This window comes from Kineothrix sp. IPX-CK, from assembly GCF_039134705.1.
Classification (GTDB): domain Bacteria; phylum Bacillota; class Clostridia; order Lachnospirales; family Lachnospiraceae; genus Kineothrix; species Kineothrix sedimenti.
Genome location: NZ_CP146256.1, coordinates 403,700 through 634,385, shown reverse-complemented (window position 1 = coordinate 634,385; position 230,686 = coordinate 403,700). Strand labels below are relative to the sequence as shown.

The 230,686-nt window shown below is 43.8% G+C and carries 207 protein-coding genes, 1 pseudogene and 1 riboswitch (1 of these 209 only partly in view); of the genes and pseudogenes, 41 read left to right on the top strand and 167 right to left on the bottom strand.

What is annotated here, in order from left to right; translation table 11 throughout:
* Positions 1-15 precede the first annotated feature (15 nt).
* The 50 genes and pseudogenes from V6984_RS02915 to metK form a co-directional block, all read right to left on the bottom strand.
* Positions 16-207 carry a hypothetical protein gene (locus tag V6984_RS02915; RefSeq protein ID WP_342758317.1) on the bottom strand — a complete coding sequence of 64 codons (192 nt, stop codon included), beginning with the start codon at positions 205-207 and terminating at the stop codon, positions 16-18.
* Between the two features lie 26 nt (positions 208-233).
* Positions 234-704: a hypothetical protein gene (locus V6984_RS02910; protein WP_342758316.1), complete on the bottom strand. Its 471-nt coding sequence runs from the start codon at positions 702-704 to the stop codon at positions 234-236.
* Positions 705-733: 29 nt separating this feature from the next.
* On the bottom strand, positions 734-982 hold the full coding sequence (locus tag V6984_RS02905; RefSeq protein ID WP_342758315.1) for a hypothetical protein: 249 nt from the start codon (positions 980-982) through the stop codon (positions 734-736).
* Positions 983-1,169: 187 nt separating this feature from the next.
* The gene (locus V6984_RS02900) at positions 1,170-1,469 is read right to left on the bottom strand and encodes a hypothetical protein (protein ID WP_342758314.1); all 300 of its coding nucleotides are present in this window, start codon (positions 1,467-1,469) and stop codon (positions 1,170-1,172) included.
* Between the two features lie 367 nt (positions 1,470-1,836).
* Entirely contained in the window at positions 1,837-3,243 is a 1,407-nt protein-coding gene (locus V6984_RS02895) for a relaxase/mobilization nuclease domain-containing protein (protein ID WP_342758313.1), read from the bottom strand.
* 15 nt (positions 3,244-3,258) lie between these two features.
* Positions 3,259-3,594 carry a plasmid mobilization protein gene (locus tag V6984_RS02890; protein WP_342758312.1) on the bottom strand — a complete coding sequence of 112 codons (336 nt, stop codon included), beginning with the start codon at positions 3,592-3,594 and terminating at the stop codon, positions 3,259-3,261.
* On the bottom strand, positions 3,594-4,205 hold the full coding sequence (locus V6984_RS02885; protein WP_342758311.1) for a YodL domain-containing protein: 612 nt from the start codon (positions 4,203-4,205) through the stop codon (positions 3,594-3,596). Before V6984_RS02885 ends, V6984_RS02890 begins: the two co-directional genes overlap by 1 nt.
* 4 nt (positions 4,206-4,209) lie before the next feature.
* Positions 4,210-6,297: a DNA topoisomerase 3 gene (locus V6984_RS02880; protein WP_342758310.1), complete on the bottom strand. Its 2,088-nt coding sequence runs from the start codon at positions 6,295-6,297 to the stop codon at positions 4,210-4,212.
* On the bottom strand, positions 6,290-8,332 hold the full coding sequence (locus V6984_RS02875; RefSeq protein ID WP_342758309.1) for a JAB domain-containing protein: 2,043 nt from the start codon (positions 8,330-8,332) through the stop codon (positions 6,290-6,292). The genes V6984_RS02880 and V6984_RS02875 overlap by 8 nt, the downstream gene beginning before the upstream one ends.
* Entirely contained in the window at positions 8,325-8,483 is a 159-nt protein-coding gene (locus tag V6984_RS02870; protein WP_342758308.1) for a hypothetical protein, read from the bottom strand. The genes V6984_RS02875 and V6984_RS02870 overlap by 8 nt, the downstream gene beginning before the upstream one ends.
* A 54-nt stretch (positions 8,484-8,537) precedes the next feature.
* The gene (locus tag V6984_RS02865; RefSeq protein WP_342758307.1) at positions 8,538-9,692 is read right to left on the bottom strand and encodes a CD1107 family mobile element protein; all 1,155 of its coding nucleotides are present in this window, start codon (positions 9,690-9,692) and stop codon (positions 8,538-8,540) included.
* Positions 9,679-9,990, bottom strand: coding sequence for a DUF4315 family protein (locus tag V6984_RS02860; RefSeq protein WP_342758306.1), 312 nt, complete (start codon positions 9,988-9,990; stop codon positions 9,679-9,681). The genes V6984_RS02865 and V6984_RS02860 overlap by 14 nt, the downstream gene beginning before the upstream one ends.
* Positions 9,991-10,034: 44 nt before the next feature.
* Positions 10,035-11,783 (bottom strand): CD1108 family mobile element protein, encoded by a 1,749-nt coding sequence (locus V6984_RS02855; RefSeq protein ID WP_342758305.1) that lies wholly within the window; start codon positions 11,781-11,783, stop codon positions 10,035-10,037.
* Entirely contained in the window at positions 11,784-14,129 is a 2,346-nt protein-coding gene (locus V6984_RS02850) for a VirB4-like conjugal transfer ATPase, CD1110 family (protein WP_425324245.1), read from the bottom strand.
* Positions 14,107-14,577, bottom strand: coding sequence for a PrgI family protein (locus V6984_RS02845; protein WP_342758304.1), 471 nt, complete (start codon positions 14,575-14,577; stop codon positions 14,107-14,109). The genes V6984_RS02850 and V6984_RS02845 overlap by 23 nt, the downstream gene beginning before the upstream one ends.
* A complete protein-coding gene (locus V6984_RS02840) occupies positions 14,577-15,143 on the bottom strand; it encodes an MT-A70 family methyltransferase (protein WP_342758303.1) in 567 nt (188 codons plus the stop codon). Before V6984_RS02840 ends, V6984_RS02845 begins: the two co-directional genes overlap by 1 nt.
* Positions 15,144-15,154: 11 nt before the next feature.
* The gene (locus tag V6984_RS02835; protein ID WP_342758302.1) at positions 15,155-16,021 is read right to left on the bottom strand and encodes a VirB6/TrbL-like conjugal transfer protein, CD1112 family; all 867 of its coding nucleotides are present in this window, start codon (positions 16,019-16,021) and stop codon (positions 15,155-15,157) included.
* 15 nt (positions 16,022-16,036) lie between these two features.
* On the bottom strand, positions 16,037-16,249 hold the full coding sequence (locus V6984_RS02830; protein ID WP_342758301.1) for a Maff2 family mobile element protein: 213 nt from the start codon (positions 16,247-16,249) through the stop codon (positions 16,037-16,039).
* 99 nt (positions 16,250-16,348) lie between these two features.
* A complete protein-coding gene (locus tag V6984_RS02825; protein WP_342758300.1) occupies positions 16,349-16,561 on the bottom strand; it encodes a Maff2 family mobile element protein in 213 nt (70 codons plus the stop codon).
* A gap of 175 nt (positions 16,562-16,736) precedes the next feature.
* The gene (locus tag V6984_RS02820) at positions 16,737-18,506 is read right to left on the bottom strand and encodes a VirD4-like conjugal transfer protein, CD1115 family (RefSeq protein WP_342758299.1); all 1,770 of its coding nucleotides are present in this window, start codon (positions 18,504-18,506) and stop codon (positions 16,737-16,739) included.
* Positions 18,503-19,000 carry a PcfB family protein gene (locus V6984_RS02815; protein ID WP_342758298.1) on the bottom strand — a complete coding sequence of 166 codons (498 nt, stop codon included), beginning with the start codon at positions 18,998-19,000 and terminating at the stop codon, positions 18,503-18,505. Before V6984_RS02815 ends, V6984_RS02820 begins: the two co-directional genes overlap by 4 nt.
* A gap of 24 nt (positions 19,001-19,024) precedes the next feature.
* Positions 19,025-19,357 (bottom strand): hypothetical protein, encoded by a 333-nt coding sequence (locus tag V6984_RS02810; RefSeq protein WP_342758297.1) that lies wholly within the window; start codon positions 19,355-19,357, stop codon positions 19,025-19,027.
* Between the two features lie 15 nt (positions 19,358-19,372).
* Positions 19,373-19,783 carry a hypothetical protein gene (locus V6984_RS02805; protein WP_342758296.1) on the bottom strand — a complete coding sequence of 137 codons (411 nt, stop codon included), beginning with the start codon at positions 19,781-19,783 and terminating at the stop codon, positions 19,373-19,375.
* A complete protein-coding gene (locus V6984_RS02800; RefSeq protein ID WP_342758295.1) occupies positions 19,770-20,672 on the bottom strand; it encodes a DUF6017 domain-containing protein in 903 nt (300 codons plus the stop codon). Before V6984_RS02800 ends, V6984_RS02805 begins: the two co-directional genes overlap by 14 nt.
* Positions 20,673-20,674: 2 nt before the next feature.
* Positions 20,675-20,875 (bottom strand): hypothetical protein, encoded by a 201-nt coding sequence (locus V6984_RS02795; RefSeq protein WP_342758294.1) that lies wholly within the window; start codon positions 20,873-20,875, stop codon positions 20,675-20,677.
* Positions 20,876-20,967: 92 nt separating this feature from the next.
* On the bottom strand, positions 20,968-22,290 hold the full coding sequence (locus V6984_RS02790) for a DUF5688 family protein (RefSeq protein ID WP_342758293.1): 1,323 nt from the start codon (positions 22,288-22,290) through the stop codon (positions 20,968-20,970).
* Between the two features lie 30 nt (positions 22,291-22,320).
* Positions 22,321-22,590, bottom strand: coding sequence for a hypothetical protein (locus tag V6984_RS02785; RefSeq protein ID WP_342758292.1), 270 nt, complete (start codon positions 22,588-22,590; stop codon positions 22,321-22,323).
* A 14-nt stretch (positions 22,591-22,604) separates the two neighbouring features.
* Positions 22,605-23,558: a DUF6017 domain-containing protein gene (locus V6984_RS02780; protein WP_342758291.1), complete on the bottom strand. Its 954-nt coding sequence runs from the start codon at positions 23,556-23,558 to the stop codon at positions 22,605-22,607.
* Between the two features lie 37 nt (positions 23,559-23,595).
* The gene (locus tag V6984_RS02775; RefSeq protein WP_342758290.1) at positions 23,596-23,952 is read right to left on the bottom strand and encodes a replication initiator protein A; all 357 of its coding nucleotides are present in this window, start codon (positions 23,950-23,952) and stop codon (positions 23,596-23,598) included.
* Positions 23,942-24,856: a ParB/RepB/Spo0J family partition protein gene (locus V6984_RS02770; protein ID WP_342758289.1), complete on the bottom strand. Its 915-nt coding sequence runs from the start codon at positions 24,854-24,856 to the stop codon at positions 23,942-23,944. The genes V6984_RS02775 and V6984_RS02770 overlap by 11 nt, the downstream gene beginning before the upstream one ends.
* Positions 24,849-25,628: an AAA family ATPase gene (locus tag V6984_RS02765; RefSeq protein WP_342758288.1), complete on the bottom strand. Its 780-nt coding sequence runs from the start codon at positions 25,626-25,628 to the stop codon at positions 24,849-24,851. Before V6984_RS02765 ends, V6984_RS02770 begins: the two co-directional genes overlap by 8 nt.
* A complete protein-coding gene (locus tag V6984_RS02760) occupies positions 25,613-25,873 on the bottom strand; it encodes a DUF6462 family protein (protein ID WP_342758287.1) in 261 nt (86 codons plus the stop codon). Before V6984_RS02760 ends, V6984_RS02765 begins: the two co-directional genes overlap by 16 nt.
* Positions 25,874-25,891: 18 nt before the next feature.
* Complete coding sequence (locus tag V6984_RS02755; protein ID WP_342758286.1) at positions 25,892-26,131, bottom strand: DUF6462 family protein; 240 nt, start codon at positions 26,129-26,131, stop codon at positions 25,892-25,894.
* A 245-nt stretch (positions 26,132-26,376) separates the two neighbouring features.
* Positions 26,377-27,867, bottom strand: a pseudogene (lysS, locus tag V6984_RS02750) (lysine--tRNA ligase); the annotation flags it as partial.
* A 48-nt stretch (positions 27,868-27,915) separates the two neighbouring features.
* The gene (gene greA / locus V6984_RS02745) at positions 27,916-28,401 is read right to left on the bottom strand and encodes a transcription elongation factor GreA (protein ID WP_342758285.1); all 486 of its coding nucleotides are present in this window, start codon (positions 28,399-28,401) and stop codon (positions 27,916-27,918) included.
* 51 nt (positions 28,402-28,452) lie between these two features.
* Complete coding sequence (locus tag V6984_RS02740) at positions 28,453-29,271, bottom strand: hypothetical protein (RefSeq protein ID WP_342758284.1); 819 nt, start codon at positions 29,269-29,271, stop codon at positions 28,453-28,455.
* A gap of 135 nt (positions 29,272-29,406) precedes the next feature.
* The gene (gene dusB / locus V6984_RS02735; protein WP_342758283.1) at positions 29,407-30,384 is read right to left on the bottom strand and encodes a tRNA dihydrouridine synthase DusB; all 978 of its coding nucleotides are present in this window, start codon (positions 30,382-30,384) and stop codon (positions 29,407-29,409) included.
* A gap of 3 nt (positions 30,385-30,387) precedes the next feature.
* A complete protein-coding gene (locus V6984_RS02730; RefSeq protein WP_342758282.1) occupies positions 30,388-31,158 on the bottom strand; it encodes a type III pantothenate kinase in 771 nt (256 codons plus the stop codon).
* A 39-nt stretch (positions 31,159-31,197) separates the two neighbouring features.
* A complete protein-coding gene (locus V6984_RS02725; RefSeq protein WP_342758281.1) occupies positions 31,198-31,566 on the bottom strand; it encodes a DUF6145 family protein in 369 nt (122 codons plus the stop codon).
* Between the two features lie 26 nt (positions 31,567-31,592).
* Positions 31,593-32,573, bottom strand: a complete 981-nt coding sequence (locus V6984_RS02720; protein WP_342758280.1) for a biotin--[acetyl-CoA-carboxylase] ligase — start codon at positions 32,571-32,573, stop codon at positions 31,593-31,595.
* A gap of 2 nt (positions 32,574-32,575) precedes the next feature.
* Entirely contained in the window at positions 32,576-33,571 is a 996-nt protein-coding gene (argF, locus tag V6984_RS02715; protein WP_342758279.1) for an ornithine carbamoyltransferase, read from the bottom strand.
* A gap of 403 nt (positions 33,572-33,974) precedes the next feature.
* Positions 33,975-34,901, bottom strand: a complete 927-nt coding sequence (locus V6984_RS02710; protein WP_342758278.1) for an SPFH domain-containing protein — start codon at positions 34,899-34,901, stop codon at positions 33,975-33,977.
* A gap of 2 nt (positions 34,902-34,903) precedes the next feature.
* Positions 34,904-35,347 carry an NfeD family protein gene (locus V6984_RS02705; protein ID WP_342758277.1) on the bottom strand — a complete coding sequence of 148 codons (444 nt, stop codon included), beginning with the start codon at positions 35,345-35,347 and terminating at the stop codon, positions 34,904-34,906.
* A 254-nt stretch (positions 35,348-35,601) separates the two neighbouring features.
* Positions 35,602-36,756 (bottom strand): cell wall hydrolase, encoded by a 1,155-nt coding sequence (locus V6984_RS02700; protein WP_342758276.1) that lies wholly within the window; start codon positions 36,754-36,756, stop codon positions 35,602-35,604.
* Positions 36,757-36,983: 227 nt separating this feature from the next.
* Positions 36,984-37,778 carry a pyrroline-5-carboxylate reductase gene (gene proC / locus V6984_RS02695; RefSeq protein WP_342758275.1) on the bottom strand — a complete coding sequence of 265 codons (795 nt, stop codon included), beginning with the start codon at positions 37,776-37,778 and terminating at the stop codon, positions 36,984-36,986.
* Positions 37,779-37,795: 17 nt separating this feature from the next.
* Entirely contained in the window at positions 37,796-38,575 is a 780-nt protein-coding gene (locus V6984_RS02690; RefSeq protein WP_342759930.1) for an RNA methyltransferase, read from the bottom strand.
* Positions 38,576-38,666: 91 nt separating this feature from the next.
* Positions 38,667-39,641, bottom strand: a complete 975-nt coding sequence (gene pfkA / locus V6984_RS02685; RefSeq protein ID WP_342758274.1) for a 6-phosphofructokinase — start codon at positions 39,639-39,641, stop codon at positions 38,667-38,669.
* Between the two features lie 120 nt (positions 39,642-39,761).
* Positions 39,762-43,211: a DNA polymerase III subunit alpha gene (locus V6984_RS02680; RefSeq protein ID WP_342758273.1), complete on the bottom strand. Its 3,450-nt coding sequence runs from the start codon at positions 43,209-43,211 to the stop codon at positions 39,762-39,764.
* Between the two features lie 316 nt (positions 43,212-43,527).
* Complete coding sequence (gene glmS, locus V6984_RS02675) at positions 43,528-45,351, bottom strand: glutamine--fructose-6-phosphate transaminase (isomerizing) (RefSeq protein ID WP_342758272.1); 1,824 nt, start codon at positions 45,349-45,351, stop codon at positions 43,528-43,530.
* Between the two features lie 534 nt (positions 45,352-45,885).
* On the bottom strand, positions 45,886-47,088 hold the full coding sequence (gene metK, locus V6984_RS02670; RefSeq protein WP_342758271.1) for a methionine adenosyltransferase: 1,203 nt from the start codon (positions 47,086-47,088) through the stop codon (positions 45,886-45,888).
* A gap of 118 nt (positions 47,089-47,206) precedes the next feature.
* A riboswitch (SAM riboswitch) is annotated at positions 47,207-47,323 on the bottom strand.
* A gap of 169 nt (positions 47,324-47,492) precedes the next feature.
* Here metK and V6984_RS02665 point away from each other — a divergent pair.
* Entirely contained in the window at positions 47,493-48,569 is a 1,077-nt protein-coding gene (locus tag V6984_RS02665) for an HD-GYP domain-containing protein (protein ID WP_342758270.1), read from the top strand.
* A gap of 83 nt (positions 48,570-48,652) precedes the next feature.
* Here the strand turns inward: V6984_RS02665 and V6984_RS02660 are convergent, their stop codons facing one another.
* Positions 48,653-49,945, bottom strand: coding sequence for a UDP-N-acetylglucosamine 1-carboxyvinyltransferase (locus V6984_RS02660; RefSeq protein WP_342758269.1), 1,293 nt, complete (start codon positions 49,943-49,945; stop codon positions 48,653-48,655).
* Positions 49,946-50,100: 155 nt separating this feature from the next.
* Positions 50,101-51,681 (bottom strand): M23 family metallopeptidase, encoded by a 1,581-nt coding sequence (locus V6984_RS02655; RefSeq protein WP_342758268.1) that lies wholly within the window; start codon positions 51,679-51,681, stop codon positions 50,101-50,103.
* Positions 51,682-51,895: 214 nt separating this feature from the next.
* Between V6984_RS02655 and V6984_RS02650 the strand changes: the two genes are divergently transcribed.
* Positions 51,896-53,128, top strand: a complete 1,233-nt coding sequence (locus V6984_RS02650) for a DNA polymerase IV (protein WP_342758267.1) — start codon at positions 51,896-51,898, stop codon at positions 53,126-53,128.
* A gap of 63 nt (positions 53,129-53,191) precedes the next feature.
* On the opposite strand, the gene V6984_RS02645 is transcribed toward V6984_RS02650, so the two are convergent.
* From V6984_RS02645 to V6984_RS02635, 3 genes are all read right to left on the bottom strand, one after another.
* Complete coding sequence (locus V6984_RS02645; protein WP_342758266.1) at positions 53,192-53,755, bottom strand: flavin reductase family protein; 564 nt, start codon at positions 53,753-53,755, stop codon at positions 53,192-53,194.
* A 1-nt stretch (position 53,756) separates the two neighbouring features.
* Positions 53,757-54,374: a hypothetical protein gene (locus V6984_RS02640; protein ID WP_342758265.1), complete on the bottom strand. Its 618-nt coding sequence runs from the start codon at positions 54,372-54,374 to the stop codon at positions 53,757-53,759.
* A 549-nt stretch (positions 54,375-54,923) separates the two neighbouring features.
* Positions 54,924-55,580 carry a GTP pyrophosphokinase family protein gene (locus V6984_RS02635; protein ID WP_342758264.1) on the bottom strand — a complete coding sequence of 219 codons (657 nt, stop codon included), beginning with the start codon at positions 55,578-55,580 and terminating at the stop codon, positions 54,924-54,926.
* A gap of 302 nt (positions 55,581-55,882) precedes the next feature.
* On the opposite strand from V6984_RS02635, the gene V6984_RS02630 reads away from it, so the two are divergent.
* Entirely contained in the window at positions 55,883-56,149 is a 267-nt protein-coding gene (locus V6984_RS02630) for a hypothetical protein (RefSeq protein WP_342758263.1), read from the top strand.
* Positions 56,150-56,286: 137 nt separating this feature from the next.
* Entirely contained in the window at positions 56,287-56,937 is a 651-nt protein-coding gene (trhA, locus tag V6984_RS02625) for a PAQR family membrane homeostasis protein TrhA (RefSeq protein WP_342758262.1), read from the top strand.
* A gap of 70 nt (positions 56,938-57,007) precedes the next feature.
* Here trhA and galE read toward each other — a convergent pair whose 3' ends face one another.
* Complete coding sequence (galE, locus tag V6984_RS02620; RefSeq protein ID WP_342758261.1) at positions 57,008-58,024, bottom strand: UDP-glucose 4-epimerase GalE; 1,017 nt, start codon at positions 58,022-58,024, stop codon at positions 57,008-57,010.
* A 124-nt stretch (positions 58,025-58,148) separates the two neighbouring features.
* A complete protein-coding gene (locus tag V6984_RS02615; protein WP_342758260.1) occupies positions 58,149-59,372 on the bottom strand; it encodes a UDPGP type 1 family protein in 1,224 nt (407 codons plus the stop codon).
* Between the two features lie 333 nt (positions 59,373-59,705).
* On the opposite strand from V6984_RS02615, the gene V6984_RS02610 reads away from it, so the two are divergent.
* Complete coding sequence (locus tag V6984_RS02610; protein ID WP_342758259.1) at positions 59,706-60,692, top strand: CgeB family protein; 987 nt, start codon at positions 59,706-59,708, stop codon at positions 60,690-60,692.
* Between the two features lie 50 nt (positions 60,693-60,742).
* Here V6984_RS02610 and V6984_RS02605 read toward each other — a convergent pair whose 3' ends face one another.
* A complete protein-coding gene (locus V6984_RS02605; RefSeq protein WP_342758258.1) occupies positions 60,743-62,293 on the bottom strand; it encodes a ClC family H(+)/Cl(-) exchange transporter in 1,551 nt (516 codons plus the stop codon).
* 217 nt (positions 62,294-62,510) lie between these two features.
* On the opposite strand from V6984_RS02605, the gene V6984_RS02600 reads away from it, so the two are divergent.
* The 5 genes from V6984_RS02600 (at position 62,511) to V6984_RS02580 (ending at position 65,490) form a co-directional block, all read left to right on the top strand.
* Entirely contained in the window at positions 62,511-62,948 is a 438-nt protein-coding gene (locus V6984_RS02600) for a MarR family transcriptional regulator (protein ID WP_342758257.1), read from the top strand.
* A gap of 4 nt (positions 62,949-62,952) precedes the next feature.
* Positions 62,953-63,384 carry a pyridoxamine 5'-phosphate oxidase family protein gene (locus V6984_RS02595; protein WP_342758256.1) on the top strand — a complete coding sequence of 144 codons (432 nt, stop codon included), beginning with the start codon at positions 62,953-62,955 and terminating at the stop codon, positions 63,382-63,384.
* A 32-nt stretch (positions 63,385-63,416) separates the two neighbouring features.
* Complete coding sequence (locus tag V6984_RS02590; RefSeq protein ID WP_342758255.1) at positions 63,417-64,043, top strand: nitroreductase family protein; 627 nt, start codon at positions 63,417-63,419, stop codon at positions 64,041-64,043.
* A gap of 84 nt (positions 64,044-64,127) precedes the next feature.
* Positions 64,128-64,280: a molecular chaperone GroEL gene (locus tag V6984_RS02585; protein WP_342758254.1), complete on the top strand. Its 153-nt coding sequence runs from the start codon at positions 64,128-64,130 to the stop codon at positions 64,278-64,280.
* 70 nt (positions 64,281-64,350) lie between these two features.
* On the top strand, positions 64,351-65,490 hold the full coding sequence (locus V6984_RS02580; RefSeq protein ID WP_342758253.1) for a glycosyl hydrolase family 18 protein: 1,140 nt from the start codon (positions 64,351-64,353) through the stop codon (positions 65,488-65,490).
* A gap of 5 nt (positions 65,491-65,495) precedes the next feature.
* On the opposite strand, the gene V6984_RS02575 is transcribed toward V6984_RS02580, so the two are convergent.
* The 14 genes from V6984_RS02575 to V6984_RS02510 form a co-directional block, all read right to left on the bottom strand.
* Positions 65,496-66,860, bottom strand: a complete 1,365-nt coding sequence (locus V6984_RS02575; RefSeq protein WP_342758252.1) for a citrate/2-methylcitrate synthase — start codon at positions 66,858-66,860, stop codon at positions 65,496-65,498.
* 22 nt (positions 66,861-66,882) lie between these two features.
* Positions 66,883-67,320 carry a MarR family winged helix-turn-helix transcriptional regulator gene (locus V6984_RS02570; protein WP_342758251.1) on the bottom strand — a complete coding sequence of 146 codons (438 nt, stop codon included), beginning with the start codon at positions 67,318-67,320 and terminating at the stop codon, positions 66,883-66,885.
* Positions 67,321-67,556: 236 nt separating this feature from the next.
* Complete coding sequence (atpC, locus tag V6984_RS02565; RefSeq protein WP_342758250.1) at positions 67,557-67,967, bottom strand: ATP synthase F1 subunit epsilon; 411 nt, start codon at positions 67,965-67,967, stop codon at positions 67,557-67,559.
* A gap of 19 nt (positions 67,968-67,986) precedes the next feature.
* Positions 67,987-69,375, bottom strand: a complete 1,389-nt coding sequence (atpD, locus tag V6984_RS02560) for a F0F1 ATP synthase subunit beta (protein WP_342758249.1) — start codon at positions 69,373-69,375, stop codon at positions 67,987-67,989.
* Between the two features lie 12 nt (positions 69,376-69,387).
* Positions 69,388-70,281: an ATP synthase F1 subunit gamma gene (gene atpG / locus V6984_RS02555; RefSeq protein WP_342758248.1), complete on the bottom strand. Its 894-nt coding sequence runs from the start codon at positions 70,279-70,281 to the stop codon at positions 69,388-69,390.
* A 6-nt stretch (positions 70,282-70,287) separates the two neighbouring features.
* The gene (gene atpA, locus V6984_RS02550; protein ID WP_342758247.1) at positions 70,288-71,790 is read right to left on the bottom strand and encodes a F0F1 ATP synthase subunit alpha; all 1,503 of its coding nucleotides are present in this window, start codon (positions 71,788-71,790) and stop codon (positions 70,288-70,290) included.
* Between the two features lie 5 nt (positions 71,791-71,795).
* Positions 71,796-72,299, bottom strand: a complete 504-nt coding sequence (atpH, locus tag V6984_RS02545) for an ATP synthase F1 subunit delta (protein ID WP_342758246.1) — start codon at positions 72,297-72,299, stop codon at positions 71,796-71,798.
* Positions 72,280-72,729, bottom strand: coding sequence for a F0F1 ATP synthase subunit B (gene atpF / locus V6984_RS02540; protein WP_342758245.1), 450 nt, complete (start codon positions 72,727-72,729; stop codon positions 72,280-72,282). The genes atpH and atpF overlap by 20 nt, the downstream gene beginning before the upstream one ends.
* Before the next feature lie 87 nt (positions 72,730-72,816).
* A complete protein-coding gene (atpE, locus tag V6984_RS02535; protein WP_342758244.1) occupies positions 72,817-73,047 on the bottom strand; it encodes an ATP synthase F0 subunit C in 231 nt (76 codons plus the stop codon).
* Between the two features lie 37 nt (positions 73,048-73,084).
* Positions 73,085-73,774: a F0F1 ATP synthase subunit A gene (locus V6984_RS02530; protein ID WP_342759929.1), complete on the bottom strand. Its 690-nt coding sequence runs from the start codon at positions 73,772-73,774 to the stop codon at positions 73,085-73,087.
* A 367-nt stretch (positions 73,775-74,141) separates the two neighbouring features.
* A complete protein-coding gene (locus V6984_RS02525) occupies positions 74,142-76,328 on the bottom strand; it encodes a beta-glucosidase family protein (protein ID WP_342758243.1) in 2,187 nt (728 codons plus the stop codon).
* A gap of 32 nt (positions 76,329-76,360) precedes the next feature.
* Positions 76,361-77,836 (bottom strand): alpha-L-fucosidase, encoded by a 1,476-nt coding sequence (locus tag V6984_RS02520; protein ID WP_342758242.1) that lies wholly within the window; start codon positions 77,834-77,836, stop codon positions 76,361-76,363.
* A 599-nt stretch (positions 77,837-78,435) separates the two neighbouring features.
* Positions 78,436-80,511, bottom strand: coding sequence for a beta-galactosidase (locus V6984_RS02515; RefSeq protein ID WP_342758241.1), 2,076 nt, complete (start codon positions 80,509-80,511; stop codon positions 78,436-78,438).
* Positions 80,495-82,225 (bottom strand): ABC transporter substrate-binding protein, encoded by a 1,731-nt coding sequence (locus V6984_RS02510; protein WP_342758240.1) that lies wholly within the window; start codon positions 82,223-82,225, stop codon positions 80,495-80,497. Before V6984_RS02510 ends, V6984_RS02515 begins: the two co-directional genes overlap by 17 nt.
* Before the next feature lie 172 nt (positions 82,226-82,397).
* Here V6984_RS02510 and V6984_RS02505 point away from each other — a divergent pair, with 172 nt between their 5' ends.
* Positions 82,398-83,975, top strand: a complete 1,578-nt coding sequence (locus V6984_RS02505) for a response regulator transcription factor (protein WP_342758239.1) — start codon at positions 82,398-82,400, stop codon at positions 83,973-83,975.
* Here the strand turns inward: V6984_RS02505 and V6984_RS02500 are convergent.
* The 16 genes from V6984_RS02500 to V6984_RS02425 form a co-directional block, all read right to left on the bottom strand.
* A complete protein-coding gene (locus tag V6984_RS02500) occupies positions 83,970-84,593 on the bottom strand; it encodes a YesL family protein (RefSeq protein WP_342758238.1) in 624 nt (207 codons plus the stop codon). The two genes, V6984_RS02505 and V6984_RS02500, sit on opposite strands and share 6 nt — an antisense overlap.
* Before the next feature lie 120 nt (positions 84,594-84,713).
* Positions 84,714-86,519 carry a hypothetical protein gene (locus tag V6984_RS02495; RefSeq protein ID WP_342758237.1) on the bottom strand — a complete coding sequence of 602 codons (1,806 nt, stop codon included), beginning with the start codon at positions 86,517-86,519 and terminating at the stop codon, positions 84,714-84,716.
* A 70-nt stretch (positions 86,520-86,589) separates the two neighbouring features.
* Positions 86,590-87,555 carry a carbohydrate ABC transporter permease gene (locus tag V6984_RS02490; RefSeq protein ID WP_342758236.1) on the bottom strand — a complete coding sequence of 322 codons (966 nt, stop codon included), beginning with the start codon at positions 87,553-87,555 and terminating at the stop codon, positions 86,590-86,592.
* An 11-nt stretch (positions 87,556-87,566) separates the two neighbouring features.
* Positions 87,567-89,018, bottom strand: a complete 1,452-nt coding sequence (locus V6984_RS02485; RefSeq protein WP_342758235.1) for an ABC transporter permease subunit — start codon at positions 89,016-89,018, stop codon at positions 87,567-87,569.
* A gap of 531 nt (positions 89,019-89,549) precedes the next feature.
* Positions 89,550-91,346, bottom strand: a complete 1,797-nt coding sequence (locus V6984_RS02480; protein ID WP_342758234.1) for a sensor histidine kinase — start codon at positions 91,344-91,346, stop codon at positions 89,550-89,552.
* A 437-nt stretch (positions 91,347-91,783) separates the two neighbouring features.
* A complete protein-coding gene (locus tag V6984_RS02475) occupies positions 91,784-93,856 on the bottom strand; it encodes a methyl-accepting chemotaxis protein (protein WP_342758233.1) in 2,073 nt (690 codons plus the stop codon).
* Positions 93,857-93,980: 124 nt separating this feature from the next.
* Positions 93,981-94,844, bottom strand: a complete 864-nt coding sequence (locus V6984_RS02470; protein ID WP_342758232.1) for a helix-turn-helix domain-containing protein — start codon at positions 94,842-94,844, stop codon at positions 93,981-93,983.
* 21 nt (positions 94,845-94,865) lie between these two features.
* Positions 94,866-95,624: a CPBP family intramembrane glutamic endopeptidase gene (locus V6984_RS02465; protein ID WP_342758231.1), complete on the bottom strand. Its 759-nt coding sequence runs from the start codon at positions 95,622-95,624 to the stop codon at positions 94,866-94,868.
* Positions 95,621-96,202 carry a TetR/AcrR family transcriptional regulator gene (locus V6984_RS02460; protein WP_342758230.1) on the bottom strand — a complete coding sequence of 194 codons (582 nt, stop codon included), beginning with the start codon at positions 96,200-96,202 and terminating at the stop codon, positions 95,621-95,623. The genes V6984_RS02465 and V6984_RS02460 overlap by 4 nt, the downstream gene beginning before the upstream one ends.
* A gap of 190 nt (positions 96,203-96,392) precedes the next feature.
* The gene (locus V6984_RS02455; protein ID WP_342758229.1) at positions 96,393-98,753 is read right to left on the bottom strand and encodes an ABC transporter permease; all 2,361 of its coding nucleotides are present in this window, start codon (positions 98,751-98,753) and stop codon (positions 96,393-96,395) included.
* On the bottom strand, positions 98,737-99,432 hold the full coding sequence (locus tag V6984_RS02450; RefSeq protein WP_342758228.1) for an ABC transporter ATP-binding protein: 696 nt from the start codon (positions 99,430-99,432) through the stop codon (positions 98,737-98,739). The genes V6984_RS02455 and V6984_RS02450 overlap by 17 nt, the downstream gene beginning before the upstream one ends.
* Positions 99,433-99,496: 64 nt before the next feature.
* The gene (locus tag V6984_RS02445; RefSeq protein ID WP_342758227.1) at positions 99,497-100,726 is read right to left on the bottom strand and encodes a HAMP domain-containing sensor histidine kinase; all 1,230 of its coding nucleotides are present in this window, start codon (positions 100,724-100,726) and stop codon (positions 99,497-99,499) included.
* Complete coding sequence (locus tag V6984_RS02440) at positions 100,723-101,427, bottom strand: response regulator transcription factor (protein ID WP_342758226.1); 705 nt, start codon at positions 101,425-101,427, stop codon at positions 100,723-100,725. Before V6984_RS02440 ends, V6984_RS02445 begins: the two co-directional genes overlap by 4 nt.
* Before the next feature lie 184 nt (positions 101,428-101,611).
* A complete protein-coding gene (locus V6984_RS02435) occupies positions 101,612-102,856 on the bottom strand; it encodes an MFS transporter (protein WP_342758225.1) in 1,245 nt (414 codons plus the stop codon).
* A gap of 95 nt (positions 102,857-102,951) precedes the next feature.
* Positions 102,952-104,175: a helix-turn-helix domain-containing protein gene (locus tag V6984_RS02430; RefSeq protein WP_342758224.1), complete on the bottom strand. Its 1,224-nt coding sequence runs from the start codon at positions 104,173-104,175 to the stop codon at positions 102,952-102,954.
* 30 nt (positions 104,176-104,205) lie between these two features.
* On the bottom strand, positions 104,206-104,982 hold the full coding sequence (locus V6984_RS02425) for an SDR family NAD(P)-dependent oxidoreductase (protein WP_342758223.1): 777 nt from the start codon (positions 104,980-104,982) through the stop codon (positions 104,206-104,208).
* A 310-nt stretch (positions 104,983-105,292) separates the two neighbouring features.
* Here V6984_RS02425 and V6984_RS02420 point away from each other — a divergent pair, with 310 nt between their 5' ends.
* The 11 genes from V6984_RS02420 (at position 105,293) to tnpC (ending at position 114,560) form a co-directional block, all read left to right on the top strand.
* Positions 105,293-106,159: a MerR family transcriptional regulator gene (locus V6984_RS02420; RefSeq protein WP_342758222.1), complete on the top strand. Its 867-nt coding sequence runs from the start codon at positions 105,293-105,295 to the stop codon at positions 106,157-106,159.
* Positions 106,160-106,192: 33 nt separating this feature from the next.
* On the top strand, positions 106,193-106,906 hold the full coding sequence (locus V6984_RS02415) for an AraC family transcriptional regulator (protein WP_342758221.1): 714 nt from the start codon (positions 106,193-106,195) through the stop codon (positions 106,904-106,906).
* Positions 106,907-106,986: 80 nt separating this feature from the next.
* Positions 106,987-107,691, top strand: coding sequence for a transglutaminase family protein (locus V6984_RS02410; RefSeq protein WP_342759928.1), 705 nt, complete (start codon positions 106,987-106,989; stop codon positions 107,689-107,691).
* A gap of 210 nt (positions 107,692-107,901) precedes the next feature.
* A complete protein-coding gene (locus V6984_RS02405; protein WP_342758220.1) occupies positions 107,902-109,125 on the top strand; it encodes an IS256 family transposase in 1,224 nt (407 codons plus the stop codon).
* Positions 109,126-109,191: 66 nt separating this feature from the next.
* Positions 109,192-109,554: an IS66 family insertion sequence element accessory protein TnpA gene (tnpA, locus tag V6984_RS02400; protein ID WP_342756270.1), complete on the top strand. Its 363-nt coding sequence runs from the start codon at positions 109,192-109,194 to the stop codon at positions 109,552-109,554.
* Positions 109,544-109,903: an IS66 family insertion sequence element accessory protein TnpB gene (gene tnpB / locus V6984_RS02395; protein ID WP_342756269.1), complete on the top strand. Its 360-nt coding sequence runs from the start codon at positions 109,544-109,546 to the stop codon at positions 109,901-109,903. Before tnpA ends, tnpB begins: the two co-directional genes overlap by 11 nt.
* A 281-nt stretch (positions 109,904-110,184) precedes the next feature.
* On the top strand, positions 110,185-110,712 hold the full coding sequence (locus V6984_RS02390) for a transposase (RefSeq protein WP_342758219.1): 528 nt from the start codon (positions 110,185-110,187) through the stop codon (positions 110,710-110,712).
* A gap of 139 nt (positions 110,713-110,851) precedes the next feature.
* Complete coding sequence (istA, locus tag V6984_RS02385) at positions 110,852-112,333, top strand: IS21 family transposase (protein ID WP_425324244.1); 1,482 nt, start codon at positions 110,852-110,854, stop codon at positions 112,331-112,333.
* Positions 112,326-113,162: an IS21-like element helper ATPase IstB gene (istB, locus tag V6984_RS02380; RefSeq protein ID WP_342755953.1), complete on the top strand. Its 837-nt coding sequence runs from the start codon at positions 112,326-112,328 to the stop codon at positions 113,160-113,162. Before istA ends, istB begins: the two co-directional genes overlap by 8 nt.
* 1 nt (position 113,163) lies before the next feature.
* Positions 113,164-113,355 (top strand): hypothetical protein, encoded by a 192-nt coding sequence (locus V6984_RS02375; RefSeq protein WP_342755954.1) that lies wholly within the window; start codon positions 113,164-113,166, stop codon positions 113,353-113,355.
* Positions 113,356-113,414: 59 nt separating this feature from the next.
* Positions 113,415-114,560, top strand: a complete 1,146-nt coding sequence (gene tnpC / locus V6984_RS02370; protein WP_342758218.1) for an IS66 family transposase — start codon at positions 113,415-113,417, stop codon at positions 114,558-114,560.
* A 626-nt stretch (positions 114,561-115,186) separates the two neighbouring features.
* Here the strand turns inward: tnpC and V6984_RS02365 are convergent.
* From V6984_RS02365 to V6984_RS02320, 10 genes are all read right to left on the bottom strand, one after another.
* On the bottom strand, positions 115,187-117,190 hold the full coding sequence (locus tag V6984_RS02365) for a reverse transcriptase domain-containing protein (RefSeq protein ID WP_342758217.1): 2,004 nt from the start codon (positions 117,188-117,190) through the stop codon (positions 115,187-115,189).
* A gap of 192 nt (positions 117,191-117,382) precedes the next feature.
* The gene (locus tag V6984_RS02360) at positions 117,383-119,497 is read right to left on the bottom strand and encodes an AAA family ATPase (RefSeq protein ID WP_342758216.1); all 2,115 of its coding nucleotides are present in this window, start codon (positions 119,495-119,497) and stop codon (positions 117,383-117,385) included.
* 54 nt (positions 119,498-119,551) lie between these two features.
* Positions 119,552-122,869, bottom strand: a complete 3,318-nt coding sequence (locus tag V6984_RS02355; protein WP_342758215.1) for a DEAD/DEAH box helicase family protein — start codon at positions 122,867-122,869, stop codon at positions 119,552-119,554.
* 57 nt (positions 122,870-122,926) lie between these two features.
* Positions 122,927-123,742 (bottom strand): hypothetical protein, encoded by an 816-nt coding sequence (locus tag V6984_RS02350; protein ID WP_342758214.1) that lies wholly within the window; start codon positions 123,740-123,742, stop codon positions 122,927-122,929.
* 18 nt (positions 123,743-123,760) lie between these two features.
* Complete coding sequence (locus tag V6984_RS02345) at positions 123,761-124,525, bottom strand: nucleotide-binding protein (protein WP_342758213.1); 765 nt, start codon at positions 124,523-124,525, stop codon at positions 123,761-123,763.
* Positions 124,526-124,625: 100 nt separating this feature from the next.
* A complete protein-coding gene (locus V6984_RS02340; RefSeq protein WP_342758212.1) occupies positions 124,626-125,414 on the bottom strand; it encodes a hypothetical protein in 789 nt (262 codons plus the stop codon).
* 118 nt (positions 125,415-125,532) lie between these two features.
* The gene (locus V6984_RS02335; RefSeq protein WP_342758211.1) at positions 125,533-126,765 is read right to left on the bottom strand and encodes a restriction endonuclease subunit S; all 1,233 of its coding nucleotides are present in this window, start codon (positions 126,763-126,765) and stop codon (positions 125,533-125,535) included.
* Positions 126,766-128,283, bottom strand: a complete 1,518-nt coding sequence (locus V6984_RS02330) for a class I SAM-dependent DNA methyltransferase (protein ID WP_342758210.1) — start codon at positions 128,281-128,283, stop codon at positions 126,766-126,768. It abuts the gene before it with no gap.
* Position 128,284: 1 nt separating this feature from the next.
* Positions 128,285-129,346: a Fic family protein gene (locus tag V6984_RS02325; protein ID WP_342758209.1), complete on the bottom strand. Its 1,062-nt coding sequence runs from the start codon at positions 129,344-129,346 to the stop codon at positions 128,285-128,287.
* 238 nt (positions 129,347-129,584) lie between these two features.
* On the bottom strand, positions 129,585-130,226 hold the full coding sequence (locus tag V6984_RS02320; protein WP_342758208.1) for a hypothetical protein: 642 nt from the start codon (positions 130,224-130,226) through the stop codon (positions 129,585-129,587).
* A gap of 105 nt (positions 130,227-130,331) precedes the next feature.
* Here V6984_RS02320 and V6984_RS02315 point away from each other — a divergent pair, with 105 nt between their 5' ends.
* Positions 130,332-130,541: a hypothetical protein gene (locus tag V6984_RS02315; RefSeq protein WP_342758207.1), complete on the top strand. Its 210-nt coding sequence runs from the start codon at positions 130,332-130,334 to the stop codon at positions 130,539-130,541.
* Positions 130,542-130,702: 161 nt separating this feature from the next.
* Here V6984_RS02315 and guaA read toward each other — a convergent pair whose 3' ends face one another.
* From guaA to V6984_RS02280, 7 genes are all read right to left on the bottom strand, one after another.
* Positions 130,703-132,244, bottom strand: coding sequence for a glutamine-hydrolyzing GMP synthase (guaA, locus tag V6984_RS02310; RefSeq protein WP_342758206.1), 1,542 nt, complete (start codon positions 132,242-132,244; stop codon positions 130,703-130,705).
* A gap of 196 nt (positions 132,245-132,440) precedes the next feature.
* A complete protein-coding gene (locus tag V6984_RS02305) occupies positions 132,441-133,781 on the bottom strand; it encodes an MATE family efflux transporter (protein ID WP_342758205.1) in 1,341 nt (446 codons plus the stop codon).
* Positions 133,782-133,832: 51 nt separating this feature from the next.
* A complete protein-coding gene (gene spoIIID, locus V6984_RS02300) occupies positions 133,833-134,099 on the bottom strand; it encodes a sporulation transcriptional regulator SpoIIID (RefSeq protein WP_342758204.1) in 267 nt (88 codons plus the stop codon).
* A gap of 78 nt (positions 134,100-134,177) precedes the next feature.
* Complete coding sequence (locus V6984_RS02295; protein WP_342758203.1) at positions 134,178-134,636, bottom strand: hypothetical protein; 459 nt, start codon at positions 134,634-134,636, stop codon at positions 134,178-134,180.
* A gap of 137 nt (positions 134,637-134,773) precedes the next feature.
* Complete coding sequence (locus tag V6984_RS02290) at positions 134,774-135,517, bottom strand: exonuclease domain-containing protein (RefSeq protein ID WP_342758202.1); 744 nt, start codon at positions 135,515-135,517, stop codon at positions 134,774-134,776.
* Positions 135,518-135,684: 167 nt separating this feature from the next.
* Complete coding sequence (locus tag V6984_RS02285; RefSeq protein WP_342758201.1) at positions 135,685-136,482, bottom strand: HD domain-containing protein; 798 nt, start codon at positions 136,480-136,482, stop codon at positions 135,685-135,687.
* A 36-nt stretch (positions 136,483-136,518) separates the two neighbouring features.
* Entirely contained in the window at positions 136,519-137,934 is a 1,416-nt protein-coding gene (locus V6984_RS02280; RefSeq protein WP_342758200.1) for a deoxyguanosinetriphosphate triphosphohydrolase, read from the bottom strand.
* A 542-nt stretch (positions 137,935-138,476) separates the two neighbouring features.
* Here V6984_RS02280 and V6984_RS02275 point away from each other — a divergent pair.
* On the top strand, positions 138,477-139,358 hold the full coding sequence (locus V6984_RS02275; RefSeq protein ID WP_342758199.1) for a hypothetical protein: 882 nt from the start codon (positions 138,477-138,479) through the stop codon (positions 139,356-139,358).
* Positions 139,359-139,388: 30 nt separating this feature from the next.
* A complete protein-coding gene (locus tag V6984_RS02270; RefSeq protein ID WP_342758198.1) occupies positions 139,389-139,796 on the top strand; it encodes a DUF3842 family protein in 408 nt (135 codons plus the stop codon).
* Between the two features lie 15 nt (positions 139,797-139,811).
* On the opposite strand, the gene V6984_RS02265 is transcribed toward V6984_RS02270, so the two are convergent.
* The 4 genes from V6984_RS02265 to cls all read right to left on the bottom strand — a co-directional run bounded on the left by V6984_RS02265 (position 139,812) and on the right by cls (position 145,254).
* Positions 139,812-141,035 carry an NlpC/P60 family protein gene (locus V6984_RS02265; protein ID WP_342758197.1) on the bottom strand — a complete coding sequence of 408 codons (1,224 nt, stop codon included), beginning with the start codon at positions 141,033-141,035 and terminating at the stop codon, positions 139,812-139,814.
* A 41-nt stretch (positions 141,036-141,076) separates the two neighbouring features.
* Complete coding sequence (asnS, locus tag V6984_RS02260) at positions 141,077-142,468, bottom strand: asparagine--tRNA ligase (protein WP_342758196.1); 1,392 nt, start codon at positions 142,466-142,468, stop codon at positions 141,077-141,079.
* A 101-nt stretch (positions 142,469-142,569) separates the two neighbouring features.
* A complete protein-coding gene (gene tig / locus V6984_RS02255; RefSeq protein WP_342758195.1) occupies positions 142,570-143,640 on the bottom strand; it encodes a trigger factor in 1,071 nt (356 codons plus the stop codon).
* 147 nt (positions 143,641-143,787) lie between these two features.
* A complete protein-coding gene (gene cls / locus V6984_RS02250) occupies positions 143,788-145,254 on the bottom strand; it encodes a cardiolipin synthase (RefSeq protein WP_342759927.1) in 1,467 nt (488 codons plus the stop codon).
* 167 nt (positions 145,255-145,421) lie between these two features.
* Between cls and V6984_RS02245 the strand changes: the two genes are divergently transcribed.
* Positions 145,422-145,898: a hypothetical protein gene (locus tag V6984_RS02245; protein WP_342758194.1), complete on the top strand. Its 477-nt coding sequence runs from the start codon at positions 145,422-145,424 to the stop codon at positions 145,896-145,898.
* Positions 145,899-145,945: 47 nt separating this feature from the next.
* Here V6984_RS02245 and V6984_RS02240 read toward each other — a convergent pair whose 3' ends face one another.
* The 5 genes from V6984_RS02240 to ispE form a co-directional block, all read right to left on the bottom strand.
* Positions 145,946-146,413 (bottom strand): DUF1934 domain-containing protein, encoded by a 468-nt coding sequence (locus V6984_RS02240; protein ID WP_342758193.1) that lies wholly within the window; start codon positions 146,411-146,413, stop codon positions 145,946-145,948.
* A gap of 114 nt (positions 146,414-146,527) precedes the next feature.
* The gene (gene murI / locus V6984_RS02235) at positions 146,528-147,376 is read right to left on the bottom strand and encodes a glutamate racemase (RefSeq protein ID WP_342758192.1); all 849 of its coding nucleotides are present in this window, start codon (positions 147,374-147,376) and stop codon (positions 146,528-146,530) included.
* A complete protein-coding gene (locus tag V6984_RS02230; RefSeq protein WP_342758191.1) occupies positions 147,336-147,749 on the bottom strand; it encodes a hypothetical protein in 414 nt (137 codons plus the stop codon). Before V6984_RS02230 ends, murI begins: the two co-directional genes overlap by 41 nt.
* A gap of 95 nt (positions 147,750-147,844) precedes the next feature.
* A complete protein-coding gene (locus V6984_RS02225) occupies positions 147,845-148,528 on the bottom strand; it encodes a GntR family transcriptional regulator (protein ID WP_342758190.1) in 684 nt (227 codons plus the stop codon).
* 99 nt (positions 148,529-148,627) lie between these two features.
* Positions 148,628-149,500, bottom strand: coding sequence for a 4-(cytidine 5'-diphospho)-2-C-methyl-D-erythritol kinase (gene ispE, locus V6984_RS02220; RefSeq protein ID WP_342758189.1), 873 nt, complete (start codon positions 149,498-149,500; stop codon positions 148,628-148,630).
* A 188-nt stretch (positions 149,501-149,688) separates the two neighbouring features.
* Here ispE and V6984_RS02215 point away from each other — a divergent pair, with 188 nt between their 5' ends.
* Positions 149,689-150,279 carry a hypothetical protein gene (locus tag V6984_RS02215; protein WP_342758188.1) on the top strand — a complete coding sequence of 197 codons (591 nt, stop codon included), beginning with the start codon at positions 149,689-149,691 and terminating at the stop codon, positions 150,277-150,279.
* 67 nt (positions 150,280-150,346) lie between these two features.
* On the opposite strand, the gene V6984_RS02210 is transcribed toward V6984_RS02215, so the two are convergent.
* From V6984_RS02210 to V6984_RS02185, 6 genes are all read right to left on the bottom strand, one after another.
* Positions 150,347-151,909 (bottom strand): DUF3794 and LysM peptidoglycan-binding domain-containing protein, encoded by a 1,563-nt coding sequence (locus V6984_RS02210; RefSeq protein WP_342758187.1) that lies wholly within the window; start codon positions 151,907-151,909, stop codon positions 150,347-150,349.
* 122 nt (positions 151,910-152,031) lie between these two features.
* On the bottom strand, positions 152,032-154,113 hold the full coding sequence (locus tag V6984_RS02205; protein WP_342758186.1) for a methyl-accepting chemotaxis protein: 2,082 nt from the start codon (positions 154,111-154,113) through the stop codon (positions 152,032-152,034).
* A gap of 249 nt (positions 154,114-154,362) precedes the next feature.
* The gene (locus V6984_RS02200; protein WP_342758185.1) at positions 154,363-155,265 is read right to left on the bottom strand and encodes a dihydroorotate dehydrogenase; all 903 of its coding nucleotides are present in this window, start codon (positions 155,263-155,265) and stop codon (positions 154,363-154,365) included.
* Between the two features lie 25 nt (positions 155,266-155,290).
* The gene (locus V6984_RS02195; protein WP_342758184.1) at positions 155,291-156,073 is read right to left on the bottom strand and encodes a dihydroorotate dehydrogenase electron transfer subunit; all 783 of its coding nucleotides are present in this window, start codon (positions 156,071-156,073) and stop codon (positions 155,291-155,293) included.
* A gap of 132 nt (positions 156,074-156,205) precedes the next feature.
* Positions 156,206-157,477: a dihydroorotase gene (locus V6984_RS02190; protein ID WP_342758183.1), complete on the bottom strand. Its 1,272-nt coding sequence runs from the start codon at positions 157,475-157,477 to the stop codon at positions 156,206-156,208.
* A 112-nt stretch (positions 157,478-157,589) separates the two neighbouring features.
* Entirely contained in the window at positions 157,590-158,024 is a 435-nt protein-coding gene (locus tag V6984_RS02185) for a protease complex subunit PrcB family protein (RefSeq protein ID WP_342758182.1), read from the bottom strand.
* 175 nt (positions 158,025-158,199) lie between these two features.
* Here V6984_RS02185 and V6984_RS02180 point away from each other — a divergent pair, with 175 nt between their 5' ends.
* On the top strand, positions 158,200-158,934 hold the full coding sequence (locus V6984_RS02180) for a lysophospholipid acyltransferase family protein (RefSeq protein WP_342758181.1): 735 nt from the start codon (positions 158,200-158,202) through the stop codon (positions 158,932-158,934).
* Here the strand turns inward: V6984_RS02180 and V6984_RS02175 are convergent.
* The 16 genes from V6984_RS02175 to ileS all read right to left on the bottom strand — a co-directional run bounded on the left by V6984_RS02175 (position 158,907) and on the right by ileS (position 183,349).
* On the bottom strand, positions 158,907-160,325 hold the full coding sequence (locus V6984_RS02175) for a UDP-N-acetylmuramoyl-tripeptide--D-alanyl-D-alanine ligase (RefSeq protein ID WP_342758180.1): 1,419 nt from the start codon (positions 160,323-160,325) through the stop codon (positions 158,907-158,909). The genes V6984_RS02180 and V6984_RS02175 overlap by 28 nt on opposite strands.
* 178 nt (positions 160,326-160,503) lie before the next feature.
* Entirely contained in the window at positions 160,504-160,698 is a 195-nt protein-coding gene (locus V6984_RS02170) for a hypothetical protein (protein WP_342758179.1), read from the bottom strand.
* 31 nt (positions 160,699-160,729) lie between these two features.
* Positions 160,730-161,755, bottom strand: a complete 1,026-nt coding sequence (locus V6984_RS02165; RefSeq protein WP_342758178.1) for a D-alanine--D-alanine ligase — start codon at positions 161,753-161,755, stop codon at positions 160,730-160,732.
* Between the two features lie 136 nt (positions 161,756-161,891).
* Entirely contained in the window at positions 161,892-163,475 is a 1,584-nt protein-coding gene (locus V6984_RS02160; RefSeq protein ID WP_342758177.1) for a glycoside hydrolase family 9 protein, read from the bottom strand.
* A gap of 214 nt (positions 163,476-163,689) precedes the next feature.
* A complete protein-coding gene (locus V6984_RS02155; RefSeq protein WP_342758176.1) occupies positions 163,690-164,586 on the bottom strand; it encodes a M23 family metallopeptidase in 897 nt (298 codons plus the stop codon).
* A gap of 56 nt (positions 164,587-164,642) precedes the next feature.
* Positions 164,643-165,662, bottom strand: coding sequence for a SpoIID/LytB domain-containing protein (locus V6984_RS02150; protein WP_342758175.1), 1,020 nt, complete (start codon positions 165,660-165,662; stop codon positions 164,643-164,645).
* 55 nt (positions 165,663-165,717) lie between these two features.
* Positions 165,718-166,821 carry a hypothetical protein gene (locus V6984_RS02145; protein ID WP_342758174.1) on the bottom strand — a complete coding sequence of 368 codons (1,104 nt, stop codon included), beginning with the start codon at positions 166,819-166,821 and terminating at the stop codon, positions 165,718-165,720.
* 161 nt (positions 166,822-166,982) lie between these two features.
* Complete coding sequence (locus V6984_RS02140; RefSeq protein ID WP_342758173.1) at positions 166,983-169,280, bottom strand: hydratase; 2,298 nt, start codon at positions 169,278-169,280, stop codon at positions 166,983-166,985.
* Positions 169,281-169,381: 101 nt separating this feature from the next.
* Positions 169,382-170,848 carry a polyphosphate:AMP phosphotransferase gene (gene pap / locus V6984_RS02135; protein WP_342758172.1) on the bottom strand — a complete coding sequence of 489 codons (1,467 nt, stop codon included), beginning with the start codon at positions 170,846-170,848 and terminating at the stop codon, positions 169,382-169,384.
* Positions 170,849-171,354: 506 nt separating this feature from the next.
* Complete coding sequence (locus V6984_RS02130; protein ID WP_342758171.1) at positions 171,355-173,835, bottom strand: glycogen/starch/alpha-glucan phosphorylase; 2,481 nt, start codon at positions 173,833-173,835, stop codon at positions 171,355-171,357.
* Positions 173,836-173,928: 93 nt separating this feature from the next.
* Complete coding sequence (locus V6984_RS02125) at positions 173,929-174,768, bottom strand: carbohydrate ABC transporter permease (protein WP_342758170.1); 840 nt, start codon at positions 174,766-174,768, stop codon at positions 173,929-173,931.
* 11 nt (positions 174,769-174,779) lie between these two features.
* Positions 174,780-175,661, bottom strand: a complete 882-nt coding sequence (locus V6984_RS02120; RefSeq protein WP_342758169.1) for a sugar ABC transporter permease — start codon at positions 175,659-175,661, stop codon at positions 174,780-174,782.
* A 104-nt stretch (positions 175,662-175,765) separates the two neighbouring features.
* The gene (locus tag V6984_RS02115; protein ID WP_342758168.1) at positions 175,766-177,091 is read right to left on the bottom strand and encodes an extracellular solute-binding protein; all 1,326 of its coding nucleotides are present in this window, start codon (positions 177,089-177,091) and stop codon (positions 175,766-175,768) included.
* 3 nt (positions 177,092-177,094) lie between these two features.
* A complete protein-coding gene (locus tag V6984_RS02110) occupies positions 177,095-178,888 on the bottom strand; it encodes a glycoside hydrolase family 13 protein (RefSeq protein WP_342758167.1) in 1,794 nt (597 codons plus the stop codon).
* A gap of 1 nt (position 178,889) precedes the next feature.
* Positions 178,890-179,909: a LacI family DNA-binding transcriptional regulator gene (locus V6984_RS02105; protein ID WP_342758166.1), complete on the bottom strand. Its 1,020-nt coding sequence runs from the start codon at positions 179,907-179,909 to the stop codon at positions 178,890-178,892.
* Positions 179,910-180,166: 257 nt separating this feature from the next.
* Complete coding sequence (gene ileS, locus V6984_RS02100) at positions 180,167-183,349, bottom strand: isoleucine--tRNA ligase (protein ID WP_342758165.1); 3,183 nt, start codon at positions 183,347-183,349, stop codon at positions 180,167-180,169.
* Positions 183,350-183,900: 551 nt separating this feature from the next.
* Between ileS and V6984_RS02095 the strand changes: the two genes are divergently transcribed.
* Together V6984_RS02095 and V6984_RS02090 are read left to right on the top strand one after the other, a co-directional pair.
* Complete coding sequence (locus V6984_RS02095; protein ID WP_342758164.1) at positions 183,901-185,355, top strand: nicotinate phosphoribosyltransferase; 1,455 nt, start codon at positions 183,901-183,903, stop codon at positions 185,353-185,355.
* Positions 185,356-185,389: 34 nt separating this feature from the next.
* Entirely contained in the window at positions 185,390-186,271 is an 882-nt protein-coding gene (locus V6984_RS02090; RefSeq protein WP_342758163.1) for a DegV family protein, read from the top strand.
* Positions 186,272-186,409: 138 nt separating this feature from the next.
* Here the strand turns inward: V6984_RS02090 and spoVT are convergent, their stop codons facing one another.
* The 4 genes from spoVT to V6984_RS02070 all read right to left on the bottom strand — a co-directional run bounded on the left by spoVT (position 186,410) and on the right by V6984_RS02070 (position 190,866).
* The gene (spoVT, locus tag V6984_RS02085; RefSeq protein ID WP_342758162.1) at positions 186,410-186,955 is read right to left on the bottom strand and encodes a stage V sporulation protein T; all 546 of its coding nucleotides are present in this window, start codon (positions 186,953-186,955) and stop codon (positions 186,410-186,412) included.
* A gap of 112 nt (positions 186,956-187,067) precedes the next feature.
* Entirely contained in the window at positions 187,068-188,792 is a 1,725-nt protein-coding gene (locus V6984_RS02080) for a methyl-accepting chemotaxis protein (RefSeq protein ID WP_342758161.1), read from the bottom strand.
* 123 nt (positions 188,793-188,915) lie between these two features.
* On the bottom strand, positions 188,916-189,272 hold the full coding sequence (locus V6984_RS02075) for an arsenate reductase family protein (protein WP_342758160.1): 357 nt from the start codon (positions 189,270-189,272) through the stop codon (positions 188,916-188,918).
* Positions 189,273-189,642: 370 nt separating this feature from the next.
* Positions 189,643-190,866, bottom strand: a complete 1,224-nt coding sequence (locus tag V6984_RS02070) for a transposase (RefSeq protein ID WP_342756217.1) — start codon at positions 190,864-190,866, stop codon at positions 189,643-189,645.
* A 341-nt stretch (positions 190,867-191,207) separates the two neighbouring features.
* On the opposite strand from V6984_RS02070, the gene V6984_RS02065 reads away from it, so the two are divergent.
* Genes V6984_RS02065 through V6984_RS02055 form a run of 3 tightly spaced genes read left to right on the top strand, consistent with a single transcriptional unit; the run spans position 191,208 to position 193,312 of the window.
* Entirely contained in the window at positions 191,208-191,549 is a 342-nt protein-coding gene (locus V6984_RS02065; protein ID WP_342758159.1) for a PadR family transcriptional regulator, read from the top strand.
* Positions 191,542-192,141 (top strand): DUF1700 domain-containing protein, encoded by a 600-nt coding sequence (locus V6984_RS02060; protein WP_342758158.1) that lies wholly within the window; start codon positions 191,542-191,544, stop codon positions 192,139-192,141. The genes V6984_RS02065 and V6984_RS02060 overlap by 8 nt, the downstream gene beginning before the upstream one ends.
* Entirely contained in the window at positions 192,125-193,312 is a 1,188-nt protein-coding gene (locus tag V6984_RS02055; RefSeq protein WP_342758157.1) for a DUF4097 family beta strand repeat-containing protein, read from the top strand. Before V6984_RS02060 ends, V6984_RS02055 begins: the two co-directional genes overlap by 17 nt.
* An 86-nt stretch (positions 193,313-193,398) precedes the next feature.
* Here the strand turns inward: V6984_RS02055 and V6984_RS02050 are convergent, their stop codons facing one another.
* The 11 genes from V6984_RS02050 to V6984_RS02000 all read right to left on the bottom strand — a co-directional run bounded on the left by V6984_RS02050 (position 193,399) and on the right by V6984_RS02000 (position 203,222).
* The gene (locus V6984_RS02050) at positions 193,399-195,438 is read right to left on the bottom strand and encodes a glycoside hydrolase family 31 protein (RefSeq protein WP_342758156.1); all 2,040 of its coding nucleotides are present in this window, start codon (positions 195,436-195,438) and stop codon (positions 193,399-193,401) included.
* Positions 195,439-195,448: 10 nt separating this feature from the next.
* The gene (locus tag V6984_RS02045) at positions 195,449-195,853 is read right to left on the bottom strand and encodes a secondary thiamine-phosphate synthase enzyme YjbQ (protein ID WP_342758155.1); all 405 of its coding nucleotides are present in this window, start codon (positions 195,851-195,853) and stop codon (positions 195,449-195,451) included.
* An 18-nt stretch (positions 195,854-195,871) separates the two neighbouring features.
* The gene (locus tag V6984_RS02040) at positions 195,872-196,288 is read right to left on the bottom strand and encodes a secondary thiamine-phosphate synthase enzyme YjbQ (RefSeq protein ID WP_342758154.1); all 417 of its coding nucleotides are present in this window, start codon (positions 196,286-196,288) and stop codon (positions 195,872-195,874) included.
* Between the two features lie 37 nt (positions 196,289-196,325).
* Positions 196,326-197,138, bottom strand: coding sequence for a peptidoglycan recognition family protein (locus V6984_RS02035; protein ID WP_342759926.1), 813 nt, complete (start codon positions 197,136-197,138; stop codon positions 196,326-196,328).
* A 124-nt stretch (positions 197,139-197,262) separates the two neighbouring features.
* A complete protein-coding gene (locus V6984_RS02030; RefSeq protein ID WP_342759925.1) occupies positions 197,263-198,159 on the bottom strand; it encodes an SPL family radical SAM protein in 897 nt (298 codons plus the stop codon).
* Positions 198,160-198,186: 27 nt separating this feature from the next.
* On the bottom strand, positions 198,187-199,341 hold the full coding sequence (locus V6984_RS02025) for a toxic anion resistance protein (RefSeq protein ID WP_425324226.1): 1,155 nt from the start codon (positions 199,339-199,341) through the stop codon (positions 198,187-198,189).
* Between the two features lie 17 nt (positions 199,342-199,358).
* The gene (locus tag V6984_RS02020) at positions 199,359-200,627 is read right to left on the bottom strand and encodes a 5-bromo-4-chloroindolyl phosphate hydrolysis family protein (protein ID WP_342758152.1); all 1,269 of its coding nucleotides are present in this window, start codon (positions 200,625-200,627) and stop codon (positions 199,359-199,361) included.
* A gap of 160 nt (positions 200,628-200,787) precedes the next feature.
* Positions 200,788-201,216 (bottom strand): DUF3021 domain-containing protein, encoded by a 429-nt coding sequence (locus V6984_RS02015; RefSeq protein WP_342758151.1) that lies wholly within the window; start codon positions 201,214-201,216, stop codon positions 200,788-200,790.
* Between the two features lie 33 nt (positions 201,217-201,249).
* Positions 201,250-201,684 carry a LytTR family DNA-binding domain-containing protein gene (locus tag V6984_RS02010; RefSeq protein WP_342758150.1) on the bottom strand — a complete coding sequence of 145 codons (435 nt, stop codon included), beginning with the start codon at positions 201,682-201,684 and terminating at the stop codon, positions 201,250-201,252.
* 151 nt (positions 201,685-201,835) lie between these two features.
* Positions 201,836-202,672 (bottom strand): hypothetical protein, encoded by an 837-nt coding sequence (locus V6984_RS02005; protein ID WP_342758149.1) that lies wholly within the window; start codon positions 202,670-202,672, stop codon positions 201,836-201,838.
* Complete coding sequence (locus V6984_RS02000) at positions 202,641-203,222, bottom strand: RNA polymerase sigma factor (protein ID WP_342758148.1); 582 nt, start codon at positions 203,220-203,222, stop codon at positions 202,641-202,643. The genes V6984_RS02005 and V6984_RS02000 overlap by 32 nt, the downstream gene beginning before the upstream one ends.
* Positions 203,223-203,501: 279 nt before the next feature.
* On the opposite strand from V6984_RS02000, the gene V6984_RS01995 reads away from it, so the two are divergent.
* A complete protein-coding gene (locus V6984_RS01995; RefSeq protein ID WP_342758147.1) occupies positions 203,502-204,272 on the top strand; it encodes a GNAT family N-acetyltransferase in 771 nt (256 codons plus the stop codon).
* Here V6984_RS01995 and mfd read toward each other — a convergent pair.
* The 5 genes from mfd to V6984_RS01970 form a co-directional block, all read right to left on the bottom strand.
* Positions 204,269-207,814: a transcription-repair coupling factor gene (gene mfd / locus V6984_RS01990; RefSeq protein WP_342758146.1), complete on the bottom strand. Its 3,546-nt coding sequence runs from the start codon at positions 207,812-207,814 to the stop codon at positions 204,269-204,271. The genes V6984_RS01995 and mfd overlap by 4 nt on opposite strands.
* A 59-nt stretch (positions 207,815-207,873) precedes the next feature.
* Complete coding sequence (pth, locus tag V6984_RS01985; protein WP_342759923.1) at positions 207,874-208,449, bottom strand: aminoacyl-tRNA hydrolase; 576 nt, start codon at positions 208,447-208,449, stop codon at positions 207,874-207,876.
* Between the two features lie 258 nt (positions 208,450-208,707).
* Entirely contained in the window at positions 208,708-208,983 is a 276-nt protein-coding gene (spoVG, locus tag V6984_RS01980) for a septation regulator SpoVG (RefSeq protein ID WP_031391304.1), read from the bottom strand.
* A 36-nt stretch (positions 208,984-209,019) separates the two neighbouring features.
* Complete coding sequence (glgD, locus tag V6984_RS01975; RefSeq protein ID WP_342758145.1) at positions 209,020-210,138, bottom strand: glucose-1-phosphate adenylyltransferase subunit GlgD; 1,119 nt, start codon at positions 210,136-210,138, stop codon at positions 209,020-209,022.
* Entirely contained in the window at positions 210,135-211,409 is a 1,275-nt protein-coding gene (locus V6984_RS01970; RefSeq protein ID WP_342758144.1) for a glucose-1-phosphate adenylyltransferase, read from the bottom strand. Before V6984_RS01970 ends, glgD begins: the two co-directional genes overlap by 4 nt.
* A gap of 407 nt (positions 211,410-211,816) precedes the next feature.
* Here V6984_RS01970 and murC point away from each other — a divergent pair, with 407 nt between their 5' ends.
* The 6 genes from murC (at position 211,817) to V6984_RS01940 (ending at position 219,010) form a co-directional block, all read left to right on the top strand.
* Positions 211,817-213,196: a UDP-N-acetylmuramate--L-alanine ligase gene (gene murC / locus V6984_RS01965; protein ID WP_342758143.1), complete on the top strand. Its 1,380-nt coding sequence runs from the start codon at positions 211,817-211,819 to the stop codon at positions 213,194-213,196.
* A gap of 352 nt (positions 213,197-213,548) precedes the next feature.
* Positions 213,549-214,646: a DnaD domain protein gene (locus tag V6984_RS01960; RefSeq protein WP_342758142.1), complete on the top strand. Its 1,098-nt coding sequence runs from the start codon at positions 213,549-213,551 to the stop codon at positions 214,644-214,646.
* A 17-nt stretch (positions 214,647-214,663) separates the two neighbouring features.
* A complete protein-coding gene (locus V6984_RS01955) occupies positions 214,664-215,632 on the top strand; it encodes an ATP-binding protein (RefSeq protein ID WP_342758141.1) in 969 nt (322 codons plus the stop codon).
* 32 nt (positions 215,633-215,664) lie between these two features.
* A complete protein-coding gene (locus V6984_RS01950; protein WP_342758140.1) occupies positions 215,665-216,855 on the top strand; it encodes a ribose-phosphate pyrophosphokinase in 1,191 nt (396 codons plus the stop codon).
* A gap of 194 nt (positions 216,856-217,049) precedes the next feature.
* Positions 217,050-218,402: an MATE family efflux transporter gene (locus V6984_RS01945; RefSeq protein WP_342758139.1), complete on the top strand. Its 1,353-nt coding sequence runs from the start codon at positions 217,050-217,052 to the stop codon at positions 218,400-218,402.
* A 125-nt stretch (positions 218,403-218,527) separates the two neighbouring features.
* On the top strand, positions 218,528-219,010 hold the full coding sequence (locus V6984_RS01940) for a QueT transporter family protein (protein WP_342758138.1): 483 nt from the start codon (positions 218,528-218,530) through the stop codon (positions 219,008-219,010).
* A 391-nt stretch (positions 219,011-219,401) separates the two neighbouring features.
* On the opposite strand, the gene V6984_RS01935 is transcribed toward V6984_RS01940, so the two are convergent.
* The 5 genes from V6984_RS01935 to V6984_RS01915 all read right to left on the bottom strand — a co-directional run bounded on the left by V6984_RS01935 (position 219,402) and on the right by V6984_RS01915 (position 225,733).
* Positions 219,402-220,370, bottom strand: a complete 969-nt coding sequence (locus tag V6984_RS01935) for a DUF4097 family beta strand repeat-containing protein (RefSeq protein WP_342758137.1) — start codon at positions 220,368-220,370, stop codon at positions 219,402-219,404.
* 2 nt (positions 220,371-220,372) lie between these two features.
* Positions 220,373-221,176 (bottom strand): helix-turn-helix domain-containing protein, encoded by an 804-nt coding sequence (locus tag V6984_RS01930; RefSeq protein ID WP_342758136.1) that lies wholly within the window; start codon positions 221,174-221,176, stop codon positions 220,373-220,375.
* Positions 221,177-221,337: 161 nt separating this feature from the next.
* Positions 221,338-223,890, bottom strand: a complete 2,553-nt coding sequence (locus V6984_RS01925) for a hypothetical protein (protein ID WP_342758135.1) — start codon at positions 223,888-223,890, stop codon at positions 221,338-221,340.
* Between the two features lie 97 nt (positions 223,891-223,987).
* Positions 223,988-225,121 (bottom strand): SAM-dependent methyltransferase, encoded by a 1,134-nt coding sequence (locus tag V6984_RS01920; RefSeq protein ID WP_342758134.1) that lies wholly within the window; start codon positions 225,119-225,121, stop codon positions 223,988-223,990.
* Positions 225,122-225,340: 219 nt separating this feature from the next.
* The gene (locus tag V6984_RS01915) at positions 225,341-225,733 is read right to left on the bottom strand and encodes a hypothetical protein (protein ID WP_342758133.1); all 393 of its coding nucleotides are present in this window, start codon (positions 225,731-225,733) and stop codon (positions 225,341-225,343) included.
* Positions 225,734-225,921: 188 nt separating this feature from the next.
* Between V6984_RS01915 and V6984_RS01910 the strand changes: the two genes are divergently transcribed.
* On the top strand, positions 225,922-226,398 hold the full coding sequence (locus tag V6984_RS01910; RefSeq protein ID WP_342758132.1) for a DUF402 domain-containing protein: 477 nt from the start codon (positions 225,922-225,924) through the stop codon (positions 226,396-226,398).
* Positions 226,399-226,461: 63 nt separating this feature from the next.
* Here V6984_RS01910 and V6984_RS01905 read toward each other — a convergent pair whose 3' ends face one another.
* The 6 genes from V6984_RS01905 to V6984_RS01880 all read right to left on the bottom strand — a co-directional run.
* Positions 226,462-227,634 (bottom strand): cell wall hydrolase, encoded by a 1,173-nt coding sequence (locus V6984_RS01905; RefSeq protein ID WP_342758131.1) that lies wholly within the window; start codon positions 227,632-227,634, stop codon positions 226,462-226,464.
* 41 nt (positions 227,635-227,675) lie between these two features.
* Positions 227,676-228,155 carry a dCMP deaminase family protein gene (locus V6984_RS01900; RefSeq protein WP_342758130.1) on the bottom strand — a complete coding sequence of 160 codons (480 nt, stop codon included), beginning with the start codon at positions 228,153-228,155 and terminating at the stop codon, positions 227,676-227,678.
* A 24-nt stretch (positions 228,156-228,179) separates the two neighbouring features.
* On the bottom strand, positions 228,180-228,809 hold the full coding sequence (upp, locus tag V6984_RS01895; protein ID WP_342758129.1) for a uracil phosphoribosyltransferase: 630 nt from the start codon (positions 228,807-228,809) through the stop codon (positions 228,180-228,182).
* 42 nt (positions 228,810-228,851) lie between these two features.
* Positions 228,852-229,304, bottom strand: coding sequence for a ribose 5-phosphate isomerase B (gene rpiB, locus V6984_RS01890; protein WP_342758128.1), 453 nt, complete (start codon positions 229,302-229,304; stop codon positions 228,852-228,854).
* A gap of 24 nt (positions 229,305-229,328) precedes the next feature.
* Positions 229,329-230,390 (bottom strand): L-threonylcarbamoyladenylate synthase, encoded by a 1,062-nt coding sequence (locus V6984_RS01885; RefSeq protein ID WP_342758127.1) that lies wholly within the window; start codon positions 230,388-230,390, stop codon positions 229,329-229,331.
* Between the two features lie 89 nt (positions 230,391-230,479).
* A protein-coding gene (locus V6984_RS01880) for an N-acetylmuramoyl-L-alanine amidase (RefSeq protein ID WP_342758126.1) crosses the window boundary here: on the bottom strand, positions 230,480-230,686 show its 3' end. It continues 534 nt past the right edge of the window; the window shows 207 of its 741 coding nt (coding positions 535-741); its start codon lies off the right edge, out of view — the gene reads right to left on this strand; its stop codon occupies positions 230,480-230,482.

Genomic DNA, 230,686 nt, shown 5'->3' with positions numbered 1-230,686 from the left:
TTTTATCAGCAGAACCTATTCTAAAGTTTCAATAGCACTTTCACCTTCAAGCGCCAGCTTTTCACTATAGTCAATCAAACTTCTGATACTCTCAAATTCTAATTTTATCAACTCAGCAGTTGGCAACTTATCTTCCATAATAATTTTAAAATTTTCATCGATTGCTTTCCTGTTTTTTTCCATTATCTTCTTGACTAACTCATTCATTTGTCTCATCCTCCAATACTCATTTTTTACCAATCTTCATCTTCCATTGCATCATCCACACCGGCTGCATAGTCATCATCGCTCCAGTAGCGTTCCCAGTCGTAATCGTCGTCCTCATAAACCGCATTGTAGCCATCATCATAAGAATCCATAGAACTGTGATTCTTTTTTGAAGAACTGCTGCCGGATGAACAAGTTTTCTTGCTGTTTGAAGTAGTGCTACTGCTCTTTGAGCCGGAAGATGTTGCACTACTCTTTGTGGTTGAGGAACCATATGAACTTTTAGAGCTTTCGCTGTACGAGGTGCTGCTCTTATACCTGTATGTGCTATTATCATGTAAGTAGCAGTAACTGCTCCCATCCTTAGCATCATTGTCACACCCACTCTTAATGCATTTCGGTGTACCCAGATCTATCATCCAACCAATAAAAAGTAAAATTCCAAGGGTGCAAAGAAGTGCCATTCCTGTACTCATTCCATTTGCATTTCTATTCATAATCATTTCCTCCTTCGATTTGATCGTCTTTATTTACATACGATAAGCCAGAATATCATTCCGATTAACAAGATTGATCCAAGTAATTCATTGATACCATAGCCGATAACGAGAGCAATGATATAGAAGAGCCAGACCTTTCCGCCTGAATCACTGGAACCGCATCTTGAACCAGAGTAATAACCTCTTGGTCCATCAGTTCCATCGTAAATACAATCGCTATAATGAAACCCATCACTTCCACCACAATCCGGACAATGTCCTCTGTCTTCACTCATATCGTCTTCCTCCTTTTCCGAAAATCATATATTTCTATCCTTGAGAAAACTTTTATAGCTCTCCATCGTTTCTGCACTCCAGATAGAACGGGCACATCAGGCAACACCTGCCACATTTTCTCATTTTCATTCTTTTCTTTTTCTTTAGCCAGAAAATGATTCGTTCCATTGTATTCTCCCTTGTTCTCTATTTCCCTTTTATTGCACTTACCACGCCACCAATGACCGAAGTAATGACAATGATTAGAATCACCAATACAAACGCCGGAACATCATCAACCTCAATATTCAGAATCATAAGAAGGAAAGCGACTCCGACAAAGCCTCCAATGACACACAGGATTGCACCAAATGTTGACATTCCATTCCCTGAACCCGATGAATATCTATAATTTCCTTCCGTCCCTTCATACGTACATCCCGGATAGTGGTGACCTCCCGTTCCATCACATTCAGGACACCGATTTTCATGATTATATTCACTCATAAGAACTCCTTCCTGCTCAAAAAGAGCACCTGCAAAAAATCATTTCCTTTTTGATAACATTTTAATTTTCTTTGGTTTGTTGTTATCTTCGATGGTATAATCCTAACAGATTAAGTGTCCTATAAAACGGACTTCTACGTCCAAAATCTGATCTAAAATCTGATATTTTCACAAAGTGGCGAGCAGTGCATTCGTATATACCTCATGCATTTTCGCTCGTTGTGGCGTATCCCCAATCCCCTCAGAACTGCCAACTTAGTCGTCAGGCTACGCATTCACTTTGTGAACGCTGATACTTTCGCAATCGCAGAAAATAAAAAAAGCGGGCAACTACCGGATTGTAACTTTTCCGATAATTGCCCTAATGTTATCTTGCCTCTCTTTGCTTTTTTCGCTCTTGCTCGTTCTCCTGCGCTCGAAGGAAAGCGTCTATGTTATGCTTGGCTGTTACATAGTCCTGCATCTCCTTTTTCGCTTGGCGATATTCTGCATACGCAGATTTCTTTTTCGCCAACACTTCCGCATATTCTGCATTCAGCTCCTTTACTTTCGGAATCTTTTTATCCGGCAAATTACTGAAAGCATCCTTTGCAGCTTTATGAAGTGTTATCTCCTCACGATGCTCTTCGAAGAATTTCTTACTGTATCCCGACTTGCGATATGCCACATATACCTCTCTGGTCTTGGCATAGTTAATGATATGCGTCCTAAGAACCGCTATCTCTCCAAGTCGCTTCTCTGCATCCTTAATGGCCTGGGACAACTCATTAAATCTTGCAGAGGAACCGTTCGCCTTTTCGCTCAAAACATCGTAGCTGCGGATATCCTTCTCCTGTAAAAAGAGAAGTGTCTGTGCCATCTGCTTGATATTATAAACGGTCGCCCAGCGTTTGTAGCCTCCGCCCTTTCCCTGCTTTAGCTTCTCCTGAATATCAATCAGCAAATCAAAATCACGCTTCGGCTTGCTCCAGCGTTTCTTCGGTGCATCATCTGCACGCTCCGGCTCCGCTTCGCCTCTGATACGTTTTTCAATATCCTCCGGTGTGTATCCGTCACCAAAGGACCTGAATCGGATAAAACGTTTCTGACTTTTCCCCTTCACTGCTGGATGCTTGCCACGCTTGATTTCGTAATCCTGTTCCTTGAGCATCCTCAGAAACTCTTCAAAATCTGCCGGCTCTTTAGCAAGGACTGCGTCTATATCCTCACAAATCCTTGCTCGAATACTCTCCTTTTTAGGATAAGTAGTTCGCTTTTCTCTTTCGCCCGGTTTCCTTGGTTTGATGACAGACAGTCCATGCTCCAAACAAATCAAGTCACTGAGCTTTTGTAACGCCAAAGCAATAAACCACGAATCTCTGAATTTCCTGTCACAATCCAAATTGGTGGAATTGAAAATCACATGATTGTGAATATGCGCCCTATCCGTATGCGTCGCTACGATAAAAGCATGCTCTCCCTTGGTAAAGCGCATCGCCGTTTCATAGCCCACACGGTTTGCTTCCTCCGGTGTAATTTCTCCCGGCTTAAAGGACTGGCGAATCTGATAAGCGATGATGTCGCCCTTTGGCCTACGCCCGGTTATCCGCAGATATTCCCTTTTCGATTCTGCAAATTCTTTGTCCGCTATCTCAGCATTGCAGGCATAGGAAGACACATAAGTACCCTGGTCCGTCTTCTCCTCATTCATAGCATAATCCGTTCTGTCTTTAAGGCACTGCGCTATGGTTTTTCCCTTATTCACATGCATCACTATCAGTCGTGTAGCTGCCAATCCTCTCACCTGCCTTTACTCAATACTGCCTAATCGCTCCAACATTTCTCCCAGCATTTGTAGCAACTCCTTATGCATTCCCAGCAGTTCTTTTATGTCTTCCTTGTAAATGCTCCCGGTTTCATTTGCCTTTTTCGCATACTGATTGAGATTGTTACTGTTAATCTTCATGAGCCGCAGCACTTCCTTCATATCCGACATGTCCAGCTGAATGATAAATCCGTTCATTGCCATCTTGAGCATGTAGGCACTCATATTCTGAATGCCTACACCCTCCATGCGCTCGCGAATTGCCTGCATCTCTTTCGGAGAAACCTTGATATATATTCCTTTCGATTTCTCCGGTGGCATTATCTCGCCTCCCTGTCATTTGGACGGTGGCACTTGGAGCAGTGCTTCTCCGGGGCTGTTGCTTTCAGCTTTTCAATCACGGATGACTTCGCTTCTTTTTCTGCAACCGTCTCAGCAGGAACATTATTGATAACACCATCCAGCTGGTTATCATTCTGCTCCACCATGTCCTCAATACTACGGAGTGGATTTCTGCCGGAATCAAAACCCGGCAGTTCCTTAAATCCTACGGAATCCACATAGTAATACTTCACTTCATTCTGTCGTTTCAGCGCAATTACATCACTGACAGATAAGCTGTGACCGGTAAAGTCCTCCGGTCTCTCCACATTGAATCGCATAAACAGATTATCCAAAATCAAATCAATATCCTGCGACTGTGTATTAAGTGGACCTGCGTACACCGTATCATAGAAATTTATCTCCGGATTGAATCCCTGCGACTGCACAAAATCATATCGCATAAACTGCATCCCTTCCGCAGAATCATTCATCTGCAAGATGGCATATCCATCCGCTTCCGAGGAAAGAAAAGCCTCCAGAATTTCTCCGGAAGCTCCATTTACCTCATCCCATTTCTTTACTTCTGTTCCCTTTTTTACTTCTGACATTTCATTACCTCCCGTTGTCGAATTCAAGACGAAAATTACATCTCCCATCTTCTACCGTCATTACCACAGTGCAATCATAGGTCTTGCCGGTCTTTGCACTCTTGCAGCCTTTCAGCTTCATCTTACCATCCTTGATAAGTTTCTCTGCTATCTGCTTGGTCAGCTTCTTTCCAAGAGCATCAAAAAATTTATTATTCTTCCATAACGCAAAATCTCCACTCTCACAGAAGAATCCTTTACTTTTTTCCACCACAGTTTTTCCGCAGCAAGGACAAATTCCCATCGGTTCCTGCACCGGCTTCATCAAAACCTCTGCATCCTCGATTACTTTATAGGTCTGCACCAGCTCCGTTATCATCTCGCTAATCTCTGTAATAAATGCACCGGATGAAAAGTTGCCACGCTCAATTTTGATCAGCTTCTCTTCCCAATCCGCTGTCATGGATGCGGACTGAATCTGCTCCGGCATAACCGTAATCAGTGCAGTTCCCTTATGCGTAGGAATCAGGGACATGGACTTTTTGTCGCCCTTTCTTTCCACAAAACCGATACGCACCAGCTTCTCTATCACACCGGCTCTTGTAGCAGGAGTACCGATACCCTTATGCTCTGCATCCTCTGGCATCTCATCTGCGCTGGCATGCTCCATCGCGCTAAGGAGAGTATCTTCCGTAAAATGCTTTTTCGGCGATGTCTTCCCTTCCTTGCACTCCGGTTCCCTTGCCGGAATAGATTTTCCTTCTTGGAAGAAATCCAGACTCTGCAAAATCTTATCCTCATCCGAATCGCCATCCTTCTTCTTTTTGCCTCCAAGAATCCACTCCACTACATCCTTCCAGCTGTTTTTAACAACCTGTTTTGCTTTCGCTTTGAAGGGATATCCGGCGCAATCAAATTCCAATTCGGTCTCTGCAATCACATGAGGTTCCCCGATACCGGCAAGAAGTCTTGCCACTACCATGCTAAGAATCTTCTGCTCTCCGCTTGGCAGCTCTCCAAATGCTACTTCATGCACATTCACGGTAGGGATAATCGCATGATGGTCTGTTACCTTTTTATTGTTGATGACCTGCCTGCAATTCATAGGAAGCGCGCCATGATAACCGAACTTATCGGCCATCTTTGTTGCAAGTGCCGGAAGTGATGCTTCCATATCCTCTGTTAAAAATCTGCTGTCCGTTCTCGGATAAGTGATAAGCTTCTTTTCATAAAGGCTCTGGGCGTAATCCAAAGTCTGCTGAGCCGTAAAGCCCATCAGTTTATTTGCTTCTCTCTGCAAATTGGTCAGGTCATAAAGTTGCGGTGCCTTTTCCTGCTTTTCAGTTGTTCGGTTTTTCCGAATCACTGCTTTCTCTGCATCCTTTACTTTTTGCAACACTGCCATAGCCTCATTCTTATCCATAATGCGCTCGCCGGTGGCTTTTACACCACCGACAGTAATGGCAATCGTATAAAAGAGCTCTGGCTTAAATCCACTAATCTCTGCCTCTCGCGTGACAAGCATTGCAAGGGTAGGCGTCATCACTCGTCCTACGTTAAGTGTCTGGCCATAAAGGGTTGAAAAAAGCCGGGTAGCGTTCATTCCAACAATCCAGTCGGCACGCTCTCGGCAAATGGCGGCTTCATACAAAGCATCATATTCAGTTCCCGGCTTCAAATTCGCAAATCCCTCTTCTATCGCCTTATCTTCCATGGATGAAATCCAAAGTCTCTCAAACGGCTTTTTACAGCCTGCCTGATGATACACCAAGCGGAAAATCAGCTCTCCCTCACGCCCGGCATCCGTCGCTTCGATGAGACTTTCCACATCGCTGCTCTTCATCAAGTCCTTCAAAATTTTAAACTGCTTTCTGGTCGCTTCCGATACCTGATACTCCCACTGCTCAGGTAAAATCGGAAGGTCTTCGTATCTCCACTTGCTGTATTTCTCATCGTAGAACTCCGGCTCCGCAAGCTCTACCAGATGTCCCACACACCAGCTGACCAAATATCCGTTTCCTTCAAGATAACCGTCCTGTCGATTGGTTGCACCAATTACTTTTGCAATGGACTGTGCCACCGACGGCTTTTCTGCAATTACTAATTTATACAAAGACTAAAGCCTCCTTCTCCTTTGTTTTCTTTGCAGGTGTCTTCGCCACCTTTTCCTTACCTTCCTTAAGCTTGGACTTTACGGACGTTTTCTTAGGCTTAGTTTCTGCCTTTTCCTTTGTTTCCGGCTTCTTTGCCTCCGGTGATAACTGCTCCGCCGTAGATTTCAAAAGCTCCTGCAACTGCTCCTTCCTATCCACTTTGTCATCAGTGACACTCTCAGACTGTTCCACAGCCTGTTCCTGTGTCTTCTGTGACATCAGCTCCTCAATCTTCTCATCAATAGACGAAATCATTTCAGATGCAGCTCTACGGATAGTATCAAGGGATGCTTTCAGCTCCGGCATCTCTTTACCCTCGGACCAGCCTGCTACATAAGAAAAGGAATAGTCAGAAGTATCAATGCCGTAGTGCTGGCATACGGTATATGCCACACTTTCCGCTTCTACCTCTTTACTATTCCTGTTCAAATCCCTATTACCAAGCTCGATTGCATGAAGCTTCTGATGCGCCATTTCATGAATAGCCGTCTTAACCGTCTGCACCTCGCTCATCCCTTCCTGAATGGCAATTCTTTTTTCCGTCTGACTGTAAAATCCCTTTGCTCCAGCGGGAATGTCCTCAAAAGTCATAGGCACCGGACAACTCTGTTTCAAAGCTTCAAAGAATGTACCGTATCCGTCCACACTTCCCATCAATTCATCCACACCAAGACTCGGAAGCTCCTTACCATCAGTCTGGCTTACATCAAAGGTGCTTACCACCTTGAATGCATTGATTTTAATTTCTACGCTTTCCATAATCGGCTCGCCGTCATGGTCCATCATCGGTCTGCCACTCTCATCTAATTTATTCTGCTCTCTCTGAATGGTATATGGTGCTGGTGCAATAATCTTAATACCCTTTTCGCCCTTCTTTACGAAACGCCCCATCTCTTTCCATCCGGTAAAGCTCTGACAAATCTGCGCATCAGGCTTCTGCATCATGATAAGGATGTTATTATTCACGGAATACCTCGGGAACTTCGCCATCGTATCAAGGAACTGCTTATATTTATCACTAGAGAAAACCTCTGCTACACCTTGCTCTAACTTATCTGTAATCTCTTTCAGCTGGTCAGCCTGCTTCTCCCTTGACTCAATCATCTGTACCTTCTTCTGAATTTCCTTGGGAACTTCTCCACGAACCTCAGCCTCCGGCATTGCATGAATAAGTTCTGCAATAGCATACTGCGCCGATTTATTGTCTCTGATTTCAGGCACATACCCTAACACATCCATATCAATGAACTTTGCATTTGCAATATCAATCTCTGTAAAAATCTCGGGATGCTCCGTATCCGTCACACGAATACCAATCGTAGGAATTCCATGCATTCTGTCATCCGGAATCTGCTTAAAGATTTCTAATGCTTCCTTTACGTTTCCCACATTCTCATGATACTCGCCCATATCATGAAATTCTCCACATTCAGCAACGGTAAAGCTTACCTTCATTGCTGCTTTCATTTCTGTTGTTGTCTCTGCCACTTTCATACCTCCTAGCTCTATGTTGCTTAAATCTGTTGTAAATTTAATCTCTGGTATTGGCATTACTCCCTTTTCATGAAAGGAATAATATTCCTCTCCACGCCCCACTATCACATGTTCCACCAGTCGCACACCCAATAGGCCGCACACCTGCGCCAGCCTGTCTGTTACAGCGATATCTTCCTTGCTTGGCGACAATCGTCCGGATGGATGGTTATGACAAAGCATCACGCAGGAAGCATTGGAAAGTATGGTTGATTTTAACACTTCTCTTGGATGCACCAAGGATTGTTCCAATGCTCCCACGCTTACGATATTCACATTGATAGGTCTAAGATCTGCCTGCAAATTAATAACAGCAAATACTTCTCTGTCATAGTCCTTCAAAGTCTCTGCCATAAGCTTCACAACAGCTCCGGGATTATCTAAGGGATAATCGCTATGAAGAGGAGGCTCCTTTACCAACCGGATTGCAACATTGTTTAAGTAAAAATGTTTACTACTCATTTTCTTCTCCGATAGGCACATTCATCACAAAATCCCGATTCTTAAGTTGTTTTAATCTGCCAAGAATTGACTTCTGTGTAGAATGTACCGGTTTCTTTTTCTGTTTCAACACTGCCTTGTAATATCCTGCATATCTTGATTTCTTTCCCATATACGCTCCTTCCTGCAAAGAAAGGGTAGCTTTTGCCACCCTTTCCTGAACAAATTATTCCTCGTCGTTTAAGTCCTCATCGAATTCAACAGCAATATCCTCATCGTCCTCTGCAAGTCCTGCAAGATAATCCTCTTCATCCTCGTTGTAATCGAAGTCAGGGTCTGGAAGCGTATTCTTGGTTTCCTTTGCCTTGTTCTTCTTAAGGAAGAAGTATCCACCTGCACCACCCACAGCAACTAATATCAAGAGCAACAGAGCACCAGTATTACTTTTCGCAGGTTCCTCTTCAGTAGGTTCTTCTGTACTCGGTTCCTCTGTCGGCTCCTCAATCACATCAGGAGTAGGTGTTGCTTCCGGTACAGTTACTTCCTGTGTAGAAGAATCAATATACTGATGTGCTTCCTCTTCATCCATCAAGGAAAGCAAATCCGCTTCATCCACCAGATTAAGGAAGTGCACAGTTTCATTTCCTTCATCATCACGGTCGATGATGATATAAAAGTAATTACCTGCCTTAGTAGTCACAGTAATAAACTGCTTACCGCTCTTATCTGCGGAACCATAATCATCCACTAAAGTAAGATTTCCATCCGGTGTTAATGCGCAGCTCACATCCTCTGTATTGTTCATAGCGTCCATAAACATCATCATGAACATCTTAAGAAGTGCTGCATCTGTTTCATTAGTTGCAGTCTCCACCACGTCCAGATAGTCTCTGTGAACATAGCCGGTCTTTTCCGGTACAATTATCTGATACCAATTACCCTCGGTACCGATAACGACAACCTCCTCGCCTGCTCGAAGCTGGTCAATTACTTCATAATCCATTCCTGCTCCCGTTCTTACATTCAATCGGGATACTCCAGATGCAACAACTCCTGTAGGGTCCTCCTCTGCACCATAAACATATTCCTCGCCGTTAAAATTGAAAACAACACTACCGTCTTCATTTACTGTGTAGCGATAAGCAAGCTCTGTATCCTCAGATGCATCCGCTTCCACACTATTGCCGGATACGCTTGTGTCGACCACATTTTCATCTGCTCCAACAGCCACATTGCTCTCCTGCACCTTTGTTTCCACAATCACCTCTTCGGTAGTATCATTTGCCTGTGCAAAAGCTGTCATAGGTGTTGTGCCCACCATAAATGCTGTAGCAAGAGCAATCACTCCGCTAAACTTCTTTCCAATACTAAATCTCTTCATCGTTAAAATCCTCACTTTCCTCGTAATCATCATTGTTTTCCTGTACTGTAGCCGGTACCGGTGTAGCATTTGCTACCGTACCGTTTTGTGCCATGGGAAGCTGTCCGCTTGCAGCCATCTGTAAAAACTGTGCCAACTGCTCCGGTGTAAGCTTAAGTGCACCTACATCCGCAAGAATCTGTGTATTCTCTGCTTCTCTTAACTTCTGCTCCAGCTGCTTTACCTTTGCGTCTGCATCTGCTCTACGCTGCTTTGCACGGTCTAATTCAGCACGAAGCTTATCTAACTTTTCATACATGCGCTTTTCTCCTTCCATTGAAAAAGCTCCCGAAGACCGGGAGCCTAATTTAATCTTCCATAAGTGTAAAAATGTTCCTGCCAATAGGCAGTATTGATAGATGTGTACTGAATCGGATTTCCGCAGTGCAGCATCATACCATCGCCCACATAAATACCTACATGACTTGCGCCAGAAGTATTATAAGTGCCTTGGAAGAAAATCAAATCTCCGGGCTTTGCATCCGACGCTGATACCGTAGTACAACATCCCAGCAATCCATTTGCTGTCTTTCTGCCTACATTCCATCCATTTCCGCAGTTATTGATAACATAGCTTATGAATCCCGAACAATCAAAACTGGTGGATGGCGAAGAACCACCCCACACATAGGGATATCCAAGGTACTTCTCTGCACATTGAAGCATCCTGCCAAATTCTAAATCAGTCAGATACTCTGCCGGAGCATCATAGTCCTGATAATCGCCGGGGTCCACTACGCTATAGATGTCATCTCCAAAGAGATATGCTTTATTACCATAGGTAGCAAGCAGAATCTCATATCGCTCCATCTCATCCGCAGATAATCCGTATCCACGAACCACCGCATCCATCGTAGTGTTGGTCAGTACTGTCTTTAGAATGTAATACTCATACTCTACTTCCACTTCGTACTCGACCTCTACCCAATAGTACACGGTCACTTCATAAGTATATTCCTCTTCCACAAAGCTTCTCGAATCCGCATCCCACACAAGTCTTGTGCCGGTTCTGGTTTCCACTCTACTTCGTTGCTCCCATCTGGTACGTGTCTCCGTCCTCGTTCGGATTTCCACAATCTCCGTAACAGTAAGCTCATACTGTGCATCAAAAATACTCTGCAAAGCACTCTGTACTTCTCTTTGCGTATAATCTTCATACAGTACTGTCAAGAGAGCTGCCAGCTGATACGGATTGTGACCGATTTCAGCAAGCTCATATCGGTACTCATCGTAGCCCGGATAATCCATTTCGATGGAGTTTACTTCTTCCTGCAATGCATCTTCCAATGCTGTATAATCTGCATCTACTGCAAGAATCACATCATCCTCCGCAGTGTAACTGGATGCAATCGTGGAATTGTTTACACCACCTGCCATCAACGTACAAGAGGAAAACATGCACATTATCAATATCAGCAATAATGCAATGATACCGACCACAATAAGCACCTTCGGATCCTGCAAAATATGCTCAGAAATAAATTCTCCGATACGACCAACCATATCTCCAGCCTTGTCCACAAATTTCTTGCCAAGACTTCCTGCTCCACCGGCAGCTTCCTTGGCTTTCTTTTTCTGGTAAGCATCTATTGCCTGTCGCTTCATCCTGCTTTTTTGAATGGATTTTGCAGCCTCCTTGGAAGTCTCTTTCTTGGTAGCCTCCAGTTTCTCCGACTGTATTACGGTACGCTTATGAAGCTTTTTCCCATAATGTTCAAGCTTTGCCTTTTCCGCCACGAGTCCTGTGGCATCTAAACCTCTGGAAACAGCTTCGGTACCGACATTCTCATCTTCGTTATGCTTATCCAATTCTCTGCTACTTCTCCTGCTAACCGCAGTCTCTGCCTGAATCATTCGCCTGCCCTGGGCAGTCTTTGCTTTCAGCTTCTTTTTCTCCTCCACGGTTAGGGAATTATCCTTCTTACCGTACCTTAGCTTCTTTCTAACTGCCTCTCTGGCACTCTGTTCGTTCTTGAGCTTCTCTCCCGGCGACTTCTGTGATGTCGCACGGGAGGACTTCTGAGTACCTGTACTCTTTTTCTCTTCATTCATTTACGCCTGCTCCTTCTTTGTTTCCTGCACTTCATTAAGCTTGGTTGTCATGATACGATACAGTTCAAGATCTGTAGGGAACCGGTCCACAAATGGCAGGATGACATTACCATAAAATAAAAGCCCTTCACCTTCTCCCGAATGTGTTACATACGAAAGCTGATGAGGACTGATATTTAACTGCTTCGCTAAGATTTGTCTGTCTCCCACTGCCTGATTGAGCATATAGATAAAGTCGGAGTTCTCAAAGATATTCTCCACTTCCTTGGATGCCAGCAGGTCTTTGACGTTCTGCGTGATACCGGTCGGAATACCACCCCATTTTCTGAATCGCTTCCAGATTTCCACGGTGTAAGCTGCGGTCTGCTCATCACGGAGCAAAAGGTGCATCTCATCCATGTAGTATCTGGTTGACTTACCGGCGGAACGGTTCTCCGTTACTCTGCCCCACACCTGATCCTGTACAACCAGCATACCAATCTTTTTCAGTTGCTTACCTAAGTCCTTGATGTCATAGCATACAAGTCTGTTAGTAATGTCCACGTTGGTACGATGATTAAATACATTTAAGGAACCATGCACATAGATTTCCAGAGCAGTTGCTACATGTTTGGCCTCTGCTTCATCCTGCTCTAACAGTGCATTGTACAAATCCTCAAGTAGTGGCATGTTCTCCGGTACCGGATTTTCAAAATACCCCTGATAAATCTTTCGGATACAACGGTCGATTACCGTTTTCTCAATAGGCTGCAAACCTTCCTTTCCGCCTACGATTAACTCACAAAGGGATAAAACAAAATCTGCCTTAAGAGCAATCGGGTTATCATCATCTGAGTAATTCATATTAATGTCCATCGGATTGATAAACTGTGAACTGGTAGGACTGATTTTGATAACCTGTCCTCCGAAACGTTCTACCAAGGGACTGTACTCTGACTCAGGGTCACTGATAATTACATCATCATCTGTCACAAGGAATGCATTTGCAATCTCTCGCTTGGCTGAGAAGGACTTACCAGAACCCGGTGTACCAAGGATTAGTCCGTTTGGATTTTTCAACTTCTTTCTGTCCACCATAATCAGGTTGTTGGAAAGTGCATTCAAACCATAGTAAAGAGATTCCTTATCCGGCTGGAATAATTCCTGTGTAGTGAATGGTACGAAAATTGCAGTGCTGCTGGTAGTCATACCACGCTTAATGTCAATCATGTTATGCGCCAATGGCAGGCTACTCATGAGTCCCTGCTCCTGCTGATAATCCAGTCTGATTAAATTGCAGTTGTGCTTCTGAGCAATGCTGGATGCCTGAAACAGATTATTTTCAAGTTCCTGCTCAGTTCTGCCGGTATTCATCACAAGGAATGTTAAAAGGAACATTCTCTCATTCTGACTCTGCAACTCTTTTAACAGTGCTTTCGCATCGCTGCCATAGGTTGCAAGGTCAGAAGGGATGATATCCATATCGTATCCTGCTCTTACAGCTTTCTTCTGCTCCTCAATCTTGCTCCTGTCAAGCTCCGTAATAGTGTGCTTAACCGTCTTAATCGCCTCATTCTGGTCCACAGACTGAATATGCATGGAAATAATCAGGTTGGACTCCATACCGAGGAAATCAGCTAACATTCTGTCACTGATATCCGATGCCGTAATGGATAAAAACGACATCGCTCCGTATAGACCTCCCATCTGAAAGGTTCTGCCATTCTTAAATCCAAATCCGCTTGGAGCAATAAAGTCCTTTACATTCAGTCCGGTTCCCGGAAGCCATCGCCAGTCAAAACGGAACTTTTCATTATCTCCCATGTGGAACTGCGTATGCATCAGCTCTAATCGCTCTTCCCCATTTAAACTCTTGGCACGTACACCGAGACGCTTAAAGTTATTTAAGATATCCATTTCAATATGGCTAAGTCTGGGCTTTGCCTCCTTCATGGATGTAGCCTTGATACCAAAGCTCAAATACTTGGTCTTGGTAAGACCATTATTTCCTGCCTGCATCTGCTGAAAAAGCATAGTGCTATACTCATCTCTGACACCATTGAAATCATCCTTCTTATGCGGAATTGCAATGCTCTTTTCAAAGCTTTCTGCATCCGTTGTCATGTTCATAAAGGACAATTCAAAGTGTACGGAGCTGTCAAAGAAGTTAAGAAATGAACACCATTCCTCAAAAATCTCTGTCTTATCCTCCTGCAATGCAAGCTGATAATTGATGTCCTGAAACTGGATGGTTTTGGTGTAGTAATCGCTTCCTACACGGCAGATACCATTCTGAAACATCCTCTCGAAAGGGATACTCTCCTGAGCTGTTCTGGGCACTCCATCACTCTTTTTTATCTTTCGAATGACTTCCTTTACCTGTCGCTTTTCTTCCTTCGTAAGATGCTCCGGCAACGCCAGTTCCACATCCTTGTCTTTCTTTCGAACTAAAAACAATTCTTTCTACCTCCTTCTGTGCTTCTATCTGTCGCATAATTGTTGCGTAATGATTGTCCGTCTCATAGGGACGGTATTTAGGGCGAACAAAATTCGCCTGAATAAACTGATTCAAAAATACTTCCAAGGGCTGACCGTTCTTCTCATACATAGCGAGGAAAAACAGTGGCATCATCACCACCATCATTCCCATTGCAGCTACGCTTGGACTGCTAATCGCTTTGAGCAGAAAAAATGACGGTACTCCTAAAAGTGCCGCCGCAGAAAAACATATCAACTGCCTCTTCGTAAGATTGAACATCACTTTACTCTTTACCTTCGTTAAGTCACGAGGTACGGATATATATGATGCTGCCATTATGTTCTGTTTACCTCCATTTCCGGAATCATCTCACTCTCAGGAGCCTGATTCCCCCATACATCCCAGCCTTCCGGCTTCATTCTTGCGAATAATTCAATACGAGGAACATCTCCCATCAGCTCAACAATCCTTTTTCTTGCCTCCTCCGGCTTCTTACTATGCTCCTCTATAGGAGTCATGATCACCTGATGCACTCTTCGCGACATCCTCTTGGGACTGCCCTTTGTTGCAATAATGCAAAGTTCCGCATTTGCTCTGGTCCAATACCCCATTCCCCAAAAAAGGGATGGCGATTTCTTATTTTGCTTAATCCACACAAATGCAACACTTTTGTACGTAAATCCCCACGCTTCAATAACCTCCCACGCTTCCTTGAGCAATGGAAATGTAATCCACATGAACAACGCACAATCTTTGTCTGCCAGCTCTCCCACCGGCAATGACTTGATATCCTCAATACTCATTGTTGAATAGTGACTCTCTGCCGATCTTCCATTACCTTTCTTACTCCATGCCCGGTATGCCCAAGGAGGATCGGCGTAAATAACATTATACTTTTTCATCGCCACCCTCCTTAATGTGCATGCAATATGGATTTTGCAAGTGCGCCGGTCTTAAACAGAGTAAATGCAAGCAATACCGTAAAGCCCATTACACTCCATAAAGAACCTACAATATCAGATGTGAATGCCACACCGGTAAGCAGTACCGCATAAATGCCTACACAAATCATGATCAAGAATCCCTGAAATGCCAGTGCAAATAAAGACTTCAAGTAATTCATTCCCATCATGCTCTGTTCTCTGTTACCAAATGTTGCAAAAGGAATCGGTGCCATACTGGTCATAAGATAAATTTCAATCATACGTCCGTTGATGATAACAAAAATAGCAACACTGAGAATTTTAATTCCAACCTGAACAATAAAAGATTGCAAGTAAATTCCTAATAATTCTCCCACTCCCATCGCTTGTAACGTGCTCTGCATTGAAAGCAGTGTGCTGTCATCTATTGCTGTGCTTCCGGTTATAATGCTTCCGCTTCGTTGGACGACCCATTGTCCTACATCAAACACCGCCATTGTAATATTAAAAGTATTGGAAATCAGGCATACCGCCACAAAGGTCTTAAATACCCATTTCCAAAATATCCATGTTTCAAAATTTGCCAAATTATTATGGCTAATGACTAGCTGTATCAGCTCATAACAGGCTATAAATGTCAAAATAATTCCTGCAATAGGAAGTATCACATTCTCCGAAATATTTCTGATAAGTGAGTAGACACTCGGCAAGAAGCTTGCCGGTGTCTGACTCACATCAGCTGCAATCTCTCCTACCCTTTGATTCACTGCATCAAATGCACTGGACAGATTCGTCATAATTCCTGATACGAGCACCTCTTTCAGCCAGTCTTCAATCGACTGAAATAAGCTGTCCATCTAATCCTCCGTTTCTTAGAACAAGGTTGCAAGTACAGGAACTAAAGTGGTGCCAATAAGAGCTACACCGCCACCTGCCATAAGCTGCTTCATACCCTGAGACTTTGCGCCCGGGTTATCGTTACCGTAACCTTCCATAAGGTTAATTGCACCCCAGATACCAAGACCTGCTCCAAGTGCTACTACTAATGTCTGTAATGTTCCAATTGCGCTCTGAAAAAATGCCATAATTAAAATCCTCCGTTTTCTTTTAATGTGATAGAGCCGGGTTCCTTGCCCCGGCTCCGTGTAATAAGTTACTGTTGCGTGATCCTGCCACGCTGCCTCTTAGAAAAGAGTTGCAAGTACAGGCACTAAAGTAGTACCGATAAGGGCTACACCGCCACCTGCCATAAGCTGCTTCATACCCTGAGACTTTGCGCCCGGGTTATCGTTACCGTAACCTTCCATAAGGTTGATTGCACCCCAGATGCCAAGACCTGCTCCAAGTGCTACTACTAATGTCTGTAATGTTCCTACTGCGCTCTGAAAAAATGCCATAATTCTAATCCTCCATAAAATAAAATTGTGTGATATATTTCCTTGACCAAAAGATCGTATAGTTACTGCTCCAAAGCCCGTCGACTGACTTTGGAAATACGGCCGTACCTCACCCGAACCGAAATCCGGGCAATAAAAAAACTCTTCAACCTGCCTTTATCGCAAGTTAAAAGAGTTATTCTTCGTTCACTTCGATGACTGTAAATTTGTCATCTCCACTCAATATTAAATTGTCTTTTCTTTTAAGGAACTTCTCTATATCAAACCAGTTCCTTTTGTCTGCATCCGCTGTAAGTCCATACTTTGGATGTCTTGTAATGTCATACTTATCTGATAGAAATGGTCTTACACCTCGAATCTGAACAATACACTTTGCACCATCCATAACTGCCAACTCATCAATGCTCATCAGATCATGCCCTAACTTTTGATAATTCAAATTATAGCTCTGAGACTGTCCTCTAGTTTCTCCTGTGTTATACATATCAATTGTCTCTTTACCAAGAGTAGCGTTCAGGTCCTTAAGAGTTGTTTGCTCAGAACCACCCAAAAAGATTTGGGAATCACAGTTACCTATAATGGTATCTGCGTTGTCTTTATAAATTGCCTTTAACTGCGACTTCGCCTGCAACACTAATGCAGCCGAGATTTCTCTGGAACGTATCGTCGCCATAAGTTTTTCCAGATTTGGTATTTGTCCGATATTCGCCATTTCGTCTATCAAGCATCGCACATGAATCGGTAATCTTCCACCGTATACATCATCTGCCTTTTCACAAAGCAAGTTAAATAACTGCGTATAAACCATGGAAATCAGAAAATTAAAGGTGGCATCCGTATCTGACATAATCAAAAACAATGCCGTTTTCCTATCTCCCAACATATCCAGTTCCAACTCATCATACGATGTTATCTCACGAAGTTCTTTAATATCAAACGGTGCAAGTCTCGCACCACAGCTGACAAGAATCGATTTTGAAGTTTTGCCGGCCGCTAACTTAAATTTGAGATATTGCCTTACCGCAAAATGGTCTGGGTCTCTCTCTGCTAGTTCATCAAACATAAGGTCTACCGGATTCTTAAATTCCTCATCATCCTCTCTAACTTCCATTGCATTAATAAGCTCCAGCAATGTGGAAAAATTTTGTTCTTCCTCCGGAGCCTCATAATGAATATAGCCAATCAGTGCCGAATACAACAGTTTTTCTGCTTTCTCCCAGAATTCATCGCCGCCTTTTCCTTCCCCTTTCGTATTTGCAATCAGGGTAGTTACCAGCTTTAGAATGTCCTTCTCACTGTGAACATAAGCAAATGGATTGTAGTGCATACTTTTCTTGAAATTGATGGTATTGAAGATTTTTATTTCATATCCATTCTTCAAAAGTGCGTTCCCCACTTCATTTACTATTGTACCCTTCGGATCGGTGACGCAATATGAAGAATGCATTTGAAGTAAATTGGGCTTAATAAAAAATCGCGTTTTACCGGAACCCGAACCACCTACCACAAGTACATTCTTATTTCGTGCATACTTGGGTTCCGCAGGTCTGCCATTCATTGTAATTCGTTCCGTTTGAGACAATAACACATTATTTTCAAACGTGCTATCTACAAATGGTTCAATATCCGCCTGCGTTCCCCATCGGGCAGAACCGTACTCAACATTATGTCTGTATTTTTTTGCATTTTTGCCTTTCAGATACACTGCCAGACGCAGAATTGCACCTACGATAATACCAATCACTAAATCCAGCAAATATAAACTCGGTAGTGGATTAGCGAATGCTACGCTAAATCCGCCACCTAAAACCATACCCTGTATCTTTTCAGACAGATTCGTTCCTTCTGCTAATCGCCACGCCTCTCCAAGATTTGTAGCAAATGCTCCTATCAAAATATAAGGAACACTCAGAATAAGCATCTTCTTTAGATTTTTATTTTTCATCGCTCATGCTCCTTCCGTCTTTCCTTCTCTTTCTTTGGAGTTCTCGCCACAATATCCTTGAATTTCTTTAGTTTTTCTAAGATACTTGGTCGCTCTTTTTTCGCCTGTTTTTTCATCTGCTTCGCTGAATACTCTTTTAATACACTGGCTATTGCATCTGCATCCTTCGCCTTAAAGAAAACTGTATATACTGGTGGATGCTCGTTTTTGTCTTTCACTATCGCAAAGTCCACACCATACTTTTTGCAGATTTTCTTAAAGTCTTTGACTCCCTTATCCCCAATTGGCATACTGGATACACCCTGTCCCTGACCAATTAGCTCTTTTACTGATTGCTCGCCTTTCACTGACTCTTCGCCAGCCCTTTGCTTCTCCAAAGCTTTCTTTTTCTGGTGGTTGATAAATGCTCTTAAACCTTTATATAGAACCGTGGCAGTGACCTTCGAGGATTTCACCGCCAGGTTCACTGTTTTGTTTTCTACATCTTCCTGCAATTTTCTCCCTCCTTCCGATGTACATTATCCACACTGTAATATTCCGGACAGCGTTGTGGGAATCACCTTGGAATGCTTTGCAATGGAAATCTCTTCCTTTACCTCATCACTGATGACCTCGCCGCATACTACTAAAAATCTTGCTCTTTTTAGTAAATCCTCCGACATTTCTCTGCGTTTCTTCTCTGCATCCGGGTCCTCATCACTGATAACACCGTTAAATGCCAATACCGGGCAAAGTGGAAGATAACCTGCCTTTACAAGCTCTCTGCAATACTTTTTTGCTTCATCCTCTGCTTCTACCGGATTTTTACTCCACGCAGCCGTTACATACGCTCTGGGAATTGTTCTACTCATTTCTCATGCTCCTCCTTATCCAATTTCATATGCAGAAAACTGAATGCCACTACCGCACAATACAGCCAGCCTGCTAATGAATTCCGCTTTTGCCTCTTCCACTTCCTCTTCATCAAGGAATTCAAGACCTCTATCCGTTCCCTTTACAATCATCACAGAACCAACAACAAATTTAGTACCCCCAACACAAAGCACCTTTTTGGCATTAAAAATCACTAAGTATTCTGTTCTGCCCATATAGTCCGAAGCACAATTTACTGCCAATCTGTCCAGAAGTTCATAAGCCTCTTCTTCCTCAGCAACACGGAATTCTCCATTTGTGCCAATAATTAAGGCACCTTTATCCTTACGTATCACTCTATCCGGAATAAAACTTGCGCCATCCTCTACCGGATTTAACTGGATGCTAATTTCAATCTCTCTCATCTGTACCTCCGTAAAATTTTCCTGTAGCCATATCATTATTGACCCATGCCTGATAATAGCTTTGCATAGTTAAAGGGGCATTATAGAGCGTCGCTAATATATACTGCTTTATATTGCGAACCTTCGATGAACAGTTTTTCAGACAGTCCATTACATACTCCACATGCCCCGAATGTATTTTCATAAACTGAGCCTTTACTACAGCAACCGGTTTGTCATCCCCGGCAATGCGAATTGTCTTTCTTTTAGAGCAGACTACATCTAACACAAGATTAAATATTGCCTCCAGTACTTCTTTGTCATAAGGATATCGTTCCAACAAAATATCCATGTCTATGCGGTCATAAAAGTATTGGAAATAAGAATCTCTCTCTTCCTTATCCGCATCCTTATCCACCACGGATAGGATAGGATTCGTATTACTATACTCTGTATTATTACTCTCAGTCTTATTTGGTTGTCCTTTTGACACTTCTAGCGTTGTCCTTTGGGAAATCCCAGAATTGTCCTTTTGACAACTCTTGTCTTGTCCTTTTAACAATACCCCACTAAAGTTCTTCACATAAATAAGCGCAGGCTTCCCCTGACCTTGAATTACTTTTTCAATCAGACCAGCCCCCTCTAATTCTTTTAAGAGCTTCACTGCCTTTTTTACACCACAGCACATATCCCTTTGAATGCTCTTGATTGTGTAAATGATATACACTCTCCCACATTCATCCAACCATCCACTGCTGGATGATAAAGACACCCTATCTAACAGCAGACCATATAGAAGCTTGGCATCTGTAGATAAATCTGCAAACTCTTCGTCCACTATAAGAGCCTTCGGAATGCGATAAAATGCATACTGCTCCGACTGCTCCTTATAAAAATAATCAAATGTCATCTCTATGCATTTGAAGCTGCCGCTTTCTTCGCAGCATTATGCTCACTCATAATCTTAGCCATGCAAGGAAAGCAGAAAGCTCTTCCATAGCCATAAGGGCACTCCGTCTTGCAGTTCTGTGGATGGGGCAACGGCTCCTTTTTACCGATTACCGATGAATAATTACTGGTCATTGTTTTAGCTACGTTATATTCTCTTGACATGAATAAATCCTCCTGTTTTCCATTCATTGCTCAATAAAAAAGCGTCTCGCACCAGAGTTAATATCCAGTGCTGACGCTTTTATCACTTATGATTAGAGCTCTTCGCCCTTATTCTTTGTTGCTTTTTCCACAGTCTCTTTCTTAGGCTGTTTTGCAACCTCATCCTTCTTTGCTTTAAGGTCTCCTAAAACAGAAGCCTTTTCTTCCTTCTCAGAAGTAATATCCGCTTCCTTATCTTTCTGGCGTGCCTCAAACTTCTCTGCAAGTTCAAAAATATGCTCCTTGCTGTCGTAGTGGTATACGCTATCAGTAAGCTTCTCTTCCGGAGAAACCTGTGTAGCATTTACTTCCTCAACCATAGCCTTTAAATCGCTGTAGTTGACCTCGCCATCATCTCTAACCAATAATACTTCATGGAGAGAAGACGGCAAGATAAAGAAGTCACCGCCAAGTCTTTCAGCAGCTTCATCCATGAAGTTCTGATATGCAATCACTCCGGCTCCGGCAATTTTATCCGGCACAGTTGCGACATACATCTTTTCGTCCTGTGGCATTTCGGCCAGTCCAAACATATCCGCCGCATCAGGTCCCATCATCTCCATCATGACTTCGCTCATACCCTTAATCACTACTGGTCTAAGCTCCGGTGCATTCTCAAGTGCATCTGCATGAAGCTGTTCCGGTGTAACTCCCATCTTATCCAAGATGTCATTCGTGACCAGCATTGTAGCTCTGCCATTGTCATCGCTCTCTACCACAAATCTGTAGACAACTGCCATATCCTCCATCTCCTGATGAGGAACCTTGGCAAGCAAATCTGCATTTCTGTCAAGAGCAACTACTTCCATGGAGAGCCTTTCCTTCATCTGCTCATAATCAGTGAGTTGTGCAACATCGAAAGTTGGCATATTAGCTAGATGATCTTCAATCTTGCGTGTAACCTGCTCTACGATTTCATCAAAAGGAACACCGCTTTCGTAAGCCTCAGCGAACACCTCAAGATTCATATTCATACCAACATTACTTCCTTCCGGAGTAACAGTCATCGCTTCATAACCTTCATTCATCTTTTCAACAGTGGTGATTTTGATGTCAACCTCGTTGCCTCTTTCGTAAAGTGCTTCCTTCACGGCATCCACAAACTCATTTTTGAATTCTTCGTTATTCATTCTGTCTACCTCGTTCTTTCTTAATCTGTATTGGAAGCAGAAATCGTCATCCCCGCTTCCGGTTCCCGGGTAAAACAAAAGCGCCAGACCCACAACATAGTGCTGTAAGCTGACGCTTTGAATTCCCATATTTTCTTTTGCAAAAGCCAAGGACAACCGGTGGGGGCTTTTCGTGTTCCCCGTTCGATTGTCCATTATAAATATAACATAGGTAAAATCATTTGAAAATGGACACTTGGTGGACATTTGGTAGACATTTGGTGGACATTTTGCAATTCACGCCATTTTCTCCAGCAAAATTTCAATCGCCACTTTTATCTCCGCAGTCAGTAACACAAATACCACTCCAACAACAATAATGCCGAAAAGTATCCCCACATGTATCCAGATCAGGTTAATCAGCGAATAAATTAAGCATGCCAGTAAAAACAGCCCGCCTATTCCAGCGACTAAGCTCTCTACCCTCATAAACAAGTCTAATAGCAAATTTATAAACATCAGCACCAGCCGTACCGGAAATAATAACACTTTTTTCAATATCCTCATTTTCATTTACTCCCTTATCTTGCAACGGCATATTGTGGAAAATCGTGATTCACTTCTGCCTGATAGTAACTTCCCATTGTTGTGGATGCATTAAATAACGCAGCCAGCAAATATTTCTTAATGTTTTTCACTTTCGTAGTATTCTTTCTCATGCAATCCAAGACATACTCAATATGCGCTGAATTCAATTTAAGCATCTTGGATTTCACAAGCTCCGTTGGATAGCGATTGCAGGAAATAACCACTTCATCCGCTTTAGCCAAAACCATTTCCAGCATAAGATCCACTATCCCCAACAGAGTTTCTCTGTCGTATGGATTACGAGCAAGCAATAATTCAAACTCTATGTTTTCTTTGATGATTTGCTCATATTCTCTCATCACATCATATCCTGTCTCAGCAGATACGATAAGATTAGATTCTGTATCACTTATGTTATTATATATCATTTTATTATTATTTGCTCCCCAAAATGAAACTTCTTGAATGTTACTTTTGGGTATCCTAGAATCCCCTTTTTCAACATTCTTGAATGTCGAAAAGTAAACTTCTGAACCGGTAGTATTTTGCTCAGAATCACCGGAAATACCATTCTGCTCTTCTATTATAAAGTTCTTCACATACAGAATATTGGATTTTCCCTGCCCCTGACGCTTCTTTTCGATGAGACCAATACCGGTATCATCCACCAAATCCTGTAAGGAACGTACTGCTTTATTCTTACCACAGTTTAATAATTCAGCGATATCTTCGATAGCAAAGTATATGTAGGCACGCCCTTCTTCATCAAACCAGCCGTTTTTAATAGATAAAGACATTCTGTCCAACAACAAGCCATACAAAATCTTTGCTTCACTAGATAATCCTTTAAACATCGGCTCCGTAAACAACAGCTTTGGTATTCTATAAAAGGTAAACGTATCTGCTTCTTTTCCATAAAAATAATCAAATCGTATTTTTTGCTCCATGTTGGTCCTCCTTTCTCTGGAGTGCAATTTCTGCACTTCACACGGAAGCAGATACAAAATTTTTTACATATAAGTGCGTAGGTCTGCCGTTCCCTCGTAGCCTCTTTTCAACAAGACCGATGTTCTCCAATTCCGAAAGACAATCAATTGCTTTATGCTTGGATACCTTCATGTCCTTTTGTATCTCTTGAATCGGATAAACGATATAAACTCTGTTCTCTTCATCAATCCACTGATTTTTGCAGGATGCACCCATTCTGTCTATCAACATTCCATACAATAGCTTTGACTGAAGCGACAGGGAGTCAAAAGACTCCTCTGTCATTAAAGCCTTGGGAATACGAATGAAACTAAATTGTCCTGCATCAGATTTCTTATAATAATTAAATGCCATCCTGTGCCTCCTGCTCCAATTTCCATTTCTCCAACAGTTCCGTAATAATACGCTCACACTTTGATGCCGGATAATCTGCCGGAAAATACTTCGATAACTTCTTTTCAGAAAAGCTTACTTTCTTAACCGCACTCTTTTTCGGAAGTGCATCATTTAGAATTGCTATCACCGTATACTGTGTCATATTTTCCAGATTACGTTGCTCCTTGAGTGCCGCAATCTGCTCCGGCTTAAGGTTTCCGTTATCCTTTATATATTCGTACAGCCACTTCTGAACATCCTTATCAAAATAGGAAATATCAACGCCATTTACCAATGACAGCCTTTTTGTATCAACCATATCCAAAAGCTCCGGAATCAGTTCTGTCAGTCGTATGTATCTTTGAACGCTTCGTCCGGTCAATCCGCTTCCTTCTCCTACGATAGTCGCTGTCTTTCTTTCCACCACACTCAACTTGGCGACATCATGTCGACAAGAGCCTTGATGTCGCATGGCATCCATCTTCATCTTAAGAGAGAACCCTCTTTCACTCGGCAGGATTTCTTCTCTTTGCAGATTAGCATTAACCATGGCAATGATTGCCTCGTCATCCGTAAGCTCCTTTACAATGGCAGGTATCTTCTTAAGCCCAACGATTGTAGCTGCATGCAGTCGTCTGTGACCAGATATCATTTCATAGCCACCCTCATCATCAGGACGCACCAACACCGGCGAAAGAATTCCCTGCTGGCGGATGCTTTCTACCAGTTCCTCCATCTTTTCATCATCGACTACTCGAAACGGATGATTTTCAAATGCCGAAATCAATCCCAATTCAATTTCAATCGTTCCATTCGTTTCTGGAACACATAACAATTCATCTATACTTGTAAGCTTTATTTTTTCTCCAACTCTACTAGCCATTGAGAACCTCCTTTGTCAGCTCGCCATATGCATAAGCGGCTTTACCCTTCGGGTCATACTTATAGATACTACTTCCTTCTGCGCTAATCTCCGCAGCTCGTACTGACATCGGTATTTCTGTTTTAAATACCTTAATAGAAGAAGAATACGCCTCATACACCATAGAGCAGATATCCTTAGCATAATTCGTTCTGTAATCCACCATTGTAAGTAAAATGCCCTCTATTTTAAGCTTCGGATTCAATTGACGCTTTACTCTGCTAATCGTCTTAATCAACTGCTGTAATCCCTTTACCGGAAGATAAGCAGCCTGCACCGGTATCAGTACAGCGTCTGCACACGCAAGTGCATTTATGGTCATCATGCCAAGCGACGGCATGCAATCTATAATGATGAAATCATACGCAACCCTTACTCGTTCCACCAACTGCCTGAGAATTAACTCCCTGCTCATTACATTTACGAGTGAGACCTCAATCGCTGAAAGTTCAATATTAGACGGAAGAATATCAACACCCTCCTCATGATGTATCAGAACATCCTCTAAACAAAATTCTTCATCATTTACAATATTCATCATCAATGTTGCCAGTGTATTCTCCATTTCATCCGGTTCCGGATATCCTAAGCTGATAGAAAGTGAACCCTGTGGGTCTGTATCAATCAACAGCACCTTTTTACCAGCCGATGCCAGCCCAATACCTAAATTCACGCATGATGTGGTCTTTGCAGTTCCTCCCTTTTGATTCGATACGGTTATAACCTTGCACATAATTTGCCTCCTACTCTCGGTACCTTTCTTGTTTTTCTGAGATACCGGTCAAATAAATCTCTTCTGATTCTTACCATCTTGCCAATCTTGTAATATGCTCCTGCTTCCTTGGCCATCCTAAGGAACGGTCGCTCACTAAATCCGTAATAATTCACACCCTGCTTAATCGTGATAAAATCATGCTGTAAAAACTCCATATCAACATCATCCAGCTTGTGTGAATACTTCCATGCATTTCCTGCCATATAAATCCTTTCCGCCAGCTATTTCGTAGGTGGCTCATGAAACTGCTCTAAATATTCATCAAAAATATCTCTGTCCAATAACACATATCCATCAATCCTATAAATAGCACCTGCCTTACCGGCAAGTTCTAAGAGCTTCTTATGTGTCATGCTATAGACAACCTCTGCATCCTTATATCTGAGAAACTTCCTTCTCAGCTCTCGTGCCGATTCCTTTACTGCGGTTCTTCGCTCAATGTCGTAATACTGTTCGTCCATTTTGGGTTCCTCCTTGGGTTTGATATGTAACAAATATTCTGCAACGCAAAAAAGGGCCACTCTCCTGAAATTATCTTTCAAGAAAGTGACCCTTTTAGGTCTCATTTACATTGCCGGATTTTTTCCGAACAACTTATCATCAGTTATTATTCTTCGTAATTGAAGAAGTAATTGTTGTCAATTTGTTGTCAAATCAGTTTTCAAAAGCCTTCAAACCCGCATAAACACTGGATTTATTTATCCAAACTTTTCATCGTCGGGAACAACAAAACATCTCTGATCGCCGGTGAATCCGTAAGCAGCATAACCATACGGTCAATGCCGAATCCGATTCCGCCCGTAGGCGGCATTCCGATTTCGAGGGCATTCAAGAAGTCCTCGTCGATGCTGTTAGCTTCTTCGTCACCTTGCGCTATCAGCTCCTCCTGTGCGATAAAGCGTTCGCGCTGATCGATAGGATCGTTCAGCTCAGAATACGCATTTGCCATCTCACGACAGGTGATGAACAGCTCAAAACGCTCCGTATATTCCGGCTTGTCCGGCTTTTTCTTGGTGAGCGGTGAGATTTCGATGGGGTGATCCATAACGAAAGTGGGCTGCACCAGATGCTCTTCTACGAAATCTTCAAAGAACAAGCTTAAAATATCGCCCTTTTTATGTCTCTTCTCATAGTGAACGCCCTTTTCATCCGCTACCTTCCGCGCTTCTTCTGTAGTCTTTATCTGTTCAAAGTCGATACCCGTATATTTCTTAACGGCATCCACCATCGTAATTCTTTCAAACGGCTTGCCTAAATCGATTTCCACATCGCCGTACTGTATCTTCGTCGTTCCAAGAACCTCTTTCGCCACATGGCGGTATAGATTCTCGCTCAGATCCATCATTCCGTTATAATCGGTATATGCCTGATACAGCTCCATCAATGTAAATTCGGGATTGTGTCTTGTATCAAGACCCTCGTTGCGGAATACCCTTCCGATTTCATACACTCTTTCCATTCCACCGACAATCAGCCTCTTTAAATAAAGTTCCAAGGAGATCCTAAGCTTTACCTCCTCGTCCAATGCGTTGTAATGGGTTTCAAAGGGTCTGGCTGCCGCGCCGCCCGCATTGGATACGAGCATGGGTGTCTCTACCTCCAGAAAGCCCTGGCTGTCCAGATAGCGGCGAATGGAGCTGATAATCTGAGACCGCTTTACGAAGGTATCTTTTACGTCCTCATTCATAATAAGGTCCGTATATCTTTGGCGATAACGTATATCCGTATTTACAAGTCCGTGATATTTCTCCGGGAGTATCTGAAGGCTCTTGGAAAGTAACGTGATTTTAGCCGCATGTATTGAGATTTCTCCCGTCTTGGTTTTGAACACTTCACCCTCTATACCGACAATATCGCCCACATCATATTTTTTGAAATCCGCATAAGGTTCTTCCCCGATGCTGTCTCTGGCTACATATGACTGGATATTGCCTTGCAAATCCTGCACATTGCAAAACGAAGCTTTTCCCATAACTCGTTTGGACATAACGCGTCCTGCTATGGATACTATTTTGCCTTCCAATGTGTCGAAATTATTTTTCACCTCAAGGCTATGATGGGTTACATCATATTTCATAATCTGGAAAGGATCCTTTCCGCTTTCCTGCAACATCGCAAGCTTCTCTCTTCTTACTTTCAATAGCTGGTTAATATCCTGTTCCTGCTGCTGACCTTGTACGTTCTGTGTTTCTTCCACTACTGACACTCCTTTTCTCCCGACTTTCTCTGTCAGCCCCTACACTTTTTAATTGCTGGAGCGCTGAATCTCGAGCACTTTATATTTCAATACGCCGACCTGCGTTTCTACGCTGACTAATGCTCCTACCTTTGCACCGATCAATGCCTTTCCCACCGGCGATTCGTTAGAGATTTTTCCCTTAAGGCTGTTCGCCTCGGTGGAGCCTACGATTTTATATTCCAATTCTTCTTTATATTCCATATCCATAATCCTTACTTTACAGCCGATGTTAATCTTATCCAGATCCACTTCGTCTTCTACTACAACCTCGGCATTTTTCAGGATTTTTTCCAATTCTTCGATTCTGGCTTCGATATCGCGCTGCTCGTCTTTCGCCGCATCGTATTCCGCATTTTCCGATAAATCGCCCTGTTCTCTGGCTTCCTTAATTTTCTGCGCTACTTCTTGTCTTTTTACTACTTTTAAGTCATGAAGCTCATCTTCATATTTCTTGAGACCTTCATAAGTCAAAATATTCTTCTTTTCTTCCATTTTGGGTCACCCTTCCTACGAGTGTTCTCTTTACTCGTTTTCCACCAATTTTTACTTCTTCTCTGCATGAGTATGGGTCTGATTAACTCTAGTATTGTACCCATTTTTCGCGAGAGTGTCAAGGAATTTCACTGTTGACAGATACCTTATATCCTTCCGCTTCTTCTCCAGCACCTTCCGCTTTTCATTTTCCGACCAAAAATCAATATACGAAGCCTCTTCAGGAATAGCAGCATAGGGGGGAACATAGCGTGGCCTTCCATCCAGGATCACCGTCTTTTTGTTCTTACCAAGGCGTTTTTCCAGCTTGTTTACGTAAGCAGCGGGAATTCCGTATTCTTCATATACATAATCCGTAAAATCCATATACATCTCCGGTCTGTCGGTAACTACCGTAAAGTGATTGATACGGGGCAAATATTTTTGTAATAATACGGCAAAGATTCTTCTCTGCTCCTCCATCGCATCCATCCTCTGAAAGGAACCTTCCTCACCAAACTCGTCATCCGCTGCATTCCATCCGATCAGGAACAGATACTCCCAGCACAAATTTTGCTTCACAACCATATGGAGTAAGATTTCCGGCGGAAGCTTTTCCTTCATTTCCAGCAGGACACTCAGCTCCGGCTGCAAATAATAATCCCAAGCCTCCGTTTGCTCCAGCTGTGCACTCAATGTTTCGAAGAGCCTTTGCTTATCCCAAGGCTGTCCGCCGCCGTAGAATTCCGGCACCTTGTAAAATAAAAGTTCGTATTCCTCTCCCATATCTATATTAACGCAAGGCATCCGAAAAGTGTTCCAAAAATGCTTCTTCGCATTCTGTCCTTTTTCCAGATGAAAATACACGATCGTTTTCTTATCCGATTCCATATTTCTCCCAGTCTAAGACTGCTTATAAAAATACCGGCCGCAGCGCTTATTACTTTTAAACAGCATATGAGAGTCAACTTACCCTTATTACATTTGTCGGTGAATTTCCCGGCAGAACAAAAGTGTGCTTACCTGTTACATAAAAATCGCCTCCACGCCTCTCATCAGATCATCGAAGGTTTCCATCTCATTCACCTTTTGCCTGAATCTCGCCGCATAAGGAAAACCGGTCACATACCAGGAAACATGCTTGCGCATCTCCCGGATGCCTATATATTCCCCCTTGTATTTAAGCTGAAGCATTGCATGGCGAAGGATCATTTCTTTTACCTGAGCAGTCTCAGGAGAAGCAAGCTTCTCTCCAGTTTGTAAATACGCTTTGATTTCCCTGAAAATCCAAGGATTTCCTCTAACTGCACGACCTATCATCACACCATCGCAGCCGGTTTGCTCCATCAGCCTCGCAGCCGATTCTCCGTCAGTCACATCGCCGTTTCCGATGACCGGAATACGAACAGCTTCCTTTACCTTGGCGATAATATCCCAATCCGCTTCTCCTGCATAATATTGCTCTCTCGTCCGTCCGTGCACCGTTACCGCCGCGGCTCCCGCTGCCTCCGCCGCCTTTGCAATTTCCACCGCATTAACGTGAGCGTCGTCAAAGCCCTTTCTGATTTTTACGGTAACCGGCTTTTTGATTGCTTTTACCGTCTCCGCTACGATTTTCTCTACCAATGCCGGATTTTTCATAAGAGCCGATCCCTCGCCGTTTCCTACGATCTTAGGCATCGGACAGCCCATGTTGATATCCAGCACGGCAAATGGCCGCTCCTCGATCCTTTTTGCCATTTCGCTTATAATATGCGGGTCCGAACCGAAAAGCTGTAAAGAAACGGGAAGCTCCTCCGGATGTATCTCAAGTAGCTCTTCCGTATTCTTGTTATTATACATAATCGCTTTGGCACTGACCATTTCCATACATATAAGCCCGGCCCCCTGCTCCTTGCATAGCAATCGAAACGGCAGGTCGGTAACACCTGCCATGGGGGCTAATATGATATTATTTTCCAGTATGGCATCTCCTATCCGCAGAGGCCTTAATTTACTTTCCATTTTTTATTTCCTGTTCTTATCATAGATTATCCTCAGTCCGTCCAAGGTCAGCGTACTGCAGTAAATATCGATGCTCTCCGCCTCCTCCGAGATCAATCGGCCAAGCCCTCCCGTCGCCACTGTTTTCAGATTGTCAAAGCCGCTTTCCTTCTTGACCTGACCCACGATATATTCCGTCTGTCCGATTTGCCCGTATACAAGTCCTGCCTGCATGCTGGATATGGTTTCCTGCGCCAGAATGGACTTAGGCTTTTTAATCTCTACCTCGGGCAGTTTCGCCGTATGCTCCCACAAAGCCTTCGCGCTGATACGAACGCCCGGCGCTGTGATGCCGGCCGCGAAACAGCCGTCCTCCGTTACGAGATCATAGGTGGTCGCCGTACCGAAATCCACTACCAGAACCGGTCCCCCGTAAATCTCATATGCAGCTACCGCATCAACAATCCGGTCCGGTCCGATTTCCCGCGGATTTTCGGTTATAATTTTAATTCCGGTCTTCACTCCCGGGCCTACGATAACCGGCACAGTTCCCAGATATCTGGATACTCCGCCTATCAGAGCGTGCATGATATTGGGAACGACGCTGGCGATAATCGTTCCCTCCAAATCCGCTTTGCTTATATTATTGATTCTAAGAAGCTCTGTAATGCTCATGCCATACTCATCTGAAGTGCGCTCCATCCTCGTGGTCATGCGAAAAGTAGTCACAAGCTCCTTATCATTATATACACCAAAGGTTATATTCGTGTTTCCTACGTCAATTACAAGTATCATATTTATACCCATGCTCCTTTCAAGGTCCTGCTCATTCTCTTATGCTTCTTCCAAATCAAGCTTCTCTTGCAGGACAAAAATACGGTAGTAAAGGCTTAACGATTCGAATAGCTCCTGCCTGCTGCCTCTTATCTTACCTACCATCAGTCCGCTGCTTATCTCATCATACAGAAAATCGTCCTCTGCAAAATTCGTTTCAAGGAAAACAGTACCGTCCTCTTCGAATACCACCGTGAAAATCCCTCCTACCTCTTCGGTGAAGAGCACACATATGATATGCAGTTCGTCCTTAATGGAACTGGGAATCCCATCGAACCTATCGTTAAAATAATATTTCTGCTCATAAGAATTTGCACCGCATAAAACAATTCTATTTTCTTCCATTTCTATAAAACGTGCTCCTTTCACAGATTTCTTCCGGACGCTTTTCGGTATCAGGTATAACCGAACAAGCCTCTTACCGATACTTCTCCGGCATATATCCTTGCGATTTCCCCATCTTCCTTCTCTACCAGAAGCTCTCCCGACGAATCGATTCCTCTGGCGATTCCTTCAAATTCCCCTGCGGGATCCAGCACCCGTACTTGTTTGTCCACATTCACAAGATGCTTCACATACTCGGCCCGAATCCCCGTCAGATCCTGGGTCTGCAGAAAACTCTCATAATTATATTCAAAGTGCTTCAATACATTTTGCAAAAGCTCGGCACGCGGCCACTGCATCCCGCTCTCCAGAAACAACGAGGTTGCCGTCCCGGTTATTTCCTCCGGAAACTGTGCCAGATTCACATTGATGCCCGCACCGATAACTACATACTGGATATAGCCCGGCTCCACATTCATCTCCGTCAGGATTCCGCAGACTTTCTTGCCGTTTACCACAATATCGTTGGGCCATTTGATTCCTGTCGTCAGCCCGCAGAAGGCCTCCACCGCCTGAGCCACGGAAAGCGCCATGACGAGCGTAAGGCTCGATGCCTTATCCGGGGCGAAATCAGGCCGCAGTAAAAGAGTAAAATAAATATCTTTTCCCGCAGGAGACTGCCATACCCTCCCCCGCCTTCCCCTTCCGGCATTTTGTTTATCCGCAACTGCAACCGTCCCGTGGGGAGCTCCCTCCTCCGCAAGACGCTTGGCATCGATATTGGTAGAACCGGTTTCTTCATAAAAATAAACCGTGTTTCCCGCCCATCTATTATGGATGCGGCTCTTTAATTCGCTTAAGGTGAGTACATCGGGATTTTCCTTCAGCTTATAGCCCTTATTCTGGACCGCCTCTATCACATAGCCCTGTTCCTTCAATTGCTTCATTACTTTCCAGACCGCTGTCCTCGACACGCCGAACCGGTTGCAAAGCTCCTGCCCGGAAACGTAGTCCTCACTTTCCCTAAGGAGAGTCAAAATCTCTGTTTTCATACTTATTCCAAAACCCCAATCGTCGCCGCCATTACCGCTTTAATCGTGTGCATACGGTTTTCCGCCTCCTGGAACACGATAGAAGCCGCAGACTCGAATACTTCGTCCGTCACTTCCATTTCGGTAATGCCGAATTTTTCTCCCATTTCTTTTCCTATCACCGTCTTCAAATCGTGGAAAGCAGGCAGACAGTGCATGAATACCGCTTTTTCTCCGGCATTTTCCATTACCTTACGATTTACCTGATAGGGCGAAAGCTCCTCGATGCGCTCCGTCCAGACCTCCGCAGGCTCTCCCATGGAAACCCACACATCCGTGTAGATTACATCCGCGTTCTTCGTTCCTTCCTCCACGCTTTCCGTCAGTTCGATCGTAGCGCCGGTTGCCGCAGCTAGCCTTTGGCATTCTTCTACCAACGCTTTCTCAGGAAAATATTTCTTAGCCGTACACGCTGTAAAATGTATTCCCATCTTCGCGCAGGCCACCATAAGAGAATTTCCCATGTTGTAACGGGCGTCTCCCATATAAGTCAATTTGATACCCTTCAAATAGCCAAAGTGCTCTCTGATGGTCAGCAGATCCGCCAGTATCTGAGTAGGATGGAATTCGTTAGTCAAGCCATTCCACACAGGGACCCCCGCATACTTTGCCAATTCCTCTACGATTTCCTGACCGTATCCGCGATACTCGATGCCCTCGTACATGCCTCCAAGCACTCTCGCCGTATCTGCAATACTCTCCTTTTTTCCAATCTGAGAGCCCACCGGATCAAGATAAGTGGTTCCCATACCCAGATCATGAGCTGCCACTTCGAACGCACATCTCGTTCTCGTGCTTGTTTTTTCAAAAATCAACGCTACATTCTTCCCTGTATGCCACTGGGTCAAAACTCCTTTTTTCTTCTTATCCTTTAAGTCTGCCGATAAATCGAGTAAATATGTAATCTCCTCCTGCGTAAAATCCAACAGCTTCAAAAAATGACGTCCCTTTAGATCCATGTGTTCCTCCTGCCTCTCCTGAATGTACCAAACCAGTGTCTTTACTCGTTTTAATATTTTACAGCGTTATGAAATTCCGGCAGCCGGAAACTTTCTTCCAACTACCGGAACTGATAAGCTTTGTTTTATTTGCTAATGTTACCATCAATTTACAAGGTCTTACATGCCCTGAACCATGAGATTTGCCCGGTTTTCATCGTTGTCCTCAATTGGCGTACGTCCAGTACGCCTCACTCGTCCGCCTTGAAAACCAAACAAATCTCTATGGTCAGGGTCGAAGAGTCGGAAAGGGACAAATTTTCGTCCCTGCAAGGCACTTGACCGACGCGTACTAAACGTACGCGGAGCGAAAGTAACGCAGCAGGAACAAAAATTAGCCCTTATCCGACCGTGTGTGACCTTGTCAATCGATGGTACCATCCACAGCGATTTCCTTAATGGAGGAAACCAGACCTGCCACACCTTGAATCTCAGAAGGAATGATAATCTTGGTCGCCTTGCCGTCCGCCGCTTTCGCAAACGCTTCAAGACTCTTAAGCGTAATAACTGCCTGATCCGCACCTGCTTCGCGTATCATGCGAATGCCGTCCGCTGTCGCCTTCTGTACCGTAAGAATCGCTTCTGCCTCACCTTCCGCCTCACGGATCATCTTCATCTTCTCCGCTTCTGCGCCAAGAATCGCTGATTGCTTATGAGCCTCTGCTTCCAGAATCACCGATTCCTTCTGGCCTTCCGCTACGAGAATCGTAGACTTCTTCTCGCCTTCCGCTCTCAGAATGGCCTCGCGGCGTTCACGTTCCGCCTTCATCTGCTTCTCCATGGCATCCTGAATAGCGGCAGGAGGAACGATATTCTTAAGTTCCACACGATTCACCTTGATTCCCCACGGGTCGGTGGCAGAATCGAGAGTTGCTCTCATCTTCGTATTAACGACTTCTCTGGAGGTGAGCGTCTGATCCAGCTCCATATCACCGATGATATTACGCAGCGTCGTCGCTGCCAGATTCTCGATAGCCATAATCGGATTCTCTACTCCGTATGCATAAAGCTTCGGATCCGTAATCTGGAAAAATATTACCGTATCGATACGCATCGTTACGTTATCCTTTGTAATTACCGGCTGGGGAGCGAAATCTGCTACCTGCTCCTTCAGGTTTACCCGCCTCGCTACTCTATCGATAAACGGCACTTTGAAGTGAAGTCCTACCGACCATGTACTCTGATAAGCGCCGAGTCTTTCCAAAACAATCGCACTTGCCTGCGGCACGATCTTGATACAGGATACCAAGACCAAAATAAGTATGACTAAAACAATCGCTAATATTACCATAATTAATTCTCCTCTTTCCTTTCGTCAACAATGAGTTTCACCCCGTTAATAGCAACTATGTTCACTACGCTTCCTGTTGTCAGCTTCACATTATCATCCGACATCCGTGCGGACCATTCCAGCCCGTTAACAGTCACTTGTCCGATCCCCTGCAGATTATCGATCTCGCTGGTGACAATTGCCTGTCTTCCTACAAGGCTCTCCGCATTCGTCTTCACCCTGTCCTTGTTGAAGTACCTTACTGCAATAGGTCTTGTAAAATAAAGAAGCACAAGAGATACCGCTAAAAAAAGGACTATCTGCAAAGCAACCGGAGCTCCAAAAACCGCGGCAATTACTGCTACGAGAGCACCTCCTGCAAACCAGATGGTTGTAAGTCCCATCGTCCCTATCTCAACCACTATAAACAAAACCAGTGCAATAAGCCATAAAATAGTGTAATCCATAATCAGTCTCCCTTCCATGACTTTCTTATATCTTACTATATTTCGGCGTTTTATTCAATATTACATTTACACATAACAAAAGTGTGCTTCGCACACTCTCACAGCCAAATCCTCGGCAGCACAGCTTTTGTTCCGCGCGCGCAGCTGCGCATCCTGCCCGAAGGGCTTTTATCTTATAGGACGTACTTCCTATAAGATAAAAGGTTTTGTGCATATTGAGTACGCACAAAACCTTATAATCAGAAAAATGCCGCTTACCAGAATACATGGTCTCCTATTACGATTCCATCATGAGCGCCGGCTCTCTTGAAATGGGTTGCCGTTCCTACATTGGATGCGCCGCCTATCGCTTCCTGCGCCGCCTTTATACAGCTTTCCGGAATATTTCCTCCATAGACCTTAGCTACTTTCCCGTTAAGCGCGGGAGTGAACTGGCCCGAAGCGTAAATGACACCCGTAATGGAATTCGGATATGCACCGCTCCTTACTCGGTTCATGACCACGGCTCCTACCGCCAGATGTCCTTCGTAGCCCTGATTCCCCGCTTCACAATAAATCAACGCAGCGAGAAGTCTTGTATCGTCCGCACCTACCACAACAGCTCCTTGATTAGTCGTGAGCTTCGCCTTGGCTTCTGCCTCCGCTTTTTCCCTCGCCTTGATTGCGGTGACGGTCTCACCCTCGTCGATGTGGAAGTCCAGATTCACGAATTCAGATGAAACATAGCCTATCTCATTGCCGTATGCCACACTGATCCAGTCATCGTCCACCACCTCGATCACATCCAGCTCATCGTCCTGTGCCATCAGCACATATATGCCCGCCTCGGTGTTAGGCTCCCTACGTACTCGTAATGCATCCGTCTCTATGGTTACGATAAGATTACCTACTTCTCCCGCCATCTCTTTGGCATCCTCACCGAAAAGAAGATATTCATCGTTGGCCCATCCTACCAAATCGCCGGACTGCAATTTCGTCCATCCGTCCCTTCTTTCCAAAATCTTACCGCCGCAGTCTTTGTATAACAATCCTACCTTTTCCGCATCCTCGCTGGCCTCTGCCCGCACATTCAACGCGTTCTGAACATCCGCCATAACGAGATTCGATTCCGGTTGCTCTTGCTCGACAGGCTCTGCCTTCTCTTCCTGAACCGTACTACTAAATACAGACTCTTCCGAAGTAACACTCTCAGCGGATACTTGTGCCGAATTCTCCGACACACTGCTCTCAACTCTGGCTTCCGTGCTGGGATCCAGTATCCTGGCCACTCCTACGGTAAGTGAATCCAAATATTCCCTGCTGCCTGTAGTATTTTCGCCGGCCGCCGCCCTGATATCCATGGACATCAGCATGACAATTGCCAGTATAATACCTGACAGCCTATAAAACAGCTTTATGCTTCTTGACATTTCATTCCCTCCAAGCTTATGCTCCATGCAAAATATTCCTGCAAAAAACACTTACTCTTACTGCTATCATATGTAATTATTACAAATTTGTTAATTTTATTACGCGAATAATAATAACAAATGAAGCAGTCATTGTCAAGTTTACGCTGTTTTCCTTGATTTTATACACTTGTCCCGTAAAAACTATGTGATAATTTTTCCTTATTTCCCCACATATGTTACAAATTTTATAACTTTTTCGACTTCTCCACGCAGGCACTTAATGCTTCCGTTACCGCCGAGCGCATTCCTTTCTCTTCCAGCACCCTGACGCCCTCGATAGTGGTTCCTCCGGGAGAACATACCATGTCTTTTAATTCTCCCGGATGCATTCCGGTCTCCAATACCATCTTCGCACTTCCAAGCACCGCCTGAGCGGCGAACTCATAGGCCTGCTTCCTCGGCATTCCAGCCCCTACCGCTGCATCCGCCATAGCTTCTATAAACATGAATACATAAGCCGGAGAGCTGCCGGATACTGCTCCTGCTGCGTCCATCAGCCTCTCTGGAATAGAGATGGCTTTGCCGAAGCTTCCCATCAGCTTTATGCAGAACTCCTCTTCATCCCTCTTTACTGACGAATTGACACATACAGCCGTACATCCTTCTCCTACTAACGCCGGGGTATTAGGCATGCAGCGGATAAGCTTTATGGGCTTTGCAAACTCCTTCTCTATCCACTCCATAGTCTTTCCCGCCGCGATGCTGATGAGCAGCTTATCCTCTGTTATTTCATCCCGTATTTCGGCTATTACCTCGGGGAAAAAAATGGGCTTTACCGCAAGAATGAGTACATCCGCTTCCGCCGCCGTCTCTTTGTTGCTTTCTGTGGTGCGAATGCCGAATTCCTTGCGCATTTTTTCCATCGTCGCCTCCGTCTTCGACGATCCGATGATTTCCGCCTGCGTCACGATATTTTGCTTCAGCATACCTCCAATGATGGCCTTCGCCATATTTCCTAGTCCTATAAATCCTATCCGCATATCTTATCCCTCCGTTTCTAATTTTCCCTCTGCCTTGCCGCTTCATACATAAGAAGAGACGCAGAAACTGCCGCATTCAGTGATTCCACCCGTCCCTTCATAGGAATCTTTATATAATTATCCGCCGCCTCAGACAGTTCTTCCGACAAACCGTTGCCCTCATTTCCGATCAAAAAAGCCGTACCTCCCTTATAATCACACTGGGAATAGCTCTTCTCTCCCCTTAAATGCGCTGCATATACCTTAACCCCGTTCTTTTGCAGTTCCTTTACCGTCTGTACGATATCATCCGCATAAAAAAACGGCACGCGATATACAGAGCCCATGGTGGAGCGTATCGTCTTCGGATTATATATGTCCACCGTATCTTTGCTCATGATCACTCCGCTCACCCCCGCACCTTCTCCGGCACGAAGGATGGTTCCGAGGTTTCCGGGATCCCTGAGTCCCTCTGCGACAAGAAAAAGCGGCACCTCCCCGCCTCCCAGCATGTCTTTCAGCGAGTAGTGAAACTGCTTTAGCACACATAAAATTCCCTGCGGAGTCTGGGTATCAGATATTTTAGAAAAAACTTCCTCCGATACTGTTTCATATTTGCACTGCTCCAGCTTCTGCACAATCTGTGAAACCTTGTGAATGTCCTCCGACACATAGACCTCCAGAATACTCTCTAAAGGCGCCTCCAAAAACATTTTAATTCCCTCTGCAATGAAAACGCCCTCTTTTCTTCTCAGCCCGGCCTTTTTATTCAATTGTACGATACTTTTCACTTTTTTGTTGGTTACGCTCGTTATCATACTTTCCACCGCCCGCATATTTACAATAGGCGGACCAGCACTTCCATGCGAGTCCGCCATAATATATATTTATCGTTACTATTCAGCCTTTTTACATCGAGAGCGCCCTGCTCACCTCATATTGGTAATCCGGTATTCCCTTCTGCATCGCAAGCGCCTCTTCGATATCAAAATCTTGAAATTCGCCCTTCTGATAGCCTACCACGCGGTTGGTCTTACCCTCACAGAGAATATCCGCCGCATAGGAACCCATAATAGACGCATAAAAACGGTCTTTACAGGTAGGACTTCCGCCTCTTTGCATGTAGCCTAAAATAGTCGCTCTGGTCTCTATACCGGTAGCCGCCTCTATTCTTCTCGCCATGGAGGTAGAATGACCGATTCCCTCCGCATTGATAATGATATGATGGGTCTTTCCGCGTTTTCTGTTATTGATAATATTGTTAATGATTCTCTGCTCATTGTAATCGTACTTCTCAGGAAGAAGAATATCCTCCGCACCGTTAGCCACACCGCACCAAAGAGCGATATAGCCTGCGTTTCTGCCCATTACTTCAATAATGCTGCAGCGTTCATGAGAAGAAGACGTATCGCGCACCTTATCGATAGCCTGCATCGCTGTATTCACCGCGGTATCGAAGCCAATCGTATAGTCCGTACAGGTGATATCCAAGTCAATCGTTCCCGGAATTCCAATGGTGTTGATTCCTCTTCTGGCCAAATCCTGCGCACCGCGGTACGAGCCGTCACCGCCTATGACCACAAGACCGTCTATACCGTGCTTCCTGCAGATCTGCGCACCTTTCTCCTGTCCTTCCTCCGTCTTAAATTCTGCACAGCGTGCTGTTCCGAGGATCGTCCCTCCCCTTTGTATGATATCCGAGACGCTGTTTCTCTCCAAATCTATAATCTCTTCATTCAAAAGTCCTTGATAACCTTTTTTTATCCCTTTTACCTTTACCCCGTTGGCTATCGACTTTCTTACTACGGCGCGAATCGCCGCATTCATTCCCGGCGCATCTCCTCCGCTCGTCAATATTCCAACCGTTTTTATCTCTTTTGCCATTTTCACACCTCTTCCATCCGTTTACCCGGATGCTTTGATAGATAATTAACTTACTACATTCTACCTTGTTTCGGAACCGTTTTCAATATATTTTCTTCGTGTTTTTAACCCTATACAAAATTACGTCACTTTTATGTTGTCTTTACCATACAAAATCTCCAGTTTTTCCACCAGCGCTCTATCCGCATTCACACTTTTGTTTGGAGGCAGATTTTTTACCGCTTTCGGATTTTCCACGTAAATACTTACCGCATCCCTGCCGTCGGAAGCCGCCAGAATATCCAGAAGTTCCTGCTCCGCCTGATCATAAGCTTCTTTGGTGGAAAACTTGATCCAAAGTTTTTTCGTTATTTCGTCGAAACCGGTAATTCTCTCGCAAATCAGCTTACCGTCCTTATCTTCCTCTACGGAAACCCTTCCTTTGACAAAGACCTTATTGTCCTCTATGAGCTTATCCATATTCTTCTCATAATCCTTGGGGAATACGATCACCTCTACCGTTCCTACCAGATCCTCCACCTGCAGAAATGCCATCACCTTATCATTTTTTGTATATTTTATTTTTTTATCCGCGATGATACCGCCGATGGTGACGGACTCCCCGTCCTTGGCCTCGGTCTCTCCGCTTTCCTCATCCAGAAGAAAATCCGCCGTAGTATTGGTCGTATTTTTCTTCCATACCTCTTCGTATTCCTCCATAGGATGTCCGCTGACGTAGATACCCAGCACTTCTTTTTCGAAGGCAAGGCGCATTTCTTTGGAATATTCTCCGACATCGGGCATTTTTATTTCGTAATCCTCTTTTTCCTCTTCAGACACGATGTCGAAGAGGGAAATCTGTCCCGCCATATTGTTCTTCTTGTCCTGATGCAAACGGTCCATGACCTGCACGTATACGTTCATAAACTGCTTTCTCGTGCCGTCCAGGTCGTCCAGGGCTCCCGACTTAATAAAATTTTCCACGGTTCGCTTGTTCATATCCTTATCAGCCATACGGACGATAAAGTCATTTAGGTTCGTGTAAGGTCCACGCTCCTCTCTTTCCCTCACCACCGCATCGATGACCGGACGCCCTACGCCCTTGATTGCCGTAAGCGCATACCGTATTGAGCCGCCGCTTACGGAGAATCCGGCTTCTCCCGCATTGATATCGGGGGGCAGAATGGCAATTCCCATACTCCTGCAGGTCATGATATATTCCGAAACCTTACTGGAAAAATCTATGACGGAGGTAAGAAGAGCCGCCATAAATTCCACGGGATAATAATATTTTAGATAAGCTGTCTGGTAAGAAACCACCGCATAACAAGCCGCATGAGACTTATTAAAGGCATACTTGGCGAAGTCCATCATATCCCCATATATTTTGCTCGCCGTCTTTTCGTCTATGCCGTTGGCCACACAGCCCGGAACGCCCTCCTCTTCGTTTCCGTAGATGAAGTTACTGCGCTCCTTTTCCATTACGGACTGCTTCTTCTTGCTCATGGCACGCCTTACCAAATCACTTCTGCCAAGGGTATAACCACCCAGATCCCGCACGATCTGCATAACCTGTTCCTGATAGACGATACAGCCGTAAGTAGGCTTTAGAATAGGCTCTAGCTGAGGGCAGGAATAGGTAATGGCATGATGGTTATTCTTGCCTTGTATATATTTGGGAATGAAATCCATAGGGCCGGGACGATATAATGAGATTCCCGCTATGATGTCCTCCAGGTTCTGGGGCTTCAGCTCTTTCATAAAGCTCTTCATGCCGCCGCTTTCCAACTGGAATATTCCGTCTGTGCGCCCGGTTCCGACGGAGGAAAGTACCGCTTTATCGTCATAATCGATTTCATTCATATCCAGCTTGATGCCGTGTCCCTTTTCGATCAGGCGGACCGCATTCTGGATGACCGTAAGTGTGCGCAGCCCGAGAAAGTCCATTTTCAGCAGCCCCAGCTCTTCGATGGTAGTCATGGGAAACTGGGTGGTGATGGAGCCGTCGCTTCCTCTGGAAAGGGGTACGAATTCCTCCGCAGGCATGCTGCAGATAACCACTCCGGCCGCGTGCATGGAGGTATGTCTGGGAAGACCCTCCAGACGCTTACACATATCGATGAGATAGTGCACCTGCTCATCCTGCTCGTAAAGCTTTCTGAATTCCGGATTGATACTAAGCGCTCTGTCAATCGTAATATTCAGCTCATTGGGTATCATTTTGGCAATGGTATCCACATAGGCATAAGGCAGGTCCATGACCCTTCCCACGTCGCGGATAACACCCTTCGCCGCCATAGTACCGAAGGTGACGATCTGCACCACCTTGTCCGTACCGTATTTACGTCCCACGTAATCGATGACCTCCTGCCTTCTTTCGAAGCAGAAATCGATATCGATATCCGGCATGGATATTCTCTCCGGATTCAGGAAACGTTCGAACAGCAGGTTATATTTTATCGGGTCGATGTCCGTAATCTTCAGGCAGTAAGCCACGATGCTTCCTGCTGCCGAACCTCGTCCCGGGCCGACTATGATGTCGTTCATTTTGGCATAGTTTATGAAATCCCATACGATAAGGAAGTAATCCACATATCCCATGGAGCGGATAACGCCCAGCTCGTAATCCAAGCGTTCCTTAAGCTCTTCGCTCACCTCTCCGTATCGCTCGTACAGGCCGTCATAACATAATTTATTCAAATAGGTAAAGGAGTCATAGCCCTCAGGAACTTCAAAATGAGGTAGCTTGGTCACTCCGAACTCGATATCCACATGGCAGCGGTCCGCGATTCTCTGGGTATTCTCCACCGCCTCCCACGCATAGGGGAACAACCCCTTCATTTCTTCTTCGCTCTTTACGTAATATTGTCCGCCCTCGTAGCGCATGCGGTCTTCATCGGCAAGCTTCTTGGCGGTCTGTATACACAACAAAATATCGTGGGGCTTCTCATCCTCCGCATAGGTATAATGCACGTCGTTGGTGGCGACGAGAGGGATATCCAGTTCCTTGCTCATTTGTAAAAGAGCCGCGTTTACCGTCTTCTGCTCCGGGATTCCGTGGTCCTGTAATTCCAGAAAATAATTGCCCTTTCCAAAGCAATCTTCGTACTTGCGGGCCGCTTTTTTGGCCTCCTCCGGCAGTCCCTTGGATATATTTCTCTGCACCTCGCCGGCAAGGCAGGCAGAAAGGGCTATGATTCCTTCATGAAATTCCCTGAGCACCTCCATATCTACGCGAGGTCTGTAGTAATAACCTTCGGTAAATCCGCGGCTGACAATTTTCATGAGGTTGGCGTAGCCTGTGTTGTTTTCTGCAAGGAGTACGAGATGGTAGTATCTGTCTTCACCGCCTGTAATCTCTTTATCGAAACGGGAATTAGGCGCTACATATACTTCGCAGCCCAGAACGGGATTGATTCCTGCGGCCTTCGCTTCTTTATAAAAATCGATGACACCATACATAACTCCGTGGTCGGTGATTGCGGCACTGTCCATGCCGAGTTCCTTGACCCGTTTTACGTATTCTTTTATTTTATTGGAACCGTCCAAAAGGCTGTATTCTGTGTGGACATGTAAATGGGTGAATGCCATGTGGGATGCTCCTTATGTCTCGGGTTTTCTGTGACCTTCGCTCACAAAAAACACCTCGTAGTGTTGATGGTTGAATAGTAATCCTTAGTTCTTTATACATAGTTATTGTATCATAAATACCATGAGGGAGCACCTAAAAATAAAAGAAAAAAGACGAGTTGCTTTGGTTACTGTGAACGGAGTGAACAGTAACTTGCATTGATTTCAGATACACAAGGCCTGACGGGGGTATTTATAATTTCCCAATCCATCATCCAAATAATTTGTGGACGATGGGCTTTCCCAACTTTTCCTGTTTCAGATGTTTTAATATAGATTATTCTACGGTTACTACTTTTGCCAGATTTCTCGGTTTGTCTACGTCCAGGCCTTTATCCAAAGAGACATAGTAGGCAAGAAGCTGGAGGGCTGCCGAGGCGGGCATTACCATGAATTCATCACGCATGGCAGGGAGCTTGAAGATGCCTGCCCATGAGGTTCCTTTATCAAGAGTGTAGGTTTCTTTCATGAGGAGAATGACTTCTGCTCCTCTGGATTGAACTTCTCTGATATTGGAAAACTCTTTGGACTGAACTTTATCCTGCGTCACTACGGCGACTACCGGCGTGTCCTCGGTGATCAGGGCAATGGTGCCATGTTTGAGCTCTCCCGACGCGTAGGCTTCCGAGTGAATATAAGATACTTCTTTTAGCTTCAGGGATCCTTCCAAAAGGATAGAATGATCCAGTCCCCTTCCTATCATGAATACGTCCTTGGCATTTAGAATGCCCCTTGCGATATAGTGAATTTCTTCCCGTCTGTCCAGCACCTGCGCTACGACCTGCGGCACACGAAGAAGCTCCCTTGCGAACTCTCTGGCCCTGCCGGCATCGTAGATTCCTCGTACATAGGCCATGCGTCCTGTGAGCAGATAGAGGACAGCCAGCTGTGTCGTGTACGCTTTGGTGCTTGCCACTGCGATTTCGGGGCCGGCATTAGTGTATATGACGTACTCGCTTTCACGGGCGATGGATGCGCCTCTTACGTTTACAATGGACAGTGTCTTTGCGCCGTTCCTCTTGGCGTATTTCAGTGCCTCAAGAGTATCGATAGTCTCTCCCGATTGGGATATGGCTATTACCAGCGTTTTTTCATCCACAATGGTATCTGTGTACATGAATTCGCTGGCAAGCTCCACATCAATGTGGATCCGAACGAGAGACTGCAGCAGTGCTTTTCCTACCAGGCCCGCGTGCATTGCCGTTCCGCAGGCGACTACGCAGACACGGTCGCAGTCTTTGAGCAAGCTGTCCGGGATTTCATCCTCCGCGAAGTCCGGAATGCCGTCTTTGATTCTTGGCTCGATAGTTTCTGCGATTACCTCCGGCTGCTCCATGATTTCTTTTTCCATATAAAAGGGATAGCCGCCTTTACTGCTGCGGTTGGTGTCCCAGCTTATCGTCAGCCATTCCGGCAAGACAGGCTCTCCTGACATATCGCAGAGCTCTGCACCGTCCGCTTTCATCGTCAGTATGTGGCCTTCAGGCAACACAAAATAATCCTTAGAGTACTGCCCCAAGACTGTTACATCAGAAGCCAGCATGGTACCGCTTTCCGTTTTAGCGACTACGATGGGACTCACATTTCTGACCGCAAAAACAAAACCCGGCATATCCTCGAAAATGATTCCGAGCGCAAAGGTTCCTTTGAGCTTCAGAACTGTTTTCTGAATGGCCGAATATGGGTCTCCTGTATAAAAATGGGAAAGTACTGCCGCTACTACCTCGCTGTCCGTCTGAGAATGAAGCTTGTCGCATAAATCGTATTTTCTGATCAGATCGCGGTAATTTTCAATAATACCGTTATGAATTACCGTTACCTTTTCATATTTGTGGGGGTGCGCATTCTCGTCGCTCACTCCGCCGTGGGTGGCCCATCTGGTATGGCCGATACCGCAGTTGCCCTCTATCGTCTTATTTTCACACAGATTTCTTAAATCTTTTACTCTTCCCGCACATTTATAAATCCGTGTCTGCTCCGATCCGCTTTCGCATATTGCGATACCCGCACTGTCGTAGCCTCTGTATTCCAACGTTTCCAAGGCATCGAGCATAATATCCTTCGCCGCATTTTTACCTGTATATCCAATAATTCCACACATAAATTTTCCTCATCTTTCATTCATAATTCTTATTTTTAATGATAAACCAATAAGTCCTCCGTTATACCGTCTTTGTTTTGCAGTTACCTGCATATTTGCCGGTATATCTCGCACCGGAGGAGTACGGGAAGGTATCCGCCGAATTTTCGATAACCTTCCTCCCTCGTTAACCTGCCTTTTCGCTCAGGGCAGGTACATGGCGCTAGATGGGAAAATATGGGAAATTATTCTACCGATACACATCAGGTTTTGTGTATCTGAAATGAATGCAATCGTCTATTCAATTTTCAAGGTACTGATTACTTGTGGCATTATATCATACTTCTTTTTTTCTGTAAACTTTCCCCTCTATATATCTTATAATTATTGGGGAATTGTGTTACTGTCACTCCGTTCTCAGTAACGGAATTGTGAAACTGCCGGATCGCAAAAATTTTATGTAAATATGCCGGCACAGAAACATCAGGGTTTCTATACCGGCACACTCTGCGTGAGTTAAATGCCCCGCAACTTGCTGCGGGGCATTTGACTATATTATAAATATTTTCTGAGTAAATCCACCTTGTCCAGCTTCTCCCATGGCAAATCCAGATCGTTTCGGCCGAAATGTCCGTAAGCGGCTGTCTGTCTGTAGATCGGGCGGCGAAGGTCCAACATTTTGATGATACCTGCCGGGCGAAGATCGAAGTTCTCACGGATGATTTCTATCAGCTTTTCATCTTCGATTTTCCCTGTTCCGAAGGTGTCTACCATGATGGAGGTAGGCTGTGCTACGCCGATGGCATAGGAAAGCTGAATCTCGCACTTTTCGGAGATGCTGGCTGCCACGATGTTTTTCGCTACATAGCGGGCCGCGTAAGCTGCGGAGCGGTCTACCTTAGTGCAGTCTTTGCCGGAGAATGCGCCGCCGCCATGACGGGCATAGCCGCCGTAAGTATCGACGATGATTTTACGTCCCGTAAGCCCCGCGTCTCCGTGAGGTCCGCCGATAACGAAACGGCCGGTGGGATTGATAAAGAATTTCGTATCCGCATCGATCAATTCCTTCGGGAGTATTACATCGAATACATATTTCTTGATATCTTCATGAATCTGCTCCTGAGTCACTTCTTCATCGTGCTGTGTGGAAAGCACCACGGCCTCCAGGCGCAGAGGCTTTCCGTCTTTGTCATATTCTACGGAAACCTGACTCTTTCCGTCAGGCCTTAAATATTTTAAGGTTCCATCCTTTCGCACCTTGGTAAGCTGAAGTGCCAGCTTGTGAGCGAGGGAGATAGAATAAGGCATATATTCCTCTGTTTCGTTCGTTGCATAACCGAACATCATACCCTGATCGCCGGCACCGATGGCTTCGATCTGTGCATCGGTCATCTTGTTTTCAGCCGCTTCCTGCTGCTTCGCTTCAAGTGCCTTGTCCACGCCCATTGCGATATCAGAGGACTGCTCATCGATAGCTACCAGTACCGCACAGGTATTGCCGTCGAAACCATATTCAGATTTCGTATAACCGATTTCCTTAATCGTTTCACGAGCTATTTTCTGTATATCTACGTAAGCGTTCGTAGTAATTTCTCCTGTTACCAGTACAAAGCCTGTACAGGTCGCTACTTCACAGGCAACACGGCTCATAGGATCCTTTTCCATCAGTGAGTCAAGTACCGCATCAGAAATGGCATCGCAGACTTTGTCAGGATGCCCCTCTGTAACTGATTCCGAAGTAAATAAAAATTTTTCCATTCCGATTCCTCCTTATAATGTGGATTGTGTTGTGCATCGTTTATATTATGAGAAAAAATATCAATAATATAAAAATGTCCGCTTACAAGAAGCGGACTCGATAATCGATAATCAAATCCTCTTATCGTTCGAACTGCCGTATTATGACAGATTACTCGCTCAGGCAGGCACCTTCCTCGCTAGGGGTTGCCGTGGCTTCATAGGTCCTATGTACCTCCACCACTCTGAATAAGAGATTCTTTACAATATGGAATTTTCATATCTTTTTTTAAAATACAATAGTTTTGCTATTTTGTCAATGTATTTTATTGACAATATTCGCCAAAACTCCTATAATTTTTATAACATTCGCTATATTGTAACAAATGTTAACGGGGTAAATATTGTATTTCGGAGGGAGAAACATGAGGAGAGTAAACACATCGGGGCTGATACCGGGTATGGTAACGGCGGAGGATGTTTATAACTACAACAATCACTTAATTCTGCCAAGAGGGCTGATTCTGACAGATAAAGCGATTACCAAACTGGAGTTTTATTCCATCATCAATGTACGAATTGAGGACAAGGTCGTGGAGACCCCAGAGACTCGGATCGAGGAGGATACCTCATATTCGGAGCGCCTGAAGCAGTCTCCTGAATTCCAGCGTTTTCAAGAGGACTTCTCCAGGGAAACGGATCATTTCAAGGGTGTCATAGATAATTTTGTAGGAGATAACGGTGAACTGGATGCAGACCAGTTAATCGAACATGCTTTGTCTTTGCTTTCTTCCGAGAATAAATATGTCAACGTATTCGATATGCTTCACAGCATGCGCCAGCTGGATGACGTAACCTATGTGCACTGCATGAATGTAGGCTTGATTTGTAACATTTTCGCCCATTGGCTGCGAATGGACGAAGAAGAAATCCGCATCGCTACGCTAAGCGGTCTTTTACACGATATCGGCAAGATCAAAGTACCCGAAAAAATTCTCAAGAAGCCCGGGAAGCTCACGGCATGGGAGCTAAGCGTGGTTAAGACACATCCTAAAGAATCTTACAAGATGCTGGAAAATTATCCGCTGAGCATTCATATTAAGAACGCTGCACTGATGCATCACGAGCGCTGCGACGGTTCCGGCTATCCCTTGGGACTCACATCCGGCAGCATCGACCCTTACGCTAAAATAGTAGCCATAGCCGACGTATACGACGCTATGACAAGTGCACGTGTTTACCGCGGTCCGTTGTGTCCCTTCAAGGTAATCGAGACCTTCGAAAATGAAGGTTTTCAAAAGTACGATTCGAAATACATCCTTACTTTCCTCGAAAATATCGTGGATACCTATCTTTTGCACGACGTCCGCCTGACCAATGGGGAAGTGGGAAAAATTGTATATATCAATCCCCATAAACTATCCAAACCTACCATTAAGGTCGGAGAAAAATATATTAACCTTTCGCAGGAACCGCATCTGTTTATCGATGCAATATTATAGGAGATAAATACACGCACTTAAAAAGACACAGAAGCATTTCTGCCTCATGTGTCTTTTCTATTGTTCCCATCTGCCAAATGGTCTTAACCTACCTTCAATTTAAACTTCTGCAGCTCGCGGTCCGTATTCACCCTGTCAATCTGCGCCCCCAGAGCCTTGAGCTTCAAATGAAAATCCTCATATCCCCGCTCAATAAATCTGATATCGTCCACAACGGTGATTCCTTCCGCCGCAAGCCCTGCCAGCACAAGCGACGCACCCGCACGAAGATCCGGAGCAGAGATGCTCGCTCCTGTGTAACGCTCTACGCCATCGATAATTGCAGTATTACCTTCCACCTTGATACTTGCTCCCATCCTGGTAAGCTCGTCCACATATTTAAAACGGTTTTCAAATATACTCTCCGTTACGATGCTCGTTCCTGCGGAAAGCCCGAGGGCAACCACAATCTGCGGCTGCATATCGGTAGGAAATCCGGGGTAAGGAAGGGTCTTCACATGAGTATGGGTCAATGCCTTTGCAGATACTACGCGCACCGCATCGTCCGATTCCTCCACCTCACAGCCGATTTCCAGCAGCTTGGAACTGATAGATTCCAAATGCTTCGGGATGACGTTCTTCACGGTAACATCCCCCCTGGTAACCGCCGCCGCGAACATAAACGTTCCTGCCTCTATCTGATCCGGAATAATCGTATATTCACTGCCATGGAGCTTGGGAACTCCTTTAATTCGTATCACATCGGTACCGGCACCCTTGACGTCAGCTCCCATACTATTCAAAAAGTTCGCCAAGTCGACCACATGCGGTTCCTTCGCAGCATTCTCAATCGTCGTCTTTCCTTCAGCCATAACAGCCGCCATCATGACGTTAATCGTAGCGCCCACCGAAACCACATCCAAATAAATGTTGCTTCCACGAAGCTCTTCCGCATCGGTAATAATAAGGCCGTGCTCAATCCGGACATCGGCTCCCAAAGCGCGGAACCCTTTGATATGCTGGTCTATCGGCCTTAAACCGATATTGCAGCCTCCCGGCAGCGCCACCTCTGCCTTTTTATATTTTCCAAGTAAGGCTCCCAGCAAATAATAGGAAGCCCTGATTTTTTTAATAAAATCATCCTCGATAACAAGATTGTGAATGTGGGATGCATTTATTTTTACCGTATGTCTGTCTATTCTGTTTATAATGACGCCGATACTTTCCATCGCCTGAATCAGCACATTCGTATCGCGAACGTCAGGCACATTTTCTATTACTACAGTCTCATCCGTCATAATAGCTGCCGCCAAAATAGCAAGCGCCGCATTCTTCGCACCGCCTATTTCTACTTCGCCAACTAACGGATTTCCACCCTTTATTGCGTATTGTTCCATGGTGTACCCTCTATCTAATCCCTATTTCTATTTATAACCTCGCCGCCCCCGCTCCGGTCAGCAAAATTTAACCATCAATCTTATCTTTATGATTATACCATAAATTGAACATTTGTAAATGGTGCATTTCATCCTGAAATTTCAGCATAAAATTTTTAATTCAGATATTTTAAAGGGTTCACCTGACTGCCTCCAATCAGTATCTCAAAATGAACATGAGGCCCTGAGCTGACGCCTGTATTTCCGCTGAGGGCAATCTTCTGTCCCTGCGATACCGTCTGTCCTACAGAAACGAGAACCTTGCTCAAATGTCCATATCTCGTCTGTCTTCCGTCAGCATGATTAATATATACCACATACCCGTAGCCGCTTCCCCACCCGGCCTTCGCAACAGTTCCTGCCGAGGAGGCCATAACTGCAGTTCCCACCGGAGTCGCCCAGTCTATCCCCTTATGGAAGGTGCTTGCTCCCTTGGTCGGCCTGCTTCTGGCTCCAAAGCCCGAGGAAAGACGTCCGCCGGAAATCGGTTTGATGTAAGTAGGAGGTATCTTCGTTCCCCGTTCCACGATTTTGGGCACCGCTTGATAGGTAACCTCTTCTTTTACAATCTCCCTGGACAGCTCCGCATTATTTCTGTAGGAAACAATCGCCACTACTTTTCGGTGTCCTGCCGACGGTTCCTGTCTGGTTACGCTTTCCGTAGTATACCAGTCGTCGTTGTCCACATAGACTACCTCAGCTTCATAATCCTCTTCATAATATACCTCCTCCTGCCGCTCTACGGACAATTCCGGCTCCGGCACCGTTACAATGATTTCATCTCCCACGCGGATGGTGGAGGTCTCGCTTTCGATCGTATCATTCATCTCGATAAGCTTCTCTATGGTCAGATTATTTTCCGACGCGATTTTCGACAAGGTGTCTCCCGATACTACTTCATATATCTGATTCTTCTCCTGTTCCTTGGTAACCTCCTCAATAGCTTCACCAAGGGGCATCAATTCATCCTCTGAAAGATAGGACTCCACTACCTCCACCGAATCTGCGAACTCTAACGACTTAAGTCCCAGCTCATAGTCGGAGAAATCCTTCTCCCCCGCCGGTTCTACGGCATCGAAAATTTCATTCAGCCTCTCATAAATTCCAACGCAGGCCAGTACCTCCTGCTCTGCCTTTTCCTCCTGCTGTTGCGCTCTGGAAACCACACTGGTTGTCAAAACATTCAATTCCCTCGAACAATCCAGTATGAGATCCACATAGTACTGATCCTCAGGATCATATTTATCGATAGAAGCCTGCAATAGCTGCAGGACTTCTTCTTTGCTGGCAAGGTTAACAGTATATTCGTTTATCTTTACCGTATAGGAACGGTGCAGCGTTTTTTTAATATTGTTTTCCAGAACATTCTCCATATTCTGGGCAATGACGGACTTATCGTCGATATGCCCCCAGAACACCTCTTCTCCCTTAAGTTCCAGATCGCTGTCGATTAAAAGCAGTTCTTCGCCGTCGCCTGCAAGCGCCTTTCTCGCCTCCTTCAAAGCTTCCTCCGCAACCACGGTGTCGCCGACTTTTCCTACATCCGTTCCGTTTAAAAACACCGTAAACATATTATCTCCCGTACTTTCGATTTTAGTATAGGAAGGCATAAAAAATATGCTGGCAATAACAGCCAACACAGCTATTTTAATGGAACGTATTTGTAATCTTTTATAATATTTCGTGATTTTTTTCATAGCGATAACCATGACCCTTTCAAAATCTGTCGGCTTTGCGCTTTAAACAAAATTTATAATTAAGTTTATATTTTGTAATAAAATCGTAACATTTTTATTTTATCAGCATTTATTTTAGTTGTAAAGGAAATGTTAAATTATTGTTAATGTCAAATCACAAAAATAATGCTAGAATAGTTATTGCAAGATGCTAAAAATAACAGGAGGCTGCGGCATGAACAAGGAAAATAAAGAAAAAATCATCTTTCATATCGACGTAAATTCCGCTTACCTTAGCTGGAGTGCCTTGAAAAAATTGGAAGAAGGCGCCGAACAGGACTTAAGAGAAATTCCTTCTATCATCGGCGGAGATATTGAACGCCGCCGGGGCGTCGTCCTGGCTAAGTCGATACCCGCCAAGACTTACCATGTAAAGACCGGGGAGCCTATCGTAAGTGCGCTTCGAAAATGTCCTCATCTCATAATCGCTCCGCCGGATCACAACCTTTACCACCGTAGATCTCGGGAGCTTATGGCCTTTTTATATGACATCTGCCCTGATCTGGAGCAGGTCAGTGTGGACGAATGCTATATGGACTATACTCCCATAGCTGACAAATATCCTTCTCCTCTGGAAGCCGCTCACATCATAAAGGACCATATCTATGAAAAATTCGGTTATACGGTAAACGTAGGAATATCCAACAGAAAAGTGCTTGCAAAAATGGCTTCCGACTTCAGAAAACCAAATCTGGTGCATACTTTATATACCGGTGAAATCGAAAAAAAGCTTTGGCCTCTTCCAGTCTCTTCCTTATATATGTGCGGCCGCTCCAGCGCCGAAACGCTGCATAAACTGGAGATTCTTACCATAGGAGATCTCGCCGGGGCTGACATCTTTATATTATCAGCCCATTTAAAGAGCCATGGTATTTTGCTGTGGCAATACGCCAACGGAATCGACAGCTCCGAAGTGATCTCAGAACAGATAAATGCAAAAGGTATCGGTAATTCCACCACACTAAGAGAAGATGCCGTCACAAAGGAGGAAGCCTATAAAATCCTGTTAAGCCTTTCCGAGACGGTAGCCGGCAGGCTTAGAAAATCCGCACAGCTAGCCAGTATGATCAGTACCGAACTCAAATACAATACCTTTCAGAGCGTGTCCCACCAAACAACCCTGTTCTCCCCTACCTGCACCACAGATGTCATTTACAAAACCGCCTGTTCCCTCTTCGACGAAATCTGGAACGGAACCCCTATCCGGCTTCTCGGTGTAAGAACATCCAAGCTGGTTTCCGACGAAGAGCCTGTTCAATTAAGCCTCTTCGATATTCAGGAAAAGACATCAGGAGGACCGACTTCCAAAAAGCAGGAAAAACTGGACATGGCGCTGGATTCCATACGGAAGAAATTCGGACCGGATTCCGTTATGAGAGGAAGCTTTTTTCATGACGAGAATATATGAAAAAGCGCCTCCATGCCGGCATTCAAAGGCTCAGCTGCGAAGGCTCTTCTGCTTTCTCTAATATTATTTCTTTTTCACACTATACCCAAACGTCCCTATCTGCTTCCCAAGAGACATATAGGCCCCATGAGAATAAACAATAGGCTGTGCCGTCTCAAAATGGAATTTATTCTTCTCATCCATAAATTCCTCATCCGCATGAACCGCCACCACTTGTGCAATAAACATATCATGAGTGCCCAGCTTCCTGATCTCCTTCACCGTACACTCAATATTCACCGGACTTTCCACCAGCAGCGGTGCCTTTACGATATCAGCAGTTGCTGCTGTCAGTCCCAGTTCTTTAAACTTGTCTATGTTCCTTCCGCTTCTGACTCCGCAGTAATCTGTCGCATAAGTCAGCTTCTCCGTTGTCAGATTAATCACGAATTCTCCGGTCTCTTCTATCATATGGTAGGAATACCTCTCCGGCCGTACCGATATAGATACCATCGGAGGGTCACTGCAAATAGTTCCCGCCCACGCTACCGTAAATATATTCTTTTCTCCGTTCTTATCCGCCGCACTCACCAGCACCACAGGAAGGGGGTAAAGCATGTTCCCCGGCTTCCAGCTCTGTTTCCCCATATTATAAAACCCCCAGTATATGAGCGATCAAAAGTCCCATATTGGCCAGTGAAACCACAAGGATAATGATTCCAATAGCCAAAACACTCTTATCCTTTTTCTTATTCTCATTTACAGACTTCGTCTCACTATCCATAAGAGCCTTCGTCTGTTTCTCCAGCTCTTCTACGACCACCGCCTGTACATTGCGGTATACCTTGACATTTTCCTTATGTACAAAATCGTCGGACTCCTTAAAAAGCTCTTCCAGCTTCGCCATATTAGCTGCCGCTGTCTCTTTGATCTCCATTAAAGACTCCTCTGCATCCGCCTTTTTCTCCTCTTCGCCCTTCGCAGCCTGAATTTTGGCAATACATTCTTCCGTCAGCATTTTCAGTCTGAGGCTGTTCTCATCAAAAAGCTTATTGAGCTGCTCTATACTATTCCCTAGCAGCTCCTTGATTTTCTGCTCATTTTCGATATTTTTCAGATTCAGCTTCCGCATCTCCTTCATGCAGGCATCGTATTCCTCTACCTGTGCCTGAAGCTTCTCCATCTGAGCAGCATCCGCAGCCGAGTTCGCACGGATTGCCTCCTGCGAGCTCAATTTTTGAGCGATTTTATCCATAAAATTGTCCATCCATTTTCCTCCAAACATGGTCTGTTTACCGTTCCCCCACTGTTTTTTCCTTCACGTGTTTTCTGCTTAATATATTATCATTTTTCGTTTTTATTTACAACAGTTCCAATCTTTTTGTGCAATTTGTTAAAATTTATTTATGTATTTTTTTTAGTTTTGTAAATATTAACGTTCTTTTTACATGCCGTTCATAGTTTGTTCATAAATAATTGCTATACTAATCACATAACAGACGAGATAGACCGTAATGTTTTTCATTACACATATAGATAAATTTTTTCATAATAGCCCAGACGCTGAAAGGTGCCTGGGCACTCCTCATTTTAGGACAGGCATATTCCCATTCAGAGCCTTATCACTTTATCTAACAGGATCTTTCCTATAGAGATTAGTGTGAAAATTAAAATTTTCACACGCAAATTTGTGCCTACGGCCCAAAGTTTGCAGGTGCTGGAAAGGCATGGAGATTAGGGTGGCAAAACGGCATAGCCTAAGCCACACCGTTTCCTGAAATATTTCCATATTTAATTTCTCTTGTTTTTATGTTATTCATAACTGTTCATTACAATTATTTTCCTGGCTTAAGCTCTGTACCTTCTCGTTGAGAAGAAGCATTTTGGCATCCAGGTCGGATACCATCTTGGCACATTCTATCAGCTCATCCTTAATGTAGACCGGCGCATTTCCTTCGAATTTGTAATGAATCTTATGCTCCAGACTAGCCCAAAAATCCATGGCTACCGTGCGTATCTGAATCTCGACTTTCGTATCCACGATACGGTCGGAAAGATATACCGGGACGGTTACCAGCATATGATAGCTCTTATATCCGCTGAGCTTTGGAGCGGTGATATAATCCTTTACAGAAATGATCTTGATGTCGCTTTGATGGCTTATCATATCCGCTATCTCGTATATATCGGAGGTGAAGGAACAGATAACTCTTATTCCGGCAATATCATTTATATACTTTACCATATTCTCAATAGTGGATTCATAACCATTTTTCTTCAGTTTTTTAACGATGCTCTCCGACGTCTTAATTCTGGATTTGATATGCTCGATTGGGTTGTATCTATGTACGTGTTGAAATTCATCGTTCAATATTTCCAGTTTGGTGGATATTTGCTTAAGCGCCGAATTATAAATCAATATAACTTCTTTCCAATTATCCACATCACTGTCTCGTTCTACTCTAAGTTCCATTTATTTTCCGCCTTAATTAATTTATCATGCTCCATTTTTATAGGAAACATTTTTACCGAGTTCATTATACCATATTTTTATACAAATGTGCATATTTCACAAAAACTTTATTCTTTTTTAATCTTTCTTGTATATTTATACTCGCTATTATGCTTATGCCTTCGACTCACACCATATATTCATATGCAAAAAAAAATGAAATATACCAATTCATTTTTTATCTCATTGTTTCACTATATTTCTTTGCCTATAATATGATATTATAATTATCTACCATCACTTTACGAAAGGAAGTTTCAGATATGTTTCGACTATGGGCAAAAATTTTCAAGGATAATAGACAACTTCAGGATACCGTCATATGCGATGACAGTCAGGATACAAGAACGCATAAAATATTTCATGCAATGGATGAAATTGTTTATCAGTTCGATCTGGGCAAACCTATCTGGCTTGATTCTACCGTTCAGGAGTTCAAACGACACGATAAAGTGCGTTTCACTCAGGATAATTTTATTGAAACCATCGATTTCGACTATCTTGAAATCCATGTAATAGAGGAGGATTAGCTTTTTTCATTTTATCTGCATATTTTTATTGACATCCCATACAATAAGTTGTAGTATCTAATCATGCTTGATGTAGTTTCAAAAACTACATGTTGCGTTTTTAAACACCGCATCTTTTATGTAAGGAGGTAGATATAATGCAAATAACAATTCGTGAGCCAGGCAGCGCAATTACCCATTTTATTGGAATGATGATGGCGGTTTTTGCCGCTGTCCCTCTCCTGATAAAAGCCGCTACAGCTTCAGGCAGCGCCGCTTTTACCGCAATGGCAGTATTCATGCTGAGCATGATTCTTCTATATGGGGCCAGTGCCACCTATCATTCGCTGACGGTATCCGATAAGGTTTTGAGGGTATTCCGTAAAATAGATCATATGATGATATTCGTGCTTATCGCAGGCTCTTATACCCCGGTATGCCTGATCGTACTTGGCGGTCCGCTGGGCTATACGCTGCTTGCAGTAGTATGGGGAATCGCCCTTTTGGGAATTCTCATTAAAGCGCTGTGGATTACATGTCCGAAGTGGTTTTCCTCTACTATTTACATCGCCATGGGATGGGTTTGTCTCTGGGTGTTCGGACCGCTGTGGAATACTCTCCCTAAAAGTGCTTTCATCTGGCTGCTGGCAGGAGGTGTCATCTATACGGTGGGCGGAGTTATTTACGCACTGAAGCTTCCCATTTTCAATGCGAAGCATGCGTATTTCGGCTCACATGAGATTTTTCATTTGTTCGTTATGGGCGGAAGCATCTGCCATTTCATCTTTATGTATCGTTATGTTTTGTAAAACGATACCAGGGACAAAAAAATGAGCGGTGTATGCTATGATAGCTACATCGCTCGTTTTTCCTTTTTATTTATTCTTCGTATCCACCGGGATTATTGCTCTGCCATCTCCAGGAATCCGCACACATCTCCTTGATTCCGTACTGCGCTTCCCATCCCAGCTCTTTCTTCGCCTTGCCCGCATCCGAATAGCAGGTTGCGATGTCCCCCGGACGTCTGTCTTTGATGACGTAGGGAATCTTCACTCCCGTTGCCTCTTCAAAATTCTTCACAATATCAAGCACGCTATAACCTACGCCCGTTCCCAGATTGTAAACGCTAAGTCCTGATTTTTCCTCTATCTTCTTAAGAGCTTTTACATGACCTGCTGCCAAATCCACCACGTGGATATAATCTCTTACACCGGTTCCGTCGGGAGTGTCATAATCATTGCCGAATACACCCAGCTCTTTCAGCTTTCCTACCGCCACCTGTGTAATGTAGGGCATCAGGTTATTGGGGATGCCGTTAGGATTCTCACCGATCGTTCCGCTCTTGTGTGCTCCGATGGGATTGAAATAACGAAGAATGATGACATTCCACTGCGGATCCGCCTTCTGCATATCCGTCAATACCTGTTCCAGCATGGACTTGGTCCATCCGTAGGGATTGGTGCACTGTCCCTTCGGACACTCTTCCGTAATGGGAATAACAGCCGGATCTCCGTACACGGTTGCAGAGGAAGAGAAAATGATATTCTTCACACCATGCTTTCTCATCACATCCACCAAAGTCAGCGTTCCGGCAATATTATTCTCATAATACTCCCATGGCTTCGCTACGGATTCTCCCACCGCCTTCAGTCCTGCGAAATGAATACAGGAATCGATTTTTTCCCTTTCAAATACGAGGTTCAACGCTTCTCTGTCTAAAATATCCGCTTTATAAAAAGGCACCTTCTTGCCGGTAATCTTTTCCACCCGTTGTAATGACTTCTCGCTGGAATTGCTCAGATTGTCTAAAACTACCACATCATAACCTGCACTCTGTAATTCTATTACCGTATGGCTTCCGATATAACCGGCGCCTCCTGTGACTAATACTGCCATTCTTCTTACCTCCTGCCTAATTGAATACTGATTTCTTATGTCTTGTTTACTCTACTTAAGTTTACTCCCATACCGTCTTTTTTCAATATGGCAATGTTACTAATGGCTGTCAAAATGTTAAACGCTATAAAACAATTCCATTTTCCCTGCACAGCTCTCTGGCCGTGTCTACGGAATCTACGCCTACAGCATTCTTAATCGGAGCGAATTCCCGGTCTCTCTCCACCTCATAGGAAAGGCAATTGTCCACATGATGAATCATGTCCAGCACCAAGGTTTCATATTTATAGCCGTTGGGCTTATCGGGCGAAACAGTTTTTCCCGATTTATCTATATATGGTATCTTCTTCTCCACCACGTGAAGGGGAAGCTTGTCCTCCGTGGTGACATCCAGATCCTTTACCCGGAAAAGGTAGTTCAATATAACGCCAAAGTTATAGGCAGGTTCCCCGCGTTCGTCTTTGGCTTCCTTCATCGCCTCGGTAAGCTCATAATATTCCACGATGGAGGGTCTTCCATCCTCAAGACACAAGGTGCCGACACGCTCGTCCGGCGTCTTCTTCTTCACCACCTTGGCTCCCGAAACACATCCGTTAGCGATTACGGCACCTACGAAGCAGGGATCCGCAATACGCTGGAGTACGTTGTCCACCGCAAATACGTTCAGCCATTCGATGCCGTTCTTTTTCACGGTATCCACCAGCCCCCATTTGCTCATCGATGTGAACCAGCCTCCATTTCCGTTGGGAGAGGTGGAAATCTTCCCCATTTCTTCCATGTATACTTTGCCTTCATAATCGGAAGCAGGCACCATCTCCTGCTTAAAAAAAGTCACGAAAGCTTTATTGTAACCGAAATATTCCTGCTCCTCAAAAAACTCCATAGTAATCTCATGGTTCTTATCGCTAGTCATGACAAACAAATGAATCCATGTCTCCGCATCTTTCACTACATCCAGAAGATTCTCGATGATCCTCTGAAAAATATAAACCGGACGAGTAATTCCTATGTCGAACATTCCCTTGGGAGAATCGGAACCCAACCGCGTTCCCATTCCTCCTGCCAGAAGCACCGCAGCAACTTTTCCCTTCTTAATTTCCTCCAGGCCGATGGCCGTATAGCGTTCACGGTTTTCTTCGATCTGCGAAATCTGCATGGCAATCAGAGGAGCAATCTCCCCCTTCTGATTCGTTGTATTGTTCTTGCAATATTTCAGCACCTTAAAATCGGTATTATCTATCTGTTCAAGCAGTGCCTCCTTCTCCGGCACCGTCAGTCTCTCATAGTAATCGAGCACGTGCAGCTGCCCGCACTTCTCCAGCTTTTCATACGCTTCCTTGTAATTCATTCAACAGTACTTCCTTTCTTCACGATTTATAAATTGGGACCGCACGCCTTCATAGTTATACTTCCCAAAACCGCTTTCTCCATTCATCCTCTTGAGCTTTAAAGCAGCCGGCTGCTTTAAGGCAGAATTGTTATGCAGTTCTCCAGCCCTTCGGCCGTATTATCTATAGATTTTTGCAGGAAATATTTGATTACAAACTTTGACATGATTATAACAAATTCTCTATATAGGCACAAGTCATTTGAGATTTAAGTTACACATGTGGCACATCCAAGGAATAGTATGTATTATAGGCTTCGGTTATCGACCGAAAAGAAACGAGGTTCATCCAAAATGAAAATATTATTTCTAGAAAGTCATCCTATGCTGATAAACGGATTGCCCAACGGTTTTCGGGAAGCCGGTTGTGAAGTTAAGATTTCAGGTCCGCTGACAAAGGAAAATATTCCTATGATGATAGAGGATTTCCATCCGGACCTGCTTTTTATGCTGGGATGGAGCACTGAAACCACTATAGAAAAGGCGAAATGGGTGCACTTTTATAGTGAAAACGCAAAAATCCCGCTGGTATATTGGGCGACAGAGGACCCTACTCATACCTACAGTTTTACCCTTCCTCTGCTTAAGGAGCTAAAGCCGGACTTCGTCTTTACAATCTGTAAGGGCAGAGTCATGTATTATCAAATGTTAGGTTTCAAAGCCGCTCACATGGACTTCGGATATTATTCGAAAGTACATTATAAGGCAGCACCTAATGAAAAATATAAATGCGATATCGCTGTGGTCGCTAACGCTTATCCTAACGTATTACATTTATATCCTCATCATTACCGCATCACATCCCTGAAAATTCTCATAGCTCCGTTGATTGCCGAAGGTATCCGGGTTGATTTCTGGGGAAGGAAATGGGCCGAAATGGCACATTTGCTAGGAAACGATATTCCTTCGGATTGTATACACGGCTATCTGAATTACACCCTTGCTAATCAGGTATACAGCTCTGCTTCTATTATGCTGGGCCTGCAGAACCAGCTTAATCAGGTCAGTCAGCGCACCTACGAAATTATGGGTTCCGGTGGAGTCCTGATAACCTCCGTCACACCTGAGGTAAACAGACTCTTTCAGTCGGGCCGGGATTTGCTGACCTCCGATTCACCGGAGCGGACACTTGAGCTGGTTAAGCATTACCTTAACGCTCCTGAAGAAAGAGAGAAAATCAGCAAACAGGCTCAGATTGCCGTAGAGCCGCATAGTTACCTTAATCGTGCAAAAGGGGCACTTCAGGCTTTGTCAGAACAAGAAATTATTTCCTTAGGGTAATTAAAAGAAAATACATTGTAGAAGATATTATCTTCTACCAATGTATTTTTTTAATTGGAGTGACACAACCCTTTTAAGAGATGACTCATTTCATCATAATTACGTATGGAGGACAAAACCACCAAGTAATCTCCCTGATAAATTTTTGTGCTGCCGTTTGGTACAATCTCCTCATTTCCCCTGCGCAAACTTACGATCAGAAGACCCGTCGGCCAGTTAATCTCCTTAATTTTTTTCCCTGCCGCAATGCAGCCAAGTTCTACAGGTACCTCCATTAATGCCCGGTCTTTATTCTGATTTCCCGTTTCTGCTTTCGTTTGACTTGCAATCCGGTCTAATAATACTTCATAAATAGGTGTCACATTTAATAAATCTGATGTAAAAAGCGCAATAAATGCCACAAGAGCAACCGGGAGCATCTGTACCAGAGAACCAGTCATTTCTGCCATTAGAAGAATACTTGTAATTGGTGCCTTAACCGAACTCGACATCGCCCCTGCCATCGCACAGACACATAGCACAGGAATATATACAGACGGCATTCCTGCCCAAACGGCAATTTGGCCTAATAAGCCACCAGTCAGCGCACCGATTGCCAAAATGGGAAGAAATATTCCACCCGGAATTCCGCTGCCAAAGCATATGCAGGTGAACGCAAGCTTAACCACAAGAAAAACCAGTAACATCAGTACATCTTCTTTTGCCCCTCTGGCAATCTGGATTAAATTTTGCCCGCCCCCAAGTACCTGCGGGAGTAGTAATCCACAGGGCAGAGCCGCCAAAAGTGCAAGCATCGGCCGGCTAAACGGCGGTATTTTTTCATAAAGTAAAGAAACGCTCAGCAGGCATTTATTCGTTAGTGAACCGATCATCCCCGATAACACACCCGCAATAAGCAGCCAGAAATAATATCGAAGAGGCATCTGAGGAACATCAAGAAAATCCAGTACAGGGTACAGCCCAAAGAAGAGGTTCGAAACAAAATCCGCAGTTAAAGCAGCAGTTGTTGCGGCTGCAAAGATATAGGGAGAAAAGCTTCGATGGACCTCTTCCAGTGTGAATATAATGCCTGACAGGGGAGCGTTAAAAGCGGCAGAGAGTCCCGCCGCCGCACCTGCAGTAATCAAATAGTTTTTTTCAACCTTGTTCTTACCGGCCACCTTGGAAAGTGCCTGCGCACCACATGCTCCAATCTGTATGGATGGTCCCTCCCGTCCTAAGGACACGCCAAAAAACGAAGCAACAAGACCCGCGGTAAAACGTACCAGCAAAATTGAATACCATTTCATCTTCATCCCAAGCAACACAATTCCTTCAACCTGAGGAATGCCGCTGCCTTTAGAATAGGGCTCCAGGGTAATGAGCTTATGTATGATCAAAGATATCAGAACAGTCCCCAACAGCCAAGGAAAGATATACACCGGTTGTTTGCCCAAAAAGCTATAAGCTTGCAATGCTTTTTCCGTACCCAGTTCGATTCCATATCGATATAGGGAAACCAAAACACCTGAAACCAGACCAACCAACACTCCTTTATAGGTAAGACTCCATTTCAAATTGTTCAGCTGCGATAGTAATTTATAGACCTTTGACTTTTCCACTGTTATGCCTCCAAATAAAACTTTCTAAATAAAACCCGCCTTATTATACGCCGTTTATTTATTGTATTCAAGTTTTACAAGTAATTAATTCTCTATAATTTATTTTGCCGGGCAATTAGTGGAGGCAATAATAATTATATTTATTTAAGAATTTCTATAAACATCTTGATGTTTATAGTTTTATATAGTATTATCCTATATAAAAGGAGGTGTTGAATTGCTCGACAAAACTAATGGGGGGTTTCTTATTAGCAAAATCAAACAAATCCAAGGGCGTATTTTTGAGAAATTACTCATTGAACATGGCATTAATCAATTTAACGGCGCTCAGGGACGGATTCTTTTTGTCTTATGGGAAGAAGATAATATTCCAATAAAGCAGCTGGCAGATAGAACCGGACTTGCTAAAACAACTTTGACGAGTATGCTCGACAGATTGGAATCATCCGGACATATTCAACGGGTATATGATCCATCTGACCGAAGAACAGTCAAAATAAAGCTGACTGAAACCACTCTGAATCTAAAAAAGCAATATGATGAGGTGTCCGTTAAAATGAGTGAAATTTTCTACAAAGGATTTGATGATGAAGAAATTATTTCCTTTGAGAAAAGTCTTAACAAGATACTAAACAATATAACAAAATGGGAGTGATAACATGGAAGAAAAAATCAAATCAGAAATTTATCAATTACGTAATAATGCACAAGTCGCATACATAGGGTCTGTCAACGATAACGGCTTTCCACAAATAAAAGGCATGCTCGTCCTTGAACACAGCAGTATAAAAACTCATTATTTTTCTACTAATACAAGTTCAAAACGTGTTAAACAATTTCTCAGTGATCCAAAATCATCCGTATATTATTGTGATGATACGATAAATAAATATAAAGGTATATTATTTACCGGAACAATGGAGGTATGTACTGATCACGATATAAAAGCCTTTTTATGGAGAGATGGATTTGAAATATATTATCCGAAAGGCATCGATGACGAAGACTATTGCGTTCTTAAATTTACCGCTGAGACAGTAAACTATTATCATGGCTTAAATAATACAACCCTATCAATAGAAGAATTCTAATCTGATTTTATAAAAAGAAAGAGGTGATTTATATGGATTTTTATAATGTAATAAATAAACGGCGGACTATACGGGACTTTAGCAACGAATCAATCGATATGGAAACTCTCTATAAGATTATTGATGCCGGAATGAAAGCACCCACAAACGATCACATGAGGGATTGGCATTTTGTGGTTATAACCGACAAAACCGTTATCGAAAAATTAATAAAGAAAATTCCCAAAAAAATATCTGATAAACGTCTGGATTTTATTATGAAATCATGGAAAGTAAATGACGACTGTCAAAGAAAAATGTACAATAATGGAATACCGAAGCAATATCAAATGTTATTAAATGCCGGTTGTGTACTGATACCCCTATTTAAACAAAAGAATGATTTATTAAAGCCAAAGAATTTGTCTTCTCTTAATGCCTTCGCATCCATATGGTGTTGTATCGAAAATATTTTTCTGGCGGCTACGGCAGAAGAGTATGCATGCACATTACGTATTCCTTTGGGAGATGAGCTGGAATATGTAAGAAGTGTCTTATCTTTTCCGGCTGAATATATGATGCCTTGTTATATAGGTATTGGAAAGCCGTCGGAAGACGCAGTATATAATATTCAAAAGGAATATTCTCTGGATAACAGAATTCATATGAATATATGGTGATAAACCATTTTTTGCTCAAACAATTCCAATATCTTCCTATATCTTTTCCGGAATTACTGCACACACTAATTCTGAGGTGATAACATGGCATCCTATGTATCCCCGGAACTCCGGGAAAAATTTGAAACATTGTCTATTGATTTAAAAAATAATATCCTGAGACGTAATGTAAGACTGAATTCCATTTACGACTTAATTGACGTTCTCGAAGTAATTTCAAAAGAGGCAGGAGAATGAATCTCCTGCCTTTGTAACTGCTAATCACTATTTCGCATAATATAATACAAATCCTCTCAGGACCCTCATTATGACTATTTATACCGTAAATGCCGGAGATACTGTGAATTCTATTGCTTCTGCCTTTGGAGTTACCGCCGATTCCATCATATATAGCAATCAGCTCGCCTCCCCTTACCGCCTTGCTGTAGGTCAGGCCCTTTTACTTAACACGGGGGAAAATACTTCTGACAAAAGATTTATCTACACGAACGGCTACGCTTACCCCTTCATCAACAGCTTTAACCTGACAGAAACACTGCCATATCTCACTGATCTATCCATATTTTCCTATGGCTTCACAACCACAGGCGAACTGGTTCCCCCTCCTATAGACGATACATGGATGATTGCGCTCGCCAAGGAGGCAGGTACTGCTCCTATCCTTACGCTAACCCCTTTCGGCCAGGACGGCTTGTTCAACAATCATCTGATCACCGTGGTAGTAAGCGATATGGCAGTACAGCAGAATCTTATCGACCAGCTCCTGGCGATAATTTCCCAAAAAGGGTTCGAAGGCGTTGATATCGATTTCGAATATATTCTGGCGGAGGACAGAGTTCCCTTTGCAGAGTTCGTTGCCAATGTACGTGCCGCTGTGAACGCCGTAGGCTATCCCGTCTCCGTAGCCCTCGCACCCAAGACTTCCGACGACCAGCCGGGACTGCTTTATGGAGGAAAGGATTACGGGCTTTTGGGAGCGGCTGCGGACAGCGTACTCCTTATGACATATGAATGGGGCTATACCTACGGGCCTCCCATGGCCGTGGCCCCGCTCAATAGGGTGCGGGAGGTGGTAGATTATGCCATCACGAGGATCCCGATCGAGAAAATCAATCTGGGAATCCCTAATTACGGCTACGATTGGACCCTCCCCTTCGAGCGAGGGGTAACGAGGGCGCGCACCATCAGCAACACAGAAGCCGTACAGATCGCTATCGAGAATAACGTCCCCATCCAGTTCGATCAGGTAGCCATGTCGCCCTTCTTCACTTATGAAAGTGAAGGCTTATCCCACGAGGTCTGGTTCGAGGATGTACGCAGCATGAACGCGAAATTCTCCCTCGTTCAGGAATATATGCTGCGGGGCGTGGGCTATTGGACAGTTATGAACCTGTTCCGGGCTAATTGGCTGCTGCTGGCAGATACCTTTAATATCATTAAAAAATAACCGCTTTATCTTTTATCAATACCCACATATGTTCTTTCAGTCATAACAGTCTTGTAGGCGGGGCGGATGATTTTATCCACATTGATGAGCTCTTCCAGACGGTGTGCACTCCAGCCTACAATTCTCGCCATAGCGAATATGGGCGTATATAATTCCAACGGAATATCCAGCATGCTGTATACAAAACCGCTGTAGAAGTCCACATTGGCGCTTACGCCCTTGTAAATGTTGCGCTTTTCGCCGATTACCTCCGGTGCAAGGCGCTCTATCATAGAGTAAAGCTTGAAATCCTCATCTCTCTTCTTATCTGCCGCAAGCCTTTCAACAAAGTTCTTGAATATCGTCGCTCTCGGATCCGAAATGGAGTATACCGCGTGTCCCATGCCATAAATCAAGCCGCTTTTATCAAACACCTCTTTGTTCAGCATACGGGCAAGGTAATCCTTCACTGCTTCCTCATCATCTAAGTCCTTAACGTTTTTCTTGATGTTCGCCATCATCTCCACTACCTTAATGTTCGCCCCGCCATGCTTAGGCCCCTTCAGGGAAGAAAGAGCCGCTGCGATAACAGAATAAGTGTCGGAGCCGGAAGATGTAACCACTCTTGTGGTGAAGGTAGAGTTGTTGCCGCCGCCGTGTTCCATATGGAGAACAAGTGCAATATCCAGAACCCTCGCCTCCAATTCGCTGTATTTCTTATCCGGGCGCAGCATTCTCAGTATATTTTCAGCAGTGGATAAATTTGCATCCGGCCTATGTATATAAAAGCTATCGTCGCATTCATAGTGATTATATGCATGATATCCATAAACTGAAAGCATAGGGAAAACGCTGATCAGGCTCATACTCTGGCGAAGCACGTTCTCGATGCTCAGATCCGAAGCCTGCTTATCATAAGATGCCAGCGCCAGCACACTCTTGGTAAGAGAATTCATTATATCCTTACTAGATGCTTTCATAATAACATCCCTCGTAAAATTCGTCGGCAAGGTACACATCAGCGACAGATTCTCCTTGAACTCGTCAAGCTGTCCCTTATCCGGAAGGCTTCCGAACAAAAGAAGATAAGCGATTTCCTCAAATCCATATCTTTTGCTGTGTTCAAAGCCCTTCACCAATTCGATAATATCGTAGCCTCGATACAGAAGACGCCCCTCACAAGGCAATCTCTTTCCGTCCACGATTTCCTGAGATTTTATCAAAGAAATATTTGTAAGACCCGCAAGAACGCCTTCGCCATTTTTATCCCTCAATCCTCGTTTCACGCCGTACTCGTCGAACAAGGTGCTTCCTATATTACCGTTTTCAATACATACCTTGCTGTATTTTGCGGTATAATTATCAATTTGCTCTTTCTTGCTGTTTCTCATAGTCTTTCTCCTTTTCTATTTCCTAAAAAGTTCCCAGTTCCTCATTAATATTGTGTGCAATTTTCCTTCCTACCTGTAGCATCACCTTCTTTTCTTCCTCTGTGACATCCTTATAAATAATGTCCGCAAGGCCTTTTCTCAGCTTCTCCAGTTCCTCACAGACCGGCTCCGCGTCCTTCGTAAGCTCCAGATGAATGCACCTTCTGTCCTGCTCATCCGCCTTCCCCGTCAAATAACCACGTTCCGTCAAATGCTCGATGGCGTGGGAAATATGGGCCTTTGAAAAAAACTTATTCTCCGCGATATCCCTCGCCGTATCATATCTTCCATTTCGCAGGAAGAGCAGGATTTCTATTTCTATCTTGTGCAATCCATACTTTTCCGTAATGAGGTTGCTCATTTTCTCATAAAGCTTTTTAAACTGCTGACCGTTTAACAACGTCTCAAAATCGTTATTCACAATTGCTTCCTCTCATGATGACCGCTCCAAAAATTTTGCCGACAACAGGCAAACTGCTCTTAAACAAATCTTTTTGCATAAATAGTTTACAAAAGAACAGTTCACTTATAAACAATTTTCACATATATACTTTTATCTGTCAATATTTTTTTATGGAAGAACTAAAAAAGGAGGGCACCAAAGCACGAATTCATATCGTACCTTGGTACCCTCTTCTATCACAATTCAATTTATACTCAATACTTGTGTTTGTCTACTGTTTTCAATCTGCTCATAGCTCGGGACAAAGCAGCCTGCGTATGGTAATATTCGCGAAGGCTCTGCTTCTGGCGCAAGTTCTCCATCGCTCTCTCTTCTGCCTCTCTGGCTCGCGCGATATCAATATCCTCCGGCCGCTCCACCGTCTGTACAAGAAGAGTAGCACGATTATTTATTATTTTAAAAAATCCGATCCCCACCAAAGCTTCTATTTCGGTTCCATCCTCAAGCTTAATCCGGATTTCGCCTTCCTTTACGGCAATTACCATGTTCTCATGGTGTGCCTGAATTCCTACCAGACCATCAAGAGAAGGAATAATGAGAGACGCACAGTGCCCATCAAAAAAAGTCTTGTCCGCAGCCATTACTATTAAGCTATATGTCTCCATATCAACACCTCTCTCTTATTTATGCCATAGATGCTGCTTTTTCTTTTACCTCGCCGATGTTTCCGACGTTGAAAAATGCGTTTTCCGGGTACTCATCCATCTCACCGTCAAGAATAGCCTGAAAGCCTTTGATGGTCTCCGCAACCGGCACATACTTTCCGGATATACCCGTAAAATTTTCAGCTACGTGGAAAGGCTGTGATAAAAATTTCTGCACCTTTCTGGCACGGTATACTGTTACCTTATCCTCCTCGGATAATTCCTCCATGCCGAGAATAGCGATAATATCCTGAAGCTCCTTATATTTCTGAAGCATTTCCTGCACGCGCCTCGCTGTCTCGTAATGTTCCTGTCCGACTACATCTGCCTCCAAAATACGGGAAGTGGATTCCAGCGGATCTACCGCCGGATATATACCCTGCTCTACGATTTTTCTGGAAAGAACCGTGGTTGCATCCAGATGGGAGAAGGTCGTAGCAGGCGCCGGGTCAGTCAAATCATCCGCCGGCACGTATACCGCCTGAACGGAAGTAACCGAACCTTTTTTTGTAGAAGCGATACGTTCCTGCAATTCACCCATTTCCGTTGCAAGGGTCGGCTGATAGCCTACCGCAGACGGCATTCTCCCTAATAATGCCGAAACCTCTGAACCCGCCTGTGTAAAACGGAATATATTATCGATAAATAAAAGCACGTCCTTGCCAACCTCGTCGCGGAAATATTCAGCCATGGTAAGTCCCACCTCACCTACGCGCATACGCGCTCCGGGGGGCTCATTCATCTGTCCGAACACCAAAGCCGTCTTTTCCAAGACTCCTGATTCCTTCATCTCCGTCCACAAATCGTTCCCTTCTCTGGAACGCTCACCAACACCTGTGAAAATGGAATATCCTCCGTGCTCTGTGGCGATGTTGCGGATTAATTCCTGAATAAGTACCGTCTTACCTACGCCGGCACCGCCGAAAAGTCCGATCTTACCGCCCTTTGCATAAGGCGTCAACAGGTCGATAACCTTAATTCCGGTCTCCAGGATTTCCACTGCCGGGCTCTGATCCGCGAATGCCGGAGGATCCCGATGGATAACCCATTTTTCTTCGCCTTCCAAAGATGCGCCGTCGTCCAAAGTTTCTCCCAGCACATTAAAAAGGCGTCCCAAGGTTTTTTCTCCTACCGGCACCTTGATTCCGCTTCCCGTGGCTGTTACTTCCATATCTCTGCTAAGTCCTTCGCTGGAAGCAAGCATGATGCAGCGCACCGTATTATTTCCGATATGCTGTGCCACTTCCATGACGCAGCGCTTCTCTCCATTTTTTACTTCCAAGGCATCTTTGATACAGGGCAGGTCATTGTCTTCAAATTCCACATCCACAACGGGGCCCATTACCTGAACTATTTTTCCTTGTTTCATATGCTCCGACTCCTAACTTGACTTCTTTTTCTTCTGGGCTTTCGCGCCGCTGATTACTTCAGTGATTTGCTGCGTAATCACCGCCTGCCTTGCTCTATTATACATGATATCGAGTTCCCATAACATTTTCTCCGCATTATCCACAGCTGCTTCCATCGCCATCATCCGGGAATTCTCCTCACTGCAGAAGGATTCTACCAGCGCTCCGTAAACGAAACCCACAAAATAATCCACCGCAATATGGTTCACCACCGCACAAGCATTTGGCTTCAGCGCCAATTCTTCCATGTGTACCCCGGCAGGAGGTATTATATGAAAATCCGATTTTTTCAAGGGAAGCAGCTTCACAGTTTCAGCTTCCGCCTGCATGAAATTCGCCATCTTCGTATAGGTAATGTACACTTCATCCAGCCTGCCCTCTTTGTACATATCAAGAATAATTTCCGCAATTCTTCTTGCCCTTCCAAGGGTAGGGTTCTGAACAGTATATTGAAATTCTTCTTCGATGTCCATTTTCCTGCGTTTAAAATACTGGCGCCCTACTTCTCCTACAACAAACAATACCGGATTCTCACAGCTTTTAAGATGTTCATCCACCAATTTTAAGATGTTGTGATTATAAGCCCCAACCAAACCTTTATCGGCGGTTATTACGATATATCCAACCTTTTTTTCATCCCGGCTCTTCTGCTCATCCTGCTCGAAATAAATGTTCTTCACATCCGGAATGTGGCGGAGTATCTGGCTCATAGTATTTTGCAGAGTAAAGAAATAAGGCTCCGTCGCTTCCAGATTCTTTTTTGCTTTCTTAAGCTTCGAAGAAGAAATCATATACATCGCGTTGGTAATCTTCATCGTATCCTGTATACTTTTCTTCCTGACTTGAATTTCTTTTATACTTGCCATTCTCTATCACCTGCTCTTATATTCCTTGGCCGCCTCCATAATCTGCTCTATCAACTCATCCGTTAAGGCTTTCTTTTCTTCGATTTCAAAACCTATCTTAGGAAATTTCCTATCTATGAATTCCAGTATTCCCTTCTGATATTCCTTTATCTTCTTTACCTCTACCGAATCAAAAATACGATTGTTGGCCAGGCAAAGCGTCATTACCTGCTCATGCAAGGAGAGCGGGTGCGCCAGGGGCTGCTTCAACAGCTCCATCAACACCTTACCGTGCTGGAGCTGACGCTTCGTATTATCGTCCAAATCAGAACTGAACTGGGTAAACACTTCCATTTCCCTGTACTGTGCCAAATCGATACGAATACTTCCCGACGCCTTTTTCATCGCCTTCGTCTGTGCGGCACCGCCTACACGGGATACGGACAATCCTACGTTTACCGCCGGTCTCATACCTGCGAAGAACAAATCGCTTTCCAGAAAAATCTGCCCGTCGGTAATGGAAATAACGTTTGTAGGAATATAGGAGGATACGTCTCCTGCCTGTGTCTCTACGATAGGAAGAGCTGTGATGGAACCGCCACCCAATTCATCGTTCAAACGGCTGGAACGCTCCAATAATCTGGAATGAAGGTAGAATACGTCCCCCGGGTATGCCTCACGTCCGGGCGGACGCTCCAGTAAAAGGGACAGCGCACGGTATGCCACTGCGTGCTTGGATAGATCGTCGTAAACCATGAGCACGTCTTTTCCCTGATACATAAAATACTCGCCCAATGCCGTTCCGGCATAAGGAGCGATATATTGCAGTGAAGCCGGTTCACTGGCTGTAGAAACAAGCACGATCGTATAATCCAAAGCGCCGTGGTGTTCCAGTGTGGAAACCAGTTTTGCCACGCTGGATGCCTTCTGGCCGATGGCTACGTAAATACAGATAACTCCTTTCCCCCTTTGGTTGATAATCGTATCCAAAGCAATGGAAGTCTTTCCGGTCTGTCTGTCTCCGATAATCAGCTCTCTTTGTCCGCGTCCAATAGGAAACATGGAGTCAATGGACAAGATTCCCGTCTCCAAGGGAGTATTTACGGATCTACGCTGAGTAATTCCCGGGGCTTCTTCTTCTATCGGTCTGTAATCCTTGGCGGGAATCTCTCCCTTTCCATCTACCGGCTCGCCCAGCGCATTGATGATTCTTCCGATATAACCTTCTCCCACGGGGATGCCTGCTTTTTTTTTCGTTCTTATTACTTTGGTACCCTCTTTTATTCCAGTATCGCTGCCAAAGAGAATACATCCGATTTCATTTCTTCGAATGTCCTGCACCATACCCTTGATACCATTATCAAATATAACAATCTCACCATACATGGCATGGTCTATACCATATATGGTAGCAATTCCATCTCCTACCCAGATAACAGAACCAACTTCCTGCTCTTCGGCATCCCAGTTGTAATTTTCAACCTCTTCTTTTAAAATAGAAATAATGTCTGCTGCACTGATCGCACTCACAGCGTTCACCTCCCAGTTATTTTTTTCTCCAATTGATGCAGACGCCCTTCATAGCTGAAGTCAAATTCTATCCCGTCCGCTTTCAACAGATAGCCGCCAAGAAGAGATTCGTCCTTCTCTTCCGCCAACAATACTTCTTCACAAGAAAACTTCTCCTTTAGAAATTGTACTATCCGTTCTTTCTCCGTTTTCTCGAGAGGATTTACATAATATATTTGTCCATGCAAGATTCCATGCTGCTTCTCATAATGCTCGCGATAGGCAATAAATGCGTTCATAAGTTGACCAATCCGTCCATATTTGCATAAAAGCTTTAAAAAAACGGACATTTTTCCATCGAAGATCCGATCGATCACCGCATATTTCTTTTTCCGTAAAATAGTAGGGTTCTGCAGGATATTAAGCAGCTTGGGCTCTTCTTCAAACAATTTTGCAGTCCGCTCTACCTCTTCTTTCGGTATGGAAAGCTCGTACAACACCTTCCCATAATTATTGGCTGTTTGCGTCATTTATCTCACCCGACTTTAATATTTTTCTCGCAGCCATCAAAGCAAGGCCGGCAATCTGACTTTCTGCTTCCCGTCTTGCTCTCTCCTGCTGGTTATCGATTTCCTTCTTCGCTCTTTCCATGAGCCTGTCGGATTCGGCCTTGGCTTCTTCCATAATCTGAGCCTTTTCTTCCAGCGCCTGCTCCTTTGCCTGCAACACAATTTCTTCGGCTTCTCTTTCTGCCGAATCCATCTTCGTTTCGTATCGCTCTTTTAATTCCATGGCCTGCTCTTGATTTTTCTTTGCATCGCCCAATTGTCCCTGAATCAACTGCTCACGTTTTTCGATAATTCCCATTACGGGCTTTACCAAAAATTTTTTCATAAGCCAGTATAATACAAACACATTTATAATAGTAAATACAATATTCCAAAAGTTTATATTCAGCATATTGCCTTCCGCCTTTCTCATATTAATGAGTAAAAAACACTCATCTGAGTAAAAAACACTCATCTGGAAACGCTCCAGACAGTATACTTACTTCAATAACAGAACAATTAACAATGCAATAACGAAACCGTAAATAGCTGTCGCCTCTGCAAGTGCACAGCCGATAAGCAATGTGGTTCTGATCTTGGCATCTGCTTCAGGCTGTCTGGCAATAGCGTCTGCTGCCTTTCCGGTTGCGAGACTGATACCGATACCTGCACCAAGACCTGTAAAAACTGCGATCGCTGCTCCAATAGCTACTAATATTGTTGAATCCATAATAAATACTCCTTTTCACTTTGTAATTTTATTTTTATTAATCTTCTACAGCTTCTCCGACAAACAGAGAAGTCAGAAACACGAAAACATACGCCTGAATCAAACCGTCGAAAATATCGAAGTACAAGCTGAATGCAACTGGCACAACAGCCGGTACGATCAGTTTGATCAGCCCCATTACTACGAAAGATCCCAACACATTACCAAAAAGCCGCATGCAAAGGGATAATGGCCGTATAAATACTTCCAAAATATTGATAGGAAGCATTATGGCAATAGGCTGGGCAAAGCTTTTTAAAAAGCCCTTCAGTCCTTTTTGCCTCAGACCTGCTATCTCAATCAGCATAATACTTATGAGCGCCAGTGCTATCGTTACATTCAAATCCTTTGTCGGAGGCTTAAAACCAAACAATCCTATTAAATCTGCCATGCCGATATACAGCGCTGCAGTAATCAAATACGGAATGTATTTCCTCCCACGGTGTCCAACACACCCCTCAACAAATCCATATAAACCTCCGATGGCCGTCTCCAACATCAATTGCTTTCGCCCTACATTTTCCACCTTCAGGTTCCGCACGAGTATAATCGAAGCCAACGTCAATACAGCCATAATTATCCAAGTGACCACCACCGACTCCAAAACGGGAATTCCACCGAAAAGGGGAATCGTAAATACGACCTCGCAATTCAGTTCTCCCAGTAAGGACTCAACGAAAGCATCCATGCTCCTCACATCCTTTCCTTCTCCGTACATTCTTCATCATTAATACACGGTTACAACATTTCCAACCATTATAGCACAGCATTGTAGATAACCGCCACCATTTGTACGAAATCCAACGTAATCTTTTGTGTAATCGATGTCATTCTATTACTTGCTTTTTGCTTTGTCAATTATTCGTTAATCCAAGCTGCAATCTCTTAACATTTTCTTAACTTTGTTAAAATTTATTAAATTTTACTAAAAATGAGGCTATCATCTTTGTTAGTTTTTAATCTTGTTTTTATAAATCTGCATTTTTTGAAATATTATCATTAAAATGAGCACATAAAAGAGAACAAATTTTACGAATTTTTTCCGTTTTGCTATTTCAGGAAAACGAGAGCTCTATCTCCTCCCGCAGACGCTCGTCCATAAGGGATGCTGCCAGAATCAGCTCATAATTTCCGGAAATTGTCTCAAACTTCTCCGCCTTCTGATCATAGTAGGCGAAGTCTTCCTCTCTCAGGCAAAAGCTTACTCTACCCGTTTCCCCTGCTTCCAGTTCTATTTTCTCATAGCCCTTAAGCTCCTTAACAGGCTTATCCACCTTATTTGTTTTATCCTTAATATAAAGCTGTATGATTTCCTTTCCTTTTCTTTTTCCGGCATTCTTAATGTCACAGCTTACCTCTACCCGCCAGTCCGGTCCGTCAGTCTTCATCCATGCCGTCATGTTGCCATAGACAAATTCTGTATAAGAAAGACCGTGGCCGAAGCAATATTGCACAGGTATCTTATTCTTCTCATAGTATCGGTAACCCACGTACATTCCTTCTTTATAATGAAGCAAATCCTTCTTCGCAAAGTCTCCTATCTTATGAGCGCTGCAGTCCTCATAAGTATAAGGAAAGCTTTCCGGCAGTTTTCCCGAAGGGTTAACCTCTCCCAGCAGAACTTCCGCCAGGGCGCTGCCGCCCTCCATTCCTGCATAAAAGCTAAAGACGATAGCTTTCGCCTTGTTCTCCCATCTGCTCATTTCTATCGGGGAGCCTGCAATCATCACTACTATCGTATCCGGATTCACCGAAAGAACTGCATCCAGCATTGCATCCTGTCCATAAGGAAGTTTCATGTCGCTTCTGTCTTGTCCTTCCACATCGTATTCGTGATTCAGACCTCCGACGAAAATAACGTGCTCATATTCCTCTGCATATTTCACAGCTTCATCGAGCAGTTCTTTTCTTTTCTTCAAAGCAGCTTCACTTTCTGCATCCCCGGTGCGTTTTCTTCCGCCGTCGGCCTCCAGGCTGCTCTCCTGCCAGTTTTCCTCGCTTTGTATTTTCTTTTCCTCAAAATATCCTTCGATATATTTGATCTCGCAGTTTCCGCCGAGCTGGTTCGCCAATCCCATATACGGCGTGATTTCATAAAGTGCTTTTATTTCCGCGCTTCCTCCTCCGTTTGAGTGCATCCGATCTGCATTCACACCAATGAGGAGAAGTTTATCGATTTTTTCTTTCTTAAGAGGGAGTATATTATTCTCATTCTTTAAAAGAATGATGGATTCCCTCGCCGCATCCAACGTCTTTTCTCTATGCCCGGGGGTATTATAGCATCCGCTCTTCCTTCCACATTTTACCGTCTTTTCTTCCTTTTTATCCACATCGAACATATGAAGTTCCAGCATCAGCCAGAGGATATGACGAATCTTCTCATCCACAAGCTCCTCGCTTATCTCTCCGTCCTCCACGGCCTTCTTCAAGGGCTGTGCCATAAAATATTCATTGAAATTGCTTGTTACTGACATCTCCACATCTAAACCGCTTTCCGCCGCTTCCTTCGTCTTATGCACCGCTCCCCAGTCAGAAACCACCAATCCTTCGTAGCCCCATTCTTTCCTCAGTATTTCGTTCAAAAGCAGTTTGCTTTCACAGCAGTGCTGCCCGCGTATCAAATTATAGGCTCCCATCAGGGAATAGGAATTGCCCTCATCCACTGCCGCACGAAAAGCCGGAAGGTATATTTCGCGGAGGGCCCTCTCCTCTACCTCCACATCTACCCATAACCTCTCAGTTTCCTGGCTGTTCATGGCGAAATGTTTCACGCAAGCTGCCACGTCATGCTCTTGAATTCCCTTAATCACTTCTACGCACTGCTTCGCGGTCAGATAAGGGTCCTCACTCATATATTCAAAGTTTCTTCCATTTAACGGACTTCTCTTAATGTTGATACCGGGTGCCAGAATGATATCCTTCCCTCTTCCTCTGGCCTCTTCTCCTAACACGCTGCCGCATTCATATGCCAGCTCCTTGTTCCAGGTGGCCGCGATTGCAGAGTTACTGGGCAAATAAGAGCAGGCATCCTGAGAGTGTCCTATAGGGATCCACGCGTCATTTTCCCACTCCGCCCTAACTCCCATAGGCCCGTCGGACATATAAAGCGGCGGTATACCAAGCCGTTCTACTCCTTTTGTATGAAACAGCCCGTCTCCGTGAATCATTCCTATTTTTTCATCCAGCGTGAGCTGCTTTAACAAAAGCTCCGCTTTCTCCTTATTTTCTATGCTTACCTTCATCTTTATACTCCTGCTCCTTTTAAATTCGTGAATTATTCCACTTCTATTTTAATAACCACAGGATAATCGCTTTCAACAGTCCTGGTCTGAAAATGAAGTCCCTCCCCATCTCTTATAAAAGATATTGCTTCTTCGCTTCCCAAAACAGATATCTTATGAAGTATACCTTGAAAGACCGGCTTATTCAAGTCTTTCTCCTTATAAAGAGAACGAATGGTCACTCTGCCGTCTTTGGGATAACTCATGCAGATAGCATAAATATTTCCATGCGCTGCCGTAAACCGGAAATCCTGTGAGGTATAGACGGTTTCCTTCCCATCGCTGAACTGCCCTTCCTTCTCTTCCGTAGGCCCTTCCTGCGCAAAACGCCAGCATCTGCTTTCGTAGACAGCCTCACCGTTTATAGAAAGCCACTGCCCGATTTCCTTCAATATATCCCTATCCTTCCGGTCTATCGTACCGTCAGCTTTCGGTCCTACATTCAACAGAAGACTGCCGTTCTTGCTGACCACATCGCACAGATAGCATATGATTTCCCTCCCGGTCTTATAATCGAGGGTATTTGTATAGCACCAGGAATTGCGTGCAATAGCGGTATCTGTCTGCCAGGGATAAGGCTTTGCCTCGGAAAATTTTCCTCTCTCCACATCCACGATACCGCTCCCAAAAGCAAGAGACTCCTGCTTATAACAAATCCCTACCGGAAATCCATATTCCTCTCCTTTATTATAATAGTAGGCAGCCATCTTCCTGACCTGCTCCTTATATGCCTCGTGCTGTATCCACCAGTCGAAGTAAAGGAGTCTGGGATGATACTTATCGATCAGCTCACAGGTTCGAAGCAGCCAGTCCTCCAAATATTCCTCGTCCGGATATGGTTCCGACTGAATATCCTGCTGATCCGGCTGCTGCTGTACGGAGGGCCAGTAAAAATCTCCCCTTTTCAGCGGCTCCTTTATATCGCTTTCAAAGTCCTTGCCGTTTCCCATAAACCATTGGTGTTCCGCTCTATGGGAAGACGCGGCAAATACAAGACCTTGCTTTTTCGCTTCTTCCTTCAGACTTCCTATAATGTCTTTTTTAGGCCCCATTTCCGCTGCATTGAAGTGAGAAAGCTCGGAGGGATACATCTGAAATCCGTCATGATGCTCTGCGACCGGAACGATATATTTCGCTCCTGCTTCCTTAAAAGCGGTTATCCATTCCTCAGCGCTGAATTTCTCGGCGGTGAACATGGGGATAAAATCTTTGTAACCGAAATCCTTATGGAGGCCATAGGTGTCGATGTGATGCCGGTATTCGGGAGTTTCCTGTATGTACATGTTGCGGGAATACCATTCGTTATTAAAAGCAGGAACACTATATAGGCCCCAATGGATGAAGATGCCGAATTTGGCGTCTTTGAACCACCTGGGGATTTCGTATTCCGACAGGGAAGACCATGTTGGGGCGTAGGGGCCGTTTTGAATGGCGGCTTCTATTTGGGATAAGTATTGTTTGTTGTTCATATTTTAGTCTCACTTTCTTCAATTTGTATGATAATTAGGTAGGTTTTGAGAGACTTTTTTCGGCGGTTTCGGTTTCTCGTCTGACGTAAGAGGGCGTATTTTCTAAATGAAACTGTGAAGGTGATAATAACGGACGGGTCGGCAGCAAAATACATCCATGTACTGTGCTGCCTAAACACCGCTTCCATGCGGTGTTTTCCCTGATTATTGAACGGTTTCATTAAGAAAATATGCCCGCTTACTACACGACTCCAAACCGGAACCCCGAAGAAAGTCTCACGCAACGTTACGAATTAGGTCGCGACAGCTTTAATGTTACAATTTTACAGTGATTCAACACACTTCGTCTTTTTTTCTTCCACCGAAGATTGTGAAATGAGGTATTCGAAAACCTTGGCAATTTCCTGCACAATTCACAAAACTCGCGATAAGGAAAGCCGGGTATGGAAAAGGTTTCCGGCGATTTTATGCTGCGGAGCTGAGACAAAGGAATTCTTGAAGCCTCTGCTGAAAGAATTTCTGCTCTTCGCTCAGCGCAGTGTTTAGCATAATCAGAGTCGGAAACCTTTTACCATACCCGGCCTTCCTCCACAGCTTCCCTATTGTGCAGGAAATTTCACACCCCTCTCACACTCCCTCGCACTCTTCAAAATCACCACATCTTTGGCTTGAATGGTTATAGAAGCTCCTGGTAAATAGGTGGTTTCGGTCAAAATGTCAGTTGACGGGGCACTTAGCGTTATAGTTAAATTAACAGCTTTATCATTGTGGTTTAATATGAACAGGAATTTGTCCGTCTCGTTTTCTCGGGATGAAATTTCAATGCCATCAGCCGCGCCTGCCGGTATCTGCAGCAGAGAGGGAATCTCCGCTTCTTCGCATATATCCTTGACGAAGGTGCGGTAGAATTCGGGGGTGGAACGGGTCGCTGCGTAATAGGACCGGCCTTTTCCGTAGTGGCTGCTCGTCAGCGCGGGCATTCCCGCATAGAAATCTTCCTGATACCGGCTGAGAGCTTCAGCGCCTTCTAAATGAAGAAGGTCGCAGAGTACCTCGGCGGGATAGGTTTCCCCTTTGTATAAGAAGGAGTTATGCTTTCCTTCGGGAATGGCATCAGATTCCTCCACCCAAATACCGAGGATGTCTCTTAGCTTTCCGGGATAGCCTCCGGTTATTACCAGATCATGATCCTCTACATAGCCGCTGAAATATGTGGTGAGGAAGCGGCCGCCGTCCTTTACGTAGGAGCGGACCTTTTCGTCGAAGCCCTCCTTGCACATGTATAGAAGGGGAGCCGTTACCAAGCGATAAATGGACAAGTCGTCCGTCACGCTGATAATGTCTACCGGGATATTATTTTCATAAAATGCTCTGTAATAGCAGAAGATTTCCTTTTTATAATCGATGAGCCTGCTGGGGCCGGCGGAATATCCGGATGCCCACCAGTTGTCCCAATCCATTACAATTGCCGCTTTTGCGGCAGTTCTCGTTCCCAGAGTCTGGCCGCCCAGCTTGTTCAGTTCTTCGCCCAGCTTTGCTACTTCCCTGAACACTCTTGTATTCTCGTGCCCTGCATGGTCTATGACCGCACTGTGATATTTTTCACAGGCTCCGATGCTTCTTCGCATCTGGAAGAACATCACGGTATCTGAGCCGTGCGCTATTGCCTGATAGCTTAAAAGACGCATAACTCCGGGGCGTTTCAGCGTGCAGAAGGATTGCCAGTTGCTTACTCCCGGAGTCTGTTCCATGAGAGCAAAGGGCTTTCCCTGCTTTAATCCGCGCATCAGCTCGTGATTCATGGCGCTTTCCGAGACGGGCGTGTCGAAAGAGGGGTAGTTATCCCATGACACGAAGTCCATATACCGGCCCCATTTCTGATAATCTAAGAGCTTGTAGAAACCCATCAGGTTGGTGGTGATCGGGACATCCGGCATATATTTTTTTAATACTTCGTATTCCATGCGGTAGCAGGATAGCATGCTGTCCGACATGAATCTGCGGTAATCCAGCGAGATTCCCTGGAAATTCGTCCTCACCGTATCCCAGAGAAATTCCTCCGACTGCATATTAGGCGCTACTACATCTTCGAAATCATAGAGGGTGTGTCCCCAGAAGGCCATATTCCATACGCGGTTCAGTTCCTCAACGGTACCGTACTTTTCCGTCAGCCATCTGCGGAAGGCCTTCTCACAGTTCTCGCAGTAGCATTCTCCGCCGTATTCATTGGAAACATGCCACGCCACGATGTTATCGTAGTCCTTGTATCTGCCGGCCAGCTTCTCCGCCAGAAGAACGGAATATTTCCGATAGGTGGGACTGTTAGGGCAGGAGTTATGTCTGCTGCCGAACTTCCTCCTTATTCCGTTATGCTCGGTACGCAGAACATCAGGATACTTTCTCGCCATCCATGCGGGATGAACTGCCGTGGAAGTAGCCATGCAGACCTTTAAGCCGTTCTCTCTTACCATATCCATTATCCTATCCAGCTTACCGAAATCGTAAACATCCTCATGAGGCTGCAGCATCGCCCAGTTGAACACATTCAAGGTCACCACATCTATACTTGCCAGACGTAACATCCTCATGTCCTCTTCCCATATATCCTCTGGCCACTGCTCCGGGTTATAATCTCCTCCATAAAGAATCTTTTTCACTTTACTGCTCTCTATCATTTTCATACTCCTCCACCACTCTGATACGCTCCGCCTGAAAACTCAGGGCATCCTTGATATCCACCTCTACTACCTTGTCGTAGCCAAGGCTCAGCGCTTCATTCTGCATCTTGCTCAATAACTGATAAAATTCGGCCTCGTCCTCAGCAAATATCATTTCCCATGAATATTTCTGAATCACATTCCTGCACTGTCCCCGCAGCGTTTCTATCTCCGAGCTGATTGTATATGTAAAATTGCAGCCCGGGGAAACAACCATCTTGTCATTCTTTAAGAGGAAATCCCGGGTGTTATCCGCCTGCATGACCTCTTTCCAGTCTTTTTCCAAAGCTGTCTCTTCCATATCCCGGACGGAATCCCAGAGCCGGTACGCGTATGGATAGCCGTCCTCATCCACCTCACAGGGGGCCACAGGCATGAAGTTAAGTACGGAGATTCCTTCCGCCCACGTTCCGGTTCCCCATTCATCCGGCATTTCTGATTCGGGATCCGACAGTGCTTTCTCGCCAAACTCAGTCAGCCGGGGAGCACCCTTTTCGTCGTATTCCCAACACAATCCTTCCGGCCCCGCAGTGCCCGCAGAGCTTTGAGGGCCGATACTGCGTATACCGTCCGAAGAATACATCCAGTCAACAAAGTCCATCAGCCGTTCAGGATCCTTCGTATGGGAGCCTACTAAAATAACCGTTTTGCGGCTCCCGCTCTGATTACATCCATAAGAGTATATATTCATATCTTCCATATCTGCTATCATGAAGCCTTTTCCTTCATTCCTTCTTGCCAGAGTGTTGTATTCTATCTGTGCCACCCACGGCCATGGGGAATATAGCACCTGCCCATCCTCATACTTCTGGGCAACATCATTATAGCTCTGTGTCTGCGACTGAGGATCTACCAGACCCAATTGGTTCGCTTCGAAATACCATTTCAGAACACGCACGTACATAGAATCGGAATCGATGATGCTTTGATATTCATCGCTGTCCGCCTTCAGAAGCAGGAAGCCCAACTCATCCCATCCATAGAAGCAGCAAGGCTGTTTAGCTGCATTCATCATATTGCCGTCCCAATCTTTGAAAAAGGAAAAAGCATATGTTTTTTCTCCGTTTTCCGCAAAGGGTTCCAGCTTCTGCATCTGAGTAAGAATAGGCAGCAAATCCTCCAGGGTGCCAATCGTAGGATAGCCCAGTTTCTTGTATAAATCCCAGCGCAGATACGGACCATAGGTAGGCTCCAAGCCCTCGCTCGGCGTCATCGGTGAATTCAGGGATACCTCTGAGGGAATGGCATATATTCCCTCAGGAGATAAATTTCTATTCACATCTTTTATCGCAGACTCAAAACGCATGATTTCCTTATCCTTCAAGTAAGGTTCCATATTCAACACCAGTCCGGAATTCACCAGCTTCTGCAGAGTATCTTCCTCTCCGTTGCATATGATCAGGTCCCCCAGATTGCCTGCGGCTGAGCGTATATCAAAAAGTGTGTTACCTCCTCCCGCTACATTCGGGGCAATTACGTTTAATTCCATGTTGAAATCATCCTTCACCACCTTGGCAAACCATCCCGACTGCATTCCCTCGTAATTTGCCACACTGTCAAATACATCTACAACCAGGGGTTCATCGTAACTCAGATCCATCTTTAACCCACACCCCATCAGAAACAGAAGGAAAATAATACATATAACCGAACAATACTTTTCCCGCTTCATACCCACACCCCTTTCACCAAGACAAAGCATTTTTACTTAAATTATAACAATATTTTTACTAATAAAATACGAAGAAAATTAAATATCATATACCGGGTAAATTATAGTTTTTTCATAAAATTGACAACAGAAAAATGCTCATTTATACTGTAATTAAATCGGGAGGTAGTTTATGTATACGGTATTGATTGCAGACGATGAAGCCAGCATCCGGGAAGGACTTAAATATATTATGGATTGGGAGAATATGGGCTTTTCCATCTGTGGGGAAACGTCTAACGGAGAGGATACTCTGCAGACCATTTTGCAGACCGAACCAAACCTTGTGCTCCTGGACATCCGTATGCCGAAAATGTACGGTACGGATATAATCCGCATTGCGAGAGAAAACGGATATCGGGGAAAGTTCATCATTTTAAGCGGCTATTCCGATTTCGCTTATGCGCAGACGGCCATTCGTTACGGTGCCAGCTTCTATCTCACGAAACCCATCGAGGAGGAGGAGCTTCAGCGGGCGGTGGAGAAAATCAAGGAAACTCTTGTCGCTGAAAAAAACAGGTCCGATAATATTGCACTGTTCAAAAGTAAGGCCAGAGAATCCATTATCTATGAAGTGATTACCGGAATGTACGACTCTGAACAACCTATTAATCTTACCGAATCCGAGCTGGAAGAGCTGCATCTTACCTCGGACGTTTATCAGGTAGTCATCTACGAGAAATTCAGCAGCAATCCTTCGGGCCCCGGCTATAGTTTTTCCGAACTGCTGAAGATAACCAATAAAGGGAATCATACCTTCGACTATTTTAAAAAAGGCAATAATGAAGTGATTCTTTTAAAAGGGAGTTTTGCAATCAATAAATTTCAGGATTTTTTGTCACACTACGAAAACTCCTGTCTTCAGGACGGAAGCCCCTTGGATTCCCTCTTTCTTGCCTACGGCCATCCGGTAGTATCTCTGGAAGATATACATCTTTCCTACGAAGAGGCATCAGCACTTAAAAACAGGAGATTTTTCTGTATCCAGGGACAGCATACACTGGGGTTCGAAGAACTTCCCGACGTGCAAAGCCTCAACCGTGAAATAGATAACGGACTTTTAACGGAATACAGCGACAGACTTACCGGCTATCTGCTGGCCTTCAACCGCCGCATGGTGGCAGAAACATTGTCCGGACTGGAAGACTATCTGTACGGAGTAAAGAACGACATCTCCTCTGTGAAGCTGTTTCTGACAGACCTGTATCTGCGCATCAAGGAAAAAATAAATCATACCTACGGCAGCCCTGATATCCCTTTTCCCAACAATGCGGAGGTCATTTCCCATATCGAAGGCTGTCATCACCTGTATGAGATCATTCTCTACATTTCGGAGATGACGGATATGATTATGAATGCCACCGGCAATCCTTCCCGCGATACCGTTTTGGATGATATTATTTATTACATCAATCACAATTTTCAAAAAAATATTAAACTGGAAAGCATCGCTCCGCTCTTTGGTTACAACAGTGCTTATCTGGGCAAGATTTTCAACAAGCATCTGGGCGAAAGCTTCAATTCTTATGTGGATCATAAGAGAATCGATCAGTCTCTCGGACTGCTGAAGGAAAAAAACATGAAAGTTTACGAAATTTCTGAGCAGGTGGGATATAAGAACGTAGATTATTTTCATAAGAAATTCAAAAAATATATCGGCATGAGTCCTGCCGAATATCGTAAAAAGCTGGAGGATGAAGGTGCATTATGATTCCGTCTCCATTTCTTTCTCAAGCATTACAAAGATACGCTTACTGAAGGCTGCTATCGTAAAAATAATCAGTCCGGGTCCCATGACGATTGCGAAAAACAACATAATTTCATTAAACTGCAAGACGAGAAATTCTATCCAGATCACGATCAGCATCAGAAGTGTGCGTCCGAAAAACCTTCTCGAGATATGCAGGGAATTCTGAATAGATCTGGTAAGAGTGTTCTCATACCGGGCGATAAGCGGGAATGAATAAGAAAGTGCCATAGTCACTATGAAGGCCGATACGATCCCTATAATGAGAAGCAGCACGGAGCCATCCTCCGATGCCCGCATTAATTCAAAATCCAGATAGACAGCGTAGAACGCGATAATAGTAATGATTCCCAGCAGGGTTCCCTGCTTCCAGTTTTCTTTGAACGCCCTTATAAAGTCCTTTCCGATATAGCCTTCTTCATCATCCGCCATTTTCAATGCTACCGACATGGCTGCTGCCGTGGAAGCTCCCATGGTTACGACAGGGAGACTGAACAGAATCCAGAGAAAATTCAACTTCATTACATCTAAAAATCGCGATAGAAAGCGATAGAGAGAACTATCCACACTGAAAAACTTCATCGTTTTATCACATTCCTTTCAAACCAGAAATTCTAAGGCCCCGCATTGGGAGCCCTAGAACGCCTGACAACTATTTATCACCTATTATACACTGCTCATTACTGCTATTTTAAAAGTCTATTATTTTACCGCATCTTCCGCAGCTTTTCTCAGCGTTGCCTCATTCTGCTGGAATTCTACGCATTGATCGTATCCATAATCTTTTGCCTGTGTAATCATGCCATCTATTATACTGTTGAATTCATCATCGGAGTTCGCATAAATCGCTTTCCATGATTCTGTTCTAACGCATGTTGCTACCTGATTCCAGAGAACCATAAGCTCGTCAGATCTGGGAGACTCAGAATAAGCAGTTCCCAGGGACAGCTTGAAATTGGTTGTTCCCATATATTCATCGGGGGTTTTCGCTCCTGTGTAGTCTCTCCAATCCGCTTCTATATCGGATTGCGGATCCGCTGTGAAGCTCTCCCATTTTCTGTAGTTATAGGTCTCACCGCTGGAATCCGGATTCGCCGCATCGATTCCCCATGTGGTATTGTTCATCTTAAAGCTTCCGTCATCAAAGGTTCCTGAATAGCCGTCGCTCATCTCCGTCTTGATATCCATCTTAGCCGCACGTCCCAGATCAGTAAACTGTATCATGCCACTTTCATCATAATACCAGCATACGTCCTTAGGGCCATATTCTACCGTCATACGGCCTTCCGGAGTTGCCAGCCAGTTGATAATTGCCATGCATAACTCCGGATATTCCGTTTTTGCACCAATTGACCAAACTCTGTTAGATCCGTATACGTTCTGACCATAGCAGATAGGCGTTGCCTCTGAAGGCGGACAAGGGAACATCGCTTTCCCATCTGCCGCATGACTTTCTGAATTGTAAAAAGCGGAACCCAGGAAATTGAAAATATTGAGAAATGCCGTACCATTCTGATAATCAGCCTGCATACCATCATATTTCTGTGTCTGGGAATCGGGATCCAACAATCCCTGACGATATAATCCATTATAGAACTTCAGGGCCTCCATATAAGGGCCGTCTTTTTCCATAAGAGGAATGTATTTCTGCTCTACCGGATCGTAGAAGCCGAAGCCGAACTCATCATAACCGTAATACGCGGTAACCAGCGATTTCACATACATCGCCATATTTCCATCCCAATCGTTAAATAACGCTACTCCGTATGTGGTCTTTCCATTGTCATCCGTAGGACAAATTTCCTTCATCTGAGCGAGGACATTCGCCATATCGTCCAGATTCTTAATTTCAGGATAGCCCAGTTCTTTGTACAGATCCCAGCGCAAATCCCACGTATACATAAAATCCTGACGAGCCGTAGGGTCTACTGCAATGTCATGGCCGATACCGTAGGTTGTTCCGCCGGAAAGATTGTTGTTTTTCTCCAGTGCATAGGGCATATGCTCTGTGATATACGGACCATAATCGGAGAGTATATCTTCTTCATTCCAGTCAAAGAGCATTCCTTTCTCCACCGCCTGGAGATATTCGGTTCCGTCCTGTCCCCAGATTACCAAATCACCCAAATTACCGGATTCCATACGGGTCTCATATACGCCGCCGCCCTCTGGATCGGGAATAAGATTCAGCTTAACGTTAAATTTCTCAAGCATAATCTGGCCAAACCATCCGATCTGCTCTCCGGAATAATTTGCCAGCTGATCAAATACATCCAGGGTTACTGTTTCCTCAGGAATGATATCTGCCAGCAGAGCATCGTAATCCGAATCTGCCGCCTCCGTATCCGCTGCTTCCCCCGCTGCGTCTTCTGTTCCGGTTGTTTCCTCATCTGCCACTTCATCCTCCGGCTGCGCAGTAGTCGCCGTGGTACTTGTGCCGCCGCAGGCCGCAAGGGAAGCCGTCATTACCGCTGCCATAAGCAATGCTGTAATCCTTTTTGCCTTCATTCTTTTTCTTCCTCCTTTTATTTGTGTATTGAAACCGTATTTTTACGGTTGATACTTATTTTAGTTTTCCTTATCCCTTTACCGCCCCGAGCATAATACCTTTTTCGAAATACCGCTGCATGAACGGATAGATACATAGGATAGGAATAACGGTTACCATAGAAATGGTATACTTTATAACCTTACCGCTCATGGCGGATTTGAGTACCGCATCACTGACCTGACCTCCTGATTCCATCAGGGCCTTAAGGTTGGATGCAGTATTCAGATAAATATAAAGTCTGTGCTGCAAGGTATACAGTTTCGGTGCAGACTGCATCAGGATCAGCGAATCCGTAAAGGAGTTCCAGTGGTTTACCGCCCCGAAAATAGCAATGGTCGCAAGAATCGGTTTGCTTAAGGGCCATATGATTTTGCGGAATATGGTCATGTAGGTGGCACCGTCTATCGCCGCGCTCTCTTCCAGCTCCGCCGGAATGGATTCTATGTATGTCTTGACCAGGATAATATTATAGGGCACTACAATTCCCGGAATGATATATGCCAGAAACGTATTGGTAAGTCCCAGCATCTGCATATTCAGAAACCATGGAATCAAGCCTGCATTAAAATACATTGTTATAATGAGGAAACGGTACCAGAATCTCCTTCCCCACATCTCCTGCTTCGTTACCAGATAGCCGACGAAGCCCGAAGCTGCCACCATAAGTGCCGTACCAATGACCGTTCGTCCTATTGACACAATAAACGCATTGGACAAATCACTTACGTTAATCAGTGCCATATAGTTGCTCAGATGCAAACCTCTTGGAATAAAATTGATCACTCCTTTGATTACGAGGTCATTATTGCTGATTGTATTGATAAATATGTAATAAAACGGAAACGTACACGCCAACGCGAATAATCCAAATACAAAGTAGTTAAGTATATTGAAAATAATATCTCCGGGCTTTAAATGAAAGCTGTGCTTATATTTCTTTTCATACCTTTTCTCTGCCTTTATGTCCGCTTTTTCCTGTGCTGTTCTTGCCATATCCTCACCTCCTATACGATACTTTCGCCGCGAATGAGTTTAGAAATTCCATTTGCAGCAAACAGCAGGGTAACGCTGACAATAGATTTCACCATACCGATTACCGTGGTCAGCGGAATAGAGCCTTGCCCGATGCCCAGCCTGTAAACATACAAATCCAAAACCATGATCGCATTTGTATTCGTAGCATTCTCAAACACGAGATACTGATCCATGCCATTGCTCAAAATATTTGCCACAGCCATCAGCAGCAGCACGCAGAAGGTCGGGATCAAGCCCGGCACCGTGATATGCCACATTCTCTGGAATCTTCCCGCTCCGTCCACTTTTGCCGCCTCATAGAGCTGCTGGTCGATGCCGGAGATTGCCGCTATGTATATGATGGCACTCCAGCCAACTCCTTTCCAAAGTCCCCAGCCAAGCATTTTCAGCCATGTATGCTCGCCGCTCATCAAAAGATTGGCTCCTTGATCCCATATTCCCATATTGACGAACAGACTGCTGACAAAGCCGTCCGTAGAGAAAATACAAAAAGCAATTGCGTATACCAGAACCCAGCTTATGAAGTTAGGTATAGTGGTAAATACCTGAACGAATCTTCTGTATTTAATGTTTTTTATTTCCGATAGAAAGATAGCAAAGGCCATTGGCAGCCAGCTGGTCGCTATGCCGAGTCCGCTCATTACCAAAGTGTTCTTAAGCACCCTGCCAATATCCCTCACCGTAGCGGGATTCTTAAGCAATTCCCTGAACCACTTGAAGCCCACGAAATTATTCATACTCAAGGTATCTCCCACTTTGTAGTCGAAGAATGCATATCTCCACCCCAATAAAGGAAGGTAGGAGAATACCGCAATTAACGCGATAAATGGCATGAACATGAGAAACAACTGATATTTTGCTTCAACCTTATATTTATCCTCCTTTGACGCTTTCGGCAATAGAAACAGCTCCAGCAAAGAAGCTGCCAGAACTACTGCCGCTACCACAAGTATGATCCAAAAACCACTTTGAAACTGAGGCTCTACTTTTTTAACATTGGTAGTCATGGAAATCTGATTGTAGGAAATAAAGATTCCCGCCAACCCTATCATTTCCAGCCCTCCGCCGATCGCAGCAGTCAGCGCACTCAGCCTCTTGAACTTCAGACTGCCAAGAGTCATACATCCACCTGCTCCCATTGCCGCAGCTCCAATGCATATAGACATAGACGATATATAAAGTAGCTGCAGGGTAGATTCCTGTACCCACTCCTTTTTTATCGCCCTTCCAAAATCCTCTGTCAGTGTGGAGTAAGATATACCGGATGTAAACAGTGAAAGGTTCCTATTGATCAGGCCGCTAACTTTGGCCGGATTAAGGCCGGGTACAAACAAAAATATTACCGCTAGCAAAACAGCAATTCTTATCACATAAAAGAGTTTATCTCCCATCAGATCTTTTGGTGATTTACTTCCTACCATTCGCTTTCATTCCTTTCCAGATTCTCTATGATAGAACAAAAGTGTGCTTCGCACACCCCCGCGGGCAAGCACTTCGTCCGCAAAGCTTTTGTTCTGCGCGCGTATCAGCGCATCCATTTTATATAATAGGAGCAGTTTCCTATTACGATTAGGGTGTCAAAAGGTCCTTTTGCGAACGTCTCTAGGCAATATGCTCAAAACAAAAAGACTCCTGCTCCGAATTCCAATATATAAGAAGTTCTAATTCTCAGTCTATTCGCGCCAAACATGCCAGAAAACAAAAAACTCGCTGCGCTCAAACAGTTTTGTTTTCTGTTATGGCTCAAATATCCAGAGAAAGAACTTCTAAATATTTACATAGGCGCAGTCATTCTTTTTGTTTAAACATATTGACCAGAATGTATTTATAAAGGACCTTTTGACACCCTAATCCTATTACACAAAAAATACATCAAAGAACAGTTTCGTTCGATGATGTATTCATTATAAAAAATTGTAATAAATAAAAATACCGCAAATACTTGATTAAAATTACCTTAAAATTTTCATCTTTTCCAAAGGCAGCATAATTCGTACTGTAGTCCCTTTATACAGCTCGGAGTTGATGCGGATCCCTGTACTTTTTCCATAGCAAAGCTTTATCCTCTGATTGATATTATACAACCCGATACTCTTGTTTCTGCTCACATCTTTAATCTCCACGTTTTTGCGAAGAGCAGCCAGCTCCAGCTCCGACATTCCCCTTCCATTATCCCCTATATCGATAAAAAAAAGCTCCTCGTTCTTATATATGGAGATTGTTATTTCCCCGCCCGATTCCTTCTCCTCCAATCCGTGCAAAAGGGCGTTTTCCACGATTGGCTGCAGAAGCAAAGGCAATATGTACAGCGACTTTGTCTGCACGTCATCCGCGATGCAAAAAAAGCTTTCGAATTTATCGCCGAAACGCATTTTCTGTATCGTCAGATAGGTCATCACATGTTCGATTTCCTTAGTAAGTGTAGTGAAGGCGGTACCCGTATTTTCCAATACGTACCGCATGGATTTCCCAAGCAGCTTTATGGACGTAGCCGCCTCTCTGTCTCCTGCAGTAAATGCCTTCATGCGGATGGTCTCCAGTGTATTATAGAGAAAGTGAGGATTGATCTGGCTGGCCAGCATCTTGAATTCCATCTCCTGCTGTTCGTTAACCAGCTCCTTTTCCTTAATGCTGGCTTCGTACATCTCCGCATCCTTACGCTTAATCTTCTGTACCATGACCTCCAGGTCAGAAAAGGCCTCCGAAAGCTCATCCTGCCCGTTTACAGAATCTGTGATTTCGTAGTCTTCATTGCTGGCTTGATGCATCGCATGTCTTAACGTGAGCACCCGGGAGGTAAAATAAGTAGTAAAAAAATGTATAATAATTCCCGTAATTGAAATAGAAAACACAATAATAGCAAGGCAAATATAAATAATGCTCTTGATATTGGAATAAGCCTGACCACTCATGGTACTTATATATATTTTAGAATCCGACTGGTAAAGCGGCAGCGTGGAAACATCCACAAAGCATACTTCATCCTCAAGCTGTATGTTCCCCACATGGCGGTAGTAATTGTCCTCATAATCTATATAGACCTCCTGCGCTTTTCCATAGGCCGATCTATCCGAACTGAAGAAAACCGGTCCGTTGTCTACGGAAACCATGGTTTCATATTCTTTACTGCTTATTCTCGTCTTAAGATAGTTATCAGACAGCTTGATGACCAATACCGCGTTATATTTGGAGTTGATAATGGGGACCTTCCTGACCAGACAGAGATTCCAATACTCATTCCCATATTTATCGGTATCCGTCATCGGCGTCCAGAATACGCTTGACTGTTTGACTGCCAGCTGATACCACTCCTGTGCCTTTATCTCTTCGTTCACATAATGAAATTGCTTATAATCATTCAAGGTAGGGTTGTCCGCATATATCGCTATCTCATCGATTTCTGCATAATTCGTGTTATAACTGTCCAGAGAAGAGAGTGCATCCACCTCTTGGACAAAACTTTTCTTAAAAAAGTAATTGTCTTTTAGAATAGCCCTTATATCTTCGTTAAAGGCCAGCTCTTCGGATATGTTGTAAACCTGCGTGGTTATTTCAAACAGTATATTTTTCACCCGGAGATTATCAGATTCCAACAGGTCCCGGTGATAACTGGTAAGCAGTCTATACGTATTTATGAGAAGAAACGAACCGATAAGCGTTATAGGAAGAATAACGGCAACAAAATATATGGTATAGAGCTGTTTCTTTATATTTGCCTTTTTCATTCCTCCGAACATCTGTATCTTCACTGCGCACCTCCTGTCTGTTTGCCTTTTTCTCCGGCATTCTACCCTTTAGTATATAAATACCCGAATCATTTGTAAACAGCAAAAAAAGGCGGTGGGCACCTCGGCAATCGGAACTCCTGCTATGAGAAGCATGGTTCCGGAATATACCGAGGATAAGACCTGCCTGGATTACCGAAACTCACGGGTATACAAGTATTCCTCTTATGGTGAAAGAAAATTCTATTGTGGCCCTTGGGCATACTGATGAGAGGCCGGAAATGCTGTTAAAGTATCTATCGCCGCTTCCGGACCTTGTAAGTTACGGCTTATCAATGTGAAAAGGATTTCCGCTTCAGAAGGCGATTTATCGCAGGATGGCGCAGACACTGTTATCGCGCTGACGGGAAGCGGAAATAAAGAGGTTACCGTAACGGTGTAATGCAATTTGTTCTGCTCGTTTAAACAATAAACATTTGGATAGCTTCCAGCAGCTCATCCATCTTGTTTTCCAGCTCTTTCGTAGCTTCTGATAACTGTTCCACCTGGTGCACCTGCTTGTTAACTGTTTCATCCACACAGACCGCCGATGCTGCCGTCTCTTCCGATACCGCTGATATGCTTTCAATTGCATTCAAAGTATCGCTGCGATTGGCGTTCATCCCTTCCACATCCCGGACACTTACGGAAATATTTTGCAGCAGCTTTTCCATGTTCCTGCTCATATCGGAGAACCTGCGTCTCGTCTCTTCTACCGCCGCCCCCTGTGATTCCACGATTCTGCCGGCTTTTCCCGATGCCTTGATGGTATCATCGGAAACTCCTTCGATGGCTTCGATAACCTTTCTTATTTCCTCCGAGGAGTTCTTCGCACTGTCCGCCAGCTTCTTAATAGCCTCCGCCACTACTGAGAATCCTTTTCCTGCCTCTCCTGCCCTTGCCGCTTCTATGGAGGCGTTCAAGGAAAGCAGAGTGGTCTCCTCGGAAATCTCATCGATAGTATCGGTAAGTATCCGTATGCTGTTAATTTTCTCAGATAGCTGCTTTATTTTCCCGGAAAGCTGTCCCGTTATCTCTCCCGCTTCTGTGGACTGGGCGATAAGCGTGTCCATTCCTTTCGTTCCTTCGCCTATCATTTTGCGGGTATCGTCCGCCAAGCCTTCCATTTCCTTTACATTTTCTACCGTGCTCAATATTTTGTCGGACAAAGAGTCCATCTTCTCAAGACACTGCTCTGCATCCTGCGCCTGACTTCCTACGCCGCCTTCGATTTCCTTCATAACTCCCTGAATATACTCCGTAGACGCCTTAAGCTCCGTCCCCGCCTGCTTTACATTGCCTACGCAGCCGTTTACCTGAAGAGAGGTATCCCTTACCTCCATAATCAGCTTCTTCGTATTGGAAATCGTCTCCATGATATGTCCGCTGAGTCTGCCGAATTCCGCTCTGTCACGGATGCGCATATCCACCGTCAGATCTCCCTGAGAAACCTTGGCAAGCCTTCTCGTTATACTTCCCATATTCCTGCTGATTCCGAACATGATTGCCGCACCGACAATCAATACCACCACGCAGGATAGAAATACCCATAGATATATTCCGTTCTTAATGCTCAGCGCTTCCTTCATCAAGCTGTCCTTGGGCGTCAAAGCACAGACAGCCGCCTGATTCATCTCGCACTTATTGTACATAAAGAGGTATTCCTTACCGTCGTATTCCACATCGCGGCTATAACTGCCGCTTTCCTCTTCAGAGCCGCTCTTGTAATATTCTTTGTCTGAAAAAGTAAAACCGTTATTTTCACCGGAATAGATTTCCCGCCCATCCGCCGTGACAAAAGCGATGATGCTCCCATCCCCAAGGGTTAAATCACTTAATATTTCTTCAATTCTCTGGGCGCTGACATCGATGACCACGCATGCATTTTTGGAGCTCACCATCCGATACTGGGAGCAGATATAATTATCGCCGCTCGTTCCGAACCGCGAATCCAATACCGGGTGCTCCCCCGCCCAAGTCTTCGACTTGTCTGCATTGTCCGCAGTCTCTTTGCTCTCCGCCATAAAGCTTTCGTAGAATCCGGTCTTGTCGCCCTTCCCGGTGACCGTTGCCAAATCATTCAGATTGTCTGCGGTAACGATAATAATATCTTTGATGAACTTGTTGCTATTTTGTTTTGTTGCTATCAAGGCCTGCGCTTTTGTAAGCGCGTCATTTTTAGCATTTTGATCGCTCTTATAAGTATCCGACACATAATTCGTTATATTGGAATCGTTAAATAGCTGTATAGAATCCGCATCCACCGATTCAAAACCGAAATCCAGAAGCTTGGCAGTCATCTGTAAAGCCGTCCTCGCCGATTCCCCGTAATTATCCAGCATGCCCTTTGAAGCCTTGTTATATGCAAAGTTCCCCACCAAGGCTACCATGCACACGGGTATCAGGAATCCAGCCGTAAGCTGGACCTTTAGGCTGAGACCTCTTTTAGCCTTTTTCTTCTGCGCCTTTTTTTCCGTTTCCTTTTTTCCTATCATCGCCACCGTCCCCTTTGACAGATTCTTTTTCACCTTTTCTATATTAGCATAGAAAATAAAGGAAATTTACCGGATAAAATTCACTCTTTTTACCGCATTTTTTTAATATCTATTACTTAAACCGCTATTTTTTTACATCGGTTTTCTGCAGGATATCCTTCATTGCGAAGCCTTTCGCCTCCTGAGGGGACATGGTATGAAACTGCTTGAAATCGTTTACAAGATGAGCCTGATCCGTATAGCCAAGCTCGTATACCGCATCGAGAACATTGAAGTCATTTCGAAACAGCATATCGTGCCATAAATACTGATACCTTATAAGAGAGGAGAACTTTTTGGGAGAAACCCCTATATTTTCCCGGAAAATCCGTTCCAAGTGCCTGCCGCTTATGTGAATGTCCCGGGAAAGCTGTTCGATCCTGATATTTCCTTTTCTTTGCAGAATCTCATACACCACTTCCATGACAACAGGATTGCTTTTTTCCGGACGGAAATTTTGTAATAAGAACCTCTCCGCAATGGCAATCCTATCCTCTATATTTATAATGTCGAACAAAAGCGGATAAAGTTCTTTCCTGAGCCTGGAAAAATGATAATCCACATTAAAGAATCCATTTTTAACATCCTTCATAGACTCCTCTGAGAAGAGAACTGCGCTCCACGCATAAAAGCGGATGGCGAAGGTGGAAAGTTCCATTCTCCTGTCGTTTATGCGACTGGTAAAGAAAGAGCTGTCATCAATTCCGCAAAAGCTTCCTTTCAGAGTATTTTCTGTGAAATTGACATCGAAGATGATGTCCATGCAGGTATCCGGCGTTACCAGTCCTTGCGTAGGGATGTCCGTCTCCGGCTGTATGTAAGGCTTGCTGCTGCCCCAGAAACACCTGATAAACGGTTTCAGCGCGTCGCACGGCTCGAATTCCATATAGTCGGGGCCATGTGCGAAGGGAGCGGCTGTTATTGGTTTATATATTTTATAAAAATCCATTAGCCCCTCCTTATCTGCCGTCTATTGAGTCGTGTCTGAGTCAAATTTCTTGTTCGCTTTCCACATAATAATTGCATAGATCACTAATATACATACCTGTAAAGCCAATACGACAATCGCTTTTATTTCTAAATCTTCACGGGTTATACTTGCAATATAATCATGAAGTGCATGCCAGATAATTAGAAACCACAGACTTTTCGTAATATTTACTATTTCGGCAAGAACAAAGCCAACCAGAAATGCAAAAATCATTTGTAATATGAGGTACGCTAAATTTTTCCCGTTAAAGGCATTCGCTATGTGCAATAAACCAAATATAATTGATGAAAAAATAATAGCAGTTTTACTTCCTTTTACAAGCAGATAATTATATACAATTCCTCTAAAATATATTTCTTCATTAAATCCTACTGCGATCACAAACAGTAAAAGAACAATATATTGCTTTACTGTTATTTCCGATGAAAATCCTAATAATAATATGGCTATTATTTCTATCGCAATCAGCGGAATGTAATACATAGCTTTCCTTAGTGTATTCTTATTTTCCAGCCTGAACCCGCAATCTATAAATGACAGCCCTGTTTTATTCATTATGAACAGACTTATGAAAACAGAAAAAATCAAAAAGATAGTAGTTACAATAAGCTGCATTTCTATTGGTAAGTTTAAAATCTGTGGTATTGCAGTTCCCAATCCCGTCATAAATGTACATAAAAATGCCGCACCTATCGCACATATATATGGATGCCTTTTCCTGACCCGTTCTTTCATCATTTTTCTCCTTCTTCACTCTTCAGTTTCATCATCAATCCCTTAAATGAATTATTCAATAATCTTCTTATTTCATCATCACTAAAACGGCAATTATTTGTTGCATACATCGATGCAATACCATGTGCTGTAAGCCAGACTCCCGCATACAATTCCCGAGAAAACGGTTTATCTAAGCCGGTCATTCTGCTTATCATTTCCAGAACTTCATCATCACCTTCTGTTGAATCGACAATTTCCAGCATGCTTTTACTTTTGAATGCATCTGACATGAATAACAGCTTAAATAAATTCTTTTCCCTTTTTGCAAATTCAATATATGCTAAACCTATATTTAAAAACCCGTTATCAGGATCACCCATAGCTTCGTACATTGCTGCATTATATATTTTTTCTGTCTCTTGATAAACTTCTTCTTTTAATCCGTCCATCGATTTATATACGCGGAATATTGGATGTACGGAGCATCCGATCATCTCTGCTATTGCACGGGCATTCAAGCTCTCCATGCCCTTTTCTCTAACAATGCCAATGGATGTATTTATAATTTGATCTTGTGTAATTCTTATTCTGGGCGGCAAAACATCCTCCTTCTCTCATTAAGAAACTAACGTTACGTATCATATGATACTTTACCATCTCAACTGACCGTTGTCAATAATATTGTTCGATATGATATAAGTTCAATCATAACTGATGAGATGTCAGGCTTTTATTTTCGCAAATAAAATCGGCCCCGTTTAAACCGAGCCGGTTAGTAATTGCTTAATATTATAGCGCGCTGATAGTATCTACAATTGACATATTGCGAATCCTATTTACCGGGCCTCGTATAGCTAAGATAACAGATACAACTACAATTGCTATGATAATGGTAACTTCTGCAAATGGAATATCCCAATGTTCGCCCCAGCGAAAGGTTATCAGCCTCGTATACAAAAACTTGTTCGTTATTAATCCGACAGCACCGCCGCAAATACTTCCTGTGATTGCATAGGTCGCAGCCTCAGCAATAATCATTTTTATTAGCTGCCTATTACTTAAACCGATGGCACGAAATGCACCATACTGTTTCATGCGGGATGAAACGCTCATTGCAAGACTGTTTACTATATTGAATATGGTAATCAAAGCAATTAAAGCCATAAAGCCATAGATAAACAATCCAAAAGAGTAATAAGAGCCTGTTACGCTGCGATTCCCGGAGCGTTCATCGGAAAAGGTAACCTCTATACCAACTAATCTGTGAATTTCATCAACGTCAGCTTCGGTTGCATTCTCAGATAACTGCAAGTCTATAATCGTATAATCCGTTTGTCCGGTTAACTGCCTGAAGGTATTTTCAGAACAGATAATTGTTCCAACGTCAGGAGCATTGTTAAAAGGACTGGATGAGAGCGAGCCGACAATTTTTATATCCGCAGTTTTCCCCCCTATGTGCAGCGTTACCGTATCTCCGGATTTTATGGTATTTTGCTGTTCAAAATCAATCAGTCCCGTGTTGTCCTCGTTTTGAACGGTATCCAAAGATCCCTCGAGCAAATAATCCTTTGCCCACTTAAACTGGTTTTCCTCATAAGAAATCAAATCCACCCTTTTTTCTTCCCCGTTTACTGTAACAGTCAGATCGTAAGCGAACATTCTCCCATATACCCGATCGATCGCTGAGTTATCCCGAAATTCTTTTACGAATGTATTACTGATGGAGCATGTATTGTCAGGACTTACAACAGATAAATCCGGTGTCCATGGCTTCAAGGGCGTAAGCGTATGATGCATAAAATCAACCGTGACCGAGAACCCCAGAAAGAGAATGATACTCAACGAAAAGGAACCGACCATCAAAATAAAATTCTTTCTGCTCGCTTTTGCATGATGCAAACCAAGGGTAGTATCTATTTTGAAAACAGCTGTATTAGCCGCTTTGCGTACAGGATGTAAAAAATTAGCATTTCCTGATACAGCGGCTAACGGTGAAACGCTTGCTGCCCTTTTTGCCGGGGAACGAGCCGCCAGAAGAACCGTCAGGATGCCTACACAGATACCGGCTGCGATACTTGGAAGGCTTATTCCAAAGGTTGGCATTCCGGCAAAATATTCCGGACTGAGAAAACGAAGTAAAGCGCACAAAATCCAAATTACAACCGCTCCTGTTGAAATGCCCAACGGAATCGCAAATTTACACCAGCCAAGGGCTTCTTTTCGGACAAATCTCATCACCTGCTTCGGCGTCGCACCAATACAACGCATCATTCCAAAAAATTCTGTACGCTGCGCGACATTGCTGTTTAGACTGCTTGCAATCATCATAATGCCCGCCAGTAAAACTAATAAAAACAAAACAGCTGCCGAGCTATAAATTTGCAGCATGAAAGAATTTCCGCTTTGACCAAGTAAACCCAGCAGCTTCGTATTTTCCGAAACCTGCTCGTCTGAAAGTCCAAGCTGAGACTTCATATCAGCAATCGTATTCCTTATATTGCTATGAGTGGAAAACTGCACATAAAAGACGCTGTTATAATCTTCAGGTTCACCATTCGTGACTCCGGGATATATGGAGCGCAACGCCTTGGTCGTCTGGCAAACCGCATAGGAATCTTCTTTCAATATTTTAGAGAAACTTTCCATAAAGCCGGAAATAGTAAATTCAAGGCTCGTTCCATCAGGAGTATCTACTAAAATCGGATCTCCGATTTGCAGTCCAAGCATGGCCTTTGCATTTTCCGTCACCATGGCCTCATCGGCCTTTTGGGGAAAGCCTCCCTCATGGATGACACCCGTTTGCATTTCTGTAATCCACGCTTTATCGCTTCCGAAAATTGCCACGTTTTTACCCGATAACTTGTAGCCCTGATCTCCCCGGTAATTGAGGATACCATACCAGGAAGAGGCAGTTACCTCCGGTCGTACAGAAATTATTTTTGCTTGTTCTTCGTTTATGTTTTTAACCGCCACATGCCAGTTACCACCCTCCATACGCGCCTGCATAATCTGGCTGCGTATAAACATATCGGCCATACCAAAAATAGCTGTGACTAAAAACACCGCTAACACAATGCAAAATACAGACATTCTATTCTGCCTTTTATGAACTTTGGCTGAAATGGGAACAAGGTCAAGATAACTTTTCATTCTCTTTCCCTCCCAAATCAGTCAGCACACCATCTGAAACACGCAGCACACGGTCTACTGAAGCGGTCAGATTATTGTTATGTGTTATCATTAAAATCGTTTGTTGGTAGTGGCGTGATGCCTTAACCAGTAAATCTATCACATCCTGACTGTTTTTGCTGTCCAGATTTCCGGTGGGTTCATCAGCAAGGATCAGTTTAGGTCTTGTAATCAGCGCCCGTCCAATTGCAACACGCTGCTGCTGACCTCCGGATAATTGGCTTGGCAAGTGATGACGGCGTTCTTTCAGCCCTAAGACTTCTAAAATCTCATTCACTGCCGATTGCTCCGGTTTACGGTAATCCAAAAGAATCGGAAACATGATGTTTTGCTCCACAGTCAATTCCGCGACTAACTGAAATGACTGAAATACAAAGCCAATATTGCGCCGCCTGAAAATAGTGCGCTGTTCCTCTTTCATGGAAAATAAATCTTTTCCGTCCATATAGATATTTCCGGCAGTAGGGGTATCCAAGGCTCCGATGCAATTTAGAAGCGTACTTTTACCGGAACCTGATTCGCCCACTACCGCCGCGAATTCTCCCTGTTCCAATGTAAAAGAAACATCTTTTAGGGCATTCACCTGATTTTCACCTTTTCCGTAGGTTTTTGTTAAATGCTGTACTTTTAAAATTTCCATATCTCAAGTACCTCCCTTCCCGAAAAGAATAACAGGTACACCTTACAATCGGGTGAATAACAGCTTACAGTTCCGTAAGGAAGGAAAGCGTAAAAACGGTCCCTTCATGCAAAGTACTTTGAACAGAGATGATGCCTCCTTGTCCCTCAACAATAGCTTTTGCCAGTGACAAGCCGAGGCCTACTCCCTGTGTATCCAGAGATTTTTTGCTGCGGTAAAATCGCTTGAATATATGGTGTAAATCCTCAGGAGCAATCCCTGAGCCATTATCGGATATAATAACGCGAATCATAGCAGGGGTCCGATTCCACGAGATATTGATTTTTCCACCCAAATCCATATGATCCAAGGCATTTTTTACTATATTTCCAACCGCTTCTCTCGTCCATTGCTTATCACATATAATTGTTTCTTCCGGTGATCCATCTATTGTAATTTCTTTTCTCTCACCCACTGCACGCGTTGTTAATTCGCTGATTGCTTGATGAATCAATTCTGAAATACGGCAGCTTTCCTTTTCAAAGGCAATACTGCCAGCGTCTAATCTGGTAATTTTCAGCATGGCTTGAATAAGCTGTTCCATACGCTTTAATGCCAAGCCTGTCTTTTCAGAATACACTGTTACCGTTTCAACATTATCCGGTTCGCCGGAAATGATTTCATGATACATTGTAAGAGCAGCAAGCGGTGTTTTCAGCTGATGTGATATATCTGAAATCGTATTTTTCAAATATTCTTTTGCTTTCTGCCCATCTTCGTTTTTCGACTGGAGTATTGCGGCAAGTTGATCTACCGAAGCAAGGAGACGGTAAATCGTCCCCTCATTCATCTGAGGCATGCGCAAAGAAAAATCCCCTTCTGTAAAATGGGCAATCACCCTTGCCGCTTGCAGATAAAGCTGCTCTCTTTTCCATAAAAAAATAAATGTTCCACCACAAAGCAATACAGATAAAAGCGCTCCTACAGGCAGCGTGTAATACCTTGAAATCTGCTGAAACTCAGAAGCATAAGGAAGAAATCTTATAGCGGTGTGTTCTGTTACACCTATATTAACAAGCAAAGCCGTACCCTCTTGGCTGTTTGCCGTACTCGTAATGGCTTCAGCAATCACATCTTTTGAAACACCCTGTTCCAAAAGGGAGGTCGCAACAGCATTGTCATACGATAGAAATAAATTTCGTATGGCCTTTTCCTGTACTGCATTCAATCCCATGCCGGAAAGAAAAATCAACAAAACGAAAGAAAAAAGAAAAGCGCTAAAATAGCTTATCTGTTTATCACGAAAAAGGTTCATAACGATACCTCGTTCCATTGATAGCCGAATCCACGGACCGTTATCAAATGCTCCGGGTGAGATGGCTCCACTTCAATTTTTTCACGAAGCCTCCGTACATAAACAGAAAGTGTATTGTCATCCACGAAGTCGCCTGTACTGTCCCACAGCTCATTTAAAATACTGCTGCGAGTTGTTACCCTATTAGCATTCCTTACTAATAAGCAAATGAGACGATATTCCGCACTTGTTAAGTCCAGAGTTCTTCCTCCCAACAGTACCCGGCTTCCCAAAAGGTCAATCGAAATATCGCCACACTCGATGCCAACATTATTGTTTGGATTGGATATACCGGTCCGGCGCAGTAAAGCATGAATCCGGGAACACAGCTCGCCTAACTTAAAAGGCTTTGTTACATAATCATCACCGCCGCTGTCCAGCCCCCGAATGACATTCACTTCTTCATCAGAAGCGGTCAAAAATAAAATAGGTATGTTCTTTCCCTGGTTCCTGACTTTTTCACAAACTTCAAAGCCTGTCCCATCCGGTAATGTTACATCAAAAATCAATAAGTCATATGCATCAATCTCGGGCAGGCGGCTTATAGCTTCTTCTACCGTACGGATAATTTCCACATCAAATCCATTGCGCTTTAAGGAATATTTCAATCCATCCACTAAACTGAAATCATCTTCTAAAAGTAAAATTTTATTGCTCAACATTCATCCTCCTTATTCGCTTATCAACAGTATTTTCCGCATCTTAGAGCAGAGTATATGTGTTTAGTGTATTCGTTTAACCGAATTAAATCAAGAGAATATAGGATTTAAAGTACATGCAGCTGTGTAGGATCAAAATACATGCTGCAGAAGATTGATGTTTTTACAAATTCGTCAACAAATCAGTTTAAGACGCTGCTTCCCGGACCGCCTCGTATACCGGCCGATTCTCTTTTGCAGGAAGTATAATAAAAAGGAATACGCTGAGCAAGGTCAGGATTCCTATAAACAAGGCCGCATATCGGTAAGGCATGAGCTGTCCCAATATGCCTGCCAGCAATTGAAATGCGATTCCGCCGATGGAAAATATGACACTGAACAGCGCATTTACCCTCGCGCGCATCCCCTCAGGCAAATAGGACTGCACGGCCGTCTCGCGTATCGTTGCGCTGCCGGTGCCCAGCCCGCCGCATAGAAAGCGGTTCAAAAGCATGAGCGGGTAAGGCATAAACAGTAACACTGAGTCCATGGCATCATAGAACAAGTAAACACCCTTGGTAAAAGCATATCTTTTTTCCTGCGGTATTTCTTTCTTATACTGAAACAAACCGCTCAGCACGCGGCCAATCATTTCTGCGCTCTTCAAAAACCCGAGCATAGTTACGGTAAGCCATGGCTGCGTCTGGTAATAAGCCTGTGTAATTATATTTACTCCCCCGGAAGCTCCGTTGGCTATGCTCATATAGGTATAGATATTTCTTATGCCCTTTTCCTTTCGCATATAGCGAAAGCCTTCTTTCATATCCTCCAGGTATTGTCTGAAGGTGTAGACCTCCTGCCCGTTTTTCCTCGTGGATTTTATTCTGCTTTCCACCAAAACGGATATGAAAGTAACTGCCGCCACTGCCAGAAATAAATTTCCCATGGAGACCTTGCCATAGATGAAAGTAACTACGGGTGACATTACGACAATTACCGTGGGGTAGATAGTTCCGCTTACCGCGTACCCTTTTTGCTCCAATCCGGCAGGAATCAAATCCGGATACCACGCGCTGTACGCCAGGCGGTAGAACACCGAAATAGTTCCGACTGCCAAAACAAAAACAAGATACAGTCCATAAGAAAACTCATGTCCGCTTATCCAGATGCCCATTACCATGTAGAGAATCACCAACAGCCCGTCCAGTCCTACGATCCATTTCTTTTTATCTCCCTTATCGATAAGCGGCGCTACGAATATCGGCAGAACAATATCGGGCAGCATACCGCAAACCATTACTATCGCGGAGAGGAACGTTGACTGCGTTTCTTCAAAAACAAGCAGACTGACCGGCAGATTCATCGCCTCTCCGCCGATGGAAGATAAAACAACCGCCACAGTAATATAGGTAAAGTCTTTCGTCCAAATGCTCTTTTTCTTTGAATGTTCCATAGGAACCTCCTTCATGTACAAGATAGAGACATTTTAACAGTAAGCTTTACCCATTGTAAAATCATTATTTTTGAGAAATTATGTCTATGAAATCATTACTTAGCACGTTCATTTGTAATTTTCGAAGAAATTTCTTGTTCGAACTCCAATGCCTGTTTATATTTTCGCTGTTTCTTATAGGCTTCCACCACCATGTCTTTATAAAAATATAGGAACCCGAAGTGGCGCTCCCTTTTTAACACTGTGATAAGCCGCTCCAGCAATTCCAAATATTTCGGGTCCCCAAGAAAAGCTTTTTCCGGAAAACACTTTTGACATTCCATGAGAGCTTCTTCGTAGATCAAGTGTTCCAGCTCTGAATCCGTCTGACTGCTTAAAAGCATTTCCTCCATCTGTTTCAGATAGTCTCTGCCCTCCTTAAGCCGATTACTTCGGATATATGTAATTGCCAGCTTGTGAAGAGTAAGAAATTCAGGGGTTTTTCTCATCTCTTGTGATTTCTGCAAATATTCTAATGCTAATTCATAGTTATTCAGATTGATATAGGTTGAACCGATATTATAATACACTCCCCACAGCTCCTCTTTCCAACCCGTATTCTGCAAAAGCCGAATCGCACGGCTATAATTTGTCATCATCATTTCTTCCATACCCAGGCAAGCATAAGCGGAGCCGTTGAACAAATAATATTCTGCCAAACTAAATGTATTCCCTTCCTCCAGGGCCATAGCCACAATCCTGCTTTCCATCCGGTGAATCGACGAATAGTCCCCGTGGAGAAAATATGCCATACACAGCCGAAGCATGGCAAAGGAATTATTCACTGCCCCGAAGGCTTCCTCGATGTCCAATACCCTTTGGCCCGAATCCGTATATTTGTCGAAACGCAGAAAGGTATCATAGGCTCTCTGTTTCGCGCTCATATTCTCTCGCAGCGGCTTTAGCTGCGGGCTAACCTGCTCACCCTCCAGTCCTTTGACGAGCAGCCAATCGATTGCTAAAGCGCTGTAGGATAGCTGCAAATCATGCTTTAATAATGAGGTGTATTGACTTTTCGTGTCCAGCCGGTAGTGAAGAGCATAGAAATACTTTTCGATTTCTTCTCCGTATACCGTAAATTCAGGCCGGTTTCCTTCATAGGAAATACCCAGCCTTCGGAATAGTTTTTCAACAATCTCTTCATCCGGAGTCACGCTCCCGTGTTCTATTTTACTCAAATAAGAAGGTACACAGATGCCGTAGCATACCTCTTTTTGACCTTTGTTCTGTTTTATACGCTCCAGTTTCAGGAGGGTACCGATAGGATTGGGTGCGTGCATGGGAGAACCTCCAAAGTATATTCGATAATATTATACCAGAGAACTGCCGCCGTCCACAATAATAAACTGCCCCTGCACATAGCTGGAAGCGTCGCTGGAAAGATAAAGAATCGTGCCGTTTAATTCTCCTCGATTGCCCGGGCGCCCCGTAGGATTAGAATAATTATATCCCTTCAAAAAGTCCTCGGACTTAAACAAGGTTCCGCTGGTCATCTCGCTTTCAAAAAGTGCCGGACCAATGGCATTTACCGTAATACCGTATTTGGCATAGGACGCCGCCATACCTCTGGTCAGGCCGACCACTGCCGCTTTAGATGAATTGTAGGAATGTCTGATAAATATATCGGACTTATCCGCAACAACTGCATTGATGGACGCGATGTTGACAATTTTACCATATCCGATTTCCTTCATATGAGGAACGATATACTTGCTCACCAAAAAGATTCCTTTTACGTTCGTGTCAAAGGACTTATCCCACTCTTCCACCGTCATACTGTCTACGCCGCCCCGCACCGCTATCCCGGCATTATTCAGCAATATATCAACTTGCCCGAAGACTTCCAGTATTTTACTGATTGCCGCCTTTACACTTTCCTCATCCGTCACATCACAGGCCTGCGCTATCGCTTTTCTCCCTGTTTTTTCAATTTCAACCCTTACCGCATCCAGCTTTTCCGCACGCCTTGCAAGCAACACCACATCCGCTCCCGCTTTTGCGTAGGCGAGCGCGGCATCTGCCCCAAGTCCGGAGCTGGCACCTGTCACTACCGCTACTTTTCCTGTTAAATCAAAATAATTATCCATCCTTCCTTCATCCCTTCTTTTTATGTTATATAAAACGTTTGCGAAACTCATTACTTTCCTTAATTTTATAACATCCGTCTTCAACATTAAATAAGTTTATGTCGACACTTTGTTACAGTATATTCTACATTTGGGGAAATCTTAAATTTATGCGTATGAAAACTGCTTTTGCAGGGGCTAGACACCCCCTTGAAAAAAAAGTATTGACTCCCACGCAACGTGATAGTGTACTATATTATCCAGGAGGCGGGAGCACGTATCCATAAAGATTTCTCTGCATTCGTTTTTATAATTTTAAGAGGGGGTAATCATGAAGACTATAAGCCAAGTTGCTGAATTAACGGGAATAAGCGTAAGGGCTCTGCAATATTATGACGAAATCGGGCTTTTAGCGCCAAGCGAATTGACTCCGGCAGGCTATCGCCTGTACGATGATGATGCTTTGCAAAAGCTGCAGCAAATTTTACTTTTTAGAGAGTTTGATTTTAAGCTGAAGGAGATCAAAGAGATTCTGCAAAATCCGGAATTCGATAAAATTGAGGCTTTTAAGAAGCAAAAGAAGCTGCTCAGCTTAAAACGAAACCGGATCGATAAGCTCATAGAGCTTCTAAGCAGATTGGAGAAGGGAGAGCAGTATATGAGTTTTAAAGAGTTTGACCTAAGCGAATATATCGAGGCATTGGAACAATTCAAAAGCGAAAAGAAAGATGATATAATCAAATATTGGGGGAGCGTCGAGAACTTTAATGAGTTTATCCAAAAAGTCAAGGACGATGAGTCCCATGTAGCCAAGCTTGCCATCAAGCAATTTGGCAGTGTTGAAAAATATACGAAAGCCATGAAATACAATTTGGAACATTTTTCGGAATTAATGGAACAGTCAAATGCCATCATCGAGAACAAGGATGAAATTATGAAGAAAAGCGATGAGCTATACCTTAAATTGACTTCCGATATGACCAGAGATGTTTCTTCTAATGAGATTCAGGATATCGTTCATGAAATCATCGAATTTTCTAATAAAAATAATTTGGGAATAGATATGGGCGAAGGCTTCTGGGATATAGTAATAGAGGGCTATTCTCATGACACTATCAAGGCAGTTAATGATGAAAAGTATGGAACAGGCGCCTCTGATTATATTGCCGGAGCATTACAATACCACTTGCGAGGGTAACCGCCAGTCTATGAAGCAAAAGGAGTTCATTCCGTGAGTAAGATATATTTTGAAAATGACTATATCGTAGTCATCCCGACTTTTAAAAGTGTTTCTATTCACAAGCATAATTTTCTTCATATATTCTTACTATCGGAAAAAGAGGGAAGTAAGAATTGTTATCGCGCGTTAATCGTGGATAAAAACGTCAGGCACCAGATGCCCCCAAGAGAACAGTGCCCGCTATTTCTTTTGATCGATCCCACAAGTTTTCTGGCAGAAAAGCTAAAAGCGGATTATCTTCCAGAGGATGAAATTGTACTGACAGAAAACATTATGTTAACCCAAGCCTTTTCTGTTGATGACTCACAGCATGAGATTGCTTCCTTTGTAGAGAGTTTATTTCGAGAAATGAATCTGCCAAGGAGAGAACACGCCGAAAAGGAGGGGACAAATGCGAGGGATGAACGTGTCGCAAAGCTTATCGTGGATATTAAGAATTATCGGTATTTGGAAAGCCTCCTTGAAGAGATCGCAAGAGAAAACTTCCTGTCAATCGGAAGACTTTCCCATATATTCAAGGAACAGACCGGCAGTTCTTTAAAAGGTTATCTAAACATTAAGCAACTGGAAAAAGCCTACAAATTGGTTTTGGAAGGACATCCTATCGTTTATGCAGCATTAGAGGCCGGGTTCTCCAGCGCGGCACATCTGGCGGCCATGTGCAAAAAGCAGACCGGAATATCCATCACCGCTGTTTTGAAATAGCAGATTTTTGAAAGACTTCAGGCAAAGCATGGTGTATCATTTCCTCATAATAGATTAGAGAGGATATGATAATAATGGATATGGATAGGTATTTATTGGAAACCAGGATGCTGGATTACTCCAATCATCGGATACAAGCTTTGGTAAATGAGAAAAAATGGGAAGAGTTAGACGAATTCAACCGCATTAAAGCGGTATATAATTATGTAAGGGATGAGATTCTATTCGGATATAATTTGGATGATAACATAGCTGCATCTAAGGTTCTGTCCGATGGGTACGGACAGTGTAATACCAAGGGAACTCTTTTTATGGCATTGTTAAGAGCAGTTAAAATTCCTTGCAGAGCGCATGGCTTTACCATCGATAAGGAACTGCAAAAGGGCGCCATGACAGGATTGATCTATAAGAATGCTCCCCGCAATGTGCTGCATAGCTGGGTGGAAGTATTCTATGATAATATCTGGTATGAGCTGGAGGGCTTTATATTGGATAAAGCTTACTTGGAAAAATTGCAGAAGATAAATAAGGATTGTGAAGGGGCCTTCTGCGGATATGGCGTTGCGGTTAAGGATTTCAAGAATCCTGTGATCGATTGGAACGGTAATAACACTTACATTCAGAGCGAGGGAATTAATCAGGACTTTGGCATCTATTACAGTCCGGATGAACTGTTTCGGGAGCATCGACAGGAAATGTCGGGGGTGAAGACTTTTTTGTATCGTAATGTGGGGAGGCATTGGATGAATGGGAAGGTTAGGGGGATAAGGGGTGGTAATCTGTGAGGGAAGAGCAAAAGGTTATAGATAACAAATGAGATGGAGCGTTTTAACAATGCTTAACGCAGGCCAAATTCCCGAGACATAAAGAGAGCCCACAAACCTGCATAAAGGCTAGGTTGTGGAGACTGTAAAAAATTTTGTGTAAACTATATATATCATATATATCCTCTTGGATTGATGTTAAAATAAATATTAATCCAGGAGGATATTTTTATGGCAAGACAAAGAAAACTTTCACCGGAACGCAAGGCGTTCATCAACAGTTTATTGGAGCATTACCAGCCAAGTGATGCAAGCGATGTCCAAGAGATGCTCAAAGATCTGCTTGGTGACACTCTTCAGGGAATGCTGGAAGGCGAAATGGACCAGAAGCTCGGGTACTCCAAATACGATTATCAGAACAAGGATACGGACGACAGCCGGAATGGCTATAGTAAGAAGACAGTCACATCATCTGTAGGAGACATTGACCTTGATATTCCACGTGACCGGAAAGGTGAGTTCGAGCCTCAGATCGTGAAAAAGAATCAGACAGACATTTCGAACATTGAAGATCAGGTATTGTCCATGTATGCAAAAGGGATGACTACAAGGGATATTTCTGCTCATCTGAAATCCGTTTATGGTGTAGATGCTTCCGCAGAAATGATCTCTCACATGACAGACCGGATCCTTCCAATCGCAAAGGAATGGCAGAACCGGCCGTTGGAAAAGAAATATGCCATTGTTTTCATGGATGCCGTACACTTCCATGTGAGACAGGACAGCCAGACGATAAAAAAAGCCGTATATGTTGCCATTGGAATTCGCCTGAATGGTCGTAAAGAAGTAATAGGCATGTGGGTAGGTGGCAATGAAAGTGCAAAATACTGGCTTGGTGTGCTGAATGAAATAAAGAACCGCGGTACGGAAGATATCATGATCGTATCGGTCGATGGTCTGACGGGATTTGGTGATGCAATCGGAGCTGTTTTTCCAAAAGCAGAGATCCAAAGGTGTATCGTACATCAGGTACGCTACTCTACCAGATTTGTGAATTATAAGGATCTGAAACCTTTTGTCAAAGATCTGAAAGAGGTGTATCAGGCATCGACCGAGGAACTGGCTCTGGAGAACCTTGACCAATTAGAAGAAAAGTGGGGAAAGAAATATCCATCTTCGATAGCTTCATGGAGGAACAACTGGCCGCAGCTCTCTACATACTTTAAATATCCGGAAGAAATACGTAAGATCATTTATACTACGAATGCGATAGAAAATTTCAACCGTCAGCTGCGGAAGGTGACAAAAGCAAAGACCATCTTTCCAACAGATGATGCTTTATTCAAGATCCTATATCTGGCAATGTGCGATATAACTGAAAAATGGACTGGAGCAGGCTGGAATTGGGGACAGACTTTAGACCAACTGTGCATCTACTTCGTACACGGTAAATAACCAGTACCGTGTCAATTAGTTACATCCATGAGATAATGCCTCCAAAGAATCAAGGAGGTCTATTGAATGGACAAGATCACTCACAAGATGAGATTGGCCCGTTGGAGCAAGCTCATCCAGAAATGTAATGTAAGCGGATTATCAAAAAAACAGTGGTGCGAACAAAATCAGGTCGACGAGAAACAGTTTTACTACTGGCAGCGTAGGGTTCGGGAAGAGGCCTATACCATACAGGCAAGTATGGCTCCCACGGATCTCTCAACTGGTTTTGTTGAAGTTCCTAACGTAATTAAGACTGCGGAACCAAAATACGAATGCGGAAGTTCTTCCGCTACCATCCATGTAAATGGATGTATGATTGAAATTGCAGATTCTGCATCGGATGCATTTCTCCGCCGGTTGATAGGAGCACTATCTTATGTTCAATGATTCATCTGGATTTCGGAAGATATATCTTGCCACCGGCTACACGGACTTACGACGTGGAATTGACGGGTTAGCATCCATTGTAAAATATAATTTCAATCTTGATCCGTTCCAGAAGAATATTTTGTTTCTTTTTTGCGGCAAACGGACAGACCGTGTGAAAGGACTTCTTTGGGAAGGTGATGGTTTCCTGCTACTATATAAGCGACTTGAAATTGGAGGCTTCAACTGGCCTCGTACTACCGAAGAAGCACTGGAGATTACGCAGGAACAGTACCAACGGTTAATGGAAGGTATCGAAGTCATTGCAAAGAAACCGATCCAGGAAGTTGATCGTACAGATCTACTCTGATTTTGTGCATTTCGTAGAAATTGAAAATGTTAAATCTGACAGGATTCGCCGCATCCGGATAGTTATCCACCAGAACAAGCTAGTAAAGTGAATTAGTTCTCCCTGCAAAACCCGGAAAACTAATTCAAGTGGATAAAACTTTGAAAAACCAAGAAAACCAGCCATTTCTTAGAGGTTTCAGAGTAGTTATACACCGTCAAAATGCCGATGACCCGAATTACCCGGATTCGCTTTTTCCCTGCATTTATCGTATAATAGATGACAGTTAAAGGAGCGGCGAAATGGCTAAAAAATACACGGTTGATGAACTGAATGGCTTAAGCAAAGAGAGCATGATGGTTGTCATCCTGTCCATGCAGGAACAATTAGAGCAGCTGAACCAGAACATGGAACGTCTCATCGAGCAGATTGCAGTTGCAAACAATCAGCGGTATGGCCGCTCTTCGGAAAAGCTTGAGGTAATGGATGGGCAGCTGAATCTTGACTTCATATTTAATGAGGCAGAAGCACTCACGGAAACCCTCTATGTGGTTGAACCGGCTGAAGATGATGTACTTCCTGCAAAGAAGAAAAAGCAGGTCGGAAAACGAGATAAGGATTTAGCAGGCCTTCCAGTTGTCGAAATCCCTCATGTATTATCCGAGGAAGAACTGACAGAAATCTTTGGAGTGAACGGATGGAAACAATTGCCTGACGAAGTATATAAAAGAGTCAAGGTGGAACCAGCTGTCTATACCGTAGAAGAGCATCACGTGGCAGTCTATGCAGGCAGGGACAATCAAACGATTGTAAAAGCAGACCGTCTGTGAATGGCATAATAAAAATACCCACTTTTGGCGGAGAAAATTCCCCACCTTGTTATGCCTAACGTAAAGACCAAGTTATACTGAAAGCGTAACAAAGGACTCTCCCCATAAGGAGGAAAATTTTATTATGCTGGAGGTAGACATGAAAACTACAATCATGACTCTGTATCAGAAAGGATACAACAAAACCCAGATTGGGAAGATGCTTAGCATTGACAGAAAAACAGTACGCAAAGTGCTCAGAGAAGAAACGCAGGGAAAGGAGCTGCCACAGGAAACACAGGAGGGAACCTGGCCGTCCATGCTGGATGAATACAAGGAATACATAGAAATCCAGTTATCCAAGGAATTGTCCATTACCCGCATCCACCAGGATCTGCAAAAAGAGTTCGGCGTTGCCTGCGGTTATACCACCCTGCGCGATTATGTGAAAAAAATAAGGAAATCCCAGCCTCACGCCTACATGGTGCTGCATTCCCTGCCGGGCGAAGAGGCACAGGTAGATTTCGGTTATATCGGAACCTTGAGAGTAAATGGAACACCGCGCAAAGCATGGATCTTTGTCATGTCTTTGAGCTACTCCCGCTACATGTACGTTGCTGTTACTCTGGATCAGAGCGTGCAGACCTTCATCCGGTGCCACACAGAGGCATTCCGGTACTTTGGCGGAGTTCCCCAGACCGTAAAGATCGACAACTTAAAGGCTGCTATCGTTGAGGCAGACTTTTATGAGCCGACCGTGCAGCGCACCTATGCCGCTTTTGCCGGGCACTATGGCTTCCTTCCCAATCCGTGCCGGGTATACACACCAACCGATAAAGGGAAAGTAGAATCGAACGTGAGATACGTAAAAGAAAACTGCTTTAAGGGACGGGATTTTAAAGAAATCGAAGAAGCAAAGCGGTTTCTCCTGTCATGGCTGAAAGAAACGGCAAACCGTCGGATACACGGGACTACAAGCCGAAAACCGGAAACCGTATATCTTGAGACAGAAAAAGCATATTTAAAGCCGCTTCCTGCGCAGGACTTTCTCTTTTCAAAATCCGGGGCCGCCACCGTAAGGACAGACTGCCATATCGTTCATGACGGCAATTATTATTCCGTGCCTTACACTTATATCGGAATGGAAGTGGATGTCATCGAAGTGAATCATTTATTGAAAATCTACCATGCCGGAAAAGAGATCGCCCTCCACAGTCTGTGCGGGAATGCAAAGGGCGAACATGTGACGGATAAGAGTCATTACCCATCTACCAAAACAATAACACAGGAGGAGCTTTTGTCAAGCTATCGCGAAAAAATGGCACAGGTGGGGACAGGCGCGCTGGCATTTCTGGAAGCATTTAAGGATACGGAGATGTACCAGTGCCATCATTACCGGAGCATTTCCGGTATCCTGGCACTCCGAAAAAAATATGGGGAGGATGCCGTAGACAAGGCCTGCCAAAGGGCATGCCATTATGGAAACATTACCTACCGGGCAGTAAAAAAGATCTGTGAAAGCGGTCTGTACCATCTTCCACTGGAGGATGAACAGGAACTGTCCATGGAAGGAAGAAGCAAAATCAGGAAACTGTCGGATTACCGTCAAATGACAGGACTGGGGGTGATCTCCCATGAATGATTCCTTACAGGAAAAGATAAAAAAGCTCCATCTTGCCGGAATTCTCCAAACAGCGGATATGCGGGCCCAACAGGCAGCAAAGGAACAGATGTCCTATATCGAATTTCTTGAACTGCTCATAAATGATGAAAATCTTAACCGCTCAAGAAACAGACGTAACGATCGGATGAAGCGTTCGCGCATGCCCCAGCATAAAACAATGGAAGAATTCAACTTTTCATGGCAGCCCTGCCTGAACCGTCAGGTCATCTATGCCCTTGGGACCTGCGAGTTTATCCGGAAAAAAGAAAATATAGCTTTTATCGGACTTCCCGGAACCGGTAAGACTCATCTCTCCATCGCACTTGGCATAAAAGCGATTGAACAGGGGTACACGGTGCTGTTCACCACGCTTTCGGAAATGATGGAGGATTTATACATATCCCGTGCGGACAACTCTTTCCGCCAGAAACTGAAGAAATACATTTCACCGGATCTGCTGGTAATTGATGAGTTTGGGCTCAAGAAGCTGGGCCAGACAAATGTGGACGATCTTTATGAAGTGATTTCCAAAAGATACGAGACAGCCTCTACCATCATTACTTCCAATAAGCAGTTTGATGAATGGGGGAGCATTCTTTTTGACCCGGTACTGGCAACGGCCATTCTTGACCGTTTTGTGCACCACTGCAGCTTTATAACTATAGAAGGTGAAAGCTACCGGATGAAAGAACGGGAACGGATCAGCGCTGTGAAACGGCGGGGCAGACCGAAAAAAGAGAGTTCAGGAAATGGAACAAAGGAAGGTTTGAGCGAAATGGAAGAGACCGAAGAAAGCGGGGATTTATGAGATGAAAGAAAACAGGCTGACACGAAACGAAGCGATAGAAGCGGCGGATATACTGAGAGATATGCTTGATGATGAGCAAAGAAAAGCTGAACTGCTCAAACAGCGTAATAAAGAGCTGGAATTATTGCTTATGAAGAATGATATCGCAATTCCTGATTATGAATTATGGCATGGCGTATTACCCATGGTGTAAAAAGACAGTAAAAAACTGGAAAAAGCATCCATAGCGGTGCTTTTTCCCGGGTAAATAAAGTGGGGAATTTTCTCCGCTATTTTTGGGACTTTTTTATTGACAATCACAACCGTCCAAAGAGCCTTCTTCGAAACAGTATTGCAACACCATCACTTGTTGCGAGTATCTATAATGCAAAGTACGTAAACGGAATGCCGTTGGAACGTATCAATAAAGAGTATTTACGAAACGATATCCATATATCCAAGCAGGTCCTGGCAAACTGGGTAATCCAATGTGCGGAACGTTATCTGGGGATCATGTTCGATTATCTGCAGAAGGAGCTGCTTACATTCCGCATTCTTCAGGCAGATGAAACACCAGTATTCGTAACAAAGGATGGACGTCCTGCGAATAGCAAGAGTTACATGTGGGTATACCGCACAGGAAAGGGTTATAAGGATACTCCTATCATTCTTTACGAGTATCAAAAGACTCGAAAGACGGAGCACCCGCAAGAGTTCTTAAAGAACTTTCATGGAACCTTAGTGACCGATGCATACGCTGTATATGATTCACTAGATCGAAAGAATCCGGATATCATATTTGCAGGATGCTGGGCTCACGGCAGGCGGCGATTTGCCGAAGCAATCAAAGCGATTCCCAAGAATAGACGGGAATCCGCACAGGATACGGTCGCATATCAGGCATTGAAGCAGATCGCAGCCATATATCATCTGGATAATGGATTATCCGGGCTATCTCCTGAGCGAAGAAGGCAGGAGAGACAGCTCACCGTAAAGCCACTGGTAGAGGCCTTCTTCGCATGGGCAAAAGATGTTCAAATGAGTAACCGCCTATCAAAAGGCAAAACATTGGAAGGCATCAGCTACTGTATCAATCATGAAAAGAATCTTAAAGTGTTCCTGGATGACGGGGATGTACCTCTGGATAACAATGCAACAGAGTCAGCACTTCGCACCTTCTGTGTCCATAAACATACCTGGCGCTTAATCGATACGATTGACGGAGCAAAGGCTAGTGCCATAGCCTACAGCATTACTGAAACAGCCAAGGCAAACAATCTGAATCCATTCCGCTATCTGGAGTTTTTACTCACAGAATTGATGGAACATCAAGAAGATACCGATCAGGATTTCCTGAAAGATCTACTTCCCTGGTCAGATAAAATCCCGGAGAACTGCCGGATAAAAACAAAAGATTAATCCAGGCCGCCAAAATGGCGGTCAAAATTCAAGGCGGTACTCATGGTTTACCGTATACTCTACTTCAGTGACAGAATCGTTCCTTCCGACTTAGAGTAAAAATCATATCCATAGAAAACGCAGGCTGCCGATTGACAGCCTGCGTATGTTGTGTAAAAATCTAAACGAAGGGTTCTATTATGAAACCCAATAATGATTCTGATATTTTTTCATGAATCTAAGAGGTTTACACAAAATAATTTACACTCTCAGGTTGTGGGCTCATATTAATTATTCAAACTCGCAAAGTTCTTTGTACCTTTTCGTATATCTCATTCACTTTCTATACATATTTGTATAGTTTATTTCGATTTTCTTAACCATTCCATATCGTTTAAACGCTTTTTAGTACCAATCCAGTACCAAGGCATTTTCACGTCATTCTTATGGTATCCAATGGCTTGCAATCCAATCATTTCTAATCTAAAAATAATGTGACAGTGGTTTGCAGTTCCATTGTTATTATTATAAAATTGATTCAATGAAAAAGCAAATATAATTTGCCTTTCTATTCCAGAACAATATTTATAGAACCGAACAATTCACTATCTTCCAATTATTCATATCTGTTTGTCCCAATAATTTTCTCAGGTCAATCTATAAATATTTTTAAATTTATCATAGTCAAATTCATTACCTGTTTTTATTTTAAATATCTTTGTGAAGGAATCATAATCTTCTATACTTATAAATCTCAGGTATTCAATTTGACCTATCAATTGAGACTTCTTTAATTTACTTTCTCCTCTTAAATACTCAGTTACATTTTTAGAAACTAATTTAATATATTTTTTACCAACAGTCACATAGTTGTTTTTCTTTCCCTGCACGATATTTAATCCTAAAAATTTTATATGGTCCCCAGGTTCTTGAATTCGAAAATAATTTGTTTTTTTTAGATTGATTGTCAATTTTAGTAACTTCAATTCTTCAACAATATATTGCTTTACTGCTCCTACATCAAAGTTTTCATCTGATGAAATAAGTATATCGTCAGAATATCTTGTATATTTAAGTCCTGGAAATTTATCACAAAATCTACGATCGAAATAATCCATGTAAATATTTGATAACATTGGAGATGATACTAACCCCAGCGACAACTTTCCATTTACAAAACATAAATCAAGTATCTTCTCCACTTCATTCCATTCATTTATAACAGAGCTCTTATATACTGCTGTTTTTCCTGTAAGGTTTGATAAATACATTTCTGATCCATTATCAGATAAAACCATTTTTAATATCTTGTTTAGATTTCTCTTACTTATCGAATTAAAAAAGCTACAAATATCTAACTTCAAAAAGTATTGACTATCTATATGATTCTTAACACAATCCAAAATAGATTTTTTATTACAATATGCATAGCTTTTGCTATTAAGATCAACTATATCACTTAATCCATCCACTATTTTTTTATGTATATTCCTAAGTTCATATCCTTCAGAGGTTCCTTTATACATATCAATTTTTCTACTTTTCCCATTAATGCAAAGTTTCTTATGGGTAATTGCTTTTGCTTTAGTTTGATATATCTTCTTTATCCTATAGATTTCTGCACTATTAAAACCTATCAGTTCATAAAAATTTGTTCGATTATAATTCTTAAATCTATCAATTTCTTTATACTCTAATTTTTTGAACTTTTGTGGAAATATGGAATTTCTTTTGATTGTGCTTATTAGATATTCCATATTTTTAACAACTTCATCAAAAGAATATTCAAAGGATGACCGCAAGATCATTCTCATTTTTTTCTTTTTTATAAGATAAAATATTTTCATATATTCTGGTGTATTATGGCAAATATTTTGTTTGAAATATTCCAAAACCACTGTGTATATAGTATCCGTATTTGAATATTTATTAACCAGATAAAAAAGATTTTTTGCAGGAATCAAAATCTCTAATTGATTATTATTTATTTCAAAATATATTTTATCCGATTCATTTATATTACTTGTGAATAACATACTAATTAAATATTTATTTATATCACCTGTAAAATCAAGCTTTATCTCATTTTCGATTTCCCGTGGTACTTTATTGGATTTAAACCCAATCAAATTCTCAATTACATATTTTCCATCATCAATAACTTTGTTATATCTACGATTTTTATATTTGCATAACGTAATATTTTGAGATTTATTCATTGTTTCTGTAACAAAATATCCAACTGAAGGCTTAAACAAACTATAATCACTTGGTAATAATGCTGTCGTTTTATTTTGCGCATAGCTATTTGAAAAAAGACCTAATTCTAAAGCAGTGGACATTGTGTCTATAAAAATATAGTTTTTAAAGGCACAGGCAGCTACAATCTCTTCAATTAACGTTACATTCATTTCTTCTTCTAGCTTCTTTGAGTCAAACAGTTTGTCAATTACCAACGCATACGGCGTTATCTGAATCAATTCTTTTTTGTATGTAGTCTCTTCTTTAAATTCATTAAAATATTTTCTCAAAATATTTCGACGATCTTTTTTATCATCTTCATCTATGTATGGACCACATAAAAATACTAGTGGACGCGTATTTATAATTATATTCGCCAAACTACCCAAATACATTTTATCCTCCAACAAAAAAAGAGCCACCTTGTACAATTACATCGACAAAGCTGGAATACTTAATAGTGGCTGATTTTTAGACACTATTAAGTGTTACTGGTTTGTTGATTCATTTTACAAACTAAAAATAGTTTCAAAAAGTCCAACTTAGTTGAACATTACTGGCTCTTTGAATTACTTTACCATACAGTTACATCTTTTTCAATATCACCCTAAATTATGCTTTTCTAAATCCTCAATTTCACTGTTACATAGCTTAATAATATATTCTGGAACAGTAGAATATTCAGTTGGATTTAATTGAAATAAGCTATCATTTTCTATATGATATGCCTCATCTATAAATTTTTTAATAATTGTATCAGCTATTCTTCCATGTTGAATAATTCTATAAAGCTGTATTTTTTCATAATTACTTAATGCAGATTTATACAGAAGTATCATTTCTTCCAAATTATGTGCTCTTTGATATACTCTGTCATATTCAAATCCATTAATTTCTTCACTAATAACATTTGAAGCTTCTGTTATTTCAATTTCGGTCATAGGACGTTCCCCACTTTCCAATTGCAAAATCGGATTCTCTCTACCAGGGTGAAAAACATTTGATAGCAATTGCCAAGCCAAGCTCTTATCGCCAACCGCTTCTAATCTTCTTCTCAAATATATCAACTTATTTATTTCATCGATATCAGAGCTTATATTATCATTCGCAATTTCAAAAAAAGAGTGAATATCAGAAGGGGATATCTCTTTTTCCTCTAATTCTCCTTCTCTATTACATAAAAATGTTGCTACTGGAACTGGATTAAATCTACATCGAATGCTACTTGTATGTATCAAATCAATAATAGGATCAAAATCATGTGTTAACATCAACACTGTTTTTCCTTGGAAAGTACCTGTTCCCTGAAACAGCATTTCCATTATGGCATATTTTTTATTTTTATCAAATGATGAAATTGGATCATCAAGAATCACTAAATCAGGCTTTTCACTTAAAGCTTTATACATGAATAGAACCAATGCAAAAGCATTTTTTTCTCCATAGCTTAGCCTAAGCTTCACATCATTTACATGTTCAAGATTTTCTTTACTTATCAATACCATTCTATAAGTGCTATTATCTTGATTTTCTTCAATTAATACTTGATAGTTATAGCCCGCACTTTCCAGAAATCCATTTATCTCTTTATGATATTTTTCAATCGTTTTACGGATATAACTTTTTTGTTGATTAATCTCACCTTGTAATTTTCCAGCCTGAACTAAAATATTATCTAATGCTGAGTTAACAAGTGCTATACGTTCATTTGTATATGAAGAATTAATATGCGATAACATGTTCAAGTCGATTTTTTTACCTTGAATTGTTGTCATAACTGCATCTACATCTTTTAAGGTCGCGAAGTTTAATGACTTAATTTCTATCAGTTTTATATTCAAAACCGATACTTGATTTTTTATTTCTTTTAAAAAATTAATTTCTTCTGCAGCAAATGCTAAACTACTACTAGCTAACCGATCAATTACTTCTTTCACAGATTCAGTAAAATAATTTCTTAAAATTTGAAATACACCTATCATCTTCTGAAGCTCTGCAACATATTTAGAATCATATTCATCAGCCACTTTTTTAATTTTTGTTTTTTTCTCCTCAATTAATCCTTCCGCACAATATGGACATTTATCTATCGTCTCCATAAACTGTATACCTTTACTCTGCCAAGTCAACCAAGTTGCATTATTTTGGCTCTGAATAAATGGTGTATATTCAGCTAGTTCAGTCGGCACATGAACAATTTTGTTTCCTTTGGCTAAACCCTTTCCAATTGAACCTGTTTTTGAATAACCATTTTGAGTTGTTCCAAATCCTGAAATGAACGTTGTTAATTCTGAAATAAGTTGATCAAAATCAGGATTTTCTCTAAATGTATTTTGAATATCCTGAATTAATCCTTGTATTGTTTGCATACGTCTTTCATAATCTTCTGTTTTAATTAATATTTCAAAGCTATTTGCAAGCAAATCATTTGGTAAAAAAGTATACTGCTCTAAAGTTTCCTCATTGAAAATAGATATTTTAGTTAGTTCAGATGATATATCAACCTTGGGATTGTATTCTTGAGTATTAAAATCATCAGATAAGTACTTATACGGTTTGAGACTTTTCAATTGTTCTTCTGATTTAGAAAAGTCAATTGCCTTAGAAATTGAAGATTTCCCTGTTCCGTTAATTGCATACTTTATATTGAGTCTGCCTTCCTGTATATTAATCAAAGCGTTATTAATATTATTACAGTTTTTTATTGCTATCTCCATTAATCCCCACCTGTTTAACCTTTCTCAATTTTCTGCTTACAAATAAATTCTCCTTTACGCCACTGCATTTGCATTAATCTCTTCAATAACCTTCCTTATCCCCATCCACACATTTAGATCCGTAAAGATTTCCACAACACTTCCTTTATCTGTAAACGGTGATTCCTGAAGTACCGAAAAGTCTTTTAGCATTCCATTATGAACAATATACTCAACTATCTGGTTCACAAAATATATTTGTGTAGAATCAAGATTTGTTTCTACCAGGAACTCTGAAAATGCTTCTTTGGCGGCATTCATATCGAGTCCTACGATTTCGCGTACAAATTCCCCTAAAGGTTTTTGTCCATATTCCTGTTCATAGTCGTCTCTTGTTCCAACTTCTTTCCACAGTATTTCTTCTAGCAAATCCATATCTTGCGATGAAAGTGGCTTATTTGTTTTTAATTTAGCAATTACAAGATTATCCTGATGTTGTCTTACATAAAATTCTGCTTTAGCTTTGTAATTTTTCAATTCATCACTTTCTAATTCAGACTCTTTCCATTCCTGCGATAAGATATCATCGTCAAAATGTGTATTGTATTTTAACGTTCCACCTTTTGGAATATACTTCATAAGATTTCTTAATTTCTCTCTTATATGCTCAAACTCATTGATTCCAGCCCGATCTATGTAATCTGTATGAAGAATCTGATGAATTAATTCAGATTGAACCTGTATCTCAGGTATGTTAGCCACACTTGAAATAGCACTTACTCGTTTCATCAAGTCATTTCGTGCCTTTGAATATTTCTTGCCTACCAAATAAGCAAGTTCAATTCCATACATGAGTGCATCAAATCGAACAGCACTTGCTTCATCAAAATCCGGCAAAATAAGTGGTGCTACTTCTTCTCTTACCAGTAAAGAATCTTCATAAGTCAATGCATTATAATTATTTTCACTAGAATATAAATCAACATATTTTAAATGTTGCTTTACGGCAAAATTATCTCGATTTAGCTCTGACACTTTTTCCGACATTAATTTCACCAAGTTCTTACGATATTCTATTAATCTTTCTGTTTGATAATCAATATCTTGAAGCTTGTATGCGATTTGAAATTCCAAATTAAATATTGCACCTTGAAGTGCCATCATATTGGCTGTTGGTTTCCCATTGCTAATTCTAAAGAATTCAAAATTTCCGCAGAAGTCAAAAATATAAAACTTCTTTTTATCCTCACCATCTAATAGACCTGGACACAAACGTGTTCCTCGTCCTATCATCTGCCAGAATTTTGCCTTACTCATCACTTTTTTGAAAAAGACTAAATTCAAAACTTCTGGAACGTCAATTCCAGTATCTAACATATCTACTGAAATCGCTATCTGAGGCATTTTTTTCGGATCAGAAAATTCATCTATGGCACTCTGTGCATAGGTCATGTAGTTATCGATTACCTTTGCAAAGGGTTGTCCGTTTTTAGAAAGATGTGGATATTCTTTATTGAATACTTCAAGAATCTTCTCTGCGTGGTCATGATTCTTTGCAAAGATAATGGTTTTTCCAAGTGTTTCTCCATAATTGATTTTATTTCCATCTGTCATTAAGATATGTAGTACTTGCTTTATAGTATCTTCATTGAAGATCCATGTATTTAATGCTGCTGAATTAATTCTTTCAGGCAATTCTCCATTTTCATCTTCAAAGGTTTCTTCGTATTCTGCCTTATCTTCTTCTGATAATTCATCATATACAATTCCCTGATCAATAAATTTCATCGTTGTTTCTACCGACATGAAATCTACCAGATATCCATCTTTTACTGCCTGAGCTAATTCGTATCCATATGTAGGAACCCCATTTTCCAATTCAAAAATCTGATAGGTATTCTTATCAATTTCATCTTTAGGCGTAGCTGTAAGACCCACCAATGGTGCGTCAAAATAAGTGAAGATATCTTTATATTTATTGTAAATGGAACGATGCGCTTCATCACAAACCACCAGATCAAAATGACCGCTTGTAAAAAGTTTTCCGTCCTCATCTTTTATTTCATCAATGCAATTCATCATTGTCTGATATGTAGAAAATACACAATGCACATTGTAATTCTCTTTCTCCTCACACAGATTTGTTACAGATAAATCAGGCATTAGATTCACAAAATTTCTTTTTGCCTGTGTAACCAGCGAATTTCTGTCTGCTAAGAATAAAATATTTTTTATCCATCCTGCATTTAACAATACTTTGCATAATGCTATGATTGTTCTTGTTTTTCCGGAACCGGTTGCCATTACTAAAAGTGCTCTTCTACAATTTTTCTGGTCAAACTGATCACATACTGCTTTAATTGCACCTTCCTGATAATAGCGTCCTGCAATATCCTTATCTACTACAATATTCTTAAGACTTGTGCGCATGGTTTGAAGATTAAAAAGTTTCTCCAAGTCACGTTTTGAGTAAATAACGGCTACTTTTCTCTCTGGGTACTGATTGTCTATGATTCTTGTCTCAAACCCATTTGTCAAAAATACAACTGGTCTTCTATGATATTGCTTTTCCAATAAATCTGCATATAGCTTCGCCTGTTGGCGCCCTTTTACAACATCCACACAAGTACGTTTTGCTTCAATTACAGCTAATGGCTTATGCGCGTCATCGTATAATACATAATCCGCACGTCCCAGTTCTGATTTATTTGGCATTCCTGGCAATTCAACTTCATTGATCCAGTCTTTCCCTTCTGTCCATCCTGCATCCTTTAACATAGAATCAATATAAATCTTTCGCGTTTTGTATTCGGATAAATCTAGTGGTTTTGGAACATAGGACTGTTGCTGTTCTTCTCTTCGCTCTGTAAGTTCCTCTTTTAATGCTTTATTCTCGGCAATAAGGGTTTTCAGATCTATGCCAGTTTCCATAGATTTGTCAATTGATTCAGCAACGGCATTTGCGTTTTGATTTTCTAGAAGTTTAATATCAAAAGATTTTTCTGAATAATCATCTGCGTAGCAATACGTTACATAGTCAAGAAAAATATATAAATTTTGCAAACAAAGTACTGCTTCATCCTTTGTTACCTTTCTTCCATTATGTGCAGCACGATTACCTATTCTACGTATCAGATCTATACGTTTCCATAAATCATCATCTACAAGGTCATGAAAATCTTCTGTACTCATTAAACTAGCTAAAGTATCCTGATATGGCATTTCTAAAGACTTGTCCACAGAGTACATCCATTTAATTGCAAATTCCATCGCCCGACGACAATTGATAATACAAGACTCCACGTCTATTTGTATGACTTTTTCTGCCACAATTGCCACATCAGCAAAACTATTAAATTTTGGTTCTTGTTTTAAATAATCAAAGTTTGTCATCTGTGAACACCCCTTATATAAATTAATAATCTATATTCTTTTCAGTTATATTAAAAATTAGTTTCCAAACAACTTCACTAATGTTGACAGTAATTCACCTATAATTCCAGCATTTTTATAAGAATCAATTAACGTAACTGCAGAAGAACTGCCTGCAACAATCTTAGGTATTATTCTTGATAATTTATCTTTTATACTTGGAGTCATAACCTCATTTTCACTTTTTAACATTTGAACTATATCATTCAACACCTGTACTAATTCATGGATATCTTGTTCATCATGATCAGGATGTATACTATGTATCTTATCAAAATCTACAATCTCGAACTGCTTATTAACAAGGTGTAATGTTAAATCATATGGATCATTAAACCAATATCTATCATAATTTTTTACTACTCCATCTATTTTAGAAAATTCAATGCATACTCCAAAATATGCTCTTTCCAAAACATGCATAATTACTGATGACTTATTAATGGCTCTATTCGATTTAATCTCGAAATGAGCTGGTATTATGTCATTATACCCTCTATTACTATACGTAGGCATACTTTTAAGCTTTACTATACTTGGCTCATACCCTGGTGGACTTGTTACACAAATCAAAAAGCCACCTGGTACACTGTAATCATCAATAAAACTAATATTTCCATTTTCCAATTTAGTACATTTCGTTTCCCGACCTGTTGGTTTTTCTTGTATTAGTGCATTTCCAGAAACAATTATTGGAAAAATGGGCGTATCTGTTTTGGCACGTGGTACTAATTGAGTTTCATAAGACCAATTAATGTATTTTTCATCAATAAAATTAACCTTAACTTTTCCATTTAAATCTATAGATTGATTAACCAAAAATTCATGATACATAACTTTTTCTCCTAAATATTAATCTATTTTATTATAATCAATATTATATCCCATTGCTTTTAGTTCTTGCAAAACACTAAACTTCCATTGTCCACTATCCGAATATACAACACCACTCAAATCTGATGGAATCTCAATATCCTTGTCGGCAATGAGCATCACCTTATTTCTTCCAAACTTTCCTATGAAATATCCGGCTTCAAAAACAACATTTTGACGTGCTCTTTGCTTATAATCATTTTCTTTTTTCGACTTACCTTCATCGTCGGCTGTAAAAAGACAGATGGCCCCACTAACATCAGCATTATATTCTATTTTTTCAATAATTGTTTGTTCTTGATTTGCCTGTTCATGTAAGATTATAGGAATAATTCCTTGCTTTTCAACTAATCTGGCAACTGACTCTTTTATTTCACCATCATGACCATGTACAATAAAAACTTTATTATAATTATTTGATGTAACCTTTCTCTTTTGTTGATTTGATTCACCTTCATTTAAATCACTGAGATATGTTTCAAATACGGCTTTTGAAACCAGCAAACCTTCTTTACACGCATTTACAAATGCACTATCAGGAGTACCCATAACCCACATAGATAGTGAAAATGAAGTATTTTGAAACTCCTTATGTTCATAACTATCTTTTCCAAATATTTTTATTAACAAGCGTTCCGTTTTGTTTTTCCATGCAATAAATTCAGGTTTTCCTGATGATACTTTTAATTCGATTAGCTTATTTATTTCATCAGACACTTCTTTTAGTTTTTCATAGTTATTCATTATGTACCCCCATTTTGTATTTTTACTTAATATTTTCGAATTCAACAATTGCTATATTTCACTTTTAAGTTTCTGTGTATTTTTCATTATCTGATTCAAACTATGTGCGAAATAAATCAGTTGCTCCTCCAATTCTTCCTCTAGCAATCCAATATTTTTTAGCAAAACCCATATAATTAACAACCTTTTTTCCGCTGTCTATTTTTCCAGCATTAATTTTTATTAATTCTTCAAATTCATTATAATTTACTAAATATATTCTTTCAAAATAATCTATATGGTCTATAAAACTTTTCAAAAAATTCTTTAAAGCTTCCTTATTTTTAGGACTAATTTTTCCGCGTCCTTCTCCCTTCCTATATGTCATAAAACAATGATTATCTTCCTCCCCCAGCTTTTTCTTTTTATAATAATCTTCTAATTCCGCAATAAATGCTGCAATATTTTCTTGTAAAAAAATACCTTTAACCGCTTGCATCCCACCAGTCATTGGCATAAAAGAGAAATTCTCTAATTCATGATATTTCTTATTGCAATCCTTTAATTCGCCTAAATATTCTTGTAACTTATCTTCATCGTCTTTAAAGTCTCTATATAATAAATTCTTATATTTTTCATAATATCGATTTCTTCTAGTATTGGTGCTTTTGTTACTCCCAAAATTAAAAATAGTATCTCCAGCCATTTTTAATTTTAAATTAGACTCTTCACTAGATTTTTTTGATTTTATATAACAACGAGGTGGTCTATTGGTACCTTTATCTTCTAACAAATCAAAATTTAGCAAATCCTCAAAGGATGTTTTGTATGCTTCAGTATACATTTTCCATGTTTCAGGGCACGAATCTAAATCATAATCTTTGTTCTCAAATCTAATATTTTTTTTCATTTTTCCCTTCCCAATTATTTTAAAACCTAGGACGGCTATAGCCAAAATCATACAATTCATATTACCGAATAATACACCACACCAAAATAAGGCTTAAATTTTTTTATTATTAAAGTTCTTAATCAAAATATTTCAGCATCAATGAATCAAATAACACCTGCGTTTCATCTAATGAATTCTTAACTTTAACTTTCAATTTTTCAACTTGTTGTACGAATTCAATGAACTTATTCTGCATATCTTTAGGTGGACATATTATAGGAAAATCTTCAATATGATTTTTATTCAACTGCCTCTTATCAATTCCACCAACACATACACTTCTGATATATCCCAAATATTCTTTGGATACTAGAATTTTTAAAACAAACTCATTATTAATTTCTGGTTTAAGTCTTATAAAGTAAACATGCCCATTCACATTTGCAGTATCATCCTCACCCAAATATAATGCAGCACGCCCGAGAGAACTATTTTCAGTATTTATTCTGCCTGTCTTAGTCATCAAGATATCACCATGTTTAAGACTACTTCTTTTCATATTCCCATGAGTTTCTTTGTCAATATAAGCAATATCCTCCATTTCCAATCTACCTTTCCAAACATTTTGACTACGAAAAAAGGTTATCCCCTTATCAACATAAACTTGTTCTCCACCTTTTGGTGTATTCCCACTATTAATTTGAACTGACAAATCACCTAATTTACATACCTGCCAATTCATAGTATTTTTTACTGGATCCCCAAACAGCTCGACAAATCGGGATTTGATGAGGTCATCCAATGCATTTAATTGAGTTTTCCTATTGTCTATTACTAGGTTTACCTTTTGTAAGATTAATGCAACTCTCTTTTGTTCTTCTACACTGATCAACGGAAGTTTCAGATTTTGAAGAACCTCTAATTTAATTCCTTGAATGGTTGCTCCCCTTGCTTGCTTATTTAAATATGGCGCTGATGCTTTTATAAAGTATCTCAAATAATCTATATCCCAATCTTCGGTATTGATGTCTACAATAGAAATTATATCTTGATTTGTACACATACTGACTTTATTAACTGCAACTTTTCCTACTCCTACACGAGTTCCAATCATTAATGAATACGGGGGTACAATCTTTGTAGCGCTCTTATTAACACCTTTTTCCGTTAACCAGTCTGTCGCATTACTTTGATCAATAATTTTTCCGTTTAATGCAACCGTTGTAATCCAAGGTATATTGCCACCAAAGTAACTTTCTACTTTCTTTGACGGAGTCCCACCAGACTGAAATTTTCCTATATTTTTCAACTGAGTCGTTTTCATAATCATCCCTACAAATCTAAATTTGCCTTTACCTTTCTTCAACACTTACAGCATTACCTTTAACTGAGCTAATTCCTTTGCAATCTGCGCGTCTAATTCTAATATTTTATCCATAATCTCTTCTGTTGGTGGATATTCTATTGCTTCATATTCTACCTGCTTATATTTATTTATCGAAAGATCATATCCGTTATCAACGATTTCCTGCTTTGGTACAAAGAAAGACTTGTCCGTTCTGGCTCTGTTTTCTTCCTCATCTCTATTATGAAATCTTTTAATAATATCCTCTATATCATTTTCGTTTGGTGTTGGTGTTCTTTTATCATCTAAACTATATCCATCCGATGTCATATCATAGAACCACACGTTATCCGTGCCACCATGTCCTGTTTTTGTAAAAATCAAGATTCCTGTGGATACTCCAGCATATGGTTTAAACACTCCTGATGGCATAGAAATAATTGCTTCTAATCTCTGATTTTCAATAATTTCTTTTCGAATTGCTTTATGTGCCGTAGAAGAACCGAATAGTACTCCGTCTGGTACGATACAAGCACATCTTCCTCCAACTTTTAACATTCTTACGAATAAAGTTAAAAACAATAATTCTGTTTTCTTTGTCGAACATACTTTTAACAAATCAGGTGATACAGAATCCGCATCCAACGTACCTTTAAAAGGTGGATTTGCAAGAATCAGTGAGAATTTTTCTTTATCCATATTCTGTTCTGACAAACTGTCTTTATATTCAATAAACGGACTTTCTACACCATGTGTCATCATGTTCATGGCTCCAATTCGAAGCATAGTTCGATCCATGTCATATCCAAAAAACATGTGATTCATATAATGATCTTTTTTCTGCTTATGAAAGAAAATCTCTTCCTTATGTTTTTCCTTTAAATATTCACTTGCTGTTACAAGAAATCCAGAAGTACCACAGGCAGGATCACAAATTACATCATCCGCTTGTGGCTTCATAAGTTCCACCATCATGCGAATAATGTGTCTTGGCGTTCTAAACTGTCCATTTCTACCTGACTGTGAGATTTTAGAAAGCAGGTATTCATATACATCTCCACGAATATCAATCTCTGTCTTATCCGTTTCTCTTTTTGTTTCTAGCATAAGTTTATAGATTTCATCTAAGGAATCTACTACCTTTGACAATACTAATGGTGTCGGTAACTTAAAGATAGCATCGTCCATATATTTTGAATAAGCACTATTTTTGTTATTATGCAATGTCTTAATAAAAGGGAATACCCATTCCTGCATAATGGAATACATTTTTTGTGTAGGAAAATCATGAAAAACAGACCATTTCAGCTGTGTTCCATCAATATCTCTATCTCCTATTTTAACGCTTTCTGCAAATATACTTTCATATGATAATCCAAGCATTGCACTTTCTTTTGCTCTTTTATTATCCGAATCATCCAGATCATGTATAAACATAAGATATGTGATCTGTTCAATTACTTCTAATGGATTTACCAAACCTCCTGCTGCAAATATGTCCCATAGACTATCAATCTTATTTTTCAATTCACCAGTTATCATTTTATTCAACCTCTCTATTCCATGTGTAGGCGGTATAGCGTCCGCCACCAATCTTTACGACCTCACCGCTTTTCACCAAATCATTTAATGCTCTTTGTACTGTTACCTGACTGATATCAGGACACTTTGTCATAATTTCTGCCTTTGTTATTTTCCCAATTGTTTCTTTTATTATTTCTCTTACTCGCTCAGGCTTTGACATTCCACTTGTTGTAAGTAATTTGACTCTGGAAGAAAACTCTCGATATGCATTCACAATCGTCCCTAATGTATATCTTACAAATGGAGCATAATCACTTTCATTTTCATGCCATCCTGTAGAACTAGCCTGCAGCGCCTCATAATAAGTCTCTTTTGATAATTCAACCAGTTTTTCTATACTGATATATTTTCCTACAATATATCCAGAACGATATAACAATAAAAGAGTAAGCAGTCGGCTCATTCGACCATTTCCATCATTAAATGGATGGATACATAAAAAATCTATTACAAACATTGGAATAATAATTAACGGATCTACCAAATCATTATTCTTCATAACATCATCAAACGCTTTGCATAGCTTTTCAATTGATTCTGGTGTCTCCCATGATGCAACGGGTTCAAACCTTACCCTTTTATTTCCCTGACTATCTGTTTCAGCGATGACATTATCAGAGTTTTTATAATGCCCTCCGCTTTCTATTCCACTAAATTTATATAAATCTCTATGCAATTGTATGATGATTGCTGGTTTGATCGGTATGTGCTCATAACTATCATGTATTGTGTTGAGTACATCTCTATATCCTGCAATTTCGAATTCATCCCTGGTTTTTGGCATGGTCTTTGCTTGTACAATTTTTTTCAATCGCTCATCCGATGTGTATATGCCTTCAATTCTATTGGAAGCTTCAACACTTTGGATTTTCGCAATCTCCACTAATTCTGTTAATTCATCCGCATAAGACTCTATAAACAAGGTCTGTTCACCTTTGAATTCATGTATTTTAGAAAGTAAGGACACTATGTCTGGTGTCAACAATTCTTTCCATTTTTGATTATAATCGTAATCACGCATTTTAATTACCTCATTCAAATATTAATTTCATCATTTTAGAGATTTTGATCTAATTAAATTGTAAGACTTAATTAAATCATTGTCAACAATCAATTTAATCATTTTTATATTAATGATTAAATTGATTGTTTGTTTGATCACATTAATTCACATACCTAATTCATTATCTGCCTTTGTCTTTCTCCCATTTCCCCTCGCTTCTATCATCTCCTTGTCGATTCAACGTCACGTCATATATTTAGTCTTCAAACTGTTCATCCAAATCCTGTTTTATACCAAGTTCTTTCGTTACCGCCTTATATAGTTTCAGATTATTACTTGAATCTCCGATCTTAAAATTGAATATCCTGTCTTTTGTAGATGATTTCAAATATCTATAATCGCCATATTCTCTTAGCTGTCCTGCTATTTCAACGGCTCGTGTTTCAGTAGATTGTGTCTTGAGTGCTTTACATAGTTCTAATGCCTCGTCATACATTTCAGAAAAATTTACCCTATAACCATTTGCTTTATAGTTGCCTCTTATTATCTCAAACACTTCATTTTCATCCATACCTGAAGATATCTGTTGAAGCAAAATACGTTCAGACACAGATAATAACAAATATGTTTCTAAAGTGGATGGAAATGGATTTTCTGATATTTTAGCTATATCAATAGCTTTTTCTTCCTGAGTTACCGCAGTTTCATCAAAATCAAAGACAGGTTCTTCCTCAACTTCTTTTTGAATTGTTACATTAACTACTTCTTCATAAAACACAGAATTTTCATTCGTAATAGCAGGCTTGGTTGTCACAGATTCTCTTGCTGGTTCTTCATAATCCAGATGGTTCTTATCTGAATCATAATAAAACGGCAATGCAACTTCATTATCATCCACAATCAATTCTGTTTCGAGCACATCAAAACTAGCTGTTGCAAGATTTTCGTGAATTGCTATATCAACTAACTTATGCTGATACTTTGCTTCCGTCTTCTCCTGCTAATGAAACCCGTGACAAAAGATGCTGATGTCAAAATGACCTACAATGACAATGAGTACATGGCGTCAGGTGCACCTGTTGCTTTAACTTTTGAATATGGATTGGTAAATGATTTTCTGTTAGAATGGAATACAAAGAAAAAAGAACTTGCGGATGGCACCATTAGTGCCAATGATTATTTTGAATGGAAGATTACTTGGCCACATGCCTAAGCTCTTCCGAAAGAATTTTATACAAAATCTGTGATTTTGCACAAAAAAGTGTGATTTTCTTATTCATAGAATAGACGTCCGCATAGTACCAAAATAGTACCAAACGACATAAAGAGAGCCCACAAATCCTTATTTTACAAGGCTTTGCGGGCTCAAAATTTTTATTCAAACTCAATCGTCGCCGGCGGCTTCCCGGTACAATCATACATTACCCGGTTCACGCCCTTCACTTCATTCACAATCCTGCTGGTAACGCACCCCAGCACCTCCCAGGGTAGCTGTGCTGCCTCGGCAGTCATAAAGTCGGAAGTATTTACAGCTCTAAGAGCAATGGCATAATCATAGGTCCGTTCATCGCCCATAACACCTACCGAGCGCATATTGGTAAGAGCCGCGAAATACTGCCCGAGATCCTTATCCACGCCAGCTTTCGCGATTTCTTCTCTATAGATCGCATCCGCTTCCTGAACGATCTTCACCTTCTCCGCAGTAACCTCGCCGATAATCCTGATGCCGAGCCCCGGTCCGGGGAAAGGTTGTCTATATACGAGATGGTCCGGAATACCTAACTCCAGTCCGGCCTTTCTTACTTCATCCTTGAACAAAAGTCGAAGGGGTTCAATAATTTCCTTGAAGTCCACATAATCAGGGAGTCCTCCTACATTATGGTGAGACTTAATTACAGCGCTCTTCCCCAACCCGCTTTCAATAACGTCAGGATAAATCGTCCCCTGAACGAGATAGTCGACGACACCGATCTTCCTCGCCTCTTCTTCAAATACGCGAATAAATTCTTCGCCGATAATTTTTCTCTTTTGCTCGGGCTCTGTCACTCCTGCCAGCTTGCCATAAAAACGCTCCTGAGCATTCACTCGAATGAAGTTCAAGTTATAAGGACCGTTAGGACCGAATACCTCCTCCACCTCGTCGCCTTCGTTTTTACGGAGCAAACCGTGATCTACGAATACACAGGTCAGCTGCTTACCGATCGCCTTGGATAAGAGAACTGCCGCCACGGAAGAATCCACGCCGCCGGAAAGGGCACAAAGCACTTTTCCGGTTCCAACTTTTTCACGGATTGCTTTAATATTTTCCTCTACGAAGGAACCCATCTGCCAATCGCCTTTACAGCCGCAGATATCCGTTACGAAGTTGCGAAGCATCTTCACACCTTCTTTTGTATGCACTACTTCAGGATGAAACTGTACCGCATATAAGCCTTTCTCAGCATTTTGCATGCCTGCAGCCGGACATACCGGAGTATGTGCTATTATGGTAAAGCCCTCAGGTACTTTTTCAATATAATCGGTATGGCTCATCCAACAAATTGTCTTCGGAGACACATCCTTGAAAATTGTCTTACTATTATCTATATTCACTTCTGTTTTGCCGTATTCGCTTACCGGCGCGGTCGTTACCTTGCCGCCCAGAAGGTGTGCCATCAATTGGGAGCCATAGCAGATGCCCAGTACGGGAATGCCGAGTTCAAACACCTCTTTATCACAAATCGGTGAATCCGCAGCATATGCGCTGTTCGGTCCGCCGGTAAGTATGATTCCCTTAGGGTTCATTTCTTTCAGCTTATCCAAACTCATGTCATAAGGATGCACTTCACAATAAACGTTGCATTCTCTTACCCTTCTGGCAATCAACTGATTATACTGTCCGCCAAAATCCAGTACGATAATCATTTCTCTTTCCATCTCTGTGTCGTCCTTTCGCATAGCCAATTTTAATCGTGCGTTTCTATTATATAGGAAACAAGAAAGCCTTGTCAAACAAACTTATCGTTACTGTTCACTCCGTTCACAGTAACCCATGATGTTCTGCAATGCAAATTTTTTGCTTTTAAGTTCGCTTCGCCAAGCAGAAATCATCTCTTGCATCACGTTCTTACTATTACGGCCTGGCTTTTTCTATCATATGGCGTTCCCACTTATTTCCACGGTACCGATACCCATAACAAATCGCGCGGAACACCCAGTCTATCGTCATTGCAATCCACACTCCCATAAGGCCCAGCCCAAAATATTCACTGAAAACATATGACGTAATGATACGAAACGTCCACATGGAGCCAATCGCTACGACCATCGTCCATACCACATCTCCAGCTGCTCTGAGAGTATTGGGAAGTGTGAAGGAGGGCATCCAGAGAATTACGGCCATTGCCGCGTGATACCGGATTACCCGGATGGCCAAGGCCTCCGTTTCAGGGCTTAGATTATATATCTTCATAATCCATGGTGCACATACAATTAACAGCAGGGAAATCGCACCGGTGCAGACAATAGCCAGCCAGAGCAGCTTTTTGGTGTAAAATCTCGCCTGCTTAAAATCTCCGGCACCCACACACACTGCTGCCACGGAAAGGAGTGCAAGGTTAATCGCTTGTCCGGGCAGAATATTAAAGCCAGCCAGCGTATTACATACTGCATTAGCCGCGATCGCAAAGGTTCCGAAGGTGGAAATAAGGCTGAGCAGCATTATTTTCCCCAACTGGAATAAGCTGTTCTCCATTCCGTTGGGGATGCCGATATAAAGTATTTTCTTAATGAGCCCTACATCGGGCTTCCATGTAAGCTTACCTTTAATGTTAATGAGTTTATTCGGATTGAACATAAGGTATAAAATGACCGACGCCGCAAAGGTTTTGGATATGGTGGTAGAAATAGCGGCGCCCGCAACGCCCAATTTTATTCCATATATCAAAATGGAATTGATGGTCACGTGCACAATGTTCATGAATATGGATATCCACATGGTCGTCTTCGCGCTGTTCATGGCTCGGAATAGAGCTGCACAGGAATTATAAATTACCAGAGGCGTTATGGAAAGTGCCGTGATGGTAAAATAGGTGACAGCGCTTGACATGACATCCTCTTCCACTTGCCCGAATACAACGCGAAGCAGCGGCTTATGCCACACTAAGACGCAGACTGAAATAACAACGGCTGTAATTGCGGAAAAAAAGATTAACTGCCACGCTGCCCTTCCTGCACTTTCGGGATCCTTCTGCCCCAAAAAATGCCCTGCAACCACAGCTCCGCCGGTGGCCATAGCCGCGGATATGTTGATGATGAGTACATTGATATTGTCTACCAACGATACGCCGGACACTGCTGCTTCACCTACTCCGGACACCATTATCATATCGATCATACCGACAAGAATTGCAAGAAACTGTTCCAGCACAAGCGGGAGAATTAACTTTTTGAGGTCTTGATTAGAATACAACATTTTATCTTTTGTCCTTTATTATTTTACATCGACTTTACAAATCCCCATATGTCATTGTATTCCCAATTCGTGCTGATGTAAATATTTTTCTCTTGTAGCAAGCCCACCTCTGATGTGGCGCTCGGATTTATTGACGTCTAGAACCTTCCTTGCTTCCTTTGCGAGCACCGGATTAATCTGCCGCAACCTATCTGTGACATCTTTATGTACCGTAGATTTGCTAATTCCAAACTGCTTCGCCGTCTGTCTTACGGTGGCATTGTTATCAATAATATAATTAGCAATATCAATTGCCCTTTCTTCGATATAATCCTTCAAAAGAAATCCCCTCAGAATACTTTTTTACATTGTATGAAAGATTCTGAAGGGTTATGACTGTCTTTTATTTAGCCTCAATTATTTTAAAATCTGAATTCCGCCAATAATCGGCAGCGGTTTCTTTTCTCCTCTGGCCGCCGCTATAATTCCGAGAATTGAGAATACGAACAACATCATACTTATAATAAAGTACGCGAGGGTAAGCAGTATACTCCCTCCTGTTATGAGCCTGAATACCCCGAATAATATATTCGTCAGCAGCAAGACCAAGCCTTGATTCGCATGATATCTGGCAAACTCCGAGTTAGGCGATGCAAAAAGGGGAATCAATACGAGTATGCCCAAATACGACAATACCGCATATATTTTGTTGGCGTTCACATCCGTTTCTTCCTCCTCCGGCTGTTGATATATAACTTCTCCCTGAACCCTTTCCGGCGATTCCTCTCCATTCACGAACGATGCTCTGCAATATCTGCATGTAACTGCGTTTTCTTCAATAGGTGCTCCACACTGCGGACAAACTTTCTCTGCCATATTTCTGTTCTCCCTCATTCTTATTGTTAGTTTCTTAATATCTTTATCCTTTTTCTTATTGCTGTAAAGTATACCATCGATTGACAAGGTCAAACACGGTCGGATAAGGGTAAATTTATGTTTCTGCTTCGTCAATCTCACCCGCTTCTGCGCACATTCATAGTAAACCTGCACCCCGGATAATTTTCACACCCATAGAATTCCCCGAACTTGCCTTTACGCTTTATCAAGTTACCGCCGCACACCGGGCATTCAGGCTCAGGAGACGTATCCTTCACTGTACCCAGTATCTTTCCAAGCTCTTCATAACACCTCTGATTCATAATACAGTCATTCAGCGCCCGGTGAGCTCCCCTCGTTTCAATTTGGAAGTGTTTTGAAACATCGGTGAGCTTGTGGTGGGAAAGCTGAGGCAGGCATTTCCTTGCCAGATACAAGGTATCCACATAGTCATTTTTCATATCCATTCCCAGATGAAGCTTTACCGCATCATAAGCGAAGTTCGTATCGAAGGTATGTATATTATGTCCAACCAGAATATCTTCTCCGATATAATGAGCGAAGCCTCCGATCGCTTCTTTGATATCCGGCTCGTTCCTTACCATATCGTCGGTAATTCCATTTACCGCGGTAGCTCCTGCCGGAATATGCCTTCCCGGATTCACCAGAGTGGAATATTCTGAGATGATTTCTCCGCTCCTTACCTTAACAGCAGATATTTCAATAATCGCATCTCTTCCCTGATCGATTCCTGTAGTCTCCAAATCGAATACGATATAATCCTGCACATACTTGTTTAAACGCTTTCCCTTTTTCCTTACTTCCGATCTTGTAAATTTCTCCATTCTCGTCAATTCTATTTCCTCTTTATGTACTGTCATTATGTGTCTTCTATTCCCCTTCCCACTTTTATTTCATTTAATCTTTTATACCATTTTCTCTTCTTATCCCATTTACTCTTTTATGTCCTCACTCACTTCTATTGCTTGATTCCTTTTTCATCCCTTACCCTGCTTTTATCTCCATACTCTTTTGCTCCAACCACTCCTCACTTTAACACTGTATCCGCTCTCTTCTCATTCTTCCCCTCAATATACTCCCTCATCTTCGCCCGTATCCTCTCAAACTGTCTCTCCGTCACCGGATTATCCGAATCGAAGTTCATCAGCTTCTCCAAATACCCCTGCTTCTCCACCAATTCAAGGCTTACCGGATATACCAGCTCATAAACGAGGGAAATGTGACCTACCACGTTATCCACCGCGGTCTTCTTCAGCTTTCGATACACCGCCTTCTCACCCTCGAAGCATTCCAGTACTTCTTCTGTGACCTGGCTGCTTCTCAACTCCTCGCTCGACACATTATAGATTTCCTCCAGGGGGAAATCCACATTGACCTTCAGAATATCTATTTTATCTGCATCTCTGATAATATGGCAGAACATTTCCGTTCTGGCCTCAAGCTTATCCGGAATGCGATAAGCGTTATGGCAGTTTACCGCTGTAAATATCGTTTCATCCTCCGAAGTGTTCTCTATATAATCCCGTATTTTCCCTTGGGAAAAAAGAATTTCCGCGCCATACTCCGCATGGTTAATCGACAAATCGTCGATGAAGGTTCCATAGTTTTTCAACTGTTCAAATCTGCCTATATCGTGTAGAAGGCCGATCAGCCATGCCAGATCCGCATCTTCTCCGGACAACCCCAGAGACTTCGCTATTTCATCGCATAAAACGCTCACCCGGTAGGTATGTTCTATTTTAAGCCGTACCTTCTCATCCCGGACATCATAAGCTTCCACATAGCTTTGAAAAGCCGCTTCGGCCCTTTTTCTATCTATTTCCATCGTAAGTTCCTTTTCTTCATAATTACTATATCAGACCTATTCTATCAGACCATTCAACTCCTGATAAAGAAGCTTCGCATAGCTGTCCGTCATGCCACAGATGAAATCCGTCACTAACAGCAATCTTAAATACAATTTCTCTCTCTCATCCTTATCTTTGGAATATATCTTGTATATCGCTTTATAATTATCGGATATGAGCGCAATCATTTTTTCCTGAACATCATTCAGCTCTTTGTCCGTATCATAATAAATCGCTGCGTCCACAAACTTATCGAGGAGGAAATTCATAATCGTTTCCGCCGCGATTTCCAGCTTTAATATCGGCTTGGACACGAAAGCATAGCGGTAGGCGATATCACCCAGCATATAGGCCATATGCTCGATATGAGTGCCGGAAAACAAATCCTTTTTATAGGTGCCGTTCATGATTTCCTCATAATTCTTTGTGAATCCATAGGTAGCGCAGGCAATCATCTTCCCCTGGATCCGCACCACCCAGTTCTGCACCGCATAGGTCTCGGGCTGGGCGATTCCTCTGTCCAGCGCCTTTTGATATCTATCCTCTAACGCTGCGACCAGCTTGCAGTACTCATCCTCTTCCTCTTTTCCGGCACCTCCTTCTTTTAACTCCTGTACCAGCTGTCCGTAAGTAATGCGTCCCTTTTTGAAGGAATCCTCGATATCCGCCGTTTTATAAGCGATATCATCCGCCGCCTCCAGCACATAAGTGAGCGGATGCCGCTTCCCATTCGTACCAAGCGTTTCCTGCAAATCCGCGAAGATGTCCCTTTCCGCATAATAATACCCCATCTTCTTATCCTTGATATCTCCACTGCTTTTGTTGATTCCGAGAGAGGAAACCGGGTATTTGATTATGGTTCCCAGAAGCCCTTTGGTCAAGTTCATCCCATGCTCGTCCACCAGATAATGCAGCTTCGTCACCAGCCTGAGCGCCTGCGTATTTCCTTCGAAATGGCACAAATCCCCCTTCATCTGCGGCAAAAGCAGCTCCTCCAGAGTCTTTTCGCCATAGGTAAGCCTGCTCATATTTTTCAGAAACCACTCCCTGATGACGGTTTCGCCGAAATGTCCGAAAGGAGGATTCCCTATATCGTGCAGAAGCCCCGCGCATTGCAGGATGTCGCACACATCCGCCTGATAGGACTCCTTAAAAGCAGGGTCCCTGATATCCAGAAGAATCTTTTTCGATATATTCTGTCCCAACGACTTCGCAAAGGAGGATACCTCCAAAGAGTGCGTCAGTCTCGTCCGCACGAAATCGCTCTTATCCAGGGGAAAGACCTGAGTCTTATCCTGCAGGCGCCTGAAGGAGGCGCTGCCGATAATCCGGTGGTAGTCCTTCTCGAATTCCGTGCGCAAATCTCCTGAATTCCCGATTGCCTTATACATTCTTATCCTATCGCCGCACAATAGCTGCTGCCATTCCATTCGTCTCCCTCGCTTTCCGCTCTTTCTTATTATATAAAAACAGCTTTTAATCCTTTTTCTTCAACTTTACTACGTTTTTGCCGCAAATACAAGGCTTTCAATCCCTTCCATGAATTGACATGTTACTGTTGTTACTGTTCACTCCGTCGCAGCAACTGCCCGACAAATGGACTTTTTACAAACTTTTGCGGACAATCGAATCCGAATCAAAAGAACGACTGCGTCTATGAAAATATTTAGAAGTTCTTTCTTTGAATAGCCAGGCCATAACAGAAAACAAAACTGTTTGAGCGCAGCGAGTTTTTTGTTTTCTGTTATGTTTGGCTTGACTATTCAGAGAATTAGAACTTCTTATATATTTGAATTCGGCGCAGGAGTCTTTTGGGTTCGGATTCGATTGTCTTCCATATCTGCTAGAAGTCCGTTTGCCGGACGTTACTGTGTGGAGTGAACAGTAACATTGACATTCCTTTCGCCCATAGTATATTATATATTAAGATAATTTTATTTTCTATCTTCTGATAAAGGAAGGATATACGACTATGAAAAAAAGAACGGGAAGGTTCCTTTCGCTCCTCATCATCGCTACACTTGTCATGAATGGATGCGGAACCGCAAATACACCGGAAAATACAGCTGTGCAAACACAAGATGCCCAAACCGAAGACAATCAGGCACCGGATGACGACCAGGCAGGCGACGATACACAAAGCGGCGATGCCGCCGATACAAGCTCACAAGCTGATACAGCTTCCGATACAGCTCAGTCATCGGATTCCGAAGTTCCCAGAGCAAGGGGCACATCCTCGGAAACTGCCGCCGATACAAGCACGACCGCGCAGCCAGACGACGGCGAAACGCACAACTTCGTAGGCATCATAACCGATGCGACCCAGTACTCCGTTTCTGCTCAGTCGGCCTTAGGGAACACCTTCTCCCTGACGATTCCCGAGTCCGGCGTCCAAGGCAATCTGCGTTATCTTACCGTCGGTCAGATAGCGACCATCACCTATACGGGCTCTCTGGATGAAAATCATGCAACTCTCGTAGGTCTTTCGGACAGTTCTCTGCTTACCGGAATCTATGTAGAGGAATATGCCTTTGCGATAAAGATCATCAATGCGGTAAAGGCTATGAATGTGGACGAGCTCGCCAGCCTGACCAATTTTCCTGTGTTTGTCGATAAAGGGGGGGACTCCAAGGGGCCGGTGGACGATGCGGAAACCTTCAAGAAAATAGACAGCGATGTTCTGTTCACGGAAACACTGGTTGAAAGAATGGGCAACTATAATCTCTTTGATCTGGAATATACCGACGCCGGCTTTGTCATGGGCGACGGCGGACCGAACATTACCTTCGATGTGGACGATGACGGAATCTTAGGAATTATAGGAATCAACTGCACGGCTACACCGAGCAAATAACAAATATCTCAATTAATAGGACACAAAGTCATGAAAATAGTGATAATAGACGGTCAAGGCGGCCGAATCGGCAGCCTGCTCATAGAGAAACTAAAAACCTCCGACATCCGGGCGGAGGTTATTGCTATAGGTACCAACAGCATAGCCACAACCGCCATGCTTCGTGCAGGAGCTGATGCCGGTGCTACCGGAGAAAATCCGGTTATTGTTAATTGCCGCGATGCGGATTACATTATGGGACCTGTGGGCATTGTCGCCGCAGATTCCCTTTTGGGCGAGGTCACTCCTGCAATGGCTTGCTCCATAGCCTCTTCCCCATGCGAGAAAATATTGCTTCCGGTGAACAAATGCAGCCTGCACATAGTGGGCTCTTCCGGACTGGCAGTTCCGGCACTTATCACAGAAGCGATCACATATCTGCAATCGCTCCTCCATTAACCCTTCTGCTTTTCATTATGCAATTCTTCTCACAGACAGTATCGATTTATAAGTCGCTGACGTTATCTTGATTCCCGTCCTCTCTGTGCTGGCATGCACAATATTCCCATTTCCTATGTAAATTCCAACATGTCCCGCATAGCAGATAACATCTCCCGGCTGTGCCTGAGAGTAATCCACTCCGCTTCCCGCGTCTCGTATTTCCCATGAAGTACGGGGAACTGAATATCCGTTATCCTTGAACACCCGCCATACGAATCCCGAGCAGTCGGCGCCATCCGTAAGGCTCGTTCCGCCCGCCACATAAGGATTGCCGATGAACTGGCAGGCATAGGATGCGATTGTCTGACCGGAGCCGCTTCCGCCGGAAGGAATGCTTACGGAAGCACCGGAGGAAGAACCTGAAGACGATGAAGAGCCGGATGACGATGAGCTCGAAGAAGAATTGCCGCCATTTGCAGCTGCCGCCGCTGCTTCTTTTCTCTTTCTCTCCTCTTCCTTCTTTCTTGCCTCTTCCTCCAACTTCTTGATCTGCGCCGTCTGCTGCTTGATCTTCGTCTTATAAGCCGCAGCCTCCTGCTTTGCCTTCGCTATCTGCACATTATAATTTTCATACTCCTGCTTCTTCTCATCGAGCAGCTCCTCCATACGCACCTGCTCTTCTTCCAGCTCATGTTTAGAGGCTTCCAGCTCCGATTTCTCATCCTCCAACTGATTCCACACCTGCTGCACATACTCCTTGGCAGCCTGATATTCCTCCAGCATTTTTCTGTCATATTCATAAAGCTGTTCTATATAATCCGCCTTATTCACCATATCGCCGAGGCTCTCGCTGGTCATGAGAAGCTGTACGTAGGAGATGTCACCCTGCTCATACATGAACTTGATGCGAAGCTTCATGGCCGCATACTGTTCCTCCTCCTGCTGCTTCGCTACCTCGTATTCCGCCTCCGTCTCGTCGATCTGCTCTTCCTTCTCCACGATTTCATCCTTGATGATATCCACGCTGGCAATAATTTCCACCACGTTGGCATCCAGCTCGTCTATCTCTCCGCCAACCTCGCTTTGCTGTCCCTGGAGGCCGGAGATTTGTCCCTGCACATTATTCAGTTTATTCTGGTCCTCTGCCTGTTGTTTTTTAATGTCATTAATCGTAGACGCGTATACCGTTCCCGCGGGAAGGAGCGCCATAACGAAAGCCATGGCTACGCTGATTAATTTTACAGCTTTTTTCTTCATAGATAACCCCTGTAAGTTTTGTATGCCCGGACAACTTTTTCCTATAAATCGCAGTTCTTTACCGTTCTTGGGAAGGGAACAACGTCTCTGATATTGCCCATCCCTGTCAAATACATAACGCAGCGCTCAAAGCCCAGCCCGAAGCCTGCATGCCGCGCGGAGCCGTACTTTCTAAGATCGAGATAAAAATCGTAATCTTCCTTGTTCAGCTCCAACTCCTCCATACGCTGCTCAAGAAGTTCCAGCTTATCCTCTCTCTGGCTGCCGCCGATGATCTCGCCGATTCCCGGTACCAGGCAATCCATAGCCGCAACCGTCTTGCCGTCTTCGTTCAGCTTCATATAAAAAGCCTTGATTTCCTTCGGATAATCCGTTACGAATACCGGACGCTTGAATTCCTGCTCGGTCAGAAATCTTTCGTGCTCAGTCTGCAAATCGCAGCCCCAGAATACCTTGTATTCGAATTCATCATTATGCTGCTCCAGTATCTTGACTGCCTCCGTATAGGTAACATGTCCGAAATCGGAGTTAAGCACATGGGTAAGACGCTCGATCAGCCCTTTATCCACAAACTGGTTGAAGAAGTTCATTTCCTCCCTCGCATTTTCAAGCACATAACGAATAACATGCTTTAGCATCGATTCCGCAAGAATCATGTCGTCCTTCAAGTCAGCAAAGGCGATCTCCGGCTCGATCATCCAGAATTCCGCAGCATGCCTCGTAGTATTGGAATTCTCTGCACGGAAAGTAGGGCCGAAGGTATAAACATTTTTAAAGGCAAACGCATAGGACTCCACATTAAGCTGTCCGCTCACGGTAAGATTGGTTGCTTTGCCGAAAAAATCCTTGCTGAAATCTATGCTTCCATCCTCGTTTTTCGGAATATCCTTAAGGTCCATAGTTGTTACCTGAAACATTTCTCCCGCACCTTCACAGTCGCTTCCCGTGATGAGAGGCGTATGCACATAGACGAAGCCTCTCTCCATGAAAAACGTATGAATCGCATAAGCAATCAGCGAGCGTACCCTAAATACCGCCTGAAACGTGTTGGTACGCGGACGCAGATGGGAAACTGTTCTCAAATACTCGAAGCTGTGTCTCTTTTTTTGCAGCGGATAATCCGCCGTGGAGAGACCTTCCACCTCTATTTCCTCCGCTTGCAGTTCGAAGGGCTGCTTCGCATCGGGCGTCTCTACTATGTTTCCTCTTACAATGATCGCCGAACCCACATTCAGCTTACTGATCTGCTCGAAATTATTCAGCTTATCGCTGTATACGATCTGTAACGGCTCGAAAAATGTGCCGTCGTTCACTACGATAAAACCGAAGGTTTTCGAATCCCGGATGCTTCTGATCCATCCGCCTATCGTCACTTCTTTTCCTGCAAACTCACCGCGTCCGCGGTATAAGTCTCTGATATCTGTCAAATTCATTTTCTTTTCTCCCTCGTCTCGTACCTGTTTTGTTTCTCAGCGCCGCCTTCTCCATGCTGCCCCGTGTGGCCTCTGCATTTTTATATCAGGGCGTTTGGGGCTTACTCCGCGCTGATTACCGCATTCTCACGCATCATGCCTAAAACCTTCTCGCTCATCATATATTCTCTATAGCTTTCCTCGTCTACCGCTTCCTTGAAAGCGTCCACAGAATCATACCCGGACTCCGAGGCAGTGTTCTCTATATCTACCTGGAGCTCCTCATCCGTTACGTTCAAGTCCTCCTTATCCGCAATTGCCTGCAGCAGGATATAACGCTGTGCGGAATTCAAGGCCTCGTTTTTAATTTCCTCAGGATAGGTCGCTGCATCCATTCCATAGTAAAGCTGCATATACTGCTCCAGGGTCATTCCATACGCGGCAGCCGCAGAGGTAAGACTTGAGGTCAGCATCTCGTTATAACGGTCTAACATCGCCTGCGGAGGATCCTTTATGAACTCACTTTTTTCCACCAACGCGCCGGCAAGAGCATTTTCTACCTGAATCTCATATGCACTCACCTGCTCCTCATACAGCATATCATAAACATACTGCCGGTACTCTTCCACCGTACTGCATTCAATGCCAAGTCCCTGCACGTATTCATCCGTCAGCTCCTGAGGTGTAGAGGCCATTATCGTATTGACCGTCACCGTAAATACTACAGCCTTGCCTGCCAGATCTGTATTCTGATAATCCTCAGGGAACGTCAGATCGAGTTCAACCGTATCTCCGACCTTTGCTCCGATCAGTCCATCCTCGAATCCATCGATAAACTGCCCCGAACCAATAGTAAGATTAGAACCGGATGCGGTTCCTCCTTCAAAAGCAACTCCGTCCAAGGTACCCACGTAGTCGATATTTACCGTATCTCCCTCTATGACACCCCTATCCGGATTCATACTAAGAAGATAGTTGATATAGGAATCCCTTGTCTCGTCCGTAACCTCAGGGCCTGCCTGATTAATCTCCAAACCCTTATATTCACCAAGCTTCACATAATCCTTCGTGTCAATTTCATTCAAATATGCCTTTTGACTGTCATCTGTACTTCCGCAGCCCGTAAACGTAGCTGCCGCCGCCGTCATAACAGCGATACTTACCAATTTTAACAACCTTGCTTTATTTTTCATTCTCAGATTATTCTCCTTTTTCCGCTTGTCCGATGTGCATCACCAGCACTTCACAAAGGACAAGGCAATACCTCAGTTATACCACAAATCTCCCCTTCTTAAAACCCTTTTCCTGCTTTTTTCATAACTATGAACAATAAATCAACACTACAATAACGGAGAAAGAGGCCTGCTCACCTGTTCCAGGAACCTCACCCGCAAGGAGCGGCTCACATATACGTTCTTCGTAATCTGCTTGCACTTCTTCATATCCTCATCGAAGATCTCCCTCATCCTTATCGCTTGTTCCTCATTATATATGACCGCATTCACCTCGAAATTCAGCGCAAAGCTTCGGATATCCATATTTGCCGTACCATAGCACAGCACCTTATCATCCACCACCATTCCCTTGGCATGGAGAAAACCATCATTATAAGTGTAGCATTTCGCACCCTCCATAACAAGGTCTCCGATATAGGAATAGGTCGCCCAATAGACAAATGGATGGTCCGGCTTACAGGGAATCATTATATTCACCTCGATTCCCGAATGAACGGCTATCATCAAGGCGGAAAAAATCGCCTCGTCGGGTATGAAATAAGGTGTCTGTATATAAATGCTCTTTTTTGCCTTACCGATCAAGCGCAGATAATTGTCTCGTATATTCTGGCATCTGGAGTCAGGACCGCTGGAAACGATCTGCACCTCACAGTTTTGCTTGGATTCCACGAATCCCTGATAGACATATGCTCCTGTCAGGAACAGATTCTCCTTCGCCGTATAGTTCCAGTCCAAAGCAAAACGAATCTGCAGGGCGAACACTGCCGTTCCCGTCACCCTAAGATGGGTGTCGCGCCAATAGCCGAACTTCTTATCCAGCCCGATATATTCCTTACCGATGTTGAATCCGCCTACATATCCTATTTTCCCATCGATGACCACTATTTTTCTATGGTTGCGGTAATTGATACGAAGGTGCAGACGCCTTAAAAAAGCCGGAAAAAATTCCGAAGTCTTTATACCCTGGCTGTTCAGCTTCCTCCAGTAACTTTTCCGAACGGAACGGCATCCCATGCCGTCATAGAGAACGCGCACCTCCACGCCCTCCTTCACCTTTTCCACCAGCACGTCCTTGATCCGGTTGAACAGCACATCATTTTTTATAATATAATACTCCACATGGATATACTTCTTCGCTTCCCGCATATCCGCTATGAGCGCTTCAAATTTTTCATTTCCATCCGTAAAAATAGTAATATCGTTATCATTCGTGAGCATAGCACCCGAAGCTTCCAGATTGTACATAACTAAGTCCGAGTATTCCGCGATTTCCGGGTCTTTGTGCTCCAGCTCCTTGTTTCGGAGACTGTATTCCTGCCTGCGGATCGCGTCGTTCAGATGATCCTCTATCTCCTTAATCCGGAACATCTTCTGCTTGTGCATGTCCGTTCCTATGAGCAGGTAAAACACGAACCCAAGAATCGGAATGAAATACAAAAGCAGCATCCACGTCCATATGACCTTCGGATCCTTTCTCTGGAAAAATACGATAATAACCGCAAATATCAAATTAATGAAAATCAGATGGCTGAAAATAAATGAAAAGCCCGCCTGAGCACTTTCCCAAATCATAAACTCACCCTTATCTCCTTCCGGCTCGCCCTTACCGCTTATTATATAACATTCTTCCCGTTTCTTCAACGAAATTGCTAAAGCTTCCGCAGTACAATTACGCTTGCTTATTTAAGGAAACAATGCTACAATTAATTTTGCACTAACGTAAAATAGGAGGAAACTTTGTGAGTACTTTATCAATTGTATTATTAGTCATATTAGTCGTTTTAATCATCGCTGTCGTCGTATTATATTTCCTCGGAAAAAGAGCACAGAAGAAGCAGGAGGCTCAGCAGGAACAAATCGATGCGATGAAGCAGACCGTTTCCATGCTCGTCATCGATAAGAAACGGATGAAGATGAAAGATTCAGGGCTTCCTCAAACGGTAATCCAACAGACTCCCCGATTACTGCGGTTTTCCAGGTTTCCTATTGTAAAAGCAAAGGTTGGTCCGCAGATTATGACTCTCGTCTGTGATGAGAAGATTTATGATATGGTTCCTGTAAAGAAAGAAGTAAAGGCGGTTGTTAGCGGTATATATATTACCGATGTGAAGGGACTTCATGGCAAGCAGGCTGCTGCTCCCAAGAAGAAGCAAAGCGCGTTCAGACGCACGGTGGAGAGACTTCAGGAGAAGGCCGGAGCAAAGCCAATAAAATAAGCGAACAAAAGACGGCTTCCTTAAATGCAGAGCCGTCTTTTTTATTCTCATTCTCCCTGAAGCGAAAAGCCTCCGCTTTCCTTGGAACGTATATCCATTCTTATCTTGCAGTCTGCAAAATGCTCATAATTGATTTCCAGCGCATAATCCACATCCACCACGATCCGCTCCTCCTCTTCGCCCAGCCGGATGCTTCTGGCGTCGATTCCGATTAAGATTTCCCCGTAAGGAGTGGTGTAGCTCGTCTGATTCTTTTTGTTCTCTTCGAAGCTCATGTGAACGTTTACCAGCCCCTTTTTCGTCAGATCCAGAGAGTTGCGCTTGAACTTAATAATGTTCTTCGTGCTTTCGTCAAAGCCTTCCGACGTTTCTTCATAGATGACGTAATGGCTGTCATCCCTTTTATAATACTCCGCCGGAGTAATGGTCTCTATCTTATCCGCGTCCAAAGAACCGTTATCGAATTGTAGTCCTCTTAAAGACAGCAATACCTCTTTTGTCATAATTATATCCATGCCCTTTCAAAGTCTGGAGACTTTGTGCAGGTGTGCCTGCACACCTTAAGTACAAATCTCCGGTTGAAAGAATATAATTCTTTCAAACTTATACCCCATATCCGCTTTTACGGACTAATAGTTCTCTATGTTAATAGTTTTGGCGGACAATATACCGTATTCCAAAATAGAATTAGCAAAGGTCTTGAATTTATCAGCCATATCGCTCACATAAAAGCGGTAACGGTTGTCTCCAAGGCCGGGAATCTTCTCATTTAACAGATTTTCTCTTTCCAGCAGCTCCTTCAGCTCCCTCGCCGTCTCATATGCCGGATTAACTAAAGTCACTTTTTCTCCCATGATTTTTCCTACGGTGGAACGAATCAGAGGATAATGAGTGCAACCGAGAATAAGCGTATCGATATCGCAGTCGATGAGCTCGCTCAAATATCTCGTCGCAATTTCGTCCGTTACCGGATCCTGCCAAAGTCCCTCTTCCACAAGGGGAACGAACAACGGACACGCCTTGCCTATCACCTTAATGTCAGGATTTATTTTATTGATATATGTAGAGTAAATATGGCTTCCTACCGTACCCTCCGTTCCGATGACGCCTATCCTGCCGTTGCCCGTGGCCTCCGTAGCCACCTTTGCTCCCGGCTTTACCACTCCGATCATAGGTATATCGATTTCCTTTTCGATTTCATCCAGAGCATAAGCGCTGGCCGTATTGCAGGCGATTACGATCGCCTTGACCTGCTGATCCTGCAGAAAATGTACAATTTGTCTGGAGTATTTCGTAATCGTTTCTTTGGATTTGCTTCCGTAAGGTACCCTTGCCGTATCTCCGAAATATATTATTTTCTCATTGGGAATCTGGCGCATAATTTCCCGTGCTACGGTCAGTCCTCCCACGCCCGAGTCGAACACACCTACGGGCAACTCACTGAGAGCCTTTGTTTCCTTTATTGCTGTCATTGCCATTTCCTTTGCTTTCTGTTATACTCGCCGTTTCCTTAAGGTTCTTCGGCGTATCGGCATCTTGCCCGGAATCATCTTTTGCCTCTTCCCCTCTGCTGCCGAAAAAATAATCTATAAATGCACTTTTTACCCGGATCTGTCCCGGCTTGGCATTACTAAGCTGGGTAAACATATCCTGCTCCGACAAATCCTCTGTATCTTCTGCATTCCCTATACTTCCTGCATCTTCTGCCTTCACTGCATCCTGCACATTACCATATGTATCTACATAAACGACTCGGCATACATCCTGGGTAAAGCACAAGTCAGGATATATCATACCCCAAAATCCCATAGCTGCAAATAGAATCACACCGGTTTCCCATATTTTTTTCATCAGGCTTCTCCTTACTCCGTTCCGCTTCGTCCGTTTGCGGAACCTTACTAAAAGAAGTCTGCCCTCATTTTTCCGGCCTTATTCCATATGTCCTCTTATTTCTGCTTGTTCTCCAGCCGTATCTGCTTGATAATGGAGGACTCCTGATTGTCTATATGAAGCTTTGCCGCTCTCGCTGCCGCCTCACAGTTCTTGTTCAGGATGCTTTCGTATATTATTCTATGCTCCTCTATCAGTTTTTCATGCTGGCTTTTATCCTTAATATACTCAAAGCGGTAACGATACATCTGCTCCGCCAGATTATTCACAAGCTGTACCAGCCTCTGATTGCCGGTGGCCGCCACGATGATGTCATGAAGAGCCACATCCGCCTTGGCTATCACCGTCACGTCTTTTTGTCTGGTCGCTTTCTCGAACTGCGCACAGGCCTCCTTAAGATGCACCATTTCCTCGTCTGTAATGCGTTCACATGCCAGCTCCGCGCAAAGCGCATCCAGCGCACGGCGCACCTCCAAAACGTCCTTCAAGCTCTTCTCCGTGATCTGCGCCACCTCAGCCCCTCTTCTGGGGATCATCGTGACCAGACCCTCCAGCTCCAGCTTGCGGATCGCCTCCCTTATCGGAGTCCTGCTGACACCAAGCTTATTGGCGAGGTGAATCTCCATCAGCCGCTCCCCCGGCTTCAGCTCTCCGGTAAGAATCGCCTTTCTAAGCGTGTTGAACACCACGTCTCTAAGCGGCAGGAATTCATCCATATTTACCTGAAAATTATCGCTCATACAATACCATACCTTTCATACTAACCCCGTCATCTCATGTCCAGTCTTTTAAATAAAATTTGTTTTGTTATTAGAAATCTAAAGGCTGAATAATAACTTTTATCTTCCCGTATTTACCGGAACAGTGACAAATACCTGCTTTGCCAGCCCTGCCCGCTCCAGCGCCCCCTGCGCCTCATGCGCCCGTTCTTTGGAATCGTATATTCCGAATACCGTAGGTCCGCTGCCGCTCATCAATGCGTTCAGCGCCCCCTGCGCCTTCATAAAATCCTTGATTTCCTCCACTTGAGGATATTTTTTCACCGTTACTGTTTCCAGCACGTTGCCAAGTTTTGCCGCCACGCTCCCCAGCTCTTTACTGCTAAGAACACGTATCATACCGTCAATATCCGGATGATACTCCAAACAATCCGCATGTAAATTCTCATAAACGAATTTGGTGGATACGTCGATGTCCGGCTTAGCAATCAGCAAAAAGCAGTCAGGCATACCGGGCAAATCCGAAAGAATCTCTCCGATCCCTTCCGCTAATGCCGTTCCTCCCTTTATACAGTACGGAACATCCGCCCCTATTCTCACCGCCAGCACGCACATTTCTTCTATGGACAGACCTAAGGAGAACATCTCGTTCATTCCATGGAAAACTGCGGCTGCGTCGGTGCTGCCGCCGGCCATCCCCGCCGCCATGGGAATCCGTTTCTCAAGCGCGATGTGAACGCCCTGCCGGATACCATATGTATCTGTAAGAAGCTTTGCCGCCTTATAAATCAAATTGCTCTCATCTCCCGGAAGCTCCTCTTTATCCGTAACGACCGCTATGCCCGCTTCCTCGTGCCTCGTGAAGGTCAGTGTATCGTACAGACCCACCGACTGCATGATCATCCTCACTTCATGATAACCATCCTCTCTTCGCCTTAGCACATCCAGACCCAGATTAATTTTGGCATAGGCTTTCCTCGTTATCTTATCCATATTGTACCCCGTTTGCATTTTGTATACATTTAATGTACTTAATTATATACAATATAAGAGGAAAAATCAATGTGAGCACTAATTAAATAACTATAAACTGACGATATATATTGCAAAACTAGGAAAATATTTCTAGTCGGACTATACATCACTTAATGACAACGCATATGACCAAGGAGGGTTTAGAGATGGGCGTAAATGGAATTACAAGCGGTATGAGCACCGCGGATGCTTATGGTACATATAGTTCAGCCAAAAAGAGCAGCGATGCGGAATCTGTAAAAGAAGAAAATACAAGCGGCGTAATTTATGAATCTTCCGCAGCTACGGAGACGGCATCCAAAAAGACTTATAAACAGGATACCGCACTTATTACCAAACTAAAAGCGGATGCAGATGCCCGCACCGCACAGTTTAAGAGCCTTGTAGAGCAGATAATCGTTAATCAGGGCAAGACCCTGGGAAAAACGGACAGCATTTGGAGTTTTCTCGCAAGCGGCGATTTCACCGTAGACGCTGCAACGAAGGCACAGGCGCAGGCCGACATCGCCGAAGATGGCTATTGGAGCGTGGAGCAGACCTCCGGCCGCATCATAGATTTCGCAACAGCTTTGACCGGGGGCGATCCCGACAAAATAGAAGCTATGAGAGATGCCTTCAAAAAAGGCTTTGAGCAGGCTACGAAGACATGGGGAGACAAGCTTCCTGATATCAGTCAGAAAACTTATCAGGCTGTAATGGACAAATTCGATAAGCTGGCAGAGGCTGCAAACGCTTAAAAACTAAATAGTCAACAAAAAAAGGGAAAGCATATAAAACGTTCTTTCCCTTTTCTAATTTTATCTTCTATTTTGAAATCCCCTTTACAATGAGCAGCTTATCTCCCGCCTTAATATCGTCCGTGGCCATTTCGTTGGTTTCCTTAATCTGGGAAATCGGCACATAATACCTCTTGCCTACATCCCAAAGACTGTCGCCTTCCTTCGCCACATAGATTACAATACTGGGAAGTTCGTTAAGTTTATCCATATTCAGCTCCGAGACGGCAACGTCCGTCACAATATCCTCCGTCTTTTGGTCGAAGGCGATTCCCTTAAACGAAACCACTGCCTTAATGTCCACCTCATCGCTGTCTACCATAGCAACTGACAGCTGTTCTATTCCCGCATTTACTTTATAAGAAGAGTTTTCATTAATGCCCGGCACCTCCAGTACATGGCTGAAGGGGAATACTCCCTTCACAAAGCCGTAAGGTATCTTGCTGTCGCTGCTCAAATACAACGTTTGTACGTTTAAAACTCCCTTGACCTGAATGCCGTTTTCCACGATTTCTTTGTTCTCTATCCTGGCCTGTGCATCGCTGTGGAGAAGCTGGAGCATATGCGTATCTGATCCCTGGAGCTTCATTCTGTCGCTCACCTTGACCTTACCTGCAGGTCTTCCCAGAAATCCCTTGAACTGCGCCGGTCTGGTTACCGCCTCAACTTCCTTTACTACGCCGTAAATGCCGGAAAGAATATCCAGTCTGGTTTCCTCATAGATATCGATGTCCAAATCAAGAACGACTTCCACACCTAATATTCTTTGCTCGCCGTCGAAATCGGGGCGTATTTCCACTTCTATATGACCTATGGAATATTCCACATCTCCGATCATTCCCTCTTCGCATCCGCTGCACTCTATCATACCGTTGAAGGGTACCGTGGTCGCAAATGCCCTGACCGGATTTTCTTCTCCCTCTCCCTCATATAAGAAAAATGCGTGAAGGTCACCTTGTACCGAGAGCTTTCCCTCTCCTGCCCGGAACTCTACATTGTCCACATCGATACCCTGCCATATGATCTGGAAAATATTCGGATAGTTCTGAGGCAGTTCCAACTCTTCCTTGATACGGAAAATATCTCTTTTTTTCACGGTCATTTGCATAATTTCGAGAGGTTTCTTCCTATATTCCACCGGCTCCTCGTGATACAGATCCACCGCAGTCTCTTCATCGCACATTGCCTCCGAAAGAAACTTAAAGGAAACGAGTGCCTGAACGCTCAGCTTTCTGGAATTGATAAGCCCGATGGTCATATCCTCCAGATCCCATTTCACTTTCACACTGTCTCCGCTCTGAACTCCATCCATATATATCTGCTCTTCAAAAGGAATACAACCTTCCATACAGCACGGTATCATATTGTCCCCCTCAGGCAGGTACATTACCGCGAAGTTCAGCTTTCCTTTTACCGTCACATGGTCCTCCGTCGCCTTTACCTCATCCAAACACACGCTTCCTCTATCATAAATCAGCTTGCTCACATCCGGTTTGGAATCTGAGATATTAACGTCGTCTTCTAACGTAATCTGTGTGGCTGCCTGACCCTTGATGCGGTCCATATGTATATTTTTCCTTACTAACTCCACAAAAATACCTCCGTATCGCTTCGATTACCATTATCAAACTTTGATAAAGTTTACTTATAGTAATTGTATTACGTACGGAGGTCATTTATTCCGGTTATTTTTATTGCTTCCGCCCGGTATTTCTAAACCTTAAACCGGCCCATCAGACCGCTCATTTCCTCTGATTTTCCCTGCAGGCGTTCTGATCTTTCCGCCAATTGATTCAATACTTCTCTCTGATTCTTAATAGTCCCTGTAACTGCCTGGGTAGATGCCGCCACCTGTTCCGAAAATGCCGATATGCTTGTTATGGATTTCACCATCTGATCTCTGCTGCCTCCCATGCTCTCCAAATCTTCCAATACAATCTGGAATCCTCTCAGCAGCTCTCCGATACAGCCTTCCATCCGGGCAAATATATGATTCGTTTCTTCTAACGATACCTTCTGTATATTTACGATACCTTCTGCCTTTTCCGCCGATCTGGTAGCTTCAGCCGTCATCTTATCCGTTTGATCTATGATATTCTTTATTTCATTTCCGGCTGCCATAGACTGATCTGCCAGCTTTCGTATTTCCTCTGCGACCACTGCAAAGCCTTTTCCCTGCATACCTGCACGGGCCGCTTCTATAGACGCATTCAGCGACAGCAGATTCGTCTGTGCGGCTATTTCATTTATGGTATTCACTATGCCGCCTATATTTTCCGACTGGTTCCGTACCCTCAGTATATTTTCCACCAATTCTTTTGTTACATCTATCGTATCATTTGATTTCTCGTTTAAGTTATTTATTTTCTGCCTGCCCTCGGTCAGCGACCCCATAACCTCATCTGCATTTTGACTCATATGCTCGGTATTCTCGCATATGCTCTGGATCTGCTCGGTAAATTCGGACATCTGTACCATACAATGTTCCGTATCTTCTGCCTGGGAAGAAGCTCCCGCCGATACCTCATCCATGGTTGCCGCTATATCCTGAATCGCTGTCACCACTATATCCGAAGTCTCATTGACCTTCCTTACCGACATTGCTACTTCTTCTTCAAAACCGGTCAGTTCTCCAATCAGCTCACGAACACATCCGCCCATATGGTTGATAGAGTCCGCAAGTGTATGAAACTCGTCTTTTCTTCTGGTGGAAACCGACTGGGTAAAATCTCCCCCCGACATCTTCTCAAGGAATCGCCTGATGTTCTTTATCTCCTTACCGATACCCGTGGATATACCGATTCCCAAAGTCAGTGCCACAATAACGGCGATGGCGACGAAGGCAACTGTAACCGTACGGATATGTGACACTTCACTGACAATGCGTTCCATTGGAATCAAAGCGCATACCTTCATTCCCGTCTCGCCGATATCAGAATATGTAAACAGATACTTTTCCTCATGATACTCCACAAAGCTGCTTTGCTGCCCCTCAGCGCCGGCAGCCGTATAATCTGCAAATATCTTCTCGCCGTCGGGCAGCGGCTCCGTATCCATCTTTCCCTCTTTCCACGTTTCCTTCACAAGTATTTCCCTGCCGTCAGGCGTTATGATTCCTTTAATGCTTCCTTCCCCGAAATTCATAGTGCCCAGCGCTTGTTCCATGAAATCCTTGCTGATATCCGCTACAATCACACCTGTCTTATCCGCAAATCTGGTCACATAGGAACACGCATACTTCTCTCTTTGATATCCAAGCTGTTCGTCAATATAATCATGGTAACCAATCCATGTATTTGCCGTCTTGCCATCCGCAAAAACCTTTACAGGCTCCGTCTTCATGAATTCCTCATAAGCATTATCCGGTAAAAGTCTGGACTGAGTAGTGCTGATCACGCACTTCCCCTTTTCCGCAAAAATAAAATAGTCTCCCATATGTTTCAATGTTACCTGAGAAACACTCATGCTCAGCAACAGATTGTTATATGCCTGTATGCCCTCGGATGTATTATGCTCGTAATACTTGGAATAATAATCCTGAAGGTTTTTATCCATGAGCATTTCCGTCATTTTTGATTTTGTCGTATCGCATACCAGGGTCAGATACAGATCCATTGCCGTCATCGTCGCTTGCGCAGACTCCTCATATTTTTCTGTCACAACGTTGGAAGCAGTACGGTATGATACCGCTCCCAATAAAATAATGAGGATGACCGGTATGCAGAAGGCTTTCATAAGTGATGCCGCAATTCCTTTTTTCTTCCCTGCGTTCTTTGCTATCCACTTTTTCTTCATAACTCCCGTCCTTTCGCCCCGTAATAGATTTAGAATTCCTTAAATTCAATATAACATTCCAAAAATCGCCATTCTATGCAAAAGTTGCCCGGATTCATCTAAAAATTGCTAAGAACAAAAGTGTGCTCCGCACACGTAGCTGCGCATCCATTTTTATGTAACAGGGGCACTTACCTATTACATAAAAATCAGGAGAAGCCTATATTATCAATAGGTTCCTCCTGATTATTTATTCTTTATTAATTTCGGCTATTCCACACTGCCAATCAAAGAATTGATATCCTCAATCCGATATTTTCTCATATATTCTTCGATGCCTTCTACCGTCTCCTCCGTCGCATACGGATTCACGAAGTTCATTGCCCCCACCGCCACCGCCGTCGCTCCCGCCAGGAGAAATTCAATGGCATCCTCCGCATCTGCGATTCCTCCCATACCGATGATCGGGATTTGCACCGCGTGAGAGGCCTGGTAGACCATGCGCACCGCCACCGGCTTGATGGCAGGGCCGGAAAGTCCGCCGGTTTTATTGGCAAGAGCAAAGGTTCTTTTATGGATATCAATTTTCATCCCGGTAATCGTATTGATCAGGGAAAGCGCATCCGCTCCCGCAGCCTCTGCAGCTTTTGCCATTTCCGTTATATCCGTCACGTTGGGGCTAAGCTTCATAACCACCGGCTGCTTTGCCTTTTTCTTGATCTGGGACGTGATATCATAGAGGCAGTCCGCCTTCTGCCCGAAAGCAATCGCGCCTTCCTTCACATTGGGGCAGGAAACATTGATCTCAAGCATATCTACCTCAGAATCCCCAAGGCGTTCTACTACTTCCAAATAGTCCTCTACCGTTTTTCCGCAGACATTCACGACGATTTTCGTATCATATTTTTTCAAAAAAGGAACGTCCCTTTGCAGGAATACCTCCACTCCCGGGTTCTGCAGGCCAATGGCGTTCAGCATCCCTCCGTAGGTCTCCGCTATCCGGGGAGTAGGATTCCCTTCCCAAGGAACATTGGCCACACCTTTGGTCACCACGGCACCCAACCGGTTCAAATCTACGAACTGTGCATATTCCATGCCCGAACCGAAGGTCCCTGATGCCGTCATTACCGGATTCTTGAACTCGACGCCCGCTATCGTTACTTTTGTATTCATTCAATGTCCTCCTTGGCTTTCCCTGTCAGATTTCCACATCCCGCGCATCGAATACGGGACCGTCCGTACAGATTCTCGCATTATTAACATGGGAATGTTTGTCCCTTTCTTTCGTCCGGCAGACACAGCCTAGGCACGCGCCGACTCCGCAGGCCATCCGCTCCTCCAGTGAAATGTAAGCCTCTATCCCTTCCATCTCCGCATACTTTTTTATCGCCCGCAGCATAGGCATCGGGCCGCAGGCCATGATGACCTCGGGGCGAATGCTCAGAGCCGACACTGCGTCCAGCACGTTTCCCTTTGTTCCGGCGCTGCCGTCCTCAGTCGCCGCATATACCGGCGCATATTCCTCCATATCACTTTTCAGAAAGAGCTGTCCGTTCCTATAACCTGCGATTACCATTATCTCTCTGGCCTTTCCTTCGCTTTTCAGGTCCTTGGCAAGCTGTAACATGGGGGGGATTCCAATACCTCCGCCCATCAGAACCACCCGTTTTCCTGCTGCTTTCGAAAGAGGAAAGCCGTTTCCCAGATTTCCCAATATTTTAATATTTCTGCCCGTATGATAAAGGGATAATTCTTCCGTTCCTTTGCCTACTACGCGATAGACGATCCTAAGTCTGTTCCCTTCCCTATCCGATTCGCAGATGCTTATTGGTCTGGGGAGAAGGGTGCTCTCACTGTGTGGATATATGCAAATAAACTGCCCTGCCTTTGCTCCGGATGCCAAATCGCTCTCTATCCACATATCGTAAATGTCATCAGCTATTTTCGTCTGTGACAGAACCTTTGTTTTTACCTTTTTCATCTGTTCCGTTGCCCTTTATCCTTTCAAAATTTGATGTACCATCCGCTTAAATCGAGTCAAACACCCCGCCGTAAGTTGCGGGGTATTTGGCCCTCGCGGCATTCGCCAAATGCAGGCAAGCCTGCGCCTGGCTCATTGCCCGCGGGAATAAACAACTTTTCCTCCGCAAATGGTGTAATGAATCCTGCATGGCAGACTCTCCCCTGTAAAGGGGGTGTTCGATGATTTGGAAAGGTAGCTCGCAGGCGTCCATGTCTCATCTTTATCGAATATGACCAAATCTCCGGGGCCGCCTTCCTCCAGATAGCCTGCATCCAAATGATAAAGCATTGCCGGCTGATAGGACATGCGGCTTAACAGCTCGTTCATGGAAAGATATCCCTTCTCCACCAGCTCCCGCACGCCTAAGGAAAGAGATGTTTCAAGACCGATAATTCCGCTGGGAGCCTCCGTAAGGGGCTTTCCCTTCTCCTCTGCACTGTGGGGTGCGTGATCCGTAGCTATAATTCCTATAGTTCCGTCCTGAAGTCCTTTTATAATGGCGAGCCGGTCCTCCTCCTCTCTAAGGGGAGGGTTCATCTTCGCCAGAGAGCCATGAAAAATCACAGCCTCCTCCGTCAAAGTAAAGTGGTGAGGCGTGGCCTCCGCATATATGTGCGGGTTTGTCTTTCTCGCCTGGCGGACCAGGTCAACCGCTTCTTTTGTACTGATATGCTGAATGGATATGTCGGCACCGAGTCCCTGTGCGAGGGCAATATCCCGCCTTACCATATCGATTTCCGCCATCCGGTCCGATCCTTCGATTCCGTAATATTCAGAAGCTTTCCCTGCATTCACTCCGTTATTGGCAATATATGCCGGATTCTCCTCATGAAAGCTAAGGGGCTTGTTAAGCTTCTTCGCCTGAGCCATCGCCTGCTTTACGATGTTTTCATCCAAAAGAGGGATGCCGTCATCGGTAAAACCTACCGCTCCCATTTCAGACAGGCGTTCCATGTCCGTAAGTGCTTGTCCTTCCATTCCTATGGTAATATTGGCACAGGTCTCCACATGAATCCCCGTCTCTTTTCCCTTTTGCAGCACATATGCCAAGGTCTCCTCGTTATCCACGGGAGGTCTTGTATTAGCCATCATAACCACCGTGGTAAAGCCGCCTTTTGCCGCAGCCTTCGCTCCTGTAGCTATGTCTTCTTTATACGTAAAGCCAGGGTCCCTGAAATGCACATGCACATCCACCAAGCCCGGAGCAATCATTTTCCCCGCCGCATCGATGACCCTCGTGCCCTCCTCGGGTTCGATTCCGGGACCCAGCCTGACAATTCTCTCATCCTTTATTAAAATATCCGCCGTGCCTTCCTTTCCGCTTTTCGGATCCAGCACATACCCGTTTTTTATTAATATCATCCTCGTTCTCCATGTTCGTTACTGTTCACTCCGTTCTCAGTAACTTCTTAGTAACGTATATTTGTTTTATCCTTATCCTCGAAACAAGTATAGCCTATTCTCCCTGTAACAATCAATCAAAAACTACCGACTTATCAAAATATTCCGTTTTCAGCACAATATAAGGATAGGATGCGCTTTCCTTCTCCTGCGCCTTATAAAGTTCCCTGCTTTCTGCTTCGGGTCCAATCAGGTTCGTGTCTACATATACCGCATTCCCCGTCATATACAGCCCGTTTACCGTGATACTGTAGCCTCCTGTTTCCTGTCGTCCATAGCCGACGCAGATGTAGATATAATCGTTGTCCTGGTAAGTGATTTTAAATTCCTTTTCTTTTTTATCTTCTATGATCTGCTTTAATTCCTCCGGTAAATTATCTTCTCCCAATACTGTAAATTCTATATCTTTAATCTTTTCATTCATGTCCCCCGTTTTACCCCCGCACCCTGACAGACACGAAAGCAGCGCTGTAACCGCTACTACGAGTAAAATCCATTTCTTCCTCATCTTCGCAACATCCTTTCCTCTTTCTATGAGTGTTCTGTATTCATTTCATTCTATTTTAGAAACAAATCGACTATTCCTTTCCTGCGCCTTTTTTTCTATTGCCTAATACAAAAGCGTCCGCTATAATAAATACTACAAATACAAAAAGAATTGCCTTTCGGGAGGACAAAATACCATGATACGAATTATCGGCGTCGCCTCTTTTGTTATTTTATTTCTTATATTCAGCATTCCTCTTATGATTGCAGAATGGATCCTTGGTAAATTTAACATGGACAAAAAAAACACCAGCTCTCTTGCCATCGTAAATTGGGCATTTCGCTGCTGCCTGAAGATTGCGGGGACCACCGTGACTGTGATCGGGGAGGAAAATGTTCCCTTGGATGCTCCTGTATTATATGTGGGCAACCACAGGAGCTATTTCGACATCCTTCTCACCTATACGAGAGTTCCCAGGCCTACCGGTTATATCGCCAAAAAGGAAATGCAGAAATTCCCCTTGTTAGTTAACTGGATGAACAACCTTCACTGCCTTTTCCTCGACCGCAAGGACATAAAGCAGGGCTTGCAGACTATTTTGCAAGGAATCGAAAAGGTGAAGTCGGGAATCTCTATCTGCATCTTTCCCGAAGGAACGAGAAACAAGGTAAACGATACTTTTCTCCCTTTCCATGAAGGAAGCTTCAAGATAGCGGAGAAGTCGGGCTGCGCCATCATACCTATGTCCATCAACAATTCGGGAGCCATCTTCGAAGACCATCTGCCCAGAATCAAAAAGGCACATGTGGTAATCGAATACGGCAAACCCATATATATTAAAGATATGCCAAAAGAAGAGCGGAAGTTCGTAGGCGTATATGTACAGAACATTGTAAAGGAAGCTTATTTTAAAAATAAAGAACTTGTGTAAAGCGCTTTTACAATCTCTTCAAAAGCCATTCCGTGAGATGCCTTCACCAATACGGTGTCGCCCTTTCGCAGAATACCTGACATCTTTTCCAGGAATTCTTTTTTCCCTGGAAAATAGTAAAGCTCTGTATTCTCTCTGCCTGCTTCCTGCATTGCTTCTCCGGCACTGTCGTACATGTTTATTGACAGCTCCCCGATACAGACGATTACCTCGATGCCCTTTTCTACGGCATAGGCTCCCACTTTAGCATGCATCCGTTCCTTATTGTCTCCGAGCTCGAACATATCCCCCATAACCGCTACCCTTCTGGTAAGCGCCGCTTCCAACAAATCCAGCGCTGCGCACATGGAGACCGGATTGGCGTTATAGCAGTCGTCGATGACTACACGTTCCGGCAGGCGAATGATATTGCTCCTTCCTCCCAAGGGCTTTACCTTGGCTATCCCTTCCCGGATCTGCGCTCCGCTAAGCCCCAGAAGGCTTCCTACGCAGGCTGCTGCCAGCGCATTGTACACCATATGTCCGCCGGGCAGGGGAATCTCTGCCGTGAACTCGCCGTTCTCCATATGAATTTTCGCGCTGCTGCCAAAAAGTCCTTTGTTTTCTATCTCGTCCGCATATACGGGATTAGACTCATTCAGCCCGAAATAAATCGGCTTTCTTCCCTCAAGTGCTCTATGCCCATTCATCTCTTCTATCCTGCGAAGCATATCGTCGTCGCCATTAGCGCATATAGCACCGTCTTCCTGCATAAAGTCGAAGATCTCTGTCTTGGCCTGCAATATTCCTTCTTTGGATTTCAGGTTTTCCAAATGACATTCCCCTATATTGGTAAGTACACAAATGTCCGGCCTCGCTATCTTGCTCAGTCTGTGCATCTCGCCGAAATCGCTGATTCCCATCTCAAGCACCGCCGCCTGATGATGTTTTCGTATCTTCAGCACGGTCAGCGGGAGTCCTATCTCATTATTGTAATTTCCCTCCGTCTTAAGTACCTGGTACTTTTCAGCCAGCACCGAGGCGATGAATTCCTTCGTGCTCGTTTTGCCTACGCTGCCCGTTATGCCTACCACCTTAATGTCTAACTGCTTTCGGTAGAACTCTGCAATATCCTTCAGCGCCTGAAAGGAATCCTTCACGAGTATATAAGGGCCGTCCACCGCCTTAGGAACTCTCTCACACACAACGCCTGCCGCTTTATTATCCATGACCTGAGAGATGAAATCATGGCCATCCACCCGCTCTCCCTTCGCCGCCACAAATAAGAAATTCTCTTCTACCAGCCGGGAATCCAGCACCACACCCGATACTTCTTTATCCGTCTCCCCGTCACAGCCAAACAGCTTCCCGCCGCAAGCTTCCGCTATCTTATGCAAAGTAAGGTTTTTCATTCTTTATCCCAATTCCTTTCCATTTATCGCAATTACATATACATATTTTATTTCAGACAATTACGAAACTCGTAACTTTCGCTAATTTTATGTACAATTCCAAGGCTTTCCGGAGACTTTCTTCAGTGTATTAGGTTTCAGTTCTTATAACGAACGGCTTGCATTTTCTTAAGGAAACCTACGATTCACAGGGAAACTGCCGCATGGATGCGGCCGTTAGGCAGCACAGTACATGGATGTACTTTGCTGCCGGCCCGTCCCTTGTCGCTACATTTACGGTTTCCTTTAGAAAATACAGCTGTGAGCGAAGGAACAGAAACCTAATACATCGAAGAAAGCGTCTTCCTACCACAATTGTACATAAATTTTTCACAACCTAACAATTTCGCAAACGTCTCCCCCGACTACTTAAGCGCAGACTCTATGATCTTCTCACATAGCTGACCGAAACTTAATCCCTGTGCCTGAGCCTCCTGCGGCAGCAGAGAGGTGGGCGTCATGCCGGGCAGAGTATTCGCTTCCAGGCAGAAAATCTCTTCCTCCTCGTTCATCATAAAGTCCATGCGTGCATAATTCTTAAGGCGCAGTACCTGGAATGCCTTCTCCGCCAAAAACTGCATCTCCTTCGTCTTTCTCTCCGAAAGAAGAGCAGGGCAAGTCTCCACAGTGCTTCCTGCCTGATATTTATTCTTATAGTCATAAAAGCCTTCAAGCGGCGCAATCTCGATTACCGGCAGCGCTTTTCCGTCCATGACCCCTATGGAAAATTCCCTTCCATTTACATATTGCTCTATAATGACCTCTTCGTCATAGCGAAAACCCTCTTCTAAAGCCGCCTCATACTCTCTCTCGTCCTTTGCGATACATACTCCTACGCTGGAACCCCCGCAGCAGGCCTTAATGATACAAGGAAAGGGTACGGACCTAGGGTCTTCTTCTCCCCTTTTCAAGCTGATTCCACGGGGTACCGGAATGCCATGGTAATCCAGCAGTTCCTTGGTAAGACCTTTATCCATGCAGAGTGCAGAGCTCACATAATCCGCCCCCGTATAGCGGATGCCCATCAAATCAAAGCAAGCCTGAATCTTTCCGTTCTCCCCGTTCTGTCCGTGCAGAGCCATGAATACCACGTCTGCAGCCTGACAAATAGAAATGACATTAGGACCAAAAAAGTTCTTGTCTCCGTCGCTGCGAAGGGCTTTCACCGCCTCGATATCGGGGTTTCTCTCACCCACTGCACCGATTTCCTTCGCCCAGTCCTCCTGCTTTTCAAAGATCGCTCCCACGTCCTCTTTTTCATAGCCTAAGTAAACGTCTAACAGCACTATCTTGTGCCCGTTATTCTTAAGCGCCTCATATATCATTCTTCCGGAGCTTAGGGAGACATCCCTCTCCGTACTGATTCCTCCTGCCAAAACCACTATTTTCATACTGTCCCTTCCGCCTTTCTGTCCTATGAACTGCAATCCCTTAATCCATTCCTTACAGCATAGCACTCATTTCTTCCATATAAAACATATAAATTGCCCATATCTATGCAAAAAGTGCTTTTTACCGATTCCACTCTTATTCCTCAACGTTGTTATACCAGCTTATCACCTCACTCATCATGAAGATAAGCTCCGCATTCAAATCGAACCGGTTCATGATTCCCAGCTTAGCATCGATATCCGCATAATTATTGTCACCTGCACCGTCTATGTAGCTGATCGCCTTTCCATTGCGCCCCATAAAATAATGGATGTGATTCTCTATGATCGTCTCATATTCGTGGTTAGCGATGATATGATCGGCCACCGTAAGCCTCATCATCTCGTGAAGAAGCTCATCATTATTATCCTGTTCCTTATTTCCGAACGTCAGATAGCCTGCCCCCCTTGCCCTCTCGGAAATACTCTCCGCGTCGTTCATCAGTGCCTTCATCACATCGCTGCATATATTTATATCTACGCTCTGTTTGGTGGATATATACGTGGTACAGCCCCAGAAGAAATAATCGTCCTCCATATCATAGGAACCCTCTTTCAGATAGCCTTCCGCCGCCCGCCTATAGGAGCTGTAGCCGGTTGCACGATAAAGTTCCGTAGCCGCAAAGAATCGCTGTTCTATCTCTTTGCCGCTGCGGCTGTTCTCCATAAAACGCCATGCTCTATCCGCCGCCCTTAAGCATTCCGTGGCATAAGCCGTATCGTAAGCCTGATAAATATAGCTGAACTTCGCCATCACCGCCGCAAAAGAAGCCGTTGCCTCTAAGGTTACCGGTTCCACACAGGATTCCAGTTTGGTAACATAAGGTGCCGTATTCTTTTCTTTTACTACGGTCTCGGAATATACCCCTCCCGTAGCGGAGTCCTGCATCTTAAGCATCCAGTCGGCCTCGTATTTTACCTCGTCCAGAATATCAGGAATCTCGTTTCCGCTCTCCGGGATGCCCGTCTTATCGGGAAAAGCACCCGGGTGCAGCTCATATGCCAATAACAGGTTCGCTATGACCTGGCTTCCCTTCACTACGCTTTTGGAGTAATTTTCATCCATATGCCAGCCGCCGCTTACATCTACCGATATACTGTCATCCTCGCGCAAAAAAGCTGCCTGTGTATGGCAGGCGGTGTGTGCTGCGTCTCCTGCCAGCTCTTCTACAAGCGCGATACCGCAGCGGCTGAAATAATACTTCTTACACGCCAGATAAAATGCGTCGTCGTATATGCTCTTTTCTATGCGAAAGGAATAGGAACGCCCCAGGATCGGCGCTTGTATATAATAGCTTCCGGGCTCTTCCAACTCGTCGAAGACACCGTAACTGTTATATTCCTCCAATATGTCATTGTATCTTTCATCCTCTACTTTACCGGCAAAAACAACCTCTCCGGTTTCCTCGTTCACTACCTCGAAGCTGTCCGGCATCCTGCTGCCTCGAAAGACCGCAATCTTTTTCCCCTCCGGAACGTATCCGGTCTGATTCACCAATATCCCGGGACGGCTTATAGGGACCTCATAATCGAAAGCAGGATCTAACCCCAGACTTTCCTGCCCTTTATTTCCTTCCTGATTCCCCGGCGATACCATCTTTTCTCCCGCCGAATATGTATAGGCGCATCCTGTCAGGAACAGCGCGCTTACCAGGGTACACAGCCATAAATATCTTTTCATATAATCTCTTTCTTCTCAGGGTATGTCTATCATCCATTTCCAGTCTTTTGCTGCCGCCAATCCCACAGCCTTTATAGAAATTATAACCCGAACCCTCCATAAGGTAAAGAGCAATCCACGTCATAGCGGAGGTAATCTTCCTGATCCGCATCCACATATACAGCTCAGATTACCTCCGCCTAAATAGCATCGTTATGATTTTCACATCCTGCGGTTAACTTAATTTTGTCATAGGATTTACAGGAACCCCATTCTTTGTCAGTTTGAAATAAACATTGCAGCCTTCTACCACAAAGTATTTCGTAGGAGCTGCCACGCTGCCGATGATATCGCCTTTATTCACATAGCCGCCCTCCGATACCGTAATATCCTTAAGCTGTCCGTATGTGACTTCGTAGCCTCCGCCCAGCTCAACAACTACTCCATTGCCGATTTCGGGGTCGGTAAATACGCTGATAACCTTTCCGGCTGCCGCTGCCGTAATCGTCTCTCCTTCTACTGCGGAGATGATGATGGCAGGATTATATTTGTACTGCTCCAAGGTGGGAAAGTATACGGTCTTGTCCATACTGTAATTAATGAGTATGTTGCCTACGATAGGCCATGCCAGACTGTCACCATCGTTAAAGGTAAGCGCAGGCTGAATGGAAGTGGCGATAGCCATGGTATCTTCCATTTGCTCTAAGCGTGCCGTATCGATGGTCTCGTCGAACATTCCTTCTTCGTTTTTGTCATTTTTTTCCTTATCCTTACTGTCTTTGTCATCCGTGTTCTTCTTTGTTCCCTTCTGAAGGGCATCATTTTCTGTCTGCGCGGTCTGTGCATTTTCTACGTTTACCGAATTGGTCTCCTGATAATAAGGATCGTAGTCCAAGTCATCGGATGTCACCACGTCTCCTGAATCTTCCGTTCCCTGAACGGTATTATTATCCGCCAATTCATTTGTCTCATTTTCTATCGAACTGAAATCGACTACATAGCCGTCGCTTTTTTCTTCGCTCCTGCCCCTTACAAACAGCCCTGTCACTGTAAGCGCCGTAAGCACAAATACCGATGAGAACAGCATGATGGCTTTTTCCCTTTTCGCACTGGATCTATTTCTTCTTCTCATATTGATTCCTCCTAAAGATTTTATCCTCACCGATAGTCTTGCCGATTTCGCGTTCTTTATTCAGTTTTTTCTATCACAATATCTGTAAAAAAATAGTTTAATATATCTACGAAATCGCTTCCTTTTTTTGCCGCTTCGTTAGCCGCATATTGGCAGAAGCCAAGCCCATGTCCCACACCTTTTACTTTTATGACAACTGTGTCGTTAATAATCGCATTGTTTTCAAGTTCTACCGTAAAGCAGGAGGAATTCAAGGAGAATATCGAACGGAACGTCTCTCCTGACATGGAGAAATTGCCCGCTTCTATCTTCGTCACATAATTCGCCCTGTCTCTGTCTATCCGCAGTATATCCGTAAGCTCTTTTCCTTCTTCCCAGACTATTTCAGGATATACCTCCTGCAGCCTTAAAAAAAACGCGGTTTCATTTATTCTGACAGTCTGCACATATTCATCCGCGGTAAAATCCCTTTCACACATTACCGATTTCAGGTACGGATACTCTGTGCTTTTTAAAACCTCGTTCCCATTCCTCGTCATTCCGGCGCTGAGTGCGAAATAAGGAGCCTTGATAGGCTTTTCCTTATAAGTCATATACATCCCCTTTGTACTGTTTACGGCTGCCCTGCATTTCTCATATTCTTCCCCGTCTGTCATGGCAACAACGCTTTCCACGTAAATATATTTTTTACCGTCCTGCTCCTTGCTATTCACAGGAGTGTCTCCCTCCTGTTCCAATCCGTCACGATATGCCTTCATAAGCTCTGTCCGCAGAATCACCGCCTGTGCTTTTAAAGTCTCCGGTTCGCAGCTTGTATCTATGGTCGCCGGGAGACGGCAGGCGAGATATGTTTCCAGTGGCATTTTTTCCGTTCCTGCCAGAGTGGTATTGCATACGATAAAGCTTGTGCTCTCCTGCGTCTCTTCATATTCCGTACTAACATTTCCAAAGAAAAAGGCAACAATATAGGGGAACAAAAAAACAAACAAAAGAACCGCACCCATATCCCGGTAATCGGGGGTGGATACGATTCTCTTATTTTCTATTATTCGCTCAGCAATTCTATATTTTTTCATGGGACACCTCTAACCTATTGTATGAGAGGATATCCACTTTCTATACTTATATTTTTCAGCTCATCACATCCAGATGCGTCCTATCGTCCCCATGGCACGTCACATCCAGATGCTGTATGCTTCCGGCACCTCCGTTCTCATACAGGAAAAGGCCGGTTCGCCTTATCATCCCATTAGTCTCATTGCTTGCGGAGGTAAGGGAAAAATCTGTGGATACGTTCGTAAGGCAGATAGCTCCTACGTTTTTCTCCGACAATTTATAGCATTTGTCACCGTTTTCATCCTTTATCCAAATACAAAGCTTGTCCCAAATCTCATCGGCCTCGTCAATCCAGCCGTTACCGTCGCAGTCATACGCCGCCAGGTCTGAAAAGCCGTTTCCTGACTTCGCACCGAAAAGCTCGCTCCCATCGTTAATGAGTCCGTCCTCATTCTTATCCAGAGCCAAATAACCGCTGCCCTTGCCCAGCCTGGAAATCTTATCCTTCACGCCGTCCGCGTCGATGTCAAAAAAGAAGGTCTGGTCGGTAAGCTCTGCGATATTCCCATCCAGATTGATTACGAGAGGATCGCACATCCGCGACTGTATCTGTGTATAATTCTCTTCGTAGTATGAGGAAAAGCTTCTGCTCATCTCCACATCGAGATTGAACTTAATTTCCCTGCCGTCTGCACATTTTACGGTACCCGTGGTGGAAAAGGAGGTATTCTCTTCTTCCTCGAAGTAAATTTCCTGATGATAATAAAGAACCTCAGTAACCGGCTGCGAAACGGAATTCTGAAGGCCTCTTATCTCGCTCAGCATCTCCGTATAATCCCATCTTTTAGTTTCTCCAAAAAATATCTTTATCAGATATTGCAGGCAATTTTGTCTGACTGTACTCAGCGCATCTCTTTTATTCGACAAGTAAGACTGGCGGCTCACTTTGGAATAAGAGCTCATTTCCCGCAGCTTTTCCTGCAGGGCATTCTTCTTCTCTTCCGCCGTCTGCTCCTGTGCTTCGCCGTTTGTTCCCGTACCGAAAATATCCCCGGACTGTCCGTTATCTCTTAAAGGGCCGGCCGTGCCGACAAGGAGTAAAGCGCTTGTTTTTCTTGATGTAAATGAACTGTAACTTCTTTCGGATTCCATTCCTATGATCGAGGAATTAATAATCAATTTCTGCTCCTTTCTAATACATAAAAGATGGCATCTATCAAAGTAACGAAGTTACATTTAATAAATACCATCCATGGCTTAACGATATTATATTGCCGGACAGGTCCTCGGCCGAAGAACTTTGCCCTGCATATAATATATCGGATATTCGCAGAAATACTTTACATCACTCTGTTATAATTGATCAGGCAGCCCCTCAGAATAATCTGACGTTCTTCATCGGTAAGCTCCCCTAACGACAACTCGAACTTCACCATATCGCTTTCGCCTATTACAAAGGCCGCGATGCTGTCCGCTTTTTCTTCTACTGCTTTCTTAATATCAGGTATGAAAATATAATCCAGGTTCTTGAACGGAAGCTTCTTATCGTCCTCCTTAGTGATAAAAGGAAGCATACCCCAATTGATCAGATTGGAGCGATATCTTTTCGTGGCATATTCATTAGCTATATTCGCCCAGCCTCCCAGCACCTTCTGGCAAGAAGCCGCCTGCTCTCTGGCAGAACCGTCGCCCGGTTTTACCGCGAAAATAGTGGAGCCGAAGCCGATATTGCCTTCCCCTGCATTGGGGTAGGCCTTATGAATTACTGCCATTACCGGCTTTAATTCCGGCTTTGCTTCCAGCGGACACTTGCCTTCCATAACTGCCGTCTGTGCCGTCTGAATATCCTTGGCACGTCCCACGTAAGCAGGATCCTTTCTGGACAATGTGAATTCCGCAAGGCCCAGCGGATTGGAGCGGTAAGAAGACGTCTCCCCGGAAGGGATCAGCTCATCTGTAGTGGTGATCGGATCGTGTATCTCAGAAACTACGCGAAGCACCAAATTCTCAGGAAGCGCTCCCATCTTCGGCCAGTCCTTAATGTTAGGGCCGAATTGAATCTCTACATCGGGATCCGCCACTCCCTTCGAATCGAATACGCGGTTCGAATAAATGTTGGAATCGAAATGGTATTTATACTTGCCGATAGTTCCATCGAAATCCGTGGCTGCCGTAAGGATTCCTTTGTTCGCGCTTGTTGCCGCGATAGAGCGGGCATCCATCAGCGCTACGGAAGAAATCTGTCCGTTCTGCAGCTTGGAGCCTTCTCTGTTAGGGAAGTTTCTGGTGGAATGGCGAATGCTGAATGCGTTGTTCGCCGGCGTATCGCCTGCTCCGAAGCAGGGGCCGCAGAAAGCAGTCTTAAGTATCGCGCCCGTCTCCATAAGAGACGCCGCGCGGCCATTCCTGATAAGCTCCATATAAATCGGCGTGGAAGCGGGGTATATGCTTAAGGTAAATCCGTCGGCGCCGATATATGCCCCCTTCAGAATGTCCGCCGCCGCACAGATGTTTTCAAATCCGCCCCCGGCACAGCCTGCGATGATACCCTGATCCACATAAAATTTGCCGTTTTTTACTTTATTTTTCAGTGTATAATTAACCGCTCCGTCCAGACTGACTACCGCCTTTTTCTCCACATCGTCGAGAATATCGTCTAAATTGGCATTCAACTCTTCAATCGTATAGGTGTTGCTGGGGTGGAAGGGCATCGCGATCATCGGTCTGACCGCGCTTAAGTCTATCACGATCATGCCGTCATAGTATGCCGCCTCACCCGGCGCGAGCTCTTTATACTCCTCTTTCCTGCCGTGTATCTCATAGAACTCCTCGATTTCCTTATCCGTTTTCCAGATGGAAGAAAGGCAGGTGGTCTCCGTAGTCATTACATCGATACCGATCCTGAAATCTGCGCTTAAGGAAGCAACGCCCGGTCCGACGAATTCCATTACTTTATTTTTCACATAACCGTTAGCAAATACCTTACCGATAATAGCAAGAGCCACGTCCTGAGGTCCTACGCCCTTTACCGGCTCACCGGTCAGATAAACGCCCACTACCTCCGGCATATTTATGTCATAGGTCTGATTCAGCAGCTGCTTCACCAGCTCCGGTCCGCCTTCTCCCATCGCCATGGTTCCCAGCGCACCGTAACGGGTATGAGAATCCGATCCAAGAATCATGCGTCCGCCGCCTGCAAGCATCTCTCTCGCATACTGGTGGATGACTGCCTGATGAGGAGGGACATACACTCCGCCGTATTTCTTCGCACAGGAAAGGCCGAACATGTGGTCATCCTCATTAATGGTACCGCCTACCGCACAAAGGGAATTGTGGCAGTTCGTCAGCACATAAGGAACCGGGAATCTCTCCAGTCCGGACGCGCGCGCCGTCTGTATAATACCTACAAATGTAATATCGTGAGAGGTCAATTTATCGAATTTTATTTTCAGCTTGTCCATGTTACCGGAGGTATTATGCTCTTTTAAAATACCATAGGCAATCGTTTCCTTCGCCGCATTTTCTTTATTTATGTCTTTACCTGTCTTGCTCTTGATTGCTGCCTGCGCATTTCCATCATCGGGAATCAGTTCCGTTCCATTCAGCAGATATGCGCCGGTTTCATATAATTGTACCATGCGTATTCTCCTATCTTTTCTTTCATTATCTATACAATTATAAGGTAAAACCAAAATACATGCAATCAAACTTTTAAAGTATATTGCTGTGTGAACAATAACTAAAGCACCTTCTCCAACTCCTCCACAATAATCTGAAGCGCCTTTATGCGCGCGTATTTCTTATCCCTGGATTCCAGAATATGCCACGGAGCATAAGTAGTGCTGGTTTTCTTGATCATCTCGTTGACCGCAAGCTCGTAGGCATCCCATTTTTCTCTGTTCCTCCAGTCCTCCTCCGTAATTTTCCATTGCTTTTCAGGCGTATTCTGCCTTAGCTCAAAGCGTTCCAATTGAGTATCCTTGTCGATCTGCACCCAGAATTTAATAATAACGGCACCCCAATCGGCCAGCTCCTTCTCGAACTCATTGATTTCATTATACGCTCTCTTCCAGTCATTTTCGCTGCAGAACCCTTCCAGACGTTCTACCATGACACGCCCGTACCAGCTTCTGTCGTAAATAGCGATGTGGCCCGTCTTGGGCAATCTCGTCCAGAAGCGCCACAGGTAGTGCCTGGCCTTCTCGTGAGGCTCCGGGCTGGCGATGGGATGTACCTCAAAGCCTCTGGGATCGAGAGCTTCCGTTATCCGCTTGATGTTGCCCCCTTTTCCCGCCGCGTCCCAGCCTTCATAAACGATGATCACCGGCACCTGTTTCCTATACAAACGGTTATGCAGTTCTCTGAGGTGCTCCTGAAATCCTTTCAGTTCTTCCTTGTATTCTCCTTCCTCGATTCCCTTGTCTAAAGGAATCTCAGAAAGCTTCGGCATATTCACAAGAGGAAACACGTTCTGCAGGAGAGGGACAGCCAGCGCTCTGTTCTGCAAAGCGATATCAATTCCTTCCGTAAGCGTCTCCAGCATTTGAAGCTCCGCCCATTTCTTAGACTTTGCGTCGATGATATACCACGGTGCGGAGGGCGCATTCGTCTCCTCCAGATAGCGGTCAAATACATTTACACATTTTACGTAATTCTTATTCTGCCATTTGTCGTTGTCGCTCACGCGCCAGCTCGTATCTATGGAGGATAGGAGATTATCAATTCGTTTTTTCTGCTCTTTGTCGCTGATATGCAGAAAAAACTTTACAACCAGATAGCCGTTGTCCGTAAGCTGCCTTTCGAAACGCCGGATGCTCCCGATACGCATTTCATAATTTTTTTCCTCTATTTTTTCATGAAGACAAAGCTTAGTCACTTCATCCATCCATCCGGATTCCAGAAACATGAATTTGCCGGCCTCCGGAATCTTGGAAAAATAACGGTATAAAAAAGGCTTTCTCAACTCTTCTTCGCTTGGCGTATTCATGGATACCACCTTGAAAAAACGCGGATCTATGTTGCGGATGATCTGTCCGATGGTACTCCCCTTTCCGGCTGTTCCCCAGCCCTCCGCCAGGACGAAGACCGGAAGCTTATGCTCCTTTATGAGCATCTGCTGTGCAAACAGCTTCTCCCTCGCCGCATCCAGCCTCATCTTTAATTCTTCCTGCGAAGGCTTCTCCAGTATATTTCTATTCTTTAACATGACGCCACTCCCTTTCTTTTTCTTATCTATCTTATTAATATATTTAATATATACCATTGTTTGGAGCTATTACCCAAATTATACTCTCCGCACGCGTAGCTGCGCATCCTGCACGGTGTGCTTTTTGTGCAGCAGGAGCACTTTCCTGTTACGATTAGGGTGTCAAAAGGTCCTTTATAAATACATTCTGGTCAATATGACCAAAACAAAAAGAACGACTGCGCCTATGTAAATATTTAGAAGTTCTTTCTCTGAATATTTGTGCCAGAACAGAAAACAAAACTGTTTGAGCGCAGCGAGTTTTTTGTTTTCTGGTATGTTTGGCGCGAATAGACTGAGAATTAGAACTTCTTATATATTGGAATTCGGAGCAGGAGTCTTTTTGTTTTGAGCATATTGACTTGAGACGTTTGCAAAAGGACCTTTTGACGCCCTAATCCTATTACATGACGAAAGTGCACCTTGAAAACGACTTTTATGTCAGATCAAGGTGCACTAAGTTATCATTATTTATCTTTTTTAGATGGCAAAACCACCTTATCCAGATGCCATATATCCTTCACATATTCCTCAATAGTTCTGTCTGAGGAGAACTTGCCTGAGCAGGCCACGTTTAAAATGGCTCTCCTGGCCCATCCCTTTTCATCCCGGTATGCTTCCTCTACTTTTTTCTGTGCCTCCGCATAGTCCTCGAAGTCCTTCAGAATAAAGTACGTATCCGCCTTAGCTGTGCTCAAAGTATTTAACAGCGAATTGTAAAGCGGACGGAACAGATCCGGATCGTTCCTGGAATAAGTGCCGTTAATCAGCTGCATCAATACTTTTCTGACATCGGAATTGTTGTTGAATATTTCCATCGGGTCATAACCGCCGAAGTTCTCATAGTGAATGACTTCATCGGAGCTAAGGCCGAAGATAACCGCATTCTCTTCCCCTACCTCTTCCACTATTTCCACATTGGCGCCATCCATGGTTCCCAGAGTGATCGCACCGTTAAGCATGAATTTCATATTGCCTGTTCCGGAAGCTTCCTTGCTGGCCGTTGATATCTGCTCGGAAACATCCGATGCGGCAAAAATAATTTCTGCGTTGGATACCTTATAGTCCTCGATGAATACGACTTTGATCTTACCGCGGATGGAAGTATCGTTGTTGATTACCTCACCTACCGCATTGATAAGCTTGATGGTCAGCTTCGCATTGACATATCCTGCCGCTGCTTTCGCGCCGAAAATGAAGGTTCTCGGGTAGAAGGACATCTCCGGATGCTCCTTTAGCTGATTGTAAAGGTGCATAATATGAAGAATATTCAAAAGCTGCCTCTTATATTCGTGAAGCCGCTTTACCTGAACGTCAAAAATCGAACGCGGATCTATCTCAATGCCGTTATGCTCCAGAATATATTCCGCCAGGCGGATCTTATTCTTATACTTAATGTTCATGAACTCCTGTTTTGCCTTCTCATCGTCCGCATAGACCTTCAGCTTCGTCAGTCTCGTCAGATCGGTAACCCATTCCGGACCTATATGGGAAGTGATCCAGTCCGCCAGAAGCGGGTTCCCATGGAGGAGAAAACGCCTCTGGGTAATGCCGTTCGTCTTATTGTTGAACTTCTCCGGCATCATCTCATAGAAATCTCTAAGCTCCTGCTTTTTCAATATTTCCGTATGCAGTCTCGCCACACCGTTTACCGAATAGCCGGAAGCGATGGCAAGATGTGCCATTTTAACCTGACCATCATAAATAATCGCCATTTTGCGGATTTTTTCCTGATTTCCCGGATATATCTGCTCTATTTCTTTCACGAAGCGCCGGTTAATTTCCTCTACGATCTGATAGACCCTGGGCAGCAGTCTGGAGAACAGTTCGATGGGCCATTTTTCCAGTGCCTCCGCCATAATGGTATGATTCGTATAGGCGCAGGTCTTCGTAGTGACCGTCCACGCATCATCCCATGTAAGATAATACTCATCCATAAGGATACGCATCAGCTCGGCAATCGCTACGGTAGGATGGGTATCGTTCAACTGGAAAGTGACCTTTTCATGAAATCTGCGGATATCCCCATGCTTACGCATATACTTTGCCACCGCCTCCTGCACCGATGCGGATATAAAGAAATACTGCTGTTTTAAGCGAAGCTCCTTGCCCGCATAATGATTGTCGTTAGGGTACAGCACCTCTACGATATTTCTCGCCAGATTCTCTTGCTCCACCGCTTTCTGATAGTCGCCTTTATCGAAAGATTCAAGCCTGAAGCATTCCACCGGCTGAGCATCCCATATACGCAGCGTATTCACAATGCCGTTTCCATAGCCTACGATAGGCAGATCGTAAGGGACCGCGTTCACCGACTGATAGCCCTCCTGCTTGAAATTACTTCTGCCGTTCTCGTCCACATATACATTGACATAGCCGCCGAACTTTACCTCCTTGGCGTATTCCGGCCTTCTCAGTTCGAAGGGATTGCCGTTCTCCAGCCAGTTATCGGGCACCTCTATCTGATAACCGTCGCGAATCTGCTGCTTGAACATTCCGTAACGGTAGCGGATACCGCAGCCGTATGACGGATATCCCAGAGTGGCGAGAGAATCTAGAAAACAAGCGGCAAGCCTTCCCAGGCCGCCGTTGCCAAGCGCTGCATCCGGCTCCTGATCTTCTATCGCGTTGATGTCCACGCCAAGCTCTTCCAGAGCTTCCTTTACCGGCTCATAGGCCTGCAGATTAATAATATTGTTGCCAAGCGCCCTTCCCATCAGGAATTCCATGGAAAGGTAATAAACCAGTTTAGGGTCCTGCTTCTCATATTCTTCCTGCGTCGTCATCCACTTATCGACGATTGCATCCTTGACAGCATAGGATACCGCCTGAAATATCTGCTGGGGCGATGCCTCCTCCATACTTTTTCTATATAACGTTTTTACATTATAAACTACACTTCTTTTAAATAAATCCTTATCAAAAGACAGGGTCGATTTCTTCGCCATCTATGTCCTCCTATTTTACCTGCTGTATATGCATGATTATACATTATATGGCAAAAAAATCAACCGTCCGTTAGTACCCACTCCCGTTGGCGATCACCCTTTTACGCTGCCTGTCGTCAACCCGGCAACAAAAAATCTCTGGCAGAAAATAAACACAAGAAGAATAGGAATAAGACTAAATACCGATAAAGCAAATACATATCCCCATTGTGTGAACTGATGCTGTCCGAAAAAACCGGATATCGCAATCGGCAGCGTTCTCTTTAAATTATCATTTATTACAGTATTGGCCCACGGATATTCTTCCCATGCCGTAAGAAAATTAAAAATAGAAACCGATGCAATTCCCGGCTTTGCTAAGGGCAGTATTATTTTGAAAAAGACGGTAAATACACTGCCGCCGTCCATATATATCGCTTCATCCAGTTCAGAAGGAATCGTTTCAACAAATCCCTTGATCATAAACGTTGAATACGGGATTACCCATGCGACATAAAATGGGATCAGCCCCCATAGGTTATTAATTGCTTTCAGCTTAACAGCCAGTTCATACTGAGGCACAATGAGTGTGGTTCCCGGTATTATCATTGTAAGAAGAATAAATGCAAATAGAATCTTCTTCCCTGTAAAATGAAACCGTGCCATGCAAAATCCCAGCGCCGACGCAATAAAAGCCGCAAGCAGTACCGTTATTCCCGATACCAGAATACTATTCAGAAAGTTGATATAATATTTCCCCTGTCTTATGATATATATATAATTCTCTATTGTAAGCTCATCAAGATGAGGAAAGAATCTGGGCGGAAATTCATACAGAGCTCCGTTAGGCTTAAGAGATGTGCTTACCATATAAATCATAGGCATAATAACCAAGCTTAGCATGCTCAGCAAAATGAAATTTATACCTGTCTGTCTCAATGTTTTCTTTGTCATATACTACCTCTTTATTCCTTATTTCTCATCATCCGGAACTGTATAAGTGCCAGACACGCCAGTGCAGATGCTATGATAAAGGACAGCGCAGCCGCATATCCGAATTCCCCTGTGCTAAAAGCTTTATAATACATCCATGTTAAAACAGTATCCGTTTGATGTCCGGGATTTCCTCCTGTAATCATCTTAATGGATGTAAATACATTAAATCCTCCTATGGTAAGCATAACCAGCGCAAACAATACCGTCCCTTTGATCGAAGGCAACGTGATACTGAAGAATTTCCGTATCGTTCCTGCTCCGTCAATAGAAGCCCCTTCGTACAATTCCGCCGGAACAGTCTGCAAAGCTGCAAGAAAAACTACCATATTCCATCCGATACCTTTCCATGTACCGAGCAGCATGGCCACTGCCATTCCTCCGGTACGCGAATCCAGCCATCTGATATTTCCGCGGGTAATGTGCAGAACATTCGACAGAAAATAATTCAAGAGACCTTCTGTATTGAAAATATATCTGAAGACCAATGATGCGATTACCCATGATGTGATTACCGGAAGATAATACAATACGCGGTATCCTACCTTGAAACGTGCCACACCGTTAATCAGCAGTGCCACAAACAAACCCATTATCATCTGAGCCGGAACCGTAATCAATGTGTAATAAATAGAATTCATAAATGCTGTCTGAAAATATTTATCCTTCAGGACAGTTTCGTAATTCTCCAGTCCAATAAATGCCTGTTCAAACATGGACCCAAAATCCCATTCAAAAAAGCTCATTACAAAGAGCTTAACAATAGGATACAATGTAAATATACTGAAAATCAAAACACCCGGGGCAAGCAACGCCGCAATCTGCAGCTTATTCCCCATAACTTTTTTATTCATATGGACACCCTATACTATCACATTGACTTGTTTTCATTCCTATTATATAATTATCTTTAACGCGGCAGCGTGAACCTACCGCATTAAAGATAATATAACAAGGACTAATTAATTAATAGTTCATCGATTAAGACCGCAAGTTCATTCATTGCCTCTTCGGCTGTTTTTTCTCCGTTCATAACTGCTGAAACTGCTATGGAAAGCTGGTTATCAATTTCAGACCACATAGCGACCGTAGGACGTGTTCTCGCATTTTCAAGAGAATCAATAAACGGAGCAAAGTCGGCATATTTTACCGTATCACTTTCCAGTGCCTGCTTATTGACAGGAATCTGTCCGCATTTTGCCATTTCTTCCTGTGCGAACTCGCTTGTCATAAACTTCATAAATTTCCAGGAGGCTTCCTTGTCGGCTGATTTAAACATCGCGATATTTTCGCCTCCCAGAACAGAATGAGAGCCGCCGTCTCCGGAAGGCATCGGTGCTGTTGCGTATTCCATATCGGGATATCCGCCGGCCAATTCTGCCGTTTTCCAGGGGCCATCAAGGATCATAAGATATCTGCCTGTACCAAAACCGTCGGTCATCGGGATATCTCCGTTGTTCCATCCGGTAATAGATCCCGAATCATATAAATCTGCAAGCATTTGTACGGCCTTTATTGTATTCTCGCTGTTAATATAACCGCTTGCTTTTGTCTGCTCCGGATTAGTGATCTCTCCGCCGAAGCTCCAGATAAACGGACATACATTCCACCCCGACAAGCCGGGTTCGCTGTACCCCCAGACCTGCTGTCCATTTTCGTTGGTTCCTGACAGTTGTTTCACTGTTTGTGCAAACTCTTCCATTGTTGAGGGAGCTGACAGCCCTGCAGCCTGCAGCGCTTTTACATTATAGAATAAGATTTTAGTGTTTGTATTAAGTGCCAGTCCATAATAATGTGTCCCTACCCGGGCAGTGCTCATAGCGCTTTCCAATAATATTTCACTTGCAGCGGTAAAATCACTCATTTCCTCATCCAATGCTATCAGAATATCAGTTTTTTGGAATTCCGGTATCCATGCACTATCCAGCCTTGCTACGTCAGGCAGTGTATCGGATGTTGCACTGATGAGAAGCTTATCATGCAGGTCCGCCCATTCATGGGATACGGCATTTACTTTTATGTTTGGATTCTCTTCCTCAAACTTAGGAATTAATATATTGTTCAAGGTTTCATTTTCAGCAGATTCGGCACTATAATGGTGCCAAAAGTCCAAAACAATTTCTTCTGTACTTTCTTTTTCTTCATCCTGCTGAACCACTGCTGCTGTTTCCCCGTCGTTAACGGCGGATTCAGATTTTGCTGGCGATTTACCACAACCCATGACAGCTCCCAAGCACACAACGGTTGTTAGTACAATTGCCAGTATTTTTTTGTTTTTCTTCATTCCCTATACCTCCATAATTTGTTTTATGACTTTCATGGAATACGGCAAAAGCTCTACGGTTACTTTTCCCTTGTATTCCAAAATGTCCCCATTATAAGCGTCTTTTGTATATTCTTTCTCTACCGCATACTCCTCGTTACCGATAAGGTCCACTGCCTTTGAATCCGATAGCAACGGCGCCTGTACGCAAGTTTTAGAATGATTTTTGCTAAACACCGCATATATGACCTCATTTTCATATTTCCTGATGCAACCGAACAATTGCTGACCGGCATCACATATGTTTGTGTGGAAGCTTCCGTACTTCAATGCTTTTTCTTCCTGCCTCAATCTGCTCAGCATACAATACCACCGGAACAGTTCTTTATCCTGTTTTTCTTCTTCCCATATCATGCCCCTTCTGCAGTCCGGATCATTATCCCCTTCCATACCGATCTCATCACCATAATAAATGGCTGGCGAACCAGGAAAAATAAATTGAAAGGCTGCGGCAAGTTTCAGTTTTTTCTTATCTCCTCCGCTTTCCGAAAGAAATCTCGCCGTATCATGACTGCCTAAAAGATTATAGAGCGCCAATTGAAACTCCTTATGATAAACCGCATACATCTGATTTAATCTATGATCGAATTCGTCCACATCAATTTTATCCTTCGCAAAATAATCACATACGGTATCCCGGAAGAAATAGTTCATTATACTGTCTAACTGATTTCCTTCCAGCATTTTATCCGACAGACTCCACGTCTCTCCCAGAAGCAATACATCCTGCTTTTTATTTTTTATTCTCTTATGTGCCTCCTCCCATACGCCTCCGTCCACCTCATCCGCCACATCCAGCCTCCAGCCATCGATGCCGAATTCATCTATCCAATATTCCATAACATTTATAATAAATTTCTTTACTTCTGCATTGGAAGTGTTCAGCTTAGGCATCCATTTATATGCACCGACACATTCATAGGCATTATGCGAGACCACAACCGGATACTCAGTAACATAAAACCACTCCTTATATGCAGATTTCTCTTGCTTCTCCAGTAAATCTTCGAAGGGACCGAAGTGTATTCCCGTATGATTAAATACACCGTCCAGAATAATCCTCATTCCTCTCCTATGGCAGCCCTCTATCAGATCCTTCAAATCCTGCCTGCTTCCGAACATCGGATCTACGTCATAATAGTCTTGTGTTGCATATTTATGATTAAAATCGGCCTTAAAAATCGGTGTCAGGTAAAGGCAGTCTACGCTTAAACTCTTCAGGTAATCCAGTTTCTGTATAATCCCGCGCAAATCTCCCCCCATATAGCATTCTCTATCCGGTATACTTCCCCATGGCACACATTCCTTCGGGTCATTTGAGGTATCTCCATTTTTAAACCGTTCGGGAAAAATCTGATAATACACGATCCCTTTCGCCCAATCCGGCACCGAAATAACATCTCCTCTATTTGCATACAAAAATTCAAAATATCCATCCTCGGGTCTTTCCCGCGTAATTCCATATGCGGAATAGTAATAGCTTCTATCTTCCGCATCCACAAGCTCAAAATAATATTTTTGATACCTGGCGACCTTGCTGAAATATGCGGCGGTTTCAAAATAATCAAATAAATGGTCTCTGGCAAAACACTTCATGGAAAGTATCTGGGGGCTGTCCGTATCGGTACGCGGGAAACAGATTAGTTTACAGTCTTTGATGTCCTCCCTTCCTGTCCTGAGCTTGAAATTCAGACAATTTCTTAAGGAAGGATAAACATATTTATATGAGTTCCTATGTAATACTGCTTCTTTTAACATTCTATTTACCTCTTTTCGAAGAATCTCTTTCTATAAGACTTGGAGAAATTGCAATTTGCTGATTGCCTTGTTCTACTCTTCTGATTTTATTCAACAGCGTGGAGGCCGCCTGCTCACCGAGACTGAACGTATCCACATCCACTACCGTCAAGGGCGGATCCATATATTCTGCAATCGGATAATTATCAAAAGTAACAAGGCCTATTTCTCCGGGAACAGAAATATTCTGTGATTTCAATTCCTTGAGCACTTGATAAGCAATCATATTATTGGAACACAAAAATGCATCCGGCGGGTTATCCCTGACCAGCATGTCTTTTATAATAGAGGATATCCTTTCCATCTCTGTTCCACAGTCGGCAATATATTCCTCGCTGTAAGCAAGTCCATACGCCTTCACGCTCTTGACATATCCCTCTATTCTATTTCTCGCAAAGACCGTTTTTCTGTTTTCCACCAAAATTGACACACGCTTATAGCCGTTCTCTTTCAGATGCTTAACTGCGATCTCACTTCCCATTTCATTATTGATATCCACCCAGCTTACGTCTTTTCCGTCTATCCTTGGCTCTCCCAGAACAACAAACGGGAAATTATTGTCTTTTAGCAATTTCACTAATTTGACTGTCACACTGGAGGTAGGCAATATAATTCCGTCAACTTTTTTCTCCAGTACAAGCTTTTCTACGGCGCTCGTTCCAGCCGTATCCCTGTCATTTGTAATCAAAAGGTTATATCCATGATTCTGTGCTACGGTTTCAATCGCATAAACACTCCTGTTAAAAAAGGCATTGGAAAATGTATGCTCATCTTGTGCATCGATAACAAGCCCCACCGCATATGCATTTCCATTGGCCAGATTCCTGGCAAGACTGTTAGGATGATAATCTAATTCTTCCATCACACTTACAATCTTTTTTTTAGTTTCCTCCGAAATTACCGCATTGCCATTAATGACTCTCGATACTGTAGAGGGGGATACTCCCACTTTTTTGGCTATATCTTTAATTGTTACTGCCATATATGCTCCTTTACGCAACCGTTTGCACGAATTGCCAAAAAAAATAAATTTATGTATCATTATTATCTATGCAACCGCTTGCATACTTATATGATAATCATAAATTTATTTTTTGTCAACACTATTCTGTATATTATTTAATTCCTACAGATACTTAGTTACTGATTACACAGTAGCTTAACACTTGCTGTTAAGCTACGTAAGAACGTGATTCAAGAGATGATTTCTGCTTCGCGTAGCGAATCTGCATGCGGAAATCATGCGTTACTGTGAACGGAGTGAACAGTAGCGATACTTATAATAACATTTTCTCCGTTCACATTCCATTCCTTGGAAACTGCGAACGTTTCACCCGTTACCATTTCATCCGCAAGCACCTTTGCTGATATTATGCTCTCATTTTTCTTAACAATACCTGCAATTTTATCATTTCCGTCAATCGATACCCGGATGTGATCCATAACTTCGAAATCGGCGTCCTTACGCATGGTCTGGATCTTGCTGATCACTTCATATACGAAGCCTTCTTCCATCAGTTCCTCCGTCAGCTCCGTATGAAGCACTACTGTCACCGTATTGTCCGCTTCCGATACGTAGCCCTCCTTCTGACTCATCTCTATCAATAAATCCGCCTTGGAAAGCTCCACTTCCGTACCGCCTATATCGAACTTAAGCACTCCCTGTTCATTCAGCTCATCCATAGCTGCATTGCCGTCGAGAGACGCTAACTCCTTCTGGATGCCGCCCAGCTGTTTTCCGTATTTCGGTCCTACCGTGCGAAGCTGGGGCTTGAAGCTGTAGCTGGTGAACTCCCGCACATCCTCTGTAAAGACTACTTCCTTTACGTTGAGTTCCTCCACGATAATATCCTGATAAAACGCTCCCAGCTCGTGAGGCGCTTTTACGAACATCCTTCCGATAGGCTGACGGTTCTTGATATTTGCCGTATTTCTGCAGGCGCGTCCCATAACGACGATTTTCAGCACCTCATCCATATCCTGTTCTAATTTCTTATCGATAAAGCTCTCATCTTCTTTCGGAAAATCACACAGGTGGATACTCTCCTGCGCGCTCTTATCGATGCTGCAAACGAGGTTTTTATAAATATCCTCGGTCATGAAAGGAATCATGGGAGCTGCACATTTGCTTACGGTAACAAGCGCCGTATAAAGCGTCATATACGCATTGATCTTATCCTGCTCCATCCCTTTAGCCCAGAAGCGCTCGCGGCTTCTTCTCACATACCAGTTGCTCATATCGTCCACGAAGTCGTCCAGAGCCCTTGCAGTCTCAGGAATCCTATAGGCATCCATGTAGGAATTCACATCTTTTACCAAAGTGTTCAGCTTGGAAAGCAGCCACTTATCCATTACAGCAAGCTTATCATATTCCAGAGCGTATTTCGTGGCATCGAAGCTGTCGATGTTAGCGTACAGCACGAAAAACGCATAGGTATTCCAGAGCGTACCCATGAACTTGCGCTGTCCCTCCTGCACCGCCTTGCCGTGGAAGCGGTTGGGAAGCCATGGCGCGGAATTAATATAGAAGTACCACCGGATAGCATCTGCCCCGTAGGTCGCCAGAGCATCGAAGGGGTCTACCGCATTTCCTTTGGACTTGCTCATTTTCTGACCATTTTCATCCTGGACGTGTCCCAACACGATTACATTTTCATAAGGCGATTTATTAAATAGCAGCGTGGATTCTGCGAGGAGAGAATAGAACCATCCTCTCGTCTGATCCACCGCCTCGCTGATAAATTGGGCCGGAAATTGCTTTTCAAAGAGTTCTTTGTTCTCAAAAGGATAATGATGCTGTGCGAAGGGCATCGCGCCGGAATCGAACCAGCAGTCGATCACTTCGGGCACACGTTTCATCGTACCGCCGCACTCCGGGCACGGGATGGTGATTTCATCGATATAAGGTCTGTGCAGCTCAACGGTCTTCGCCTCTTCGTTGCCGCTCATCTGCTCCAGCTCTTCGCGGCTTCCGATGGCGTGCATCTTACCGCAGCCCTGACATTCCCATACGTTTAAGGGTGTTCCCCAGTAACGGTTTCTGGATATCCCCCAGTCCTGAATGTTTTCCAGCCAGTCGCCGAAACGACCTTTACCGATAGATTCTGGAATCCAGTTGATCGTATTGTTGTTGCGAATCAGATCCTCCTTTACCGCCGTCATCTTGATGAACCAAGACTCACGGGCATAGTAGATGAGCGGAGTATCGCAGCGCCAACAGTGAGGATAACTATGCTCGAACTTAGGAGCATCGAACAACAAACCCTTCTTCTCCAAATCCGCCAGAATCATCGGATCGGCTTTTTTGCAGAATACTCCCGCATAGTCCGTCTCCGCTGTCATCTCACCCTTGGAATCCACCAGCTGTACAAAAGGAAGGTCATATATCCGCCCTACGTTAGCATCGTCTTCACCGAAGGCGGGAGCGATATGAACCACACCGGTACCGTCGGTCAGCGTAACATAATTGTCGCAGGTCACATAGTGCGCTTTTTTATGCTGCTTCTCACAGATTTCCAAAGCATAGTCGAAAAGGGGTTCGTATTCCTTGTATTCCAAGTCCTTGCCGGTATAAGTCTCCAATATTTCATAGGCCGCAACGTTCTTCTCTTTATCGCCCAGCTTACCCAGCACACTGTCCAAAAGTGCTTCTGCCATATAATAGGTATAGTTGTCTGCCGCCTTCACCTTAACATACGTTTCCGCCGGGTTTACGCAAAGCGCCACGTTGGAGGGAAGGGTCCAGGGCGTGGTGGTCCATGCCAGAATATAAGCGTCCTCACCCTTTACCTTAAAGCGCGCCACCGCAGACTTTTCCTTCACATCCTTATATCCCTGCGCCACCTCGTGAGAAGAGAGAGGAGTTCCGCAGCGGGGGCAATAGGGCACGATTTTAAAGCCCTTGTATAAAAGCTGTTTATCCCAGATCTGTTTCAGCGCCCACCATTCCGATTCGATATAATCGTCGTGATAGGTGACATACGGATCGTCCATATCCGCCCAAAAACCTACGGTACCGGAGAAATCCTCCCACATGCCTTTATATTTCCATACGCTTTCCTTACATTTCGTAATAAAAGGGTCGAGGCCGTATTCTTCAATCTGCTCTTTTCCGTCCAGCCCTAATTCTTTTTCTACCTCCAGCTCCACCGGAAGTCCGTGGGTATCCCATCCGGCTTTTCTCGGAACCATATACCCCTTCATCGTGCGGTATCTGGGAATCATATCCTTGATAACACGGGTGAGCACATGACCGATATGAGGCTTGCCGTTTGCCGTGGGCGGACCGTCATAAAAGGTGTAGGTCGGACAGCCTTCGCGGTTCTCCATACTCTTTTCAAATATGCGCTCATCCTTCCAAAATTTTTTCGTCTGTTTCTCGCGCTCAACGAAATTCAAATTGGTAGATACTTTCTGATACATTTTCTTCATCCTTTCTGAAACAACGAGCAATACTTTACGTGAATTGCTACTTTGTTAATAAAAACTCATCAAAAAAACCCCGTCCTGTAAAAGGACGAGGTCAGACTCCTGCGTTACCACCTGTTACAACATACGCCCTCTGCTGCATTCAACCTTCGCAAACTTATGGGATATATGATTTCTTTTAACGGAAGAAAACCGGCAACACCTACTAAAGCGCTATCGTCCGGTACGTTTGGTAAATACGTCACCGAATGCTGTTTTGGAGTTGCAGCTCGGAAGTGATATTCCGTATCCTCTTACTCGCACCGGCCTCACACCTTTCGCCGGTTCGCTGTGCCTTTCTTAAGATACTTACTGTCTTCGTCAATGCTTTTTTATTATTATTAAAATTTAATCCATTGATATAAATGAGATTATAAAGCGTGAAACGAAGAATTGTCAAGGGCCAACCGAATGAAAGCTATGGCAAATGTGGAAAATATGTGCTAGAATACTTTATAATTTACAAAAATAGCTTGTCGGACAGTACCGGCAAAATAGGAGGCAGAATGGACAGACAAAATCTGACCTTGCTCACAGACCTTTACGAACTCACTATGATGCAGGGCTATTTCAAAAACAAAAGCCAAAACGAAACCGTAATCTTTGACGTTTTTTACCGTTCCAATCCCAGCGACGGCGGCTACGCGGTGATGGCTGGCTTGGAGCAGGTAATTAAATATATTAAGGAACTTCGTTTTTCTCAGGAGGACATCGGCTATCTGGCAGGGCTTGGAATTTTCCAGCAGGACTTTCTCGATTATCTGAAGGATTTTAGATTCACAGGAGATATTTATGCAATTCCCGAGGGAACCGTTATTTTCCCAAGAGAGCCTTTGGTAAAGGTAATCGCACCGATCATGCAGGCACAGCTTGTAGAGACGGCTATCTTAAATATCATAAATCACCAAAGCCTTATCGCTACCAAAGCCGCCAGAGTATGCTATGCGGCCAGAGGCGACGGAATCATGGAATTCGGTCTTCGCCGTGCACAGGGACCGGACGCAGGAGTCTACGGCGCGAGGGCTGCTATGATCGGCGGCTGTACGGGTACCTCTAACGTTCTCTGCGGACAGCTCTTCGACGTTCCCGTAAAAGGGACTCATGCTCATAGCTGGATCATGAGCTTTCCCGACGAATACACCGCTTTCAAGACTTATGCTGAAATGTATCCTTCCGCTTGTATCCTGCTTGTGGATACTTATGATACTTTAAAATCCGGCGTTCCCAATGCCATCCGTGTGTTCAAGGAGATGCGCAAGGCCGGGGTTCCCCTTTCCTACTACGGAATCCGATTAGACAGCGGGGACCTCGCATACCTTTCCAAGAAAGCCCGCAAGATGCTGGATGAAGCCGGTTTCCCCGATGCGGTCATCTCCGCTTCCAACGATTTGGACGAGTTCCTGATCGACAGCCTTAAGGTCCAGGGCGCTTCAATTACCTCATGGGGCGTAGGAACCAGCCTCATTACTTCCAAGGACTGCCCTGCTTTCGGCGGCGTATATAAATTATCGGCTATCAAGGACAAGGATGGGACCTTCATTCCCAAAATCAAGCTGTCCGAAAATACCGAAAAAGTAACAAATCCGGGAAATAAAAAAATTTACCGCGTTTACGAAAAGGATTCCGGAAAAATTAAGGCCGATTTAATCTGTCTCGTAGAGGAGAGCTTTGACGAAGAGGAATCCCTTCTTCTTTTCGATCCTTTGGAACCTTGGAAAAAGACCAGGCTATCCGGCGGAAGCTATACGCTGAGGGAAATTATGGTTCCTGTCTTTCTGAATGGCAAGTGCCGTTATGAATCTCCTAAGGTTATGGATATCCGGGCATACTGCCAGACAGAATTAGATACTTTATGGGATGAGACAAGGCGTCTTATCAATCCGCATAAGGTATATGTAGATTTATCCAAAAAGCTATACGATATCAAGATTGATTTGCTCGACCGTATGAGTCAATCATAGCACGTCAATTTGTAACAGAAAGCGAGGAATTCACATGCTTAGAATAATTACTGACTCCGCTTCGGATTTGCCGAAGCGGTACGTGGAGGAGCATAAATTACATGTTATCCCTACTCCTGTCGTTATCGACGAGGTGGACTATCTGGATGGCAAGACTATTCAGACTGCTGAATTCTATAATATACTGGACGATACGAAACGGGATGTACGAACCTACCATATTAACCCCGCCATGTTCGAGGAAGCCTTCCTTCCTTATGCGAAAGCCGGAGACAGCATCATTTATCTTTGCTTTTCCACCGGTATCGCAGGCACCTTCAATGCCGCAAATATCGCAAAAACGAGTGTTTTGGAGAAATATCCTGATTTCGATCTGACAATTATCGATTCCAAATGCGCTTCTATCGGCTTCGGGCTGCTGGTATCCAAGCTGATAACCATGCTGGAAAACAATGCTCCGAAAGAAATTCTTATCGAAGCCGCCGACTACTTCATATCCCATATACATCATGTCTTTACCGTCCATACGCTCGCCTACCTCATTAAGGGAGGACGCCTTTCCAAATTCAAAGGTACGATCGCGGAAACGTTGGACATGAAGCCTATTCTCATCGTGGATAAGACCGGAAGCCTTCAAGTCCTTAAGACGGTCCGGGGCCATAAGAAATCTTTGAGAACGTTAGTAGAATATGTAAAGGATAATGCATATGACCTTTCCACCCAAACCATAGCATTCTGCCATGGCGAGGATGAAGAGGCCCTTTCCTTTGTTCTCGGTCTGTTCGAAGAGTTATCACAGCCAATGGACAAACTGATTTCCATCGTCGGCTGCGCCATTGGTGCACATACCGGACGCGGTATTGTGGGCATTTGCTTTTTCGACGCTTCGGACGATAAATACAAAGACTATTTGTAATAGGGAACCTGATCTTGATAAGGAACCTTCGGCGCGCGGCTTTTGGCCGGGCGCCTTTTTGTGTATTCAACAGTACATGCTCTATCGGGACATGGACTGTATCATTTTTGTGAAGCAGCGCCTCGTTTCCCGCTAAATTTATTGCTCCATCTGCCTTCCCAGAAAACCCGATGCAGACAGGATGAGCTTCTGCTCAACCTCTCCCAGTTTCGCTTTTTCATCGTTTTCTACGAGAATTACCGCTCCGATTACGTCTCCTTCGCATATAATGGGGCTGATTGCTTCATGAAAAAATTCTTCTCCGCTGTCGCTGGATATCGGGATGAAATTGCGGTCACCCTTTGACGCCAGTACCGTTTCCCTATTATTTATTTTTTCTTCCAGCTCTCTGCTCAAGGTTTTCCCAAGCAGATTCTTATATCCGCCGGACACTGCGATAATCTGATCTCTGTCGGCGATTAACGCGATATGCCCCGAAACCTGAGCAAGACTCTCTGCATATTGTTTGGCAAAGGTACTCATTTCTCCTATAGGCGAATATTTCTTTAAAATAATTTCTCCTTCTCTGTCCGTAAATATTTCGAGCGGATCGCTCTCCCTTATGCGCAATGTGCGCCTGATTTCCTTGGGTATTACAATACGGCCTAAGTCGTCAATTCTGCGGACTATCCCAGTTGCTTTCATATTCTGTTTCCTCCATTTTCGAAATATTTCAGTCTTTTCGCTGTCATCCTTCTCTATCTCGAGAATCTACAGCGATGTGTTGCTAGTATTTGTAAATGGTGGATTATTATACCTAAATTTTTTCAAAAACACGCACTTCAGACTGTAATTCTTCTCCGACGATTTTACTCTCTTTCGTCTTATCCGTTATCAATGTAATAGAAGATACCAAATCGCTGGTCAGCGCTGCGGTATCGGTAATTCCCTTTGCACTTTCGTCAATGGTACTGGTGATTTCGCTGATTCCATTGTTCATCTCGCCCATAGTCGTTTCCAAACCGGAGGCGCTGCTAAAAAACTCCTCCATAATCTCGTTCAGCCGCTTGGAATCCACGCTGTATTTCTCCAATATCCTTACGAAATTATCGTAATCCGTAAGAATACTCGTATCTACATAGTCCAGCATCCTCTTGGAATTGTCGGCCAGCTTCTCTACGCTTTCGGTGACCAGATTGCTGATGTTCTGGATATTATTCGCAGTACTTCTGCTGTTTTCAGCAAGACTTCTGATTTCATCCGCAACCACCGCGAATCCTTTTCCCACATCGCCGGCTCTCGCCGCCTCTATGGATGCATTTAATGCAAGCAGGTTTGTCTGAGAAGAAATATTGAGAATTTCATTCGTCAGCTCCTGAATCTTTATGACAGACTTGCTCTTCTCGATAGAAGTGCTTAGTCCCTCCTTCAGTTCGGTTACGATGTCATTGGTGCTTTGCTTGGAATTCTCCGCGCTCTCACTGAATTCCCTGGAACGGATTTCTATATCCTGAGACAAGTTTTTCCCATCTTTTACCTGAATATTCATATATTTAATGGCATCAAAAATTTGATTTACGCCGCTGCCAAGCTGTGCCGAGGTGGCCGATACTTCCTCCATTCCTGCCGCGAGCTGCTGCATCGTTGCTGAAAAATCGTTCACGCTCTGTTCGGACTCTGAGACCTGATCCAAAACGATTTCCACCGATTCACCGAGAGATACGGATTTCAACTGGATTTTCTGCATAATAGATTCCAGTTTGTCCAAAAACGCATTAATTCCAAATACTAAGCTTCCTATTTCATCTCTATTGCGGGTAACCAGCCGCTTCGTTAAATCGCCTTTTCCTTCATCTATTTCTGAAATTATTTCATTTAATTGACTGTTTGCCGACTTAATAGGCCTTATAATCGCTATCAGTGTAACGACGACGATGACTGCCCCCAGAAGAAGAATAAAAGCAATAATGCCATAATTGAGCACAGTGGAAAACTGATATTGCGCATTGAGCATATCCGAAGCTGCCACCACCTCCGTACGAATCAATGTATACAAATCTCCATAGGCATTGTCCAGCTGTATTGCCGCTTCGTCCATTTCCGTATTCTGAGCCGCCATATCCTCCATACCGCCTAATGCATCGCCCGCCTCCTGCTGCGCCGTATCAGGCATCATCCTTCCCATCTGGCTGGCCGCCTGCACATATGCCGTATACGCCTCCTGGTAAATATGAAGAGCAGACATGATCTCCTCATTATCAAATACGGACAGCACTTCCTCCAGCTCCGCAAACGCCGTCGCCGCCGCCTCCGCTTCGCTATTGCTGTCCTCGGACGAGCTGTTAACGAACTTCTGTACCCTCTCCACGCTTCTCGCCGTATTGAAAAGCAGCGTAACCGCATCCATATTATCATTGGCGATGATTTGCGCCTTTTCGTTCATATTCCTAATTAAAAATGTACTGGTAATGCTGCCCGCCAGACCCGTAAGCAGCAATATGCCTACTAAACCGAGAATTTTAACGCCTATACTCTTTCGCATAAATTGTTCTCCTTCGTATAATTTGTATCTTATTTAATCACTTTTTTGTGAAAGAAATATGATACCTTCATGAAAGGTTTGTGAAAAAGTATCCGTTATTCCCGTTTATTCTTATATCCGTTTTTATCCCAGCTTATCCATCCACTCCGCTTCCTTAAAGCCCACCAGAACAAAGTCTTCACCTACTACGACCGGCCTCTTCACGAGCATTCCGTCCGTAGAAAGAAGAGCATATTTCTCTTCCAGGGTCATACCTGGAAGCTTATCCTTCAACTGCATTTCCTTATACAAAATCCCGCTCGTATTAAAAAAGCTCTTTATATCCTTTCCGCTTCTCTCATGCCACTCCTTCAATTCCGCCGCAGTAGGATTATCCTCCTTAATATGCCTGTCTATGTAAGCAATTTCATGCGCCTTCAGCCACTCTCCCGCCTTTTTGCAAGTGCTGCATTTCGGATATTCTACAAATAGGACCTTCATAACATACCTCTTTTCTAAATTTTAGTTTATAAATTTACTTCGATTTTCTTCTATAATATGATTAGGGCGTGTAAGACCTTGTCAATCGATGGTAATATTATCACATAATTACAGCTTTTAAACAACATCTCATTCTACGTTGTATTCCAAATTCAACATCCTCTAATTTATAAGTTCTATAATCATATTTTTGAATGATTTTTATTTGTATATCTTGAGTTTCCGTAAAATGTAATTTTTAAAAAATATAACTTCTCCTAAAGTACCAATCTGTCTTTTTTTTGAAAAATAAAAGGACAATACTTCGAATAGAGTCACCGAAACAAGCCCCGTGGGAACCGGACTTTGGGAGAAATATTATGTTATCTATTTATGCGATCAGCTTAAAGCAAAGTTGACGGTATGCAGGACGTTTTGTTCTGAACCAAAGCCTGACACCTTCTTTTGCATACGACAGTATACCAGAGATACCTTTCGCTAATCGGTAATAGCAGAATTGAACTTTTTCCTTTATAGGAGCTGCTGTCTGTATGATTGAAACTTTTAGGGCATTTGTTTCTGCTTTCATTGAAACCAGCGCAAGAAATGCCATACACATGGTAATGTAAAAATTTAGAGCATTGATTGCTTTCAGTTTCCGAACTCGGAAGTTTTCGAACTGGAAGACCTGTTTCTTGCAGCGGAAATATTCCTCGATGCGCCAGCGGGAGAAATAAAGTCTTGCAATCCGGATTACATCATCTCTGGATTTTAATTCTTTGTTCGTTGCGAGCATCATCGGATACTCTGTGATGCCATAGACAAGAACCAGAAAAATGTCTTTTCTGGATGCGGTGATCTGAACCTTCACATGGGATAGATAAGCCTCCCGTTTTTTACCTTTATAGAATACAGGTGTCGTGATTTTACCTTTCCGACGATTTCGAAGTTCTGTGGCAGCTACCCATTTGTTATGGAAAAGGAGCTTTCTTTTAGCAGTAAGCCGAATCACATAGTCCTGTTTTAATTCATCAAGCTTAAGGAACATCTTATTATCATCATAGCCCCGGTCCATAACAAAAGTAGCTTTTCCAAACATTGCTTTTCCACGCTCCATGGCATCGAAGGTAACGCTATTGACAGAGGTGAAGGTCTTTTCTTTTGAAGAATGGATTTTGGAGTAAATGCTGACAGGATGATTGTCTTTTGTCATGACACAGGCCTCTGTTACATGGTAGCCTTTCTCGTAGACATTTTTTGTTTTAGTACTTTTGGAACCATCCCTTACCATACCAAGAGCCTCAAACTTATATCCGTCAGGCTTGATGACGTCACTGTCATCGATATGGATTACCGGATCATCGGGCACCCATTTACGAACAGTTTGAAGATAAGAAAGTAAGGCTTGTTTGGAAGTCCCTTTATTTAAATGTCTGGTAAGGCGCTCAACACTGTTGACCTTTTTAGAGTCTTCGTGAAGTTGATCTGCAATATCAGTCAGAAGACAACTACCAGAAGCTAACATGCCATAGGTCATGTCCGAAGTAAACTTTTTGTCCGGTTTGGAAAGCTTACGGGATATTTTGTTTGAAAAAGATAAAATTTCACGTTTCAAAGTGTAGGTTTTTGTAGTAGAATTAAGCATGAGGAATCCCTTTCTTTATTGTTTAGTGTAGATTTTGTTTCGCAACTTAATTCTACTACAAAAGGACTGGTGATTCCTTATATTTTGGGCATTTTCTGAAAGTTGTTCATTGCATTACTAGTGAAACAAGGGGTTTGTGGATAAAACTACGAAAACTCAAGTTGTATATATATTGACAATATATATTATACAATATATAATATGCATAATAATTACATATACAAAAAATAAAGTTATCAGTCTTGGCTTTTTCCAGCACCTTTGCAATTTCGAGTGCATATCTAAAATCCATACCGAAGAAAGGAGTTCATATGATATACCCGATCAGCTCCCCCTTGCTGGACTTTCTCCTCCTCTCTATCGTCCGGCAGCAAGACAGCTACGGTTACCAGATCAGTCAGCAACTAAAAAGCGTATCAAATATGAAGGATTCTACGCTTTACCCCATCCTCCGCCGCCTTTCTGACAACGATTTCGTCATTACCTATGACCAGCCCTTCCAGGGCCGCAACCGCAAATATTACCGTATAACCGAGGCAGGAGAAAACCAATGGCAATACCTGAAAAACGAGTGGCAGCAACATATTGCCGCCATAGAAGAAATCATAAATGAGAAAAAGACTTTCCAAGAGGGAGGAAACAAAAATGAATAAAGTGGAATACATGCAGTCCTTAAGGAAACAATTGCGTCGTCTTCCAAAAGAGGACTTTGAAAGGGCCGTGGATTATTTTGAAGAATATTTTTCCGATGCAGGCGCCGAAGAGGAGGCTCAGGTAATTGAGAATCTGGGCACACCGGAATTCGCAGCAGAACAAATCATAGCCGAAATCGTTCGCAAAAACGCATCAGCTCCGGTCAAGGACGTAAAAAGAGGCTTAAATGCCGTTTGGGTGGGTGTCCTCGCCGTATGTGCGGCACCTCTGGCTCTTCCTCTGGCTCTGGCCTTCGCCGTAATGATCATCGCCTTTGTTTTTTGTATACTGGCAATCATAGTGTGCTTTATCTTTGCAGGCATCGTGCTTACCATTTCCGGCCCTTTTTGCATCGTCGCCGGATTCACCGTGATCACCGTCAATTTCCCTGCCTTCCTCAGCTGCCTGGGAGCCGGCCTTGTCTCTATGGGAATCGGCATGCTGCTGACCTTCGGCATGATACGCTTCTGCCAATGGTTCCTTACCGGCATGGTACGTTTCTTCGGACATCTCATTGAAAAAGGAGGAAGAAAAAATGAGCAAAACAAATAAATTTCTTGCTGTATGTGCTGCTTTTATCGGTCTGGGCATCATTTTATATTTTACAGGCTTTTTTCTCGGCGAAAGCGTTATCGGTATCGGCATAAACCGGGATGGCTTCCAGGTATATACCTGGAACCAGACAAAGCTGAAGGAAACTGACATTTTGGAGACAATAGATAGCGAACTGGACGCTTTTCAAAGTATTGATATGAGCGCTTCCTATGCCAATGTAGAAATCAAAGAATCCGATCACTTCAAGATTTCTTATAAAACGGCCGCGAATCATCCTTTGTCCTATGAAATAAAAGACGGTACGCTGTATGTAGATCAAGCGAGTAATACAGCCTCTTCCTCCAACTACATGTTTATCGGCTTCTCAGGTATTCGAAGCAGCAACGTACGGGAAAACGAATCCATTACCGTTTATATTCCAGACAACACCGAATTGAGCAATGTTTCGATCAGCAATGACTGTGGAAACACTAATCTTTCGGCTTTAAATGCTTCTTCCGTTTCCTTATATATGGATTACGGTGATGTAAGCCTGACCGATGTCAGTGCTCCTGTCATCGGGCTGAACATAAACACCGGCGATTTGAATATGGACAATATAACTACAGATACCCTGACAGTAACCACTGATTACGGAGACGCAGCGCTAAGCGCCATCGACGCTTCTGCCATTACCATGAAAGTAAATACCGGCAGCCTGAATATAAAGAATATCGCTTCCGGTATCTTTGAAACAGTGATCGATTACGGTGACCTACAGTTAAGCTCCATAGATACCGATTCTCTCTCCGTAAAAATAAATACGGGTGACCTTACCATAGCGGATATAACGGCAAACAATTTCATTGCAGATATCGAATACGGCGAAAACAACGCGGAGCGGATTACCATATCCGGAAATACGGATATTACGATGGGATCCGGATCTCTATACATGAAGGATGCTGCCTTCCATATCTTAACAGCAGATAATGAATATGGAAACGTTTCCCTGCGCTTCTCCTCCCCTGCTGCCGACTATTCCTATGATTTATTTACAGAATACGGCACCATTAAAATCGAAGAGCAGGATATGGGCGCAAAGTATAAACCGCTTTCCTCTCCGGACTTGCAAAAGAATATCAAAGTCTCCTGCGGGTCCGGTAATATCGACATAAGCGGCTTATAATCTGTAAACCCGCAAGCTTATAGATCCAGTAGATAATCATAAAAAAAGCTGCGGTACTTATCATATACAAGTACCGCAGCTTATTTCTATTTCTCCGGACTTACCTTAAGAACCGTGTAATTTCCGGTATTTTTATAGTCCTTCCCGTAGCCGTCGTCATCATAATAGATATATTGCGTCTCCTCATCCGCAAAGCTGAGCAGCGTCAAATTCTTAAAGTCGACCTCCTCCACACATTGACCGCCTTCTTCCGCAACCGGAAGAATATGGTTCCTGCGGATAAACAGTACGACTTCTTCCAAAGCCACATCTATATAATGATGCCCCTTTTCAAGGACAATTTCCTCTCTGTCCCTCAGCGACCTAAACCGAACCATTTTCATGCTCTCTGGCAAATACACATATCTGCCGTCAGCATTCTGCTCATAAACCGGAGCGATCATCACACTCTCTCCGATCATCAGCTGATCCTCCACCCGTTTCGCCTGTTCATCCTGAGGATAAACAAAGGATAACGGCTTGCAGTACATGCCGTCCGACAAAGATGCTTTCATAAATTCACTGTAAATATAGGGAAGAAATCCATAACGAAGTCCGATAATATTTCGAAAGGCTTCCGTATTTTCAAAACGATATATTTCCTGCCGTCTCGTTCCCATCGCGGAATGATTCCGCATCAAAGGTGTAAAAATACCGAATTCCAGCCATCTAAGCATCAAATCCTCTGTGGTATCCGCACCGAAGCCTCCAATATCCGCGCCGGTATAAAGGAATCCGCACATATTTAAGGAGGGCAGCATACGAATGTTCAGAAGCAGGTGCGACCACCAGGAAAGATTGTCTCCCATCCATATTCCTCCGTAACGGTGCATGCCGATATAGGAAGAACGGGAATACATCAGAATCCTTTTATCAGGACACAGCTCTTCGAAGGCTTCCCCCGCCGCCTTTGTCATATTGAAGCCATATAAATTGTGCACCCTATCGTGACGAATCTTTTCGCCGTGATATTCATGGTAAAAACGCGTATAGTCGTTCTCATTGTTATTAAGTCCGGCGACAATATCCTTAAACGCGAAGAAGGATTGAATATCCAGATTCTTATTCTTATACTCCTCAATCTCTTCGAATACTTCCTGCAAACGCTCTTCCGAATAGAAAATCGCCGGTTCGTTCATATCGTTCCAAAAGCCGTCGATCCCCTTATCCAGAAGAAACTTGTACTTTCCGCCGAACCATCTGCGTGCATCCTCCTTTAACATATCCGGAAAATGCACCCTTCCGGGCCATACTCCCGCCACAAAGTTTCTGCCGTCCTGCGTCCTGCAGAAATATCCCTTCTCCACACCTTCCTCATATACCTCATAACCTTCCTCAATTTTCACTCCGGCGTCGATAATCGGAACGAGATGGATACCCTGAGCTTTCATTTCCTCCACTAAACCCTGAAGATCCGGGAATCTTTCCTCGTTTACCGTGAAATCCTTATAACGCTCCATGTAGTCTATATCCAGGTAAATGCTATCCAGCGGAATACCGTTTTCCCTATGCCGGGCCGCCACCTCGCGTACCTCATCCTCCGTCATATAGCTCCAGCGGCTTTGTCCATAACCGAATGCCCACTTGGGAGGAATGTAGCTGCTTCCCACCAGCTCTCGGAATTCCTTTACAATTTCTTCCGGCGAACCTGCTTCTATGATATAAAGACAAACATTCTTATCAGGAATGGAAATCACAAGCTCTTCCAGCTTCGTATAGCCCACATCAAAGACTATCTTGCCCGGATGATCCACAAATACCCCGAAGCTTTTTCGCCCTCCGGCCACAATAAGAAAGTTATGGGCTCCATAGAGCGAGCGCGTATCCTCCCTATGGAACGGATCATCGCTGCATTTGCTTTCATATATCCATCCCCGCTTATTGATTCCCCTGACATTTTCTCCCAGACCGTAGACGATGTCCTCTCTCTCCATTTTGCAAGTAAAAAGAAGGCCTTCTCCGCCTTCAATTTCCTTTTCACTCATGTGAAAAAACTTTTCTAAAAGGGCGGCATCGGCCGGTTCCAGACCGCCAAGTATTACCGCCTCCGTATCCAATGGTCTTCCGAAAATAAACTTATCTGTCATTTGTGCAATATTATCCTTCCATTAATTTCACATACACTTTTCTGTTTCTTGCTCCGTCATATTCCAGGAAATAAATTCCCTGCCACGTTCCCAGAAGAAGATTACCGTTCTCTATTATTACTAACTCCGAAAATCCCATCATGCTGGCTTTCAAATGGGCTGCCGAATTCCCTTCCATGTGACGATATCCATCCTCCCAGGGAACGATCTTATCGATTTCCATAGTAAAGTCCCGCACCACGTCCGGATCGGCATTTTCATTAATTGTGACCGCCGCTGTAGTGTGGGGTACATAAATCATACATATGCCGCTCTTTACCCCGCTTCCGGCCACAAGTTTCTTCACCTCTCCGGTGATATCTATCATCTGCGTATGTGCACTTGTCCGCACCGGAATCTCATATATCTTTCCCATACATGCCTCCTGCTTTCACTATTCACCAATAACCTTAATAAGCACCCGCTTGTTCCGTTTCCCATCGAATTCAAAATAAAAAATCTGTTCCCACGTACCGAAATCGAGCTTCCCTCCAGTAATGGCACATACTGTCTCGCGTCCCATGATCGTGCGCTTCAAATGGGCATCCGCATTGTCCTCATAACCATTGTGATTATATTGGCCGTAAGGCTTCTCCGGTGCCAGCTTCTCGAGCCATACCTCATAGTCGTGATGCAGTCCGCTTTCGTCGTCATTGATGAACACGCTCGCAGTAATATTCATGGCATTTACCAGCACAAGTCCTTCCTTAATCCCGCTTTCATCGATTGCCCGCTGCACCTCTCCCGTAATATTCTGAAGTCCTCTCCTCGAAGGAAAATTAAAATGCAGCTCTTTTCTAAAAGATTTCATATCCATATCCTCCCTACGGTGGTGAAGCCGCATCGCCTCATTCAGCAGCCTGTTCCATATATTGGCTCAAATCCACAAGAAATTTGTCCCACGCTCCTTCGTTTTCCACATAATATTTAGGACATAACTTACCGCCTTCATCGTAGTGGCGAAGAACATCCTCGGGCACAAGCTCGTATTTATGCAAAAGCCATGCCGTCAGCTCAATCAACGACTGATAGGTCTGGTCCGTAAATTGTCCGTCCTCCCTTTCATAGCAGCATTCAATAGAGATAGAATCGTAATTGCGCTTCATTACCGCATAGGCAATCTCCTTAGTGGGAATGCACTGAACCACTTCTCCGTCACAGCTTATAATAAAATGAGCGCTTGCTGAACGCTCATGTGTTTCAGCAAGGGATTCGAAATAGCTTCGATTCTGCAATGCCGTTGTTCCCGCATTCGCCGTATAATGAATGAAAATATTCTTAACCTCCGGCAAAGCGATTCCGGGTCTGGAAAACTCGTTGACAGTAAGCAGCTCTACGTCCATCGCCGGCATAGCCAGTTCGGCAGCGTAGAAATCCTGCCACTTGCCCTTCTTTCCATCCTTCAAGGTTCGAATTTCTTCACTTAGCACCGCCTGTATGCTCTCCTGTCTTCCGATCCCGCCGGATACAAAGAGCACAAGAGCGATAACCCCTGCGATCAAGGCAAAGGATAATGCGGCAGTCATGCCTATGGCCGCCATTCTGATTAATTTTCTTTTTCTCTTACGCTTTTTTCTGCGGATTCTTTCTTCCTGCGTCAGAGCACGTCTTCTCTTCTCCGGCCTGACCACATCCTCAATCTGCATCTTATGTATTTCCATTTTTAACACAACTCTGCCCCTCGGACAGCCCTCTCCGGCCTTTTATGTATCCATTATACATAATTAGTTACGTCGAGAATAAAAATGGTTCACATATTTATAAATTATTAAGATTTAAGAGGCTCTATATCATATCCAAAAAATTAAGTTGATTTTCTCCGTAATTCCGCTTATACACGTGTACGATATCCTTCATTTTATAAAGAATTCCATATTTCTCGCATTCCTCTGCGAATACCGAATAAAGCCGGGATGACCTGGGAGACCGGCACTCGTAGTATTCCCCGTACTGCTTTCTGTACTTTCCTACCAGATTATCTTCGGGAAACAGCTCATTTAGCTTTTGGTAATAATAATCTCTCTGATTCTGCCTGAGCGTTACCCCGAAGGCCGGATAGATAAAGTTAACAGAACACTGCGCTGCCCTATGAACGATATTTAAAATATTTTCTTCATTATCCTCCAGAAAAGGCAAAACCGGCATAAGCAATATGCCGGCAAATATTCCGTTCTCCCGCAAGCTCGAAAGCACCTCAAACCTCTTGGAGGAAACGGCTGCTCCCGGCTCCAGCTTCGCCGCCAGTTCATCGTCCGCCGTAGTTATCGTCACCTTGCAAAGCACCGGAGAATGCTCTCTTATATCCATTAAAATATCGATATCCCGAGTGAGCAAGGGGCTCTTGGTAGCGATAGCCACCCCGAATTCGAAGACGTTAATGAGTTCCAGCGCATGTCTGGTCAGACACAATTCTTTTTCAAAAGGATTATAAGGGTCGCTCATAGCCCCGGTGCCTATCACTCCCTTTTTCACCTTGCGGCGCAAATCGTCACGGATTATCTGCAGCGCATTTTCCTTGGCACGCACCTTGTCAAAGTCTTCAATATGGTAGCATTCCGATCTGCTGTCACAGTAAATACAGCCATGACAGCAGCCCTTATATATATTCATATTATAATCCGTACCAAACCATTCACCGTTCTTCGTCTTGGTTATGATCGTTTTTGCCGGAATATATTCCATCATGCACTATGCCTCATCCATGGACTTTTACACCTGCATCTGCAGCAGCCTATTCTTCAGCTCGCCTTCAATGCGTTGAAGCTCCACTTCCGCCTCTCTTCTCTTCTGGCGTCCCTCCGCCTGAATCCTTACCACCTCATCCAATGTGGAGATCAAAGACTCGTTGGTCTGTTTCAGCGTCTCGATATCCACAATACTTCTCTCCGCCTCCTTGGCCGTTTCTACCGTAGCCACCTTCAGCACCGCCGCATTTTTCTTAAGCAGCTCATTGGTCATATCCGTAACCTCCCGCTGCGCCTGAGCCGCCTGAGAAGAATGGGTAATGCCAAGCGCTAACACCATCTGACTCTTCCAGAGAGGAATCGTGTTCACGAGGGTAGACTGAATCTTTTCCGACATGATCGTATCGTTGCTCTGTACCAGCCGGATCTGCGGAGCCATCTGGATGGATACCATTCTGGTCAGCTCCAGATCATGAATCTTCTTCTCGAAACGGTCGCACTGTGCCACAAAATCGTTCACTGCCTGCGCATCCTCAGGCAGATTGCTCGCCTGAGCTCTCTCCATGAGAACAGGAAGCTCCTCCTGCCTTACTTTGCCGAGCTTTTTCTTGCCCGCCAGAATGTACATCGAAAGCTCCTTAAAGTAATTCTTGTTCAGATCATACATCTTATCAAGCATCGCCGTATCTTTTAAAAGCTGGATCTGATGGTCTTCTAAAACACCGCATATTTTGCCTATATTGACTTCTGCCTTGTCGTACTTGCTCTTCATAGAGGCAATTTTATTGCTGCCCTTTTTAAACACTCCGAGAAAGCCTTTTTCTTCCTCCTCGTCGAACTTTTTCAGCTCGTATACCACGCTGGATAAAAGCTCTCCGATTTCTCCCAAATCCTTGCTGCGCACGTTGGAAAGCGCAGTCTCGGAAAAATCCGCGATTTTCTTCTGGGATCCCGCTCCGTACTGCAAAATTACAGTAGAATTGTTCAAATCGATCTTGGAAGCGAAATCGTCCACCATCCTGCGTTCTTCAGGCGTAAACGTACTCTCATCAAAAACCTCGATCTGTTCCTGCTTCTCCGCACCGGAAGGCGGAATCACTGCCGGCGCTGCCGGTTCTTTCGCCAAATCTTCAAATGGACTTAATGTTAAAACCGGTACATCATTTCTGTTCTCTTCCATTACCATAATCTGCTCCTTTATTCTCCCTCATTCTCTTTTTTGAATTCATCCTTTAAAAGCCCTTCTTGTGCCAGCATAGTAGACAATACGGAAATATCCGTGGAAATATCCATCGCGTCATCCTCAAAAAGCTTGTCAAACATCTTTTCAAAGGCTCCGTTTATATCGTCCAGCATTTCTTCAATTTCTTTTTTCGCGGTGGTGATATTATCTCCCTGGACCGGCTGCTCGCTGAATTCCTGATATGCCTCCACCAGTTTAAGCGTAGTAGGCATATAGTAGCTCATGAACCTGCGTATATCGGACAGCTTCTCCGGGTTCTGCTCTATATGCTCAAAAATACGGGTACAAATCCTCTCCAGACGGAAAAGCTTGCCGGAAATCTCCTCATCCGGCATACTGTCGTTAGCAGCCTTGATGCGCCTGATATATTCCTTTCCTTCTTCCACAGTTATCATAAGCTGCTTTCTCACCGGGTCCTGCTCTAACAGCTCCTTCTCCTTGGAAAGACGTTGTTCCTCCTCCTTGCGGCGTTCCAGCTCTTTCTGTGCATCCTGATACATCTGATAGGATTCGTCCGTCAGCATGAAGCAGGTCTCCTGACGGTCCAGATGTCCCTCGCGAAACCACCGGCGCCTTATCATGCGCTTTAAGTCCTTGATGACAAACTTGTCCTTTTTTCCTACTATCTTAGCAAGGCTCTCTATGGAATGAAAATCCTTCACTCCCATAGCCTTTACATATTTTTTAAATCTCTTCACTCTGCGCCTCAAAAATCCGCCCGCTGCGGCTGCCGCCGTGCAGATACAGCCTAACACCAACGGTATCTCTATGGATATGGCTCCTATTCCGAACAGATTGACCGCGACAAAGGATAGTGAATATGCCACCAGCGCATAGCTCCACGATAGCACCGCACCAAGACTTCCGAACACGGTAAGCAGCACGCCGGATACGCTCCCCTGAGGACTTCTCATTACCGGGAGCTGGCGGTTATTTCGATATTCCTTCATAGGCTGCGCGGTTTTCGCGTACTGGCCCGTGCGGTAGGTATCCTGATAGTTTTTTTTCGGAGGCACGCTCTGATACGGTTTACTTCTGTTCTGACCCGCACTCTTATTCGCATTATCAGTAGCTTCCTTTACGGAACGGCTCACTTCCTGCATGGTGTTTTCCACCGTCGCTCTGATATTTTCCTGCAATTCCGTAACTTCCTTGGACTTTACGAATTTATCAATTTTTTCTCCAATATCCCGCCCCCAATTGGAAAAATCCATATCGTTCATTTTACCATTCTCCGCCGTTCTTATTATACTAAAATCAATCTATAGAAATTTACTTTAGTAGTATAGCATACAGGCGGTGTAAAGTACAAGAAGCGAGTAGCTATTTTCATGCAAATACAGGAGAGACTTTTCTCGCCTCTCCTGCATGTTATATCAGCTCCTATAAACCCTTTTCCTTAATTTCCCGATTGATTTCCCTGGCCTCGCCCCTGTAATAGAAATAGAAGCAAAGCCAAACAATAAACGCGCTGACTATCGCTATCAGGATGCTTGCAAGCATAAGGGAAATATTTCCTAAGGGTATCCACTGCATATAAAAGGCCACCGGAATATACACGATAAAACCTATCGCTCCATGGATCAAAAGCTGCTGCACTCTGGAGAGCCTTTCGTTATCATATACCACAGTTGGAAGACTCCAGCCCAGACCCACGATCATCGAAGCCGCTATCTGAGTGTTGAAGCCTCTGGGAGAAGATAAAAACCACTCATTTCCCATAATGGTATATCCTGCCATTGAAATCAGACAGGAAATGGTACATCCCCAGGAGATGCCGATACATACCAATCTAACTATTTTTCTAAACATAATTTTTCCTCACTTTCTTTTATTGATCACGTTTCAAATTCCAAGGTACTTCTTGAATTCCATGAGATAAGTTCTTGTAATATAATCTTTGCAGCCGTTCTTCATCACGAGGTACATCATGGCGTTAAAGGCCGGCTCCACACTGTCAATTTTCTTCAGATTCACAATGGTAGTCTTGGAAATCCTCATGAAATTCTCTCCCAGCATATATTCCAGGTCGTAAAGCTTCTTTCTTGACAAATATTTCTTATCCCTGCCGTAAATGAAAACCTCCTTGTTTTCCGCACGCACCATATAGATTTCCGCCCCGTCCAAGATAACTATTTTCTCGTTTTCTTTTGCGGTGATTACGCTTCCCTTCATTTCAAAAGCTTCCGCAGCGCGCTGTACCTCTTCAGTTACCGCATTTGCATAAATCACAGCATATGGTTCTTTTATATCCGCAGATAGTTTTATTTCAACCTTCACAATCCCGCCTCCCATTATATTCATAAACCGGTTCGATATTAGAATAACCGTTTTTTTCTCCTTTGTCAGTCGTTTTTGAGTAACAGGCAAAAAAAGGCAGATGAGCTGCATATATTCTCATCTGCCTTCTGCAAAAAGCTTCTTCCGGTTATTATTTTGCCCCGCTTTCGATTATCTCTCTCGCCATGCCAAGCATTTCGTCCGCGGTAAGCGCAAGGTCAAAACCACTCAGATTATATACAATTCCGTCCTTCACCCATCCCACAGAAAAAAACTCTTTAATTTCCACCTCAGAGGTACCGTAGGAAATTGCTAAAGCTCCGCTATCCTGCGCCTTCTCATCCTCCTCGGTCAATTTGTAATCGGGCGGAACGAATTTGAATGTGGTCTTATTGAAAATCAGGGTAATATCGCCGCACTGCATTGTTTTATCAGCAGCAGAAATATTTAAAACCGTTTCCGGGGTTTCGCCGGCAAACAGCTTACAAGCGGAAGAGGAAATTTCTTTAGCTCCTGTTTTCTTGTAAAAGATATCGATTTCTTTCTGCTCATCCTCCTTTTGCCCTGCCTCATTTTGTATCGCAGTTTCTGATATATAGATGCCGTTCATTTTATAGCCGTTGGAGAAGGCTTCTACTGCATCTATCCGATACCCTGCCTCTTCTTCCGCCTTTTCCAAATCCTCAAACTTCGTATAATCCGGGATTATGGAGCCGTGACTCACATAATTTTTAATCCCGCTTCCTGCGATCGACGCCGTTCCCAACACAAGACATGCTGCCGCCACTCCGATCGCTACTTTCTTCACACTGAATCTCTTCATAGAAATAGTCCTTCCTTTCTCGTCTTTAAAAAGCCGGCTGTCAATTTGCCGCTTCAAGCTTTCGGAGGCACTTATCCGTCCGCTCATTTCACAAAGGGCTTCCTTCAATGTTTCATCCTTTTCATCCCACTCCTTATGAATAATGCAATCCTTTTTGCTTTTCATATTCTTTGCCTCCTTCCTCCTGCGCTTTCAATATTCCTTTTAACTTTTTTCTCGCATTGTGCAGTCTGGATTTTACGGTTCCCTGCGTGCATCCGATCACCTTCGCGATCTCTCCTGCGGACAGCTCATTGTAATAATACAGAACGATTACTGTCCGATGCTTGATATCTAAGCCCTGTACCGCATCGCTTATCATTTTTTCCGTCTCATTTCTCACAAGCTTATCCAGAGAGGTGACTCCGTCCGTGGCCTCCGCCTGCATGTCGATATCCTCGTCAGGAATTTCCCTGCCGCGCTTCTTGGTCTGTCTATATGCCGTACGGTACAATATTTGAAAAAGCCAAGGCCGAAAACCCTCGTCCTTTTTCAGTTCTCCGATATGCAGATAACATTTTACAAACGTCTCCTGCACGATGTCCTCGGCATCATTCCTATTGCCGCTCACCAGATATGCCATGCGCAAAAGTATATTTTTATAATTTTCATACAGAGCGTCAAAGGCCGCCTTATCTCCGCCTTTTAGCTGCTGCACCAGTCTTAATTCTTCCACGACCTTGGACTCCTTCCTCTTCTTTCCGATACGTATCTGACTATAAGAGCATTCTTTTATGAAAAAGGTTCATTTTCTGATCAATCTATTTTTATTTCAGCATAACCACTTGCACTGGGCTTCGTCCTTTGTTACACTTTTTATCAATGCTGAAATTAAAAATCGTTATGTAAGTCAATACCCCGGCAAGCTGCGGGATATTTGGCCCTCGCGGCATTCGCCAAATGCAGGCAGGCTTGCACCCGGCTCATTGCTCAAGGGAATAAAAGGAGGATGTACATGTACGAACTATCGAGAAAGGATATGTCTAAAATCGCCCCGCTTTTTTCAAACGCCGCCCACACTATCATCCGGTCCTGCCTTCAAGGGTACATGGGAAGGGCTTGGACCGATAACCCGGAGCATCCATCCAGTGCCCAGATTATCGTAGGAGATTTCTGCTTTTTTACAGGTGTCCCCAATCGTGAACTTACAGACAATATCCATGTGGATTCACCTTCCGGCCTTCTGCTTCTCATTCCGGAAAGTCCTGGGTGGGACGTTCTTATCGAAGAAGCTTATCCTGAAAGCTTTGAACGATTTATGCGTTATACCATAAAAAAACCGGAAGCATTCCATAAAGAAACGCTTTCCGGCAATATTGCAAATCTTCCCGGCGGATATTCTCTCCGTAAGATAGATGAAGCTATCTACCGCCGTCTTTTGATGATGGAGCAGCTTCGAGACTTATGTTCCGTATTCGGCAGCTACGAAGCCTATGAAAAACATGGGCTGGGGTTTGTCGTTATGTGCGAAGACGCCATCGTTTCCGGGGCCTCTTCTTATACCGTCTATGATAAGGGTATCGAAATTGAAGTGGACACCCTCGCCGGATACCGCAGAAAGGGCCTCGCTCTCATCTGCGCCTCCCGCTTGATCTTGGAATGCTTGGAGCGGGGGCTTTATCCCAGCTGGGACGCCATGAACAAGGAGTCCGTAATGCTGGCAGAGAGGCTTGGGTATCAGCTGGGCGAAGCGTATGTCACCTATATTGTAATAGAAAAATCTTAATCCAAAGCGGCGCTTTCATCGAGCAGTATTTTCTTCATATCCGAGAGCAGCTCTTCAGTCAGCGTCAGCAGATTTTCCGCATCCTTCTCTACCACCGCACATTTTTTGTAGCGGAAGAGGAAAAAGGGAGTACCCTTGGCGTTAAATGAAAGCTTGGGATATTTTTTCAAAAGGGCGGGGATATTCTCCGCTCTTATTTTTGCATCGGAGTTCAGCAAAAAGCGTATCTCGCCATTTTGTCCCCGCACCTCAGGCATGTAAAGCTTGTGGGCATTTACACGCACCAAAGCGATTCTTAGGAGGTTATCCACCGATTTAGGGATTTCTCCGAAACGATCCAGCAATTCCTCCTTCATATCATCGCTTTCCGCACTATTATCGATACCTGCGATCCGCTTATAAATATCCAGTTTTTGAAATTCATTCATGATATAGGACGGCGGAATAAATGCATCCACATCCAAATCCACAGAGGTATTGAAATCCTCCTCCGTTTTCATTCCCTTTAGGTTCTTTACCGCCTCGTTCAGCATCTTGCAATACAAATCATATCCTACCGCCTGCATATGTCCATGCTGCTTCGAGCCCAGCAGATTGCCCGCACCGCGTATTTCCAAATCCCTCATGGCAATTTTAAAGCCACTGCCCAAATCGGTAAATTCCTTGATAGCCGCAAGACGTTTTTCCGCAACTTCTTTCAGCATCTTATCCCGCTTATACATCAAAAACGCATAGGCGGTGCGGTTGGAACGTCCTACTCGCCCTCTGAGCTGATAAAGCTGGGAAAGTCCCATATTGTCGGAGTCATGGATGATCATCGTATTCACATTAGAGATGTCCAGACCGGTCTCTATAATCGTAGTGGAAACCAGTACGTCGATTTCACCTCCGATAAAGTCATACATAATCTTTTCCAGCTCATGCTCCTTCATCTGGCCATGAGCGAAAGCAACGTTCGCCTCCGGCACGAGCTCGGCGATTCCCGACGCAATATCTGCGATATTATTTACCCTGTTATAGACATAGTAAACCTGGCCATCTCTGGATAGCTCCCTGACGATAGCCTCTCTTACCATTTCCTCATTATATTCCAGTACATAGGTCTGGATCGGAAGACGGTCCTCCGGTGCCTCCTCCAGTACGCTCATATCACGGATGCCGATAAGGCTCATATGGAGTGTTCTCGGTATAGGCGTAGCCGTGAGGGTAAGCACATCCACATTTTCCTTCATATTCTTTATCTTTTCTTTATGAGCCACTCCGAAACGCTGCTCCTCATCGATAATAAGAAGTCCGAGATCCTTGAAAACAATATCCTTGGAAAGCACCCGGTGGGTGCCGATGACGATGTCCACAAGGCCTTTTCTCAGGTCTTCTGCCGTTTTCTTCTGTTCCGCCGGCGTCCGGAAACGGGAAAGCAGATCCACGCGTACCGGAAAATCCTTCATTCTCTGTACAAACGTGTTGTAATGCTGCTGTGCCAAAATGGTGGTAGGTACCAGGTATACGACCTGCTTACCTTCCTGAACCGCTTTAAACGCCGCACGAATGGCAATTTCCGTCTTGCCGTAGCCTACGTCTCCGCAAATGAGGCGGTCCATGATCTTCGCACTTTCCATATCCTTTTTCGTCGCCGCGATGGCCGTCATCTGATCCTCCGTCTCCTCGTAGGGAAACATCTCTTCAAACTCCTGCTGCCATACCGTATCTTTTCCATAGACAAAACCTTCTCTCTGCTGTCTTACCGCATACAGCTCCACAAGGTCTCCTGCCACCTCGTTTACCGCCCCTTTTACCTTGCTCTTCGTCCGGCTCCATTCCTGCGTGCCCAGCTTATTGAGCTTCGGCTTTCTGGCATCGGCTGAGGCATATTTCTGGATCACATCCAGACCGGTGGCGAGTATATAGAGATTCCCTCCGTCCCGGTATTCGATTTTAATATAGTCCTTGACCACTTTTTCTACTTCGACTTTTTCAATTCCTTTATAGATGCCAAGTCCATGATTTTCATGGACTACGAAATCTCCCACCTTAAGGTCATTGAAACCGTTGATCTTCTGACCTTCATATTTCTTGACCTTCCGCTTTTTCTTCTTTTCCGCGCCGAAAATATCGCTCTCCGAAATAACGACGAACTTTATCAGCGGGTATTCGAAACCCTTCTGCGCACGGCCGTAGAAGGTCATTATCTCTCCCGGCTGTATTTCCCGAAAGGGATCCTCACTGTAAAAACCGGTCAGCTCCTCATTTCTTAAATCCTCCGCCAGCCGCTTCGCCCTCGTTCTTGAACCGGATAAAAGAAGAACCCGGTACCCGCCCTTCTTATACCGCTTCAAGTCCTTAAGCAAAGCCTCGAAGCTGTTGTTATAGGAAGCGACGCTCTTCGCTCCGATATCGAACTTCTTATCCGCTTTGAAAAGCGAGTTCTTCAAGTCTATCGCCGCCAAGGTCACCACTCTGTTCTTCGCCATCCTGGCAGCCACCTCTTCCGAGCCGAACAGGAGATCCGCCTGCCCGGGCAAAGCGTAACCCTTTTCCATCCGGTGCATCATGCTTTCCCTGAATTCCAGTTCCACCGCATCCGCATGTTCCTTCACCCGTGCCGGTTCATCGATAAAGATACAGCTCTTGTCCTTATCGAAGAGCTCCATAAAGGAAACCGTTTCCGGATAGAAATAGCGTATGTAACTTTCCAGATTTGCCGCCTCCTTGAACTCGAAAATCTGCTCCTTCAGCTCTTTAATCTGCGAGGTAATGCGGTGCGCTTCCTCGGTTTTAAACTCCTTTCGGAATCTGTCCCCGCATTTTCGGGACTCTGCTTCTACCCGCTCCATACCCTTTTTCATTTCCTCAGCGGTAAGGACCATTTCCGTAGCCGGATAAATGCGGATGGACTGCAGCCTTTCTATGGAACGCTGGCTTAAGATGTCGAAGCTCCGGATAGATTCTACTTCTTCTCCCCACAGTTCGATTCGATAAGGATTCTCTTCCGTCAAATCAAAAATATCTACAATGCCGCCGCGAATGGAGAACTGTCCCGGTGCCTCCACCTGATAGTTCTTCTCATATCCCATTTCCACAAGCTTCTGGGCAAGCTTTCTTTCGTTCACAGAAGCCTGGCAGTCTATGCGAATCACATTCTTTTCCAAAACGGACAGAGGCACTTGAGGCGTCATAAAGCTATCGAAGGTAGTCACCACCGTAAGCGGTCTGCCTTCGATCACTCTTCTTAGCGCCTTTATTCTTTCCGTAACGATTTGGTTGCCGTGAATGTCCGCCTGATAAAAGATCAGATCCTTTGCCGGATACATTGTGACATTCCTGTCATATAATTTGCAATCTTCAAATATCGCCTTCGCCCTCAGGTCGTTATAAGTAACAATGATTTTATATTTGAAGCCCTCGCTGAGCCCATATGCCATATGAAGCTTCTGCGAATCCACACATCCCATCAGCGACACTGCCGCCTGTGGCTTACTAAGGAGCTTTGTAATTTCTTCGAATTCACCCAGCTCGTACAAGGGTGCGGTAAATGTCCTCATCTAAGTATTCCTCTCCTGGTTATTTTTTGTTCCTTGCGGCCATCGTCCATCTATTATATTTATAACGATACCTTGCGGTTGAATTCATTCATGGCGGTATCCGCCCCGTCTGCCAGCATGATTTCCAGCGCTTTTACTGCCTTGTCCAACGCTTCATCCACCGCCGCTTTTTCCTCTTTATTGAAGTGTCCCAACACCCAGTCAGCGAGATCATAATTCTTCGGCTTCTCACCCACGCCTATGCGCACTCGCGGAAAGTTGTCGTGTCCAAGCTGCTTTATAATGTTCTTCAGCCCGTTATGTCCTCCTGCACTCCCTTTTTTCCTGATACGGATCTGCCCCGGTTCCAGACTGATGTCATCCGAAATGACGATCAGATCGCTCTCTGCTTCCACCTTATAATAATCGATAACCGGGCGGATACTTTCTCCGCTCAGGTTCATGAACGTGAGCGGTTTCACCAGAACTACCTTCTGACCGCCCACATAGCCCTTCCCTATCATCGCTCTATGCTTCAATTCGGCTACACTTATATTATATTTATCCGCAAGGACATCTATCACCTTAAAACCTACATTATGTCTTGTATTTTCATATTCTTTTCCCGGATTTCCCAGGCCTGCAATAATAAACATCTTTATACCCATCTGCACGTTGCGACGCGCACTCAAATCAATAGTTGAATACGCATTTTTATTCAACCTTATTTCTCCTATCATCCGTTAACGCTTACACATCATTTTAACCTTAAACCTTCTACATTTCAACAAGCTATTATTCAGGAGGAATCAAAAGAGTGCTGATATCTATCTATTACGTAAAAACGGGAATGCCCATTTAGAGCATTCCCGTTTTTATCGCATGTTTTTCTTTGTTCTTTTTTTATTCTTATCCTATTCTTCTTCGTCCGGCTCCAAAAGCGCTTTTTCATAGCTCTCCAGTATGGTCGCCTGAATCCGCTCCCTTGTGCTGGAATTGATCGGATGGGCGATATCCCTGTATTCTCCATCTGTCGCTTTCTTGCTCGGCATTGCAATGAAAAGCCCCTTCTCTCCTTCAATCACCTTGATATCGTGAACTACGAACTCTTCGTCCAAGGTAATCGATACAATTGCTTTCATCTTTCCTTCCTTCGTGATCTTACGCACTCTTACGTCTGTAATATCCATGTCGTTTATCCCCCTTGGCTAATCATAGGTTTGTCGCTATATGACATATCTGTCATTATGCTCTATCACAACTTTAATACCTTCCTCGCCTTTATGGTAGGAATTGGCCCTGATGGTATTCCTACTCTCCACTATGCAGTTTTCAATATGTGTATTGTCCCCGATGTAGACATCGTTCAGAATAATGGAATTCTTTATGTAGCAATTATTTCCGATGTATGTCTTTTTAAAGATAACGGAGTCCTCTACCGTGCCGTTTACAATGCTTCCGCTGGAAATCAGGCTGTTTTTCACATTTGCTCCCACATTGTATTTCGCAGGAGGCAGATCATCCACCTTGGAATATACGTCGGGATACTGTTTGAAGAAATAGTCCCTGATCTCCGGCTTCAAAAAATCCATATTCGTATGGAAGTAGTCCTCAACTGTCGCTATGTTGCTCCAGTACGACTTGATTTTGTAGCCGTATATCCTCTTCATATTCTTGTAACGGATAAGAATGTCCTTTACAAAGTCATAACGATCCTCTTCCATACCCTTTTCTATCATCTCTATAAGCTGGCGCCTTCTTACTATGTAAATACCGCAGGAAACGGTGCTGGATCTGGCCATTATAGGCTTTTCTTCAAATTCCTCGATACGGCTCTCCTCATTCATCTTGATGATGCCATACCTTCCCGCATCCATATCCTCCGGCATGTCCTTACATACAACCGTAATATCCGCCTTCTTATCGATATGATATTCCAGCACTTTGTTGTAATCCATCTTATAAATACCGTCACCGGAGACGATTACTACATACGGCTCATGGCTGTTTTTCAAAAAGGTAAGGTTCTGGGCAATAGCATCCGCCGTTCCTCTGTACCAGTAACTGCTCTCCGCCGTAACTGCCGGCGTAAAGACGAATAATCCGCCCTGTTTGCGGCCGAAGTCCCACCATTTGGAGGAGCTTAAGTGTTCGTTCAGGCTTCTGGCATTGTACTGTGTAAATACCGCCACCTTTTGAATATGCGAGTTAGACATATTGCTAAGAGCAAAGTCGATGCTTCTATAGCTTCCTGCAATAGGCATCGCACATACCGCGCGCTTCTGGGATAATTCTTTCATTCTGTGATTGTTGCCGCCTGCTAAAATAATACCAATCGCTCTCAATGTTCTTCACCCGCCTTTATCAATGTTCTCCCGCTTAAAAGATTTGCCTGTTCGTAGTCCTCCAGCGCTGTGACTCCAAAGATTACGGTATTCTTTCCTATGGTCACTCCTTCAGGAATCACACTCTTCTCCCCCACTGTAACCATTCCTACATTGTAGATGTGCGGATCTGTCTCATTAGGAACCTCATCGCCAATCCCCATCCTTACATTGTTCCCGATGTCCGCATTCTCCGCGATAATTACCTTGTTCAACTCACAGCCCGAACCGATATGCGTCTCGTTCATGATGATGGAATCCCTCACCACGGTCCCCTTCTCGATGACAACGCCGCAGCCGATTACGGAATTGTATATCTCGCCATGAATATCGGAGCCCTCTCCGATGATACTCTTTTCGATCACACTCTCGGAGGATATGTACTGGGGCGGCAGTATGGTGCTTCTCGTGTATATTTTCCAATATTCTTCATACAGGTTGAACTCAGGCACAATGTTTATAAGTTCCATGTTGGCCTCCCAGTAAGAACTGAGTGTTCCTACATCCTTCCAGTAGCCGTTAAATTCATATGCGTACAGCGGCGAGCCCTGCCTATGGCAATATGGAATGATATGCTTGCCGAAATCCAGCGCCGGCTGTTCCGAATTCATGATCAGGGAATTCTTCAGAGCCTTCCAGCTAAATATGTAAATCCCCATGGAAGCCAGATTACTTCGCGGGTTCTCGGGTTTCTCCTCGAAATCCGTTATCTGCTTCCTGTCATCGGTGATCATGATGCCGAACCGCTTCGCTTCCTCCATCGGCACCGGCATGACCGCAATCGTTACTTCAGCGTTGTTCTCCTTGTGAAAGTCTAACATTACCTCGTAATCCATTTTATAGATGTGATCTCCTGAAAGTATCAGCACGTAGTCCGGATTGAAGCTGTCGATATAATCAATGTTCTGATAAATAGCGTTAGCCGTTCCCGTATACCATTCGCTGTTGGTGCTCTTCTCATAAGGCGGAAGCACCGTTACACCTCCTATATTCCTGTCAAGGTCCCACGGAATACCTATTCCTATGTGTGTATTCAGCCTAAGAGGCTGATACTGGGTCAATACTCCCACCGTATCCACACCGGAGTTAATACAATTGCTGAGAGGGAAATCGATAATTCTGTATTTTCCCCCGAAGGCTACCGCCGGCTTTGCCACCTTCGATGTCAAAACCCCCAGACGGCTTCCTTGTCCCCCAGCTAACAACATGGCAATCATTTCTTTTTTAATCATGTCATCACCTCTTATCAGTCTTACCTGTTAGTCACACTTAAGTAATTACTATATTGTGTTTTAGATTATACCATATTATACTAAGAAAGTGAATATTTTTTACAAAATACTTTTCAATTTACGGCATTTTTTATGTAAGTTTTTTACAATATTTTTACATTTAAAGAAATTTATTTGTATATTTTATATATTTTTTTGGAGTTTCTTGCGTATCATACGGTCACTTTTAGTCAAAACGTGCCATTTTACGGGGCTTGTTTCCTTCTCCGACAATTTCCGACTCAAATTGCTATTGGTTTTTTCCGGCTATGTGAGTATAATATAGTATGCGTATCGTCCAAGGGAAAAGACATATCGTCCGCTCCGGGCAATACAGTATAAGCATAAAAAGAACAGGAAGTGCGGTTATGTACAACATTGATTTTCAACACCCTATTCACATATACTTCATCGGCATCGGCGGCATCAGCATGAGCGGTCTCGCCGAGATTCTTCTGACGGAGGACTTCAGAGTATCCGGCTCGGATATGAGACAATCGCCTCTGACCGAAGCCTTAAAGGAGAAGGGAGCGGTTGTCCACTACGGACAAAGAGCAGAGAATCTGACCTATGATATCGACCTCATCGTGTACACCAGTGCCATCCATCCCGATAATCCCGAGTTTATCGCCATGAAGGAAATGGGTATTCCCCATCTGTCGAGAGCCGAGCTTCTCGGGCAGATGATGAAAAACTACAAGCTTCCCATCGCCGTCAGCGGCACCCACGGCAAGACTACTACCACCTCTATGATATCGGAGATTCTCCTCGAGAACGACTGCGATCCTACACTTTCCATCGGCGGCATCTTTAAGACCATCGGAGGCAATATCCGGGTAGGCAAGTCCGAATATTTCGTGACGGAGGCTTGTGAATATACCAATAGCTTCTTAAGCTTTTTTCCGAAGATCGGAATTATACTTAACATAGAAGAGGATCATCTCGACTTCTTTAAAGATATTCATGATATCCGCACTTCATTCCATAAATTTGCCAAGCTGCTGCCGGAGGACGGAACTCTCATCATTAACGGAGACATCGATAATTACGAAGAAATCACAAGGGGACTGACTTGCCGGGTCATTACCTGCGGCTCCACTCCTTCTTGCGATTACAGTTATTCCGATCTGCATTTTGACGGGCTGGCTCATGCATCCTTTACGCTGAACCGGAGAAACAATTTAGCCGAAGACTTTTCCCTTATGGTTCCCGGAGAACATAATGTGCACAACGCCATGGCTGCCATCGCTCTCGCCGACGTCCTTCGCATCGACAGCGATACGGTGAAAAAAGCGCTTCTGCATTTTACAGGCACCGACAGGCGTTTCGAATATAAGGGTAAAAAAGACGGTATTACCATTATAGATGATTATGCCCATCATCCTACGGAAATTACCGCGACCTTGAAAGCTGCTCAAAATTATCCCCACAACACATTGTGGTGCGTTTTTCAGCCACACACATATACAAGGACGAAATCCTTCCTAAAGGAATTCGCGGCAGCTCTTTCCCTTGCAGACAAGGTTGTCCTTTCCGATATATATGCGGCCAGAGAGACTGATAACCTGGGAATCAGCTCCGCCAATCTTCAAGCGGAAATAAATAAACTGGGAGCTGAATGCTTCTATTTATCTTCTTTTGAAGAAATCGAGAATTTTTTATCAGAGAGCTGTGTTAAAAATGACTTGTTGATAACTATGGGGGCCGGAGACATCGTAAAAGTGGGGGAAAATCTTCTAAAAAAATAGCTATCCACAATATCCACAATTTTAAGAGCCCTATCCCTTTTAGAATTTGTGGATATTTTAGCTTTTCTGTCATTTAGGAAATTCCTCCCGTAACCCTTGGTTTTTACATGAATTTTACATATATTTACCTACCGTGCATCCTTCCTGCCGCTATAATTATCCACATTATCCACATCGTCCACATTTCTGGAAAATGGCGTATTTACGGCGTTTTCCGGCAAATTGACTATTTATTTTTAAGAGGGGGTATGTTATAATTCAATTTGCTTTGAAATGAGTATAGTAATATAATGGTTACTGTTCATATAAGAACGGAGTGAGCAGTAACATATAATGAAGACGGGTGAGATAAATGGGGCGTTTAACAATTTATAAGGACAACTATGTGGATGCAACGGCTGTATCCAATATTTTTATTGACGAATATATGAAGGATGCTAACGATGCACAGCTTAAAATATACATTTATCTTATCCGTATGATGAATGCCAATCTATCTTGCAGTCTGTCCGATATTGCGGACAAATTTAACCATACGGAAAAAGACGTGATGCGTGCGCTCAAATACTGGGAAAAGAATCGCCTTCTTTCATTAGAATACGACGAAGCCAGAAATTTAATCGGAATTCATCTTCTCGATTTAAACCGGCAGATAAACGGCGACCCTATGCCTGCCGCTCCGGCAGCGGCACGAGCCGTCAAGGAGCCCGTTTCTCCGGACATAGATGCTGTGTCAGAACCGGCTTCCGCTTCTGAGGATAAACAGTTAAGCGAGGAGTCTTATGAAAGGCCGTCCTATTCCTTAGACCAGTTAAAAGAATTCAAATCAAAAGAAGAAACCTCGCAATTATTATTTATTGTGGAACAATACATAGGAAAGACCTTATCTCCCTCCGAAGTGAGAACCATATTCTTCATTTCGGATAAGCTCGCTTTTTCCGTGGACTTAATTGATTACTTAGTCCAGTACTGTGTAGAGCGCGGCAAGAAGGACTTCCGTTACATAGAAAAAGTGGCTGTCAGCTGGGCACAGTCGGGCATTACCAATCCAAAAGATGCAGAAAAGTATGCTTACAAATACGATAAATCCGTTTATGACATCATGAACGCTCTGGGCAAGAATACTTCTCCCACTTCCAAGGAGGCTGATTATATCCGCCACTGGACGAAGGAGCTTGATTTTGACATGGACGTGATCCGCGTTGCCTGTGAGCGCACCGTCATGGGAACGGATAAGCACCGTTTCGAATATGCCGATACTATTCTAAAGAGCTGGCACAATGCGGGTGTACACCATCTTCCCGATATCGCAAAGGAGGATGAGAAATTCCTGCGCGGTAAGACTTCACGCACACTGCCCAAATCCGTTTCGAACAATGCTTTTAATCAATTCAAGCAGCATGATTATGACTTCGAGACGCTGGAAAAGGAACTCTTAAAAATCCGATAACTTAAGGAGACTTCGCTGTGACGTTAAATAATGTTCAATATAATTTCATTATTCGCACATATGAGGAAAAGCAGGACAGGAACCGGCATTTGTTGGAGAAGCGCCGCGCCTATATTTATGAGCATGTGGATGGCTACAAGGAACTCGAAGACTCTATAGCCTCCATTTCCGTAGAACATGGGAAAAAGCTTTTAAGCGGGGACGATTCCGCTCTCGATGATCTGAAAACGATCATTAAAAATTTTTCTGAAAGCAAGACGAACCTTTTGGTCTCCTACGGCTATCCTTCCGATTATCTGGAGCCGGTTTACGATTGCCCCGAATGCAAGGATACCGGATACATAGACGGACAGAAATGTCATTGCTTCCGCCAGTTCGAAATTTCCATGCTTTACGAGCAGTCTCACATCAGCAAGATGTTACAGCATGAGAATTTTTCCAATCTTTCTTATGAATATTATAAGGATGATGATCTCGTGCTTTTTATGGACGCCGTAAACACTTGCAAGAAATTTATAGAAAATTTTGATTCCATCTATCAAAATTTATTCTTTTATGGTACAGTAGGGTCTGGCAAGTCATTTTTGTCCGGCTGCGTCGCAAAAGAATTGATCGAAAAGGGCCGTTCCGTCCTTTATTTCAGTTCCTCCTCCTTTTTTGAGACCTTATCCCAGCTTACCTATGGGTTTAGGAATAAAAACGGGCTAGGTGAAGCTTGCGACGATATTTATAACTGCGATTTGTTAATCATCGACGATCTGGGTGCGGAGGTTACGGGCAATTATACTTCTTCCCAGCTCTTTTCTTGTCTGAACGAGCGCCACATCCGGCACAAGTCCACAGTTATCTCTACGAACCTTTCGCTGGAGGAACTGCGAGTGCGTTATTCTGACAGAATATTTTCGAGGATTACCAGCAACTATACATTATGTAAATTATCCGGACCGGATATCCGAATATATAAAAAACTAAACAGAGCAAATTAAATACCTGCGCAGCAGAAAGTGAGGATTTTTTCATGGCAAAGCGTGAAGAAAAAAGAAATCTTGAGACCATTCCCGTCGGATCTCTAGGCATCATTCCTTTGGAAGGGTGTAAATCTTTGGGGGAGAAAGTTGATTACTATCTTGTAAATTGGAGGACGGAAAGAGAAAGTGAACACAAAGACTCTCTCGCATTTGCAGGTTATCAGCGTAAATCTTATATTCTTGGCGCGAAGGTTCCCCGCTTCGGCACCGGTGAGGCAAAGGGAATTATCATGGAATCCGTCAGAGGAACCGACCTCTATATCCTTGTTGATGTGGCAAACTATAGCCTCACGTACTCTTTATGTGGACATAAAAATCACATGTCTCCCGATGATCACTATCAGGATTTGAAACGAATTATTGCTGCAGTAGGCGGTAAAGCGAGAAGAATTACAGTTATCATGCCTTTTCTATATGAAAGCAGACAGCACAAAAGAAGCACGAGAGAGTCTTTGGACTGTGCGCTGGCGCTTCAGGAAATGGTTGCCATGGGCGTAGACAATATCATTACCTTCGATGCACACGACCCGCGAGTACAGAACGCGATACCTCTTCATGGTTTCGAGACGATACAGCCCACTTATCAGTTCATCAAGGGACTTCTCCATCATGTGCAGGGTCTGACCTTGGATTCAGATCATATGATGGTCATCAGCCCCGACGAGGGCGGTATGGGACGCGCAATCTATATGGCCAACGTGCTCGGTCTGGATATGGGTATGTTTTATAAGAGACGTGATTATACGAGAGTGGTAGATGGCAGGAATCCTATTGTTGCTCATGAATTCCTTGGAACCAGCGTAGAGGGCAAGGATATGATTATCATCGACGATATGATTTCCTCCGGCGAAAGCGCTCTCGAAGTAGCGGCTGAGCTTAAGAAAAGAAAGGCGGGCCGGGTATTTATCTGTTCCACATTCGGTCTCTTTACCAATGGCCTCTCCGGTTTTGACAAGGCCTTTGAGGACAAGAACATCGACAGAGTGCTTACCACCAACTTAATCTATCAGACGCCGGAACTGCTTTCCAGGGAATGGTACATCACCTGTGACATGAGCAAGTATATTGCATACCTTATCGATACCTTGAACCACGATGCTTCTATCAGTGATTTGTTAGATCCTAACGAACGTATCCAGAACGTTGTGGCAAAATATAAGAACGGGGAGCTGGATGATTAGTGTTCCGGCCTATAAAGATGAAGTATTTTATTATCCATATAGTTTAAACGGCCATCCGTTCAAACTATATGGATAAAAATTTGCGCTTGCGGAGGGAAGTCCGCAGGATATGAGAAAGGCATAATGATTCTATGAAACTGCACTCCGCACATAAAATTACACTTATCCGGTCCGGTTCAAGGGCCGATTTATTTTTGGACAAACAGTTTGGAAGCAATCAATTTTCCTATGGAGAAATATTTTCTATGCTGCTTCCGCTTATTCTGGATCAGTTTTTTATCAACATCATCGGGCTGCTTACAACGGCTATGATAAGTTCCTCCAGTCAGGAATCCGTATCCGCGGTCAGCCTCGTATCTCCCTTGAATATGATGACTTATTCCATCTTCAATGCCATCGCTGCCGGAGGCACCGTAGTCGTTGCACAGTATAAGGGGCGGGGTGAAACGGAGAAGATACGTGCTGCCGCCGGGCAGGTAATGTTCGCCACCTCGCTGGCGGCCGGGGCTTTATGCACTCTTTTGATCGTTTTTTCAAACCCGTTGGTATATACCTTATTTGGAGCGGCGGACCCCGTCGTCAAGGAAAAGGCTTGCAGCTACCTCATCGGAGTATCCCTTTCCATGATCTTTCATTCCTTTTATGTGGGTTCCTTTGCGGTCCTTCGAGGACTGGGAGAGACGAAAATCTGTCTGCGCCTTACGATGCTCATCAATCTGATCCATCTGTTCGCCAGCCTGCTCTTTATCAACGGCTTTCATATGGATATCATGGGAACAGTCCTTTCCTTAAACATTGCCAGACTTATCGGCGGCGGCTTCGCGGTCTTTTTATTGGTGCGCCCCAAAAGTATATTCAGGATTTATACAAAGAACATTTTCCATATTAATCCTTCTATGTTAAGATCCGTCTTTAAAATAGGTGTCCCCTTCGCCTTGGAACAAGTATTCTTTAATGGAGGCGGCATGCTTGTTCAGACTTATATCGTCTTCCTCGGTACGATCAGCGTTGCAGCCAACGCCATCGCAAGCTCTGCCTTTTCTATCCTGTATTCCAGCGGGATGGCGGTAGGTACTCTTGCCATTACTGTAGTAGGCCAGTGCATCGGTGCCGGAGATAAGGAGCTGGCAAAGCGTTACGGAGCGAAGCTCATATGGTTAGGGACCTTTATCGTCATCTTATCTTTAGTGGTATTCATGCCTCTCATGCCCTTAATATTGGAGCTGTATCAGGCGCCGGAAGCGACGTTATCCTTAATATATATCCTGCTTTGGATCGCGGCCATTCCAATGCCCTTTTTCTGGTCGGCATCCAATATCCTGCCCTGCGTCCTTCGTTCGGCAGGCGATGCCAATTATAGCTCCATTTCCTCTCTTATCACCATGTGGGTCATCAGGGTGGGACTGGGCTATCTCTTCGCTCTTCCTCTGGGATTCGGTGTTCAGGGTGTGTGGATCTGTATGGGAATCGAATGGGCCGTAAGAACGGTTATTTATTATCTCCGTTACCGCTCAGGAGTGTGGCTGACGAAGAATACCATAGACTAAACCTTGAATTTCACCCATACTTATGATACACTTATCAAGTTGCAAACACCCGGTCAGTTCGAGACCTTCCTGACCGACCCGTTCATAAAACGGCAAAAAAACAAAACTAAAGGAGACAAATTCATATGAACAAGAAAGTATTACTAATGGTCCAGGCGGCGATGATTGCCGCTATTTATGTTGTGCTCACTTTTGTAGCCAATGCCTTTGGCCTCGCCAACTACGCGGTGCAGGTCCGTTTCTCGGAAGCTCTTACAATTCTTCCCTTTTTCACTCCCGCAGCAATACCCGGATTGTTTATCGGCTGCCTGCTCAGCAACATACTGACAGGGTGCGCTCTGCCGGATATTATATTCGGAAGTCTCGCCACCCTGGCCGGCGCGTTCTTCACTTATAAGCTTCGCCGGTATAAATGGCTGGCGCCTGTTCCGCCCATCATTGCTAACATGATCGTGATCCCTCCCGTGCTGCTTTACGCTTACGGCATACGCCCCTTGTGGTTTTCCGTAATTACCGTTACCGCTGGGGAAATCATTTCCTGCGGGGTCTTAGGAATGCTTCTGCTCCTTGCCCTGGAGAAATACAGAAACCGTATTTTCAATCAATAAATTGAACAAAAGTGTACTCCTCTCACTCTCGCGGCCCAATACTTTGGCAGCACAGCTTTTGTTTTGCGCGCGCAGCTACGCATCATGCCCGAAGGGCTTTTATGTAATAGGCGCATTTTCCTATTACGATTAGGGTGTCAAAAGGTCCTTTATAAATACATTCTGGTCAATATGACCAAAACAAAAAGAACGACTGCGCCTATGTAAATATTTAGAACTTCTTATATATTGGAATTTGGAGCAGGAGTCTTTTTGTTTTGAGCATATTGACTTGAGACGTTTGCAAAAGGACCTTTTGACATCCTAATCCTATTACATAAAAAGGAGCCGAGAGGCTCCTTTCAAACTTTAAACAAAAAAATGCTATCTGTTCCTCTCCATAACTGCTGATTTAGCGAAACTTCACATCCGCATTGCCGCTTGAGGTGCTGGTCCTTATCGATGTCGTTGCATTTGCTCCATAGGTACCGCTCGCCGCATTGCCTCTCTTGTTGTAGGAAAGGTATTCATCGAAATCGGTATCTATGCTTCCGCTGCCTGCATTTACTTCATAGGAAAAGGAGCTGTCCTTAGGGATATTCAGCCGGATGTTACCGCTGCTCGTCTCCGCTTCCACTGTTTCTCCCAGGCTGATTAATTCAGCTTCGATGTTACCGCTATGGGCTGAAGCTTTAAAACTCCCCGATGCTCCTTCCACCTTGATGTTTCCACTGGAAACAGACACATAAGTGTTTCCTGCCCCGGAAGATACCACAATATTCCCGCTGGATGCAGTAACGGTTCTTTCTCCCTGAGCCATACCGAAGAAAATATTTCCGCTGGAAGTTTCTGCCGTGATTTTCTCTGCCTCGATCGCTTCGCAGGTAATATTTCCGCTTTTTACAGACGCATAGAACTCCCGGAAGCTCCACGCCGGATCCGAAGTGATATTTCCGCTGGAGGCCGTGACCGTTACGCTTCCGCTGAAGGCTTCGGGCAAATATATTTCGATTCGCTCGCTTCCTGTCAAAAAGCCCAGAGTAAAGGTCACGTTCATCCCCTCATTCTTCTTAACATACAGCGTATTTCCTTCTGTTTCCATTTTCGTATGATCTTCTCTGTTCTCATAGAGATATTCCTTTATAACGATTTTATCCGCCTCTCCTTTTAGAAAAACGATATTCTCCGAACTATATGAAATATCTATATTCTCAATTCCATCGACCGCAAATTCCTCTGTGTTTTTCAAGCTTACCATTCCAAATCCTCCTATAAAGCGGAAAGAACCATAATTATGCTGCCTTGCATAGGCTGCAGACGCCGCACAGATTACGATTGCTCCGCATAAAAACACGATGAACCCTATCCACGTTCTTTTCATATCTATTCCTCCGTATCTTCGTCCGAATACGGAGAACGATATTCTTCATATTCGCGCTCCTTCCTAAGGCTCTGCATATATGAAACCAAAGAATAGTAAATCGGAATCGTCAGAAAAATCACCCATGCCGGATGCCATGCGTTTGTAAAGAAGCCGGCGCAAAGAAACAGCAGCGTAGCTAATACCGGATATGAAAAAAAATGCATATTTTCATTTTTTATCGCTGATAAGAAACTGTTCCACAGCGGGATCAGAAGGAATAGCATCCATGCCGGATGCCATGCGTTAAAGAACGCTCCTGCCAAAATATAAAGCAGCACGATAACCAGAGTAAAAGGGAAATGATGATAATGTCTGAACCATTCCTTGTCATATTTCTGTCCATTTACATATACTCCCTTTTTATCGATATGAACGTTATCTCTGCTCTTTTTGTCGTCCACATGTATACCGTCCCAGCCTACATGAACCTCGCTTCCGTCCTTATCCTTCACATGAACCCCTCCAAAGCCCACATGAACGTATTCATCATCATCGCTGTTTTGAAGCCCTTCTTCAGAATCTGAAGTCTCCCTCGTCTCCTCTCCGCGAGGTGAAATCTCGTCCTCCGTCTTTAAAAGCTCATCCAGAGATATTCCATACAGCCTCGCCAGTAATATTAGATTATCCGTGTCCGGTGAAGCCTCCGCCCTTTCCCACTTGCTCACAGCCTGCCTGCTGATTCCAAGCTTCTCGGCCAAGGCTTCCTGCGACAGGTTATTGCTTTTTCGCAGATTCACTAACCGATTTGCAATTTCAATATTCATAATACTTTCTCCTTTTCTTAATGTGAAAAACTTCATTTGGAATTTTCACATCGGGAACTCCTTTGAGCTAATTATAGAAATTGCCCCCCGGTTGCACTACCAATTCTAGTTTGAATGGCCGCAACCATCGGTTGCGAACAGCCTAAATACGCAATTTTACATTATTCACCCCTAATATAGGTGATAAAGCGATTTCCATTTTCTTCGAACATCTGCTTCGAGTCATTCATTCCCTTTTTGTAAATCGTACCGGTAAGCGGGTCCATCAATACCGTATTGAGCTCGTTGAAGCCCACAATCAAAACTGCACTGCCGTCGTTTAAGGTTGCAAGCACCGGTATATCCTTATTGATATAATATAATATAGCGTCCAGACTGCATCCCGTCAAATCAAGAACCTGAACTCCCTCCAGATTGCTCTTCATAATATCCAGTATGTTTTCTCCCCGGTTTAAAAGATATTCCGAATTGCGCATTACGCCTTCATATTGCAGAATCGTATCCAGGCATATGGCAAGGCTGTTCTTTTCTTCGGTAATCGCCGCCTCTTTAATAGCCATGATCTGGTTCTTCAAGCTTCTGTTCCCCTTGATCCAGATATAATCGCCTCTTTCATTCACTACTATGCCGGAAAGCTCATAGGCCAGATTGACCGCGTTTCCTTCATCGGTGAAGATTCCTTCCACCCCGTCTTTTCCATATACAAAGTATCGGGGAGCTTCCGTTTCATTTTCTTCCAGCGCAATTTCCCTTCCACCCTCGAACAACACTTCCTTTGGTGTCAGCCATTTTAAGGTTTTCATATTGATATTGCTCTTTACAACTATCTGCACTATTTTTTCGAATTTGTCCGTAAGAACGGATTCCACCGTATTGTTTCCAGCAGTCTCTATCTTCGTATTTACGATCTGGTCGTTAGAAATCTCGGTATAGGCTCCTGTTTCCTCATCCTTCTCCAAACGCAAAAGGCTGATCTGATTGCCCTGAATCTCGCTGCCGACCACATAAATTCCCGGTTGCTCGTAAGTCTTAAGCACCTCTCCGCTTTCGTTTTGTATCTTGATATTATACATAGGAAATAGTATGCTTCCGGTGTTGTCCTGAACCACATCTGAGCTTTTAGCCAGACCGTATATCAAGTCCTCGTCCATAAAGCCCAATGGCGCGATATATTCCTCCGCTATTTCCGATTCCTCACTTGCGGCTATTTCTGTCTTTTCCTTTGTGTTCAGATTCATAAGTATCAGCTTTTTGCTGGCATATTGGTCTCCTCCGGTCTGCCATACCACCATCCGGTTGGAGTCCGACACTTTATAGCTGCCTTCTATCAGACCGGAAACCATGACCTCACAGGTACGGTCCTCCAGATTCACCGCATAAATGGAGCCCTCGTGCATAAAGAAGAAGATTGCCGACTTATTGATATAGGAAAGCTGCTCCAACTCTGCCTTCAGTATTTCGTAGGAGCCTGCACTGGGTATATAGGCCAGTTCTTCAATCGTGTTCAAAAGCCCGCTGAAATGATATACCGATATCCCGACCTCTCCTTCGTGCTTTCCGCGGTTCATATATCCGTAGACGATGAACTGGACATTTCCCGCCTCATCCACGTTCAATATCTTTATTTCGTGCTTCTCCCAAATGGTCCTTTCATCGTCATAATTTCCGTCATAAAAACTGAATAAGAGAGAAAGCTTATTGTCGGTAACATTATAACAGTATAGCCGGTTCCCGTCGGTAAACGCTACTACGTTTCCGCCATCGCTCTCAGCCAAATCAATGTCCTCAAGCCGGGTTATCCCCAGATCGATCTTATTATTGCTGTAAACATCTGCTTTCTCGTCAAAGATCTGCCTCATTGTCCTCTCGAAGTCCAGCAGGTAAATCCGGTCGGAGGTATAGCGTATCCAGTAGAATTCTTTGATTCGGTAAAGCTTTGTCTGCTTACCGTCCGCTATGGATACAAGATAATTCAGCTCCAGGGCTCCGGTCTGGGAGGCCAGTTCCTTTATTGTTATATCGGGCTCCGTTAATTTGTTTACGGACAAGTCTCCCCATGTAACCTGATTGAAGCTGCTGTGTATCGTCACCTTGCTGTAGGTCGTATTATCTCCGTCAGAATTGGATTCCAGATATTTGGTAAGCTCCTTCGCAGCCTCCTTATCGAAGGTTCTCCTATGAAAATCCAACACATAATCTACCTTTTCATCAGCAAAATAGTTTTCTGTCTGGATAATTCTCGTATAATAATAAATCGTCCTCCCATTGCCGTCGGCAAGGAGCAGCACGAGCATGTATTCCGTATCCTCTTCGATTAAATCTTTTATGGAGAATTCCGCCTCGATGGTCTCTTCCGTCTCCTGATATTCGGTAAGCTGGGTGCTCTCCACCAGCCTATCTCCGTCAATGCTTCGCACCTCAAAGGACAGCCCTTCTATCGTCTCCCCGTATTTATCCACGGCAATATTCACTTTTCTCCCTTGTCCGAGGGGCGTTATACTGTCCCTTTGGTAGCTGCTTTCCATGCTTCCCTTATATCCATGCAGACTGTTTACCTCTCTGCCGCCTACCACCATGTGGATAACCGGATATGTCGCCGGTCCCATTTCCATCGTCATCTCGGTATTGCCCTGGTTTGCCACCGCACTGATAATAAAAAGAGCTACAAAAAACACAGCCGCCAGATATAAACATTTTATCGCTGTTTTCTTCATTTTCCGTTTCCTTATTCTCCCGAAAGCAACGCGCCAGGCTAACTTGGCTTTGGTTACTGCTCGCGGGTCATTGACTTCATAATATAAATACTCCGTTTTACTGCATTAACTTCTGCAAGGTAGTTTCCACATTCATCAGGCCTGTCATTTTTTTCACATTCGTTTCTCTGTGTTTTCCGGCCTTCTCCGGTTTCCTTATCCCACGTATCAAAATGTTCTTGGGCGTATGCTCCATATCTATAAATTCCAGTATTTGTACTTCATAGCCTTGTTCTTCCAAAATATTGGCGCGTATCGCATCGGTAAGGAGTGCTGCCATCCGCTCCTTGATCAACCCGTATTTAAGTGCTGGGGCCAGCTCCTCGCATGCAATCTGCCTGTTCACCTCGTGCTGACAGCATGGAACAGATAAAATCACCTTAGCGTTCCATCCTACTGCTTTTGCCAGCGCATAATCGGTTGCAGTATCGCATGCGTGAAGGGTTACAACCATATCCACTTCCTGCGCCTCCTCAAAGGTGCTGATGTCTCCTTGTAAGAATCTTAAGCTCTCGTACCCATATTTTAAAGCGAAGGCATTACAGCGTAAGATCACGTCCTTTTTCAGATCCAGGCCTATAATCTCCACTTCTAATCCTTGTAATATCTTCAGATAATAGTATATGGCGAACGTAAGATATGACTTCCCGCATCCGAAATCGATGACTTTAATCGTTCTTCCTCTAGGAAGTGTGGGCAGAATATCCTCAATAAATTCCAAAAAACGGTTAATCTGCTTAAATTTATCATATCTGGACTTTACTACTTTTCCATCCAAGGTCTGAACCCCCAGATCCACGAGAAAAGGAACTACCTTTCCCTCCTCTAAAATATATGCTTTCACCCTGTTATGGGACAAATCGATTTTCTTCTGTCCTGCTGCCGCCTTTTTATTGATCGTTACTTTTCCTTTTTTGCTTACGAGCACGGTGGCCTTTAGTTGCGTAGTCTCTATCTCGCATTGGCGGAAATTTCCCGACATATGTGTCATAATCTGCACTATCAAAGCTTCCTTATCGAAATTCTCGTGAAATACCTGCGCTCCTATATATGTGGTTTCCTGAAAACACAATCTATCCTGCAATATTACAGGGCGTATCTTCACCTTACTCATGTTTTCCTTATCCGTCGGATTGCTTAAAATAATCTGGTACAGCCCTTCTCCGATTGCTTCCTGCAACAATTCTTCCATTTTTTATCCTCTTCCTAAACGTCTGGAACAGAAGTGTGCTTCGCACACCCACACGACTTAATACTTCGACAGCACAGCTTTTGTTCCGTGCGCGCAGTTGCGCATCCTGCCCGAAGGGCTTTTCTCTTATAGGACGTACTTTCCTATAAGAGTACAATAATATAGCCATGACAATTCATGCCATGACTATATTTTACTGACTTTACTATAAAACTACAACTAAAACTTTAAAATACCGCTATGGCTCCGATTATGTCTTCTCTTATAAACTTCATAGCAAAGAATAATCTGCACCACATCTGAAATCGAATCCAGTTTCTCTTGCGCAACAACCTCACCCGGCCTCGCATCTTCTTCCTGCTTTCTGATAACGTCTAAGATATTCTGGGATAGTCTGTACATCTGCCACTTATCGGGGTATTCGTCATAAATCATACTGCCTTCATAATCCAGCTTATCCAACATGCTGGCTACTACTTTCTGGTACTTTTTCGCCTCTATCGGATACATCTGCTGTAAGTACTCCAAATCTCTCATCGCCGTATCTTCTTCCTGATAATAGAGGGGCAGCGGATATGTCATATAAAAGGGCAAAATTCTTTGATTATACATGAGCAACTTCCTTTATAAAAAGATTATTTTTTATGTTATCATATGCGTTTTTCCCTTTTTTGACTTTCTCGCTTGACTTTTGTTTGGGGCAAGTGTAATATTTGAGCATATATACCTTTACTGCAAACCGTAATCAGCCGCGAGCTGTTACTCTCCTTTTTTCGCTTTGCGGCATTCTGGGAGGACGCATGACAAACCCTACTCTTTACCGTAAAAGAATCATGCCGGATGAGTGCATTTTACTGAAGGACGATATTATCGTCACATGTAACGATGAAGTAATCATTACCAAATGGAACGCTTTAAAGCCGAAAAAGAATCTGCACCACGGTTATTCCTGTTATTTTCTGGGGCAGGGCTTCAAGGTGAGCAAGTTCTACCGCGAGGACGGCTCTCTCTTATACTGGTACTGCGATATTGTGGAATATATTCATGACGAAGCCCAGAATACTTTGACTACCTTAGACCTGCTGGCGGACGTCATCATCTATCCCGACGGCTTCGTGAAAGTCGTGGATCTGGACGAGCTGGTTACTGCTTTGGACAAAGAATTGGTGCAGTGCGATTTGATAAAGAAATGCCTGCTTCGCCTAAATTGCCTGCTTCAGATTATATATGCCGGAAAGTTTTCTACCTTACAGAAATATATCGAGGATATTTTATAGATTAACAATAGGCACGACATTCCTTTGCTTTCAAAGAATTGTCATGCCTTTTTATGTTAAAGCCTAATAAAATACATGTCCTCCAATGTTAATGCCGCTCAGCCCTTCGATGGGAGTACGGAAATACACGCAGTTTCCGACATTGGTATTTCCCTTCATAGCATCATCCGCAGCCTGATAGCAGCTGGCCGTAGCCTTTCCCTCCGCCAAAGCGATTGCAAGCCGTCCGCTTGCCACGGGGGAAAACTGACTGCCCTGATAGATGACTCCAACCACCGAGTCCGGATAGACGGAGCTAAGTACACGATTAATAACGACCGCACCTACCGCCAGCTGTCCGGCATAGCCCTCACCGCCGGCTTCGCAATAAATGAGATTCGCAAGAAGATACCTGTCTCCCTCCGCAAAGCTTACCTCGGAAATATCTCTCCATGCCGACTGCGCCGCCAATTGGGAGAGTCGGATTTCTTCAGCAAGCTGCGCCTGAAGCTTGGCAATATTTTCTTCCTGCTCCTTTATGCTCTGCTCATATGCCAGAGCATCAGCTTCCGCCTGTGATATTTCAGTTTTCTTTCCGGCGATATTCGTGGCAGTCTGTCCTACCAGCCCGGATACCCGGCTTTTTTCCACTTCTACCTGAGCTTTATAGTCATCCAGCTCCTGCTTTTCTACCTTTAACTGTTTTTCCGCCGCCTCAATCTGCTCTTTCGTCTCCGTATATTCCTTAAGCTTCTTCCTGTCGTAAGCGGAAAGCTGATCGATATAATCGCTGCGATTGAGAAAATCGGAAAAATCCGCGGAGGCAAAAAGCATTTCCAGCATGACGTAATCCTGTGTTTCATAAATAAACTGAATCCGCTTTTTCATGCTCTCATATTGAAGCTCTTCCGTGGCCTTTGCATCTGCCAAGTCTTCCTTCGTCTGTTCTATCTCGGCTTCTTTATCGTCGATTTGCGCTTCCAGCTCCTCCAGGTTATTGCTGACCTCCTTCAACTGACTGTTGAGTGTATTCAGCGCTCCTTGAAGCGAGTCCTTTTCCTGATTCAAGTTCTGCAGGTCTTCCTGCGTCTGGTTCAAGTCAGACTGCGTCTGGCTTTTCTGATCCTGCGCTTCCTGCAGCTTTTTTCTGGTAGCATCTGTCGCATACGCAGTAGTCGCAGTTGTCATGGGTATTCCCCCTGCCAGCAATGCTGCGATGAGCACTGCCGCCATATTCTGTTTTCCTGTATGCTTCATTTATCCTACCCGCCTTGGCCCGGTGACCGAAAGGGTCCCCTTTACATTTCTAATTCTACTTTTCTGCCCGTCCTCTGGTACTGGTAATATCTCACTCCCGCCGCATCCAGCATCCGCTTGGATGCTCTGGTCGTGGGCGTATCCGCATATTTATCGCTGTCGTATACGATGGTCCTGATACCGGATTGAATAATGGCCTTCGCACACTCGTTGCAGGGAAAAAGCGACACGTATATCTTCGCCCCCTCCAAGCTGCCGCCCCGGTAATTCAATATGGCATTTAATTCGCTGTGCGTCACATAGGCATACTTAGTATCATATATATCGCCTTCTCTTTCCCATGGAAATTCATCGTCGGAACAGCCTGCCGGAAAACCGTTATATCCCATGGATAAAATCTTATTGTCCTCACTGACAATGCACGCCCCAACCTGAGTACTGGGGTCCTTGGATCTCATCCCCGAAAGCTTCGATACCCCCATAAAATACTCATCCCAGGAAATATAGTTTTTTCTCTTCATGTATCCCCCTTAGAAAAATCATTCTCATTTGGTTCCGAATATTCTGTCTCCCGCATCCCCCAGGCCGGGAACAATATATCCGTGATCGTTTAGTTTCTCGTCCAGTGCACCTACATACATGTCTACATCAGGATGAGTCTTCTTCATCTTCTCGATTCCCTCAGGCGCCGCAATAATGCACATGAAATGAATGTTCTTGCAGCCTTTATCTTTTAGCATCTGAATCGCCGCTACGGAAGAACCTCCCGTCGCCAGCATCGGATCCACTACGAACACTTCCCTTTCCGCACAGTCAGCCGGAAGCTTACAGTAATATTCCACCGGATTTAAAGTCTCCGGATCGCGGTATAGGCCGATATGCCCAACCTTTGCCGCCGGAATCAGTGTCAGCATACCATCCACCATACCGAGTCCCGCGCGAAGAATCGGAACGATCGCCATCTTCTTTCCTTTCAACGCTTTTGCCGTGGCGGTGCAGATGGGAGTTTCTATTTTCACATCGGAAAGCTGCAAATCCCTTGTAGCCTCATAGCAGATTAACATGGCAATCTCACCAATTGTCTGTCTGAAATCCTTCGTCCCGGTATCTCTTCTCCTGATATAACCGATTTTGTGCTGAATTAACGGGTGATCCATAATTACTACCTTTGCCATTGTAATACCTCCTGTGTATGCTGTTACATTTTTATATTTAATTTAATTCAAAAGTTCATCTTCGATTGCCGCGATCTTGGTGATTCTCCGGCAGTGTTTCTCTTCTCCGGAAAATTCCGTATGGAGAAACGTATCCACAATTCCAAGCGCCAGATTGGTACCTACGATACCCGCTCCGAGGGCGAGCATATTGGCATCATTGTGTTCTTTTGTCAGCCTTGCGGAAACCGTATCCGAGCAAAGCGCACAACGAATACCCTTGACCTTGTTCGCCGTGATGGATATTCCAATTCCTGTGGTGCAGATGACGATTCCCGTCTCGCACTCTCCCGACGCTACTGCCTCTGCCGCAGCACGTCCGTACTCGGGATAATCGCAGGAATCCAGGCTATTGCTGCCAAAATCCTTGTATGCAATACCCTGCGCTTCCAAATATTTAATAACTTCCAGTTTCAGACCATATCCTCCATGGTCACATCCTAATGCGATAGACATAAGCGCCTCCTTATTTATACTGTTCTACATATTTTCTATATGATGTCCTGCCGCTTTCAGCAGCCGGTTCATAATAGCTTGTCCAATTCCCCCATTTTCCGAAGTCTCATCGAAGGCCTCAGAATAGATCACCGTTACATCCTCATCGTCAAACTCACGCAGTATCCGATAAAGCGCCCTTGCGATGGACTCCTCGTCCTCCCGCCTTCCCGCACTTTTTACGCTATCTGCACTGTAAAGGGAAACGGTGGCATCCGTCCCGATAATTCCGACCTTTTCTCCCATTTTCCGCATGCTCAATGCCCTGTCATTTATCTCCCGGACCACTTTCTCCTGAAGCCCTGCGATAATGGTCAGCCTGCCTTTAGGCGCGTAATGTCTGTACTTCATTCCCGGCGCCTTTGGCGCCTTTTCCAAGCTATCGCCTAATATAGTTCCATCCACTTTCACTTCGCCCAGAACCTTTTCTAACATTTCCTTCGTAATGTAACCGGGACGCAGTATCATGGGAGTCTCTTCCGTCAGATCCACAATTGTGGACTCTAATCCGATGCCCACCTCACCGCCGTCGATGATCATCTCTATTCTGCCATCCATATCCTCCGCCACATATTTCGCGATGGTAGGGCTTGGCTTGCCGGAGATATTGGCGCTTGGCGCTGCAATATATCCTCCGGACGCTTCTATGAAGGCCAGTGCCGTTCTATGCTCCGGCATACGAATAGCCACCGTGTCTAATCCACCGGTGGTGGCATAAGGCACCTTATCCGATTTATTCAATATGATAGTGAGGGGACCGGGCCAAAAAGCCTCTGCAAGCAGCTTCGCCGCCTGCGTTACCTCTTTTACGATAGGATCCATATCCTCCAGCTTACAAATATGGACGATAAGCGGATTGTCCGAGGGCCTGCCCTTGGCACGATATATTTTCCCCGAAGATTCCTCATTCAATGCGTCTCCCCCGAGCCCATATACGGTTTCTGTAGGAAAGGCCACCAGACCGCCGGCTTTAATAATATCTCCGGCTTGTTTTAAAGCTTCATAATCTATATTTTGTTCATCCATACGGATTGTTTTTGTATCCATTTAAGTTCACCCCGTATAGTATACCACAATCGTTTTTTTTTGTCTCTATTTATGTATGGTAAATTGCAACAACAGGGAGACCGCCATTTCTATTTTTGTGAATTCAGGTACTGCAATACCCCCATATGTACCGCCCAAGCCGCCTTTTCCTGATAAACCTCCGTTTTCAACTTCTCCGCCTCTTCTCTATTGGAGAGAAATCCGCACTCCACGATAACAATAGGAACCGATGTCTTTTTTAATAGGTAATAACTGTCATTTGCCTTTGCTTCCCGCTTATTTTCGGGGTCCAGATT

Bases quoted from the DNA above. Each gene is read 5' to 3' on its own strand.
- tnpB (WP_342756269.1), top strand. From the start codon at position 109,544: ATGTTCAATGATTCATCTGGATTTCGGAAGATATATCTTGCCACCGGC.
- V6984_RS02265 (WP_342758197.1), bottom strand. From the start codon at position 141,035: ATGAAGAAAAAAGCTGTAAAATTAATCAGCGTAGCCATGGCTTTCGTT.
- V6984_RS02615 (WP_342758260.1), bottom strand. From the start codon at position 59,372: ATGAATTACAAGGAAGCGTATGAAAAGCTGGAGAAGTGCGGGCAGCTG.
- V6984_RS02890 (WP_342758312.1), bottom strand. From the start codon at position 3,594: ATGCCACCGGAGAAATCGAAAGGAATATATATCAAGGTTTCTCCGAAA.
- V6984_RS02515 (WP_342758241.1), bottom strand. From the start codon at position 80,511: ATGATAGAGAGCAGTAAAGTGAAAAAGATTCTTTATGGAGGAGATTAT.
- V6984_RS01930 (WP_342758136.1), bottom strand. From the start codon at position 221,176: ATGAATATTGAAATTGCAAATCGGTTAGTGAATCTGCGAAAAAGCAAT.
- V6984_RS02295 (WP_342758203.1), bottom strand. From the start codon at position 134,636: ATGGCAGAGAAAGTTTGTCCGCAGTGTGGAGCACCTATTGAAGAAAAC.
- V6984_RS02900 (WP_342758314.1), bottom strand. From the start codon at position 1,469: ATGAGTGAATATAATCATGAAAATCGGTGTCCTGAATGTGATGGAACG.
- V6984_RS01950 (WP_342758140.1), top strand. From the start codon at position 215,665: ATGGCAAAGCGTGAAGAAAAAAGAAATCTTGAGACCATTCCCGTCGGA.
- ispE (WP_342758189.1), bottom strand. From the start codon at position 149,500: ATGGATAAGATAACGAGGAAAGCCTATGCCAAAATTAATCTGGGTCTG.
- V6984_RS02680 (WP_342758273.1), bottom strand. From the start codon at position 43,211: ATGGCATTCACCCATTTACATGTCCACACAGAATACAGCCTTTTGGAC.
- V6984_RS02060 (WP_342758158.1), top strand. From the start codon at position 191,542: ATGAATAAAGTGGAATACATGCAGTCCTTAAGGAAACAATTGCGTCGT.
- ileS (WP_342758165.1), bottom strand. From the start codon at position 183,349: ATGTATCAGAAAGTATCTACCAATTTGAATTTCGTTGAGCGCGAGAAA.
- V6984_RS02575 (WP_342758252.1), bottom strand. From the start codon at position 66,860: ATGAGAAACAGCAAGAAAGAGCAAATTGATAATTATACCGCAAAATAC.
- V6984_RS02120 (WP_342758169.1), bottom strand. From the start codon at position 175,661: ATGAATAAAAAAGTTATGGGGAATAAGCTGCAGATTGCGGCGTTGCTT.
- atpE (WP_342758244.1), bottom strand. From the start codon at position 73,047: ATGGATTCAACAATATTAGTAGCTATTGGAGCAGCGATCGCAGTTTTT.
- V6984_RS01935 (WP_342758137.1), bottom strand. From the start codon at position 220,370: ATGAAAAGAACGTGGATAGGGTTCATCGTGTTTTTATGCGGAGCAATC.
- V6984_RS01925 (WP_342758135.1), bottom strand. From the start codon at position 223,890: ATGAAGAAAACAGCGATAAAATGTTTATATCTGGCGGCTGTGTTTTTT.
- V6984_RS01900 (WP_342758130.1), bottom strand. From the start codon at position 228,155: ATGAAGAGAAAAAACTATATTTCCTGGGATGAGTATTTTATGGGGGTA.
- V6984_RS02315 (WP_342758207.1), top strand. From the start codon at position 130,332: ATGAAACCCGTGACAAAAGATGCTGATGTCAAAATGACCTACAATGAC.
- V6984_RS02865 (WP_342758307.1), bottom strand. From the start codon at position 9,692: ATGAAGAGATTTAGTATTGGAAAGAAGTTTAGCGGAGTGATTGCTCTT.
- V6984_RS02580 (WP_342758253.1), top strand. From the start codon at position 64,351: ATGACTATTTATACCGTAAATGCCGGAGATACTGTGAATTCTATTGCT.
- V6984_RS02005 (WP_342758149.1), bottom strand. From the start codon at position 202,672: ATGAAAAGCAAAAAGGATTGCATTATTCATAAGGAGTGGGATGAAAAG.
- V6984_RS02455 (WP_342758229.1), bottom strand. From the start codon at position 98,753: ATGAAAAGTTATCTTGACCTTGTTCCCATTTCAGCCAAAGTTCATAAA.
- atpG (WP_342758248.1), bottom strand. From the start codon at position 70,281: ATGGCAAGTATAAAAGAAATTCAAGTCAGGAAGAAAAGTATACAGGAT.
- V6984_RS02375 (WP_342755954.1), top strand. From the start codon at position 113,164: ATGAAAGAAAACAGGCTGACACGAAACGAAGCGATAGAAGCGGCGGAT.
- V6984_RS02105 (WP_342758166.1), bottom strand. From the start codon at position 179,909: ATGGCAGTAACAATTAAAGATATAGCCAAAAAAGTGGGAGTATCCCCC.
- V6984_RS02025 (WP_425324226.1), bottom strand. From the start codon at position 199,341: ATGGAAGAGAACAGAAATGATGTACCGGTTTTAACATTAAGTCCATTT.
- V6984_RS02230 (WP_342758191.1), bottom strand. From the start codon at position 147,749: ATGAAAAAAATATGGGAAACCGGTGTGATTCTATTTGCAGCTATGGGA.
- V6984_RS02485 (WP_342758235.1), bottom strand. From the start codon at position 89,018: ATGGTAGGAAGTAAATCACCAAAAGATCTGATGGGAGATAAACTCTTT.
- V6984_RS02095 (WP_342758164.1), top strand. From the start codon at position 183,901: ATGGACAGACAAAATCTGACCTTGCTCACAGACCTTTACGAACTCACT.
- V6984_RS02595 (WP_342758256.1), top strand. From the start codon at position 62,953: ATGGAAGAAAAAATCAAATCAGAAATTTATCAATTACGTAATAATGCA.
- cls (WP_342759927.1), bottom strand. From the start codon at position 145,254: ATGATTTGGGAAAGTGCTCAGGCGGGCTTTTCATTTATTTTCAGCCAT.
- V6984_RS02035 (WP_342759926.1), bottom strand. From the start codon at position 197,138: ATGGAAATACATAAGATGCAGATTGAGGATGTGGTCAGGCCGGAGAAG.
- V6984_RS01885 (WP_342758127.1), bottom strand. From the start codon at position 230,390: ATGGATACAAAAACAATCCGTATGGATGAACAAAATATAGATTATGAA.
- V6984_RS02330 (WP_342758210.1), bottom strand. From the start codon at position 128,283: ATGATAACTGGTGAATTGAAAAATAAGATTGATAGTCTATGGGACATA.
- istB (WP_342755953.1), top strand. From the start codon at position 112,326: ATGAATGATTCCTTACAGGAAAAGATAAAAAAGCTCCATCTTGCCGGA.
- pap (WP_342758172.1), bottom strand. From the start codon at position 170,848: ATGTTAAAGAATAGAAATATACTGGAGAAGCCTTCGCAGGAAGAATTA.
- rpiB (WP_342758128.1), bottom strand. From the start codon at position 229,304: ATGTCTATCGCATTAGGATGTGACCATGGAGGATATGGTCTGAAACTG.
- V6984_RS02810 (WP_342758297.1), bottom strand. From the start codon at position 19,357: ATGAGTAGAACAATTCCCAGAGCGTATGTAACGGCTGCGTGGAGTAAA.
- V6984_RS02610 (WP_342758259.1), top strand. From the start codon at position 59,706: ATGAAAATATTATTTCTAGAAAGTCATCCTATGCTGATAAACGGATTG.
- atpC (WP_342758250.1), bottom strand. From the start codon at position 67,967: ATGGAGACATATAGCTTAATAGTAATGGCTGCGGACAAGACTTTTTTT.
- V6984_RS02720 (WP_342758280.1), bottom strand. From the start codon at position 32,573: ATGAAAACAGAGATTTTGACTCTCCTTAGGGAAAGTGAGGACTACGTT.
- V6984_RS02445 (WP_342758227.1), bottom strand. From the start codon at position 100,726: ATGAACCTTTTTCGTGATAAACAGATAAGCTATTTTAGCGCTTTTCTT.
- V6984_RS02730 (WP_342758282.1), bottom strand. From the start codon at position 31,158: ATGATACTTGTAATTGACGTAGGAAACACGAATATAACCTTTGGTGTA.
- V6984_RS02325 (WP_342758209.1), bottom strand. From the start codon at position 129,346: ATGCGTGATTACGATTATAATCAAAAATGGAAAGAATTGTTGACACCA.
- V6984_RS02015 (WP_342758151.1), bottom strand. From the start codon at position 201,216: ATGTTTAGAAAAATAGTTAGATTGGTATGTATCGGCATCTCCTGGGGA.
- atpH (WP_342758246.1), bottom strand. From the start codon at position 72,299: ATGACGCAAACAGCCAATAATTATGGGAAGGTGTTGTACGAGCTTTCC.
- V6984_RS02505 (WP_342758239.1), top strand. From the start codon at position 82,398: ATGTATACGGTATTGATTGCAGACGATGAAGCCAGCATCCGGGAAGGA.
- V6984_RS02520 (WP_342758242.1), bottom strand. From the start codon at position 77,836: ATGAACAACAAACAATACTTATCCCAAATAGAAGCCGCCATTCAAAAC.
- V6984_RS02820 (WP_342758299.1), bottom strand. From the start codon at position 18,506: ATGAAAAATAAAAATCTAAAGAAGATGCTTATTCTGAGTGTTCCTTAT.
- V6984_RS02690 (WP_342759930.1), bottom strand. From the start codon at position 38,575: ATGATAACGAGCGTAACCAACAAAAAAGTGAAAAGTATCGTACAATTG.
- V6984_RS02440 (WP_342758226.1), bottom strand. From the start codon at position 101,427: ATGTTGAGCAATAAAATTTTACTTTTAGAAGATGATTTCAGTTTAGTG.
- galE (WP_342758261.1), bottom strand. From the start codon at position 58,024: ATGGCAGTATTAGTCACAGGAGGCGCCGGTTATATCGGAAGCCATACG.
- V6984_RS01940 (WP_342758138.1), top strand. From the start codon at position 218,528: ATGAACAAGAAAGTATTACTAATGGTCCAGGCGGCGATGATTGCCGCT.
- V6984_RS02155 (WP_342758176.1), bottom strand. From the start codon at position 164,586: ATGAGAAGAAGAAATAGATCCAGTGCGAAAAGGGAAAAAGCCATCATG.
- V6984_RS02270 (WP_342758198.1), top strand. From the start codon at position 139,389: ATGAAAATAGTGATAATAGACGGTCAAGGCGGCCGAATCGGCAGCCTG.
- V6984_RS02340 (WP_342758212.1), bottom strand. From the start codon at position 125,414: ATGAAAAAAAATATTAGATTTGAGAACAAAGATTATGATTTAGATTCG.
- V6984_RS02770 (WP_342758289.1), bottom strand. From the start codon at position 24,856: ATGGCTAGTAGAGTTGGAGAAAAAATAAAGCTTACAAGTATAGATGAA.
- V6984_RS02125 (WP_342758170.1), bottom strand. From the start codon at position 174,768: ATGACAAAGAAAACATTGAGACAGACAGGTATAAATTTCATTTTGCTG.
- V6984_RS02410 (WP_342759928.1), top strand. From the start codon at position 106,987: ATGGATAGGTATTTATTGGAAACCAGGATGCTGGATTACTCCAATCAT.
- V6984_RS02525 (WP_342758243.1), bottom strand. From the start codon at position 76,328: ATGAAGGTAAGCATAGAAAATAAGGAGAAAGCGGAGCTTTTGTTAAAG.
- V6984_RS02630 (WP_342758263.1), top strand. From the start codon at position 55,883: ATGTTTCGACTATGGGCAAAAATTTTCAAGGATAATAGACAACTTCAG.
- V6984_RS01910 (WP_342758132.1), top strand. From the start codon at position 225,922: ATGACAAACCCTACTCTTTACCGTAAAAGAATCATGCCGGATGAGTGC.
- V6984_RS02200 (WP_342758185.1), bottom strand. From the start codon at position 155,265: ATGAATACAAAAGTAACGATAGCGGGCGTCGAGTTCAAGAATCCGGTA.
- V6984_RS02490 (WP_342758236.1), bottom strand. From the start codon at position 87,555: ATGGCAAGAACAGCACAGGAAAAAGCGGACATAAAGGCAGAGAAAAGG.
- V6984_RS02635 (WP_342758264.1), bottom strand. From the start codon at position 55,580: ATGGAACTTAGAGTAGAACGAGACAGTGATGTGGATAATTGGAAAGAA.
- V6984_RS02650 (WP_342758267.1), top strand. From the start codon at position 51,896: ATGAACAAGGAAAATAAAGAAAAAATCATCTTTCATATCGACGTAAAT.
- V6984_RS02640 (WP_342758265.1), bottom strand. From the start codon at position 54,374: ATGGACAATTTTATGGATAAAATCGCTCAAAAATTGAGCTCGCAGGAG.
- V6984_RS02240 (WP_342758193.1), bottom strand. From the start codon at position 146,413: ATGGATATAATTATGACAAAAGAGGTATTGCTGTCTTTAAGAGGACTA.
- V6984_RS02830 (WP_342758301.1), bottom strand. From the start codon at position 16,249: ATGGCATTTTTTCAGAGCGCAATTGGAACATTACAGACATTAGTAGTA.
- V6984_RS02700 (WP_342758276.1), bottom strand. From the start codon at position 36,756: ATGTCAAGAAGCATAAAGCTGTTTTATAGGCTGTCAGGTATTATACTG.
- V6984_RS02915 (WP_342758317.1), bottom strand. From the start codon at position 207: ATGAATGAGTTAGTCAAGAAGATAATGGAAAAAAACAGGAAAGCAATC.
- V6984_RS02585 (WP_342758254.1), top strand. From the start codon at position 64,128: ATGGCATCCTATGTATCCCCGGAACTCCGGGAAAAATTTGAAACATTG.
- V6984_RS02180 (WP_342758181.1), top strand. From the start codon at position 158,200: ATGATACGAATTATCGGCGTCGCCTCTTTTGTTATTTTATTTCTTATA.
- V6984_RS02760 (WP_342758287.1), bottom strand. From the start codon at position 25,873: ATGGCAGGAAATGCATGGAAGTATTCACACAAGCTGGATGATGTTGAT.
- V6984_RS02835 (WP_342758302.1), bottom strand. From the start codon at position 16,021: ATGGACAGCTTATTTCAGTCGATTGAAGACTGGCTGAAAGAGGTGCTC.
- V6984_RS02055 (WP_342758157.1), top strand. From the start codon at position 192,125: ATGAGCAAAACAAATAAATTTCTTGCTGTATGTGCTGCTTTTATCGGT.
- V6984_RS02040 (WP_342758154.1), bottom strand. From the start codon at position 196,288: ATGAAATCTTTTAGAAAAGAGCTGCATTTTAATTTTCCTTCGAGGAGA.
- V6984_RS02790 (WP_342758293.1), bottom strand. From the start codon at position 22,290: ATGTCCACCAAGTGTCCATTTTCAAATGATTTTACCTATGTTATATTT.
- V6984_RS02305 (WP_342758205.1), bottom strand. From the start codon at position 133,781: ATGTTGTATTCTAATCAAGACCTCAAAAAGTTAATTCTCCCGCTTGTG.
- V6984_RS02190 (WP_342758183.1), bottom strand. From the start codon at position 157,477: ATGATATTAATAAAAAACGGGTATGTGCTGGATCCGAAAAGCGGAAAG.
- V6984_RS02290 (WP_342758202.1), bottom strand. From the start codon at position 135,517: ATGACAGTACATAAAGAGGAAATAGAATTGACGAGAATGGAGAAATTT.
- V6984_RS02475 (WP_342758233.1), bottom strand. From the start codon at position 93,856: ATGATAGGAAAAAAGGAAACGGAAAAAAAGGCGCAGAAGAAAAAGGCT.
- V6984_RS01920 (WP_342758134.1), bottom strand. From the start codon at position 225,121: ATGGAAGAATTGTTGCAGGAAGCAATCGGAGAAGGGCTGTACCAGATT.
- V6984_RS02420 (WP_342758222.1), top strand. From the start codon at position 105,293: ATGAAGACTATAAGCCAAGTTGCTGAATTAACGGGAATAAGCGTAAGG.
- V6984_RS02275 (WP_342758199.1), top strand. From the start codon at position 138,477: ATGAAAAAAAGAACGGGAAGGTTCCTTTCGCTCCTCATCATCGCTACA.
- V6984_RS02780 (WP_342758291.1), bottom strand. From the start codon at position 23,558: ATGGAGCAAAAAATACGATTTGATTATTTTTATGGAAAAGAAGCAGAT.
- V6984_RS02765 (WP_342758288.1), bottom strand. From the start codon at position 25,628: ATGTGCAAGGTTATAACCGTATCGAATCAAAAGGGAGGAACTGCAAAG.
- V6984_RS02510 (WP_342758240.1), bottom strand. From the start codon at position 82,225: ATGAAGCGGGAAAAGTATTGTTCGGTTATATGTATTATTTTCCTTCTG.
- guaA (WP_342758206.1), bottom strand. From the start codon at position 132,244: ATGGAAAGAGAAATGATTATCGTACTGGATTTTGGCGGACAGTATAAT.
- V6984_RS02775 (WP_342758290.1), bottom strand. From the start codon at position 23,952: ATGGCATTTAATTATTATAAGAAATCTGATGCAGGACAATTTAGTTTC.
- V6984_RS02285 (WP_342758201.1), bottom strand. From the start codon at position 136,482: ATGGAAATAGATAGAAAAAGGGCCGAAGCGGCTTTTCAAAGCTATGTG.
- V6984_RS02115 (WP_342758168.1), bottom strand. From the start codon at position 177,091: ATGAAGAAAAACAAAAAAATACTGGCAATTGTACTAACAACCGTTGTG.
- V6984_RS02110 (WP_342758167.1), bottom strand. From the start codon at position 178,888: ATGTTAAAAGAAGCAGTATTACATAGGAACTCATATAAATATGTTTAT.
- V6984_RS02795 (WP_342758294.1), bottom strand. From the start codon at position 20,875: ATGTCAAGAGAATATAACGTAGCTAAAACAATGACCAGTAATTATTCA.
- V6984_RS02175 (WP_342758180.1), bottom strand. From the start codon at position 160,325: ATGAAAAACCTTACTTTGCATAAGATAGCGGAAGCTTGCGGCGGGAAG.
- tig (WP_342758195.1), bottom strand. From the start codon at position 143,640: ATGAAAAATAAAGCAAGGTTGTTAAAATTGGTAAGTATCGCTGTTATG.
- murI (WP_342758192.1), bottom strand. From the start codon at position 147,376: ATGGCAATGACAGCAATAAAGGAAACAAAGGCTCTCAGTGAGTTGCCC.
- V6984_RS02710 (WP_342758278.1), bottom strand. From the start codon at position 34,901: ATGGTAATATTAGCGATTGTTTTAGTCATACTTATTTTGGTCTTGGTA.
- proC (WP_342758275.1), bottom strand. From the start codon at position 37,778: ATGCGGATAGGATTTATAGGACTAGGAAATATGGCGAAGGCCATCATT.
- atpF (WP_342758245.1), bottom strand. From the start codon at position 72,729: ATGCTGAATATAAACTTTTGGAATATTGTATTTACTATTATAAATGTG.
- V6984_RS02705 (WP_342758277.1), bottom strand. From the start codon at position 35,347: ATGGATTACACTATTTTATGGCTTATTGCACTGGTTTTGTTTATAGTG.
- V6984_RS02470 (WP_342758232.1), bottom strand. From the start codon at position 94,844: ATGGATTTTTATAAAATATATAAACCAATAACAGCCGCTCCCTTCGCA.
- V6984_RS02870 (WP_342758308.1), bottom strand. From the start codon at position 8,483: ATGGGAAAGAAATCAAGATATGCAGGATATTACAAGGCAGTGTTGAAA.
- asnS (WP_342758196.1), bottom strand. From the start codon at position 142,468: ATGAATTTGACAGATATCAGAGACTTATACCGCGGACGCGGTGAGTTT.
- V6984_RS02590 (WP_342758255.1), top strand. From the start codon at position 63,417: ATGGATTTTTATAATGTAATAAATAAACGGCGGACTATACGGGACTTT.
- V6984_RS02020 (WP_342758152.1), bottom strand. From the start codon at position 200,627: ATGAACGATATGGATTTTTCCAATTGGGGGCGGGATATTGGAGAAAAA.
- argF (WP_342758279.1), bottom strand. From the start codon at position 33,571: ATGGATCTAAAGGGACGTCATTTTTTGAAGCTGTTGGATTTTACGCAG.
- V6984_RS02655 (WP_342758268.1), bottom strand. From the start codon at position 51,681: ATGAAAAAAATCACGAAATATTATAAAAGATTACAAATACGTTCCATT.
- V6984_RS02160 (WP_342758177.1), bottom strand. From the start codon at position 163,475: ATGAAAAGATATTTATGGCTGTGTACCCTGGTAAGCGCGCTGTTCCTG.
- glmS (WP_342758272.1), bottom strand. From the start codon at position 45,351: ATGTGTGGAATTATTGGATATACAGGTAAAAATGCGGCGAAGGATATT.
- V6984_RS02860 (WP_342758306.1), bottom strand. From the start codon at position 9,990: ATGTATGAAAAGTTAGATAAGCTTCGTGCTGAATTAGACCGTGCAAAG.
- V6984_RS02405 (WP_342758220.1), top strand. From the start codon at position 107,902: ATGGCAAGACAAAGAAAACTTTCACCGGAACGCAAGGCGTTCATCAAC.
- V6984_RS02360 (WP_342758216.1), bottom strand. From the start codon at position 119,497: ATGGAGATAGCAATAAAAAACTGTAATAATATTAATAACGCTTTGATT.
- V6984_RS01960 (WP_342758142.1), top strand. From the start codon at position 213,549: ATGGGGCGTTTAACAATTTATAAGGACAACTATGTGGATGCAACGGCT.
- V6984_RS02045 (WP_342758155.1), bottom strand. From the start codon at position 195,853: ATGGGAAAGATATATGAGATTCCGGTGCGGACAAGTGCACATACGCAG.
- V6984_RS02425 (WP_342758223.1), bottom strand. From the start codon at position 104,982: ATGGATAATTATTTTGATTTAACAGGAAAAGTAGCGGTAGTGACAGGT.
- V6984_RS02435 (WP_342758225.1), bottom strand. From the start codon at position 102,856: ATGGAACATTCAAAGAAAAAGAGCATTTGGACGAAAGACTTTACCTAT.
- trhA (WP_342758262.1), top strand. From the start codon at position 56,287: ATGCAAATAACAATTCGTGAGCCAGGCAGCGCAATTACCCATTTTATT.
- pth (WP_342759923.1), bottom strand. From the start codon at position 208,449: ATGTTTATTATTGCAGGCCTGGGAAATCCGGGAAAAGAATATGAAAAT.
- V6984_RS02165 (WP_342758178.1), bottom strand. From the start codon at position 161,755: ATGAAAATAGTGGTTTTGGCAGGAGGAATCAGTACGGAGAGGGATGTC.
- V6984_RS02390 (WP_342758219.1), top strand. From the start codon at position 110,185: ATGGCTAAAAAATACACGGTTGATGAACTGAATGGCTTAAGCAAAGAG.
- V6984_RS02185 (WP_342758182.1), bottom strand. From the start codon at position 158,024: ATGAGGAAGAAATGGATTTTACTCGTAGTAGCGGTTACAGCGCTGCTT.
- V6984_RS02855 (WP_342758305.1), bottom strand. From the start codon at position 11,783: ATGAATGAAGAGAAAAAGAGTACAGGTACTCAGAAGTCCTCCCGTGCG.
- V6984_RS02500 (WP_342758238.1), bottom strand. From the start codon at position 84,593: ATGAAGTTTTTCAGTGTGGATAGTTCTCTCTATCGCTTTCTATCGCGA.
- V6984_RS02030 (WP_342759925.1), bottom strand. From the start codon at position 198,159: ATGGAATATATTCCGGCAAAAACGATCATAACCAAGACGAAGAACGGT.
- V6984_RS02800 (WP_342758295.1), bottom strand. From the start codon at position 20,672: ATGACATTTGATTATTTTTATAAGGAGCAGTCGGAGCAGTATGCATTT.
- V6984_RS02065 (WP_342758159.1), top strand. From the start codon at position 191,208: ATGATATACCCGATCAGCTCCCCCTTGCTGGACTTTCTCCTCCTCTCT.
- V6984_RS02150 (WP_342758175.1), bottom strand. From the start codon at position 165,662: ATGAAAAAATATAGAATTGCTGAGCGAATAATAGAAAATAAGAGAATC.
- mfd (WP_342758146.1), bottom strand. From the start codon at position 207,814: ATGAGGACATTTACCGCACCCTTGTACGAGCTGGGTGAATTCGAAGAA.
- V6984_RS02495 (WP_342758237.1), bottom strand. From the start codon at position 86,519: ATGAAGGCAAAAAGGATTACAGCATTGCTTATGGCAGCGGTAATGACG.
- V6984_RS02825 (WP_342758300.1), bottom strand. From the start codon at position 16,561: ATGGCATTTTTTCAGAGCGCAGTAGGAACATTACAGACATTAGTAGTA.
- V6984_RS02785 (WP_342758292.1), bottom strand. From the start codon at position 22,590: ATGAGGATATTGAAAAAAGTGTTATTATTTCCGGTACGGCTGGTGCTG.
- V6984_RS02660 (WP_342758269.1), bottom strand. From the start codon at position 49,945: ATGGAACAATACGCAATAAAGGGTGGAAATCCGTTAGTTGGCGAAGTA.
- V6984_RS02080 (WP_342758161.1), bottom strand. From the start codon at position 188,792: ATGCGAAAGAGTATAGGCGTTAAAATTCTCGGTTTAGTAGGCATATTG.
- spoVT (WP_342758162.1), bottom strand. From the start codon at position 186,955: ATGAAAGCAACTGGGATAGTCCGCAGAATTGACGACTTAGGCCGTATT.
- V6984_RS02450 (WP_342758228.1), bottom strand. From the start codon at position 99,432: ATGGAAATTTTAAAAGTACAGCATTTAACAAAAACCTACGGAAAAGGT.
- V6984_RS02840 (WP_342758303.1), bottom strand. From the start codon at position 15,143: ATGAAAAAGTATAATGTTATTTACGCCGATCCTCCTTGGGCATACCGG.
- V6984_RS02845 (WP_342758304.1), bottom strand. From the start codon at position 14,577: ATGGCAGCATCATATATATCCGTACCTCGTGACTTAACGAAGGTAAAG.
- pfkA (WP_342758274.1), bottom strand. From the start codon at position 39,641: ATGGCAAAAGAGATAAAAACGGTTGGAATATTGACGAGCGGAGGAGAT.
- V6984_RS01995 (WP_342758147.1), top strand. From the start codon at position 203,502: ATGTACGAACTATCGAGAAAGGATATGTCTAAAATCGCCCCGCTTTTT.
- V6984_RS02205 (WP_342758186.1), bottom strand. From the start codon at position 154,113: ATGAAGAAAAAGTGGATAGCAAAGAACGCAGGGAAGAAAAAAGGAATT.
- metK (WP_342758271.1), bottom strand. From the start codon at position 47,088: ATGGAAAAATTTTTATTTACTTCGGAATCAGTTACAGAGGGGCATCCT.
- upp (WP_342758129.1), bottom strand. From the start codon at position 228,809: ATGGCAAAGGTAGTAATTATGGATCACCCGTTAATTCAGCACAAAATC.
- greA (WP_342758285.1), bottom strand. From the start codon at position 28,401: ATGGAAGAAAAGAAGAATATTTTGACTTATGAAGGTCTCAAGAAATAT.
- V6984_RS02090 (WP_342758163.1), top strand. From the start codon at position 185,390: ATGCTTAGAATAATTACTGACTCCGCTTCGGATTTGCCGAAGCGGTAC.
- V6984_RS01915 (WP_342758133.1), bottom strand. From the start codon at position 225,733: ATGTATAATCAAAGAATTTTGCCCTTTTATATGACATATCCGCTGCCC.
- V6984_RS02885 (WP_342758311.1), bottom strand. From the start codon at position 4,205: ATGTCAGAAGTAAAAAAGGGAACAGAAGTAAAGAAATGGGATGAGGTA.
- istA (WP_425324244.1), top strand. From the start codon at position 110,852: ATGAAAACTACAATCATGACTCTGTATCAGAAAGGATACAACAAAACC.
- V6984_RS02130 (WP_342758171.1), bottom strand. From the start codon at position 173,835: ATGGCGAAGAAATCGACCCTGTCTTTTGATAAGGATTTATTTAAAAGA.
- V6984_RS02225 (WP_342758190.1), bottom strand. From the start codon at position 148,528: ATGAGCGATAATTTTCAGGTAAATATGGATGAATTCCTGCCGCTTAGA.
- V6984_RS02645 (WP_342758266.1), bottom strand. From the start codon at position 53,755: ATGGGGAAACAGAGCTGGAAGCCGGGGAACATGCTTTACCCCCTTCCT.
- V6984_RS02075 (WP_342758160.1), bottom strand. From the start codon at position 189,272: ATGAAGGTCCTATTTGTAGAATATCCGAAATGCAGCACTTGCAAAAAG.
- V6984_RS02875 (WP_342758309.1), bottom strand. From the start codon at position 8,332: ATGAGTAGTAAACATTTTTACTTAAACAATGTTGCAATCCGGTTGGTA.
- spoVG (WP_031391304.1), bottom strand. From the start codon at position 208,983: ATGGATATTACAGACGTAAGAGTGCGTAAGATCACGAAGGAAGGAAAG.
- V6984_RS02350 (WP_342758214.1), bottom strand. From the start codon at position 123,742: ATGTATCATGAATTTTTGGTTAATCAATCTATAGATTTAAATGGAAAA.
- V6984_RS02910 (WP_342758316.1), bottom strand. From the start codon at position 704: ATGAATAGAAATGCAAATGGAATGAGTACAGGAATGGCACTTCTTTGC.
- V6984_RS02050 (WP_342758156.1), bottom strand. From the start codon at position 195,438: ATGACAGATAAGTTTATTTTCGGAAGACCATTGGATACGGAGGCGGTA.
- murC (WP_342758143.1), top strand. From the start codon at position 211,817: ATGTACAACATTGATTTTCAACACCCTATTCACATATACTTCATCGGC.
- V6984_RS02905 (WP_342758315.1), bottom strand. From the start codon at position 982: ATGAGTGAAGACAGAGGACATTGTCCGGATTGTGGTGGAAGTGATGGG.
- tnpA (WP_342756270.1), top strand. From the start codon at position 109,192: ATGGACAAGATCACTCACAAGATGAGATTGGCCCGTTGGAGCAAGCTC.
- V6984_RS02755 (WP_342758286.1), bottom strand. From the start codon at position 26,131: ATGGACGAACAGTATTACGACATTGAGCGAAGAACCGCAGTAAAGGAA.
- V6984_RS02465 (WP_342758231.1), bottom strand. From the start codon at position 95,624: ATGATGAAAGAACGGGTCAGGAAAAGGCATCCATATATATGTGCGATA.
- V6984_RS02345 (WP_342758213.1), bottom strand. From the start codon at position 124,525: ATGAATAACTATGAAAAACTAAAAGAAGTGTCTGATGAAATAAATAAG.
- V6984_RS02355 (WP_342758215.1), bottom strand. From the start codon at position 122,869: ATGACAAACTTTGATTATTTAAAACAAGAACCAAAATTTAATAGTTTT.
- V6984_RS02195 (WP_342758184.1), bottom strand. From the start codon at position 156,073: ATGAAAAAGGTAAAAACAAAGGTTCTGTCACAGACGAAAATAGCTGAT.
- V6984_RS02140 (WP_342758173.1), bottom strand. From the start codon at position 169,280: ATGGTACAATTATATGAAACCGGCGCATATCTGCTGAATGGAACGGAA.
- V6984_RS02215 (WP_342758188.1), top strand. From the start codon at position 149,689: ATGGGCGTAAATGGAATTACAAGCGGTATGAGCACCGCGGATGCTTAT.
- V6984_RS01970 (WP_342758144.1), bottom strand. From the start codon at position 211,409: ATGATTAAAAAAGAAATGATTGCCATGTTGTTAGCTGGGGGACAAGGA.
- V6984_RS02530 (WP_342759929.1), bottom strand. From the start codon at position 73,774: ATGGATGCTTTCGTTGAGTCCTTACTGGGAGAACTGAATTGCGAGGTC.
- V6984_RS02805 (WP_342758296.1), bottom strand. From the start codon at position 19,783: ATGAGAGAGATTGAAATTAGCATCCAGTTAAATCCGGTAGAGGATGGC.
- dusB (WP_342758283.1), bottom strand. From the start codon at position 30,384: ATGGAAAGTAAATTAAGGCCTCTGCGGATAGGAGATGCCATACTGGAA.
- V6984_RS02430 (WP_342758224.1), bottom strand. From the start codon at position 104,175: ATGCACGCACCCAATCCTATCGGTACCCTCCTGAAACTGGAGCGTATA.
- V6984_RS02740 (WP_342758284.1), bottom strand. From the start codon at position 29,271: ATGGAATCGGATAAGAAAACGATCGTGTATTTTCATCTGGAAAAAGGA.
- V6984_RS01905 (WP_342758131.1), bottom strand. From the start codon at position 227,634: ATGAAGCATACAGGAAAACAGAATATGGCGGCAGTGCTCATCGCAGCA.
- atpD (WP_342758249.1), bottom strand. From the start codon at position 69,375: ATGAAACAAGGAAAAATAGTTCAGGTAATGGGCCCCGTTGTGGATGTG.
- V6984_RS02280 (WP_342758200.1), bottom strand. From the start codon at position 137,934: ATGGAATGGCAGCAGCTATTGTGCGGCGATAGGATAAGAATGTATAAG.
- V6984_RS02665 (WP_342758270.1), top strand. From the start codon at position 47,493: ATGAGGAGAGTAAACACATCGGGGCTGATACCGGGTATGGTAACGGCG.